Source organism: Aeromicrobium sp. JP4, from assembly GCF_054957925.1.
This window is the reverse complement of the sequence record NZ_CM143290.1, coordinates 674,830-905,515: the sequence shown is the minus strand read 5'-3', so window position 1 is coordinate 905,515 and position 230,686 is coordinate 674,830. Positions and strand designations below refer to the sequence as shown.

205 protein-coding genes, 1 tRNA gene and 3 rRNA genes (2 of these 209 running past the window's edge) are annotated in these 230,686 nt (G+C 70.7%); 146 read left to right on the top strand and 63 right to left on the bottom strand.

All coding sequences use genetic code 11. From position 1 onward, the window contains the following. Positions 1-672, bottom strand: the 5' portion of a protein-coding gene (locus ACY1JX_RS04445) for a hypothetical protein (RefSeq protein ID WP_462565332.1). 252 nt of this gene lie to the left of the window's left edge; the window shows 672 of its 924 coding nt (coding positions 1-672); its start codon is at positions 670-672; the stop codon falls past the left edge of the window. Between the two features lie 236 nt (positions 673-908). After that, complete coding sequence (locus tag ACY1JX_RS04440) at positions 909-1,781, bottom strand: tyrosine-type recombinase/integrase (protein WP_462565330.1); 873 nt, start codon at positions 1,779-1,781, stop codon at positions 909-911. A gap of 236 nt (positions 1,782-2,017) precedes the next feature. Between ACY1JX_RS04440 and ACY1JX_RS04435 the strand changes: the two genes are divergently transcribed. From ACY1JX_RS04435 to ilvC, 12 genes are all read left to right on the top strand, one after another. Continuing rightward, a complete protein-coding gene (locus ACY1JX_RS04435; protein WP_462565329.1) occupies positions 2,018-2,968 on the top strand; it encodes a PD-(D/E)XK nuclease domain-containing protein in 951 nt (316 codons plus the stop codon). 607 nt (positions 2,969-3,575) lie between these two features. Then, entirely contained in the window at positions 3,576-4,340 is a 765-nt protein-coding gene (locus ACY1JX_RS04430) for a hypothetical protein (RefSeq protein WP_462565328.1), read from the top strand. Further along, the gene (locus ACY1JX_RS04425; protein WP_462565327.1) at positions 4,330-4,857 is read left to right on the top strand and encodes a type II toxin-antitoxin system VapC family toxin; all 528 of its coding nucleotides are present in this window, start codon (positions 4,330-4,332) and stop codon (positions 4,855-4,857) included. The genes ACY1JX_RS04430 and ACY1JX_RS04425 overlap by 11 nt, the downstream gene beginning before the upstream one ends. A gap of 330 nt (positions 4,858-5,187) precedes the next feature. Further along, on the top strand, positions 5,188-6,222 hold the full coding sequence (locus ACY1JX_RS04420) for a patatin-like phospholipase family protein (RefSeq protein ID WP_462565326.1): 1,035 nt from the start codon (positions 5,188-5,190) through the stop codon (positions 6,220-6,222). 46 nt (positions 6,223-6,268) lie between these two features. Further along, complete coding sequence (locus tag ACY1JX_RS04415) at positions 6,269-6,889, top strand: SatD family protein (RefSeq protein WP_462565325.1); 621 nt, start codon at positions 6,269-6,271, stop codon at positions 6,887-6,889. Further along, the gene (locus tag ACY1JX_RS04410) at positions 6,889-7,572 is read left to right on the top strand and encodes a hypothetical protein (RefSeq protein ID WP_462565324.1); all 684 of its coding nucleotides are present in this window, start codon (positions 6,889-6,891) and stop codon (positions 7,570-7,572) included. Before ACY1JX_RS04415 ends, ACY1JX_RS04410 begins: the two co-directional genes overlap by 1 nt. A 41-nt stretch (positions 7,573-7,613) precedes the next feature. Then, positions 7,614-9,308, top strand: a complete 1,695-nt coding sequence (gene ilvD, locus ACY1JX_RS04405) for a dihydroxy-acid dehydratase (RefSeq protein ID WP_462565323.1) — start codon at positions 7,614-7,616, stop codon at positions 9,306-9,308. Between the two features lie 189 nt (positions 9,309-9,497). Continuing rightward, positions 9,498-10,925 (top strand): SDR family NAD(P)-dependent oxidoreductase, encoded by a 1,428-nt coding sequence (locus ACY1JX_RS04400; protein ID WP_462565322.1) that lies wholly within the window; start codon positions 9,498-9,500, stop codon positions 10,923-10,925. A gap of 4 nt (positions 10,926-10,929) precedes the next feature. Beyond that, positions 10,930-11,475, top strand: coding sequence for a GNAT family N-acetyltransferase (locus ACY1JX_RS04395; RefSeq protein ID WP_462565321.1), 546 nt, complete (start codon positions 10,930-10,932; stop codon positions 11,473-11,475). Between the two features lie 252 nt (positions 11,476-11,727). Further along, positions 11,728-13,503, top strand: a complete 1,776-nt coding sequence (locus tag ACY1JX_RS04390; protein WP_462565320.1) for an acetolactate synthase large subunit — start codon at positions 11,728-11,730, stop codon at positions 13,501-13,503. Further along, positions 13,503-14,033: an acetolactate synthase small subunit gene (gene ilvN / locus ACY1JX_RS04385; RefSeq protein ID WP_462565319.1), complete on the top strand. Its 531-nt coding sequence runs from the start codon at positions 13,503-13,505 to the stop codon at positions 14,031-14,033. The genes ACY1JX_RS04390 and ilvN overlap by 1 nt, the downstream gene beginning before the upstream one ends. A gap of 67 nt (positions 14,034-14,100) precedes the next feature. Continuing rightward, positions 14,101-15,126, top strand: a complete 1,026-nt coding sequence (ilvC, locus tag ACY1JX_RS04380) for a ketol-acid reductoisomerase (protein ID WP_181755403.1) — start codon at positions 14,101-14,103, stop codon at positions 15,124-15,126. Positions 15,127-15,201: 75 nt separating this feature from the next. Here ilvC and ACY1JX_RS04375 read toward each other — a convergent pair whose 3' ends face one another. From ACY1JX_RS04375 to yczR, 3 genes are all read right to left on the bottom strand, one after another. After that, entirely contained in the window at positions 15,202-16,098 is an 897-nt protein-coding gene (locus tag ACY1JX_RS04375; protein ID WP_462565318.1) for a universal stress protein, read from the bottom strand. Next, positions 16,095-17,582 carry an APC family permease gene (locus ACY1JX_RS04370; protein ID WP_462565317.1) on the bottom strand — a complete coding sequence of 496 codons (1,488 nt, stop codon included), beginning with the start codon at positions 17,580-17,582 and terminating at the stop codon, positions 16,095-16,097. Before ACY1JX_RS04370 ends, ACY1JX_RS04375 begins: the two co-directional genes overlap by 4 nt. 95 nt (positions 17,583-17,677) lie before the next feature. Further along, positions 17,678-19,123 carry a MocR-like transcription factor YczR gene (yczR, locus tag ACY1JX_RS04365; RefSeq protein ID WP_462565316.1) on the bottom strand — a complete coding sequence of 482 codons (1,446 nt, stop codon included), beginning with the start codon at positions 19,121-19,123 and terminating at the stop codon, positions 17,678-17,680. Positions 19,124-19,311: 188 nt separating this feature from the next. Here yczR and yczE point away from each other — a divergent pair, with 188 nt between their 5' ends. After that, a complete protein-coding gene (yczE, locus tag ACY1JX_RS04360) occupies positions 19,312-19,914 on the top strand; it encodes a membrane protein YczE (RefSeq protein WP_462565315.1) in 603 nt (200 codons plus the stop codon). Positions 19,915-19,921: 7 nt separating this feature from the next. Here yczE and ACY1JX_RS04355 read toward each other — a convergent pair whose 3' ends face one another. Then, positions 19,922-20,362 (bottom strand): aromatic ring-opening dioxygenase LigA, encoded by a 441-nt coding sequence (locus tag ACY1JX_RS04355; RefSeq protein WP_462565314.1) that lies wholly within the window; start codon positions 20,360-20,362, stop codon positions 19,922-19,924. A gap of 80 nt (positions 20,363-20,442) precedes the next feature. Further along, positions 20,443-21,006, bottom strand: a complete 564-nt coding sequence (locus ACY1JX_RS04350) for an O-methyltransferase (protein ID WP_153302825.1) — start codon at positions 21,004-21,006, stop codon at positions 20,443-20,445. A 483-nt stretch (positions 21,007-21,489) separates the two neighbouring features. Between ACY1JX_RS04350 and ACY1JX_RS04345 the strand changes: the two genes are divergently transcribed. Then, entirely contained in the window at positions 21,490-22,548 is a 1,059-nt protein-coding gene (locus tag ACY1JX_RS04345; RefSeq protein ID WP_462565313.1) for a 3-isopropylmalate dehydrogenase, read from the top strand. A gap of 41 nt (positions 22,549-22,589) precedes the next feature. Further along, positions 22,590-23,684 (top strand): branched-chain amino acid aminotransferase, encoded by a 1,095-nt coding sequence (locus ACY1JX_RS04340; protein ID WP_462565312.1) that lies wholly within the window; start codon positions 22,590-22,592, stop codon positions 23,682-23,684. 270 nt (positions 23,685-23,954) lie between these two features. Here the strand turns inward: ACY1JX_RS04340 and ACY1JX_RS04335 are convergent, their stop codons facing one another. Both ACY1JX_RS04335 and ACY1JX_RS04330 read right to left on the bottom strand, forming a co-directional pair. Then, the gene (locus ACY1JX_RS04335) at positions 23,955-24,512 is read right to left on the bottom strand and encodes a LemA family protein (protein WP_462565311.1); all 558 of its coding nucleotides are present in this window, start codon (positions 24,510-24,512) and stop codon (positions 23,955-23,957) included. 73 nt (positions 24,513-24,585) lie between these two features. Further along, the gene (locus ACY1JX_RS04330; RefSeq protein WP_462565310.1) at positions 24,586-26,385 is read right to left on the bottom strand and encodes a DUF2207 domain-containing protein; all 1,800 of its coding nucleotides are present in this window, start codon (positions 26,383-26,385) and stop codon (positions 24,586-24,588) included. A 71-nt stretch (positions 26,386-26,456) separates the two neighbouring features. Here ACY1JX_RS04330 and argG point away from each other — a divergent pair, with 71 nt between their 5' ends. From argG to argH, 9 genes are all read left to right on the top strand, one after another. Then, positions 26,457-27,887: an argininosuccinate synthase gene (argG, locus tag ACY1JX_RS04325; RefSeq protein WP_286929736.1), complete on the top strand. Its 1,431-nt coding sequence runs from the start codon at positions 26,457-26,459 to the stop codon at positions 27,885-27,887. Positions 27,888-27,892: 5 nt separating this feature from the next. Continuing rightward, entirely contained in the window at positions 27,893-28,933 is a 1,041-nt protein-coding gene (gene argC / locus ACY1JX_RS04320; protein ID WP_462565309.1) for an N-acetyl-gamma-glutamyl-phosphate reductase, read from the top strand. After that, on the top strand, positions 28,930-29,076 hold the full coding sequence (locus ACY1JX_RS04315; RefSeq protein WP_462565308.1) for a hypothetical protein: 147 nt from the start codon (positions 28,930-28,932) through the stop codon (positions 29,074-29,076). Before argC ends, ACY1JX_RS04315 begins: the two co-directional genes overlap by 4 nt. Continuing rightward, positions 29,073-30,224, top strand: a complete 1,152-nt coding sequence (argJ, locus tag ACY1JX_RS04310; RefSeq protein WP_462565307.1) for a bifunctional glutamate N-acetyltransferase/amino-acid acetyltransferase ArgJ — start codon at positions 29,073-29,075, stop codon at positions 30,222-30,224. The genes ACY1JX_RS04315 and argJ overlap by 4 nt, the downstream gene beginning before the upstream one ends. 7 nt (positions 30,225-30,231) lie before the next feature. Further along, on the top strand, positions 30,232-31,194 hold the full coding sequence (gene argB, locus ACY1JX_RS04305) for an acetylglutamate kinase (RefSeq protein WP_286929739.1): 963 nt from the start codon (positions 30,232-30,234) through the stop codon (positions 31,192-31,194). 83 nt (positions 31,195-31,277) lie between these two features. Continuing rightward, positions 31,278-32,405 (top strand): acetylornithine transaminase, encoded by a 1,128-nt coding sequence (locus ACY1JX_RS04300; protein ID WP_462565870.1) that lies wholly within the window; start codon positions 31,278-31,280, stop codon positions 32,403-32,405. Further along, positions 32,402-33,325 carry an ornithine carbamoyltransferase gene (argF, locus tag ACY1JX_RS04295; protein WP_462565306.1) on the top strand — a complete coding sequence of 308 codons (924 nt, stop codon included), beginning with the start codon at positions 32,402-32,404 and terminating at the stop codon, positions 33,323-33,325. Before ACY1JX_RS04300 ends, argF begins: the two co-directional genes overlap by 4 nt. 106 nt (positions 33,326-33,431) lie before the next feature. Beyond that, complete coding sequence (locus ACY1JX_RS04290) at positions 33,432-33,941, top strand: arginine repressor (protein ID WP_286929741.1); 510 nt, start codon at positions 33,432-33,434, stop codon at positions 33,939-33,941. Further along, positions 33,934-35,385: an argininosuccinate lyase gene (argH, locus tag ACY1JX_RS04285; protein WP_462565305.1), complete on the top strand. Its 1,452-nt coding sequence runs from the start codon at positions 33,934-33,936 to the stop codon at positions 35,383-35,385. Before ACY1JX_RS04290 ends, argH begins: the two co-directional genes overlap by 8 nt. A 9-nt stretch (positions 35,386-35,394) precedes the next feature. On the opposite strand, the gene ACY1JX_RS04280 is transcribed toward argH, so the two are convergent. Further along, entirely contained in the window at positions 35,395-36,351 is a 957-nt protein-coding gene (locus ACY1JX_RS04280; protein WP_462565304.1) for a DUF2804 domain-containing protein, read from the bottom strand. A gap of 128 nt (positions 36,352-36,479) precedes the next feature. Here ACY1JX_RS04280 and pyrH point away from each other — a divergent pair, with 128 nt between their 5' ends. From pyrH to rlmN, 7 genes are all read left to right on the top strand, one after another. After that, positions 36,480-37,184 carry a UMP kinase gene (pyrH, locus tag ACY1JX_RS04275; RefSeq protein WP_172806220.1) on the top strand — a complete coding sequence of 235 codons (705 nt, stop codon included), beginning with the start codon at positions 36,480-36,482 and terminating at the stop codon, positions 37,182-37,184. Positions 37,185-37,222: 38 nt separating this feature from the next. Beyond that, positions 37,223-37,777, top strand: coding sequence for a ribosome recycling factor (frr, locus tag ACY1JX_RS04270; RefSeq protein ID WP_181756224.1), 555 nt, complete (start codon positions 37,223-37,225; stop codon positions 37,775-37,777). After that, positions 37,767-38,615: a phosphatidate cytidylyltransferase gene (locus ACY1JX_RS04265; RefSeq protein ID WP_181755421.1), complete on the top strand. Its 849-nt coding sequence runs from the start codon at positions 37,767-37,769 to the stop codon at positions 38,613-38,615. The genes frr and ACY1JX_RS04265 overlap by 11 nt, the downstream gene beginning before the upstream one ends. A gap of 3 nt (positions 38,616-38,618) precedes the next feature. Beyond that, positions 38,619-41,093 (top strand): circularly permuted type 2 ATP-grasp protein, encoded by a 2,475-nt coding sequence (locus tag ACY1JX_RS04260; RefSeq protein WP_462565303.1) that lies wholly within the window; start codon positions 38,619-38,621, stop codon positions 41,091-41,093. Continuing rightward, positions 41,090-41,965: a transglutaminase family protein gene (locus ACY1JX_RS04255; protein ID WP_181755423.1), complete on the top strand. Its 876-nt coding sequence runs from the start codon at positions 41,090-41,092 to the stop codon at positions 41,963-41,965. Before ACY1JX_RS04260 ends, ACY1JX_RS04255 begins: the two co-directional genes overlap by 4 nt. A 61-nt stretch (positions 41,966-42,026) precedes the next feature. Next, positions 42,027-43,019, top strand: coding sequence for a zinc-binding metallopeptidase family protein (locus ACY1JX_RS04250; RefSeq protein ID WP_462565302.1), 993 nt, complete (start codon positions 42,027-42,029; stop codon positions 43,017-43,019). A gap of 53 nt (positions 43,020-43,072) precedes the next feature. Next, a complete protein-coding gene (rlmN, locus tag ACY1JX_RS04245; RefSeq protein ID WP_462565301.1) occupies positions 43,073-44,218 on the top strand; it encodes a dual-specificity RNA methyltransferase RlmN in 1,146 nt (381 codons plus the stop codon). A gap of 98 nt (positions 44,219-44,316) precedes the next feature. On the opposite strand, the gene ACY1JX_RS04240 is transcribed toward rlmN, so the two are convergent. Together ACY1JX_RS04240 and ACY1JX_RS04235 are read right to left on the bottom strand one after the other, a co-directional pair. Then, positions 44,317-44,967 (bottom strand): response regulator, encoded by a 651-nt coding sequence (locus ACY1JX_RS04240; protein WP_462565869.1) that lies wholly within the window; start codon positions 44,965-44,967, stop codon positions 44,317-44,319. Next, positions 44,964-46,115, bottom strand: a complete 1,152-nt coding sequence (locus ACY1JX_RS04235; protein ID WP_462565300.1) for a sensor histidine kinase — start codon at positions 46,113-46,115, stop codon at positions 44,964-44,966. The genes ACY1JX_RS04240 and ACY1JX_RS04235 overlap by 4 nt, the downstream gene beginning before the upstream one ends. A 130-nt stretch (positions 46,116-46,245) precedes the next feature. Between ACY1JX_RS04235 and ACY1JX_RS04230 the strand changes: the two genes are divergently transcribed. Genes ACY1JX_RS04230 through ACY1JX_RS04185 form a run of 10 tightly spaced genes read left to right on the top strand, consistent with a single transcriptional unit; the run spans position 46,246 to position 56,024 of the window. Beyond that, entirely contained in the window at positions 46,246-47,157 is a 912-nt protein-coding gene (locus tag ACY1JX_RS04230) for an ABC transporter ATP-binding protein (RefSeq protein ID WP_462565299.1), read from the top strand. Further along, the gene (locus ACY1JX_RS04225; protein WP_462565298.1) at positions 47,154-47,981 is read left to right on the top strand and encodes a hypothetical protein; all 828 of its coding nucleotides are present in this window, start codon (positions 47,154-47,156) and stop codon (positions 47,979-47,981) included. Before ACY1JX_RS04230 ends, ACY1JX_RS04225 begins: the two co-directional genes overlap by 4 nt. 43 nt (positions 47,982-48,024) lie before the next feature. Then, the gene (locus tag ACY1JX_RS04220) at positions 48,025-48,753 is read left to right on the top strand and encodes an enoyl-CoA hydratase (protein WP_462565297.1); all 729 of its coding nucleotides are present in this window, start codon (positions 48,025-48,027) and stop codon (positions 48,751-48,753) included. Next, positions 48,753-49,211 carry an AMP-binding protein gene (locus tag ACY1JX_RS04215; protein ID WP_462565296.1) on the top strand — a complete coding sequence of 153 codons (459 nt, stop codon included), beginning with the start codon at positions 48,753-48,755 and terminating at the stop codon, positions 49,209-49,211. Before ACY1JX_RS04220 ends, ACY1JX_RS04215 begins: the two co-directional genes overlap by 1 nt. A gap of 53 nt (positions 49,212-49,264) precedes the next feature. Further along, positions 49,265-50,485 (top strand): 1-deoxy-D-xylulose-5-phosphate reductoisomerase, encoded by a 1,221-nt coding sequence (gene dxr, locus ACY1JX_RS04210; protein WP_462565295.1) that lies wholly within the window; start codon positions 49,265-49,267, stop codon positions 50,483-50,485. Next, entirely contained in the window at positions 50,482-51,783 is a 1,302-nt protein-coding gene (locus ACY1JX_RS04205) for a M50 family metallopeptidase (RefSeq protein ID WP_462565294.1), read from the top strand. Before dxr ends, ACY1JX_RS04205 begins: the two co-directional genes overlap by 4 nt. 17 nt (positions 51,784-51,800) lie before the next feature. Then, positions 51,801-52,931, top strand: coding sequence for a flavodoxin-dependent (E)-4-hydroxy-3-methylbut-2-enyl-diphosphate synthase (gene ispG, locus ACY1JX_RS04200; RefSeq protein WP_286929775.1), 1,131 nt, complete (start codon positions 51,801-51,803; stop codon positions 52,929-52,931). 41 nt (positions 52,932-52,972) lie between these two features. Then, the gene (locus ACY1JX_RS04195) at positions 52,973-53,839 is read left to right on the top strand and encodes a GNAT family N-acetyltransferase (RefSeq protein WP_181755433.1); all 867 of its coding nucleotides are present in this window, start codon (positions 52,973-52,975) and stop codon (positions 53,837-53,839) included. An 8-nt stretch (positions 53,840-53,847) separates the two neighbouring features. Beyond that, complete coding sequence (locus tag ACY1JX_RS04190; protein ID WP_181755434.1) at positions 53,848-54,225, top strand: DoxX family protein; 378 nt, start codon at positions 53,848-53,850, stop codon at positions 54,223-54,225. 56 nt (positions 54,226-54,281) lie between these two features. After that, positions 54,282-56,024: a proline--tRNA ligase gene (locus tag ACY1JX_RS04185; RefSeq protein WP_462565868.1), complete on the top strand. Its 1,743-nt coding sequence runs from the start codon at positions 54,282-54,284 to the stop codon at positions 56,022-56,024. A 14-nt stretch (positions 56,025-56,038) separates the two neighbouring features. On the opposite strand, the gene ACY1JX_RS04180 is transcribed toward ACY1JX_RS04185, so the two are convergent. Continuing rightward, positions 56,039-56,449: a DUF4439 domain-containing protein gene (locus tag ACY1JX_RS04180; protein ID WP_286929757.1), complete on the bottom strand. Its 411-nt coding sequence runs from the start codon at positions 56,447-56,449 to the stop codon at positions 56,039-56,041. After that, entirely contained in the window at positions 56,446-56,859 is a 414-nt protein-coding gene (locus ACY1JX_RS04175; RefSeq protein ID WP_181755436.1) for a hypothetical protein, read from the bottom strand. The genes ACY1JX_RS04180 and ACY1JX_RS04175 overlap by 4 nt, the downstream gene beginning before the upstream one ends. Positions 56,860-56,932: 73 nt before the next feature. Between ACY1JX_RS04175 and rimP the strand changes: the two genes are divergently transcribed. The 13 genes from rimP to ACY1JX_RS04110 all read left to right on the top strand — a co-directional run bounded on the left by rimP (position 56,933) and on the right by ACY1JX_RS04110 (position 72,444). Next, positions 56,933-57,397, top strand: a complete 465-nt coding sequence (gene rimP / locus ACY1JX_RS04170) for a ribosome maturation factor RimP (RefSeq protein WP_181755437.1) — start codon at positions 56,933-56,935, stop codon at positions 57,395-57,397. Beyond that, a complete protein-coding gene (gene nusA, locus ACY1JX_RS04165; RefSeq protein ID WP_462565293.1) occupies positions 57,397-58,425 on the top strand; it encodes a transcription termination factor NusA in 1,029 nt (342 codons plus the stop codon). Before rimP ends, nusA begins: the two co-directional genes overlap by 1 nt. Positions 58,426-58,442: 17 nt before the next feature. Further along, entirely contained in the window at positions 58,443-58,715 is a 273-nt protein-coding gene (locus tag ACY1JX_RS04160) for a DUF448 domain-containing protein (RefSeq protein ID WP_181755439.1), read from the top strand. Between the two features lie 158 nt (positions 58,716-58,873). Further along, the gene (infB, locus tag ACY1JX_RS04155) at positions 58,874-61,681 is read left to right on the top strand and encodes a translation initiation factor IF-2 (RefSeq protein WP_462565292.1); all 2,808 of its coding nucleotides are present in this window, start codon (positions 58,874-58,876) and stop codon (positions 61,679-61,681) included. Next, positions 61,678-62,124: a 30S ribosome-binding factor RbfA gene (rbfA, locus tag ACY1JX_RS04150; RefSeq protein ID WP_462565867.1), complete on the top strand. Its 447-nt coding sequence runs from the start codon at positions 61,678-61,680 to the stop codon at positions 62,122-62,124. Before infB ends, rbfA begins: the two co-directional genes overlap by 4 nt. A 109-nt stretch (positions 62,125-62,233) precedes the next feature. Further along, positions 62,234-63,046, top strand: a complete 813-nt coding sequence (truB, locus tag ACY1JX_RS04145; protein ID WP_462565291.1) for a tRNA pseudouridine(55) synthase TruB — start codon at positions 62,234-62,236, stop codon at positions 63,044-63,046. 20 nt (positions 63,047-63,066) lie between these two features. After that, entirely contained in the window at positions 63,067-64,308 is a 1,242-nt protein-coding gene (locus tag ACY1JX_RS04140) for a phospholipase D-like domain-containing protein (protein WP_286929762.1), read from the top strand. Between the two features lie 527 nt (positions 64,309-64,835). Beyond that, positions 64,836-66,354 (top strand): 16S ribosomal RNA (locus tag ACY1JX_RS04135). Between the two features lie 338 nt (positions 66,355-66,692). Then, positions 66,693-69,797 (top strand): 23S ribosomal RNA (locus tag ACY1JX_RS04130). A gap of 124 nt (positions 69,798-69,921) precedes the next feature. Next, positions 69,922-70,038, top strand: a 5S ribosomal RNA gene (gene rrf, locus ACY1JX_RS04125). The 16S, 23S and 5S rRNA genes sit together here, the layout of an rRNA operon. Before the next feature lie 91 nt (positions 70,039-70,129). Next, positions 70,130-71,059: a tetratricopeptide repeat protein gene (locus tag ACY1JX_RS04120; protein ID WP_462565290.1), complete on the top strand. Its 930-nt coding sequence runs from the start codon at positions 70,130-70,132 to the stop codon at positions 71,057-71,059. 114 nt (positions 71,060-71,173) lie between these two features. Next, on the top strand, positions 71,174-71,584 hold the full coding sequence (locus ACY1JX_RS04115; protein ID WP_078698439.1) for a hypothetical protein: 411 nt from the start codon (positions 71,174-71,176) through the stop codon (positions 71,582-71,584). Beyond that, on the top strand, positions 71,584-72,444 hold the full coding sequence (locus tag ACY1JX_RS04110) for a serine/threonine-protein kinase (protein ID WP_286928032.1): 861 nt from the start codon (positions 71,584-71,586) through the stop codon (positions 72,442-72,444). Before ACY1JX_RS04115 ends, ACY1JX_RS04110 begins: the two co-directional genes overlap by 1 nt. 1 nt (position 72,445) lies before the next feature. Here the strand turns inward: ACY1JX_RS04110 and ACY1JX_RS04105 are convergent, their stop codons facing one another. Genes ACY1JX_RS04105 through ACY1JX_RS04090 form a run of 4 tightly spaced genes read right to left on the bottom strand, consistent with a single transcriptional unit; the run spans position 72,446 to position 75,373 of the window. Then, positions 72,446-73,105 carry a response regulator transcription factor gene (locus ACY1JX_RS04105; RefSeq protein WP_181755445.1) on the bottom strand — a complete coding sequence of 220 codons (660 nt, stop codon included), beginning with the start codon at positions 73,103-73,105 and terminating at the stop codon, positions 72,446-72,448. Between the two features lies 1 nt (position 73,106). Then, positions 73,107-74,489: a sensor histidine kinase gene (locus ACY1JX_RS04100; protein WP_462565289.1), complete on the bottom strand. Its 1,383-nt coding sequence runs from the start codon at positions 74,487-74,489 to the stop codon at positions 73,107-73,109. A gap of 21 nt (positions 74,490-74,510) precedes the next feature. Next, complete coding sequence (locus ACY1JX_RS04095) at positions 74,511-74,828, bottom strand: hypothetical protein (protein ID WP_286928029.1); 318 nt, start codon at positions 74,826-74,828, stop codon at positions 74,511-74,513. A 53-nt stretch (positions 74,829-74,881) separates the two neighbouring features. Beyond that, positions 74,882-75,373 (bottom strand): Lrp/AsnC family transcriptional regulator, encoded by a 492-nt coding sequence (locus ACY1JX_RS04090; RefSeq protein ID WP_462565288.1) that lies wholly within the window; start codon positions 75,371-75,373, stop codon positions 74,882-74,884. 118 nt (positions 75,374-75,491) lie between these two features. Here ACY1JX_RS04090 and hppD point away from each other — a divergent pair, with 118 nt between their 5' ends. The 15 genes from hppD (at position 75,492) to dapB (ending at position 91,983) form a co-directional block, all read left to right on the top strand. Beyond that, positions 75,492-76,691, top strand: a complete 1,200-nt coding sequence (hppD, locus tag ACY1JX_RS04085) for a 4-hydroxyphenylpyruvate dioxygenase (protein ID WP_462565287.1) — start codon at positions 75,492-75,494, stop codon at positions 76,689-76,691. Between the two features lie 11 nt (positions 76,692-76,702). Further along, positions 76,703-77,881, top strand: coding sequence for a homogentisate 1,2-dioxygenase domain-containing protein (locus tag ACY1JX_RS04080; RefSeq protein WP_462565286.1), 1,179 nt, complete (start codon positions 76,703-76,705; stop codon positions 77,879-77,881). Then, the gene (locus tag ACY1JX_RS04075) at positions 77,878-78,582 is read left to right on the top strand and encodes a hypothetical protein (RefSeq protein ID WP_462565285.1); all 705 of its coding nucleotides are present in this window, start codon (positions 77,878-77,880) and stop codon (positions 78,580-78,582) included. The genes ACY1JX_RS04080 and ACY1JX_RS04075 overlap by 4 nt, the downstream gene beginning before the upstream one ends. Beyond that, a complete protein-coding gene (gene fahA, locus ACY1JX_RS04070) occupies positions 78,579-79,727 on the top strand; it encodes a fumarylacetoacetase (RefSeq protein WP_462565284.1) in 1,149 nt (382 codons plus the stop codon). The genes ACY1JX_RS04075 and fahA overlap by 4 nt, the downstream gene beginning before the upstream one ends. A 20-nt stretch (positions 79,728-79,747) precedes the next feature. Next, positions 79,748-80,632 (top strand): phenylalanine 4-monooxygenase, encoded by an 885-nt coding sequence (locus ACY1JX_RS04065; RefSeq protein WP_286928021.1) that lies wholly within the window; start codon positions 79,748-79,750, stop codon positions 80,630-80,632. A gap of 33 nt (positions 80,633-80,665) precedes the next feature. Further along, entirely contained in the window at positions 80,666-81,598 is a 933-nt protein-coding gene (locus ACY1JX_RS04060) for a bifunctional riboflavin kinase/FAD synthetase (RefSeq protein WP_462565283.1), read from the top strand. A 158-nt stretch (positions 81,599-81,756) separates the two neighbouring features. Further along, positions 81,757-82,020, top strand: a complete 264-nt coding sequence (gene rpsO / locus ACY1JX_RS04055; RefSeq protein ID WP_153303087.1) for a 30S ribosomal protein S15 — start codon at positions 81,757-81,759, stop codon at positions 82,018-82,020. A 253-nt stretch (positions 82,021-82,273) separates the two neighbouring features. Continuing rightward, entirely contained in the window at positions 82,274-84,490 is a 2,217-nt protein-coding gene (locus ACY1JX_RS04050) for a polyribonucleotide nucleotidyltransferase (protein ID WP_462565282.1), read from the top strand. Between the two features lie 189 nt (positions 84,491-84,679). Beyond that, entirely contained in the window at positions 84,680-85,963 is a 1,284-nt protein-coding gene (locus ACY1JX_RS04045) for an extracellular solute-binding protein (protein ID WP_181755458.1), read from the top strand. A 93-nt stretch (positions 85,964-86,056) separates the two neighbouring features. Continuing rightward, positions 86,057-86,959 (top strand): carbohydrate ABC transporter permease, encoded by a 903-nt coding sequence (locus ACY1JX_RS04040; RefSeq protein ID WP_181755459.1) that lies wholly within the window; start codon positions 86,057-86,059, stop codon positions 86,957-86,959. Position 86,960: 1 nt separating this feature from the next. Next, complete coding sequence (locus tag ACY1JX_RS04035; RefSeq protein WP_181755460.1) at positions 86,961-87,800, top strand: carbohydrate ABC transporter permease; 840 nt, start codon at positions 86,961-86,963, stop codon at positions 87,798-87,800. Beyond that, complete coding sequence (locus tag ACY1JX_RS04030) at positions 87,797-89,155, top strand: GH1 family beta-glucosidase (RefSeq protein ID WP_462565281.1); 1,359 nt, start codon at positions 87,797-87,799, stop codon at positions 89,153-89,155. The genes ACY1JX_RS04035 and ACY1JX_RS04030 overlap by 4 nt, the downstream gene beginning before the upstream one ends. Then, on the top strand, positions 89,152-90,156 hold the full coding sequence (locus ACY1JX_RS04025) for a LacI family DNA-binding transcriptional regulator (RefSeq protein ID WP_462565280.1): 1,005 nt from the start codon (positions 89,152-89,154) through the stop codon (positions 90,154-90,156). The genes ACY1JX_RS04030 and ACY1JX_RS04025 overlap by 4 nt, the downstream gene beginning before the upstream one ends. Next, a complete protein-coding gene (locus ACY1JX_RS04020) occupies positions 90,153-91,226 on the top strand; it encodes an ABC transporter ATP-binding protein (RefSeq protein WP_181755463.1) in 1,074 nt (357 codons plus the stop codon). The genes ACY1JX_RS04025 and ACY1JX_RS04020 overlap by 4 nt, the downstream gene beginning before the upstream one ends. 10 nt (positions 91,227-91,236) lie before the next feature. Next, a complete protein-coding gene (gene dapB / locus ACY1JX_RS04015) occupies positions 91,237-91,983 on the top strand; it encodes a 4-hydroxy-tetrahydrodipicolinate reductase (protein WP_286928005.1) in 747 nt (248 codons plus the stop codon). A gap of 6 nt (positions 91,984-91,989) precedes the next feature. On the opposite strand, the gene ACY1JX_RS04010 is transcribed toward dapB, so the two are convergent. From ACY1JX_RS04010 to ACY1JX_RS03995, 4 genes are read right to left on the bottom strand one after another with little or no spacing between them, the layout of a single operon-like run. Then, positions 91,990-92,301 (bottom strand): AzlD domain-containing protein, encoded by a 312-nt coding sequence (locus ACY1JX_RS04010; protein ID WP_078701217.1) that lies wholly within the window; start codon positions 92,299-92,301, stop codon positions 91,990-91,992. After that, positions 92,294-92,980, bottom strand: a complete 687-nt coding sequence (locus ACY1JX_RS04005; protein WP_181755466.1) for an AzlC family ABC transporter permease — start codon at positions 92,978-92,980, stop codon at positions 92,294-92,296. The genes ACY1JX_RS04010 and ACY1JX_RS04005 overlap by 8 nt, the downstream gene beginning before the upstream one ends. After that, positions 92,977-93,507 (bottom strand): N-acetyltransferase family protein, encoded by a 531-nt coding sequence (locus tag ACY1JX_RS04000; RefSeq protein ID WP_462565279.1) that lies wholly within the window; start codon positions 93,505-93,507, stop codon positions 92,977-92,979. Before ACY1JX_RS04000 ends, ACY1JX_RS04005 begins: the two co-directional genes overlap by 4 nt. Next, the gene (locus ACY1JX_RS03995; protein ID WP_286928000.1) at positions 93,504-93,959 is read right to left on the bottom strand and encodes a hypothetical protein; all 456 of its coding nucleotides are present in this window, start codon (positions 93,957-93,959) and stop codon (positions 93,504-93,506) included. The genes ACY1JX_RS04000 and ACY1JX_RS03995 overlap by 4 nt, the downstream gene beginning before the upstream one ends. A gap of 94 nt (positions 93,960-94,053) precedes the next feature. Here ACY1JX_RS03995 and ACY1JX_RS03990 point away from each other — a divergent pair, with 94 nt between their 5' ends. From ACY1JX_RS03990 to ACY1JX_RS03980, 3 genes are read left to right on the top strand one after another with little or no spacing between them, the layout of a single operon-like run. Next, positions 94,054-94,848, top strand: coding sequence for a thymidylate synthase (locus ACY1JX_RS03990; protein ID WP_286927999.1), 795 nt, complete (start codon positions 94,054-94,056; stop codon positions 94,846-94,848). 3 nt (positions 94,849-94,851) lie between these two features. After that, complete coding sequence (locus ACY1JX_RS03985; protein ID WP_462565278.1) at positions 94,852-95,340, top strand: dihydrofolate reductase; 489 nt, start codon at positions 94,852-94,854, stop codon at positions 95,338-95,340. A gap of 57 nt (positions 95,341-95,397) precedes the next feature. After that, entirely contained in the window at positions 95,398-95,766 is a 369-nt protein-coding gene (locus tag ACY1JX_RS03980) for a VOC family protein (protein WP_286927995.1), read from the top strand. Positions 95,767-95,770: 4 nt separating this feature from the next. Here ACY1JX_RS03980 and ACY1JX_RS03975 read toward each other — a convergent pair whose 3' ends face one another. Beyond that, positions 95,771-96,556 (bottom strand): thioesterase family protein, encoded by a 786-nt coding sequence (locus ACY1JX_RS03975; RefSeq protein ID WP_462565277.1) that lies wholly within the window; start codon positions 96,554-96,556, stop codon positions 95,771-95,773. A gap of 49 nt (positions 96,557-96,605) precedes the next feature. Here ACY1JX_RS03975 and dapA point away from each other — a divergent pair, with 49 nt between their 5' ends. The 14 genes from dapA (at position 96,606) to ACY1JX_RS03905 (ending at position 107,939) form a co-directional block, all read left to right on the top strand. After that, the gene (gene dapA, locus ACY1JX_RS03970) at positions 96,606-97,517 is read left to right on the top strand and encodes a 4-hydroxy-tetrahydrodipicolinate synthase (RefSeq protein ID WP_462565276.1); all 912 of its coding nucleotides are present in this window, start codon (positions 96,606-96,608) and stop codon (positions 97,515-97,517) included. Beyond that, positions 97,514-99,193, top strand: coding sequence for a ribonuclease J (locus tag ACY1JX_RS03965; RefSeq protein WP_206679993.1), 1,680 nt, complete (start codon positions 97,514-97,516; stop codon positions 99,191-99,193). The genes dapA and ACY1JX_RS03965 overlap by 4 nt, the downstream gene beginning before the upstream one ends. 78 nt (positions 99,194-99,271) lie before the next feature. Further along, positions 99,272-99,976: a sirohydrochlorin chelatase gene (locus ACY1JX_RS03960; protein WP_462565275.1), complete on the top strand. Its 705-nt coding sequence runs from the start codon at positions 99,272-99,274 to the stop codon at positions 99,974-99,976. 66 nt (positions 99,977-100,042) lie between these two features. Further along, positions 100,043-102,478 (top strand): DNA translocase FtsK 4TM domain-containing protein, encoded by a 2,436-nt coding sequence (locus ACY1JX_RS03955; protein ID WP_462565274.1) that lies wholly within the window; start codon positions 100,043-100,045, stop codon positions 102,476-102,478. Positions 102,479-102,539: 61 nt separating this feature from the next. Beyond that, on the top strand, positions 102,540-102,776 hold the full coding sequence (locus ACY1JX_RS03950) for a hypothetical protein (protein ID WP_462565273.1): 237 nt from the start codon (positions 102,540-102,542) through the stop codon (positions 102,774-102,776). A gap of 15 nt (positions 102,777-102,791) precedes the next feature. Beyond that, positions 102,792-103,427, top strand: coding sequence for a CDP-diacylglycerol--glycerol-3-phosphate 3-phosphatidyltransferase (pgsA, locus tag ACY1JX_RS03945; protein WP_181755484.1), 636 nt, complete (start codon positions 102,792-102,794; stop codon positions 103,425-103,427). Next, positions 103,424-103,939: a CinA family protein gene (locus tag ACY1JX_RS03940; RefSeq protein ID WP_462565272.1), complete on the top strand. Its 516-nt coding sequence runs from the start codon at positions 103,424-103,426 to the stop codon at positions 103,937-103,939. Before pgsA ends, ACY1JX_RS03940 begins: the two co-directional genes overlap by 4 nt. A 5-nt stretch (positions 103,940-103,944) precedes the next feature. Further along, positions 103,945-104,241, top strand: coding sequence for a helix-turn-helix domain-containing protein (locus ACY1JX_RS03935; RefSeq protein ID WP_181755486.1), 297 nt, complete (start codon positions 103,945-103,947; stop codon positions 104,239-104,241). Next, entirely contained in the window at positions 104,238-104,432 is a 195-nt protein-coding gene (locus ACY1JX_RS03930; protein ID WP_462565271.1) for a DUF3046 domain-containing protein, read from the top strand. The genes ACY1JX_RS03935 and ACY1JX_RS03930 overlap by 4 nt, the downstream gene beginning before the upstream one ends. A 14-nt stretch (positions 104,433-104,446) precedes the next feature. After that, a complete protein-coding gene (locus tag ACY1JX_RS03925; RefSeq protein WP_462565270.1) occupies positions 104,447-104,995 on the top strand; it encodes a type 1 glutamine amidotransferase domain-containing protein in 549 nt (182 codons plus the stop codon). A gap of 282 nt (positions 104,996-105,277) precedes the next feature. Then, positions 105,278-106,393, top strand: coding sequence for a recombinase RecA (gene recA / locus ACY1JX_RS03920; protein ID WP_181755489.1), 1,116 nt, complete (start codon positions 105,278-105,280; stop codon positions 106,391-106,393). Further along, on the top strand, positions 106,393-106,911 hold the full coding sequence (locus tag ACY1JX_RS03915; protein ID WP_462565269.1) for a regulatory protein RecX: 519 nt from the start codon (positions 106,393-106,395) through the stop codon (positions 106,909-106,911). The genes recA and ACY1JX_RS03915 overlap by 1 nt, the downstream gene beginning before the upstream one ends. 25 nt (positions 106,912-106,936) lie before the next feature. Continuing rightward, positions 106,937-107,470, top strand: coding sequence for a GNAT family N-acetyltransferase (locus tag ACY1JX_RS03910; protein WP_462565268.1), 534 nt, complete (start codon positions 106,937-106,939; stop codon positions 107,468-107,470). Positions 107,471-107,480: 10 nt separating this feature from the next. Next, positions 107,481-107,939 (top strand): hotdog fold domain-containing protein, encoded by a 459-nt coding sequence (locus ACY1JX_RS03905; protein ID WP_462565267.1) that lies wholly within the window; start codon positions 107,481-107,483, stop codon positions 107,937-107,939. A gap of 1 nt (position 107,940) precedes the next feature. On the opposite strand, the gene ACY1JX_RS03900 is transcribed toward ACY1JX_RS03905, so the two are convergent. The 5 genes from ACY1JX_RS03900 to ACY1JX_RS03880 are packed head-to-tail and all read right to left on the bottom strand — an operon-like array spanning position 107,941 to position 112,657. Beyond that, positions 107,941-109,440 carry an amidohydrolase gene (locus ACY1JX_RS03900; RefSeq protein WP_462565266.1) on the bottom strand — a complete coding sequence of 500 codons (1,500 nt, stop codon included), beginning with the start codon at positions 109,438-109,440 and terminating at the stop codon, positions 107,941-107,943. A 42-nt stretch (positions 109,441-109,482) separates the two neighbouring features. Beyond that, a complete protein-coding gene (locus ACY1JX_RS03895; RefSeq protein ID WP_181755494.1) occupies positions 109,483-110,319 on the bottom strand; it encodes an amino acid ABC transporter permease in 837 nt (278 codons plus the stop codon). Beyond that, on the bottom strand, positions 110,316-110,972 hold the full coding sequence (locus tag ACY1JX_RS03890; protein WP_338072867.1) for an amino acid ABC transporter permease: 657 nt from the start codon (positions 110,970-110,972) through the stop codon (positions 110,316-110,318). Before ACY1JX_RS03890 ends, ACY1JX_RS03895 begins: the two co-directional genes overlap by 4 nt. Positions 110,973-111,003: 31 nt before the next feature. Further along, entirely contained in the window at positions 111,004-111,891 is an 888-nt protein-coding gene (locus ACY1JX_RS03885) for a glutamate ABC transporter substrate-binding protein (protein ID WP_181755495.1), read from the bottom strand. Between the two features lie 37 nt (positions 111,892-111,928). Then, positions 111,929-112,657, bottom strand: a complete 729-nt coding sequence (locus tag ACY1JX_RS03880; RefSeq protein ID WP_181756231.1) for an amino acid ABC transporter ATP-binding protein — start codon at positions 112,655-112,657, stop codon at positions 111,929-111,931. Between the two features lie 270 nt (positions 112,658-112,927). Between ACY1JX_RS03880 and ACY1JX_RS03875 the strand changes: the two genes are divergently transcribed. The 6 genes from ACY1JX_RS03875 (at position 112,928) to pyk (ending at position 125,179) form a co-directional block, all read left to right on the top strand. Beyond that, positions 112,928-115,351: an Ig-like domain repeat protein gene (locus ACY1JX_RS03875; RefSeq protein ID WP_462565265.1), complete on the top strand. Its 2,424-nt coding sequence runs from the start codon at positions 112,928-112,930 to the stop codon at positions 115,349-115,351. Continuing rightward, entirely contained in the window at positions 115,348-115,983 is a 636-nt protein-coding gene (locus tag ACY1JX_RS03870) for a DUF305 domain-containing protein (protein WP_462565264.1), read from the top strand. Before ACY1JX_RS03875 ends, ACY1JX_RS03870 begins: the two co-directional genes overlap by 4 nt. 64 nt (positions 115,984-116,047) lie before the next feature. Next, positions 116,048-117,532 (top strand): tRNA (N6-isopentenyl adenosine(37)-C2)-methylthiotransferase MiaB, encoded by a 1,485-nt coding sequence (miaB, locus tag ACY1JX_RS03865; protein WP_462565263.1) that lies wholly within the window; start codon positions 116,048-116,050, stop codon positions 117,530-117,532. A 118-nt stretch (positions 117,533-117,650) separates the two neighbouring features. Further along, positions 117,651-122,189, top strand: a complete 4,539-nt coding sequence (gene gltB / locus ACY1JX_RS03860) for a glutamate synthase large subunit (RefSeq protein WP_462565262.1) — start codon at positions 117,651-117,653, stop codon at positions 122,187-122,189. Then, complete coding sequence (locus tag ACY1JX_RS03855; protein WP_462565261.1) at positions 122,182-123,648, top strand: glutamate synthase subunit beta; 1,467 nt, start codon at positions 122,182-122,184, stop codon at positions 123,646-123,648. The genes gltB and ACY1JX_RS03855 overlap by 8 nt, the downstream gene beginning before the upstream one ends. Positions 123,649-123,712: 64 nt before the next feature. Next, positions 123,713-125,179 carry a pyruvate kinase gene (gene pyk / locus ACY1JX_RS03850; protein ID WP_462565260.1) on the top strand — a complete coding sequence of 489 codons (1,467 nt, stop codon included), beginning with the start codon at positions 123,713-123,715 and terminating at the stop codon, positions 125,177-125,179. 93 nt (positions 125,180-125,272) lie between these two features. On the opposite strand, the gene ACY1JX_RS03845 is transcribed toward pyk, so the two are convergent. Together ACY1JX_RS03845 and ACY1JX_RS03840 are read right to left on the bottom strand one after the other, a co-directional pair. Continuing rightward, complete coding sequence (locus tag ACY1JX_RS03845; protein ID WP_462565259.1) at positions 125,273-126,022, bottom strand: DUF559 domain-containing protein; 750 nt, start codon at positions 126,020-126,022, stop codon at positions 125,273-125,275. A 291-nt stretch (positions 126,023-126,313) separates the two neighbouring features. Next, positions 126,314-126,396 (bottom strand) — tRNA-Leu (locus tag ACY1JX_RS03840). 100 nt (positions 126,397-126,496) lie between these two features. Between ACY1JX_RS03840 and ACY1JX_RS03835 the strand changes: the two genes are divergently transcribed. After that, positions 126,497-127,033 (top strand): response regulator, encoded by a 537-nt coding sequence (locus tag ACY1JX_RS03835; protein ID WP_181756232.1) that lies wholly within the window; start codon positions 126,497-126,499, stop codon positions 127,031-127,033. A 149-nt stretch (positions 127,034-127,182) separates the two neighbouring features. Then, the gene (locus tag ACY1JX_RS03830; RefSeq protein WP_181755503.1) at positions 127,183-128,442 is read left to right on the top strand and encodes an ABC transporter substrate-binding protein; all 1,260 of its coding nucleotides are present in this window, start codon (positions 127,183-127,185) and stop codon (positions 128,440-128,442) included. 150 nt (positions 128,443-128,592) lie between these two features. Here the strand turns inward: ACY1JX_RS03830 and ACY1JX_RS03825 are convergent, their stop codons facing one another. From ACY1JX_RS03825 to ACY1JX_RS03810, 4 genes are read right to left on the bottom strand one after another with little or no spacing between them, the layout of a single operon-like run. Next, positions 128,593-129,387 carry an ABC transporter ATP-binding protein gene (locus tag ACY1JX_RS03825; RefSeq protein WP_078698385.1) on the bottom strand — a complete coding sequence of 265 codons (795 nt, stop codon included), beginning with the start codon at positions 129,385-129,387 and terminating at the stop codon, positions 128,593-128,595. After that, on the bottom strand, positions 129,384-130,295 hold the full coding sequence (locus ACY1JX_RS03820) for an ABC transporter ATP-binding protein (protein WP_181755504.1): 912 nt from the start codon (positions 130,293-130,295) through the stop codon (positions 129,384-129,386). The genes ACY1JX_RS03825 and ACY1JX_RS03820 overlap by 4 nt, the downstream gene beginning before the upstream one ends. Continuing rightward, positions 130,285-131,280 carry a branched-chain amino acid ABC transporter permease gene (locus ACY1JX_RS03815; RefSeq protein WP_181755505.1) on the bottom strand — a complete coding sequence of 332 codons (996 nt, stop codon included), beginning with the start codon at positions 131,278-131,280 and terminating at the stop codon, positions 130,285-130,287. Before ACY1JX_RS03815 ends, ACY1JX_RS03820 begins: the two co-directional genes overlap by 11 nt. A gap of 1 nt (position 131,281) precedes the next feature. Further along, positions 131,282-132,619, bottom strand: a complete 1,338-nt coding sequence (locus tag ACY1JX_RS03810; protein WP_181755506.1) for a branched-chain amino acid ABC transporter permease — start codon at positions 132,617-132,619, stop codon at positions 131,282-131,284. A 219-nt stretch (positions 132,620-132,838) separates the two neighbouring features. Here ACY1JX_RS03810 and ACY1JX_RS03805 point away from each other — a divergent pair, with 219 nt between their 5' ends. Next, on the top strand, positions 132,839-133,438 hold the full coding sequence (locus ACY1JX_RS03805; RefSeq protein WP_181755507.1) for a GNAT family N-acetyltransferase: 600 nt from the start codon (positions 132,839-132,841) through the stop codon (positions 133,436-133,438). A gap of 30 nt (positions 133,439-133,468) precedes the next feature. After that, positions 133,469-136,129 (top strand): DNA polymerase I, encoded by a 2,661-nt coding sequence (gene polA / locus ACY1JX_RS03800; protein ID WP_462565258.1) that lies wholly within the window; start codon positions 133,469-133,471, stop codon positions 136,127-136,129. Here the strand turns inward: polA and ACY1JX_RS03795 are convergent. Genes ACY1JX_RS03795 through ACY1JX_RS03785 form a run of 3 tightly spaced genes read right to left on the bottom strand, consistent with a single transcriptional unit; the run spans position 136,070 to position 139,815 of the window. Then, on the bottom strand, positions 136,070-137,377 hold the full coding sequence (locus ACY1JX_RS03795; protein ID WP_462565257.1) for a lipopolysaccharide biosynthesis protein: 1,308 nt from the start codon (positions 137,375-137,377) through the stop codon (positions 136,070-136,072). The two genes, polA and ACY1JX_RS03795, sit on opposite strands and share 60 nt — an antisense overlap. After that, positions 137,374-139,314: an acyltransferase family protein gene (locus ACY1JX_RS03790; RefSeq protein ID WP_462565256.1), complete on the bottom strand. Its 1,941-nt coding sequence runs from the start codon at positions 139,312-139,314 to the stop codon at positions 137,374-137,376. The genes ACY1JX_RS03795 and ACY1JX_RS03790 overlap by 4 nt, the downstream gene beginning before the upstream one ends. A gap of 33 nt (positions 139,315-139,347) precedes the next feature. Beyond that, positions 139,348-139,815, bottom strand: coding sequence for a hypothetical protein (locus ACY1JX_RS03785; RefSeq protein ID WP_462565255.1), 468 nt, complete (start codon positions 139,813-139,815; stop codon positions 139,348-139,350). A 60-nt stretch (positions 139,816-139,875) separates the two neighbouring features. Here ACY1JX_RS03785 and ACY1JX_RS03780 point away from each other — a divergent pair, with 60 nt between their 5' ends. The 4 genes from ACY1JX_RS03780 to ACY1JX_RS03765 are packed head-to-tail and all read left to right on the top strand — an operon-like array spanning position 139,876 to position 145,384. Next, on the top strand, positions 139,876-140,583 hold the full coding sequence (locus ACY1JX_RS03780; RefSeq protein ID WP_462565254.1) for a nucleotidyltransferase family protein: 708 nt from the start codon (positions 139,876-139,878) through the stop codon (positions 140,581-140,583). Next, a complete protein-coding gene (locus ACY1JX_RS03775) occupies positions 140,574-142,523 on the top strand; it encodes an acyltransferase family protein (RefSeq protein WP_462565253.1) in 1,950 nt (649 codons plus the stop codon). The genes ACY1JX_RS03780 and ACY1JX_RS03775 overlap by 10 nt, the downstream gene beginning before the upstream one ends. Beyond that, on the top strand, positions 142,520-144,505 hold the full coding sequence (locus ACY1JX_RS03770; protein WP_462565252.1) for an acyltransferase family protein: 1,986 nt from the start codon (positions 142,520-142,522) through the stop codon (positions 144,503-144,505). The genes ACY1JX_RS03775 and ACY1JX_RS03770 overlap by 4 nt, the downstream gene beginning before the upstream one ends. A 45-nt stretch (positions 144,506-144,550) precedes the next feature. Next, the gene (locus tag ACY1JX_RS03765; protein ID WP_462565251.1) at positions 144,551-145,384 is read left to right on the top strand and encodes a class I SAM-dependent methyltransferase; all 834 of its coding nucleotides are present in this window, start codon (positions 144,551-144,553) and stop codon (positions 145,382-145,384) included. Positions 145,385-145,429: 45 nt separating this feature from the next. On the opposite strand, the gene ACY1JX_RS03760 is transcribed toward ACY1JX_RS03765, so the two are convergent. Beyond that, a complete protein-coding gene (locus ACY1JX_RS03760) occupies positions 145,430-146,617 on the bottom strand; it encodes a lipopolysaccharide biosynthesis protein (protein WP_181755516.1) in 1,188 nt (395 codons plus the stop codon). 113 nt (positions 146,618-146,730) lie between these two features. Between ACY1JX_RS03760 and ACY1JX_RS03755 the strand changes: the two genes are divergently transcribed. From ACY1JX_RS03755 to ACY1JX_RS03730, 6 genes are all read left to right on the top strand, one after another. After that, the gene (locus tag ACY1JX_RS03755; protein WP_181755517.1) at positions 146,731-150,819 is read left to right on the top strand and encodes an alpha-(1->3)-arabinofuranosyltransferase domain-containing protein; all 4,089 of its coding nucleotides are present in this window, start codon (positions 146,731-146,733) and stop codon (positions 150,817-150,819) included. Continuing rightward, the gene (locus tag ACY1JX_RS03750) at positions 150,812-151,627 is read left to right on the top strand and encodes a glycosyltransferase family 2 protein (protein WP_181755518.1); all 816 of its coding nucleotides are present in this window, start codon (positions 150,812-150,814) and stop codon (positions 151,625-151,627) included. The genes ACY1JX_RS03755 and ACY1JX_RS03750 overlap by 8 nt, the downstream gene beginning before the upstream one ends. 10 nt (positions 151,628-151,637) lie before the next feature. Then, on the top strand, positions 151,638-152,744 hold the full coding sequence (locus tag ACY1JX_RS03745; protein WP_206679995.1) for a glycosyltransferase: 1,107 nt from the start codon (positions 151,638-151,640) through the stop codon (positions 152,742-152,744). Beyond that, on the top strand, positions 152,744-154,468 hold the full coding sequence (locus ACY1JX_RS03740; protein ID WP_462565250.1) for a hypothetical protein: 1,725 nt from the start codon (positions 152,744-152,746) through the stop codon (positions 154,466-154,468). The genes ACY1JX_RS03745 and ACY1JX_RS03740 overlap by 1 nt, the downstream gene beginning before the upstream one ends. Positions 154,469-154,565: 97 nt before the next feature. Next, the gene (locus ACY1JX_RS03735; protein WP_153302813.1) at positions 154,566-154,712 is read left to right on the top strand and encodes a hypothetical protein; all 147 of its coding nucleotides are present in this window, start codon (positions 154,566-154,568) and stop codon (positions 154,710-154,712) included. Between the two features lie 91 nt (positions 154,713-154,803). Beyond that, entirely contained in the window at positions 154,804-158,601 is a 3,798-nt protein-coding gene (locus ACY1JX_RS03730) for an alpha-(1->3)-arabinofuranosyltransferase domain-containing protein (RefSeq protein ID WP_462565248.1), read from the top strand. Here ACY1JX_RS03730 and ACY1JX_RS03725 read toward each other — a convergent pair. Beyond that, on the bottom strand, positions 158,501-159,754 hold the full coding sequence (locus ACY1JX_RS03725) for an acyltransferase family protein (protein ID WP_462565247.1): 1,254 nt from the start codon (positions 159,752-159,754) through the stop codon (positions 158,501-158,503). The two genes, ACY1JX_RS03730 and ACY1JX_RS03725, sit on opposite strands and share 101 nt — an antisense overlap. 18 nt (positions 159,755-159,772) lie before the next feature. On the opposite strand from ACY1JX_RS03725, the gene ACY1JX_RS03720 reads away from it, so the two are divergent. The 4 genes from ACY1JX_RS03720 to ACY1JX_RS03705 all read left to right on the top strand — a co-directional run bounded on the left by ACY1JX_RS03720 (position 159,773) and on the right by ACY1JX_RS03705 (position 163,128). Beyond that, positions 159,773-160,855: a GHMP family kinase ATP-binding protein gene (locus tag ACY1JX_RS03720; RefSeq protein WP_194956255.1), complete on the top strand. Its 1,083-nt coding sequence runs from the start codon at positions 159,773-159,775 to the stop codon at positions 160,853-160,855. Continuing rightward, on the top strand, positions 160,837-161,484 hold the full coding sequence (locus ACY1JX_RS03715) for a D-sedoheptulose-7-phosphate isomerase (protein WP_462565246.1): 648 nt from the start codon (positions 160,837-160,839) through the stop codon (positions 161,482-161,484). The genes ACY1JX_RS03720 and ACY1JX_RS03715 overlap by 19 nt, the downstream gene beginning before the upstream one ends. A 2-nt stretch (positions 161,485-161,486) precedes the next feature. Beyond that, complete coding sequence (locus tag ACY1JX_RS03710; RefSeq protein ID WP_462565245.1) at positions 161,487-162,086, top strand: D-glycero-alpha-D-manno-heptose-1,7-bisphosphate 7-phosphatase; 600 nt, start codon at positions 161,487-161,489, stop codon at positions 162,084-162,086. Positions 162,087-162,150: 64 nt separating this feature from the next. Further along, entirely contained in the window at positions 162,151-163,128 is a 978-nt protein-coding gene (locus ACY1JX_RS03705) for a PorA family protein (protein WP_462565244.1), read from the top strand. Positions 163,129-163,203: 75 nt separating this feature from the next. On the opposite strand, the gene ACY1JX_RS03700 is transcribed toward ACY1JX_RS03705, so the two are convergent. Continuing rightward, on the bottom strand, positions 163,204-164,307 hold the full coding sequence (locus ACY1JX_RS03700) for a glycosyltransferase family 4 protein (RefSeq protein ID WP_462565243.1): 1,104 nt from the start codon (positions 164,305-164,307) through the stop codon (positions 163,204-163,206). A 212-nt stretch (positions 164,308-164,519) separates the two neighbouring features. Between ACY1JX_RS03700 and ACY1JX_RS03695 the strand changes: the two genes are divergently transcribed. The 6 genes from ACY1JX_RS03695 (at position 164,520) to rpsA (ending at position 171,842) form a co-directional block, all read left to right on the top strand. Continuing rightward, positions 164,520-165,212, top strand: coding sequence for a methyltransferase domain-containing protein (locus ACY1JX_RS03695; protein WP_206679996.1), 693 nt, complete (start codon positions 164,520-164,522; stop codon positions 165,210-165,212). Next, complete coding sequence (locus tag ACY1JX_RS03690; RefSeq protein ID WP_462565241.1) at positions 165,209-165,943, top strand: class I SAM-dependent methyltransferase; 735 nt, start codon at positions 165,209-165,211, stop codon at positions 165,941-165,943. The genes ACY1JX_RS03695 and ACY1JX_RS03690 overlap by 4 nt, the downstream gene beginning before the upstream one ends. Positions 165,944-166,017: 74 nt before the next feature. Beyond that, the gene (locus ACY1JX_RS03685; RefSeq protein WP_181755528.1) at positions 166,018-166,950 is read left to right on the top strand and encodes an NAD-dependent epimerase/dehydratase family protein; all 933 of its coding nucleotides are present in this window, start codon (positions 166,018-166,020) and stop codon (positions 166,948-166,950) included. Between the two features lie 9 nt (positions 166,951-166,959). After that, the gene (locus tag ACY1JX_RS03680; protein WP_181755529.1) at positions 166,960-168,210 is read left to right on the top strand and encodes a M18 family aminopeptidase; all 1,251 of its coding nucleotides are present in this window, start codon (positions 166,960-166,962) and stop codon (positions 168,208-168,210) included. A 14-nt stretch (positions 168,211-168,224) separates the two neighbouring features. Continuing rightward, entirely contained in the window at positions 168,225-170,258 is a 2,034-nt protein-coding gene (locus tag ACY1JX_RS03675; protein WP_181755530.1) for a CotH kinase family protein, read from the top strand. 123 nt (positions 170,259-170,381) lie between these two features. After that, positions 170,382-171,842, top strand: coding sequence for a 30S ribosomal protein S1 (rpsA, locus tag ACY1JX_RS03670; protein WP_181755531.1), 1,461 nt, complete (start codon positions 170,382-170,384; stop codon positions 171,840-171,842). A 75-nt stretch (positions 171,843-171,917) separates the two neighbouring features. Here rpsA and ACY1JX_RS03665 read toward each other — a convergent pair whose 3' ends face one another. Then, positions 171,918-172,064 carry a hypothetical protein gene (locus tag ACY1JX_RS03665; RefSeq protein WP_286927912.1) on the bottom strand — a complete coding sequence of 49 codons (147 nt, stop codon included), beginning with the start codon at positions 172,062-172,064 and terminating at the stop codon, positions 171,918-171,920. Between the two features lie 81 nt (positions 172,065-172,145). Here ACY1JX_RS03665 and ACY1JX_RS03660 point away from each other — a divergent pair, with 81 nt between their 5' ends. Continuing rightward, positions 172,146-173,102 carry a GlxA family transcriptional regulator gene (locus tag ACY1JX_RS03660; RefSeq protein WP_462565240.1) on the top strand — a complete coding sequence of 319 codons (957 nt, stop codon included), beginning with the start codon at positions 172,146-172,148 and terminating at the stop codon, positions 173,100-173,102. A 6-nt stretch (positions 173,103-173,108) separates the two neighbouring features. Here the strand turns inward: ACY1JX_RS03660 and ACY1JX_RS03655 are convergent, their stop codons facing one another. Continuing rightward, on the bottom strand, positions 173,109-174,434 hold the full coding sequence (locus tag ACY1JX_RS03655; RefSeq protein ID WP_462565239.1) for a class I adenylate-forming enzyme family protein: 1,326 nt from the start codon (positions 174,432-174,434) through the stop codon (positions 173,109-173,111). Between the two features lie 101 nt (positions 174,435-174,535). On the opposite strand from ACY1JX_RS03655, the gene ACY1JX_RS03650 reads away from it, so the two are divergent. Both ACY1JX_RS03650 and coaE read left to right on the top strand, forming a co-directional pair. After that, positions 174,536-175,429, top strand: a complete 894-nt coding sequence (locus ACY1JX_RS03650; RefSeq protein ID WP_462565238.1) for an SH3 domain-containing protein — start codon at positions 174,536-174,538, stop codon at positions 175,427-175,429. Between the two features lie 10 nt (positions 175,430-175,439). Then, positions 175,440-176,045, top strand: a complete 606-nt coding sequence (gene coaE / locus ACY1JX_RS03645; RefSeq protein WP_462565237.1) for a dephospho-CoA kinase — start codon at positions 175,440-175,442, stop codon at positions 176,043-176,045. Positions 176,046-176,078: 33 nt separating this feature from the next. On the opposite strand, the gene ACY1JX_RS03640 is transcribed toward coaE, so the two are convergent. The 3 genes from ACY1JX_RS03640 to ACY1JX_RS03630 form a co-directional block, all read right to left on the bottom strand. After that, positions 176,079-176,975 (bottom strand): sigma-70 family RNA polymerase sigma factor, encoded by an 897-nt coding sequence (locus ACY1JX_RS03640; RefSeq protein WP_181756235.1) that lies wholly within the window; start codon positions 176,973-176,975, stop codon positions 176,079-176,081. Positions 176,976-177,077: 102 nt separating this feature from the next. After that, the gene (locus ACY1JX_RS03635) at positions 177,078-179,210 is read right to left on the bottom strand and encodes a S9 family peptidase (protein ID WP_462565236.1); all 2,133 of its coding nucleotides are present in this window, start codon (positions 179,208-179,210) and stop codon (positions 177,078-177,080) included. Next, complete coding sequence (locus ACY1JX_RS03630; protein ID WP_286927904.1) at positions 179,207-180,547, bottom strand: DNA polymerase IV; 1,341 nt, start codon at positions 180,545-180,547, stop codon at positions 179,207-179,209. The genes ACY1JX_RS03635 and ACY1JX_RS03630 overlap by 4 nt, the downstream gene beginning before the upstream one ends. 100 nt (positions 180,548-180,647) lie before the next feature. On the opposite strand from ACY1JX_RS03630, the gene ACY1JX_RS03625 reads away from it, so the two are divergent. Together ACY1JX_RS03625 and ACY1JX_RS03620 are read left to right on the top strand one after the other, a co-directional pair. Then, a complete protein-coding gene (locus ACY1JX_RS03625) occupies positions 180,648-182,132 on the top strand; it encodes an APC family permease (protein ID WP_286927903.1) in 1,485 nt (494 codons plus the stop codon). Beyond that, entirely contained in the window at positions 182,129-182,428 is a 300-nt protein-coding gene (locus tag ACY1JX_RS03620; protein WP_181755539.1) for a helix-turn-helix domain-containing protein, read from the top strand. The genes ACY1JX_RS03625 and ACY1JX_RS03620 overlap by 4 nt, the downstream gene beginning before the upstream one ends. A 12-nt stretch (positions 182,429-182,440) precedes the next feature. On the opposite strand, the gene lepB is transcribed toward ACY1JX_RS03620, so the two are convergent. From lepB to ACY1JX_RS03595, 5 genes are all read right to left on the bottom strand, one after another. After that, positions 182,441-183,022: a signal peptidase I gene (gene lepB / locus ACY1JX_RS03615; RefSeq protein ID WP_462565235.1), complete on the bottom strand. Its 582-nt coding sequence runs from the start codon at positions 183,020-183,022 to the stop codon at positions 182,441-182,443. Further along, positions 183,007-183,702, bottom strand: coding sequence for a DUF305 domain-containing protein (locus ACY1JX_RS03610; protein WP_462565234.1), 696 nt, complete (start codon positions 183,700-183,702; stop codon positions 183,007-183,009). The genes lepB and ACY1JX_RS03610 overlap by 16 nt, the downstream gene beginning before the upstream one ends. 92 nt (positions 183,703-183,794) lie before the next feature. Continuing rightward, a complete protein-coding gene (locus tag ACY1JX_RS03605) occupies positions 183,795-185,885 on the bottom strand; it encodes a copper amine oxidase (protein ID WP_462565233.1) in 2,091 nt (696 codons plus the stop codon). A gap of 17 nt (positions 185,886-185,902) precedes the next feature. Further along, positions 185,903-186,658 carry a hypothetical protein gene (locus ACY1JX_RS03600; RefSeq protein WP_181755543.1) on the bottom strand — a complete coding sequence of 252 codons (756 nt, stop codon included), beginning with the start codon at positions 186,656-186,658 and terminating at the stop codon, positions 185,903-185,905. A gap of 138 nt (positions 186,659-186,796) precedes the next feature. Then, positions 186,797-188,284 carry a hypothetical protein gene (locus ACY1JX_RS03595; RefSeq protein ID WP_286927896.1) on the bottom strand — a complete coding sequence of 496 codons (1,488 nt, stop codon included), beginning with the start codon at positions 188,282-188,284 and terminating at the stop codon, positions 186,797-186,799. A gap of 295 nt (positions 188,285-188,579) precedes the next feature. Between ACY1JX_RS03595 and ACY1JX_RS03590 the strand changes: the two genes are divergently transcribed. The 7 genes from ACY1JX_RS03590 (at position 188,580) to ACY1JX_RS03560 (ending at position 196,041) form a co-directional block, all read left to right on the top strand. Beyond that, positions 188,580-189,122 carry a hypothetical protein gene (locus ACY1JX_RS03590; RefSeq protein ID WP_181755545.1) on the top strand — a complete coding sequence of 181 codons (543 nt, stop codon included), beginning with the start codon at positions 188,580-188,582 and terminating at the stop codon, positions 189,120-189,122. 49 nt (positions 189,123-189,171) lie between these two features. Beyond that, entirely contained in the window at positions 189,172-189,870 is a 699-nt protein-coding gene (locus ACY1JX_RS03585; RefSeq protein WP_181755546.1) for a YcnI family copper-binding membrane protein, read from the top strand. After that, the gene (locus tag ACY1JX_RS03580; RefSeq protein WP_181755547.1) at positions 189,867-191,516 is read left to right on the top strand and encodes a copper resistance protein CopC; all 1,650 of its coding nucleotides are present in this window, start codon (positions 189,867-189,869) and stop codon (positions 191,514-191,516) included. Before ACY1JX_RS03585 ends, ACY1JX_RS03580 begins: the two co-directional genes overlap by 4 nt. Beyond that, positions 191,513-192,094, top strand: a complete 582-nt coding sequence (locus ACY1JX_RS03575) for a hypothetical protein (RefSeq protein WP_462565232.1) — start codon at positions 191,513-191,515, stop codon at positions 192,092-192,094. The genes ACY1JX_RS03580 and ACY1JX_RS03575 overlap by 4 nt, the downstream gene beginning before the upstream one ends. Positions 192,095-192,200: 106 nt before the next feature. Continuing rightward, positions 192,201-193,169, top strand: a complete 969-nt coding sequence (locus ACY1JX_RS03570; RefSeq protein WP_462565231.1) for a DUF4192 domain-containing protein — start codon at positions 192,201-192,203, stop codon at positions 193,167-193,169. A gap of 19 nt (positions 193,170-193,188) precedes the next feature. Further along, positions 193,189-194,664, top strand: a complete 1,476-nt coding sequence (locus ACY1JX_RS03565) for a glutamate-cysteine ligase family protein (protein ID WP_462565230.1) — start codon at positions 193,189-193,191, stop codon at positions 194,662-194,664. A gap of 102 nt (positions 194,665-194,766) precedes the next feature. After that, a complete protein-coding gene (locus tag ACY1JX_RS03560; RefSeq protein ID WP_462565229.1) occupies positions 194,767-196,041 on the top strand; it encodes an RNA polymerase sigma factor in 1,275 nt (424 codons plus the stop codon). 56 nt (positions 196,042-196,097) lie between these two features. Here ACY1JX_RS03560 and ACY1JX_RS03555 read toward each other — a convergent pair whose 3' ends face one another. Both ACY1JX_RS03555 and ACY1JX_RS03550 read right to left on the bottom strand, forming a co-directional pair. Continuing rightward, complete coding sequence (locus ACY1JX_RS03555) at positions 196,098-196,577, bottom strand: hypothetical protein (protein ID WP_462565228.1); 480 nt, start codon at positions 196,575-196,577, stop codon at positions 196,098-196,100. Positions 196,578-196,649: 72 nt separating this feature from the next. Continuing rightward, positions 196,650-197,891, bottom strand: coding sequence for a polysaccharide pyruvyl transferase family protein (locus ACY1JX_RS03550; protein WP_462565227.1), 1,242 nt, complete (start codon positions 197,889-197,891; stop codon positions 196,650-196,652). A gap of 107 nt (positions 197,892-197,998) precedes the next feature. On the opposite strand from ACY1JX_RS03550, the gene ACY1JX_RS03545 reads away from it, so the two are divergent. After that, positions 197,999-199,540, top strand: a complete 1,542-nt coding sequence (locus ACY1JX_RS03545; RefSeq protein ID WP_462565226.1) for a phospholipase D-like domain-containing protein — start codon at positions 197,999-198,001, stop codon at positions 199,538-199,540. A gap of 67 nt (positions 199,541-199,607) precedes the next feature. Here ACY1JX_RS03545 and ACY1JX_RS03540 read toward each other — a convergent pair whose 3' ends face one another. Beyond that, positions 199,608-199,838 (bottom strand): DUF7455 domain-containing protein, encoded by a 231-nt coding sequence (locus ACY1JX_RS03540; protein ID WP_181756237.1) that lies wholly within the window; start codon positions 199,836-199,838, stop codon positions 199,608-199,610. 104 nt (positions 199,839-199,942) lie between these two features. Here ACY1JX_RS03540 and ACY1JX_RS03535 point away from each other — a divergent pair, with 104 nt between their 5' ends. Further along, on the top strand, positions 199,943-202,018 hold the full coding sequence (locus ACY1JX_RS03535; RefSeq protein ID WP_286928039.1) for a DNA gyrase/topoisomerase IV subunit B: 2,076 nt from the start codon (positions 199,943-199,945) through the stop codon (positions 202,016-202,018). A 103-nt stretch (positions 202,019-202,121) separates the two neighbouring features. On the opposite strand, the gene ACY1JX_RS03530 is transcribed toward ACY1JX_RS03535, so the two are convergent. Genes ACY1JX_RS03530 through ACY1JX_RS03515 form a run of 4 tightly spaced genes read right to left on the bottom strand, consistent with a single transcriptional unit; the run spans position 202,122 to position 207,499 of the window. Continuing rightward, entirely contained in the window at positions 202,122-202,616 is a 495-nt protein-coding gene (locus ACY1JX_RS03530; RefSeq protein WP_181755556.1) for a beta-class carbonic anhydrase, read from the bottom strand. Beyond that, the gene (locus ACY1JX_RS03525; protein WP_462565225.1) at positions 202,613-204,319 is read right to left on the bottom strand and encodes an MFS transporter; all 1,707 of its coding nucleotides are present in this window, start codon (positions 204,317-204,319) and stop codon (positions 202,613-202,615) included. The genes ACY1JX_RS03530 and ACY1JX_RS03525 overlap by 4 nt, the downstream gene beginning before the upstream one ends. Before the next feature lie 10 nt (positions 204,320-204,329). Next, positions 204,330-205,016: an LppX_LprAFG lipoprotein gene (locus tag ACY1JX_RS03520; protein WP_181755558.1), complete on the bottom strand. Its 687-nt coding sequence runs from the start codon at positions 205,014-205,016 to the stop codon at positions 204,330-204,332. Between the two features lie 5 nt (positions 205,017-205,021). Next, a complete protein-coding gene (locus tag ACY1JX_RS03515) occupies positions 205,022-207,499 on the bottom strand; it encodes a DNA gyrase/topoisomerase IV subunit A (RefSeq protein ID WP_462565224.1) in 2,478 nt (825 codons plus the stop codon). Positions 207,500-207,561: 62 nt separating this feature from the next. Here ACY1JX_RS03515 and ACY1JX_RS03510 point away from each other — a divergent pair, with 62 nt between their 5' ends. Genes ACY1JX_RS03510 through ACY1JX_RS03495 form a run of 4 tightly spaced genes read left to right on the top strand, consistent with a single transcriptional unit; the run spans position 207,562 to position 212,602 of the window. Continuing rightward, on the top strand, positions 207,562-210,285 hold the full coding sequence (locus ACY1JX_RS03510; protein ID WP_462565223.1) for a bifunctional acetate--CoA ligase family protein/GNAT family N-acetyltransferase: 2,724 nt from the start codon (positions 207,562-207,564) through the stop codon (positions 210,283-210,285). Next, positions 210,282-210,857 (top strand): DUF5998 family protein, encoded by a 576-nt coding sequence (locus tag ACY1JX_RS03505; protein WP_181755560.1) that lies wholly within the window; start codon positions 210,282-210,284, stop codon positions 210,855-210,857. Before ACY1JX_RS03510 ends, ACY1JX_RS03505 begins: the two co-directional genes overlap by 4 nt. Beyond that, on the top strand, positions 210,854-211,945 hold the full coding sequence (locus ACY1JX_RS03500; RefSeq protein WP_462565222.1) for an alkaline phosphatase family protein: 1,092 nt from the start codon (positions 210,854-210,856) through the stop codon (positions 211,943-211,945). Before ACY1JX_RS03505 ends, ACY1JX_RS03500 begins: the two co-directional genes overlap by 4 nt. A gap of 3 nt (positions 211,946-211,948) precedes the next feature. Then, entirely contained in the window at positions 211,949-212,602 is a 654-nt protein-coding gene (locus ACY1JX_RS03495) for a thymidine kinase (protein WP_181755562.1), read from the top strand. Between the two features lie 260 nt (positions 212,603-212,862). Here ACY1JX_RS03495 and sepH read toward each other — a convergent pair whose 3' ends face one another. Together sepH and ACY1JX_RS03485 are read right to left on the bottom strand one after the other, a co-directional pair. Beyond that, on the bottom strand, positions 212,863-213,741 hold the full coding sequence (sepH, locus tag ACY1JX_RS03490) for a septation protein SepH (protein WP_286927873.1): 879 nt from the start codon (positions 213,739-213,741) through the stop codon (positions 212,863-212,865). Between the two features lie 122 nt (positions 213,742-213,863). Continuing rightward, entirely contained in the window at positions 213,864-215,063 is a 1,200-nt protein-coding gene (locus ACY1JX_RS03485) for an MFS transporter (protein ID WP_286927872.1), read from the bottom strand. 90 nt (positions 215,064-215,153) lie between these two features. On the opposite strand from ACY1JX_RS03485, the gene ACY1JX_RS03480 reads away from it, so the two are divergent. The 3 genes from ACY1JX_RS03480 (at position 215,154) to ACY1JX_RS03470 (ending at position 217,441) form a co-directional block, all read left to right on the top strand. After that, on the top strand, positions 215,154-216,194 hold the full coding sequence (locus ACY1JX_RS03480) for a ferrochelatase (RefSeq protein ID WP_462565221.1): 1,041 nt from the start codon (positions 215,154-215,156) through the stop codon (positions 216,192-216,194). Beyond that, positions 216,191-216,979: an inositol monophosphatase family protein gene (locus tag ACY1JX_RS03475; RefSeq protein ID WP_286927868.1), complete on the top strand. Its 789-nt coding sequence runs from the start codon at positions 216,191-216,193 to the stop codon at positions 216,977-216,979. Before ACY1JX_RS03480 ends, ACY1JX_RS03475 begins: the two co-directional genes overlap by 4 nt. A gap of 162 nt (positions 216,980-217,141) precedes the next feature. Next, a complete protein-coding gene (locus ACY1JX_RS03470; protein ID WP_078698323.1) occupies positions 217,142-217,441 on the top strand; it encodes a DUF4193 domain-containing protein in 300 nt (99 codons plus the stop codon). 64 nt (positions 217,442-217,505) lie between these two features. On the opposite strand, the gene ACY1JX_RS03465 is transcribed toward ACY1JX_RS03470, so the two are convergent. Together ACY1JX_RS03465 and ACY1JX_RS03460 are read right to left on the bottom strand one after the other, a co-directional pair. Next, positions 217,506-217,874, bottom strand: a complete 369-nt coding sequence (locus ACY1JX_RS03465) for a DUF4235 domain-containing protein (protein WP_181755566.1) — start codon at positions 217,872-217,874, stop codon at positions 217,506-217,508. Then, positions 217,840-218,352 carry a DUF3093 domain-containing protein gene (locus ACY1JX_RS03460; protein WP_181755567.1) on the bottom strand — a complete coding sequence of 171 codons (513 nt, stop codon included), beginning with the start codon at positions 218,350-218,352 and terminating at the stop codon, positions 217,840-217,842. The genes ACY1JX_RS03465 and ACY1JX_RS03460 overlap by 35 nt, the downstream gene beginning before the upstream one ends. 46 nt (positions 218,353-218,398) lie before the next feature. Between ACY1JX_RS03460 and dut the strand changes: the two genes are divergently transcribed. From dut to ACY1JX_RS03440, 4 genes are read left to right on the top strand one after another with little or no spacing between them, the layout of a single operon-like run. After that, complete coding sequence (gene dut / locus ACY1JX_RS03455; protein ID WP_286927864.1) at positions 218,399-218,869, top strand: dUTP diphosphatase; 471 nt, start codon at positions 218,399-218,401, stop codon at positions 218,867-218,869. Then, positions 218,869-219,498: a DUF3710 domain-containing protein gene (locus ACY1JX_RS03450; RefSeq protein ID WP_181755569.1), complete on the top strand. Its 630-nt coding sequence runs from the start codon at positions 218,869-218,871 to the stop codon at positions 219,496-219,498. The genes dut and ACY1JX_RS03450 overlap by 1 nt, the downstream gene beginning before the upstream one ends. 6 nt (positions 219,499-219,504) lie before the next feature. Next, positions 219,505-219,858: an OB-fold nucleic acid binding domain-containing protein gene (locus ACY1JX_RS03445; protein ID WP_181755570.1), complete on the top strand. Its 354-nt coding sequence runs from the start codon at positions 219,505-219,507 to the stop codon at positions 219,856-219,858. Then, the gene (locus tag ACY1JX_RS03440; protein WP_181755571.1) at positions 219,855-220,526 is read left to right on the top strand and encodes a DUF3159 domain-containing protein; all 672 of its coding nucleotides are present in this window, start codon (positions 219,855-219,857) and stop codon (positions 220,524-220,526) included. Before ACY1JX_RS03445 ends, ACY1JX_RS03440 begins: the two co-directional genes overlap by 4 nt. Before the next feature lie 6 nt (positions 220,527-220,532). Here the strand turns inward: ACY1JX_RS03440 and ACY1JX_RS03435 are convergent, their stop codons facing one another. Together ACY1JX_RS03435 and ACY1JX_RS03430 are read right to left on the bottom strand one after the other, a co-directional pair. Beyond that, positions 220,533-221,195: a potassium channel family protein gene (locus ACY1JX_RS03435; RefSeq protein ID WP_181755572.1), complete on the bottom strand. Its 663-nt coding sequence runs from the start codon at positions 221,193-221,195 to the stop codon at positions 220,533-220,535. Continuing rightward, positions 221,195-221,860: an NAD-binding protein gene (locus ACY1JX_RS03430; protein ID WP_181755573.1), complete on the bottom strand. Its 666-nt coding sequence runs from the start codon at positions 221,858-221,860 to the stop codon at positions 221,195-221,197. The genes ACY1JX_RS03435 and ACY1JX_RS03430 overlap by 1 nt, the downstream gene beginning before the upstream one ends. A gap of 104 nt (positions 221,861-221,964) precedes the next feature. Between ACY1JX_RS03430 and ACY1JX_RS03425 the strand changes: the two genes are divergently transcribed. From ACY1JX_RS03425 to ACY1JX_RS03405, 5 genes are all read left to right on the top strand, one after another. Beyond that, positions 221,965-223,914, top strand: coding sequence for an APC family permease (locus ACY1JX_RS03425; protein ID WP_181756240.1), 1,950 nt, complete (start codon positions 221,965-221,967; stop codon positions 223,912-223,914). After that, a complete protein-coding gene (locus tag ACY1JX_RS03420; protein WP_462565220.1) occupies positions 223,911-225,113 on the top strand; it encodes a class I SAM-dependent RNA methyltransferase in 1,203 nt (400 codons plus the stop codon). Before ACY1JX_RS03425 ends, ACY1JX_RS03420 begins: the two co-directional genes overlap by 4 nt. Positions 225,114-225,192: 79 nt before the next feature. Further along, positions 225,193-227,634, top strand: coding sequence for an SCO7613 C-terminal domain-containing membrane protein (locus tag ACY1JX_RS03415; protein ID WP_462565219.1), 2,442 nt, complete (start codon positions 225,193-225,195; stop codon positions 227,632-227,634). 141 nt (positions 227,635-227,775) lie between these two features. Beyond that, positions 227,776-230,577 carry an aconitate hydratase AcnA gene (gene acnA / locus ACY1JX_RS03410; RefSeq protein ID WP_462565218.1) on the top strand — a complete coding sequence of 934 codons (2,802 nt, stop codon included), beginning with the start codon at positions 227,776-227,778 and terminating at the stop codon, positions 230,575-230,577. Positions 230,578-230,669: 92 nt separating this feature from the next. Next, positions 230,670-230,686 carry the 5' end (the start) of a flavin reductase gene (locus tag ACY1JX_RS03405; RefSeq protein ID WP_462565217.1) on the top strand. 490 nt of this gene lie beyond the right edge of the window, so the window shows 17 of its 507 coding nt (coding positions 1-17); the start codon lies at positions 230,670-230,672; its stop codon lies off the right edge, out of view.

The window sequence follows — 230,686 nt, the reverse complement described above, 5'->3', positions numbered from 1 at the left end:
GGTCGCTGGCGCGTACGCCCCAACGATCTTGGCGACGTAGACCGGACCGTTCTTATCGAGTTGTTCGTAGGCCTTCCTTAGGCTTTTCGAGAGTGGACCATTCCCGGTGTTCTTCTTACTCTCCCAAAGCCTGAACCGGAGCTCGCTGTTCGCACTCTCGTAGATGCTGTAACCATCCCCCCCGGAGTCGGTGACGCCGCCCTTGGGCGCCGGTTGGTCCCGAACGGCGGGGTTGTCCCTGGTGAGGAGGTGCCACAGCCACTCGCCGATGTACCCGTGAAGGTGGTCTTTGCTCTTCTCGGCATCGGGAAGGCCGAAAACAGGCTCCACGAACGCGCCGATGGTTCGCCTGTCCGAATCGGCGAGGCGGGTGCCGGCGAGAGTGTTGTCGCGCCAAAGCTTGTAAAGGTGGATGGCCGGCCCGAACCGCGCCTTCATCAAGTTGTCGATGAGCACCCAGGCGAGCGCGCCGATCTCCTCCCTGCTTAGCGAGACGCTGACGTGCGAGCTCCACTCGCACTTGCCCGAAGCCGGGGTCCCATCGTGCGACGCCCGCGGCACGTAGTCCCCGACAGTCAATTTCGACTGGGCTAGCGTGTACTGATCCGATTCCTCGGGTGTCGGCACAGGTGGCAACCCCACGGCGCTTGCGGGAATTGGCGAGGTCGTCATTGGGCAATCATCCCGCAGCTGCCTGGTCCTGTGCGCACGATTGGGTCTAGTCGAGGCCAGCAGGCCAGCGGCCATCCAGTGGTTCGGCATTTTCGCTTCAGGTCCGTAGGCATCGGTGTTCGGTGTGTATCGGTGGCCGCTCGACGTCGCGGGAGGCCGGGTCCGTGTGAACTGAGCCCGGGTCTCGAACTGATCCGAAGTGCCCGCGTCATAGCGGGCGGAGGAACGCAGGACGTTCACACTCCGGCGACGTAGGCGGTGAGGAAGTGGACGCCGTGGCGGTCGAGGTTTCCGCGGGCTCGGTCGTAGTGCTCGGTCGTGCGTGGGTCTGCGTGGCGCGCCAAGATCTGCGCGTCGCGGAGCGGGACGCCGGCGTCGAGGGCGTTGGTGATGGCGGCGTGACGCAGCGAGTGCGGGCTGATGTGTCGCGGGATGCCCGCGACCTTGGCGATCCTCACGACCATCCGGTAGACGTCTCGGCGGTCGATCGGATTCCCCGTGCTGGGTCTCAGGACGAGCGGCCCCTCGGATCGCTGTCCTCGGCAGGCCTCAAGGACACGCAGCACTGGGATCGTGATCGGCATGGTGGCAGGCTTGTTGCCCTTGCCGACCAGGCGCAGAACCCGGTGACCGCGCAGCGTGTCGGCGTAATCCTCTATGCGCACCGCGGCCGCTTCGGATGCGCGCAGGGCGTTGATGCCGAGAAGGAACGCGAGCGCCCCGTGGTGCACCGTGAGAGTCTGGGCGACCTGGAGGAAGCGGATGAGCTCGAGCCGGTCGAGTCCTTGAGTGCGGGACTCGTCGTGCTGAATCTTGGGAAGGCGTGCGTAGATGGCCGGGTCGGCTGCGATCAGGCCGTCGATGTGTGCGAACCGGAAGAAGCCGCGGACGCCGTGCATCATCGTGACGACCGAGGAGTCCATCAGGCCGGTTTCGCCGAGCTGGTAGATGTACAGCTCGACGTGGGCACGCTGGATCTCGAGGAGTGGATCCAGTCCGTTGTTCTCGCACCACGTGAACCAGCGCCGGAGCTGGTAGGCGTAGAGCTTGTGCGTGCGTCCCGAGTATCGGGCGAGGAAGGAGACGGCTGCGAGCTGAGCAGGGGTCATGGTGATGGGCTGAAACGGGAAGACGGTCGAGTCGGACATGGAACGCTCCACGCGGCGGCTGGCTTCGCTCAGCCCGCCCGCCGCCAACGCGCCGAGCTTCTGGGTGCGCGACGCTAGTCCGGCGCCGGACTCAGCGCCTCCGCAGGCGGCGGGATGACGCGCTGGGGACCAAGTGGCAGAGTCCGACCGGCCAGAATCGTCTGCTTTCTCACGATGCGCGCCTATAGGTTCTACGGGTGGAGCATTTCGAACTCGATCTCGTCACACTCACGCGCGACATAGCCAAAGCCGTGCCGACCGTAGAACGAGTCGCGCTGTTCGGGAGTAGGAAGTACCCAGGCAAGGTCAGGTCTGACCTTGACCTCCTTGTCACCGGACCGACTAGTGGAGACGTCTTGGTCGCGTTTCGGGAGTCGCATCGTCACTACGCCCCGCTAGATCTTTGGCTCGAGCACTCCGGATCCGCATTTAGTGTCGTGAATGGAAGCATGTTGAAGACTGCGGACCTCGACGTGATCGAGCTATATCCGCACCTGGATTCCGTCAGGTTGGCCGGTCTCGGGCGACAACGGTTCCGTGCTGATATCAACTACGTGATGTCCATGGCGCCTGCGCCAAGCGCGGTGGTCCCTTTGCGTGGTGACAACCTCGGGGTCGCGAGGCGCCTGCCGGCGCTCCTTGAGAAGGACCTGCTTGTTGCCGCTGAGAGCGTTGTCGAGGTCCTCGAGCACGGCCTGCAAGCGGCCCTAAGAATGCGATCCGACGGCAACGCGAAACGCGGAAAGGGCACCCATGTGACAATTTCCGTGGAATACGATCTCCAGAATCTGACTGAACTTGTGCTGTCTCCATTCCTGCAGGTCGAGCGAGAGCCATTCGTTGTGAAAGTTGCTGGAGCCAAGCGCTCCGCAGACTTCGGTCTGGCTGATAACAAAGTCGTACTCGAGCTGAAGTTCGCAAAGGATGGCTCCGAGCTCACTAGTCAGTTAAAGGACGCGCATGCAGTCCTACGGGAGTACCTGAAGCACCCTGGTGTTGAACTCGCGATCGGGATCATGGGGATTGCAGGCGATGTCGATGCCGACATCAACGCGATCGAGTCTTGGACTGAGAACATCGGCGAACGTAGCGCAATCGTCCGCGTGGTGCGCGTACCCATCGAGGTAATGCGTAGGTTCGGGACTTAGCGCGGTAGCGGCGGATTGACGTGCATGGCTGCGCACGGGAGCCGCTGTGCGAGTTCGCAGGCGTGAGCTTTCACCTCATCGATCTGGCTGTGCAGTCTGGTCTGGGACAGGATGCCGCCTGACAAGCCGCAGCCAATGTTGTAGAGGGTCGAACCGACCGAAGGGCTGACATCTGTCATACGCACCACTCCCTTCGTCGTCCTTGCTGCTCTCGCAATACGGTTCTTGAATCCGTTTAGGAGGTCGAGAAGCAGAAGTGCGGCAACCAGAAGCACAGAGGCGACGACTCCACTGGAGTCGAACCAGCAGCCAGACCCAAGCCAGACTGCACGGCCGTCCTCGAGCTTAGCGCTGAGCGCCTCTCGACGGCATGCGTTTGCGGTTTGCCACACGGCGACGAGTTGGCGTCTCCTGCCGCTGCCCGGAGGGCTGCACGGCCGCTTGCGGGACGCTACACGCCGGCGGATACACGTCGACGGGCTTGCAGCATGCTTGACCGAAGTTGAAGCGCTCGAGAAACCACGGGCCGCTGGCGCCGCTTATCTCGAACCCGAGCATTTGAGCCATCGGGACCCTAGACTCCGTCGCATGAGGAAGGCATGCCGCTATGGCGGATGGTGAAGTTCGCCTCCAGATTCAGGGGCGGCACGGCACTATCGATCCGCGCGCGCTCCAGAAGGCCGTAACCGGACTAATCGAACTCCTAGAGTCAGCAGGCATCGAGTCCTGGGTCATCACCGACCTTCACGCAGGAAGCGTTGACCTCACGGTCGCACCAGCCGGTGCGGATCCGGAGCTTGCCGACAAGTTCCGGACGATCGTGCAGGGCATCGACATCTTTGAGTCTCAGGAAGCTCTTCCTGCCAATTGGAACCTCGGCATGGTCAACGGCCTAATCACTACCGGTGAAGCCGACGACACGGCAGGAGCTGAGGGGATCGCACTCAGCTTTGGCGACCTCACACCGCGCGTAGTCTCGCCTGCCGTCCGCGCCAATGCGAAGAACGTGGCCCACCGAACGCACGTCAGCATCGGGTCAGTTCGGGGTCGCGTCCACCGCTGGGTGTCCAAGAAGGGGACTCGCGAGGTGAGTCTCATCGATGACGCCTCTCAGCGCACTGTGCGCGTGACCTTCCGAGCGAACATGGAGGACCGCGTCCGCGCGGCCGTGGGCGAGGAAATTCGGGCTTGGGGCGAACTGCGGCGCGACCTCGACGGTCACAAATCCTCACTCAAACTGGATGACTTCGAGACACTCACCCACAGCAGACGCCCCGACTCTGTGGACGAGATCGTCGGACTATTTGGCAGCGACTGGACAGACGGCCAGGACTCCGTCTCTTGGATAAGGAGCCAGCGCGATGGCGAATGAGTCTCGAGTCGCAATAGATGCCTGCGTATTCGTCAACATCATCACCAAGGGCGCAACGGACGACGTGTCCTGGTTGAAGTTCAGTAAGCGAGTCGTCAACAGGGCTCTTGAAGGCAAGTACCGCCTCGTAGTTCCGACGCTCGTCATCGCCGAGGTTGCAGGCAACGGGAAGGTTCGTGGCGACCACCTGCGTCGCAACGAACGAAGCGTCCACGTTGCTGCGTTTCGTGATTGGCTAGAGAAGGCGCGGTTCCTAGAGGTTGAGTTGGACGGCCACACCGCTCGCCTCGCCGCTGATCTCGCGATTGCAAATCAATTGAAGGGCGGCGACGCGTCCGTACTCGCCTGCGCTCTCGCCGCCAAGGCCGACGTTCTGTACACGTGGGACGACGATTTGCTGAAACTCCGAGACACTGCCGGGATATCCATCCAGCGGCCGAGCGTCCTTGAGGACGACAGTTTGACTGAAACCATCGACACGATGGAAGAAGCTAAGGCATCAGTCGGAGGCAACTGAAGTTCGGGCCGCGTTCATCGTGGCACCGCTCAGGAGGCGTCGTCTTACCAACAGCCTCAATTTGGGACGTGCCATTTTTAACGACCTCGACACTGAACCCGCGTCCATAACCCAGAGTCTGTCCGCGTGGGCCTTGAGCCGCAGAGAAAGCAACATCGGCGGCGCAGACAACTCGGGGAGGGGCTTCGGTTGGTCGCCGCCTCGTCAGCATCCACAACTGCCTACTGGAATTTTGCGCACATGCGTCTATGTGGGCGGAATGACCAGACTCAGCTGAGAGTTCCCGGCGGCCCCAGAGCCATGTCCGCCCCCACGCCATAGAGTCGAACCGTGGAGCAGACGCGCGCGGTCGACCTCGTTCTCGAGGGCGGGGGAGTCAAGGGGATCGCCCTCGTGGGCGCCGCGACGGCGCTGGCTGAGCACGGCTACACGTTCGCCCGGATCGGCGGGTCGTCGGCCGGGGCGATGGTCGGCGCCGTGATGGCGGCGATGCAGCACGCGGGGGAGCCGTTCAGTCGCGTCGACGACATCATGCGCACGATCGACTACAGCGCCTTCCTCGACCGTCGCAAGCGCGGCGCGATGCTGGGGTGGTGGCCGCGGGCCGCCGACGCGTGGGGCGTGATGTTCCACCTCGGGGCGCATCCCGGTCGCCACATGGAGCAGTGGCTGAAGGGCGTCCTGGGCGATCTCGGGGTGCGCACCTTCGGCGACCTCTACTTCGACGACCCGGGCAGCGCGCTGCCGCAGGGTCAGTCCTACCGCCTCGTTGTCACCGCGAGCGACCTCTCCCGCCAGCGGGCCATGTTCCTGCCGTGGGACCTGCCGGCCCACGGCCACGACCCCGACGAGTACTCGGTGGCGCGGGCCGTGCGGGCCTCGGCAGCCATCCCGTTCCTGTTCGAGCCGGTCCGGTTGAAGTCGAAGTACGGCACCCTGACGCTGGCCGACGGCTCGCTCCTGCGCAGCTACCCGATCGAATTGTTCGACCGACGCGACGGGCTGCCGAGCCGCTGGCCCACCCTCGGCGTGCGGCTCAGTTCGCCGGCGGGGGAGCGGGCGAAGGCCAAGCCCGTCACGTCTCCACTGTCGTTGCTGACGAACCTGATCTTCACCACGGTCGACTCCACCCAGGTGCGCCACGTCAGCGACCCGGCCGCGATCGACCGCAGCATCTTCGCCAAGCCGAAGGGCGTGCGCTGGACCGACTTCGACCTCACCCCCGAGCAGCGCACGAGCCTGTTCGAGTCCGGCCACAAGGCGGCCACCGCGTGGGTCGAACGGAACCCGTCCGGGCCGCCGGTTCCCGAACCCGTCGAGGCCGCGGACGTCATCCCGTCGTGGCGCCCCGAGCCCATCGAGTGAAGTCAAGGGCTTCATTTCTCGATAATGAAGGTATATGCTTCATTCCATGGAAATGAAGGTGTCACCTTCACAGACCGTGGCGCTGATCGGTGACCTCGTGGCCTCACGGCAGGCCCCCTCGCGCGCTAAAGCGCAGGAGCGCCTCATCGACGCCCTGGCCGCCGCGGCCGAGCTCGTCCCATCGGAGCAGCGGCCCGCGCCCACGATCGGCGACGAGTTCCAGTCCACCCACGCCACGGTGCACGACGCGCTGCTCACCGCACTCGTCGTGCGGCTCGCGCTCCCGGAGGAGATGGACGCCCGCGTGGGCATCGGCGTCGGCGCCTTCGAAGTCGTCGGTCGCTCCGAGTACGGTCTCACCCAGGACGGCCCGGCCTGGTGGAACGCGCGCGACGCGATCGGCGAGGTCGAGCAGCGTGTCGCGCGCCAGTCGGGGCTGCGCACGTGGGTGCATGAAGGGGGAACCGTGAACGCGTATCTGATGGCTCGCGACCAGGTGGTCAGCGGGTTCGACGGCCGACAGCGCCGGCTGGCGCTGGGACTGCTCCAGGGCCGCACCCAGCGCGAGCTCGCCGCGGCCGAGGGCATCTCTGCCTCCGCCGTCTCCCAGTCGCTGCGCCGCAGCGGTGCCCTGGCCGTCGTCGACGGTGTGGAGCTGGTGCGCTGATGGCCCTCCTCGCACTCGTGCTGCTCGCGATCTGCCTCGCCGAGTACCTACGCCACGTCGACCGTCTGTGGGTGGTCGTCGTCGAGGTCGTCGCCATGGTCGCGATCGTCATCCTCGCGGCGTACGGACTCGGCTACGGGCCGGGCGCCGGCTGGCTGCCCGCGGTCGTCGGCCTCTGGTGGGCCAGCGCCCGCACGGTTCCCTCGTGGCGGATCCCCGGCATGGTCGTCTCCGGCATCGGCGCGCTGCTGGCGCTCATCGCCTCGCCCGCGATCGACCGCGACGTGCCCCCGATGCTCGACTGGTACGAGGACCTCGACGTGCCTGCGCTGGCCGAGGTCAGCCTCGACGAGATGGTCCTGGCAGTCGTCACCGCCGTGGCGATGATCGGCCCGGCCAACGCCGTGGTGCGCGAGGTCCTCGACCGCGTCGGTCGCGGCCTGCTGGCCGAGGAGCGCCGGCTCAAGGGTGGCCGCGTCATCGGCCCGCTCGAGCGCGTGCTCGTCTTCGGCTTCGCGATCGGCGGCAACTACGGGGGAGTGGCGGCGATCCTCGCCGCCAAGGGCATCCTGCGCTTCCCCGAGATCTCCAAGGACGAGGGCGACGGGTCGCGGGCCGAGTACGTGCTCGTCGGCAGCTTCGTCAGCTGGTTCCTCGCGCTCGCGCTCGTGCCGCTGTTCTGACCCCGGGACGGCGTGCTCACCGCCGGTCGTACGATTCCGGTATGGCCGAGACCCCCGACACGCCCGACATCGACATCAAGCCGCGCAGCCGCGACGTCACCGACGGCCTGGAGAAGACCGCCGCGCGCGGGATGCTCCGCGCGGTCGGCATGGGGGACGACGACTGGGTGAAGCCCCAGATCGGCGTCGCGTCCAGCTGGAACGAGATCACCCCGTGCAACCTCTCGCTCGACCGGCTCGCCAAGGCCGTCAAGGAGGGTGTGCACACCGGCGGCGGCTACCCGCTCGAGTTCGGCACGATCAGCGTCTCCGACGGCATCAGCATGGGCCACGAGGGCATGCACTTCTCCCTCGTCAGCCGTGAGGTCATCGCCGACTCGGTCGAGGTCGTCATGTCGGCCGAGCGCCTCGACGGCTCGGTGCTGCTCGCCGGCTGCGACAAGAGCCTGCCCGGCATGCTCATGGCCGCCGCGCGCCTCGACCTCTCCAGCGTCTTCCTCTACGCCGGCTCCACCCTGCCGGGCAACGTCGACGGCAAGGACGTCACGATCATCGACGCCTTCGAGGCCGTCGGCGCCTGCATGAAGGGCCTCATCACCCGCGACGAGGTCGACCGCATCGAGCGGGCGATCTGCCCCGGCGAGGGCGCCTGCGGCGGCATGTACACCGCCAACACGATGGCCTCGGCCGCCGAGGCGCTCGGCATGAGCCTGCCCGGCTCGGCCGCCCCGCCGGCGCCCGACCGCCGCCGCGACGAGTACGCCCGCAAGTCCGGCGAGGCCGTCGTCGAGCTGCTCCGCAAGGGCATCACCGCGCGAGACATCATGACGCTCGAGGCCTTCGAGAACGCCATCACGGTCGTCATGGCGCTCGGCGGCTCCACCAACGCCGTGCTGCACCTGCTGGCGATCGCCCGCGAGGCCGGCGTCCCGCTCACGCTCGAGGACTTCAACCGCGTCGGCGACAAGGTCCCGCACCTGGGCGACCTCAAGCCCTTCGGCCGCTACGTCATGAACGACGTCGACAAGGTCGGCGGCATCCCCGTCATCATGAAGGCGCTGCTCGACGCGGGCCTCATGCACGGCGACGTCATGACCGTCACCGGCAAGACGATGGCCGAGAACCTGGCCCACATCGACCTCGGCCTCGACGGCGACGTCATCCGGCCCCTGGACAAGCCGATCCACAAGACCGGCGGCCTCACGATCCTGCACGGCACCCTCGCCCCCGAGGGTGCGGTCGTCAAGAGCGCCGGCTTCGACGAGTCGGTCTTCCGCGGCACCGCCCGCGTGTTCGACGGTGAACGCGCCGCGATGGACGCGCTGGAGGACGGCACCGTCGTCGCCGGCGACGTCGTCGTCATCCGCTACGAGGGCCCCAAGGGCGGCCCCGGCATGCGCGAGATGCTCGCCATCACCGGTGCCATCAAGGGCGCGGGCCTCGGCAAGGACGTCCTGCTGCTGACCGACGGTCGCTTCTCCGGCGGCACCACCGGCCTGTGTGTCGGCCACGTCGCGCCCGAGGCCGTCGACGGCGGTCCGATCGCGTTCGTGCGCGACGGCGACCCCATCACGCTCGACGTGGCGAACAAGCGCCTCGACGTCGAGATCGACGAGGCCGACCTCGAGCAGCGCAAGGTCGGCTGGGAGCCCAACCCGCCGAAGTACACCTCCGGAGTGCTGGCCAAGTACCGCAAGCTGGTGAGCTCGGCCGCGCACGGCGCTGTCACGGGCTGAGGCTTAACCCGCGGCGGTACGTGATCTCGATACAACGTCTCGCTGCGCTCGCCGTCACTCGATCACCGGCCGGCTGCGCTCGCCGTCACTTGATCACCGGGCACTCGGTGGTCGAGTAGCTCGCGAGCGCAGCGAGCGGCGTATCGAGACCAGTCGAGACGGCGGGGAACCGCACCGTAGAATCACTCGGTGCCGAACTTCACCGACGACGAGCTCGCGACCGCCCTCAAGGTGCTGGGCGAGGCGCAGCACCTCGGTGACGAGGACGAGGCCTACGTGGCCCTGCGCCGCGCGTGCGGCAAGTTCTACAAGGACGTCAAGAAGCAGCGCCGCCGGGCGAAGCGCGACGCCGTCAACGAAGCCGACCGCGAGGTCGTCTCGCTGACCGCCACCGGCTCGCCGCGCCGCATCGACGACGAGACCGCCGGCATCCCGCTGGTCTCCACCGCGCGCGGTGCGTCGGCGGGCGTGCTGCAGGTGGCTCGCGGCTGCTACATCTGCAAGGACAAGTACACGGTGGTCGACGCGTTCTACCACCAGCTGTGCCCGAAGTGCGCCGCCCTGAGCCACGCCAAGCGCGACCAGCGCACCGACCTGACCGGACGCCGCGCGCTGCTCACCGGCGGCCGCGCCAAGATCGGCATGTACATCGCGCTGCGGCTGCTGCGCGACGGCGCGCACCTCACGATCACCACGCGCTTCCCGCGCGACGCGGTGCGCCGCTTCAGCGCCCAGCCCGACAGCGACCAGTGGATCGACCGCCTCAAGATCGTCGGCATCGACCTGCGCGACCCCGCCCAGGTGATCGGCCTGGCCGACGAGATCGCGGCGTCGGGCCCGCTCGACATCCTCATCAACAACGCCGCCCAGACGGTGAAGCGCCAGCCCGGTGCCTACCAGGCCATCGCCGACGCCGAGGCGCAGCCGCTGCCCGAGGGCTACGTGCCCGAGCTGATCACGTTCGGCCACACCAGCGACGCCCACCCGGCCTCGCTTGTGGGCTCGGTCAGCTCGCACCCGGCGCTCGCCGGCGACGCCGTCACGGCCGAGGAGCTCACCGCGATCGCGCTCGAGGCCGGGTCGGCCGACCTCGAGCGCATCGACGCCGGAGGCCTGCTGCCCGACCTCGTCGACACGAACAGCTGGGTCCAGCACGTCGGCCAGGTCGATGCGCTCGAGCTGCTCGAGGTCCAGCTCTGCAACAGCGTCGCGCCGTTCATCCTGATCAGCCGGCTGCGTCCCGCGATGGCCGCCTCGGCCGCCCGCCGCAAGTACGTCGTCAACGTCTCGGCGATGGAGGGGCAGTTCTCCCGCGGCTACAAGGGTCCGGGCCACCCGCACACGAACATGGCCAAGGCCGCGCTCAACATGCTCACCCGCACCAGCGCGCGCGAGATGTTCGAGACCGACGAGATCCTGATGACCGCCGTCGACACCGGGTGGATCACCGACGAGCGCCCCCACGTCACGAAGCAGCGCCTCGCGCAGGAGGGGTTCAAGGCCCCGCTCGACCTCGTCGACGGCGCGGCCCGCGTCTACGATCCGATCGTCCAGGGCGAGGACGGCGTCGACCTCCACGGCGTCTTCCTGAAGGACTTCGAACCCTTTCCCTGGTGAGCCGATGGACTTCACGCACCTGACCACCGAGCGGCTCGACCTGACCGCGGTGTCGTTCGCGGATCTCGCCGAGCTCCACACGCTGCACGCGGACCCGCGGGTCTGGACGCACCTGCCCTCGGGCGTGCACGCCGACGAGCAGCGGACCCGTGCCGACCTCGAGATGTACACCGCGGACTGGGAGCGGGACGGCCTCGGCTATTGGACGGCGCGACGGCGCAGCGACGGTGAGCTCGTGGGCATCGGGGGAGTGCGGTTGCGCCCGACCGGAGCCTGGAACCTCTACTACCGACTCGCGCCGGACCACCAAGGCCAGGGATACGCGCTGGAGATCGTGCGGGCCGCGTTCGAGGCAGCCGCGGCCTACGATCCCGAGGCGCCGATCGTGGCCTACCTGCTGGAGCACAACGAGGCGTCGCGTCGCACCGCGGAGCGGGCCGGGATGACGCAGGTGTGGCGGGGCCCCGACCGCGAGGTTCCCGACGGCATCCGTCTGGTCTACGCCGACCGGACCCTCTCAGCGGCTGCTCTCGCTGCCTTCACGAGCTGACCCGAGTCCGCATGGTGGACACGGAATCTCACAACTTGACCACTTCGCGTCCGCAGCGCACACTGGTTCCATGCACGCGCTGCTTCTCGTAGTCCACTGACGCACGGCACTTCGCCGCGCGTCTCGCCCTCGTCGCCTCACGGCCGGGGGTTTTTTCATGCAGTGAATGGACGACGAGAAGCAGGGAATACGATGGGGAACCGAGCACCGGCCGCGATCACGGGGTGGCCGGCAGACGAGACGGGTAGGGCCATGACCGAGACGGCACCGGAGACGATGACCGGGGCGCAGAGCCTCGTCCGATCGCTGGAAAAGGCCGGGGTCGAGGTCATCTTCGGGATTCCCGGAGGCGCGATCCTGCCTGCCTACGACCCGCTGTACGACTCCTCGATCCGCCACGTGCTGGTCCGTCACGAGCAGGGTGCGGGTCACGCCGCGCAGGGCTACGCGATGGCCACCGGCAAGGTCGGCGTCTGCATGGCCACCTCCGGCCCCGGCGCCACGAACCTCGTCACCGCGATCGCCGACGCCTACCTCGACTCGGTGCCGATCGTCGCCGTCACCGGACAGGTCGCCAGCAGCGTCATCGGCTCGGACGCCTTCCAGGAGGCCGACATCCGCGGCATCACGATGCCGATCACCAAGCACAGCTTCCTCGTGACCGACCCGGCCGAGATCCCGCGCGTCGTGGCCGAGGCCTTCCACATCGCCTCCACCGGCCGTCCCGGCCCCGTGCTGGTCGACGTCGCCAAGGACGCGCTCCAGGCCGTCACCACCCACGAGTGGCCGCACGAGCTCGCGCTGCCGGGCTACCGTCCCACGACGCGCCCGCACAACAAGCAGGTCCGCGAGGCCGCCCGCCTCATCGCCGAGGCGAAGAAGCCGATCCTCTACGTCGGCGGCGGCGTCATCAAGGCCGACGCGTCGGCCGAGCTCAAGATGCTCGCCGAGCTGACCCAGATCCCCGTCGTCACCACGCTGATGGCGCGCGGCGCGTTCCCCGACTCCCACGAGCTGCACCTGGGCATGCCGGGCATGCACGGCACGGTGGCCGCGGTCGCCGGCCTCCAGCGCTCCGACCTGCTGATCACCCTCGGCGCCCGCTTCGACGACCGCGTCACCGGCAACCTCGACACGTTCGCGCCCGACGCCAAGGTGATCCACGCCGACATCGACCCGGCCGAGATCAGCAAGAACCGCGTCGCCGACGTGCCGATCGTGGGCGACGCCCGCGAGGTCATCGCCGACCTCATCCGCGCCCTGCAGAAGCAGTCGCAGGACGACGAGCTCACCGGCGACTACACCGCGTGGCGCGACTACATCCTCAACGTGAAGTCGCAGTTCCCGGTGGCGTACGACAAGCCCTCCGAGGGCCTGGCGCCGCAGACCGTGATCGAGCGCATCAACGCGGCCGCCGGCGCCGAGGCGATCTACACCGCGGGCGTCGGCCAGCACCAGATGTGGGCCGCGCACTACGTCCAGTACGAGCGCCCGCGCCAGTGGCTCAACTCCGGCGGCGCCGGCACGATGGGCTACGGCGTGCCCGCCGCGATGGGCGCCAAGGTCGGCGACCCCGACCGCGTTGTGTGGGCCATCGACGGCGACGGCTGCTTCCAGATGACCAACCAGGAGCTGGCCACCTGCGCGATCGAGGGCATCCCGATCAAGGTCGCGGTGATCAACAACTCCTCGCTCGGCATGGTGCGCCAGTGGCAGACCCTCTTCTACGAGGGCCGCTACTCCAACACCGACCTGAACACCGGTCCCGAGTCGATCGGCGCCCGCCGGATCCCCGACTTCGTCAAGCTCGCCGAGGCCTACGGCTGCATCGGCCTGCGGTGCGAGAGCGAGGACGAGCTCGACGAGGTCATCGCCAAGGCGATGAGCATCAACGACGTGCCCGTCGTGATCGACTTCGTCGTCGAGCGCGACGCGATGGTCTGGCCCATGGTCGCCGCCGGCACCAGCAACGACGACATCAAGATCGCTCGCGATCTCGCCCCCGAATGGGAAGACGAGGACCTCTGATGCCCCAACACACCCTCAGCGTGCTCGTCGAGAACACGCCCGGCGTCCTGGCTCGCGTGTCGAGCCTGTTCATGCGACGCGGCTTCAACATCGACTCCCTCGCGGTCGGTCCCACCGAGATCCCCGAGATCTCGCGCATGACGATCGTCGTGAACGTCGAGGAGCTGCCGCTCGAGCAGGTCACGAAGCAGCTCAACAAGCTGGTCAACGTCCTCAAGATCGTCGAGCTCGACTCCGGCAACGCCGTCGAGCGCGAGCTGATGCTGATCAAGGTCAAGACCGACCAGCAGACCCGCGGCCAGGTCCTCGAGACCGTGCAGCTGTTCCGCGCCAAGGTCGTCGACGTGGCCCAGGAGTCGGTCACGATCGAGGCCACGGGCGACGCCGGCAAGCTCACGGCGATGCTCAACGTGCTCGAGCCCTTCGGCATCCGTGAGATCGCCCAGTCCGGACGCGTCGCGATCGGGCGCGGCTCGCGGTCGATCACCGACCGCACGCTGCGCACCGTCCCCGGCAGCGCCGCGGGCTGAGCCCACCCCAGAACTGCGCCGGCGCACGCACCTGCGCCTTCGACCCCCAACCAAGGAGAACCCCATCGTGGCTGAACTGTTCTACGACGACGACGCCGACCTGTCCCTCATCCAGGGCAAGAACGTGGCGGTGATCGGCTACGGCAGCCAGGGTCACGCCCACGCGCTCAACCTGCGCGACTCGGGCGTCGACGTCCGCATCGGCCTGGCCGAGGGCAGCAAGAGCAAGGCGAAGGCCGAGGCCGAGGGCCTGCGCGTCCTGCCGGTCGCCGAGGCGGTCGAGGAGTCCGACGTCATCGTCATCCTCACGCCCGACCAGGTCCAGCGTCACGTCTACACCGAGTCGATCGCCCCGAACCTGACCGCCGGCGACACGCTGGTGTTCGGCCACGGCTTCAACATCCGCTTCGGCTACATCAAGCCGGCCGAGGGCGTCGACGTCATCATGGTCGCCCCGAAGGCCCCCGGTCACACCGTGCGTCGCGAGTTCGTCGCCGGCCGTGGCATCCCGGACATCATCGCGGTCGAGCAGGACGCCTCGGGCCAGGCCTGGGACGTCGCCCTCTCCTACGCGAAGGGCATCGGCGGCACGCGCGCCGGCGTCATCAAGACCACGTTCACCGAGGAGACCGAGACCGACCTCTTCGGCGAGCAGGCCGTGCTGTGCGGCGGCGTGTCCCACCTGGTCCAGGCCGGTTTCGAGACGCTCACCGAGGCCGGCTACCAGCCCGAGATCGCCTACTTCGAGGTGCTGCACGAGCTCAAGCTCATCGTCGACCTCATGTGGGAGGGCGGCATCGCCAAGCAGCGCTGGAGCATCTCCGACACCGCCGAGTACGGCGACTACGTCTCCGGTCCGCGCGTCATCGACGCCGGCGTGAAGGAGCGCATGGAGCAGGTGCTGGGCGACATCCAGTCGGGTGCCTTCGCCGAGCGCTTCATCGCCGACCAGGACAACGGCGGCAAGGAGTTCCTCGAGCTGCGCGAGAAGGAGGCCGGTCACCCGATCGAGGCCACCGGCAAGGCCCTGCGCTCGCACTTCTCGTGGAAGCAGGCCGACGACGACTACACCGAGGGCAGCGCGGCTCGCTGAGCCTCGTCCCGTCGCCGAGCGCGGCGTCCCGTCCGACTCACGTCGGTGCGGGGCGCCGCGTTCGTGCGTTCGGGGTCAGGAGGCCTGCGCGCGAGGCCGGGGGAGCAGGATCACCGGGACGGGGCTGTGGTTGACGATCCGCGTCGCGGTGGAGCCCATGAAGACGCGGGCCACCGGACCGTGACGGCTCGACCCGACCGCCAGCAGGTCGCCCGGACGCCACTCGAAGGACTCCAGCGCCAGTGACCAGCGCTCGGCGGAGGTGACCTGCGTGGTGGTGACGTCCGTCTCCGGCGCCAGCCTGCGGATGCCGTCGGCCAGCTGCTCCTGGTGCGTGCGCACGAGCGTCGACCAGGCCTCGCGGACGCCTTGGTCGGAGAAGGCGGCGAACGCGGTCCGCGATCCGCTCCGCACGGCGAAGGTCACGATCTCCACGGGCACCCCGAGCCAGGTCGCGAGCGAGGCGATCGGCGCGTCCAGCGCGGCGTCGGAGGCCGTGGGGTCGACCGCCACGACCAGCCGCTCGATGCCGCCCTCGTTGGCGCGAAAGCCGCGCGGCGCCAGCGCCACCGGGATGGCCGAGCTGTGCGCGAGGCGGCCGTTCGTGCTGCCGAAGGCGATCCGCCCGAGCGCGCCGTGCGACGCCGAGCCGGCCACCACGAGGCGCGCGTCGCGGGCACGGCTCTCGTCCAGCAGCGCCTGCGGGACGGACGACGCGGTGCGCGAGACCGTCACCACCTCGGCCTCGTCGCCCAGGTGCTCGCGGGCCGTCGCCAGCGCCTCACCCGCCTGGTCCCGGACGGAGCGGCGCCACTCGTCGTCCACGCCGGCGAAGTCGCGCAGGGCGTCCCAGCTGTCCTGGACGACGCTCGTGATGACGAGCTCCTCGCCAGTGGTCCGGGCGAACTCGGCGGCCAGGTCGAGCGCGGCGAGGCTCCGGGTGTCACTGCCGAAGCCGACGACGACGCTCACGCGGGATCACCCTGGCGGGCACGGTTGAGCCGCGAGTGCCGGTAGCCGTAGGCGAAGTAGACGACGAAGCCCAGCAGCAGCCACACGATGAAGCGCAGCCAGGTGTCCACCTTGAGGCTCGCCATCAGGCCGATGCAGGACGCGACCGTGACGATGGGCAGGAACGGCACCCACGGCGTGCGGAACGGCCGGTTCATCTCGGGCTGGGTGCGCCGGAGCACGATCACCGCGATGGCCACCACGACGAACGCGAAGAGCGTGCCGATGCTCACCATCTCAGCGAGCACCGAGATCGGGACGAGTCCGGCGAGCAGCGCCACCGCCACCACCGTCAGCCCCGTCATCAGCACTGGCGTGCCCCACGTCGGGTGGATGCGGCGGAAGGCCTCCGGCAGCAGCCCGTCACGGGCCAGCGCGAAGCCGATGCGCGGCATGGCGACCAGGTCCACCAGGATCACCGAGGTCAGGCCCGCGATGGCGGCCACGCCGATGAGGATGCCCGCCCACTCCAGGCCCACCTGGTCGAACACGTCGGCGACGGCGTCACCCTCCGACAGGTCGGAGTAGTGCACCATGCCGGTGATCACGATGCACACGCCGACGTAGAGCGCCGTGCAGATCGCGAGGGTGCCGAGCAGGCCCATCGGCATGTCGCGCTCGGGCTTGCGGGTCTCCTCGCCGAGGTTCGCGACGGCCTCGAAGCCCGAGTAGGCGAAGAAGACGACCGCCGCGGCCACGAAGATGCCCGTGATGCCGAAGGTCGCCGGCTCGACGCCCGTGAGGAACTGCCACAGCGGCGCGTGCAGGCTGCTGGAGGAGCCTCCGGCCGGGGGCTGCGACTCGGGGACGAAGGGCACGAGGTTGCCGGTGTTGACGTGGAACGCTCCCACCGCGATCACGAAGAGGCAGACCAGGACCTTGATGACGACGAGGCCGTTGGTGACCCAGGCCGACTCGCGGATGCCTCGCATGGCGACCCAGCCCAGCAGCAGGACGATGAAGATCGCTCCGACGTTCACGACGGAGCCCTCCTCCGCGAACCACTTCGCCGGGAGGTTGAAGACGCCGGCGACGTAGCCCGACCAGCCTCGCGCGACCACCGCCGATCCCAGGGCGAACTCGAGGATGAGGTCCCACGCGATGATCCAGGCGAAGATCTCGCCGATCGTCGTGTAGCTGTAGGTGTACGAGCTGCCGGCCGTCGGCACGGCGGAGGCCAGCTCGGCGTAGCAGAGGGCGGCCATCAGGGCGACGGCTCCGGCGATGAGGAACGAGATCATCACGGCCGGGCCGGCGTTCTCCTTCGCCTGCAGACCCGTGAGGGTGAAGATGCCCGTGCCGATGACGATGCCGATGCCGAAGCCGATGAGGTCGAGCGGTCCGAGGTGCTTCTTGAGCCGGCCGTGCTCCTCGGCGGCGCCCTCGGGCAGCTCGTCGTTCTGGTGGATGACGTCGTCGACGCTCTTCTTCCTCAGGACATCCATGCGCTGCTCCTCCGCGGGTCGTGCCCCGGCGGGGCGATGGCCTGCACAGCACTTTGCGGGGTCCGGAGGGACCCCGCAATTCGACGGAGCGCGGGTCAGGCGATGAGGTCGACCGCGTCGGGGTCGCGTGCCGTGCCCGACTGGCCGCTCGTGACCCGGTCCCACGCGCGGGCCAGGCGCCCCACGGCGTCCTCGAGCATGTCGGGCGCGAGGGCGTAGGGCAGGCGCAGCCGGCGCTCACCGGCCGCGGGGCTGGTGGCGAAGAACCGTGGGCCCGGCGTGAGGGTGAGGCCCTCGTCCTCGGCGACCGCCACGAGCGCCGAGCTGAGCGGGGCCGGGAGGGTCGCCCAGCACGTGAGGCCGCCCTCGGGACGTGTGATCGACCAGTCGGGCAGCCGGGACTCCACCGCGGCGACGAGGGTGTCGCGCCGGTGGCGCAGCTCGGCCCGCCGGGCCGCCAGGTCGAGGTCGCCGTCCTCCAGCGCCGTGGCCATGACGAGCTGGTCCAGCGCGGCCGAACCGAGGTCGCGGATCATCCGCGCCTGCACGAGCCGGGGGACCAGGCTCCTCGGGGCGCGGATCCAGCCGATGCGCAGACCGCCCCACAGGGACTTCGCCGCCGATCCCACGAGGACGGCGCCGGGGTCGTGAACGGCGTAGTGCTCGGGCAGGGGAGTGTCACCGAGACTCACGTCGCGCAGGGTCTCGTCGACGATGGTGGTGACGCCCGCGCGCTGGAGGATCCCGGCCACCTCGCGACGCGTGGCCGACGGCATGAGCTGCCCGGTCGGGTTGTGGAAGTCCACCACCAGCAGCGCCAGGGAGGCCGCGGGGGCGAGGCGGGCGATGTCCTCGACAGGCCACGGGCCCTCCCCGGCCGGGAGCGGCAGCAGGCGCGCACCGGCGCGCGACACGAGATCGAACGAGTGCGGGTACCCGCAGCCCTCCACCAGGACGCGGTCGCGCGGCCGCACGAGCACCGAGACCAGGAGCGACAGCGCGCTCTGCGCCCCCGTGGTCACGACGATCTGGTCGGGGTCGGTCGGCAGCCCTTCGCGGGTGTAGCGGGCGGCGAGGCGCTCACGCAGCACGGGGAGGCCGTCGGGCAGGTAGCCGTCGGTCGCCAGCAGGGCCGGGAGGCTCGTCATCGCCCGCTGGATCAGTGCGGCGAAGCCGTCGGGCGCCTCGGAGGCGGCAGCGGTGAGGGCGATGCCGTCGTGGCGCGGCGAACGCGCGAGCATGCTGGTGGAGCCCGCCGCCCCGACCGGGAGCTCGACCGTCGTTCCCGAGCCCTGCCGGGTGCGGACGAGCCGGCTCTCCCGCAGCACCTCGTAGGCCCGCGTGGTCGTGGTGCGGCTCAGTCCGGTCGCCTCGGCGAGCGAGCGCTCGCTGGGCAGCGTCGTCCCGGTGGGGATGCGCCCATCCATCACGGCGCCGCGGATCTGGGTGGCGAGACGGCGGTACGCGGGGCCCGAGCCGGACTCGGACGGGCCGAGCATCGCGGCGAGCCGGTGCGCGGACAGGGGCGGTGCAGGGACCATGAAGCCACTTTGTCAGAATTGGCCATGGAAATGAAGTCCAATCAGGCGCACAGTGAGAGGGTGATCCTGTGCATCCTCCTGCTAGCCCTCGCCGCGTGGGGCTGCGTCGCCACCGTCCGGACCGTTCGGCGCGACGGCCTGCGTCGCATCCCGAACGCGCCGATCGCCCGACGCGTCGGGGAGCGTCGATGACGCGCCGGCTCGTCCAGCTCATGGTGGGACTGTGGCTCTACGGAGCGACCATGGCGCTGATGGTCCGCGCGGGGCTCGGGCTCGACCCGTGGGACGTCTTCCACGAGGGAGTGACGCACCACGTCGACCTCACGTTCGGACAGGTCGTGATCGTGGTGGGCGCCCTGGTGCTGCTGGCCTGGATTCCCCTGCGCCAGCGCCCGGGAATCGGCACCGTGGCGAACGTCCTGGTGATCGGGGTGGCCGCCGACGTCACGCTGGCGATGCTGCCCGAGGCGTCCACCCTCGCGCTCGGAGTGCTGATGCTCGTGACCGGCGTGGTGGGCAACGGCCTGGCCGGCGCGATGTACGTGGGTGCCGGGCTCGGCCCGGGTCCGCGCGACGGCCTGTGGACGGGGATCGTCCGCCGGACGGGCGCGAGCGTACGCATCGTCCGCACGGCACTGGAGGTCGCGGTGCTCGTCACCGGCTTCGCGCTCGGCGGCACCGTGGGCCTCGGGACCGTGCTCTACGCCCTCACGATCGGACCGATCGTGCAGTTCTTCCTGCCGTGGTTCGAGGTCCGCGAGGCCACGGCCGCCGAGCCGGCCGCGGCCTGACCCGCGGTCAGGTCGAGAGCTTGCGGAGCGCCCAGCCCATCAGGATCCACATCAGTCCCATGCCCGCGGCGAAGAGCGCCACGCCGTAGGCCACGACGGAGGTGAACAGCGAGGCCCGCAGGAACGACGCGTTCATCGCCGTCTCGCGCAGCGGGTCGTCCTGCTCCAGCTCGGCGTAGGTCTTGCCGCCGGTGGCCTCGAGGGCGTGCTTGTCGATGATCTGAGCCTGGGAGTAGGCGGTGAGGGGGCCGTTGACCTCGTCGCCGCCGAACCACTCGGCATCCTCGGACACCGTGATGTTCTGCGCGGAGAGCTGGTCGGTCACCACCCACCAGGTGGCGGCCCCGGCGACGATCAGCACGATGCCGGCGATGATCGAGAGCAGTCCGACGGTGCGGACACCCTTGTGGCGCGGAGTGGTGGCGTAGGTGGGGGTCGGATCGGACATGGTGATTCCTTCCGTCGGGGCCTCGACGGCCCTCTTGGGCCGACAGTAGGGGACGGGAAGGGTCAGCCGTCGTGGCGCGTTCAGCGACGCGTGGCGATGATGAGGCTGGCGTCCGGGTCGATGAGCATCTCGACGGCGATGAAGCGCTCGTCGGTGAGCCACTGCTCGCGCACGGAGTCGACCTGACCGTCGACGATCGGCGGCCAGAAGGGTGACGGCACGAAGTCATCGAGCACCGCGATGCCACCGGGCTCGAGCAGGTCGGCGAGGACGTCGATGCTGGCCATCACGTCGCGGACGTCGACGAACAGCAGCGAGAACGGGGCGTACTGCTCCAGCACGGTCCAGTCGCCGCAGGTCACCTCGACGTTCGCGGCGTCGTGGAAGATGCCCTGCACGTCCTCGGCCAGGCCGGGGTCGAGCTCGGCGGTGACGATGTGGGCGCCCTTGGGGGCGCCGCTGGAGAGCCAGGCGGAGCCGACGCCGCATCCGGTGCCGAGCTCGGCGAGGGTGCCGTGGCGCGTGGCGGCCAGGGTCGCGAGCAGCCGACCCGTCTCGCTGCGGGTCGAGGTGATGAAGCCTCGACGCCGGGAGAGGTCCAGGGCGCGCGCGACCAGATCGGGAACCTCAGCCGGTGCGCTCATGGGGCCAGTGTTCCACGTCATCGTCGCCCCGGCGGGCCAGGTCGATCGCTGAGACGCCGGACCCCCTGACAGCGGCCCGGATCGCCGTGTATGCTCGCGGCCATGCGGAAGCAGCTCGTACTCATCGCTTGCCGCGGCAGGACCTCCTAGGGCCACACCTGCCGCGGAGTTTCGGCGTTGGCTCGACGACTCTGCAGCAGATGTTCTGGACCAGGACCTGGTTCTCCTCCTCTGAAACGCTGATCGACGTCACCCGTCGCAGCACGTGGCCCCGCAGGGTCGTCGGTCCCGTCGGATCCCGCACCGACCACACCACTGCCACTTCAGAGGAGCACTCATGTTCGATCCGACCACTGTCATCGAATGGGGACCCGCGCACCTGCGCGACGACGCCGATTTCGACGGGACGCCGGAGGACAACTGATGACCGGATCGCGAGACCCGAGTTTCAGTATCTGAGATCGACCGTTCTAGGATGGACCCATGACCAGCTCCTACTCGCTCGCGGTCGTTGCCGGTGACGGCATCGGCCCCGAGGTCACCGACCAGGCCCTGAAGGTTCTCGACGTCGTCGCGCAGGACGCCGGACTCACGTTCGAGCGCACGGCGTACGACCTCGGTGCCCGCCGGTGGCACGCCACCGGCGAGACCCTTCCGGACTCCGTGCTCGAGGAGATTCGCGGGCACGACGCGATCCTGCTCGGCGCCGTCGGCGACCCGTCCGTCCCCTCGGGCGTGCTGGAGCGCGGCCTGCTGCTGCGGCTGCGGTTCGAGCTGGACCACTACGTCAACCTGCGGCCGTCGAAGCTGTTCCCCGGCGTCCCGACCCCGCTGGCCGACCCGGGCGACATCGACTTCGTCGTCGTCCGCGAGGGCACCGAGGGTCCCTACGTGGGCAACGGCGGCGCCATCCGCGTCGGCACGCCCCAGGAGGTCGCCACCGAGGTCAGCCTCAACACGGCCTTCGGCGTGGAGCGTGTCGTCCGCGACGCCTTCGCCCGCGCCCAGGCGCGCCCGCGTCGCAAGCTCACGCTCGTGCACAAGAACAACGTGCTCGTCCACGCGGGTCACCTGTGGAGCCGCACGGTCGACGCCGTCGCCGCCGAGTTCCCCGAGGTCACGGTGGACTACCTGCACGTCGACGCCGCCACGATCTTCCTGGCGACCGACCCGGCGCGCTTCGACGTGATCGTGACCGACAACCTGTTCGGCGACATCCTCACCGACCTGGCCGCCGCCATCACCGGTGGCATCGGCCTGGCCGCGAGCGGCAACGTCAACCCCGACCGCACGTCGCCCAGCATGTTCGAGCCCGTGCACGGCTCGGCGCCCGACATCGCCGGCCAGTCCAAGGCCGATCCGACCGCTGCGATCCTGTCGGCCGGTCTGCTGCTGGAGCACCTCGGCCACGCCGAGCAGGCCCAGCGGATCACCGAGGCGGTCGAGGCCGACATCGCCGCGCGCGCGGGTCAGCCGCGGTCCACGCAGGAGGTGGGGGAGGCCATCGCGTCGCGCGTGGCCGGAGCGGTATCGGTCGCCTGACGACCATCCCCTCCACCACCGAAAGGACTATCGTGTCCGCCATGACCATCCCCGCGTTCACCCCCCGGATCGAGACCAATCCGAACGCGCGCAGCTCCGCCGAGCGCGCCGGGATCCTCGCCGATCCCGGCTTCGGCAACCACTTCACCGATCACATGTTCCTCACCGAGTGGACGCCCGAGCTGGACTGGCACGACCCCCGCGTCGTGCCCTACGGCCCGCTGTCGCTCGACCCCGCCACCGCGGTCCTGCACTACGCGCAGGAGATCTTCGAGGGACTCAAGGCCTACGCCCACGCCGACGGCTCGGTGTGGCTGTTCCGTCCCGAGGCGAACGCGGCCCGCCTGCAGCGGTCCGCGGCGCGCCTGGCGCTGCCGCAGCTGCCGGTCGAGTGGTTCACCGGCTCGGTGAAGGCGCTCATCGAGGCCGATCGTGACTGGGTGCCCACCGGCGAGGAGCGCAGCCTCTACCTGCGGCCCTTCATGTTCGCCTCCGAGGTCTTCCTCGGCGTCCGGCCCAGCCAGCACGTCACCTACGCGGTGATCGCGTCACCGGCCGGCGCCTACTTCGCCGAGGGCGTGAAGCCGGTCGACATCTGGCTGTCCAGCGAGTACAGCCGCGCCGGTGCGGGCGGCACGGGTGCGGCCAAGTGCGGCGGCAACTACGCCGCGAGCCTGCTGCCTCAGCAGGAGGCGGCCTCGCACGGGTGCGCGCAGGTCGCGTTCCTGGACTCCGTGGAGCACAAGTGGGTGGAGGAGCTCGGCGGCATGAACCTCTACTTCGTCCACTCCGACGGGTCGATCGTCACGCCCGAGCTGAGCGGCTCGATCCTCGAGGGCATCACCCGCGACTCGATCCTGACCATCGCCCAGGACCTCGGCCACGACGTCATCGAGCGCAAGGTCTCGATCGACGACTGGCGCAACGGGGTGGCCGACGGCACGATCACCGAGGTCTTCGCGTGCGGCACGGCCGCCGTGGTCACCCCGGTCGGCAAGCTCAAATGGGACGGCGGCGAGGTCGTCAGCGCCGAGGGCGAGCCGGGCAAGGTGACCGCCGACATCCGCGCCGCTCTCGTCGACATCCAGTACGGTCGCGCCGAGGACCGCCACGGCTGGATGACCCGCGCGGTCTGACCTCTCGGGTCTCGATACGCGGGCTCGTTCCTCGCCCAGCTACTCGACCACCGGCCCGGTGCTCGAGTAACTCGCGAGCGCTAGTCGACCACCGGCCCGGTGCTCGAGTGGCTCGCGGACGCTGCTCGACTACCGGCCCGGTGATCGAGTAGCTCGCGAGCGCTAGTCGACCGCCCGGCCCGGTGATCGAGTAGCTCGCGAGCGCTAGTCGACCGCCCGGCCCGGTGATCGAGTAGCTCGCGAGCGCAGCGAGCGGCGTATCGAGATCCGTCAGAACTGCACGGCGGGCGGCGTCTCCTGGCCGGCGGGGGCGTCGTAGAAGGTGCGCTCCTTGACGCCGGCCACGCCCGCGAAGAACATCCACGGGATCGTGCGCACGAGCTCGTTGAGCGCGCGGACCGCGTCGTTGTAGTACTGGCGGGCGAACGACAGCTTGTTCTCGGTGTCGCTCAGCCCGGTCTGCAGCTGCTGGAAGTTCGCTGAGGCCTTGAGGTCGGGGTACGCCTCGGCCACGGCCATCACGTCGACGAGTGCGCGCTCCAGGCGGGCGTCGGCCGTGGCGCGCTGCTCCACCGAGCCGGAGCCGGCGGCCTGCTGCACGCCGGCGCGGGCCGCGGTGACCTCCTCGAAGACGCCCCGCTCGTGGGCCGCGTAGCCCTTCACCGTGTTGACCAGGTTCGGGATGAGGTCGGCACGCCGGGTCAGCTGCACGTCGATGCCGCCGAGGGCCTCCTGCGCGCCGATGTCGGCCGTGCGCAGGCGGTTGAACGCGACGACCCCGAACAGCGCGACGGCCACGACGATCGCGACGATGATCCAGATCAGCACGGGTACCTCCGAAGTCGGGAACTGGTCGAGACTCTACTGGCGCGGCCGGCGGGCCCGTCCGCGAACGCGACGATCACCACGAGCCGCCGCCGCCCCCGCCACCGCCGCCTCCGCTGAACCCGCCGCCGCCTCCGCCACCGCCGCTGCTCCCGGAGGAGGACGACGCCTGGCTCGCGGTGTAGGCGCCGATGGAGCTGGCGACAGCGCGCTCGAAGTCGCTGAACGGGTCACCGCCCAGTGCGCTTCCGGAGGTGCCGTGATGGCCCCCGCCGGCGTACCAGACCGGCAGCGGTGCGGCCTGCCCCGTTGCGACCTCGTACTTGCGGGCCCAGCGGTCGGCGACCCCGAAGGCGACGGCGTAGGGGATGTAGGCCATGTACAGATCCTCTCGACCGCTGAAGTCGAAGCGGTCCTGCGAGGCGTCGGTGCCCAGGAAGCGCTCGAACCCGCCGGCGCGCGACCACAGGTCGCGGCCCTGCGCGGTGCGGCGGGACCCGGCGCCCGGCATCAGCACCCCGACCGCGCCCACGGCGAACGCCGCGAACGGCAGCAGGTAGAGCCCGGTGACGCCGAAGACCGTGCCGATGAGGACGGCCGCGACGGCGACGCCGAACAGCACCCGCCACATCCACTCGCGGTGGGCGGGGACCGTCGCACCGGTCGTGGTCGCCCACGCCCGGGTGACGCCGGGGATCGCGGACGTCACGGCGGACAGCTTCTTGCCCGCGCTGACGGAGCCGCTCGCCGTGAACGTCGGGCCGTTCTCGCCGCGCAGCCCGAGCCCCGACACGACGTGACGCGCCACCGGATCAAGGGCGTCCCAGGCGCCCTTCGCGAGGGTGCCCTTGACCGTCCAGCTGCCGGCGTTCTCGTGGAGGGTGACGTGTCCCTGCTCAGCCAGGTGCAGGAGCGTCGCCGTGAGGGCCCGCCGGGGGACCCGCTCGTCCACGATGTACGCCGCCTGCACGGGGCCGAGCCCCGCGGGCGGCTCGAACATCACCGGGAGCCCGGGGCGGCGCTCGCGCGACAGCCGGTCGAGCACGTAGCCCACCGCGAACGCCAGGGCAGCGAGAGCGAGCGCCAGCAGGAAGGGCCGCAGCGACGTCCCGAACAGCCGGTCCCAGCCGATCGACCAGGGCACCTGGGCACGGTCGGGGGCCGGCTGGTCCATCGCGGCGCGGAGCAGGACCGAGGTGTTCGGCGGCAGGTCGGCGGCGCTGATCCGCAGCGCAGTGGTGCCCTCGCCCTGCACCGTGCAGGGGCGCCCGTCGCCGATCGAGCACTCGAGGCGATCGGTGACGGCCGGCAGGTTCACGGTGAGGTCGGCCTGGCGGATCGGCATGCTCCAACCGGCGGCGACGACCTGCCAGACGAACTCCGAGCGGTCCGCGTCGCCCCCGGTCCAGCTCGCGTTGGCGTCAGCGACGCGCTCGGGATTCGGGGCGAGGACGCCGTCGATCCGGTAGCTGATCGTGTAGGTGTGCGGGCCGGGGGAGAGGTACTGGTCGGCGCTGCCGATGCGTGCCACCCGGAAGCGCCGCCCCTGCTCCCACGAGCGGCTGACCGCGACGGTGTCGCCGTCGAGCCGGATGCTCACGTCGCGCGGCCGGTACCGGACGGTGTGGTCGGCCCGGTCGGCCAGGTCCCAGTAGCGGAAGATCCCGTGGCGGCCCCAGGGGAAGTCGGCGGTGATCGTCTCCGTGGCGTTCAGCGTGCCGTCCGCGTCCACGTCGTAGGTGGCGCGGTAGGACGATATGGTCACCGGATCGGCCACGCTGCTGCTCGCGGAGTTCGACATCGTCGCGAGGGCGGGGACGAGCAGGACGCCCACCAGGATGACGGCGGTCACCAGGCGGAGCACGAGACGGGCCATGGCCGGATACTAGGGGAGCGGGACGGGACCCCGGCTGCAAGGAATTGCAGAGATGTGCAAGAATGTTCCGCATGTCCAAGGTCCTCACCAGTCTCCCCGTCGGCGAGCGCGTCGGCATCGCCTTCTCCGGCGGACTCGACACGTCCGTCGCCGTCGCGTGGATGCGCGACAAGGGTGCCGTCCCCTGCACCTACACCGCCGATCTCGGCCAGTACGACGAGCCGGACATCTCCGGCGTCCCCGGCCGCGCGATGGAGTACGGCGCCGAGCTGGCGCGCGCCATCGACTGCAAGCGGCCCCTGGTCGACGAGGGCCTGGCCGCGCTGGCCTGCGGCGCCTTCCACATCAAGTCGGCAGGGCGCACCTACTTCAACACCACGCCGCTGGGCCGCGCCGTCACCGGCACGCTGCTCGTGCGCGCGATGCACGAGGACGGCGTCAACATCTGGGGCGACGGCTCCACCTTCAAGGGCAACGACATCGAGCGGTTCTACCGCTACGGCCTGCTGGCCAACCCCGAGCTGCGCGTCTACAAGCCGTGGCTGGACGCCGACTTCGTGCACGAGCTGGGCGGCCGCACCGAGATGAGCCAGTGGCTCGTGGAGCACCAACTGCCCTACCGCGACAGCCAGGAGAAGGCGTACTCGACCGACGCGAACATCTGGGGCGCCACCCACGAGGCGAAGACGCTCGAGCACCTCGACGTCTCGCTGGAGACCGTCGACCCGATCATGGGCGTGAAGTTCTGGGACGCCTCGGTCGACATCGACTCCGAGGACGTCACGATCTCCTTCGAGGAGGGCCGCCCGGTCGCGATCAACGGCACCCGGTTCGACGACCCGGTCGCGCTCGTCCACGAGGCGAACACGGTCGGCGGCCGGCACGGCCTCGGCATGTCGGACCAGATCGAGAACCGCATCATCGAGGCCAAGAGCCGGGGCATCTACGAGGCGCCGGGCATGGCGCTGCTCTGGATCGCCTACGAGCGGCTCGTGAACGCGGTGCACAACGAGGACACCGTCGCGAACTACCACGCGCACGGCCGTCGCCTGGGCCGGCTCATGTACGAGGGCCGCTGGCTCGACCCGCAGGCGATGATGCTGCGTGAGTCGATCCAGCGCTGGATCGCCTCGCTCGTGAGCGGCTCGGTCACGCTGCGGCTGCGGCGGGGCGACGACTACACGATCCTCGACACCCAGGGCTCGAACTTCTCCTACCACCCCGAGAAGCTCTCGATGGAGCGCACCGAGAACGCCGTCTTCGGTCCCACCGACCGGATCGGCCAGCTGACGATGCGCAACCTCGACATCGCCGACTCGCGCGCCAAGCTCGAGATGTACGCCGCCCAGCCGCTCGACCAGGGCCAGGTGCTCGTCGAGAACGGCACGCTGTTCGGCGAGCTGCCGGCCGGCGGTGCCATGCGCATCGAGGCGAACCCGGCGGTCGAGGGCGACGAAGAGGTCGCGCTCGACGCGGCCGCCATGGAGTTCGGGACGGACTGATCGCCATGATCAAGGTCGCCGTCACCGGTGCCACGGGCTATGCCGGGGGAGAGGTCCTCCGGCTGCTGCTGGCGCACCCCGAGGTCGAGATCGGCGCCCTGACCGCAGGGTCCAGCGCGGGGTCGCGGTTCGGGCAGCACCAGCCGCACCTGCTCCCGCTGGCCGATCGCATCGTCGCCGAGACCACCGCCGAGAACCTCGCCGGCCACGACGTCGTGTTCCTCGCGCTGCCGCACGGAGCCTCCGGGGCCGTCGCCGCGCAGCTGCCGGACGACGTCCTGGTGATCGACTGCGGCGCCGACCACCGGCTCGAGAGCTCCGAGGACTGGGCCGCCTACTACGGCGGTGACCACGCGGGCACCTGGCCGTACGGGATGCCCGAGCTGATCACCGGCTCGACGCGTCAGCGCGACGCGCTCGCGGGCGTCCGTCGCATCGCCGTGCCGGGGTGCAACGTCACCGCCGTCACGCTGGGCCTGCAGCCCGCCGTGGCCGCCGGGATCGTCGAGCCGACCGACCTCGTCGCGGTGCTCGCCAACGGCTTCTCCGGCGCGGGCAAGGCGCTCAAGCCGCACCTGCTGGCCTCGGAGGGACTCGGCTCGGCCTCGCCCTACGGGGTCGGCGGCACGCACCGGCACATCCCCGAGATCGCCCAGAACCTGGGCCGGGCCGGCGCCGACGAGGTCACCATCTCGTTCACCCCCACGCTCGTGCCGATGGCCCGCGGCATCCTGGCCACCGCCACCGCCCGGCTGGCGCCCGGGGTCGACGATGCCGCCGCCCGGGCCGTCTACGAGAAGGCCTACGGCGACGAGCCCTTCATCCACCTCCTACCCGAGGGCCAGTGGCCCACCACGGCCGCCACGCTGGGCGCGAACGTCGCCCACGTGCAGCTCGCGGTGGACGAGCGCGCCGGTCGCCTCGTCACCGTCACGGCCATCGACAACCTCGTCAAGGGCACCGCCGGTGGCGCGATCCAGTCGATGAACCTCGCGCTGGGGCTTCCCGAGACCACGGGCCTCACCACGATCGGAGTCGCGCCATGATCGCCGTCGACCAGGGTCTCGATACGCGCCTCGCTGCGCTCGTCGGCTACTCGACCGCCGTTCGGCCCGGTGATCGAGTAGCACGGCGAGGAACGAGCCGGCATATCGAGATCATGCTCACCACGATCGGAGTCGCGCCATGAGCGTCACCGCAGCACAGGGGTTTCGGGCCGCAGGCGTCACCGCGGGCCTCAAGGACTCGGGGAAGCCCGACATCTCCCTCGTCGTCAACGCGGGACCGTCGTCGGCCGCCGCTGCGGTCTTCACCTCGAACCGCTGCAAGGCGCACCCCGTCATTTGGAGCGAGCAGGCGATCAAGGGCGGCAGCGCCCGCGCGATCGTCCTGAACTCCGGCGGCGCCAACTGCTACACGGGGCCCGAGGGCTTCGCCGCCACGCACCGCACCGCCGAGCGCGTGGCGGAGCACCTGGGCATCGGCGCGATCGACGTGCAGGTCTGCTCGACCGGCCTGATCGGTCGCCTCCTCGACGAGCCGAAGGTGCTCGCCGGGGTCGACTCCGCCGTGGCCGCGCTGTCGCCCGAGGGCGGCCTCGACGCCGCGACGGCGATCATGACCACCGACACCGTCAGCAAGCAGGCCACCGCCGGTGGCGACGGCTGGGTGATCGGCGGCATGGCGAAGGGCGCGGGCATGCTGGCGCCGGCGCTCGCCACGATGCTCGTCGTCATCACGACCGACGCCGACCTCGACTCCACGACGCTCGACACCGCACTGCGATCGGCCACGGCGCTGACGTTCGACCGGCTCGACTCGGACGGCTGCCAGTCCACGAACGACACGGTGCTGCTGATGTCCTCGGGCGCCTCGGGCGTCGCCCCGGACGCCGCCGAGTTCACCGAGGCCCTCACCACGGTGTGCCGTGACCTCGCGCTCCAGCTGCTGGCCGACGCCGAGGGCGCCGACCACGAGATCGCGATCACGACGATCAACGCCGCGAGCGAGGACGACGCGCTGGAGGTGGGCCGCTCCGTCGCGCGCAGCAACCTGTTCAAGTGCGCGATCTTCGGCAAGGACCCGAACTGGGGCCGCATCCTGGCGTCGGCCGGCACCACGACCGCCGCGTTCGATCCGCTCGACCTCGACGTCGCGGTCAACGACGTCTGGGTGTGCCGCAACTCCGGCGTGGGGGAGTCGATCGACCTTGTCGACCTCGAGCCGCGATCGGTCACCGTCACGATCGACCTGAAGGCCGGCACGCACAGCGCCACCATCTGGACGAACGACCTGACCCAGGCCTACGTCCACGAGAACTCCGCCTACTCGACCTGAGGAAGCCATGAGCGACAACCGCATGACCGAATGGGCGCCCGAGGACTGGGCCGCCGCCACCACGAAGGCCGCCACGCTGGCCCACGCCCTGCCGTGGCTGAAGGCGTACCACGGCAAGATCGTGGTGGTGAAGTACGGCGGCAACGCCATGACCGACGAGAAGCTCAAGCGCGCGTTCGCCGAGGACATCGTCTTCCTGCGCCTCGCGGGGTTCAAGCCCGTCGTGGTGCACGGCGGCGGCCCGCAGATCAGCGCGATGCTCGACCGGCTGCAGATCGAGTCGGAGTTCCGCGGCGGCCTGCGCGTCACCACGCCCGAGGCCGTCGAGGTCGTCCGCATGGTGCTCAAGGGCCAGGTCGGCCCCGAGCTCGTCGGTCTGCTGAACCAGCACGGCGACCTCGCGGTGGGCCTGTCCGGCGAGGACGGCGGCCTGTTCCGCGCGCAGCGCACGATGCCGCTGGTCGACGGCGAGCCCGTCGACGTCGGACTGGTGGGCGAGGTCGTGGGCGTGCGTCCCGAGGCGGTCATCGACCTCATCGAGGCCGGCCGCATCCCCGTGGTCTCCACCGTCGCGCCCGACGCCGACGGCCAGGTGCTGAACGTCAACGCCGACACGGCCGCCTCCGCGCTCGCCGTCGCCCTGGGCGCCGAGAAGCTGCTCGTGCTCACCGACGTCGAGGGCCTCTACGCCGACTGGCCGAACAGCAGCGACGTCATCGGCGAGATCAGCCCCGAGTCGCTCGAGGCGATCCTGCCCGAGCTGGCCAGCGGGATGATCCCCAAGATGACCGCCTGCCTCGACGCGGTGCGCGGCGGCGTCAAGCGCGCCACGGTCGTCGACGGCCGGGAGCCGCACTCGGTGCTGCTCGAGATCTTCACCGACGAGGGCGTCGGCACCCAGGTGCTGGCCGGTGCGCGGACCAAGATCCGCTCCGCCCTCTACACGTCCAGCGCGAAGGAGACGTCGTGAACCTGCCCGAAGGAGTCGTGATCCACGGCCGCGAGCCCCGGCTCGGCGGCCCGGAGTGGACCGAGCGCTACCGCGGTGCGGTGATGAACACGTTCGGCGACCCGCAGCGCATCCTCGTCCGCGGCGAGGGCTGCCACGTGTGGGACGCCGACGGCAACAAGTACCTCGACCTGCTCGCGGGCATCGCCGTCAACGCGCTGGGCCACGGTCACCCGGCGATCCTCGAGGCGGTCACGCAGCAGTTGCAGACGCTCGGGCACATCAGCAACTTCTTCGCCTCGGCCCCGCAGGTCGAGCTCGCGGAGCGCCTGGTCGGACTGCTCGGCGGCGAGGGCCGCGTGTTCTTCGCGAACTCCGGCACCGAGGCGAACGAAGCCGCGTTCAAGGCCACCCGTCGCACCGGCCGCACCACCATCGTGGCGGCCGAGGGCTCGTTCCACGGACGCACGATGGGCGCTCTCGCGCTGACCTCGAAGGCGGCGTACCGCGAGCCCTTCGAGCCGCTGCCCGGCGACGTCCGGTGGGTGCCGTACGGCGACGCCGACGCGCTGGCCGCGGCCGTCGACCACACGGTGGCGGCGGTGATCCTGGAGCCGATCCAGGGCGAGGCCGGCGTCATCGTGCCCCCGGACGACTACCTCGCCGCGGCCCGACGCATCACCACCGAGCACGGCGCGCTGCTGTGGCTCGACGAGGTGCAGACGGGCATCGGCCGCACGGGCGACTGGTTCGGTCACACGCCCTCCGGCGTCACCCCCGACCTGGTCACCCTCGCGAAGGGCCTCGGCGGCGGCATCCCGATCGGCGCCTGCGTGGCGCTCGGTGACGCGGCCACCCTGCTCGGTCCGGGCAACCACGGCACCACCTTCGGCGGCAACCCCGTGGCCACCGCCGCGGCCCTGGCCGTCCTCGCGACGATCGAGTCCGAGGGACTGCTGGAGGCCACACGCGCTCGCGGCGACCAGCTGGCCGACGGCCTCCTGCGCAGCTCCCGCGTGGAGTCGGTCACCGGCCGAGGCCTGCTGCGGGGCGTCGTGCTGAGCGAGCCGCGGGCGGCCGAGGTGCAGAAGGCCGCGCTCGACGCCGGCCTCATCCTCAACGCGCCCACGCCCGACCGGCTCCGGCTCGCGCCGCCGCTGGTCCTCAGCGAGGACGAGGCGGCCGACGCCGTGCGCACCCTCTCCACGGTCATCGACGAGGTGCTGGCATGACGAGACACTTCCTGCGCGACGACGACCTGACGCCGGCCGAGCAGGCCGAGGTGCTGGCGCTCGCCGCCGAGCTCAAGGCCGAGCCCTACTCGCGCCGTCCGCTGGCCGGGCCGCAGTCCGTGGTCGTGCTGTTCGACAAGTCCTCCACCCGCACGCGGGTGTCGTTCGCCGTCGGCATCGCCGACCTCGGCGGCAACCCCGTGGTGATGGACACCGGCGTCACGCAGGTGGGCCGCGGCGAGCCCATCGCCGACACGGCGCGCGTGCTGGGCCGGATGGCCAGCGCGGTCGTGTGGCGCACCTACGCCCAGGCCGGCCTCGAGCAGATGGCCGAGCACGCGGGAGTGCCGGTGGTCAACGCGCTCTCGGACGACTTCCACCCGTGCCAGATCCTCGCCGACTGGCTCACCGTCATCGAGCACAAGGGTGCGCTCGCCGGGCTCGCGGTGGCCTACGTCGGCGACGGCGCCAACAACATGGGCCACTCGTACCTGCTCGGCGGCGCCATCGCGGGCATGCACGTGCGCGTCGGCGCCCCCGAGGGGTTCCAGCCGGACCCCGCGATCGTCGCCGACGCCGAGCGGATCGCTGCGGAGACGGGTGGCTCGGTCGCCGTCACCGCCGATTCGTCCGCCGCCGTCGCGGGCGCCGACGTGGTCATCACCGACACGTGGGTCTCGATGGGCCAGGAGGACGAGAAGGCCGAGCGGGTCGCGCTCTTCGGCGACTACTCGGTCACCGCCGAGCTGCTGGCGAAGGCCGATCCCGAGGCCATCGTGCTGCACTGCCTGCCGGCCTACCGCGGCCTGGAGATCGCCGCCGACGTCATCGACGGCCCGCGGTCGGTCGTGTGGGACGAGGCCGAGAACCGGGTCCACGCCCAGAAGGCGGTCCTCACCTGGCTCCTGGAGCAGTCGTGATGCACCGTCTCGCTGCGCTCGCCACCAGATCACGGGAACGGTCCCGGTGGTTGAGTAGCTCGCGAGCGCAGCGAGCGGCGTATCGAGACCACAGCGAGGCACCGTCATGATCCCCGGCACCAAGGCGGCGCGCCAGGCGCTGATCGCCGACCTGCTGGGCACGTGCGACGTGCGCTCGCAGGGCGACCTCGTCGACCTGTTGCGCGAGCGCGGGGTCACGGCGACGGCGTCCACGGTGTCGCGCGACCTCGACGAGCTCGACGCGGTGCGCGTGCGCCAGGGCGACGGCAGCCTCGTCTACGCCGTGCCGTCGGAGGGTGGCGACCGCAGCGTCCGCGCGGCGCCCGACTCCTCGGCGGCCCAGGTCCGGCTGCAGCGCTTGCTCCGCGAGCTGCTCGTCTCCGCGCAGTCCTCGGCGAACCTCGTGGTGCTGCGCACCCCGCCGGGAGCCGCGCAGTTCCTGGCCTCCGCGATCGACCACGTGCAGATGAGCGAGACGCTCGGCACGATCGCCGGTGACGACACGGTGATGCTGATCGCCCGTGACCCGGCCGGCGGCGAGGCCCTCGCCGCCCACCTCACCTCCCTCGCCCGTAAGGTGCCCACCGATGACTGACTCTCCCGACCTGACGCCCGCCGTGCCCGGCTCCACCGACGTCGAGGCCGCCGACTCCCGGCTCTGGGGCGGCCGGTTCGCCTCGGGCCCGTCGCCCGAGCTGACGGCCCTGTCGCGGTCGACGCACTTCGACTGGCGTCTCGCCCCGTACGACCTGGCCGGCTCGCGGGCGCACGCCCGCGTGCTGCACACCGCGGGCCTCCTCACCAACGACGACCTCGCCTCGATGATGGACGGCATCGCCGCCCTCGACGGCGACGTGCGGTCGGGCGCCTTCCGCCCCGAGCCCGGTGACGAGGACGTCCACTCGGCGCTCGAGCGCGGACTGATGGAGCGCCTCGGCGCCGACCTCGGGGGCCGCCTGCGCGCGGGCCGTTCCCGCAACGACCAGGTCGCCACGCTCTTCCGCGCCTACCTGCGCGACCACGCCCGCCAGGTCGCGTCGCTCCTGCGCGAGCTCGTGGAGGCCATCGCGGGTCAGGCCGAACGCCACCTCGGAGCGCCGATGCCCGGCCGCACGCACCTCCAGCACGCCCAGCCCGTACTCCTGTCGCACCACCTGCTGGCCCACGCCTGGCCGCTCGTGCGCGACCTCGACCGCCTGCGCGAGTGGGACGCCCGCGTGGGCTCGGAGTCCCCGTACGGCTCGGGTGCGCTCGCCGGATCCTCACTCGGTCTCGATCCCGAGGCGGTCGCGGCCGACCTCGGCTTCACCGGCTCGGCCGCCAACTCCATCGACGGCACCGCCGCGCGCGACTTCGTCGCCGAGTTCGCCTTCGTCGCCGCCCAGATCGGCGTCGACGTCTCGCGGATCGCCGAGGAGATCATCATCTGGAACACGAAGGAGTTCGACTTCGTCACGCTGCACGACGGGTACTCCACCGGGTCGAGCATCATGCCGCAGAAGAAGAACCCCGACATTGCCGAGCTCGCGCGCGGCAAGGCGGGCCGGCTGATCGGCAACCTGGCGGGGCTGCTCGCCACGCTGAAGGCTCTGCCGCTGGCCTACAACCGCGACCTCCAGGAGGACAAGGAGCCGGTCTTCGACTCGATCGACACCCTCGAGGTCCTGCTGCCCGCGTTCACCGGGATGGTCGCCACGCTCGAGTTCAACACCGCACGGATGGCCGAGCTCGCGCCGCAGGGCTTCGCGCTCGCCACCGACGTGGCCGAGTGGCTCGTCCGCGAGGGCGTCCCGTTCCGGGTGGCCCACGAGCTCTCCGGCGCCTGCGTCCGGGTGTGCGAGGAGCGCGGCATCGAGCTGTGGGACCTCTCCGACGAGGACTTCGCGCAGATCTCGCCGCACCTGGCGAACGCCTCCGAGCCCGGGGGAGTGCGCGAGGTGCTGACGCTCGCCGGCTCCATCGCCTCGCGCGACGGCCGCGGCGGCACCGCCCAGGCGCGCGTCACCGAGCAGCTGACCGAGCTCCGCTCGCGGCTCTGACGCGGACCCTCACCAGCGGTTGCGCGCCTCCTCGGCCCAGCCGAGGAGGCCGTCGAGGCGGTACTCCACGCCCTTGCCGCCGCGCGCCCATCCCGACCAGCGCCCGAAGGCCTGGTGCGTGCGTGAGGCGATCACGCCCAGCTGGGTCGAGGCCACGCGACGGTGGAAGGGCGTCAGGACCGCCTCGACGTCAGGCCCGGTGACGGTCCACGTCGACTCCGGGTCCTCGAGGTCGTACTCCCAGCGGAGGTCGTCGATCCAGTGGTGCAGGCGCCCGTCGACGAACAGCCCGTTCTCGGTCTGGCCGGTGCCGTCGGTCCACTTTCCGCCGAGCTGCAGTCCGATCCGGCGCCCGGAGACCTCGCCGCTGCCGGCGCCCCAGTTCCACGTCATGCGGTACGGCCAGATGCCCCGGCCTCGGTCGAGCACGCCCCAGCCGGCCACCACGGCCTCGCGCTCACCGTCGACCTCGATCGTGCCGCTGACAGGCCGGACCGGGTCCTTCAGCGTGTACTGGAAGCGCCGCGGGCTCCACGGCACGACGACCCCGAGCGCGTCGTCGCCGCCCTCCGCCTCGAGCGCGACCTTCACCCGCTCGTGGTCGACGCTCAGGCGCGTGCCCCGGCCGTGGTCGGCGAAGGTCAGTGGTCCGCTGGACGCGGTGATCGGCGGCAGCGCGTCGGGCAGTCCCGGGCGCAGGGGGCCCAGCTTCGTGGTGTCGAGGCTGACCTCGTGGCGGCGCAGCCGGTCGTAGGCATAGACCTGCGTGAGGTTCGCGTAGTCGAGGTCGGCGATCGTCAGACCCAGCACGAATCGCCGGGTGACGACGCCCCAGTACTCCCAGCGCTTCGCGCGGCCCGTCCACGGCAGGACCGTGCGGTGCAGCGGACGTCGCGTCCAGCCGACCGCGTCGGGATTCAGGCGGCGGCCCAGGGCCAGGTCGACCGGCTCGACGATCTCGGACATGCCTGAAGACTAGGGGGCTGGGAGCACCGCCGGCGCCCGGCGGCGCGCCGTCCCGGACGCTCCGGACCGCCGCCGCGATCTCGACGCTGCGTGCACCGGGACCGCCACCATCCTCTAATCTGGTGCCCATGGCTCGCCGCGTACTCCTCAAGCTCTCCGGTGAGGTCTTCGGAGGAGGTGCGATCGGCATCGACCCCGATGTCGTGAACGATGCCGCCTCCCAGGTCGCCACGGCCGTCCGCGAGGGGGTCCAGGTCGCGATCGTCGTCGGCGGTGGCAACTTCTTCCGCGGCGCCGAGCTCAGCCAGCGAGGCATGGAGCGCACGCGCGCCGACTACATCGGCATGCTCGGCACCGTCATGAACGCCCTCGCCCTGCAGGACTTCATCGAGAAGCAGGGGGTCGAGACGCGCGTGCAGTCCGCGATCGCGATGTCCCAGGTCGCCGAGCCGTACATCCCGCGCCGCGCGATCCGCCACATGGAGAAGGGTCGCGTCGTGATCTTCGGCGCCGGCGCCGGCATGCCCTACTTCTCCACCGACACGGTCTCGGCCCAGCGCGCACTGGAGATCAAGGCCGACGTCGTGCTGATGAGCAAGAACGGCGTCGACGGGGTCTACGACTCCGATCCGCGCCGCAACCCCGAGGCCCAGCGCTTCGACAGCCTGACCTTCAACGAGGCCCTCCAGCGCAACCTGCAGGTCGTCGACGCGGCCGCTTTCGCGCTGTGCATGGAGAACGAGCTGCCCATGATGGTGTTCAACATGAACGACGAGGGTGCGGTCACACGGGCCCTGCGTGGTGAGATGATCGGAACACTCGTCCACGCGTGAGCGTGGGCACCCCCGACGATGCAACGGAGCATGACGTGATCGACGAGACACTGCGCGATGCCGAGACCCGGATGAAGAAGGCGGTCGAGCACACTCGCGACGAGTTCGAAGGAATCCGGACCGGACGTGCCCACCCGGCGATGTTCGCCCAGATCACCGCGGAGTACTACGGCACGCCCACGCCGCTGCAGCAGCTGGCCAGCTTCCAGGTCCCCGAGGCCCGCACCGTGATCATCGCGCCCTTCGACCAGGGCGCCAAGGGCGCGATCGAGAAGGCCATCCGCGACTCCGACCTCGGCGTCAACCCGTCCGACGACGGCAAGGTGCTGCGCGTGACGCTGCCCGAGCTCACCGAGGAGCGTCGCAAGGAGTACATCAAGCTCGCCCGCTCCAAGGCCGAGGACGGCCGCATCGCGGTCCGCGGCGTGCGTCGCAGCGCCAAGCAGGCGCTCGACCGGGCCGAGAAGGACTCCGAGATCAGCAAGGACGACAACACCGGTGCGGAGAAGCGCCTCGACGGACTGACGAAGAAGCACGTCGACGAGATCGACGAGGCACTGAAGTCCAAAGAGGCAGAGCTCCTTGACGTCTGAGGTCCCCACTCCCGACGCGGCAGGCGAGAAGAAGACCGGTCGGGCAGGCCGCGACCTGCGCGCGGCGATCACGGTGGGCGTCAGCCTCGTCGCCCTGGTCCTGCTGTCGCTGTTCTGGGTCAAGGACCTGTTCGTCGCGGTCGCGGCCGTCGCCCTGGTGGTCGCCGCGATCGAGATCGCCCGTGCGCTGTCCACCGCCGGCATCCGCGTGCCGCTGCCGCCCGTGCTGGTCGGCGGCCTCGCGATGCTCGTCGTGGCGTTCTACGACGAGATGGACACCGCCGCGGCGATCATGGCGCTCACGGTCATCGCCACGATGGCGTGGCGCCTGCGCTCGGGCAGCGACGGCTTCGTCCGCGACGCCACCGCGGGCATCTTCCTGCTGTCGTACCTGTTCCTCATGGGCGTGTTCGTCATGCGCATGCTCGCCCCCGACGACGGCACGTGGCGGGTCGTGGCGTTCATCCTCGTGACGATCGCCTCCGACATCGGCGGCTACGCCGCGGGCGTCCTGTTCGGCAAGCACCCGATGGCGCCCACGATCTCGCCCAAGAAGTCCTGGGAGGGCTTCGCCGGCTCGATGGTCGCCAGCGTCGCCGCGGGCATCCTGATCGTCGTCTACGCCCTCGAGGGCCCCTGGTGGGCCGGCCTCGTGCTCGGTGTCGCCGGCGTCTGCTTCGCCACGCTCGGCGACCTGTGCGAGTCGCTCATCAAGCGCGACCTCGGCATCAAGGACATGGGCGACCTGCTTCCCGGCCACGGCGGTCTCATGGACCGGCTCGACTCGCTCATCGCCGTCGCGCCGGTGGCGTACCTGGTGATGTACCTCCTGGTCTGATCCATGACCGTCCTGCGCGACTACGCCGCCTCGGTGATCCAGCCGGCGTTGGGCCAGTCGGCCGCCCTCTACGACGAGGTGGCCAGTCCCGACGGCACCCTGCGCAACGCGTGGAAGCGGCTCGCGGCCGAGGCGGTCGACCTGACCCTGCCCGAGCTCACCCGCGTGGGTGACGAGATCGCGCGCCTGCTGGCCGACGAAGGCGCGGTCTACACGCCGCCCGGCGGCGAGCAGCGGTCGTGGCGGCTCGATCCGGTGCCGCTGGTCATCGCGGCCGAGGAGTGGGCCACGCTCGAGAAGGGCCTGGCCCAGCGGGCCGAGCTGCTCAACGCGATCTCGCTCGACCTCTACGGCCCGCAGGAGCTGCTCTCCAGCGGCACCCTGCCGCCGAGCATCGTCTTCGGCCACAGCGGCTTCCTGCGGGTGGTGGCACGCGCGAGCGCCGACCACCGCCGCCAGCTCGTCGTGACCGGCACCGACCTCGGACGCACGCCGACGGGGGAGTGGCAGGTCATCGCCGACCGGACGCAGGCGCCCTCCGGGATCGGCTTCGCGATGGAGAACCGCCGCGTGCTGTCACGCGTGCTCCCGGTCGCCTACCGCGAGGCGGGCCTGCACCGGCTCGCGCCGTTCTTCCAGGCCCTGCGCGTCTCCCTGACCCAGTCCGCGCCGCAGGGGCGCGAGAACCCGCGCATCGTGGTGCTGTCGCCGGGCCCGACCTCGGAGACCGCCTACGACCAGGCGTTCATCGCCACGGCGCTGGGCTTTCCGCTCGTCGAGGGCAGCGACCTCGTCGCGCGCGACGGCGCCGTCTGGATGCGGGTGCTCGGCCGCCTGGAGCGCGTCGACGTCGTACTGCGCCGCGTGGACGCCGAGTGGAGCGACCCGCTGGAGCTGCGCGGCGAGTCGCAGCTCGGCGTCACCGGCCTCACCGAGGCGGTCCGTCGCGGCACCGTCACCGTGGTCAACGGCCTCGGCTCGGGCGTCCTGGAGAACGCCGCGCTGCTGCCGTTCATGTCGGCGATGTGCGAGCAGCTGCTCGACGAGCCGCTGCGACTGGCCGGCGTCCCCACCGTCTGGGCCGGCACGCCCGAAGGCCGCGACCAGCTCCTGGACCGGCTCGACGAGCTCGTCGTCCGCCGGATCGACCCGCCGTTCGAGGTCGGCGGGACGTCGCGCGCCGATCTCGTCGCCGCGATCACCGCCGAGCCCCACCGCTACGTCGGCCAGGAGGTGGCCGCCGTCTCGGTCTCGCCCACGCTCGACCGGGGTCGCCTGCAGCCCCACGCGGTCACCCTGCGGGCGTTCACGCTGCGGCACGGCTCCAGCTACCGCCCGATGATCGGCGGGCTGGCCGCCGTCGCGCCCGTGGGCACCTCGCCCGAGGAGATCAGCACCAGCAAGGACGTCTGGGTGCTGAAGGAGTCGCCGGAGGAGCCCGACCAGGGCCTGCTCGACACGGCGCCCGTCGCCCACGCCCGCGCTCCGCTGACCCCCGTGCCGCGCGTGCTCGACGACCTCTTCTGGCTCGGCCGGTACGCCGAGCGGGTGGAGGACCTGCTGCGGCTGGCGATCGTCACGCACGAGCTGGCGGAGGACTTCCAGGGCCGTCCGGGCTCCAGCGGCGGCCAGACCCTCACCGTGGTCGCGCGACTGCTGCGGTCCCTCAGTCCGTCATCGCACGACCCCGCCGACTTCGAGGGCGACCTGCGCTCGATCCTGCTCGACGCCCGCCGCTCCGGCTCGGTCGCGCAGACGGTGGCGCGGCTCAAGGAGATCGCCCAGAGCGTGCGCGACCAGGTCTCGCCGGACCTGTTCCGGGTCTTCGGCGCGATGGACCGGGCTCGCGGTGCGCTGGCGGCCAACCCGCACGGCTGGCAGATCGGCGAGAGCGCCGGCCGCATGCTCACCGACATCCTCGCGCTGCACGGCGTCACCGGGAACATGGTCCGCGACGAGGGCTGGCACCTCATGGAGATCGGTCGGGGGATCGAGCGCAGCCTGCAGCTGTGCCACCTGATCGGCCCCACCCTGTCGGTGCGCCGCGGCATCGACGTCGATCGCAACGTCCACAACGCCGTCCTCCAGGCCGCCGAGAGCGCCATCACCCACCGGCGCCGGCACCGCGGCGTGGTCCGGGGCGCCTCCGTGCTCGACCTGCTGCTGCTCGACGAGTCGAACCCGCGCTCCCTGCTGTTCAACCTGCGCGCCATCGACGCCTCGCTGGCGACACTGCCGGGGTCGAGCGGCTCGACGCGCCCCGAGCGCCTCGTCGACGACCTGCTGGAGGAGCTCGACCGGCTCGACGTCGCCGCGCTGATGGCGATCGACGGCGAGAACCGGCCGAACTTCGTGCGGTTCGCCCAGGCCACGGCCCAGCAGCTCATGCGGCTGTCCGACGCGGTCGCCGAGGTGCACTTCGCCACCGGTCCCACGCCGCGCTCGCTGGCCTTCGCCACGGTGGGGTCGGGCGCATGAGGTACCGCGTGTGGCACCGCACCACCTACACCTACGACGACGACGTCTCGAACAGCTACGGCCTGGCGCACGTCGTGCCGCGGTCCTCGTCGTGGCAGCAGGTCGAGTCGGTGGACGTGCGGATCGAGCCCACGCCCGGCGACACCTCGCGCGACACCGACTATTACGGCAACACCGTCACCTACTTCCAGGTCACCGACCCGCACCGCACGCTCGTGGTGGACGCCACGAGCGAGGTCGAGGTGCAGGTTCCGGTGCACGACCCCGAGGCGCTCGCCACGCCGTGGGAGCTCGCCCGCCCGGCCGAGCGGCCCGACGTGCCGGGTGCGTGGCGCGCCGTCGACCTCGCGCTGCCGTCCACGCTGGTCGACCAGACCGAGCAGGCGCGCGACTACGCCGCCGTGTCGCTGACCCCGGGCCGCCCGGTCGGTGAGGCGGTCACCGACCTGATGCACCGGATCCACGCCGACTTCAGCTACGACAAGACCGCGACCACCGTGACGAGCCGGATCGACGACGTCTTCGCGCAGCGGGCCGGGGTCTGCCAGGACTTCGCCCACCTGACCCTGTCGTGCCTGCGCTCGCACGGACTGGCCGTGGCCTATGTCAGCGGCTACCTCGCCACGACGCCGCCCCCGGGCAAGGAGCGCGTCGTCGGTGCCGATGCCTCGCACGCGTGGGCGGCCGTGTGGCTGCCCGACGGCTCCTGGCTCGCGCTCGACCCGACGAACGACCACTGGGCCGACGACCGCTACGTCACGGTGGCGTGGGGCCGCGACTACAAGGACGTCCCGCCGGTGAAGGGCATCATCTACACCGACGCGCGGTCGTCCACCCTCGACGTGCAGGTGGACGTCGCGCCGCTCGCGTGATCTCGGCCTCGGCGGCCGTGTCGGACTGGCGCCACGGCGCCCGCGGGGGAAGGGTGGGGTCGTGCGTGCCTTCGAGTGTCGTCAGTGCGGCAACCCCCTCTACTTCGAGAACTCCACCTGCGTCTCCTGCGGCACGAAGCTGGGGTTCTCTCGCGAGGAGAAGGCGATCGTGCCCGTCGACGAGCAGGGCCGGTACGTCGATGCTGACGGATTCATCTGGTGGCTCTGCCGCAACCGTGAGCTGTCCTCGTGCACGTGGCTCACGCGCATCGAGGGCACGCTGTGCTTCAACTGCTCCCTGACCCGTACGCGCCCGGCGGACAGCGATCCCGCCGGCATGCGGGCGTTCCCGGGTGCCGAGTCGGCCAAGCGCCGGCTGATCGTCGAGCTCGACGCGCTCGAGCTGCCGATCGTCACGCGTGCCGAGGACCCGGCGAACGGCTTGGCCTTCGACCTGCTGTCGAGCGCCAACGTGCCGGTGACCACCGGCCACCAGAACGGCATCGTCACGATCGACCTGGCCGAGGGCGACAGCGTGCACCGCGAGCGACTGCGGCGTGACCTCGACGAGCCCTACCGCACCCTGCTGGGCCACTTCCGCCACGAGACGGGCCACTACTACGAGGAGCAGCTGGTCCGCGGCGACCTCCGTGACCGAGCCCGCGAGCTTTTCGGCGACGAGCGCCAGGACTACCAGGCGGCGCTCGACCGTCACTACGCCCAGGGGCCCCCGAAGGGGTGGCGCGACCGGTACATCAGCGCCTACGCGACGATGCACCCGTTCGAGGACTTCGCCGAGACGTTCGCTCACGTCCTCCACATCGCCGACACGATCGAGACCGCGCAGTCCTTCGGCCTGACGACCGTCGATGCGAGGGCGTTCCGGTCGTTCCGCGACCTGGTGACCGGTGTCTGGATCCCGCTGTCGGTCGCGCTGAACCAGATCAACCGCTCGATGGGCAAGGACCCGCTCTACCCGTTCGTGATCGCGGGGCCGGTGCTGGACAAGCTCGAGTTCGTCGCCTCGCTGTCGCCGCGCTACCGCTCGCTCTGAGGCGCCGACGCGCGGATTCGTTGCGGGTGGGCGCCATCTGGGACACTGGAGTCATGGCCAACGAGGTGAATGTCGCGGACGTCAATCCGAAGCCGCTGCCCCTCGTGATGGCACCGGCCCGCGGGCGGGGCAAGCCGCCGCGCCACCTCGCCGACCTCTCGGGCGACGAGCGCAAGACCGCGGCCGAGGAGCTCGGGCTCAAGCCGTACCGCGTCAAGCAGGTCGCGCACCACTACTACGCGCGCCACGAGCGCAATCCCGAGCTGATGACCGACCTCCCGGCGAAGGAGCGCGACGCGATCGTCGGAGCCCTGCTGCCGCCGCTGCTGTCGCAGGTGCGCGTGCTCGAGGCCGACAAGGGCACCACCCGCAAGACGCTGTGGCGCCTGTTCGACAACGCGCTCGTCGAGTCGGTGCTGATGCGCTACCCCGACCGCGCGACGATCTGCGTCTCCAGCCAGGCCGGTTGCGGCATGGCGTGCCCGTTCTGCGCCACCGGCCAGGGCGGCCTCCAGCGCAACATGAGCACGGCCGAGATCATCGACCAGGTCGTCGACGCCGCTCACCAGATGTCCTCCGGCGCAATCCCCGGCGGCCCCGGGCGGCTGTCGAACGTGGTCTTCATGGGCATGGGCGAGCCGATGGCCAACTACAAGGCCGTCATCGGCGCCGTGCGCCGCATGGTGGCGCCCGCCCCCGACGGCCTCGGCATGAGCGCCCGCAACATCACCGTGTCCACCGTGGGCCTCGTGCCGCGCATGCGCCAGCTGGCTGAGGAGGGCATCCCGGTCACCCTCGCGCTGAGCCTGCACGCGCCCGACGACGAGCTGCGCAACGAGCTGGTCCCGATCAACAACCGCTCCAGCGTCGCCGAGACGGTCGAGGCCGCGTGGAACTACGCGAAGACGACGAAGCGCCGCGTCTCGATCGAGTACGCGATGATGCGCGACATCAACGACCAGGCCTGGCGCGCCGACATGCTGGGCGACGTCCTGAACTCCTACGGCGACTGGGGCTGGGTGCACGTCAACCTCATCCCGCTGAACCCGACGCCGGGCTCCATGTGGACCGCCTCGCGCCGCGAGGACGAGCGCGAGTTCGTCCGCCGCCTCGAGGCCAAGGGCATCCCGACGACGGTCCGCGACACCCGCGGCTCCGACATCGACGGCGCCTGCGGCCAGCTCGCCGCCGCCGAGTAGCCCGCCCCCTCTCCACTTGTGGAAAGGGATGCACCCCGGATGCGCCGAGTGGCGTGCATCCGTTTCCAAAAGTGGACGCCGGGGACCGGGCGCGAGCCTCAGAGGCGGCCGGCGTCGTGCATCGTGATGGCCACCTGCACGCGGTTGGTGGCGTCCAGCTTGGCGAAGATCCGCGAGATGTGCGCCTTCACCGTGGCCAGGCTCATGAACAGCTCGCCGGCGATCTCGGCATTCGACCGACCGTGCCCGACGGCTCGCGCGACGTCCAGCTCGCGCTCGGTCAGCGTGGCGACGAGCCGCTCGGCGTCGGTCCGGCGGTGGTCGGTCGAGTCGGCCGTGACCTGGCGGATGAGGTTCTGCGTCACGGCGGGCGACAGCATCGGCTCACCGGCCATCACCGCCTCGATCGCCTCGACGATCCGCGGGGGAGGGGTGTCCTTCAGCAGGAAGCCCGCCGCGCCGGCGGCCAGGGCCCGCACGATGTGGTCGTCGGCGTCGAACGTCGTGAGCACCAGGACCTTCGGCGCCCGTGGCTCCGCGGAGATCGCGCGGGTCGCCTCGATGCCGTCCATCACGGGCATGCGCAGGTCCATCAGCACCAGGTCCACAGGCTGCTCGCGCACCGCCGCCACGGCCTCGCGCCCGTTCGCCGCCTCGGCGACGACCTCGATCGTCTTCGCGCCCCCGAGGATGAGGGCCAGGCCGGCGCGCACCAGGGGGTCGTCGTCGGTCAGCAGGACTCGGGTCAGGCGCTCCACGGCAACCACACTCTCAGGACGTGGTGGCCGGACACGGTCCCGTGATGCAGCCGGCCTCCGGCGAGCTCGGCCCGTTCTGTCAGGCCCACCAGTCCGAGGCCGGACTCCGGGAAGTCGGGCGATCGGCCACCGGCCGGCAGGGGGTTCGACACCTCGATCACGAGTCCGTCGTCCGCACCGCCCGTCACCAGCAGCGTGACGCGAGCGTGCGGCGCGTGCTTCGCCGCGTTGGTCAGCCCCTCCTGCACGACGCGGTAGGCAGTGCGCCCGATCGGGTCGGGGATCGTTGCCGGATCGATCCGGTCGTCGTACTGCAGGTTCATGCCGGAGTCGCGGAACTGCGCGACGAGTCCGGCGATGGCGCCGGCCGTGGGCTGGGGCGGCTCGGGGGCGCCGTCGCCGACGTCGTCACGCAGCACGCCGAGCACCTCGCGCAGCTCGATCAGCGCGAGCCGTGAGCTCTGCTCGATGACCGACGCGGTGCGCTTGATCTCCTCGGGCTCGAGGTCGTCGCGGAAGGTCAGGGCGCCGGCGTGCATCGTCACCATCGAGATCCGGTGGGCGAGGACGTCGTGCATCTCGCGGGCGATCCGGGCGCGCTCGGCCGTGCGGGCCTGCGAGACGCGGGCGCTCTGCTCGGACTCGGCGCGCTCGGCCCGCTCCTGCAGCGTCGCTAGCAGCTCACGCCGCGACCCCACGTACATGCCCCAGCCGACGGTGATCCCGACGATCGCGACGACGAAGCCCGCGTTGAACAGGCGCAGGCCCGACTCGACCGTGGGGTCGATGCCCACGAAGACGAAGGCCGAGAGCATCGTGACGGCGCTGACGGGGATGATCTCGCCCCAGCGCCGGCGGGTGGACAGCGAGAACAGGGCGAGCGTCGCCGGACCGCCCGCGGTGGTGGCGAAGGCGCTGGCGACGTTCGTCACCAGGGCCACCGTGACGGGGAACCGGCGGCGCCAGAACATGAGCACGAAGCAGGCGATTCCGACCGCGAGGTCGAGCCACCACCACCAGCGCGCGTTCTCCCACTGCCACGGGAACAGGGTCCACCAGGCGAGAGCGCTGATGCAGAGGACCAGCACGGTGCGCCACGCGTGACCCCACACGCTGAGGGGAGGGGGCGGGGGCGTCACCGCCTCAGGATAGGGCCGCCACCGCGGGCGCCACATCGCCCCACGGACGCACCGACCCCCTACTTTCGGCTATCAGGAAAAGCGTGTCGGGGGCTGTCTGGTGCCGGTCGGACACGGCAGGGTGGGACCCATGATCGAAGTCCAGAGTCTGTCCAAGTCGTACGGCGACTTCCGCGCCGTCGACGACGTCTCGTTCGTGTGCCGGCCAGGGCGCGTCACCGGGTTCCTCGGACCCAACGGTGCCGGCAAGTCCACGGCGATGCGCATGATCGCCGGCCTGACCCGCCCCTCCGGCGGCTCCGCCACCATCGGCGGCTCGGCGTACGCCGACATCCCGAACCCCGCCACGCAGGTCGGCGTGCTGCTCGACGCCTCGGCCCAGCACGGCGGCCGCACCGGCCGCGAGGTGCTCGTCATCGGCGCCCGCGCCATGGGCCTGCCCATGTCGCGCGTCGACGAGATGCTCGCCCTCGTCGGCCTCACGCCGAAGGAGGCCAAGCGCCGCGTCCGCAACTACTCGCTCGGCATGCGCCAGCGCCTCGGCATCGCCCACGCGCTGCTGGGCGACCCGAAGGTCCTCATCCTCGACGAGCCGGCGAACGGCCTCGACCCGGCCGGCATCCACTGGATGCGCCAGCTGCTGCGCGAGTACGCCAACCGCGGCGGCACCGTGATGCTCTCGTCGCACCTGCTGCACGAGATCCAGATCATCGCCGACGACCTCATCGTCATCGGGCACGGCCGGATCGTCGCCAGCGGCACGAAGGACGAGCTGCTGAAGACCGCGGGATCCCGCGTCCGGGCCCGCGACCAGGTCGCCCTGCTCGAGGCCCTGAAGGGCGCCGGGCTGGAGGCGATCGTCGCGTCCGACGCGGTCACCTCTCCGGCGTCGCCCGAGGAGGTCGGCCTGGCCGCCGCGAAGGCCGGGGTGCCCCTGCTCGAGCTGCGCGAGGCCGACGGAGCCGGCCTGGAGGCCATGTTCCTGCAGCTCACCGCCGAAGACCAGCGCGATCTCATCGCCACCGAAGGAGTCCAGTCATGAGCACCACCACGACCGGGTCGACGATCGACCTGTCCCGCCCCGCGATCCCCTTCGGCCGCGAGGTGAGGGTCGAGCTGCGCAAGATGTTCGACACCCGCGGCGGCCTGTGGCTGTTCATCATCACCGGCGGGCTCCTGCTCCTGGCCATGGCGCTCACGCTGCTCGTGCTGGCCCTCAACGACGACGTGACGATCACGGCCTCGGGCTTCGCCCAGATCATGACCATCCCGCTGTCGATCCTGCTGCCGGTGTTCGCGATCCTCACCGTGAGCAGCGAGTGGAGCCAGCGCACGCACCTGACCACCTTCAGCCTGCAGCCCCACCGCGGCCGCGTCATCGGTGCGAAGTTCGCCGCCGTCACGCTGCTCGCGCTGGGCACGCTCGTGCTGGCGGCCGTCTTCGGTGCTCTCGGCAACGTCCTCTACGGCATGCTCACCGACCACGACGTCGTCTGGAACCTCACGGGCAAGGAGCTGTTCTGGACCGTCGTGCTGCAGCTGGCGTTCTTCTGGATGGCGTTCGCGTTCGCGTCGCTGCTGCTGAACACGCCGGCCGCGGTGGCCAGCTTCTACGTCGTCGCGCTGATCCTGCCGGTCGTGGCGTACCCCATCCTGATGGCCATCTTCGAGTGGGCGCGCGACCTGCTGCCGTGGCTGGACTTCAACTACGCGGCCACGCCGCTGATCTCCGGCGAGACCGTCATGGGCGAGTCGGTCGACGTCGGGGCGCTGGAGTACCTGCGCTTCGCGTTCACCTTCTGCCTCTGGGTGGTCCTGCCCGGCGTGCTCGGCTTCCTGAGGATCCAGCGCACCGAAGTGAAGTGAGGCCGAGCCGTCGGCGCGGTGGTCGCTCGCTAGGTTGGATCGCATGTCCGACCTGCTGACCACCGCGCGCGACGGCGACGTCGTCGTGCTGACCCTGCGCCGGCCCGACCGGCGCAACGCCCTCAACCTGGCGCTGTGCCGCGAGCTGCACGAGGCCGCGACCGGCGCGGTCGAGCAGGGCGCGCGTGTCCTCGTCGTGACGGGGGAGGGGTCGGCCTTCTGCGCCGGCGCCGACCTCGACGGCGTCTACGGTGACGAGTTCATCGAGGCGCTCTACCGGATGCTGCACCACCTCGCGAAGGCGCCGGTGCCGATCATCGCGGCCGTCAACGGCCCGGCGATCGGCGCGGGCACGCAGCTTGCCATCGCGTGCGACCTGCGCGTGGTGGACGAGAGGGCCAGGTTCGCCGTCCCCACCGCGCGCAACGGCATGGCGGTCGATGCCTGGACGATCCGCACGCTGGCCGACCTCGCCGGCACCGGGCGCGCCCGTCGCGTCATGCTCGCCGCCGACACGATCGATCGCGACGAGGCGCTCGACTGCGGCCTGGCCGACCGCGCGGGAACCCTCGACGACGCGATCGCGTGGGCGCACGAGATCGCCCGCCTCGCACCGCTGACGCTGGCCCACAACAAGCTCGTCCTCAACGGCTCGACCGACGACGACGAGCGCATCACGCAGAGCTTCGCCGACGTCTGGGCCAGCGAGGACGTCAAGGAGGCGGCCCTGGCCCGCACCGAGAAGCGCGACCCGATCTTCAGGGGGATCTGATGGCACGACCGCAGAGCATCGCCTTCCGCGCGCTGGACTCCCACGTCGTCGCAGGGCGCGCCGACGAGCTGGCGCTCGTCACGGCCACCGGCTCGCTCTCGTACGCGCAGCTGCTGCACGAGTCGGCGTCGCTCGCCGGTGGGCTCCGCGACCTCGGCCTGCGTGCCGGGGCGCCCGTGCGGCTCTCCGTCTCCGACCGGCACACCTGGGTCGTGAGCGTGCTCGCCGTCGTGCGTCTGGGCGCCGAGCCCGCGAGCGACGCCTCGTTCGCGATCGAGGGCGATCCGGCCACGATCCACGACGGCGAGGAGGAGTACGAGCTCGACCTCGTCCTGCGCGCCGGCCGCGTCGATCCGGCCCCGGCCGCCGTGCACGACGAGGGCGACTACGGCGAGCGGATGGAGCGCGCGTACGGCGACGTGCTGGCCACCCTCCTGCACGGTGGCACGCTGACCTGACCGGTTCGCGGGGGACGACCCCGCGTTCGTCCGCCGGTGCCACAATGGAGCCCATGAGTTCGCGGGTGGTCGTCCTGGGCTCCACCGGGTCGATCGGCACGCAGGCGCTCGACGTGGTGCGAGCCAATCCGGACCGGTTCGACGTGGTGGCGCTGGCCGCCGGAGGCGCCGATCCGGCGACCCTGGCGTCCCAAGCGCTGGAGTTCGGCGTCGAGGTGGTCGCGGTCGCCAACGCCACCTCCGCGCAGGACGTGCAGCTGGCCCTCTACGCCGAGGCGCAGCGGCGCGGCTGGTCGGCGGGGGAGTACCGCCTGCCCCGGCTCGTGACCGGCCCCGAGGCGGCCGTCCAGGCCGCGCGCGTGCCCGCCGACACGGTCCTCAACGGCATGACCGGAGCGGTCGGACTGATGCCCACGCTGGCTGCGCTCGAGACCGGCGCCACGCTTGCTCTGGCGAACAAGGAGTCGCTCATCATCGGCGGCGACCTGGTGCTCGACGCCGCGAAGCCGGGCCAGCTCGTGCCGGTGGACTCCGAGCACTCCGCGCTCGCCCAGGCCCTGCGGGGCGAGGAGCCCGAGGACGTGCGGCGTCTCGTGCTGACCGCCAGCGGCGGTCCGTTCCGCGGCCGCACCCGTGAGGAGTTGCGCGACGTCACGCCCGAGCAGGCGGCGGCGCACCCCACGTGGGACATGGGCCCGGTGATCACGATCAACTCGGCCACGCTCGTCAACAAGGGCCTCGAGGTCATCGAGGCGCATCTGCTCTTCGGGATCGGCTACGACCGGATCGAGGTCGTGGTGCACCCCACGTCGGTGGTCCACTCGATGGTGGAGTTCGTCGACGGCTCCACGATGGCGCAGGCGTCCCCGCCCGACATGCGGCTGCCGATCGCGCTCGGCCTGGCGTGGCCGCGCCGGGTTCCCGGCGCAGTCCCGCCCTGCGATTGGAGCGCGCCCACCGCGTGGGAGTTCTTCCCGCTCGACGACACAGCCTTCCCCGCCATCCGCGTCGCCCGTCGCGCCGGTGAGTTCGGTCGCACCGCCCCCGCCGTGTTCAACGCCGCCAACGAGGTCTGCGTCGACGCCTTCGTGGCCGGCGACCTCGACTTCCTTGGCATCGTCGACACCGTCGCCGAGATCGTCGACGACCACCTCGCCGACCCCGACGCCGCCACCGGCGACCTGTCGGTCGAGCGGGTCCTCGAGTCCGACGCCCGCGCCCGAGCTCGCGCTCGCGAGGTCGTCGCCGCACGGGCCGAGGTGACCAGCCGATGATGTACGCCCTCGGAGTCGTCCTCTTCCTCATCGGCGTGGCCGCCTCGATCGCGCTGCACGAGGTCGGGCACATGTGGCCCGCCAAGAAGTTCGGCATCAAGGTCACGCAGTACTTCGTCGGCTTCGGCCGCACCCTGTGGTCGGTCAAGCGCGGCGAGACCGAGTACGGCCTCAAGGCCATCCCGCTCGGCGGCTTCGTGAAGCTCGTCGGCATGCTCCCGCCCGAGCGCGAGGAGCGCGACCGCGAGGGTCACCTCGTCGTGCGCTCCTCGAACACGGGCCTGTTCACCCAGATGGCCACCGACGCCCGTGCCGCGGAGTACGAGGACATCGACCCGGCCGACGAGGACCGCCTGTTCTACCGCAAGCCGTGGTGGCAGAAGGTCATCGTCATGGCTGGCGGGCCCACGGTGAACCTGTTCATCGCCACCCTGCTGTTCTCGATCTCCTTCATGGCGTTCGGGGTGCCCACGCCCACCACCACGGTCTCGGCGGTGTCCGACTGCGCGATCACCGACGCGGAGGCCGGCCGCGCGTGCACCGATGCCGACCCCGTCACGCCGGCGCGCCAGGCGGGCCTCGAGCCGGGCGACGTCCTGACGACGTTCAACGGCGAGCCGCTCGACGACTGGACCGAGGTCACCACGCTGATCCGCCGCAACGGCGACAGCGAGGCCACGATCGGGTTCGAGCGCGACGGCGCCGAGCGCGAAGTCACGGTGAACACCTCGGTGCTCGCGCGGGCCGCCGTCGACGACCCCGATCGCACCGAGAACGTGGGCTTCCTCGGCGTTTCCCCGACCTTCGTCACCGAGCGGCAGGGCCCGAGCTTCGTCGTCGTCCAGATGGGGGACATGATCGGCGCCACGGCGAACGCGCTGGTCCACCTGCCGGCGCGCATGGTCGACGTCGCCAAGGCGGCCTTCGGGGCCGAGCGGGACGCCGAGGGACCGGTCAGCGTCGTCGGCGCCAGCCGCGTCGCCGGTGAGCTCGTGACGTACGACGACCCCACGTGGGCCGAGCGCACCCAGCGCCTCATCAGCCTGCTGGCCAGCCTCAACCTCTTCCTGTGGCTGTTCAACCTGATCCCGCTGCTGCCGCTCGACGGCGGGCACATCGCCGGCGCCCTGTGGGAGCAGATCCGCCGCACGTTCGCACGCCTGCGCGGACGGCCCGATCCGGGCTTCGTGGACGTCGCGAAGATGCTGCCGGTCGCCTATGGGGTTGGGCTCGTCCTTATAGTCATGGGTGTGGTCCTGATCTATGCCGACATCGTCAATCCGGTGAGGCTCTCGTGACCGGCATCGACCTCGGAATGCCCGAGGCCCCGCCGCCGGTGCTCGCCCCTCGCCGTCCCACCCGCAAGATCAAGGTGGGCTCGCTCGACGTGGGCGGTGACGCCCCGATCTCGGTCCAGTCGATGACCACCACGCTGACGTCGGACATCAACTCCACGCTGCAGCAGATCGCCGAGCTGACCGCCGCCGGCTGTGACATCGTGCGCGTCGCGTGCCCGAGCCAGGACGATGCCGAGGCCCTGCCCGCGATCGCGAGGAAGTCGCAGATCCCGGTCATCGCCGACATCCACTTCCAGCCCAAGTACGTGTTCGCCGCGATCGACGCCGGCTGCGCCGCGGTCCGCGTCAACCCGGGCAACATCCGCAAGTTCGACGACCAGGTCGGCGCGATCGCCAAGGCCGCCAAGGACGCGGGCGTCTCGCTGCGCATCGGCGTCAACGCGGGATCCCTCGACAAGCGCCTGCTGGAGAAGTACGGCAAGGCCACGCCCGAGGCGCTCGTCGAGTCGGCCGTCTGGGAGGCCTCGCTCTTCGAGGAGCACGACTTCCACGACTTCAAGATCTCGGTCAAGCACAACGACCCCGTCGTCATGGTGGCCGCCTACGAGATGCTCTCCGAGCGCGGCGACTGGCCGTTGCACCTGGGCGTCACCGAGGCGGGTCCGGCCTTCCAGGGCACGATCAAGAGCGCCACCGCCTTCGGCGCGCTGCTCAGCAAGGGCATCGGCGACACGATCCGCGTCTCCCTCTCGGCCCCGCCGGTCGAGGAGGTCAAGGTCGGCATCCAGATCCTCCAGTCGCTCAACCTGCGCCCGCGCAAGCTCGAGATCGTCTCGTGCCCGTCGTGCGGGCGCGCGCAGGTCGACGTCTACACGCTGGCCGAGCAGGTCACCGCCGGTCTCGACGGCCTCGAGGTGCCGCTGCGCGTCGCCGTCATGGGCTGCGTCGTCAACGGTCCCGGTGAGGCCCGTGAGGCCGACCTCGGCGTCGCTTCCGGCAACGGCAAGGGCCAGATCTTCGTCAAGGGCGAGGTCATCAAGACCGTGCCCGAGAGCCAGATCGTCGAGACCCTCATCGAAGAGGCGATGCGCATCGCCGAGACGATGGAGCCGGTCGACGGCGGCTCGGCGTCCGTCTCCGTCTCCTGAAGTCCTCGGTCCGTCGGCTGACGCCCGGGTAGGCTTTTGCCATGACCGAGGTCTGCGATCCGCCCGCAGCGACGTCCTCCTACGTGAGGCCGTTGGGACGAGCCGACCTCGATCTCATCCACGACGTGCTCGATCGTGAGCCGCTCGTCGACATGTTCGTGCGCCATCGCGTCGACTCGACCCGGCTCGACCGGCGCTGGTTCGGCGCCGAGCTGTGGGGCTACTTCGAGGACGGCGAGGCCGTCTCGCTGCTGCACGTGGGGGCCAACGTCGTCCCGGCCCAGGCCACGCCCGCGGCGATCGACGCGTTCAGCGACCGGCTCCTGACCCACGGCCACAAGCCCAGCTCGCTTGTCGGCCCGGCCAAGGCCGTCCTGCCCCTGTGGGACCGGGTCAAGCACGAGTGGGGCCCGGCGCGCTCACCACGACCCAACCAGCCGTTCATGGTGCTCAAGCACGACAGCGACGTCCCGCTCGACCCGCGAGTGCGTCCGGTCGGGATCGACCAGGTCGACACGCTCTACCCGGCCTGCGTGGCCATGTTCACCGAGGAGGTCGGGATCCATCCCGAGTCGGTGGGCTCGCCGAGCGGCTACCGCGCCCGTGTCACCCAGCTGGTGACGATGGGCTGGTCCTACGCGATCATCGAGGACGGCACGGTGCTGTTCAAGACCGAGGTGGGCGCCGCGACCGACACCGGGTGCCAGCTCCAGGGGGTCTGGGTGCACCCCGACCTGCGGGGCACCGGAGTCGCCGCCCCGGCCCTCGCCTCGGTGATCCGCCAGGTGCGCCGCTCCGTCGCGCCGGCCGTCACCCTCTACGTCAACTCCCACAACACCCCGGCCCTCCGCACGTACCAGCGTGTCGGCTTCCGCCACGTCGAGACGTTCGCCTCGATCCTGCTCTGAGAGGTCCCATGACCCGCCGCACCGACCTGGCGCTCGTCGCCGTCCCCTTCGCCGTGTCCGGCGTCATCCACCTCGTGCGACCCGAGGTCTTCGAGCGGATCGTGCCGCGCTTCCTGCCGCGTCACCGCGAGCTCGTGCTGGCCTCCGGTGTGGCCGAGCTGGTCTGCGCGGCGGCCGTGATCGCGCCGCCCACCCGCCGCATCGGTGCGCTGGCGTCCGCGGGGCTGCTGGCCGCGGTGTTCCCGGCGAACGTGCAGATGGCGGTCGACGTGGTCGGCAGCCGCCGCGCCTCCCCGGCCTACAAGGCGGGCGTCGTCGCCCGGCTACCGCTGCAGTGGCCGCTGATCCGCGCGGCGCTCAACCTCGCGCGCTCCGGCCGCTCCTGAACCCGTCGGGCGGCCACGGCGGCCCGTGCCCCAGCCGATAACCTCGTGCCATGCGCATGAGCCAGCTGTTCCTCCGTACCCTGCGCGACGATCCCGCCGATGCCGAGGTGCCGAGCCACAAGCTGCTCGTCCGCGCCGGCTACGTGCGTCGCGTCGCCCCCGGCATCTACTCGTGGCTGCCGCTGGGGCTGCGGGTGCTGGCGAAGGTCGAGGCGATCGTCCGTGAGGAGATGGCCGCGATCGGCGGCCAGGAGGTGCGCTTCCCGGCGCTGCTGCCGCGCGACCCCTACGAGGCCACCGATCGCTGGACCGAGTACGGCGACAACCTCTTCCGGCTGAAGGACCGCCGCGGCAACGACATGCTGCTCGGTCCCACCCACGAGGAAATGTTCACCCTGCTGGTGAAGGACACGTTCTCGTCCTACAAGGACCTGCCCGCGATCCTCTACCAGATCCAGACGAAGTACCGCGACGAGGCGCGTCCCCGCGCGGGCATCCTGCGCGGCCGGGAGTTCATCATGAAGGACTCGTACTCGTTCGACGTCACCGACGAGGGCCTCGAGAAGGCCTACCAGGCGCACCGCGCCGCCTACATCCGCGTGTTCGACCGGCTCGGCTTCGACTACGTGATCGTCCAGGCCGACTCCGGTGCGATGGGCGGCTCGGCGAGCGAGGAGTTCCTCGTCGTCTCCGAGACCGGCGAGGACACGTTCGTCCGTTCGCCCGGTGGCTACGCGGCCAACGTCGAGGCCGTGACCACCGTGGTACCCGACGCGATCGCGTTCGACGGGCTGCCCGCCGCGCACGCGGAGCTGACGCCCGACACGCCCACGATCGAGACCCTCGTCGACCACGCGAACGCGGCGTTCCCGCGCGACGACCGTCCGTGGACGGCCGCCGACACGCTCAAGAACGTCCTCGTGATGCTGCGCCACCCCGACGGCTCCACCGAGCCGCTGGCGATCGGCCTGCCCGGCGACCGCGAGGTCGACACGAAGCGGCTCGAGGCCCAGGTGTCGCCTGCCGAGATCGAGCCCTTCGACGACGCCGGGTTCGCGAAGTACCCGGCGCTGGCCAAGGGCTACATCGGCCCCGGCGTGCTCGGCACCGAGAACGCCACCGGCATCCGCTACCTCACCGACCCGCGCGTCGTGGACGGCTCCAGCTGGATCACGGGCGCCGACGTGCACGGCTCCCACGTCTTCGACCTCGTGGCCGGCCGCGACTTCACGTCCGACGGCACGATCGAGGCCGCCGAGGTGCGTCCGGGCGATCCCGCGCCCGACGGCTCGGGCCCGCTCGAGCTGGCCCGGGGCATGGAGATGGGTCACATCTTCCAGCTCGGGCGCAAGTACGCCGAGCGGCTCGGCCTGCAGGTGCTCGACGAGAACGGCAAGCTCGTTACCGTCACGATGGGCTCCTACGGCGTCGGCGTCTCGCGCGCCGTGGCCGCCGTGGTCGAGGGCTCGTACGACGAGTCGGGCATCGTCTGGCCCAAGGAGGTCGCGCCGTTCGACGTCCACCTCGTCGTCGCGGGCAAGGCGCCCGAGCTGTTCGAGGGCGCCGACGCCATCGTCGCCGACCTCGAGACGGCCGGCTTCGACGTGCTCTACGACGACCGTCCGAAGATGTCGCCGGGCGTGAAGTTCAAGGACGCCGAGCTGATCGGCGTGCCGACGATCGTCGTGGTGGGCAAGGGCCTGGTCGACGGCGTCGTCGAGCTCAAGGACCGTGCCACCGGCGAGCGCACCGACGTGCCCGTGGGCGAGCTCGCCGCCACCCTCACCGCCCGCGCCTGACGCGCCCGGGCACGTCAGTCGAGGCCGGGGAAGGGCTGCGGCTCGCCGCCCCAGCGCACCTCGGCCACCGCGGCCGCGCGCAGGCCGCGTACCGCTCGGTCGCGGGCCTGGTCGGCGGTGGCGGCGACGAGTCGCACGCACGCCGCGGCGATGCGCGCCTCCACGTCGCGCACCAGGGCGCGAGCCGCCTTCGCGTTCGTGGGCTCGGGGACGTCGTAGGACGGCTGGGTGGCCACGGGGGAGCCGCCGAGCTCCCGGACCACGTCGCCGAGGCGGTCGCGGACGGTCGAGTGGGCCGCGAGCGCGTCTTCCGCGGCGTCGGCCAGCGCGGGGACGCGGGCGCCCACGAGGCCCAAGGTCCAGATCGCCTCGTGCTCGAGGGCCAGCCAGCGCTGCGTGAGGCGCAGCTCGGTCGCCGTGCTCACGTCAGCGTCACCGCCTGGGCGAGGCCGGCGGACATCGCCGCGAGCACCTGGGCGAACTCCGGCGCGATGGCCGCGCGGGCGTCGATGGCCCGGTGGCGGGAGGCGGTGCGCAGGGCGGCGCCGAGATCACCGGCGCCCGTCCCGGTGCCGGGGGTCGCGCCCAGCTGCTCCAGCTGCGCGGAGAGCAGCGTGACCGCGGGCGCGTTCGCGGCACCGCGGGCGACGGCCAGCACACGCTGCTGGTCCTCGATGACGGCCCGCATGAGCGAGGTGTCCTCGGGCCGGGGGAGCGGCTTCGGTGTCGCGCCGACCGCGCGCAGGGCGTCGTCGAAGGTGTCGGTGACGAACAGTCCCGCCAGTCCCACGGCCGCTCCGCCCGCGGCGGCGATCACGACGCGTCGGCTGCTCACGACCGCAGACTACCGACCGCGACCTCTTCGCTAGGGTGGGGCAGTACGGAAGACAACTGAACAGGAGCACCCGATGACCACTTCCCCCACGGACCGGATATCGAGTCTCCTCGAACCCGTCGTCACCGCCCTCGGCCTCGACCTCGACGAGGTCGAGCTTCTCGGCAAGAACGAGAACCGCCGCCTGCTGGTCGCCGTCGACCGCGACGGTGGCGTCGACATCGACACGATCGCCCAGGTCACGCGCGCCGTCTCCGCCGCCCTCGACGAGTCCGACGTCATGGGCGAGAGCCGCTACACGCTCGAGGTCGCCTCGCGCGGCGTCGACCGCCCCCTCCTCGAGCCGCGCCACTGGCGCCGCAACGCCGGCCGCGTCGTCGCGGTCGAGCTGGTCGACGGCGAGCGCTTCGAGGCCCGCATCCGCGCCAGCGACGACACCGGGGTCGACCTGGCCGTCAAGGGCGACACCACCCGCTTCCCGTACGACGAGATCGTCAAGGCCGTCGTGCAGATCGAGCTGAACCGGAAGGACGTCTGATGGACATCGACATGTCGGCGCTGCGGATGCTGGAGCGCGAGAAGGGGATCGGCTTCGACCTCGTCGTCGACGCGATCGAGACCGCGCTGCTCTCGGCGTACCACAAGACCGCGGGTGCCCAGCAGCACGCGAGGGTCGAGCTCGACCGCAAGACCGGTCACGTCACGGTGTGGGCGCGCGAGCGCCTCGAGGCGCCCCCGTCCGAGGACGGCGAGACGCCCGCCGCCACGTTCACCGAGGAGTTCGACGACACCCCCGAGGACTTCGGCCGCTTCGCCGCGTCCGTCGCGCGCCAGCTGATCATGCAGCGGATCCGCGACGTCGAGGACGAGCGCAAGTTCGGCGAGTTCTCCGGCAAGGTCGGCGACATCGTCTCCGGCGTGATCCAGCAGGGCCGCTCGCCCGGCGACGTGTTCATCGACCTCGGCTCGATCGAGGCCGTGCTGCCGCTGAACGAGCGGGTCCCCGAGGAGCGGTACGCCCACGGCGAGCGCATCAAGGCCTACGTCTACGAGGTCGAGCGCGGCCTGCGCGGCCCTCGCGTGAAGGTGTCGCGCACGCACCCGAACCTGGTGAAGCTGCTGTTCGCTCTCGAGTCGCCCGAGATCGCCGACGGCTCGGTCGAGATCGCGGCGATCGCCCGCGAGGCCGGACACCGCACGAAGATCGCCGTTCACGCCACCGCCGCCGGCGTGAACCCCAAGGGCGCCTGCATCGGCCCGATGGGCCAGCGCGTGCGCGCGGTCATGACCGAGCTGCACGGGGAGAAGATCGACATCGTCGACTTCAGCGAGAACCCGGCCGAGTTCATCGCCTACGCGCTGTCCCCGGCGCAGGTGAAGGGCGTCACGATCGTCGACGAAACCACGCGATCGGCGCGCGTCGTCGTCCCCGACTTCCAGCTGTCGCTCGCGATCGGCAAGGAGGGCCAGAACGCCCGCCTCGCAGCGAAGCTGACCGGTTGGCGCATCGACATCCGGCCCGACACGGCACCCACGCCGGGTGGCGATTCGGCGTCCACTCGGTAGAGCCGCTAGACTGGACTGTGGTGATTCGTACGTGCGTCGGCTGTCGTCAGCGTGCGGAGAAGTCCACCCTGGTGAGAGTCGTCGCCGGTCGGAGCCCCGCGGGAAGCACCGTGGAGCCCGACCCAGACGGATCTCGGCCGGGCCGCGGTGCGCATCTGCACCCCGCGGAACGGTGCCTGCAACTCGCTCTTGACCGGCGAGCGTTCGTCAGGGCCCTTCGTCTCGAAGGTCCCCTCGACACCGACGCCGTCGCCGCTTGGGTGCGAGCCGAGGCCCACAGCAGAGCCTGACCACTGTGGCACCGACCGGTGCCGCTCGAAACGGAAATCGGAGCACACGCTCATGAGCACTCGATGAGTACTGCGCAATGAAGATGCACCGCGCAATGAGCCTGTACGTCAACAACTGATCCGTGCCTCCTTCGGGGCCGGATCCCTGAAGGAGAAGAGTGGCTGTCAGAGTCCACGAGCTCGCACGCGAGCTCGGTGTCGAGAGCAAGGTCGTCCTGTCCACCCTCAAGGAGATGGGCGAGTACGTGAAGTCGGCGTCCTCCACCGTCGAGGCGCCTGTCGTGCGCCGTCTGAAGGAGGAGCACGGCGACCGCCTGCGCGAGCAGGGCGCCAAGAAGGGTGCCAAGAAGGCCCCCGCCAAGCCGGCGGCGCCGAAGGCACCCCAGAAGACCCCCGAGTCCACGTCCGCCGAGGTCGCCGCATCGCCGGCCGCCCCGTCGGCCCCCACCGCGCCGAAGCCGGGTCCGGCCCAGGCGCCCACCCCCGAGGCTCCGGCCCCGGCTCCCCAGGTCGTCGAGGCTCCCGCCCCGGCAGCGCCTGAGGCACCGGCGCCCGAGGCTCCCGCCGCGGCGGCTCCCGCGCCGACGCGTACCCCGGGCCCGCGCCCGGGTCCCGCTCCGGCGCCGGCTCCCCGTCCGGGCCAGGCCGGCGGCCTGCCCACCGGCGGCGGTCCCCGTCCCGGTCCGCGCACGCCTGCCGCGCGTCCGGGCAACAACCCGTTCTCGTCCAAGCAGGGCATGCAGCAGGACCGCGCACCGCGGCCGCCTGCCGCACGTGAGGGCGGTGCCCCGGCACGTCCGGGCATGCCTCGCCCCAACCCCGCGATGATGCCCAAGCAGTCGTCGGTCGGTCCCGCGCGCCCCGGTGCGCGTCCCGGTCCCGGCGGTCGCGCCGGCGGTCCCGGTCGGCCCGGCGGCGGTGGCCGTCCCGGTGGCGGCGGTGGCGCCGGTGGCGCTGCGCGTCCCGGTGGCTTCAGCGGCCCTCCCGGTGGCGGTCGCCCCGGTGGCGGCGGTCCCGGTCGCAACCAGCGCGGCGGCACCCAGGGTGCCTTCGGTCGCGCCGGTGGTCCGGTGCGCCGTGGTCGCAAGAGCAAGCGCGCGAAGCGTCAGGAATTCGACCAGATGCAGGCGCCGTCGATCGGCGGCGTGCGCGTCCGCAAGGGCGACGGCCAGATCGTGCGCCTGGCGCGCGGCGCCTCGCTGACCGACTTCGCCGACAAGGTCGGCGTCGACGCGGCATCGCTCGTCCAGGTGCTGTTCCACATGGGCGAGATGGTGACCGCGACGCAGTCGGTCAACGACGAGACGCTGCAGCTGCTCGGTGAGGAGCTGAACTACGACGTCCAGGTCGTCTCGCCCGAGGACGAGGACCGCGAGCTGCTCGAGTCCTTCTCGCTGGAGTTCGGCGAGGACGAGGGCGACGAGGAGGATCTCGCGGCCCGCCCGCCGGTCGTCACCGTCATGGGTCACGTCGACCACGGCAAGACGAAGCTGCTCGACGCGCTGCGCAAGGCCAACGTGGCGGCCAAGGAGGCCGGCGGCATCACGCAGTCGATCGGCGCCTACCAGGTCGCCACCGAGGTCGACGGCAACGAGCGTCGCATCACCTTCATCGACACCCCGGGCCACGAGGCGTTCACCGCCATGCGTGCCCGTGGTGCCCAGGCGACCGACATCGCGATCCTCGTGGTCGCGGCCGACGACGGCGTCATGCCGCAGACGGTCGAGGCGCTCAACCACGCCAAGGCCGCCGGTGTGCCGATCGTCGTCGCGGTCAACAAGATCGACAAGGAAGGCGCCGACTCGACCAAGGTCCGCGGTCAGCTGACCGAGTACGGCCTGGTGCCCGAGGAGTACGGCGGCGACACGATGTTCGTCGACGTCTCGGCCAAGGCCGAGCTGGGCCTCGATGCCCTGCTCGAGTCGATCGTGCTCACCGCGGACGCGGAGCTCGACCTGCGCGCCAACCCGAACCAGCGGGCCGAGGGCCTCGCGATCGAGGCTCACCTCGACCGCGGTCGTGGCCCCGTGGCCACCGTGCTGGTCCAGCGCGGCACGCTGCGCGTCGGCGACTCGCTCGTCGCCGGTCCGGCCTTCGGCCGTGTCCGCGCGATGCTCGACGAGTTCGGCGACAACATCGAGGAGGCGACCCCGTCGCGTCCGGCGCTGGTGCTCGGCCTGACGGCCGTGCCCGGTGCGGGTGACAACTTCATGGTGGTCGAGGACGACCGCATCGCCCGTCAGATCGCCGAGAAGCGCGAGGCGCGCGAGCGCAACGCCCTGCTGGCGAAGCGCTCGGGTCGTCGCACGCTCGAGGACTTCATGTCCTCGATGGAGAAGGGCGAGGCCGACGAGCTGCTGCTCATCCTCAAGGGCGACGGCGCTGGTTCGGTCGAGGCCCTCGAGGACTCGCTGGCCGGCATCGACATCGGCGACGAGGTCTCGCTGCGGGTCATCGACCGTGGTGTCGGTGCGATCACCGAGACCGACGTCAACCTGGCGGCGGCCTCCAACGCGGTCATCATCGGCTACAACGTCCGCCCGCAGGGCAAGGCGACGGAGCTGGCCGACCGCGAGGGTGTCGAGATCAAGTACTACTCGGTCATCTACCAGGCGATCGACGAGATCGAGGCGGCCCTCAAGGGCATGCTCAAGCCGATCTACGAGGAGCAGCAGCTCGGTACCGCCGAGATCCGCGACATCTTCCGCTCGAGCAAGGTCAAGGGCGGCAACATCGCGGGCTGCATGGTCACCAGCGGCTCCATCCGGCGCAATGCGAAGGTTCGCATCGTGCGGGACGGCTCGGTCGTGGCCGACAACCTCGACGTCCTGTCGCTGCGCCGTGAGAAGGACGACGCGTCCGAGGTCCGCGAGGGCTTCGAGTGCGGTGTCGTGGTCTCGTACTCCGACATCAAGGTCGGGGACACCATCGAGGCCTTCGAGCTGGTCGAGAAGAAGCGGGACTGACCGTGGCAAGCCCTCGTCAGGCCAAGAAGTCCGATCGCATCAAGGAGATCGTGGCGACGATGCTCGAGCGGCGGGTCAAGGACCCGCGGCTCGGCTTCGTCACCATCACGGACGTGCGGCTGACCGGTGACGGTCAGCACGCGTCGATCTTCTACACCGTGATGGGCGACGGCCGCTCCCGGGAGGACACCGCCGCGGCGCTGGTCAGCGCCACGGGCCTGATCCGCTCCGAGGTCGGCAAGCAGCTCGGCGCGCGGCACACGCCGTCCCTGGAGTTCTTCCTGGACTCCGTCCCCGAGACGGCGCGCGAGATCGAGGACCTGCTGGCCAAGGCCCGCGAGTCCGATGCGCGCGTCGCCGAGGCGGCCCAGGGCGCCGCGTACGCCGGCGAGCCCGAGCCGTACAAGCAGCGCGAGGACGAGGACGAGTCCACTGAGCAGTGAGGTTCCGGGGTCGCGGCACGCCGACTCGCAGCAACGCGAGCGGCGCGCCGCGACCACGGCCTCGGGCCTGGTCGTCGTCGACAAGCCGATCGACTGGACCTCGCACGACGTGGTCGCGCGCACGCGACGGCTCGCCGGCACGCGCAAGGTCGGCCACGCCGGCACGCTCGATCCCATGGCCACGGGCGTGCTCGTGCTCGGGGTCAACCGCGCCACCCGGCTGCTCGGCCACGTGGCCGGCGCCGACAAGGAGTACCTCGCCACCATCGCGCTGGGTGCCACGACCGTCACGGACGACGCCCAGGGCGACGAGACGTCGGTGGCCGATGCGTCGGCCGTCACCGCCGACGACGTCCTGCGCGAGATCGCACCGCTGACCGGCGCGATCGAGCAGGTGCCCTCGGCCGTCTCGGCCATCAAGGTCGACGGCAAGCGTGCCTACGCGCGCGTGCGGTCGGGCGAGGAGGTCCAGCTCAAGGCACGCGCCGTGACGGTGGAGACCTTCGAGCTGACCGGGTTCGAGCCCGGCGAGCGCGCCTTCGCCCACGTGCGCGTGGTGTGCTCGAGCGGCACGTACGTGCGTGCCCTCGCGCGTGACCTCGGTCGCGCGCTGGGCGTCGGCGGACACCTCACCAGCCTGCGCCGCACGCGCGTGGGCGGCTTCGGCCTCGACCAGGCCCGCACCCTCGACCAGCTGGCCCAGTCGTTCGACATGGTCGGACTCGACGACGCCGCGCGGGCCGCGTTCCCCGGCCTGGACCTCGACGAGGACCAGGCCCGCGACGTGCGGTTCGGCCGCGCCCTCCCGGCGGTTGCCCTCCCGGCCGAGGGCCCGGTGGCGATGTTCGCCCCCGACGGTTCCTTCCTCGCGCTGTACGAGGCGGCCGGCGCCGGCGCGCGCCCTGTCGCCGTCTTCGTCTGAGACCACCTAGGCTGAGCGCCATGCGCTTCCGGTCGTCACCCCCACGCGGCCTGTTCCGCCGCTTCCTGATCGGCAGCCTGTTGGTGCAGCTGGGTGCCGTCGTCTCGCTGATGACCGCCACCTCCATCCGCAAGCGGATGCGTGGCAAGGGCACCGAGCCGCTCCCGCGGATCGAGGCCGAGCACTTCACGATCGGTGGCGGCAACGAGGTGCAGGTGTACGTCTCGGGGGAGGCGCTGTACGACGACATGCTCGCCGCGATCGCCGGCGCGCGCCGGCGGATCCTGCTGGAGTCCTACATCATCAAGGGCGACGAGATGGGCCGCCGGTTCCGCCGCGCCCTGCGCGACGCGGCCGACCGCGGCGTCGAGGTCTGCGTGATCTACGACGGCTTCGCCAACCTCGTGGTGCCGCCCGCGTTCTTCCGATTCGGCCACGGGGTGCACATGATGCGCTACCCGATCCTGCCGCACCGGCTGGCGTTCTTCAGCCCTCGCGCCTGGGGCCGCAACCACCGCAAGATCCTCGTGGTCGACGACGCCATCGGGTTCGTCGGGGGCTACAACATCGGCAGCCTCTACGCCGACGAGTGGCGCGACACCCACGTCGCGGTCACCGGTCCGGCGGTGTGGGACCTGGAGAACGCCTTCATCGACTTCTGGAACGATGTGCGTCCGCACGAGTCGATGACGCCCCTCTCCGAGTCCACCTGGGACCCGCACGTGCGCGCTCACCGCAACGTGCCCCGGCAGCTCATCTACCCGATCCGTGGGATGTACCTCGAGGCGATCGACCGGGCGACGAAGTCCATCGAGATCACGCAGGCGTACTTCATCCCCGACAAGAACATCCTGCAAGGACTCGTCGACGCCAGCCGTCGCGGCGTGCAGGTGCGTATCCTCGTCCCGAAGGTCTCGAACCACGTCGTCGCCGACTTCGTCGCGCGCGGCTACTTCGGCCAGCTGCTCGACGCCGGAGTGGAGATCCTGCGCTACAGCGACCACATGGTGCACGCGAAGACGATGACGGTCGATGGCGAGTGGTCGACCATCGGCACTGCCAACATCGACCGTCTGAGCCTGACGGGGAACTACGAGATCAACCTCGAGATCCTCGATGACGGACTCGCGGAGGGCATGAGCCGCATCTTCGAGCGCGACGCCCAGAGCGCCCAGGTCCTCGACGTCCAGGCCTGGCGCGACCGGCCCACGATCGCCCGGCTCTACGAGCGTCTCCTGAGCCCGTGGCGGCCGCTGGTCTGACGCCGGCGCCGGCGCGGTCGGCGTGTCCCGGGGGAGCGGGCGTGGTCGTTTTGGCCCGGAATCTCGGGTGTGACGCAGGGCACCCCGACCCCGGTTTGCCCTCGCTGGGATCGTATGGGTAGTGTTCTTCTTGTTGCGCCGAACAGCGCAGCGGAGCGCAGACCGAAGCGGTTAACGCCAGGAACCTCCTCTGGGGGGTCCGGAAACTGGCCGCGGGAAAACGTAGCGCGCATCGTGACCGACCCGGGTTTGACCTGGTGAAAACGGCGATGTAAATTGGAGCCTCTGCATGGATCCGGGAACGGTGATGTGTGTGATGTGCGTCTGATCCTTGAGAACTCAACAGTGTGCCAAAAGTCGACGAATTAATTAGTAGTACCCCGGCGGCGACGAAGGACGATGGGCTTCGGTTCATGGTCGCGCGTTGCCGCAGGGACAATTCCGACAACAATGACTGTCCAGCAGTCAAAACTTGTCAGGAATCAGCTTTTCTAGATGTTGACCATGCCTTTGGGTGTGGGAGATTTTCAACGGAGAGTTTGATCCTGGCTCAGGACGAACGCTGGCGGCGTGCTTAACACATGCAAGTCGAGCGGTAAGGCTCCTTCGGGAGTACACGAGCGGCGAACGGGTGAGTAACACGTGAGTAACCTGCCCCATTCTTCGGAATAACCAGTGGAAACGCTGGCTAATGCCGAATACGACCACCGAAGGCATCTTCTGGTGGTGGAAAGCTCCGGCGGAATGGGATGGACTCGCGGCCTATCAGCTTGTTGGTGAGGTAATGGCTCACCAAGGCGACGACGGGTAGCCGGCCTGAGAGGGTGACCGGCCACACTGGGACTGAGACACGGCCCAGACTCCTACGGGAGGCAGCAGTGGGGAATATTGGACAATGGGCGAAAGCCTGATCCAGCAACGCCGCGTGAGGGATGACGGCCTTCGGGTTGTAAACCTCTTTCAGCAGGGACGAAGCGAAAGTGACGGTACCTGCAGAAGAAGGACCGGCCAACTACGTGCCAGCAGCCGCGGTAATACGTAGGGTCCGAGCGTTGTCCGGAATTATTGGGCGTAAAGGGCTCGTAGGCGGTTTGTCACGTCGGAAGTGAAAACTCAGGGCTCAACCCTGAGCGTGCTTACGATACGGGCAAACTAGAGGTATGCAGGGGAGAACGGAATTCCTGGTGTAGCGGTGGAATGCGCAGATATCAGGAGGAACACCGGTGGCGAAGGCGGTTCTCTGGGCATTACCTGACGCTGAGGAGCGAAAGCATGGGGAGCGAACAGGATTAGATACCCTGGTAGTCCATGCCGTAAACGTTGGGCGCTAGGTGTGGGGACCTTCCACGGTCTCCGTGCCGCAGCTAACGCATTAAGCGCCCCGCCTGGGGAGTACGGCCGCAAGGCTAAAACTCAAAGGAATTGACGGGGGCCCGCACAAGCGGCGGAGCATGCTGATTAATTCGATGCAACGCGAAGAACCTTACCTGGGTTTGACATATGCCGGAAAGCCGTAGAGATACGGCCCCCCTTGTGGTCGGTATACAGGTGGTGCATGGCTGTCGTCAGCTCGTGTCGTGAGATGTTGGGTTAAGTCCCGCAACGAGCGCAACCCTCGTCCTATGTTGCCAGCACGTTATGGTGGGGACTCATAGGAGACTGCCGGGGTCAACTCGGAGGAAGGTGGGGATGACGTCAAGTCTTCATGCCCCTTATGTCCAGGGCTTCAAGCATGCTACAATGGCCGGTACAAAGGGCTGCGAAACCGCGAGGTGGAGCGAATCCCAAAAAGCCGGTCTCAGTTCGGATTGGGGTCTGCAACTCGACCCCATGAAGTCGGAGTCGCTAGTAATCGCAGATCAGCAACGCTGCGGTGAATACGTTCCCGGGCCTTGTACACACCGCCCGTCACGTCATGAAAGTCGGCAACACCCGAAGCCGGTGGCCCAACCCTTGTGGAGGGAGCCGTCGAAGGTGGGGCTGGCGATTGGGACGAAGTCGTAACAAGGTAGCCGTACCGGAAGGTGCGGCTGGATCACCTCCTTTCTAAGGAGCACTCGATAAGAGACTGGACTTCAGGGTCCAGGCGGATCGTTCGTCAGCAAACGTCTGACGCGGTCCAGCTCACTAGTGGACGTCGACTATTTGGCTTGTCGCCGGCGGATGACCGTCAGTACTGCTCCTTTGGAGCGTGGAAACTCGGTCGGACACGGTGACAACTCAGGCACACTGTTGGGTCCTGAGGGATCAGCATCTTGATGTTGGATTCCTCGGACCGTACACCCCCTCGAACCACTCGATCTTGATCGAGCAGGCGGGGATTTGAGTACGGGACCGATCGTATTTTGAGAACTTCACAGTGGACGCGAGCATCTTTGTAGTAACAACAAGCTACTAAGTGCACATGGTGGATGCCTTGGCATCGAGAGCCGATGAAGGACGTTGGAGTCTGCGAAAAGCCCCGGGGAGTTGACAACCGAGCTGTGATCCGGGGATGTCCGAATGGGGAAACCCACTCAGAGGAAAGTCTGAGTACCTGCGCCTGAACACATAGGGCGTTTGGAGGGAACGTGGGGAAGTGAAACATCTCAGTACCCACAGGAAGAGAAAACAACAGTGATTCCGGTAGTAGTGGCGAGCGAAACCGGAAGAGGCTAAACCTTGGATGTGTGATAGCCGGCAGGCGTTGCATCCAGGGGGTTGTGGGACCGCACCGATTGTTCTGCCGAGCAGTCAAAGAGTCATAAACCATGAGTGAAGGTGAAGCCGACTGGAAAGTCGCGACACAGAGGGTGAGATCCCCGTAACCGTAAACTCCTGGCTCTTGTGCGTCATCCCGAGTAACACCGAACCCCTGAAATTCGGTGTGAATCTGGCGGGACCACCCGCTAAGCCTAAATACTCCTCGATGACCGATAGCGGACAAGTACCGTGAGGGAAAGGTGAAAAGTACCCCGGGAGGGGAGTGAAATAGTACCTGAAACCATGTGCATACAATCCGTTGGAGCAGTTCTTCGGAACTGTGACAGCGTGCCTTTTGAAGAATGAGCCTGCGAGTTAGCGTTGTGTAGCAAGGTTAAGGCGAGTGCCGTAGCCGTAGCGAAAGCGAGTCCGAATAGGGCGCTTGAGTTGCACGATCTAGACCCGAAGCGGAGTGATCTATCCATGGCCAGGTTGAAGCGCGGGTAAGACCGCGTGGAGGACCGAACCCACCTAGGTTAAAAACTGGGGGGATGAGCTGTGGATAGGGGTGAAAGGCCAATCAAACTCCGTGATAGCTGGTTCTCCCCGAAATGCATTTAGGTGCAGCGTCACGCGTTTCTTACCGGAGGTAGAGCACTGGATGGGCTAGGGGGCCTACAAGCTTACTGAACTCAACCAAACTCCGAATGCCGGTAAGTGAGAGCGTGGCAGTGAGACTGCGGGGGATAAGCTCCGTAGTCGAGAGGGAAACAGCCCAGACCATCAGCTAAGGTCCCAAAGCGATTGCTAAGTGGAAAAGGATGTGGAGTCGCAGAGACAACCAGGAGGTTGGCTTAGAAGCAGCCACCCTTGAAAGAGTGCGTAATAGCTCACTGGTCAAGTAATTCCGCGCCGACAATTTAGCGGGGCTCAAGCAATCCACCGAAGCTATGGGATTCACACATGAGGTAGGCCTTCGTGGTCCAGCCGTGTGGATCGGTAGGGGAGCGTCGTGTCGCGAGCGAAGCGGCGGGGTAACCCAGCCGTGGATGCGACACGAGTGAGAATGCAGGCATGAGTAGCGAATGAGGAGTGAGAAACTCCTCCACCGAATGACCAAGGGTTCCAGGGTCAAGCTAATCTTCCCTGGGTAAGTCGGGACCTAAGGCGAGGCCGACAGGCGTAGTCGATGGACAACGGGTTGATATTCCCGTACCGGCGCTGAATCGCCCATGCTGAATCCAGTGATGCTAAGTGCCCGAAACCTGACCTAACGTCTCTTCGGAGACAATGGTCAGGCGGAGCGCATGACCCGATCTGGTAGTAGGCAAGCGATGGTGTGACGCAGGAAGGTAGCTCATCCGTGGCGATGGTAGTCCACGGGTAAGGTCGTAGGACGAGTGATAGGCAAATCCGTCACTCATATGTCTGAGAGCCGATGCCACCCACTTAGTGGAGTGTGAGTGATCCTATGCTGCCGAGAAAAGCATCTAGCGAGATTCAGAGCCGCCCGTACCCCAAACCGACTCAGGTGGTCAAGTAGAGAATACTAAGGTGATCGAGAGAATCATGGTTAAGGAACTCGGCAAAATGCCCCCGTAACTTCGGGAGAAGGGGGGCCGGATGCGTTATCAGACTTGCTCTGAGAAGCGTTGAAGGCCGCAGAGACCAGGCCCAAGCGACTGTTTACTAAAAACACAGGTCCATGCTAAGTCGAAAGACGCCGTATATGGACTGACTCCTGCCCGGTGCTGGAAGGTTAAGGGGACGTGTTAGCGCAAGCGAAGCACAGAACTTAAGCCCCAGTAAACGGCGGTGGTAACTATAACCATCCTAAGGTAGCGAAATTCCTTGTCGGGTAAGTTCCGACCTGCACGAATGGAGTAACGACTTGGGCGCTGTCTCAACCATGAACTCGGCGAAATTGCACTACGAGTAAAGATGCTCGTTACGCGCGGCAGGACGGAAAGACCCCGGGACCTTTACTATAGTTTGGTATTGGTGTTTGGTTCGACTTGTGTAGGATAGGTGGGAGACTGTGAAGCTTGGACGCCAGTTCAGGTGGAGTCATCGTTGAAATACCACTCTGGTCGTACTAGATATCTAACCTAGGTCCGTTATCCGGATCAGGGACAGTGCCTGATGGGTAGTTTAACTGGGGCGGTTGCCTCCTAAAATGTAACGGAGGCGCTCAAAGGTTCCCTCAGCCTGGTTGGCAATCAGGTTTCGAGTGTAAGTGCACAAGGGAGCTTGACTGTGAGAGTGACAGCTCGAGCAGGGACGAAAGTCGGAACTAGTGATCCGGCGCTGGCATGTGGAAGCGGCGTCGCTCAACGGATAAAAGGTACCCCGGGGATAACAGGCTGATCTTCCCCAAGAGTCCATATCGACGGGATGGTTTGGCACCTCGATGTCGGCTCGTCGCATCCTGGGGCCGTAGCAGGTCCCAAGGGTTGGGCTGTTCGCCCATTAAAGCGGCACGCGAGCTGGGTTTAGAACGTCGTGAGACAGTTCGGTCCCTATCCGCCGCGCGCGTAGGAAACTTGAGAAAGGCTGCCCCTAGTACGAGAGGACCGGGGTGGACGAACCTCTGGTGTGCCAGTTGTTCTGCCAAGAGCACGGCTGGTTGGCTACGTTCGGAAGTGATAACCGCTGAAAGCATCTAAGCGGGAAGCATGTTTCAAGATGAGGTTTCCCACTGGTTAACCAGGTAAGGCCCCCAGCAGACCACTGGGTTGATAGGCCGGAAGTAGAAGTGTGGCAACACATGGAGCTGACCGGTACTAATAGGCCGAGGGCTTGTTTCTTACAAAGATCTACCGCGTCCACTGTGAGGTTCCCGAGATATGATCGGGAGCCAGGCAACACGAGTACGACCCCTTGGGGTCGATACTCGTCTGCCGCCAAGGCTTGTTGATATCTCCATAGAGTTTCGGCGACCATGGCGAAGGGGAAACACCCGGTTACATTCCGAACCCGGAAGTTAAGCCCTTCAGCGCCGATGGTACTGCACTGGAGACGGTGTGGGAGAGTAGGACGTCGCCGGACAATCATTAGCGCGAGGCCGCTCCCTTTGGGAGCGGCCTTGCTGCATTTGTGCCCCCAACAGGGCATGCTCTCTTGTGGGAAGGGACCCATCATGGCCGATCATCGCAACTCCGGACCCCAGAACCGCGGCAGCAACAGCCGCGGCAAGCCCAACCGCCCCAAAAGCGGCAAGCCCACCAGCAGCGGCGGCAAGCCCAGCAGCGGCGGCAAGCCCACCAGCGCAGGCCGCGGCCGCCCCGACAGCGGCAGCCGCCCCGCCGGACGCTCCGGCGGCGCTCCGCGACGCGGCAACGACCGCCCCGACCGCCCCGGCCGCGGCCAGTCCGCCAGCGACCGCACCGACGCCCAGAAGATCTACGACGGCCCGGCGATCCCCGACGACGTCAGCGCCAAGGACCTCGACAAGTTCGCCCGCCAAGAGCTCCAGGGCCTGCCCGACAAGCTCGCCGAGAAAGTCGCCCGACACCTCGTCATGGCCGGCGTCCTGCTCCACGAAGACCCCGAACTCGCCCACAAGCACGCCCTGGCCGCCCGAGCCCGCGCCATGCGCGTCGGCCTGGTCCGCGAAGCCACCGGCGAGACCGCCTACGCCTGCGGCAACTGGGCCGAAGCCCTCGCCGAGTTCCGCGCCGCCAAACGCATGACCGGCCGCCACAGCTACGCCCCCATGATGGCCGACGCCGAACGCGCCCTCAAACGCCCCGAAAAAGCCCTCGAATACGACCGCCCCGACATCCGCGCCCACCTCGACGAAGCCGGCAACACCGAACTGTCCATCGTCATCGCCGGCGCCCGCCGCGACCTCGGACACCTCGACGCCGCCCTCCAAATCCTCGAATCCGAACCCCTCACCACCAAAGGCCGCGCCGACTGGGTCACCCGCCTGCGCTACGCCTACGCCGACACCCTCCTCGCCGCCGGACGCACAGACGAAGCCATCACCTGGTTCCACCGCGTCGCCGGCACCGACGCCAACAACCTCACCGACGTCGAAGAACGACTCACCCAACTCGAAGGCTGACCCACTGCGCGTCCGACACGGGATCGGCACTTCATGAGAGTCCTCTCACGAACGCCTCACGGAGGCCTCACGAGCGGTCGCGAGAGTGAAGGCATCAACTCTCGAGGAGGACTCATGAAGAACAGTGTGCGTACGGGCATCGCGGCCCTGGCAGGAACCATCGCCCTCACCACGGGCGGCGTCGTCGTGGCCCAGGCGGCCGTCGGGGCGCCCTCCGATCCGGTCAAGCGCGAGGACACCAGCACCGGCGTCGTGACCACCGTGACCGACGACCCCACGCCGGATCCCGATCCGACCACGGGCCCCACGGACGACCCGACCCAGAACACCCTCAACACTCGGGTCTCGGCGCAGACCAAGGCCGGTGCCGCGGACGACCCGACGGCGAACACGGTGCAGTCGCGCCAGACGGTGCAGTCGCGGGCCAGCGCCCCGTCGCGTCAGACGGTGCAGACGCGCCCGAGCGCCCCGTCGCGTCAGACGGTCGCGTCGAAGCAGTCCGCCCAGACGCGCGGCACGAACTGATGTCGAACGACCTCGCGCCCGGCGCCCCGGCGGCAGACCTGCCGCCGGGGCTGGTGGGTCTCTCCGAGCTCGGTGGGGGACTGCACCACGAGGTCTGGCTGGCCTACGACGAGTCGCGGCTGGCGCCGGTCGTGGTGAAGATCCTGCGCCCCGAGCTGGTCGGCGACGCCGACGCCGTGGGCGCGACCCTGCGCGAGATCGACGTGCTGGCCGGGCTGGCGCACCCGTCGATCGTGCGCCTGTACGACTTCGACGACGCGGCCGAACGTCCCTACATGGTGCAGGAGCACCTCGACGGCCCCACGCTGTCGTCCCTCATCTTCCGCGACGGACCCGTGCAGCTCCACCAGCTGCTGCCGCTCGCCCTCGAGCTCGCCGGGAGCGTGCACTACCTGCACACGAACGGCCTGCTCCATCTGGACGTGAAGCCCAGCAACGTGATCATGGGCGCGCCGGCGAAGCTCATCGACCTCAGCCTCACGCTCGACCTCGACAGCGCCGCGGCGCTCGACTACCCGGTCGGCAGCGACGAGTACATGCCGCCGGAGCAGTGCGACCCGCTCGCCCACGGACCGATCGGTCCCGCCGCCGACGTGTGGTCGATCGGCGCGACCCTGTACCGCGCCGCGGTCGGCCACCGGGCCTGGCGCTTCGGCTCCGAGGACCGCTGGCCGCAGCTGACGGCCCGCCCGAAGCCCATGCCCGACTTCGTGCCCGGGGCGATCCGCGACCTCGTGATGGACTGTCTCGCGTTCGATCCGGCCGCGCGGCCGACCACGCTCGACCTCGTCGAGCGGATCGAGCCGCTCATGGCGGCGCTGCCCACGGCGCGGCTCGCTGGCTTCAGCCTGCGTCGCTGACTCAGCCGGCCCGGTAGCCGACGCCACGCACCGTGGTGACGAGCTCCGGGCCGAGCTTCTTGCGCAGGTAGCCGACGTACACGTCGACGATGTTCGAGCCGGGGTCGAAGTCGTAGCCCCACACGTGCGACAGCAGCTGCTCTCGCGAGAGCGCCTGTCCGCGGTGGCGCAGCAGGACCTCGGCCAGCGCGAACTCGCGCGCCGACAGGTCCACCTCGCGGTCACCGACGAACGCGCGACGGCTGCGCACGTCGAGCCGCACGTCGCCGGCTGCGAGGTCCTCGTTCACGACCGTCTGCCCCGTGGCGCGCAGCCGCAGCCGCACCCGTGCGACGAGCTCGGCGAACCGGAAGGGCTTGCTCATGTAGTCGGCGGCGCCGCCCTCGAGCGCGGCGACCGTGTCGGTGACGGAGTCGCGGGCGGTCAGGACGATCACCGGCAGGGTGGAGCGCTCCGCGCGCAGCCGCTCGAGCACCGTGTAGCCGTCCATGCCGGGCAGGCCGATGTCGAGGACGATGAGGTCGAACTCGCCGCTGAGGGCGTAGTCGAGGCCCGTGATGCCGTCGGAGACGACGGTGGGCGTGAACCCCTCGGACCTCAGGCCCTTGGCGACGAACGAGGCGATGCGCTCCTCGTCCTCCACCACCAGGATCCGGCTCATGTCACCGATCCTCCTCCCTCGGCAGCCGGAGCCGGAACACGGCCCCCGAGCTGGCGGGGGAGTCGTCGAGGGTCACGCGGCCTCCGTGCGCCTCCGCGATCGCGCTCACGATCGACAGTCCGAGGCCGAAGCCGTCGTGCGAGCTGGTCGTGGTGAAGCGGTCGAAGATCTCCTCGCGCAGCTCGGGCGGCACGCCGGGCCCCGTGTCGGACACCCAGAACTCGATACTCGTGGGCGAGGACTTCGACCCGATCGTGATGAGGTCGCCCTCCTGCGTGTGGCGCGCGGCGTTGTCGGCGAGCTGCAGGAGGGCCTGCGTGACCCGCTGCCCGTCGAGGAGGGCCTCACCCTCGGCCGACAGGTCGGTGCGCCAGTCGCGATCGGCCAGCGCCCGGCACCGTGCGGCGACCCCGTCGCCGAGGGTGGGCAGGTCGACCGGCTCGAGACGGATGAAGTCGGGGCGGCGCGCCTTGGCCAGCACCAGCAGCTCGTCGACGAGGCGGGACATGCGGTCGATCTCGTCGAGCAGCAGGGCCCGGGTCTCCTCGACGTCGGCCGGGTCGTCCGGTGCCATCACCTCGAGGTGCCCGCGCAGGACGGTCAGGGGAGTGCGCAGCTCGTGGCCGGCGTCGTCGAGCATGCGGCGCTGCGTGGCGAAGGCCGCCTCCAGGCGGTCGAGCATCGCGTTGAACGTGATCTGCAGGTCGGTGAGGTCGTCGTGGCCGGTCACCTCCAGGCGCTCGTCGAGCGAGCCGGCACTGATGTCCCGGGCGGTGTCGCGCAGGAGGGTCAGCGGCCGCAGCAGGCGGCCCGCGAGCCAGGACGACGCCGCCACGACGACGACCAGCGCGAGCAGGCCGACGAGCGCGTAGGTGATGAGCAGGTCGTTCAGCTGCTCCTGGGCCTGCGTGCGGTCGCGGCTCACGACGAGGGCCGCGGTGCGGTCGCCCTCCTGCACCGGCAGGACTCCCACGCGGTAGCGGGCGCCGGCAGCGTCGAACGTGCGCAGGCCGCCGGTCGCGCGGAGGTCCTCCACGAGCGCCGAGAAGCGGGGGGAGTCCAGCAGGTTCCGGTCGGAGTCGCCGATGTACTTCGGCCCACCGGTGGTGGGGTACATCCAGACGATCTCGCCGTCGTCGGGCAGCGTGCGGGCGAGGAACGACTCGAGCTGCGCGTCGGCGCCCATGCCCGGGTCGGCCGCGGTGGCGGCGCGGAACTCGGCGAACTCCTGCGCGATCGCCGCGTCGATGCTCTGGTCGATGCGGCGCGACTCCACGACCCACATCGCGACGCCGGCGGCGAGCAGCGCGGCGCCCACGAGCACCGCGATCGCGACGATCAGGCGGCTGCGGACGGAGAACGCGACGCGCGGCCGCCTCACCACGCCCGGCTCCGGCCGCGCGACTCAGTCGTCATCGCGGTCATCGCGGTCGTCGTCCTCACGGTCGTCCGGGGTGTCGTCGTCATCGTCATCGTCGTCGACGGACTTCGGGGTGGGCTTCACCTGGCTGGGCTCGGTCGGCGCCGGGGTGGTCGGCGGCGTCGCCGAGGGCTTCTCCGTGGCCGGGGTCTGCGTCGTGGCCGCGTCGGTCGGCGTGATGACGACGGGCACGACCGTCCCGTCGGTGCCCGACGCGGGCATCAGGCGCCCCGCCAGCACGGCGCCCAGGGCGAGGACCACCGCACCGAGCAGGCCGGCGATCATGAGGGAGCGGGAGCGCATGGTCCCATTCTCCCGGTTCCGGACCGGATCCGAATGAGCGGTCGATGAGAGTCTCAGCGGAACGCGGGCGCGCGCGGGGGAGGGTCGGCCGCGCCCTTGCGCAGCATCGGCAGCACCCGGGCCGGGACGAGCTCGGACAGCACGATCACGCTGCTGGTGCGTGCGACCGATCCCGAGCCGCTGATGTGGAGCAGGGTGTCCTTCAGGTCCTCGTGCGAGGTCGCGGCGATCTTGCAGACGATGTCGGCGTCGCCGCTCGTGATGAACGCCTCCAGCACGTTCGGCAGCGACTCCAGCTCGTCGGTGACGTCGGCGATGGAGCCCTGCACGATCTGCAGCGTGACGAACGCCTGCACGGGGTGGCCGGCCGCGGCGAGGTCGATGTCGGGCGCGTAGCCCGTGATGACGCCGGCCTCCTCCATCTTGCGCAGCCGGGAGGCCACGGTGGCGCGGGCGACCCCCAGCAGGCGCGACAGCTCGAGGTCGCCGACGCGGGGATGGGTGTGCATCGCGTCGATGAGGGCGACGTCCAATCGGTCCAACATGTCCTGAGCGTAGCAATCTGCACAGCCAGACACCCGCGTTCGTGTGTGAAATGGCAGGTCTGACCACCTTCGCGTGCACCGGTTGCCCAGTCGGCCAGATGAGTGTGTCCTGAGTCACATGAGCCTTGACCTCACCGATGCCGAGCGCCTCGCGCACCTCGACCTCGAGCAGCTCCAGCAGCTGGTCGGCCTGGTCGAGCACGACTCCTCCACCGACCCGTTCCCCGTGACGGGCTGGGACGCGATCGTGTGGAACGTCGGCAACGCGACGCAGTCCGCCCACTTCTTCATGTCGGCCTACGCGATGGACCTCGTCGCGTACTCCGGGCCCGAGACCGGAAACCGCGACCACCACGCCTACGTCCTGGCGAGCGGTGCCGTGCGGTTCGTGCTGAAGGGCGGCGTCGACCCCGACAGCCCCGTCATGGACCACCACCGCCGTCACGGCGACGGCATCGTCGACATCGCGCTCGAGGTGCCCGACGTGGACACCTGCGTGAACCAGGCGCGAGCCCAGGGCGCCACGATCCTCGAGGAGCCGCACGACGTCACGGACGAGCACGGGACGGTGCGGATGGCCGCCATCGCGACCTACGGCGAGACGAGGCACTCGCTCATCGACCGGAGCCGCTACTCGGGGCCGTACCTGCCCGGCTACGTCGCGCGGTCGTCCACGATGAAGCGGCCCGACGGTGCGCCGAAGCGGATCTTCCAGGCGCTCGACCACGTCGTGGGCAACGTCGAGCTCGGCCGCATGGACGAGTGGGTCGACTTCTACCGCCGCGTCATGGGCTTCACGAACATGGCCGAGTTCGTCGGCGACGACATCGCCACCGAGTACAGCGCGCTCATGAGCAAGGTCGTGGCCAGCGGCAACCACCGCGTGAAGTTCCCGCTCAACGAGCCGGCGATCGCCAAGAAGAAGTCGCAGATCGACGAGTACCTGGAGTTCTACGGCGGCCCGGGCGCGCAGCACCTCGCGCTCGCCACGAACGACATCCTCGCCACCGTGGACTGGCTCCGCGACGCCGGCATCGAGTTCCTCGCGACGCCGGACTCCTACTACACCGACCCGGCCCTGCGCGAGCGCATCGGCGAGGTCCGGGTCCCGATCGAAGATCTGCAGCAGCGCGGCATCCTCGTCGACCGTGACGAGGACGGCTACCTGCTGCAGATCTTCACCAAGCCGATCGGCGACCGGCCGACAGTGTTCTTCGAGCTGATCGAGCGTCACGGGTCGCTGGGCTTCGGCAAGGGCAACTTCCAGGCGCTGTTCGAGGCGATCGAGCGCGAGCAGGCACGGCGAGGGAACTTCTAGGGAGTCCGCACATGGCCCACTACCGCAGCGCCGGGCTCGTCCCGCCGAAGCGCCACACCCAGCACCGCGCTGTGGACGGCTCGCTGTACCGCGAGGAGCTGATGGGCGAGGAGGGCTTCAGCTCGGACTCGTCGCTGCTCTACCACGTGGGCGTGCCCTCGGCGATCGTCGAGGCGCGCACGTGGGACCTGCCCGACCAGGCCACGACGCCCAACGAGCCGCTGCTGCCGCGGCACCTCAGGCTGCACGACCTGTTCACCGACGCCGATCGCGACCTGGTGCGGGGGCGCCGGCTCGTGCTCGGCAACGGCGACGTGCGCATCTCCTACGCCGTCGGCGACCACGTCTCGCCGCTGTACCGCAACGCCACGGGCGACGAGTGCGTCTTCATCGAGTCCGGCAGCGGCGTGCTGGAGACGGTGTTCGGCCACCTGCCGTTCGGTCCCGGCGACTACCTGCTGGTGCCGCGCGCCACGACCCACCGCTGGGTCCCGGTCGGCGAGGTGAGGGCGTACTGCATCGAGGCGAACAGCCACATCGGCCCGCCAAAGCGGTACCTGTCGCGCTTCGGGCAGCTGCTCGAGCACGCGCCGTACTGCGAGCGCGACCTGCGCGCACCGAGCGATCCGGAGGTGCGCGACGAGGGCGCGGTGGAGGTCTACGTGAAGCATCGGGGCTCCGGGCCGGCCGGTCTCTCCGGCACCATGCACGTGGTGCCGCGCCACCCCTTCGACGTGGTCGGCTGGGACGGCTGCCTCTACCCCTACGCGTTCAACGTGCGCGACTTCGAGCCGATCACCGGGCGCGTGCACCAGCCGCCGCCCGTGCACCAGGTGTTCGAGGGGAACAACTTCGTCATCTGCAACTTCGTGCCGCGCAAGGTCGACTACCACCCGCTGGCCATCCCGGTGCCGTACTACCACTCGAACGTCGACTCCGACGAGATCATGTTCTACGTCGACGGCGACTACGAGGCGCGCAAGGGCTCGGGCATCGGCAAGGGCTCGATCTCGGTGCACCCGGGCGGTCACTCGCACGGTCCCCAGCCCTCGGCGATCGAGGCGAGCCTGGGCGCGGAGTCCTTCGACGAGCTCGCGGTCATGGTCGACACCTTCCGCCCGCTCGAGCTGGGCGAGGGCGGTCGGGCCGTCGACGACGGGGTCTACCACCTCTCGTGGGGGCGGGGATGACGGCGGCTGCCTTCGAGGCGCTGTTCGACGACGCGGCGGTCTTCCCGCCGGGGAACGCTCCGGTGGACGTCGCGGTGAAGGACCACCTCGCTCGAGAGACGACCCCGGACGCGGCGTACGTCGGGCCGCTCGTGTGCGACGTCCCGCGGCTGCCGGGGGTGCTCGACGCGGCCGTACGACCGGTGCGCGTGTCCGTCGTGGGCGCCGTGGAGGAGCTGGCACCCGCCCTCCGAGGGCTGATGGGGTCGCCGGTCGAGCCCGTCGGTGCCGAGCTGCGCGGGCCGATCTCGCTGCTGCCCGACCTGCCGGTGCACTCGATCGCCGTCGAGATGCCGTGGGGAGCGGGGTTCCACGTGCCGCCGGGCGCCCTGCTGAAGCTGCGGTGCGGTGGTGCGTACGTGCCGACGGTGGACGAGCTGGCCGGGGCGATCGTGCACTGCGTCGAGCACGGCAAGGCGTTCAAGCTGACGGCAGGACTGCACTCGGCGATCGCGCACGACGGAGCCCACGGCTTCGTCAACGTCATGGCCGCGGTCGTCGCGGCCACCCGGGGCCAGGACCCGGCGCCGGTGCTGACGTCCGCCGCGGAGGAGCTCGACCTGGAGACCCTCGGCGAGTCGCGACGACTCTTCCGGTCGATCGGCACGTGCAGCATCGACGAGCCGCTGGCCGACCTGTGTGCGCTGGGGCTGCTGGGATGACCGAGTTCACCGCGGGCACGCTGCCGTACTGCAGCTTCACGGCGCCCGACCTCGACGAGCCGCACGTCGGCGTCGGGGTGGGCACGCGCGTGCTCGACGTGACCGCGCTGGCCCCGCACGTGCTGCCGGACCACGCGCACCTGTTCACATCCGGCACGCTCGACGAGCTGCTCGCCGCCGGACCCGACACATGGGCGGCGGTGCGGTCGGCGCTGCTCGAGCACGTCGCTCGGTCACCGGCGACCCGGCGTGCCGAGGACGTGGGGCTGCTGCTGCCGTTCACGGTCGCCGACTACGTCGACTTCTACGCCTCGCGCCACCACGCGACGAACGTCGGCCGCATCTTCCGGCCCGACGGCGAGCCGCTCACGCCCAACTGGGACCACCTGCCGATCGGATACCACGGCAGGGCGGGGACCGTCGTGGTCTCGGGGACCCCCGTCCGGCGACCGTCCGGGCAGACGCGTACCGCAGACGGGACGATCGCCTTCGGCCCGAGCGCGAAGCTCGACATCGAGGCCGAGATCGGATTCGTGGTCGGTGCCGGGTCCGAGCTCGGCGAGCCGGTCGGCGTCGACGCGTTCGAGCAGCACGTCTTCGGCGTCTGCGTCGTGAACGACTGGTCCGCCCGCGACATCCAGGCCTGGGAGTACGTGCCGCTCGGCCCGTTCCTGGGCAAGTCGTTCGCGACGTCGGTGTCGCCGTGGATCGTGCCCTGGGCCGCGCTGTCCGACGCCCGGATCGACCCGCCAGCCCCTCACGCCGATCTCCAGGAGTACCTGCGCCCCGCGGGCCACGGCCTCGACCTCGAGCTGACGGTGTCGATCAACGACACGGTCGTCTCGCGGCCGCCGTTCGCGACCATGGCCTGGACGCCGGCCCAGATGCTGGCCCACCTCACGGTCAACGGCGCCTCGCTGCGCCCCGGCGACCTGTTCGCGTCCGGCACGGTCAGCGGCCCGGAGCGCGACCAGGTCGGGTCGCTGCTGGAGCTGACCTGGAACGGCACCGAGCCACTGAAGCTGGAGGACGGGAGCGAGCGGTCGTTCCTGCTCGACGGGGACCGCGTCACCATCACGGCCGCGGCCCGCACCCACGACGGACGACTCGTGCCGCTGGGCGAGGTCGACGGAGTCGTGGCCTGACGGCCACGGGGAGGAGAGACATGTTCGAGGAAGGCCAGTACTTCGCGCCGATCGTCACCAAGGGCGACGGCAGCGTCTCGGTGCAGCTGGGGGAGGGGCATCCCGGGCTGGAGGATCCCGAGTACCGCGAGCGGCGCGACCGCATCGCGACGGCGGCGGCGCAGTGGAGGCCGGGCGACCCGGCCCCGCTCATCGACTACACGGACGACGAGCACGAGGTCTGGCGCGTCGTGTGCGCCGACCTGCACGAGAAGCACCGGGAGTACGCCTGCCAGGAGTACCTCGACGGCAAGGAGGCGTTCGGCCTGGCCGAGGACCATGTGCCCCAGCTCCACGAGCTGTCCGAGGCGCTCGCGCCCCTGACCGGCTTCGCCTACCAGCCGGCGGCGGGCCTGGTGCCGCTGCGCGAGTTCTACGGCGCGCTCGCCGACAAGAAATTCTGGGCGACGCAGTACGTGCGCCACCACTCGGTGCCGCTCTACACGCCGGAGCCGGACGTGCTGCACGAGGTCGTCGGGCACGGGAACACGCTCGCCGACCGCCGGTTCACCGACCTCTACGAGGCAGCGGGCGCGGCGGCCCGGCGCGTGGAGTCCGACGAGGCGCTGGAGTTCGTCAGCAAGGTCTTCTGGTTCACGCTGGAGTTCGGCGTGGTCCACGAGTCCGACGGGTTGAAGGCCTACGGCGCGGGGATCCTGTCCAGCCCGGGGGAGATCGAGGAGTTCCGCCACATGGCGATCCGGCCGCTCGATCTCGCCGACATGGGCACGACCGACTACGACATCACCCACTACCAGGAGGTGCTGTTCGCGGCCTCGTCGTTCAGCCAGGTCCAGGACGTCGTCGGCGGCTTCTGGGACACCTGCACCGACGACTCGATCGCCGCGTTGAAGGTCGCTGCCTGAGGACGGCCGGGGCTGATGTGGCACAGTGTCGCCGTGGCGATCTGGAAGGCGGTCGACGGTGCTCCCGACACTTCGGTGTCCGAGCCGACGGCCGTGACGATCGGGAACTTCGACGGCGTCCACCGTGGCCACCAGTCCCTGCTCGCCGCCACGCGCGCCGTGGCCGGCGACCTCTCCACGGTGGCGATCACCTTCGATCCTCACCCCGTCGCGATCTTCGCGCCCGACCGCGCACCCGCCCGGCTGACGACGCTCGAGCGTCGCATCGAGCTGCTGCACCAGCACGGCGCCGACCACGTGCGCGTCCTGGACTTCACCAGGGAGATGGCCTCCTGGTCGCCCGTCGAGTTCGTGCAGGCCGTCGTGCTCGACCAGTGCCACGCGCGCGCGGTCGTGGTGGGGGAGGGCTTCCGCTACGGCAGCCGTGCCTCCGGCTCGATCGAGACCCTCGCGGCCTCGGGCGCCGAGCACGGCTTCGTCGCGCAGGAGTCCGCGCTCGCCGGCGACGAGGAGGCCTTCTCGTCCACCCGGGTGCGCGCCGCGGTCGCCGCGGGTGACGTCGAGCTCGCCGCCGAGCTGCTCGGCCGCCCCCACGAGGTCGAGGGCGTCGTCGTCGAGGGCGACCGCCGCGGCCGCGAGCTCGGGTTCCCCACGGCGAACGTGCCGGTCGACGCCACCTACGCGGTCCCGCCCGACGGCGTGTACGCCACCCGGCTGCTGCTGCCCGACGGCACGCGGCTGCCGGGAGCCACGTCGGTGGGCACCAATCCCACCTTCGAGGGCGTGGTGGGACGCCGCGTGGAGACCTACGTGCTCGACCGCGACGACCTCGAGCTGTACGGGCAGCGGGTGCGCGTGGAGTTCGTCGCGCGACTGCGCGAGATGGTCGCCTACGACTCGCTCGACGCGCTCGTCGAGCAGATGCACCGCGACGTCGCCCAGGCGCGCGCGGCACTGCTCGCCTGACCCCGCACGGCGATTGGCCCCGCGCGGGCCCGCGCTGATACTCTGATGGTTGCCGTAGATCGGCCACGGAACGAGAGTGCCCCGGTGAACAGGCCCGGGCGCGCCGTGCAACGGACATCCCAAGGAGAAACGTGTCGAAGAAGACTGCTGCCCCCACGGTGGCGAACCTGTCGAAGAGCGAGATCATCGCCGAGTACGCCACCAGCGAGGGCGACACCGGATCCGCGGAGGTCCAGATCGCGCTGCTCACCGGCCGCATCTCGCACCTGACCGGACACCTGCAGGAGCACAAGCACGACCACCACAGCCGTCGCGGCCTGCTGCTGCTCGTCGGCCAGCGTCGCCGTCTGCTGAACTACCTGCAGAACGAGGACATCGAGCGCTACCGCTCGCTCATCGAGCGACTCGGCCTGCGCCGCTGACATCGCGGGCGGTCATCCCTTCGGGGGTGGCCGCCCGTTCCGCATCACCACGCTGTACCTGAAACAACTGCATCTGAATCACCCATGACGAGGTCGGCGATTGCTCGGTCCTCGGTAGTGGCCCTCGGAGCCCTTGGGGCGACCGCGGGCCTCGATCGAAGACCGGCCCGGCCCGGGTCCGAACGCGGACCGCGCCGGCGCAGCCACCTCGTCCCGACAGCGCAGGGGAGCATCCCCTGCAGAAGGGACATCAATGTCCGACATCACCTCCGTGGAGACCGTGATCGACAACGGTCGATTCGGCACCCGCACCATCCGCCTCGAGACCGGTCTGCTCGCCCAGCAGGCGGCCGGCTCCGTCTCGGCCTTCCTGGACGACGACACGATGCTGCTCTCGGCCACCACGGCCGGCAAGCACCCGAAGGACCACTTCGACTTCTTCCCGCTCACGATCGACGTCGAGGAGCGCATGTACGCCGCGGGCCGCATCCCGGGCTCGTTCTTCCGTCGTGAGGGACGTCCGTCCGAGGACGCGATCCTCACGTGCCGCCTGATCGACCGCCCGCTGCGCCCGACCTTCAAGAAGGGTCTGCGCAACGAGGTCCAGGTCGTCATCACGGTCCTGGCGCTCAACCCCGACACCCCGTACGACGTCCTGGCGATCAACGCCGCCTCGGCGTCCACGCAGATCTCGGGCCTGCCCTTCAGCGGCCCGGTCGGCGCCACGCGCGTCGCCCTGATCGACGGCCAGTGGGTCGCGTTCCCGACGCACAGCCAGCTCGAGGACGCCGTGTTCGACATGGTCGTCGCGGGTCGCATCGCGGGCGACGACGTCGCGATCATGATGGTCGAGGCCGAGTCCACCGAGAAGACGTGGGAGCTCGTCCAGGGTGGCGTCCAGGCGCCCACCGAGTCGATCGTGGCCGGTGGCCTCGACGCGGCCAAGAAGTTCATCCGCCAGCTGTGCGAGGCGCAGGCCGAGCTGGCCTCCGCCGCCGCGAAGCCCGTCCAGGACTTCCCGGTCTTCCTCGACTACGAGGACGACGCCTACGAGGCCGTCCGCGAGATCGCGTCGGCCGACATGGCCGAGGCCCTCACGATCGTCCGCAAGGCCGACCGCGAGGTCCGCGAGTCCGAGATCAAGGCCAACGTCATCGAGCAGCTCGGTGCGCGCTTCGAGGGCCGCGAGAAGGAGCTCGGCGCCGCGCTGCGCTCGCTCACCAAGTCGCTCGTGCGCGATCGCGTCCTGCGCGACAACGTCCGCATCGACGGCCGTGGCCTGGCCGACATCCGTGCCCTGTCCGCCGAGGTGGGCATCGTTCCTCGCGTGCACGGCTCGGCGCTGTTCCAGCGTGGCGAGACCCAGATCATGGGCATCACCACGCTGAACATGCTCGACCTGGAGCAGAAGCTCGACACGCTCTCGCCCGAGACCACGCGTCGCTACATGCACAACTACAACTTCCCGCCGTTCTCCACCGGTGAGACCGGACGCGTGGGCTCGCCCAAGCGTCGCGAGATCGGCCACGGCGCCCTGGCCGGCCGGGCCCTGCTGCCCGTCCTGCCCTCGCGCGAGGAGTTCCCCTACGCGATCCGTCAGGTGTCCGAGGCGCTCAGCTCCAACGGCTCCACCTCGATGGGCTCGGTCTGCGCGTCCACCCTGGGCCTGCTGAACGCCGGTGTGCCGCTGCGCGCGCCGGTCGCCGGCATCGCGATGGGCCTCATCTCCGGTGAGGTCGACGGCGAGCAGAAGTTCGTCACGCTGACCGACATCCTCGGAGCCGAGGACGCCTTCGGCGACATGGACTTCAAGGTCGCCGGCACGCGTGACTTCGTGACCGCGCTGCAGCTGGACACCAAGCTCGACGGCATCCCCGCGGACGTGCTCGCCGGTGCGCTGCAGCAGGCGCACGACGCCCGCCAGACGATCCTCGACGTGATGGCCGAGGCCATCAGCGAGCCCGACGAGATGAGCCCCTACGCTCCGCGGATCATCACGGTGAAGATCCCGGTCGACAAGATCGGCGAGGTCATCGGCCCGAAGGGCAAGATGATCAACCAGATCCAGGACGACACCGGCGCGAAGATCTCGATCGACGACGACGGCACCGTCTACGTGGGCGCCGACAACGGCGACTCGGCCGAGGCGGCCAAGCAGGCCATCAACGCGATCGCCAACCCGACGATGCCCGAGGTCGGCGAGCGCTACCTCGGCACCGTCGTCAAGACGGTCGACTTCGGCGCGTTCATCTCGCTGCTGCCGGGCAAGGACGGCTTGCTGCACATCAGCAAGCTGCGCGAGCTCAACGGCGGCCAGCGCGTGAACAACGTCGACGACGTCGTGAAGGTCGGCGACAAGATCCAGGTCGAGATCGCCGAGGTCGGCGATCGCGGCAAGCTCTCGCTGATCCCCGTCTCGGACAAGTCCGAGGAGACGCAGGAGGCGGCGGCGGAGTCCACCGACGCCTGATCACCCGTTCCGCACGAGGCCCCGCACCGGTTGGTGCGGGGCTTCGTCGTTCGGCGAGACAGGGCTCGACAGCGGCGTGGACGTGAATATGGGAGCGTTCCCAAATTTCTCTTGACGTTCATGTGTGACGCAGGCCACACTGTATGGGAGCGCTCCCATGACCGGTGGGGGACCGACGGAAGGCACGACGTGAACACACGACGAATCGCCGCCTCACTTGCCGCAGTCATCGCCCTGGGCGGCCTCGCCGCGTGTGGTGGGAGCGACTCGGGCGAGGACGGGGACGACATCACCCTGCGGGTGAACCTGTTCGGCAAGTTCGGGTACACCGAGGCGTACAAGAAGTTCGAGGAGGCCCACCCGGGCGTCAAGATCGTCGAGACCGCCGAGGGCGACCTCGGCAAGTACAACACCAAGCTCACCCAGCAGATCGCCGCCGGGGGCGACGCCGGCGACGTGGTGGCGATCGAGGAGGGCCAGACGGTGGCGTTCCTGGCCGCCCCCGACAAGTTCGTCAACCTCCAGGACGAGGGCGGCAACGACGTCAAGGACCGTTGGCTCCCGTGGGTCTGGGACAAGGCCACCACCGCTGACGGCAAGACGACCATCGGCTACGGAACCGACGTCGGCGGCCTGGCGATGTGCTACCGCCGCGACCTGTTCGAGAAGGCGGGCCTGCCCACCGATCGCGAGGAGGTCGGCAAGCTCTGGCCCACGTGGGACGACTTCATCGCCACGGGCAAGAAGTTCCAGGCGGGCATCAAGGACGACAAGGTGGGCTTCATCGACTCGTCGACGAACACCTACAACTCGATCCTCATGCAGCAGGGCGACCACACGTACTTCGACCGCGACGACGAGCTGGTGTTCGACACCAACCCGGCGGTCAAAACCGCGTGGGACTACGCAGTCGAGATGACCGAGGCCGACCTGTCGGCGCAGCTGAAGGCCTTCAGCGACGAGTGGAACGCGGGCTTCAAGAACGGCTCGTTCGCCGCGGTGGCCTGCCCGGCCTGGATGACCGGCTACATCAAGGACCAGTCCGGTGAGGAGAACGCCGGCAAGTGGGACATCGCCACCGTGCCCGGTGGCGGCGGCAACTGGGGCGGCTCCTGGCTGGCGGTCCCGACCTCCAGCGAGCACCAGGACATGGCGCTGGAGCTGATCGAGTTCCTCAGCAACGAGGAGGGCCAGATGATGGCCTTCGACGCCGAGGGTCGCCTGCCGTCCCTGCCCGCGCTGTACGACCAGCCGGAGTTGAAGGAGGCCACGAACGCCTACTTCAACGAGGCGCCGATCGGCCAGCTCTTCGTGGCCGGTGCCTCGCAGCTCGAGCCGGTCTACCTCGGCACCAAAAACGTTCCCGTCCGTGACGCGGTGGAGAACGCACTGCGCAGTGTCGAGAACGGAGAGGTCCCGCCCGCCCAGGGCTGGGACGACGCATCCGCGGCGGCCGAGAAGGCCGCACGCTGACGCACCCCTGACGCGGCCGGTGTCCGCGCGTTCCTCCAAGGCGCGGACACCGGCTGCCCACGTTCCGGACCACTGATCGGAGAGGATCTCGCCATGGCACGCAAGCGGCTCGCACGGCAGCAGGGCGCCGGGCTCTCGTTCGTCTCGCCGTACTTCATCGTCTTCGCGGTGTTCGGCCTGTTCCCGCTCGTCTACACGGCCTGGGTCTCGATGCACGAGTGGACCCTGCTGGCCGGCAAGGTCGAGTTCATCGGGTTCGACAACTACACCGAGCTGCTCGGCGACTCGGCGTTCTGGCGGGCCCTGGTCAACACCTTCGGGATCTTCGTTCTGGCCACGGTGCCCCAGCTGGTGCTCGCCACGGTGCTCGCGCAGATGCTCAACACGGCGCTGCGCGGCCGCACCGCCTGGCGGATGGGCGTCCTGCTGCCGAACGTCGCGTCGGTGGCGGCCGTCGGCATCATCTTCGGGCTCATCTTCGCCCGCGACTACGGCATCGCGAACTGGCTGCTGGGCTTCGTCGGCATCGAGAACGTCGACTGGCGCGCCCACCGCTGGTCCTCGTGGCTCGCGATCGCGACGATGGTGGACTGGCGCTGGACGGGCTACAACGCGCTCATCCTCCTCGCGGCACTGCAGTCGGTGCCCAAGGAGCTGTACGAGGCGGCCCGGATCGACGGCGCTTCGGCCTGGCGGCAGTTCTGGTCGGTCACCGTGCCGATGCTGCGCCCCACCCTGATCTTCGTGACGATCATCGCCACCATCGGCGGGATCCAGCTCTTCACCGAGCCGTTGCTGTTCAACACCGGCGCCAACGCGATCTCCGGCGGCAACCGCGGCCAGTTCCAGACGGTGGCGATGTACCTCGTGCAGCAGGCCTTCACGGGCCAGCGGTTCGGGTACGCCTCCACGATCGCGTGGGTCCTCTTCCTCATCATCGCCGTCGTGGCGGCGATCAACCTGCTGCTGATGCGGCGCATCCGATCGGCGGACTGACATGAGCACCACCGCGCGCTCCACCGGCGCCTCCCCGATGATGTACGTCACCCTGACCTTCGTGGTGCTGCTGTCCGCGGCGCCCCTGTACTTCATGCTCGTCATGGCCTCGCGCGCCAACAGCGACATCCTCGGCATCCCGCCGCCGCTGCTGCCCGGCGACCAGTTGGCCATCAACATCGAGCGGGTCTTCGCCAACGACGACGTCCAGTTCGCCAAGGCGCTGCTGAACACCCTCGTGGTCGCCACGGTGGCCACGGTCTCCGTGGTGGTCACGTCGGCACTGGCCGGATTCGCCTTCGCGAAGCTGAGGTTCCGCGGCCGCGACGTGCTCCTGGTCGTCGTGGTGGCCACGATGATGGTGCCGGTGCAGCTGGGCCTGATCCCGCTGTACATGCTGATGACGAAGCTCGGCCTCGCGGGCGGGCTGGCCTCGGTGACGCTGCCGTTCCTGGTCAGCGGGTTCGGGGTGTTCTTCATGCGCCAGTACGCCATCCAGGCCATCCCCGACGAGCTGATCGAGGCCGCACGCGTCGACGGCGCGTCGACCCTGCGCATCTTCTGGTCGATCGTCTTCCCGGCGCTGCGACCGGCGGCCGCCGTGCTCGGGCTGCTGACCTTCATGGAGCGCTGGAACGACTTCCTGTGGCCGTACATCGCGCTCGACATCAACCACCCCACCGTGCAGGTCGCGCTCTCGCGCCTGTCCGGCGGGTACTACACCGACCAGGCGCTGGTGATGGCCGGGACCCTCATGGGAACCCTGCCGCTCGTCGTGGTCTTCATCGTGTTCGGCCGCCAGATCGTCGGCGGCATCATGGAAGGCGGCTTGAAGTCATGAACGGTCTGAACGAGCGATTCGACCCCGGCTTCGTCTGGGGCGTGGCCACCTCGGCCTACCAGATCGAGGGAGCCACGGACGAGGACGGCCGCGGTCCCTCCATCTGGGACACGTTCGCCGCGAGCCCCGGGCGCACCTTCGAGGGGCACACCGGTGAGGTGGCGGTGGACCACTACCACCGCTGGCCGGAGGACGTGGCGCTCGTCCGCGACCTCGGCCTGGGCGCCTACCGCTTCTCCGTGGCCTGGCCGCGGATCCAGCCCGACGGGAAGGGCCCCGCCGAGCCGCGCGGTCTGGCGTTCTACGACCGCCTCGTCGACGGACTCCTCGAGGCGGGGATCGAGCCCTGGCCGACGCTGTTCCACTGGGACCTGCCGCAGGCCCTCGAGGACGCGGGCGGCTGGCCCGAGCGTGACACCGCGGAGCGCTTCGCCGACTTCGCCGAGATCGTCGTGGACGCCCTGGGCGACCGTGTGCGGAACTGGACCACGCTGAACGAGCCGTGGTGCGCCGCGTTCCTGGGCTACGGCGCCGGGATCCACGCCCCGGGCCGCACCGAGCCAGCCGCCGCCATCGCCGCCTCGCACCACCTGCACCTGGCCCACGGCCTGGCCGTGCCGCGGATCCGTGAGAGCCGCCCCCAGGCGCGCGTCGGCGTGACGCTCAACCTCTACGCGGTGTCGCCGGCCGACGACACGGGGCGCCACGACGACGCGGCCCGCCGCATCGACGGGCTGATGAACCGCTGGTTCCTCGACCCGGTGCTGCTCGGCCGCTACCCGCAGGACGTGCTGGAGGATCTGGCCGGCTCGGCGGGACTCGACGCGATCCACGACGACGACCTCGCCGTCATCGCCGCGCCGCTGGACTTCCTGGGCATCAACTACTACTCGCGCCACGTCGTCGAGGCCGCGCCGTGGCCGGGGGCCTCGGAGGTCGGGTTCGTCGACCGCGTCTGGCCCAAGACCGCCTCCGGCTGGGACATCGACCCCGCCGGGCTCGGCGAGGTGCTGCGCCAGGTCGGCGCGGACTACCCGTCGATCCCGATCTACATCACCGAGAACGGCGCCGCGTTCGACGATCCCGTGTCGGTGGATGGGACGGTGCAGGACCAGGACCGCATCGACTTCATCGCCACGCACCTCGAGCAGGTGGCCGACGCGGTCGACGCCGGGATCGACGTGCGGGGATACTTCGCGTGGTCCCTGTTGGACAACTTCGAGTGGGCGGAGGGGTACGCGAAGCGCTTCGGGATCGTCCACGTCGACTTCGACACCTTGGTCCGCACCCCCAAGGCCAGCGCTCGGTGGTTCGCCGAGCTCGCCCGGACCAGCAGCACGAAGGAGAGGGCATGACTGACAGCCGCCAGCCGACGTTGGAGGAAGTGGCCCGGCTCGCCGGGGTGGGGCGCGGCACGGCGTCGCGAGTCGTCAACGGCTCGGAGCACGTGTCGCCGCACACCCGCGACGCGGTCGAGCGTGCCGTGCGCGAGCTGGGCTACGTGCCCAACCAGGCGGCGCGTGCACTCAGGACGCGCCGCACCGACACGGTGGCGCTCGTCATCGCCGAGGACGAGGAGCGCGTGTTCGCCGAGCCGTTCTTCGCCGGCCTCGTGCGGGGGATCTCGCGCGCCGTCGACGCGACGTCGCGGCGCCTCGTGCTCTCGATGGTGCCCGACGAGTCGCACCTCGACCGGCTCGGCCAGTTCCTCACGCCGCAGCACGTCGACGGCGTCATGGTCGTGTCGATGCACGACGCGCTCAGCCTCCCCGAGAGCCCCGACCTGCCGATCGTCCACGTCGGCCGGCCCCGTGACGCGGGCGCCTGCTACGTCGACGTGGACAACCTCGGGGGAGCGCGCCAGGCCGTGGACCACATCGTCGGACGAGGGCGTCAGCGCATCGCGTGCATCACGGGCCCGCAGGACCTGGCCTCCGGACGCGACCGCCTCGACGGCTACCGCGAGGCACTGGCCGCGGCCGGGCTGCCGTTCGAGGAGCGCCTCGTCGAGCCCGGGGACTTCAGCGACGCCAGCGGCGTCAGCGGAGCGGCGTCGCTCCTCGAGCGGTGCCCCGACCTCGACGCGATCTTCGCCGCGAACGACGTGATGGCGCTCGGCGCCCTGCGCGAGCTCTCTCGCCGTGGACTCCGGGTGCCCGAGGACGTCGCGGTGGTGGGCTTCGACGGCTCGCCCGCGGCCGCTGCCTCCACACCCGTGCTGACCACGGTCCACCAGCCCCTCGCCGAGCTGGGCACCACGGCGGTGGAGGTGCTGGCGCACCGCATCGACGATCCCGGCGCCGAGGTCCGGTCGGTCGTCCTGCCGGCCGAGCTGCGAGCGGGGGAGTCCGCATGAGCCGCGTCGTGTTCGACGGGGCGACCCGACTGTTCCCCGGCCAGGAGCGCCCGGCCGTCGACCACATCGACCTCGAGGTGGCCGACGGGGAGTTCCTCGTGCTGGTGGGCCCCTCCGGCTGTGGCAAGTCCACGACCCTGCGCATGCTCGCGGGCCTGGAGGACGTCGACGCCGGCCGCATCCTCATCGGCGACCGTGACGTGACGGGAGTTCCGCCTAAGGAGCGCGACATCGCGATGGTCTTCCAGAACTACGCGCTCTACCCGCACATGACCGTGGCCGAGAACATGGGCTTCGCGCTGCGGATCGCCAAGGTCTCGAAGGCCGACATCACCACACGGGTGGCCGAGGCGGCCGACCTGCTCGGCCTGACCGACTACCTCGACCGCAAGCCCAAGGCACTCTCGGGCGGCCAGCGCCAGCGCGTCGCGATGGGCCGCGCGATCGTGAGGTCGCCGCAGGTGTTCCTCATGGACGAGCCGCTGTCGAACCTGGACGCCAAGCTGCGCGTGCAGACCCGCACCCAGCTCGCCGCCCTCCAGCGCCGGCTCGGCACCACCACCGTCTACGTGACCCACGACCAGGTCGAGGCGATGACGATGGGCGACCGCGTCGCGGTGCTGAAGGACGGTGTCCTGCAGCAGGTCGCAGCCCCCCGCGAGCTGTACGACCGGCCCGTCAACCTCTTCGTCGCCGGCTTCATGGGATCGCCCGCGATGAACCTGCTGGAGCTGCCCGTCAGCGACGGGGGAGTGGCCTTCGGCTCGACCATCCTTCCGGTGCCGCGCGAGGCGCTGATTGGGGCCAGCGCGTCCACGATCGTGGTGGGGGTCCGTCCGGAGAACCTGGCGATCGCGCCCGAGGGTCTGCCCATCGTGGTCGACGTCGTCGAGGAGCTGGGTTCCGACGCGTACCTGTACGGACGCACCGACGGCGTGACCACGCCCGTGGTGGCGCGCACCGATTGGCGCAACCCTCCGGTGAAGGGGACGCCCACCCACCTGGCCGTCCTCGACCCCGAGGCGGTGCACCACTTCGACCCCCGGACGGGCCTGAGGCTCGGTCGATAGCATCGGGCGCATGACACGCGTGGCGGTACTGGGTGCGAAGGGCCGGATGGGATCGACGTCGGCGGCGGCGATCGAGGCGGCCGAGGGGCTCGAGCTCGTGGGGGGGATCGACGTCGGCGACGACCTCGAGTCGCTCGCGGGGGCCGGCGTGGAGGCGGTGCTGGTCTTCACGACCCCCGACGTCGCCTTCGACCAGGCGCGTTGGTGCCTCGAGCACGGGATCTCCGTCGTCATCGGCACCTCGGGCTTCGGCGACGACAAGGTGGCCGAGCTCCGCGAGGTCGTCGGCGGGCACGACGGCGTGGGTGCGCTGGTCGTCCCCAACTTCTCCATCGGCGCGGTGCTGATGATGCGCTTCGCGGCCCAGGCCGCGCCGTTCTTCGAGTCCGTCGAGGTCATCGAGATGCACCACCCCGACAAGGTCGACGCGCCCTCGGGCACCGCCGTCCGCACGGCCGAGGTCATCGCCCAGGCCCGGCGCGACGCCGGCTCGGCCGAACTGCCCGACGCCACCACGACCGACCCCGACGGAGCGCGCGGCGCGAAGGTCGAGGGCATCCCGGTGCACGCCGTTCGCGCGCGCGGCTTCATCGCCTCGCAGGAGGTCGTCCTCGGCGATCCGGGCGAGATCTTCACGATCCGTCACGACTCGTCCACGCGGGAGTCGTTCATGCCCGGCGTCGTGGCGGCGCTGCGCTGGATCCCCGGGCGCACCGGGGTCACCGTCGGGCTCGACGAGGTGCTCGGACTCGAGTGAGGAGCCTCAGCCGGCGATGAGCCGCACGAGCGCCGTGGACGCGGCCGCGGCGATCAGCATCGGCAGGAACGACACGTTGCGCCACAGCAGCACGGCGGCCACCGCGAGCCCGACGACGCGGGCGTCCAGCACGACCTCCTGGCCGTCGGTGAAGCCCTGCACGGCCACCAGCGCCGCGAGCAGGCCCACCGGGATGAACCCGGCGGCGCGCTCGGTGAGCGGGTGCTCGAGGACCTTGTCGGGCACCGACAGGCCCAGCAGCTTCAGGGCGTAGCAACCCACCGCCACCGCCAGCACGCCCCACCAGAGGTCACTCATCGCGACCTCCCGCGGGAACGAACCTCAGCCCCACCAGGACCGCCGCGACGCCCCCGATGATGATCGGGGCGCCAGGCGGCGTGAACGGCACGAGACCGAGCGCGACCGCGGCCGCCAGCAGGGCCAGCAGGCGCGAGGACGTCGAGTCCAGGCGCGGCCACAGCAGGCCGAGGAAGGCCGCGGCGACCGCTGCGTCGAGCCCGATGGCGCGCGGGTCGCCGATGCGCTCGCCCGCCACCGCGCCGATCAGGGTCATCAGGTTCCAGATCGCGAAGATGGTCAGGCCGGTCCAGTAGAAGCCGAGGCGGCCCTGCCGTGGGTCCTCCCGCACCACGGACATGGCGGTCGACTCGTCGATCACGATGTGGGCGGTCGCGAGGCGGCGCAGGCCCTTCACGCGCAACACCGGGGCCAGCGTGATGCCGTAGAACGTGTTGCGGATGCCCAGCAGGACGGCGGTCAGCGCGCCGGTCATCGGCGCACCCCCGGAGGCGACGACACCCAGGAACGCGAACTGCGACGCCCCGGTGAAGGCCAGGAACGACAGGGCGCACGCCTGCCACACCGACATGCCGCCGGTCGTGGCGAGGGCGCCGAAGGTGATGCCGTAGAGACCCACCCCGATCCCCACTCCGAGGGAGTCGGCGATGATCTCGCGGTCGGTGGTGGGCTCGCTCACGTCAGCGTCGTGTGGAGGCGGATCTGCTTGAGCGGACCGGTCGCGCCGGCGAACTCGCGGTGCGCGCCGTCGGCGTCCCAGCCCGAGTCGACCAGCCAGGAGCGCAGCACGTCGTCGGTGGGCGAGACCCACCAGACCGCGCGCTCGAAGCCGTCGGCCCGGACGGTGTCCACGCAGGCGTGCAGCAGCCGGGAGCCGTGCCCCAGGCGCTGGTGGTCGGCGGCGACGACGAACTCGCCGATCTCGGCGTCGCGGACCTGGTCGGCGTCGGGGTCGTGGCACGGGTGCACGAGGGCGAAGCCGCGCACGGAGGCCCGCTCGAGCGCCACGAGGGTGCGCATGCGTGCGTCACGGGGAGCGCTGATGAGCTGGCTCCAGCGCTGCGCCATCACTGACTCGTCGAGGGCGTCGAGCTCGGCCGGGTCGACGGCGCCGGTGTACGTGCGCACCCAGTGGTCGTGCTGGACCGCGGCGATCGCGGTGCTGTCGTCGGGCCAGGCGAGCCGGACGGAGAGATCGGCGCTCATCGGACGAACGCCTCGCGCAGGCCCGAGCTCGCGCCGTCGCGCTCCAGCGCGGTGGCGAACCGGTCGACGTTGCGCCGCGTCGGCCACGTGCCGAAGACGAGGGCCGCCAGGGCCGCGACGACGGTCACGAGCATCACGGCGCCGCCGATGAGGCCGGCCAGGCCGAGCACGGCGGAGAGCACGAGCGGGATCTCCAGGACGAGGAACGAGCGGGCGACGTGGGAGGAGAGGCGGCGGACCGAGGTCTCCTGCGGCGTGGGGTCGTCCACCGCCAGGGGAGCGGGCCGCGACCAGGCGCGCGAGACGAACGCGCCCGCCGCCAGGACCAGCGCGAAGAGGGCCAGCGCGACCCACCAGCGCGCCGCGGGCTCGTCCCCACCTCCGAACACGACGACGACGAGCGCGGCGAACAGGACGGTGACCCCGAGTTGGAGGGCGACGAATCGCTTCACGTCAGCAGGAGTCGGAGTGGTGGGTTCCGGCACGCCGGTCAGTATCTCACGCCGGTCGGGCCCGACTGTCGGGACGCGTTGCTAGTCTGCCGACATGCAGGCCTACCTCGATCTCGTCCGCCGGATCCTCGACGAGGGGGTGGCCAAGGGCGACCGCACCGGCACCGGCACGCGCAGCGTCTTCGGGCACCAGATGCGCTTCGACCTCGCCGACGGCTTCCCCGTGGTCACCACCAAGAAGGTGCACCTCAAGAGCGTCGTCGCCGAGCTGCTGTGGTTCATCGCCGGTGACACGAACACGCAGTACCTGCGCGACAACGGCGTCACGATCTGGGACGAGTGGGCCGACGACCAGGGCGACCTGGGCCCCATCTACGGCTACCAGTGGCGCTCGTGGCCGGCCCCCGACGGTCGGCACATCGACCAGCTCAAGGCCGTCATCGAGGCCATCAAGGCCGACCCGAACTCGCGCCGTCACATCGTCAGCGCCTGGAACGTCGCCGACCTCGACGCGATGGCGCTGGCGCCCTGCCATGCGTTCTTCCAGTTCTACGTCGCGGACGGCAAGCTGAGCTGCCAGCTCTACCAGCGCTCGGCCGACGTCTTCCTCGGCGTCCCGTTCAACATCGCGTCCTACGCGCTGCTGACCCAGATGGTCGCCCAGGTCACCGGCCTCGAGCCCGGCGAGTTCGTGTGGACGGGAGGAGACTGCCACCTCTACGTCAACCATCTCGACCAGGCGCGCGAGCAGCTCACGCGCGACCCGCTGCCGCTGCCCACGCTGCGTCTCGACCCCTCGGTCACCGACATCGACGACTTCACGCTCGACTCGATCACGATCGAGGACTACCGCTCGCACGCCGCCATCAAGGCCCCGATCGCGGTCTGAGGGATGACGGTCACGATCGCGGTGGCGGTGGGCGAGAACGGCGTCATCGGGTTCGACGGTGGAATGCCCTGGCCCCGCACGGGCGACATGCGCCAGTTCAAGGAGCTCACGTGGGGCCACCCGATCGTGATGGGCCGGGCCACCTACGCCTCGATCGGCCGGCCGCTCCCGGGCCGCACCTCCGTCGTGCTCACCCGGCAGCCCGACTTCGACCCGGGTGATCCGAGCGTGATCGTCGCGGGCGACCTCGACACGGCACTGGCCCGCGCGCGCGAGCTGGACGACGAGGTCTTCCTGATCGGCGGCGCGGCGGTGTTCGACGAGGCGCTGGCGCGTGACCTCGTCGACACGATGGTCGTCACGCACGTCCCGCTGAGCCCACCCGGCGACACGTTCTTCGCGCCCGTCGACCCGGCACGCTGGACCGAGACCGACCGGCAGCGGCACCCGGGCACGCCCGACTACGAGATCGCCACCTACGTGCGCCGCTGAACCCCTTGTCGTGCGCCCGTCCCCGTTCGACACTGGCGGAAAGGACAGGAGACACCCATGGCACACGGTGACATCACGCACATCGACATCCCGGTCGGCGACTACAAGAAGGCGCAGGACTTCTACGGCACCCTCTTCGGCTGGCAGATCGCGGAGGTCCCCGGCTTCGAGGGCTACCCGATGTGGCAGGCCCCCAACCAGATCAGCGGCGGCGGCCTCGCGCCCCGCTCGGACGACTTCACCCAGCCGCGCTCCTACGTCGAGGTCGACTCCATCGACGAGACGCTCGCCAAAGCACAGGAGCACGGCGCGCGCGTCGTGATGGAGAAGAACCCCATCTCCGAGACCAGCTGGTGGGCGATCTTCGAGGATCCCGACGGCAACGTGATCGGCCTCTACGAGGGCACGACCGACACGGGGGAGTGAGGCCTCAGAGCAGGATCGCGAGCTGACGCGACTGGGCCACGAGGCGGCCCTGGTCGTCCCACAGCTCGCCGTCCTCCTCGTGGAAGCCGTCGGCGAGGTGGCGGGTCGTGAAGCGCGACGCCACCCACGAGCCCGGCTCGGGCAGGCGGTGGAAGTGCACCGTGAGCTGCACCGTCATCGAGACCAAGTGGCCCAGTTCGAGCACCGGCGGCGGAGAGGCGTCGACCAGCAGGCCCACGGCGGGCCAGTCGATCTCGGTGCCCCCGTCGAGGCGCTGCCACAACGTGGCCGTCGGGTCGCCCGACGGCTTGCCCTGGGACCAGCCCGGGGCCTGGGCCATCCGGTACTCGACGCGCCCGAACAGGCCGTCGGCCGGCATGTCGCCCCGGCGCGGGTCGGGCAGCGTGGCGGGGTCGGGCAGGACGGGGGCCACGCCCAGCTCCTGGGTCGGGCCGTGGTGGTCGCGGGCGAAGCTGGCGGTCATCCGCGCCAGCGGCTTGCCCTCGCACGCCAGGTCGACGTCGACCGTCTGCACGCGCCGGCCCAGCTTGACCGGTGTGACGGTCAGGCTCGCCGTGGTGCCGGGCTCGGGGGAGGCGAAGTAGGTGATCGCGGCCACCACCGGGCGGCCGACGTCGGCATGGTCCATCGCCGTGCGCAGCATGGAGGCCAGCACCCAGCCGCCGTTGGGCTTGCCCAGCGGGGTGTTCCAGCGGTCGGTCACGGGGAGCGTCAGCGTTCCGTCGGCTGCGAGGGTCGCGACGGTGTCCTGCGGGTAGTGGTCGGTCACCGGTTCATCCTGCCCGAGGGCTCCGACGCGTTGACGGTAACCTCGGAACATGACGTCTCCGCTGGCGACCGAGGCCGCTCCGTTCGGCCGGCTCCTCATCGCGATGGCCACCCCGTTCACCCCGGACGGCGGCCTCGACCTGGATGCCGCTGCCGCACTAGCGACCCACCTCGTCGACTCCGGAGCCGACGGCATCGTCGTCAGCGGCACCACCGGCGAGTCGCCCACGACCACCGGCGAGGAGGACGGCCGGCTGCTGGCCGCCGTGCTCGAGGCAGTGGGCGACCGGGCAACGATCGTCGCCGGGATCGGCACGAACGACACCCGCCACACCGTCGAGCTGGCAGAGCAGGCCGTGCGCATCGGCGCCCACGGGCTGCTGCTCGTGTCGCCGTACTACAGCAAGCCGCCCCAGTCGGGCATCTTGGCCAACATCGACGCCGTCATCGACGCTGCCGGTGACACGCCGATCATGCTGTACGACATCCCGGGTCGCACCGGCGTCGAGATCTCCGAGGCGACCTACGCCGAGCTGGAGTCGCGACGCACGGTCCTGGCCGTCAAGGACGCCTCCGGCGACCTGGCCCGGGCCGCCCGCCTGCGCGCGAGCTCGCGCCTGGCCATCTACTCCGGCGACGACGTCGTGAACCTGCCGTTCTTCGCCATCGGCGCGGTCGGCACCGTCAGCGTCGTCGGCCACGTCGCCAGCGCTCACATCAAGCAGATGATCGAAGCGGTCGACGCCGGGGACCTGGCGCGCGCCCGCGAGATCGACAACGAGATCCTCCCGCTCACGGCCGCCATCATGGGCCAGACGCAGGGTGCCATCGCCGCGAAGGCGGCCATGGTCGAGCTCGGCATCATCCCCAGCGCGGCCGTCCGGCTGCCGCTCACCCCCGCCACGGACGACCAGGTCCAGGTCATCCGCACCGCCTTGAAGGACGCAGGTCTGCTCGCATGAGCCATATGCACACCGAACTTCCCACCCCGCCCCCGCTCGAGCCCGGCGCGATGCGGGTCGTCCCGCTCGGCGGCCTCGGCGAGATCGGTCGCAACATGACCGTCTTCGAGTTCGACGGCAAGCTGCTGATCGTCGACTGCGGCGTGCTCTTCCCCGAGGAGCACCACCCCGGCGTCGACCTGATCCTGCCCGACTTCGGCCCGATCCGCGATCGCCTCGACGACATCGTTGGCCTGGTCCTGACGCACGGCCACGAGGACCACATCGGTGGTGTGCCGTACCTCCTGCGCGAGCGTGGCAACATCCCCGTGATCGGCTCGAAGCTGACGCTGGCCCTGCTGGCTCCGAAGCTCAAGGAGCACCGCCTGAAGGACGTGCCGACGTACACCGTCTCGGAGAACGACGTCCAGTCGTTCGGCCCGTTCGAGTGCGAGTTCGTCGCGGTCAACCACTCGATCCCCGACGCCTTGGCGGTCGCCATCAAGACCGCGGCCGGCGTCGCCCTGCACACCGGCGACTTCAAGATGGATCAGCTGCCGCTCGACGGCCGCATCACCGATCTGCGCGCGTTCGCGCGGCTCGGCGAGGCCGGCGTCGACCTGTTCCTGACCGACTCCACCAACTCCGAGGTGCCCGGCTTCACCACGGCCGAGAAGCAGATCACGCCGGCGATCGACGCCGTCTTCGCGCGCAGCAAGAAGCGCATCATCGTCGCGTCGTTCGCCTCGCACATCCACCGCGTCCAGCAGGTCCTCGACGCCGCCGTGAAGCACAACCGCAAAGTGGCCTACGTGGGTCGCTCGATGGTGCGCAACATGCAGATCGCCCGCGAGCTGGGCTACCTGAACGTGCCCGACGGCGTGGTCGTCGACAAGATCGACGCCGCCCCGCCGGAGCAGATGGTGCTCATGTCCACCGGCTCGCAGGGTGAGCCGATGGCCGCCCTCTCGCGCATCGCGAACCGCACGCACCCCCAGGTGCACCTCGAGCCCGGCGACACCGTCCTGCTCGCGTCGTCGCTGATCCCGGGCAACGAGAACGCGATCTACCGCGTCATCGACGGCCTCACCAAGATCGGCGCCAACGTGGTGCACAAGGGCAACGCGCTCGTCCACGTCTCGGGCCACGCCTCGGCCGGCGAGCTGCTCTACTGCTACAACATCGTGCAGCCGTCCAACGTGATGCCGGTGCACGGCGAGATCCGCCACCTGCACGCCAACGCGGCACTCGCGCAGCAGACGGGCGTTCCCAACACGATCATCGCCGAGGACGGCTACGCCGTGGACCTCGTCGACGGTCACGCCAGGATCGCCGGGGCGTACGACGTGGGCTACGTCTACGTCGACGGCTCCTCGATCGGCGACGTCACCGACTCCGACCTCAAGGACCGGCGCACGCTGGCCGCCGAGGGCTTCATCTCGGTCATCGCCGTGATCGACTCCACCACCGGCAAGATCGTCACGGGTCCCGAGATCCACGCCCGCGGCCTGGCCGAGGACGACTCGGTCTTCGACGCGATCCAGCCGAAGGTGGTCGCCGCCCTCGAGGAGGCGCTCGCCGACGGCGCGCGCGACACCGCCGCGCTCCAGCAGGTCATGCGCCGGGTCCTGGGCTCGTTCGCGGGCCGTCGCCTGCGCCGCCGCCCGCTCATCATCCCCATCGTCCTGGAGGCGTGAGAGCCGCCTGCGGCAGCCGTTACGCAACCTCGCCAGCGGCGTAACCCGGGTGAAACAGTCCCTCTCCACGCTGGGCGTGTGAGCACTCGGATCATCGTCTGCGGGCACGGGACGACGTCGCACCTCGGCCGTTCGGCCCTCGCGTCGCTCGTCAACGCGATCCGCCGCCATGCGCCGGGCTGCGAGGTGGTCGACGCCTTCGTCGACGTGCAGCAGCCGTTGCTCGCCGACGTGGTGGCCGAGACCTCCGGTCCTCGCGTCATCGTGCCGCTGCTGCTCAACCACGACTGCGCCACCGCGCAGCTGATGAACGAGGTGGCCGCGGACGATCCCCTCGTGCGCGTCGCCCCGGCGATGGGGCCGGACTGGGTGCTGGCCGAGATCGGCGTCCGCCGCCTGATCGAGGCGGGTGCCAAGCCGTCGGACACGATCGTGATGGTGGCGCCCCAGGCCGACGGGTCGAAGGCGCTCGCCGACGTCTCGAAGGCCGCCCGGCTGCTGAGCGCGGTGTGGGGAGGGCCGGTGCACGTGGGCGTCGTCGACGGCGTCGGCACCCCGGTGGAGGACGCGCTCGACGTGGCCCGGGCCCACAGTCACCGGGTCGTCGTCTCGATGTACGCGCTGGCGTCGGGGGAGGGCGCGTCGGCGATCGGGCGACTCGGCGCCGACGTCGTCACCGCCCCGCTGCTGGGCGCCGGAGCGCCGGATCCGCGCCTCGTCTCACTGGCCCTGCAGCGCGCGCGGGTGCTGGAGGCACCCGGTCAGGTCGGCTCGGTCATCTGAGGACCGGGCCTGCGCCAGCGGCGTGGGTCCGTGAGAAGTCTCAGGTTCTGGTTTAGCCTTGCGATCATGGCGACCCGAACGTCTTCCCCGCCGCGCAAGCGGCCGTCCGGCAGCCAGGCCCGCAAGAAGCCCGCGGCGCGCAAGGCAGCACCTGCGCGCAAGCCGGCCCCCCGCACGGGTCCTGGTCCACTCAGTGCTGCCCTGCACGGCATCATGCGCGCGTCCACCGCCTTCTGGCTGGGACTCGCCGGTGTCGTGGGTGCGATCGCCCGCAGCATCGGCCACGGTGCGAAGGAGCTCGACGCCGAGCAGCGTCGCGACGGGGTCGGCCTCGCACTGGTCGCGCTCGCCCTGGTCACGGCCGCCGCGGTCTGGTGGGACGTCACCGGCGGCCTCGGTGCCGGCGTGCGCCGTGTCACCACGGGCTCGGTGGGCGTGCTGGCCTGGGCCGTCCCGATCCTGCTGGCCGTCGTCGCCTGGCGCACCCTGCGCCACCCCGACCGCAACGGTCCGGCCGGTCGCCAGGCGATCGGCTGGGGAGCCATCGTCGGCGGCGTCCTCGGCCTCGTGCACCTCGCGCACGGGACCCCACGCCCCAGCGACCCCGACATGTCCGAGGCCGGGGGAGCGGTCGGCTTCCTCTTCTCGGCGATCCTCGTCGACCTGCTCAAGACCGGGTGGGTCGTCGCCCCGATCCTGGTGCTCGTCGTCGTCTTCGGCGTCCTCGTCGTCACGGCGACCCCGCTGTACGCCGTCCCCGATCGCGTGCGCTCCGTCGTGAACCGTGCCCTCGGCCGTGACAAGCAGCCCGAGGCCGAGGCCACTCCCGAGCCGGTCAAGAAGCGCCACCCGCGCACGATGCCGCTGGTCGACGAGCCGTTCGAGAACCCGCTCGTGGACGGCCCCGACGACGACCGGCAGGTGCCCGTCACCGTCCCGCCGCCCGTCCCGGTGCTCTCCGAGCCCGAGCCGCAGCCCGATCCGCGTCCGCTCGAGCCGCTGCCCGTCCGCGCCGAGCAGCTCGCGCTCTCGGGCGACATCGTCTACACGCTCCCCGAGCCGAGCGCCCTGAAGGAGGGCACCCCGCCCAAGGCGCGATCCGCCGCGTCGGACGAGGTCGTCGGCCGCCTCACCGAGGTGCTCGAGCAGTTCCAGATCGACGCCACCGTCACCGGGTACACGCGTGGCCCGACGGTCACCCGCTACGAGGTCGAGCTCGGCCCCGCGGTGAAGGTGGAGAAGGTCACGGCGCTGAGCAAGAACATCGCCTACGCCGTGGCCTCCAACGAGGTGCGCATCCTGTCGCCGATCCCGGGCAAGAGCGCGATCGGCGTCGAGATCCCGAACGTCGACAAGGAGATGGTCTCCCTCGGCGACGTCCTGCGGTCGAACAAGGCCCGCAGCGACCACCACCCGATGGTGATCGGCCTGGGCAAGGACGTCGAGGGCGGCTACGTCGTGGCCAACCTCGCGAAGATGCCCCACCTGCTCGTAGCCGGCGCCACCGGCTCGGGCAAGTCGAGCTTCGTGAACTCGATGATCTCCTCGATCCTCATGCGGTCCACGCCCGACGAGGTGCGGATGATCCTGGTCGACCCCAAGCGGGTCGAGCTGAACGCCTACGAGGGCATCCCGCACCTCATCACGCCGATCATCACCAACCCGAAGAAGGCCGCCGAGGCGCTGGCCTGGGTCGTGCGCGAGATGGACCTGCGCTACGACGACCTCGCCAACTTCGGCTACCGCCACATCGACGACTTCAACAAGGCCGTCGTCTCGGGCAAGGTGCAGGCGCCCCCCGGCAGCGAGCGGGTGCTCACGCCGTACCCGTACCTGCTGGTCGTCGTCGACGAGCTCGCCGACCTCATGATGGTCGCCCCGCGCGACGTCGAGGACTCGATCGTGCGCATCACGCAGCTGGCACGCGCGGCGGGCATCCACCTCGTGCTGGCCACGCAGCGACCCAGCGTCGACGTCGTGACGGGCCTGATCAAGGCCAACGTGCCGAGCCGCCTGGCGTTCGCCACCAGCTCGCTGGCCGACAGCCGCGTCATCCTCGACCAGCCCGGTGCCGAGAAGCTCGTCGGCCAGGGTGACGGACTGTTCCTGCCCATGGGCGCGAACAAGACGATGCGCATGCAGGGTGCCTGGATCACCGAGGCCGAGATCGAGACGATCGTCACCCACTGCAAGGAGCAGCTGCAGCCGTCGTACCGCGACGACGTCACCGCTCCCCAGCAGGCCAAGCGCGAGCTGGACGACGACATCGGCGACGACATGGACCTCGTGCTCCAGGCCGTCGAGCTCGTCGTGAACACGCAGTTCGGCTCGACCTCGATGCTGCAGCGCAAGCTGCGGGTCGGCTTCGCCAAGGCAGGCCGGCTCATGGACATCCTGGAGAGCCGCGGCGTGGTCGGTCCGAGCGAAGGCTCCAAGGCCCGCGACGTCCTGGTCAAGCCGGACGACCTGGCCGACGTGTTGGCCAGCATCCAGGTCGGCTGAGCCACTAGGCTCGCCGGCCGTCACGGACCTCTACTGTCCCGGCTGCGGGAGCCTGCGCGCCGTGCACGCCCTCACCCGCGGCGACCTCGCCACGGCGTGGGACCGCAACCCCCTCGCGGTGCTGCTGCTGCCCGCCGTGCTCGCGGCCTGGGTGGCCTGGGGCCTGCGGCTGCTCGGCCGTCGCGCGTGGCACCCGAGCCGCATCCCTGCGCCCTGGATCTGGGCGCTGCTCGTCGTCGTCCTGACGTACTGGGTGGCGCGCAACGTGCCCGGCTGGACCTGGCTCTCACCTGCCTGAGCCATACTGAGCCCCATGGACTCGTCTCGCCCGGCCGACAAGCCGAGCAACCTGAACGTCCCGAACGTCCTCACGGTCATCCGCATCCTGGGTGTCCCGGTCTTCGGCTGGCTGCTGCTCCACGACGGGGGCGAGTCCATCGGCTACCGGATCGCCGCCTGGGCCGCGTTCGTCGTGCTCATGGCCACCGACAAGATCGACGGCGACATCGCCCGCAAGCACAACCTGATCACCGACTTCGGCAAGATGGCCGACCCGATCGCCGACAAGGCGCTGACGGGGATGGCGTTCATCGGACTGGCGATCATCTTCACCGACCAGCCCTGGGGCACGGTCTTCTGGATCGCGGTCGTCCTCATGCTCGTGCGCGAGTGGGGCATCACCGTGATGCGCGTCGTCATGGTCCGTCGCGGGTTCGTCATGCCGGCCGGCCGCGGTGGGAAGCTCAAGACCGTCCTGCAGTCCGTCGCGATCGCGGGCTACTGCCTGCCGTTCGAGATCTGGGACGGCCCGGTTCCCACCGTGATGCTCGCGCTGACCCACGTCGTGATGGCCGCCGCGCTGGTCCTCGCCCTCGTGACAGGCGTGCAGTACGTCCTGGACGCCCGCCGGCTCGCGGCACAGACTCCCGCAGGCGGCGCCTCGCGGTGAGCGACCGGGTCGACGTCGCGGCACTCGTGGCCGACCTGCGCTCGGCAGGGCACACGGTGGCCACCGCCGAGTCGCTCACGGGCGGCCTGGTGTGTGCCACGCTCGTCGACGTGCCGGGTGCCTCGCGGGTCGTCCGAGGGGGCGTCGTGGCCTACCAGCCCGACGTGAAGTCGGGTCTGCTCGGCGTGGCGCCCGACCTGATCGCCGAGCACGGCACCGTGAACGCGCCGGTCGCCGAGCAGCTGGCCGCCGGTGCCCGCACCCGCCTCGACGCGACGTGGGGTCTCGGAACCACGGGGGTCGCCGGTCCCGGCCCCGCCGAGGACCGGCCCGCGGGCACGGTCTTCGTGGCCGTCGCGGGCCCCGACGGCGTCACGTCGCGGCGACTCGACGTCTCCGGCGATCGTGACGATGTCCGACGTTCGGCGGTCCACGCCGTCCTGGCGGACCTGCACTATAGGCTGGGGAAGAACAACGGCGCCACGAACGTTGATGCAGGCAAGGGAAGGTGATGGCGATGACCGCGATGCGTGAACTCATCGGTGACGTGCTCCGGGCACGTCGTCTCGCCGAGGGCCTGACCCTGCGCGACGTCTCCGAGCGCGCCCGCATCAGCCTGGGCTACATCTCCGAGGTCGAGCGCGGCCAGAAGGAGGCCAGCTCTGAGCTGCTCGCCGCCCTGGCGCAGGCGCTCGAGGTCCCGCTGAGCAAGGTGCTGCTCGACGTCAGCTCGCTCCTCGAGCTCGAGGAGGCCGCCGACCTGGCCACGGTCTCGTCCATCGCACGCGACGAGGCCCGGGCCTCCGCGGCGTGAGGCACAGCGAGTTCTGGCAGCGCATGGAGGCTGCCCTGGGGGCGTCCTATGCCGCCTCGTGGGCGCGCCAGCAGGCCATCATCGCGCTCGATGGCCGCACCCCGGTCGAGGCGCTCGACGCCGGCGTCGATCCCCAGCGGGTCTGGCGCGCCGTGCACGCCACGCTCGAACTGCCGGCCCGCGAGCGTTGAGTTAGCGTCGTGGGATGAGCAATCTTCCCGACCTGACAGGCAAGCGTGTCGCGATCATTGCGACCGACCACTTCGAGGAATCCGAACTCACGACGCCGCGTGACGAGCTGGAGGCGGCCGGGGCGGACGTGAGGATCTTCGCGCCCCACGAGGGCTCGCTGCAGGCGATGCAGGGCGACACCGAGCAGACGATCTCCGTGCGCGTGGACGGCACCCTCGACAGCTTCGACCAGCAGTGGCCCGACGTGATCGTGCTGCCCGGCGGCACGGTCAACGCCGACCACCTGCGCACCGACGAGAAGGCCCAGGGCATCGTCTCCACGGCCCTGGAGTCCGGACTCCCGGTGGCGGCGATCTGTCACGCGCCGTGGCTGCTCGTGTCCGCCGGACTCGTCGAGGGCCGCCGGCTCACCAGCTTCCCGAGCCTCTCGGTCGACGTCAGCAACGCCGGCGGCGACTGGGTGGACGAGACGGTGGTGGTCGACCGGAACCTGATCACGAGTCGCAAGCCCGACGACCTGCCCGCCTTCGTCGACGCGATCGGCAAGGCGCTGACCGCGTAGGGATCCGCCCGCCCCGAGATGTGCTCCGCATCCCACCTTCGAGCCTTGTGCGAACGTGGAACGTGGAGCACATCTCGTTGGGGCGGGTCCGTGGGCTCTGTTCGGCGTGTCGTGCTTCCGTCGAACAGGTGTTCGGCCTAGGCTCGTTCCACAGGCCGACGGTCAGGTCGGGCGTTCATCCACAGGCGAGTCGACGAGGCTCACTAATGTCAGTGGGTCCGCCTACCGTCGAAGATGGCCCGCCACCCCGACCAGAGCGGTCGACGACACGAAGGACGCAGCATGGCTTCCAAGAGCAGCACCACCCCCTCGAACAGGGACATCGCCAAGGAGCGAGCCAACAAGGACAAGGCGATCGAGAACGCCTTGGCCCAGATCGACCGCTCGTACGGCAAGGGTGCCGTGATGCGCCTGGGCGACCAGGCCCGCGCCCCGATCGAGGTCATCCCCACCGGCGCCGTCTCGCTCGACGTCGCGCTGGGCATCGGCGGACTGCCGCGCGGCCGCGTGGTCGAGATCTACGGGCCGGAGTCCTCGGGCAAGACCACGGTCGCCCTGCACGCGGTGGCCAACGCCCAGAAGGCCGGCGGGGTGGCGGCGTTCATCGACGCCGAGCACGCGCTGGACCCCGAGTACGCCCGCAAGCTGGGTGTCGACACCGACGCGCTGCTCGTGTCCCAGCCCGACTCCGGTGAGCAGGCCCTCGAGATCGCCGACATGCTGATCCGCTCCGGCGCGCTCGACATCATCGTGATCGACTCGGTCGCCGCACTCGTGCCCCGCGCCGAGATCGACGGTGAGATGGGCGACAGCCACGTCGGCCTGCAGGCCCGCCTGATGAGCCAGGCGCTGCGCAAGATGACCGGCGCCATCAACGGCTCGGGCACCACGGCGATCTTCATCAACCAGCTGCGCGAGAAGATCGGCGTGATGTTCGGCAGCCCCGAGACCACCACGGGCGGCAAGGCGCTGAAGTTCTACGCCTCCGTGCGCCTCGACGTGCGCCGGATCGAGACGCTCAAGGACGGCACCGACATGGTCGGCAACCGCACCCGCGTCAAGGTCGTCAAGAACAAGGTCGCGCCGCCGTTCAAGCAGGCCGAGTTCGACATCATGTACGGCCAGGGGATCAGCCGTGAGGGCAGCCTGATCGATCTCGGCGTCGACGCGGGCTTCGTCCGCAAGGCCGGCGCCTGGTACACCTACGAGGGCGACCAGCTCGGCCAGGGCAAGGAGAACGCCCGCAACTTCCTGCGCGACAACCCCGACCTCGCCGACGAGATCGAGAAGCGCATCAAGGAGCACCTCGGCGTCGGGGCGAAGGTCGACGAGCCGGCCGCGGATCCCGCCGCGGTGGTCGACGACCTGGCGGGCGACCTCTCGGCCGCTGACTTCTGATGATCGACCCCACGGATCCGGACACGGATCCGCGGGCGGTCATCGTCGCGGGCCGGACGATCGCGATGGATCGTCTGGCCGCGCGCGACCGCAGCCGCGGTGAGTTGCTCGACGCGCTCGCGCGTCGCAGGTTCCCCGAGGACGTGGCCACCGTCGTGGTCGACCAGCTCGAGTCCGAGGGGCTGGTCGACGACGAGCGGTTCGCCCGCACCTGGGTCGAGCAGCGCAGTCGCGCCAAGGGGCTGGCCCGCTCGGTCCTGCGGATGGAGCTGCAGCGCAAGGGCGTGGCCTCCGAGGTCATCGACCTGGTCCTGGACGACGTCGACCCCGATGCCGAGCGCCGGGCGGCGCACCTGCTGGTCCAGCGCAAGCTGCGATCCGTGCAGGGGCTCGACCAGTCCGTCCAGGTTCGTCGGCTCACCGCGATGCTCGCCCGCAAGGGCTACGCGCCGCAGGTGGCCTTCGACGTGGTCCGCGCCGAGCTCGACGCCGATCACGTGGCGATCGAGTCCACGTAGGTCGGCCGCGCCCTAGTCTGTCAGCGTGTTCGCGTTCCGCCCCCTGGCCGAGGCCGACCTGGGGGCGGTCGTGGCATGGCGCAACGAGCCGCACGTCCTGACCTGGTTCCCCGAGGCGCTCGTCGACGTCGAGCACGCGCGTCGACGCCTCGTCCCTCGGCCGACCGGTGAGGACCCGGTGCGCAGGTGGATCGCCGAGCTCGGGGGAGTGCCGGTCGGCTACCTGCAGAGCTTCGTCGTGGCCTCCGACGACGACCTCACGGTGCGCTGCCAGGACCCCGAGGCGGTCGCATTCGACTACCTGGTCGGAGATCCGGACCTCGTCGACCGAGGACTGGGCACCGAGATGATCCGGAGCTTCTGTCGCGACGTGCTGGTGCCCGAGTATCCCGACGCACCGCGCTTCCTTGCCGCTCCCGACGCTCGCAACCACCGCTCGATCCGGGTGCTGGCCAAGTGCGGCTTCGTGGCCGGGCTGTGGATCCAGCCCGAGGGTGCGCCGTGGGCCGACGTGGTGTGCACGGCCCAGCGACGTCTCTTCGAGCCTACTGTCGAGTAACATGGCCGCCATGCCCTCGACCTACGCGGTGTACCGCCAGCTCTCGGCCCTCCCGAAGGGTCGCGCCGTGTTCGGCGCCTTCTTCACCCGGGCGGCGCCGTACTTCGCCAGTGCCCACCTGCGCGTCGTCGAGATGGCGCCCCACCACGGCGAGGTCGTGGTGCCGCTGCGCCGCTCCACGAAGAACCACATCGGCACGGTCCACGCGATCGCGGCGTGCAACGGCCTCGAGGCGGCGATGGGGCTGCTCGCCGAGGCGACCTGCCCGCCGGACCACCGGTGGCTGCCGAAGGGCATGGAGGTCCGGTACCTCGCCAAGTCCGACTCCGACCTCGTCTGCACCGCCGACAGCGACCCGGCCGACTGGTCGGGCGGTCCGGAGGTGCCCATCGCGGTCCGGGCCACCCGTGCCGACGGAACCGTCACGGTCGAGGGCACGATCCACCTGTGGGTGACACCCCGGAAGTGACTCAGGGCCTGAGGCTCGCCGAGGCGTGCGTGAACCGCCCCGCCCGCACGGTGGCCTCGACCTGCACGGCCCGCAGGTGGGCCGCGACGGCGGCCGAGTCGCCGCGCGCCTCGAGCGGGTCGCGGTCAAGCAGCACGAGGTCGGCCCGCTGACCCACGGCCAGGGTGTCGGCGCCGTCCACGCTGGCGGCGAGCGCCTCCGCGGCGCTGATGGCCTCGGCCGGGTTCCACGGGGACCGTTCGTCCGCCGAGCGGTGCACGGCCGCTGCCATGGCGATCCAGGGGTCGAGGGGAGCGACGGGCGCGTCGGAGCCGAAGACGACGTCGACGCCCGCGTCGAGCAGCCTCCGCCACGGGAAGCAGCGATCCGCGCGATCGGCCCAGAGCCGCTCGGTGACGTCGCGGTCGTCGAGGAGGTGGGCGGGCTGGACGCTCGCGCGGACGCCGAGCTCGGCCAGCTGCTCGATGTCGCGGCGGGTCAGCAGCTGGGCGTGCTCGATGCTGCCGCCGACCCCGGTCGCGCGGAACGCGGCCAGCGCCTCGTGGGCGGCGGCGTCACCGATCGCGTGCACCGCGGCGCGGAAGCCGGCCGACCGGGCGCGAGTGAGCAGCTCGATGAGGTCGGCCCGGTCGTGGTTCTGGACGCCGCGGTCGGAGCCGCCTCCGTAGGGCTCGTGGCAGTACGCCGTGCGGGTGTTCAGGGACCCGTCGGAGATGATCTTCAGCGGCCCAATGGTGACGGGTCCGTCCGGCGCCACGGACGACCCGGTCCGCAGGCCCGCGGCGATCATGTCGTCGAGGTACTCGGGATAGACCGCCGAGCGCACCCAGAGGGCATCCAGTCCCTGCGACAGGCGCTCGCGCCACGTGGACAGCGGCTCGGCCCACTCGAAGTCCACGACGCCCACGACGCCGCGCGCCGCTGCGGCCGCCATCGCGTCGGCGACAGACTGGCCGCCGTCCTGGGCGGCGTTGCGCTGCACCACGTCGGCCATCAGCGCGAACCACGGCGCCTCGGTGAGAGGTCCTTCGGTGAGCGGCGCGCCGAGCGCCGTGAGCGCGGCCGAGTTCAGCCAGCCCGTGTGGGCGTCGCCGCTCGTGACCACGACGGGCCGGTCACCCGTGACGGCGTCGAGCTCGGCGACGGTCGGCTCGCGCGTCCAGTCGGCCAGCCGGAACCCGAAGGCGAAGAGCCAGTCGCCCTCGCCTACCGAGGGCAGGTGCCCACGAATGATCTCCACCGCCTCGGCGGGATCCTGGGCGGAGGAGACGTCGAGGCGCGTCCGCGTCTGCGCCCACTGGGTGAAGTGGACGTGCTGGTCCCACAGCCCGGGGATCGCCCAGCGCCCGTCGGCCTCCACGACCCGGTCGCCGGGCTCGGGCCGCAGGTCGGTTCCCTCGGCCACGATCATGCCGTCGACGATCCGCAGGGAGACGGGTTCGCCGGGCGCCGCCGAGCGCACCGGGACGAGGCGCACGTCGCGCCAGAAGACAGGTGTCACGGCAGCATTCTGACCCGGGGCCCCGGTGAGGTGAGCCCCGGGTCAGCGCGAAGCCAGCACGGCGCTGTCCTCGGCCGCGTGGGCGTCCACGGTGCGCGACTCGGTGAGACGTCGCTGGGCGAACCGACCGAGCTGCTCGAGGCCCAGGTTGAGCACGATGTAGATGGCGCCGAGCACCAGCGCGACCTGGAGGTGGTTGTCGAACTCACGCCAGATCTGGCGTCCGGCATACGTCAGGCCGGGGGCGACGATGATGTAGCCGAGCGACGTGTCCTTCAGTGCCACGATGCACTGGCTGATGATCGCCGGCGTCATGATCTTGATCGCCTGGGGGAGCTGGACGATGCGCATCACGGCGTTCTTGCGCATGCCCAGGGCGTACGCGGCCTCGACCTGGCCCTTCGGCACGGCATTGATGCCGGCTCGGACCGTCTCGGCGAGGACCGAGCCGTTGTAGAGGATCAGGCCGATCACGAGCGGTGCGAGCAGCTCGATCTGGAACCGGTAGAGCGCCCACAGGTAGGTGATGAGGATGACCAGTGGGACCGCGCGGAAGAACTCCACCACGACCCAGCACGGCACCCGGACCCACGCATGGTCCGACAGCTTGCCGATGCCGAAAAGGACGCCGAACAGGAGGGCGCCGGCGATCGCCATCACTGCGGCCAGGAGCGTGTAGTACAGGCCCTCGAGGATGAACTCCACGTAGGCCGGGGTGACGAAGACCTCCCACAGATCGGCCGCGAACTGGCCCGTGGACGCGAAGCGCCACAGGACGAAGCCGAGGAAGGCCGCGACCACGACGACCGTCACCACCGAGAGGATCCGGTTGCGCCGACGGGCACGGGGTCCGGGAACGTCGAACAGCAGGGTGCTCATCGGGCGACCACCTTCCAGCGTCGCTCGGCCCAGGAGGCGAGCAGCGAGATCGCCGCGACGATGCTGATGTACATCGCCGCGATCGTCAGGAACGCCGCGGTTCGCGAGCTCGGGTAGTCGCGCAGCAGACCTTGGAGGCGGAACGCGACGTCCGCCAAGCCGAGTGCGGCGACGAGCGAGGTGTTCTTGACCAGCGCGATGAAGACGCTGGCCATCGGCGGGACGACCAGGCGGAACGCCTGGGGGAGGATCACCTGGGTCATCGTCAGGGTGAAGGGCATGCCCACCGCTCGCGCGGCCTCGGCCTGGCCCATCGGGACGCCGTTGATGCCTGACCGCAGCGCCTCACAGACGAACGCGGCGGTGTAGATCCCGGCCGCCAGCGAGACGTTCCAGAAGAAGCCGAAGTCGATCCCCATCGCCGGCAGGCCGTAGTAGGTGATGAACAGCAGCAGGAGCAGGGGAGTGTTGCGGAAGAGCGTGACGTACGCGGTTCCTACGACCCGCATCGCCGGGACCGGGCTGACCCGGGCCACGGCGATGATCGTGCCGAGGACGAGGGCGATGAGACCGCTGGCCAGGAAGACCCGCAGCGTGACCCAGAAGCCCTTGAGGAGCAGCTCCCAGCTGTCCTGCAAGAACGAGAAGTCCACGTCTCACCACCCTCGTCGTCGGTCGGTCACGTCAGGCGCACTCGTCCAGCGCCGGCGGGTCACCCGCGTCGGCACCGCCCTTGCCGAGGGTCGCGTCGAACGCATCGGCCCACGTGCCGTCCTCGAAGGCGGACGTCAGGCTCTCGTTGATGAACTCGCACAGCTCGGGGCTGTCCTTGCTGTAGCCGATGCCGTAGCGCTCCTCGGAGAACGGCTCGCCGACGACCTTCAGCTTGTCGGGGTTCTCCGCGGCGTAGCCCAGCAGGATCGCGGCGTCGGTGGTGACGGCGTCGACCGAGCCGTTCTCCAGCTGCGTGACGCACTCGGAGTAGGTGTCGAAGCCGGCCGGCGTGGCGCCGTACTCCTCCTCGACCGTCTTGATCGACGTGGACCCGGTGACCGAGCAGACCTTCTTGCCCTTCAGGTCGTCCGGGCCGTTGATCGAGTCGTCGTCCTTGGCGACCAGCAGGCTCTGACCCGTGACGTAGTACGGGCCTGCCTGGCCGACGACCTTGCGGCGGTCGTCGGTGATCGAGTACGAGGCGATGACGAAGTCGACCGTGCCGTTCTGCAGGAACGGCTCGCGGTTGGCCGAGACGGACTCGACCCACTCGATGTCGTCGGCGTCGATGCCGAGCTTCGCCGCGAGGATCTTGCCGATCTCGGGGTCGAAGCCGCTCGGCGTGTCCGCGGTGGCCGTCTTGAATCCCACACCGGGCTGGTCGTACTTGACGCCGATCTTGACGGTGCCGGACTCCTGGAGCTCGGCCATGCGGGTGCCGGCCTCGAACTCCTGGTCCTCGACCTCGACGTCCGGGCCCGAGCCCTCGTCATCGCTGTTGCCGGCGTCGCCGCAGGCGCTCAGTGCCAACAGGCCGGCGGCCAGGACGGCCGCGAACCGTGTCCTTCGTGCTTTCATGTTTCGTCCTCCCCCTTCGGGATCATGCGTGGTGAAATCAGTGCTTGAGGATCTTGCCGAGGAAGTCCTTGGCGCGATCGCTCTGCGGGTTGGTGAAGAACTCGTCGGGAGTGTTCTCCTCGACGATGCGCCCGTCGGCCATGAAGACGACCCGGTCGGCGGCGGTGCGCGCGAACCCCATCTCGTGGGTGACCACGACCATCGTCATGCCGCCTCTGGCGAGGTCGACCATCGTGTCGAGCACCTCCTTGATCATCTCGGGATCGAGTGCGGAGGTGGGCTCGTCGAACAGCATGACCTTGGGATCCATCGCCAGCGCCCGGGCGATCGCGACGCGCTGCTGCTGGCCGCCCGACAGCTGGGCCGGCAGCTTGCCGGCCTGCGAGCCGACCCCGACGCGGTCGAGGAGCTCACGGGCGCGCTGCTCGGCCTCGGCCTTGGGCTTGCGCAGCACCTTGATCGGGCCCAGCGTGACGTTCTCGAGCACGGTCTTGTGGCTGAACAGGTTGAACGACTGGAACACCATGCCGACCTCGGCACGCAGCCGGGCGAGCGCCTTGCCCTCCTCGGGCAGCGGGACGCCGTCGATCGAGATGTCGCCCTCGTTGATCGGCTCGAGGCGGTTGATGGCGCGGCACAGGGTCGACTTGCCCGAGCCTGACGGTCCGATCACCACGACGACCTCGCCCGGGGCGACGTCGAAGTCGATGTCCTGCAGCACGTGCAAGTCGCCGAACCACTTCTGGACGCCGGTCATGTGGACCATCGGCTCCGTGCTGACTCCCATGTCGCCTTACCCAACCGCAGCGCCACCTCGCGCGCAAGCGTTGAACTCGCGCCGTGGGTCACCGCAACCGGATCGCAACCGACGTCCCCTCCGGGTGATGAGGGCTCAGCGCCAATTTTCTCTGGAATCCGCTCTGAAATGAAGTTTGGCCGTCCCCCGTAGCAACGGGGCAACAAAACTCTTCTAACATCAGCCCCAACGGGCGTACGAGACGTACGTCACGTTCGATCCCTGTCGTGAGGACTTCCCTTGAGATCCGTACACCTTCGCCGCACCCTCAGCGCGGCAGCCCTCGTCGCGCTGGGCCTCGGTGCCCTCGCGGCGCCGGCCGTCGCCGCCGACCCACTCGTTCCCGAAACGCGCGAGCAGGCTCGCATCCTCGGTGACGGCAGCGCCAGCGCCGACGTCACCGCCGAGGACGAGAGCAACGGCTCCATCGCTCCCGGCGGCGTGCCGTTCGTCCCGATGGACTTCTCCCGGGCCCCGCTCGCTTCCGGTGAGGAGGAGTCCACCGAGAACGTCGAGAAGGTCGCCTCCGTCCCGCTGCAGGAGGGCCAAGCGACGATGTCGAATCTGGCGTTCAAGGGCGACTACGTCTACCAGGGCAGCTACAACGGCTTCGTGGCGTACGACATCAGCGATCCCGAGTCCCCGCAGGTCGTGTCGAACACCATCTGCCCCGGCTACCAGGGCGACCTCTCGATCGCCGGCGACCTGCTGTTCTTCTCGGTCGACCAGCCGCGCAACGGCTCGGAGTGCGGCGCGGCCGCCGTCGCGTCCTCGAACGCCGCCGCGTGGGAGGGCATCCGCATCTTCGACATCAGCAACCCGGCCTCGCCGCAGTACGTGGGCAACGTGAAGACCCGCTGCGGCTCGCACACGCACACGCTCGTCCCCAAGCCTGGCGATGACGGCAGCGTGTACCTGTACAACGCCGCGTACGACGTCTCCACCACGGCGTACTACTGCAAGCCTCCTCACCAGCAGCTCGAGATCATCGAGGTCGACCTCGACGATCCGGCCGGCGCGCACATCGCCAAGGAGGTCTCGCTGTGGGACGCGGAGAACCCCGCGTTCACCGCTGCCGACCGCGTCGACGGCGGCGCCAACACCTCGGTCACGAACGGCTGCCACGACCTGACCGCCTACCCGGCGAAGGACCTGCTGGCCGCGGCGTGCATGGGTGACGGCGTCATGGTCGACATCTCCGACCCGCTGAACCCCGCGGTCACCGAGCGCGTCCGGGACGAGAACTACGCGTTCTGGCACACGGCGCAGTTCAGCGACAACGCGAGCAAGGTCGTCTTCCAGGACGAGCTCGGTGGCGGCTCCTCGGCCACCTGCGTGCCCGGCACCCCGCAGTACCGCGGCGCCAACGCGATCTACACCCGCGAGGGCGACGAGCTGACGCTGCGCAGCTACTTCAAGATCCCGCGCCGTCAGTCGGTCCGCGAGAACTGCGTGGGTCACGAGGGCAACCTCGTCCAGCTCCCGGACCGTGACGTCATGATCCAGGGCTGGTACCAGGGCGGCGCCTCGCTGATCGACTTCACCGAGGCCACCAAGCCCAAGGAGATCGGCTACTTCGATCGTGGCCAGCTCGGCGAGAGCGGCCCGATCTCCCTCAGCGGCTACTGGGCCGTCTACAGCCACAACGGCTACCTGTACGGCTCGGAGATCGGTCGCGGCTTCGACGTGCTGAAGCTCAAGGGCGACGAGTTCGCCGACGCCGTCCGTCACCGCCAGGACGTCCGCAACCCCGCGACGCAGGAGCCCATCACCTTGGACTGGAAGACCGCGCCGGTCGTCCCGTCGTTCGGTGACCTCCCGGCCGCGACGGTCACGCCGGAGAGCGCCCGTGCCGGCACCGACCGGGACTTCACGGTCTCGGTTCCCGCCGGCACGTTCGACGAGGGCGAGTACGTGGACGTCTGGAGCACCGGCGCCGACGCGAAGGTCGTGGCCTCGGGCCGCGCCGACGCCGAGGGTGCCGTCGCGCTCACGGTGTCGGTCAAGGCCTCCGAGCCGGCCGGCACGAAGCGGTTCGTCGTCCGCGGCGACGCCGAGCTCGACGATGCGCTGTACGCCGCGTCGGTGGAGCTGACCGCCGTCAGCACCACGACGGCCCTGTCGGTCAGCCCGACCTCGCAGGTGTTCGGTTCGACCCCCGCCACCCTGACCGCCACGGTCACGGGTGAGGGCGCCGAGGGCACGGTGACGTTCACCCGCGGTGGCGCGGTCATCGCCAAGGGCGTCAAGGTGTCCGGGGGCAAGGCCAGCGTCAAGCTGCCCCGTGACCTCCCGGTCGCCACGCACGCGCTGCGTGCGGCGTTCGTGCCGGCGTCCACCGGCACCGAGGCCTCGACGTCCCCGGTCGTCACCTTCCGCGTGGTGAAGGCCACGGCGAAGGTCAAGGCGGCCTCGGTCACGAAGGTCAAGGCGCTCAAGGGCGGCAAGCTCACCGTGAAGGTCACCGCCACCGGCACCACGCCGACCGGCAAGATCACCGTCACCGTGGGTGGCAAGAAGGCCGGCGCCATGCTGAAGAACGGCAAGGCGACCGTCAGCCTGCCGCGGTTGAAGGCCGGGACCTACCGGGCCAACGTCGCCTACGGCGGCAGTGCCTCGGTGGCTCCCGAGAGCATCAAGGTGACGATCAAGGTCACCAGGTGACCTTGGTCCGTCGAGCTGTGGCCACGGTGGGCGTCGTCCTGACGCTCACCGTGGCCGCGGCGTGCTCGGGGGAGGAGAAGAAGGACGGCCCGGTCGTCAACGTGCCCGGCAAGGTGGGGGAGTCGAGCAAGACCGTCGACCCGGACGACCTCAAGGCCCCGCAGGACGAGTACAACGAGGTCGATCGCGAGTTCGTCGAGATGATGGTGCCGCACCACCAGCAGGCCGTGGAGATGTCGGCCCTGGCGGCGAAGCACGCGAAGGATCCCGCGGTCGCCGGCTTCGCGCAGCGGATCGGCGACACCCAGAAGGGCGAGATCGACGTCCTCCAGGGCTGGCTCGAGACCCGTGACCTGCCGAAGGCGTCGCTGACGGCGACGGGCGATCACGCCGCCCACATGGAGGGCATGCTCACGCCCGAGCAGATGGACGAGCTGGCCGCCGCCCGCGGCGCCGCGTTCGACCGGCTCTTCGTCCGCCGCATGATCGCCCACCACGAGGGCGCGCTCGCGATGGCGGACCAGGCACTGAGCAACGGCATCGACACGACGAACCGGGGCTTCGCCGCGGACGTCGCCGCGTCGCAGTCCGCCGAGATCACCCGGCTCCAGCAGATCCAGCAGACGCTCTGAGCCGGCCGGCCGCACGAGCGGCCGGCCCGGTCGGGCGCCGCGGCCCACGTACCATGGGACGGTCATGACGAAGACCTATGAAGTCCGTACGTACGGCTGCCAGATGAACGTGCACGACAGCGAGCGGCTGTCGGGCCTGCTCGAGACCGCCGGCTACGCCGCGGCGCCGTCGGGGGAGACCCCGGACCTCGTGGTCTTCAACACCTGCGCGGTGCGCGAGAACGCCGACAACAAGCTGTACGGCAACCTCGGCCACGTCGCGAGCCTCAAGGCGAAGAAGCCGGGCATGCAGGTGGCCGTGGGCGGCTGCCTGGCGCAGAAGGACAAGGACACCATCACCACGCGGGCGCCGTGGGTCGACGTCGTCTTCGGCACCCACAACATCGGCTCGCTGCCGGTGCTGCTGGAGCGCGCCCGCATCGCCGAGGAGTCCCAGGTCGAGATCCTCGAGTCGCTCGAGGTCTTCCCGTCGACCCTGCCCACGAAGCGTGACTCCGTGTTCGCCGCGTGGGTCTCGATCAGCGTCGGCTGCAACAACACGTGCACGTTCTGCATCGTCCCGGCCCTGCGCGGCAAGGAGCGCGACCGCCGCCCGGGCGACATCCTCGCCGAGATCGAGGCGCTCGTCGCCGAGGGCGTCGTCGAGGTCACGCTGCTGGGCCAGAACGTCAACAGCTACGGCGTCGAGTTCGGCGACCGCGAGGCCTTCTCCAAGCTGCTGCGCGCCTGCGGCCAGATCGAGGGACTGGAGCGGGTGCGCTTCACCTCGCCGCACCCGGCCGCGTTCTCCGACGACGTCATCGCCGCCATGGCCGAGACGCCCAACGTCATGCCGCAGCTGCACATGCCGCTGCAGTCGGGCTCCGACCGCATCCTCAAGGCGATGCGCCGCTCGTACCGCAAGGAGCGCTTCCTGGGCATCCTCGACCGCGTCCGCGCGGCGATGCCCGAGGCCTCCATCACCACCGACATCATCGTGGGCTTCCCGGGCGAGACCGAGGAGGACTTCCTCGAGACGATGGACGTCGTCCGCAAGGCGCGGTTCTCCAGCGCGTTCACGTTCCAGTACTCGCAGCGTCCGGGGACGCCCGCGGCCGACCTGCCCGACCAGCTGCCGAAGGCGGTCGTCCAGGAGCGCTACGAGCGCCTCGCCGCGCTGGTGTCGGAGGTCGCCTGGTCGGAGAACCAGCGCCTCGAGGGACGCGTCGTCGAGCTGCTGGTGTCCGACCAGTCCCAGGCGGGCGGTCGCAAGGACGCCGAGACCCACCGGATGAGCGGCCGGGCCCGCGACAACCGACTCGTGCACTTCGCCCCGGGCGGCCACGCCGTGCGCCCCGGCGACCTGGTCGTGACCACGGTGACGAAGGCGTCGCCGCACCACCTCGTCGCCGATGGCGAGCCGATCGAGGTGCGCCGCACCCGCGCGGGCGATGCCTGGGAGGCCCGCCAGGGCCGCACCTCCGTCACGCCCGGCTCGGTGGGCCTGGGGATGCCGTCGGTCGGGGTGCCCGCCCCGCTGCCGCCGGCGCCCGCCTGCGCTCCCGCCTGAGGCGCGGGGCCCGGTGTTCCGGTCGCGCGAAATCTTGAGGTAATCTGAATCCGCTGATGAGGCCAATGTCGTCCTCGCCCAGTTTCCTTCCGCATGGCATCGACGACAGGTTCTCTCCATGGATCGTCCTCTCTTCTCGGCCGCGCCCCCGGCGCAAGGCCTCTACGACCCCGCCAACGAGCACGACAACTGCGGCGTCGCCTTCGTGGCCACCCTCACCGGCGTCCCCAGCCACGAGATGGTCCAGCACGGCCTGACCGCGCTGCGCAACCTCGACCACCGTGGTGCCGTGGGCGGCGAGCCCAACACCGGTGACGGCGCCGGCATCCTGATGCAGGTCCCTGACCGGTTCCTGCGCGGTGTCGCCCCCGTCGAGCTCCCCGAGCTCGGCCGCTACGCCGCCGGCATGGCGTTCCTGCCGCGCGATCGCGTCACCGCGGCCAAGGCCGACGTCGAGGCCATCGCCGCGGAGGAGGGCCTCGAGGTCCTCGGCTGGCGCGACGTCCCGGTCGAGCCCTCGATCCTGGGCTCGATGGCCTACGCCGCGATGCCCGCGTTCCAGCTCTTCTTCGTCACGACCCCCGACCGTTCGGCCGCGGGCATCGAGCTCGACCGCCTGACCTTCGCGGTCAACAAGCGCGCGCACCACGAGGTGGGCGTCTACTTCCCGTCGCTGTCGGCGCGCACCCTCGTCTACAAGGGCATGCTCACGACCGAGCAGCTCGACGTGTTCTTCCCCGACCTGCTCGACGAGCGGATGGAGTCGGCGCTGGCGATCGTCCACAGCCGCTTCTCCACCAACACGTTCCCGAGCTGGCCGCTGGCCCACCCGTTCCGCTACCTGGCGCACAACGGCGAGATCAACACCGCCCGCGGCAACCGCAACTGGATGAGGGCCCGCGAGGCGCTCCTCGAGAGCGACCTCATCCCCGGCGACCTGACGCGCCTGTTCCCGATCTGCAGCCCCGACGGCTCCGACACGGCCTCGCTCGACGAGGTGCTGGAGCTGCTGCACCTGGGCGGTCGCTCGCTGCCGCACGCGGTGATGATGATGATCCCCGAGGCGTGGGAGAACAACGCCGAGATGGATCCCGCGCGCCGCGCGTTCTACGAGTTCCACTCCACCGTCATGGAGGCCTGGGACGGCCCCGCGGCCGTCTGCTTCACCGACGGCACCCAGATCGGCGCGGTGCTGGACCGCAACGGCCTGCGCCCCGGCCGATACGTCATCACCGAGGACGGCCTCGTCGTGCTGGCCTCCGAGGCGGGCGTGCTGGACATCGACCCCAAGACGATCACCCGCAAGGGCCGTGTCGAGCCGGGCAAGATGTTCCTGCTCGACCTCGCCGAGCACCGCGTCGTCGAGGACCACGAGATCAAGGGCTCGCTCGCGAGCGAGGAGCCCTACGAGGAGTGGCTGTACTCGGGCCTCGTCCGCTTCGAGGACCTGCCCGACCTCGAGCACATCGTGCACACGCACGCCTCCGTCGCCCGCCGCCAGCAGGTGTTCGGCTACACCGAGGAGGAGGTGCGCAAGCTCGTCGCGCCCATCGCGCGCACGGGCGCCGAGACCATCGGCTCGATGGGCACCGACACGCCGATCGCGGCGCTGTCCGAGCGTCCTCGCCTGCTGTTCGACTACTTCAGCCAGCTGTTCGCGCAGGTGACCAACCCGCCGCTCGACGCGATCCGCGAGGAGGTCGTCACCTCGCTCGCCGGCACGATCGGCCCGGAGAAGAACCTGCTCGACCCGAGCCCGGCCTCGTGCCGCATGCTCCAGCTGCCGTTCCCCGTGATCGACAGCGACGAGCTGGCCAAGATCCGCCACATGAACCGCGACGGCGACATGCCCGGCTTCAGCGTGCACGTCGTCCGCGGCCTCTACGACGTCCTGGGCGGGGGAGAGGCGCTCGCGAAGCGTCTCGACGAGATCTGCGCCGAGGTGTCGGAGGCGATCGTCGAGCGTGGCGCGCGCATCATCGTGCTGTCGGACCGTCACTCCAACGTCGACCTGGCCCCGATCCCGTCGCTCCTGCTGACGGGCGCGGTGCACCACCACATGGTGCGCGAGCGGCTGCGCACGCAGGCCGGCCTGCTGATCGAGGCCGGCGACGTCCGCGAGGTCCACCACGTGGCCCTGCTCATCGGCTTCGGCGCCACCGCGGTCAACCCCTACCTCGCGCTGGAGACCGCGGAGGACCTCGCCCGTGAGGGCGTCTACGTCGAGGGCGTCGACCCCACCAAGGCGGCGCGCAACGTGGCCTACGGGCTCGGCAAGGGCGTCCTCAAGGTGATGAGCAAGATCGGCGTCTCGACCGTCTCGTCCTACACCGGCGCGCAGATCTTCGAGTGCGTCGGCCTGGCGAGCGACGTCATCGACCGGTACTTCACCGGCACGTCGAGCAAGCTCGGCGGCGTCGGCCTCGACGTCATCGCCGAGGAGGTGCACGCGCGCCACCTCAAGGCCTACCCCACCAAGGGCATCGCCGGGACGCGCCGCCAGCTCGAGATCGGCGGCGAGTACCAGTGGCGCCGTCAGGGTCCCGAGCACCTCTTCGACCCGGACACCGTCTTCCGCCTGCAGCACTCCACGCGCACGGGCCGGTACGACATCTTCAAGCAGTACACGGAGAAGATCGACGACCAGGCGAGCCGTCTCATGACGCTGCGCGGCCTGATGAAGTTCAAGGCCGAGCGCCAGCCCATCTCGATCGACGAGGTCGAGCCGATCTCCGAGATCGTGAAGCGGTTCTCCACCGGCGCGATGTCCTACGGCTCGATCAGCCAGGAGGCGCACGAGACCCTCGCCATCGCGATGAACCGCCTCGGCGGCAAGTCCAACACCGGTGAGGGCGGCGAGGACCCCGAGCGTCTCTACGACCCCGAGCGCCGCTCGGCGATCAAGCAGGTCGCGTCGGGCCGCTTCGGCGTCACGAGCGAGTACCTCACGAACGCCGACGACATCCAGATCAAGATGGCCCAGGGCGCCAAGCCGGGCGAGGGCGGTCAGCTGCCCGGCCCGAAGGTGTACCCGTGGGTGGCCAAGACGCGTCACTCGACGCCGGGCGTGGGCCTCATCAGCCCGCCGCCGCACCATGACATCTACTCGATCGAGGATCTCAAGCAGCTGATCCACGACCTGAAGAACGCCAACCCGTCGGCCCGCGTCCACGTGAAGCTGGTCTCCGAGGTCGGCGTCGGCACGGTCGCGGCCGGTGTCTCGAAGGCCAAGGCCGACGTGGTGCTGATCTCGGGTCACGACGGTGGCACCGGCGCGTCGCCGCTGACGAGCCTCAAGCACGCCGGCGGACCGTGGGAGCTCGGCCTGGCCGAGACCCAGCAGACGCTGCTGCTCAACGGGCTGCGCGACCGCATCGTCGTGCAGGTCGACGGCCAGCTCAAGACCGGGCGCGACGTGGTCATCGCGGCGCTGCTCGGCGGCGAGGAGTTCGGCTTCGCGACCGCACCCCTGGTCGTCTCGGGCTGCATCATGATGCGCGTCTGCCACCTCGACACCTGCCCCGTGGGCGTCGCCACGCAGAACCGCTCGCTGCGCGAGAAGTACTCCGGCAAGGCCGAGTACGTCGTGAACTTCTTCGAGTTCATCGCGCAGGAGGTCCGCGAGATCCTCGCCGAGCTCGGGTTCCGCAGCATCGACGAGGCCGTCGGCCATGCCGAGGTCCTCGACGTGCGCGAGGCGATCGACCACTGGAAGGCCAGCTCGCTGGACCTGTCGCCGGTGCTGTACGTGCCCGAGCTGCCCGAGGGCGCCTCGCTGCGGCGCACCACCTCGCAGGACCACGGGCTCGAGCGGGCGCTCGACAACGAGCTCATCGCGCTGGCCGGGGACGCGCTGGAGAAAGGCGAGCCCGTCCGGGCCCAGCTCGAGATCCGCAACGTCAACCGCACCGTCGGCACGATGCTCGGCCACGAGGTCACGAAGCGCTACCGCGGCGCCGGCCTGCCCGACGACACGATCGACATCACGTTCCTCGGGTCGGCGGGCCAGTCGTTCGGCGCGTTCGTGCCGCGCGGCATCACGCTGCGCCTCGAGGGTGACGGCAACGACTACGTCGGCAAGGGCCTGTCGGGCGGCCGCATCGTGGTCCGCCCGCCCCGTGAGTCCCAGTTCGCCGCCGAGGCCCAGATCCTCGCCGGCAACGTGATCGGCTTCGGTGCCACCGGCGGCGAGATCTTCCTGCGCGGCAAGGTGGGCGAGCGCTTCTGCGTCCGCAACTCCGGTGCCACGGCGGTCGTCGAGGGCGTGGGCGACCACGCGCTCGAGTACATGACCGGCGGCCGCGTCGTGATCCTCGGCCCCACGGGACGCAACGTCGCCGCGGGCATGAGCGGCGGGTCGGCCTACGTGCTCGACCTCGACCCCGACGTGGTCAACCCCGAGATGGTCGAGCTGCGCCCGGTGCCGGAGGCCACCGGCACCGAGGTGGAGGCCATCGTGCGCCGCCACTTCGAGGAGACGGGCTCGGTCGTGGCCGAGCAGCTGCTCCGCGACTGGGCGGCCAGCCTGGCCCGCATCACCGAGATCATGCCGGTCAACTACCGGCGGGTCCTGGAAGCAAAGGCCTCGGCGGAGTCCGAAGGACTCTCCGAGGACGAGACGACTGCACGCATGATGGAGGTGGCAGCCCGTGGCTGATCCCCGAGGTTTCATGACCACGCCCCGCCAGGTGGCCGAGCGCCGCCCGGTCGAGGAGCGGGTGAACGACTGGAACGAGGTGTACCCCGGCGGTGCGGGCCGAGCCCTGCTGCCGATCATCTCGGAGCAGGCCGGACGCTGCATGGACTGCGGCATCCCGTTCTGCCACCAGGGCTGCCCGCTGGGCAACCTGATCCCCGAGTGGAACGACCTGGTCTGGCGCGACGACTGGGAGGACGCGATCGATCGCCTGCATGCGACGAACAACTTCCCCGAGTTCACCGGGCGCCTGTGCCCGGCGCCGTGCGAGACCGCCTGCGTGGTGGGGATCAACCGCGATCCCGTCACCATCAAGAACGTCGAGGTCTCGATCATCGACAAGGCCTGGGACATGCACAACGTCAAGCCCGAGACGCCCGAGTGGCTGACCGGCAAGACGGTGGCCGTCGTCGGCTCCGGGCCCGCGGGCCTGGCGGTCGCGCAGCAGCTGACGCGCGCCGGCCACACCGTGGCGGTCTACGAACGCGACGACAAGGCCGGCGGCCTGCTGCGCTACGGCATCCCCGAGTTCAAGATGGAGAAGTCGCACGTCGACCGCCGCATCAACCAGATGCAGCGCGAGGGCACGGTCTTCCGCACGGGCGTCGCGGTGGGCGAGGCGATCACGGGACAGCAGCTGCGTGAGCGCTACGACGCCGTCGTGCTCGCCATCGGCTCCACCGTTCGTCGCGACCTGCCGGCGCCCGGCCGCGAGTTCGCCGGCATCCACCAGGCGATGGACTACCTGCCGCAGGCCAACCGCGTCGCGGTGGGCGAGACGGTCGAGGACCAGATCCTGGCCACCGGCAAGGACGTCGTCATCATCGGCGGCGGCGACACCGGCGCCGACTGCCTCGGCACCGCGATCCGCCAGGGCGCGCGCTCGGTCACCAGCCTGGAGATCATGCCGCGTCCCAGCGAGGAGCGCGCCGACGCCCACCCGTGGCCGACGTACCCGATGATCTACCGGGTCGCGTCCGCCCACGAGGAGGGTGGCGAGCGGGTCTACGCCGTCTCCACCAAGGAGTTCGAGGGCGACGAGGACGGCAACGTCAGCGGCCTGCGGATCACCGAGGTCGAGATGGTCGACGGCCGCTTCCAGGAGGTGCCGGGCAGCGAGAAGGTGCTTCCGGCCCAGCTCGTGCTGTTCGCCATGGGCTTCACCGGTCCCGAGACCGGCGGCGTCGTCGAGCAGCTCGGCGTCGACCTGGACGAGCGCGGAAACATCAAGCGCGACCTGGACTACATGTCCAGCGTCGAGGGCGTCTTCGTGGCCGGCGACGCCGGTCGCGGACAGTCGCTGATCGTGTGGGCCATCGCGGAGGGACGCGGCGCGGCCGCCGGCGTGGATGCCTGGCTCACCGGTTCGACCACGCTTCCCACGCCGATTCCGCCCACCGCGCGACCGCTGATGGTGTGATCCCGACCGAACCGCGGGTCAGGTGACTCGCGGTTCGGTTCGGGACAGGACTAGGGTGGCTGATGTGCGTAGAGCCAAGATCGTCTGCACCCTGGGACCCGCGACCGACACTGCTGAACGCATCCTCGAGCTGGCGATAGCCGGCATGGACGTGGCTCGGCTCAACATGAGCCACGGGGAGCAGAGCGAACAGCTCAAGCGACTCGAACGCGTTCGCCAGGCGGCGGATGCCACCGGCAAGGCGATCGCCGTGCTGGCCGACCTCCAGGGCCCCAAGATCCGCCTCGGGCGCTTCTCCGACGGACCTCACGAGCTGAACTTCGGCGACCGCTTCACGATCACCACGCGCGACGTCGAGGGCGTCCGCGACGAGTGCTCGACGACGTACTCGGGTCTGCCCGGCGACGTCCAGGCCGGCGACGAGATCCTCATCGACGACGGCAAGGTGCGCCTGCGCGCCACCGAGGTCACCGAGACCGACGTCGTCACCACGGTCGAGGTGCCCGGCGAGGTCAGCAACAACAAGGGCATCAACCTGCCCGGCGTGAACGTCAGCGTGCCCGCGATGAGCGAGAAGGACATCGACGACCTGCGCTGGGCGCTGCGCGCGGGCGTGGACTTCATCGCGCTGTCCTTCGTGCGCAGCGCCGAGGACGCCGACGACGTGCGCGCGATCATGGACGAGGAGGGCATCCACCGCCCGATCATCGCCAAGATCGAGAAGCCGCAGGCCGTGGCCAACCTCGACGAGATCGTCGACGCGTTCGACGGCTTCATGGTCGCCCGCGGCGACCTGGGCGTCGAGCTGCCGCTCGAGGACGTGCCGATCGTGCAGAAGCTCATCATCGAGAAGGCGCGCCGCAACGCCAAGCCGGTCATCGTGGCCACCCAGATGCTCGAGTCGATGATCTCGGCACCGCGGCCCACCCGCGCCGAGGCCAGCGACGTCGCGAACGCGGTGCTCGACGGTGCCGATGCGGTGATGCTCTCGGGCGAGACCAGCGTGGGGCGCTTCCCGATCCAGACCGTGCGCATCATGGCGCGGATCATCGCGTCCACCGAGGACCACGGCCTGCCGCGCATGGCCGCCTTCACGTGGGAGCCCAAGACCACGACCGGCATCATCTGCCGGGCCGCCTCGCAGGTCGCGGCGTCGGTCGAGGCCGACCTGATGATCGCCTTCACCACCACGGGCGACTCCGCCCGCCGCATGGCGCGCTACCGCTCGTCGATCCCGGTCCTGGCCTTCACGCCGCACACGCTCGTGAGGAGCCAGCTGGCGCTCACGTGGGGCGTCGAGACGTTCCTGACGCCGGAGATCAGCCACACCGACCAGATCGCGCTGCAGGTCGACCGCGAGCTGCTGGGCCAGCAGCGCTGCGAGCAGGGCCGGCGCGTCGTCATCGTGGCCGGTGCCCCTCCGGGAATCCCCGGGTCCACCAACGCGCTGCGCGTGCACAAGATGGGCGACGCGATCAACCGGGTCGTCGCGGCCTATGACCCCGACGAGGCCCCGCCCACCATCGGCTGACGGGACGGATCCTTCGGCCTTCGGCATGTCCGGAGGGACGGAGCTTTCTACCTTCGGGTCGTCACAGCGACATCTTGGTACCAAGTTCCGTCGTCACCGGCCGCTAGCACGCCGCAGCTGGTCGATGACGAGATCCCGTTGGTGCCGGATGGCGAACGACGAGAACACGAGCACGCGCCGGCCGTCGATCACCAGCTCGTTGGTGCGGTGCAGATCGTCGCTCCACTGCTCCACCGCCAGGTGTGAGATGCCGTGAATCTCCACGGCGAGGCGGAACTCCTCCCACCACACGTCCAGGTAGTACCTGCGGTGCCGTCCTTCGGTCCTGGTCTGACGGCTGGGCCGCGGGAGTCCCGCGAGGATGCGGATCGCCTCGAAGTCGCGTTCCGGCAGTGACTGGATGCCGCCGGCGGCGTCGAGGATCGACTGGACGATGACCGCCCGATGACGGCACGGGCCCCTTCGGCTCAGCGCGTCGCGCATGCGACGGACGTAGGTTAACCGCTGCTGGAATGCGGCGATGACCAGCATCCGCGCCGCCTGCTTCGTGGCGGCCCAGCTCGCCGCGTCGATGACACTGCGCTCGAGGCTCGTCGTGCGAGGAAGGCGGTGGTCGGGAACGTCCTCCCGGCCCAGCATGGTGCCCCAGTGCACCACCGCATCGGCGGACGGCCGCTTGGCTCCCGCGGGCAGGACCACATGGACCTCGGTCGGCTCGAAGCCCCGGAGTCCGAGGCGGGTGGCGGCGGTCAGCCCTGCGAGCGCCGAGCTCGTGGGACAGGCAGCCAGCACCGCCCGCTCGCGTTGTTCCGCCGTGAGCGGGCCGCTGTGGGTGACGACCACGCCGCGGATCGGACGTTGCCATCGTCCGGTCGCGATTCGGTGGCGGACGGCGGACGGCGGACCGTCCGTGGAGTGCGATGGCCTGTGCTGTCGTGAGGACGTCTTCCATGCCGACGACCGTGGCGTGCAGAGGTCGTCCGGGGGAGTGCTGCGGCCTCGCCTGTGGACGGCCGAGCCGGGCGAGGTCGCCCTGTGGACACGCATCTTGGTACCAAGATGTCGTTGGAGCGACCCGAAGGTCGAAGGATCCGTCACTACAGGGTGCGGAAAGCAGAAAGTTCAGTCTCAGGGTGCCGAGAGCGGGACTCGAACCCGCACGCCCTTTCGGACAATGGTTTTTGAGACCATCGCGTCTACCATTCCGCCATCTCGGCGCACCGTCGTGCCCGATAACCTTACGGGGTGACCGACCCAGAACGCTCGACCGCCCCCGCGCCCCGTGTGGTGATCGCCGAGGACGAAGCCCTCATCCGGATGGACCTCGCCGAGATGCTCGTCGAGCAGGGCTACGAGGTCGTCGGTGAGGCCGCCGACGGGCAGGTCGCCGTCGATCTCGCCCGCGAGCACCGCCCCGACCTGGTGATGATGGACGTCCAGATGCCCGGCGTCGACGGGATCACCGCCGCCTCGCAGATCGCGGCCGAGCGCATCGCGCCGGTCGTCATGCTCACCGCGTTCAGCCAGCGCGAGCTCGTCGACCGGGCGCGCGAGGCCGGCGCGATGGCGTACCTCGTGAAGCCGTTCACCGCGTCCGACCTGGTCCCGGCGATCGAGATGGCCCGCAGTCGCTACGCGGAGCTGCGCGCCCTCGAGGCCGAGGTCGGTGACCTCAACGAGCAGCTCGCCACGCGCAAGGTGGTCGAACGGGCCAAGTCCGTGCTCCAGGAAAGCCTCGGACTGACCGAGCCGGAGGCGTTCCGATGGATCCAGAAGACGGCCATGGACGTGAGGCTCTCGATGCGGCAGGTGGCCGAGGCCGTCATCGAGAACGGGCCGTCGTTGCAGGGTTGAGCATCCTCGCGAGGCAACGGTTACAAGTTGACTACGAAACCTCCCAATCACGCAGCATGCGAGATTTGGAAACTTCTGAGGACTAGGTTGTGGGTCACATCGTGCCGGGCGAACCGTCCCGTGCTCGGATTAACTCACACGGAGGATTGATGAAGCGCTCCACCACGACGCTCCGTCTGGCCGCACTGGCCAGTGCCAGCGCACTCGTCCTCGCTGCCTGTGGCGGCGGCGACGACAGCTCTGACGACAAAGACACGTCCGTAGCGAAGGGTGACGGCGAGTTCGTCGTCGGTTCGCTGCTCCCGCAGACCGGCAGCCTGGCCTTCCTCGGCCCGCCGGAGTTCGCGGGTGTGGACCTCGCCGTCCAGGAGATCAACGAGGCCGGTGGCGTCCTGGGCAAGGACGCGCGCCACGTCAAGGGCGACTCGGGCGACACCGACTCGGGCATCGCGCCGACCGAGACCGACAAGCTGATCAAGGCCAAGTCCGACGTCATCGTCGGTGCCGCCTCGTCGGGCGTCTCCATGACGGTCATCGACAAGATCCTCGCCGCCGGCGTGGTGCAGTACTCGCCCGCCAACACGTCGACCGACTTCGACAACGGCAAGTACGGCGAGCCCGACCTCTACTTCCGCACGGCTCCGTCCGACGTCCTGCAGGGTGCCGTCATGGCCAACCTGCTGGTCGAGGACGGCCGCCAGAACGTCGCGATCCTCGCGCGTCAGGACTCCTACGGTGAGACCCTGGCCGAGCAGGTCAAGAAGGGCCTCGAGGCCGCCGGCTCCAAGGTCGCCGTCACGTCGTTCTACGGCGAGAAGGCTCCTTCGTACGACTCGCAGGTCGACGATGTCGCCGCGGCCAAGCCCGACGCCGTCGTGCTGATCGCGTTCGACGAGACGAAGAAGATCGTCCCGCAGCTGGTCAGCAAGGGTGTCGGCCCGCAGGACGTCGCCACGTACTTCGTCGACGGCAACGTCGCGGACTACTCGGACCAGTCCTTCGCTCCGGAGCTCCAGGGCGTCAAGGGCACGGTCCCCGGCGCCGAGGCGGCGGACGACTTCAAGAAGCGTCTGCTGGGCGTCGACCCGAAGCTGAAGGACTACTCCTACTCGGCGGAGTCCTACGACGCCGTGATCACGTCGGCCCTCGCGGCCGTCGCGGCCGGCACCGAGTCGGGCGAGGCCATCGCCTCCGAGCTCGTCGAGATCACCAAGGGTGGCGAGAAGTGCACGACCTACAAGGACTGCGTCGCGCTGCTCGAGGATGACAAGGACATCGACTACGACGGTGTCTCCGGTCCCATCGAGTTCGGTGAGACGGGCAGCCCGACGTCCGCCTCGATCGGCATCTACGAGTACGACGCCAAGGGCGGCTACAAGGCCGTCAACTACATCGCGGGCGACATCTGAGTCGACTGACTCACTCTCCGCACACAGGAGGGCCCGGGGCGAACGCCCCGGGCCCTTCGCCTTTCCCCGAACCGGGGGAGAGGAGCACACACGAGAGCGCCGCCTCCCCGAGGGGAAGCGGCGCTCTCGTCGTGCGTGAGGCGTGCGGTGTCAGCCCGCCTGGCGCCCCAGGGTGCCGAGGTAGAGCTCGATCACCTTCGGGTCGTTCGCCAGCTCGCGGCCGGTGCCGCTGTAGGCCGTGGTGCCCTGGTCCAGGACGTAGCCGCGGTCACAGATCTGCAGGCAGCGACGAGCGTTCTGCTCGACCATGATGATCGAGACGCCGGCCTGGTTGATCTTGCGGGTCTGCACGAAGACCTCGTCCTGCATGACAGGGGACAGGCCCGCGGAGGGCTCGTCCAGCAGCAGCACGGAGGGCTCCATCATGAGCGCGCGGCCCATCGCCACCATCTGGCGCTCACCACCGGACAGCGAGCCGGCCCGCTGCTTGGCCCGCTGGCCGAGCGTCGGGAACAGGTCGGTGACGAAGGCGAACCGGTCCTTGAACTTCGAGGGGGCCTGGTAACAGCCCATCTCGAGGTTCTCCTCGATCGTGAGGCTCGGGAACACGTTGTTCGTCTGCGGGACGAACCCGATGCCCTGGCTGACCAGGACGTCGGCGCGCTTGTTCGTGATCTCCTCGCCGCCGAGCAGGACGGTGCCGGAGTGGATCTTCACGAGTCCGAACAGGGCCTTGAGCAAGGTGGACTTGCCGGCGCCGTTCGGCCCGATGATGCCGACCAGCTCGCCGGGCTGGCAGTACAGGTCGGCACCGTTGAGGATGTTCACGCCCGGCAGGTAGCCGGCGATGAGGTTGTCCGCGCGCACGACGGCGCCGTCGGCGCCCTCGATGTGCTTGCGGCGCTCGGCCTCCGGCGTCTGGGGAGTGGGGATCGCGTCGCTCATTTGTCGGACTCCTCGGCTTCGATCTCGGCCTCGACCTGCTGTGCGAGCTGATCCTCGTCCAGCTCGGTGAGGTCCTCGTCGTGGTGGGCGCCCAGGTACGCGTCGATGACGCGCTGGTCGGCCATCACGGCCTCCGGCGTGCCCTCGGCGACGATCTGCCCCTGGGCCATGACGATGACCCAGTCGGAGATGTCGCGGACCATGTCCATGTCGTGCTCGACGAACAGGACCGTGCGGCCCTCGTCGCGCAGCGACTTCACGTGCCCCAGCAGCGACTGCTTGAGCGCCGGGTTCACGCCGGCCATCGGCTCGTCGAGCATGATCAGCTCGGGGTCGACCATGAGCGCGCGCGCCATCTCGAGCAGCTTGCGCTGGCCGCCGGACAGGGAGCCGGCGAAGTCCTCACGCTTGGCATCGAGCTTGAAGCGAGCGAGGAGGTCGTCCGCGCGAGCGGTGATCTCGTCCTCCTGGCCGCGCCACAGCGTCTTGAGGATCGACGGGAAGAACTTCTCGCCGCGCTGGCCGGTGGCGCCGAGGCGCATGTTCTCGATGACCGTGAGCTTCGAGAGCACCTTGGTCAGCTGGAACGTGCGCACCATGCCCAGGCGCGCCACCTTGTAGGCGGGAACCTTGGCCAACGAGTTGTCGTTGAACGCCCACGAGCCGCTGTCGGGGATGTCGAACCCGGTGAGCAGGTTGAACAGCGTGGTCTTGCCGGCGCCGTTCGGGCCGATCAGTGCGGTGATGACACCACGCTGGATCTCGACGTGCTGGACGTCGACGGCCTTGAGTCCGCCGAACGTGCGGGTGATGTCGTCGCCCACCACGATCGGGTCGGGCTTGCGCACGCCCGGATCGTTGGGCAGGGCGGCGAGTGCCTCGCGGGCACCTGTGATGTCAACGGTCATCGAGCGCGATCTCCCTTCGGTCGCCGAAGATCCCCTGGGGTCGGAAGATCATCAGCAGCATGAGGCCGAGGCCCATGAGGATGTAGCGGATCAGGCTGGCCTGCGTGTCGGTCATGACCGAGGCCGGGATCAGCGGGTCGACGCCACTGGTGGCCTGGCTGAAGAACTCGCCGAGGCCACTGATGAGGAACCAGAAGATCATCGAGCCGACGACGGGGCCGAGCACACGGGCCGCGCCACCGATGAGCAGTGCCGTGTAGGCGAAGAACGTCAGGTTGGTGCTGTAGTCCGACGGGACGACCGAGGCCTGCTTGAGCGCGTAGAAGATGCCGCCCAGGCCGCCGATCATGCCGCCGAGCATGAGCGCCTGCATCTTGTAGAGGAAGACGTTCTTGCCCAGCGAGCGCACGGCGTCCTCGTCCTCGCGGATCGAGCGGAGCACGCGGCCCCACGGGCTGCGCATGAGCGCCCAGGTGAGGAGGCAGCACAGCGCGACGACGGCCCAGCCGACCGTCATGGCCCACAGGTCGTTGGGACCCCAGGACGCGAAGCCCACGTCGATGCCGCCCGAGTAGGGGTTGAGGCTGTTCCACGTGTCGGTGAAGCCGTTGAGGCCGTTCGAGCCGCCGAAGACGGCCTTGGTCTCGACGGCACCGAACACGAGGCGCAGGATCTCCGCCGCCGCGATGGTGACGATCGCCAGGTAGTCGGCCCGGAGTCTCAGCGTGGGTACACCGAGCACCAGGGCCAGCAGGAGCGACGCGAACAGGCCGGCCGCGATGCCGACGAACAGCGGCAGGTCGAGCCGGACCATCGTGACCGCGAGGCCGTAGGCGCCGACCGCCATGAAGCCGGCCTGGCCGAAGTTCAGCAGGCCGGTGTAGCCGAAGTGGATGTTGAGGCCGATCGCGGCGAGCGCGAACACGATCGCCTGCGGGCCGAAGGCGTTGGAGAACGCCGCATCGATGATGTTGCCGAGGTCCATGTCAGCCGATCCTCTCCGCGCGGCCCAGGATGCCCTGAGGCCTGATGAGCAGGATGAGGATGAGCACGATCAGCGCGCCCACCTCCTTGATGGAGCTGGGGACGCCCAGCAGCGGTCCGACCTCGGTGATGATGCCGATGATCAGCGAGCCGAGGACCGCGCCCCAGACGGTGCCGAGGCCACCGAGGACGGTGGCGGCGAACACCATGAGCAGCAACTGGTAGCCCATCATGAAGTTGACCTGGCTGTTGAGGCCCAGCAGGACGCCCGAGAGCGCCGAGAGCGCCGCGCCCATGATCCAGACCGACGAGATCACGCCGTCGACGCGCATGCCGGACGAGGCCGAGAGGGCCGGGTTGTCCGAGACGGCGCGCATGGCCTTGCCCAGGCGGGTGCGGGTCATGATCGTGGCGACGATGCCGATGGCCACGATCGCGATGCCCATGATCGCGATCTCCTTGTTCGACAGGTCGAACAGGCCGTAGTCACGCGCCCGCTGCGACGTGTAGTCGGTGTAGGAGCGCGTCGCCGCGCCGAAGAAGAACTGGTACAGGTTGCGCAGCAGCAGTCCGAGGCCGATCGAGACGATCATCATCGCGATGATGCCGGTGCCCCGGCTGCGCAGTGGTCGCCACAGCACCCGGTCCTGGCCCCAGCCGAAGATTCCGCCGATCACGATGGTCAGCAGGCCCGCGACGATCACCGGCAACCCGAGCGTGGAGTTGAGGAAGTAGGCCGTGATCGCGCCGAAGGTGATCAGCTCGCCGTGCGAGAAGTTCGTCAGGCCGGTCGTGCCGAAGATCAGCGACAGCCCCATCGCGGCGAGCGCGATGATCAGGCCGTACTTGATGCCCGAGATCAGGCTGTCGACGAGGCGCTCGGTGAACGGCGTGGCCTCGACGACCTTGCCGTTCAGCGGGAACGCGACGTTCTGGCCCGAGGCGAGGTTCACGGTGACGTCGAGCGACTTCTTGCCGGTCAGCTTCACGCCGGCGGGAAGCGTGGACTCGTCGATGGAGACCTCGTACTTTCCCTTGCCGGGGATCGCCACAGCGGCGACGCCCATCTCGTTGGTGACGGCGCTGCCGATCTCGGTGCCGGAGTCGTCGGAGACGGTGACGGTGACGTCGGGCACGGGCGGCGGGTTGTCGCCGGCCTTGCCCTCCTTCTGGTCGAGCAGCCGCACGCGGATGGCCGGACCTGTCACGGGGGCATCGGAGGCCGGCGCCGAGGCGCTGGGTCCGGGGGTGGGGGACGTGGTCTCAGCCATCGCCGGGTTCGCGAGAAACACGAGCCCGGCGAAGATCACCGAGAGCAGCGCCGCTGTTCGCAGTCGCACACATTCTCCTGTCGATGGCTGCGCGCCGGGGTCAGGCGCGCCAGAAGTCGATCCTGAAGAGCATAGCCATCCCAGCGATTCCGCGCGTCGCTCTCGCGGGTCCCTTAGGTAACAGTTCGGTTTCGATTGGCGAGCGGTCACCAGCCATTCCCAGGCGACGACTCGGGGCGTAGGCTGTCGCCCGTCCCCGTCCGTCCCCCGCCCGGAGGTTCCACGTCGATGGCATTGCGCCAGCCGGTCGAGATCCGAGATGTCGAGGTCGACGACGCAGCGTCCCTCATCGATCTGTGGTCCGCGTGTGCCGAGGCCGTCAGCGACGAGGGGTCCGAGGCGTTCACGCAGCAGGGCCTGTGGAGGTGTCCCTCCGAGGCCGAGGCCCGCGAGGCGATCGAGTTCAACGCCCGCGAGCACCGCCGGCGCTTCCTGGTCGCGCTCGTCGGCGGCGAGGTGGTGGCGGCCGCGGCCGCCGACCTCGCCACGCTCAACCCCATCACGATGTCGCGGGTGATGATCGTGTCCGACCTGCAGGTCCGGCCCAGTCACCGGCGCCGCTCGATCGCCTCCGCCCTGCTGGCGGTCGTCGCCGCCCACGCCGAGGAGGAGGAGTGCGAGCTCGTGCTGGCGTCCTCCGCCGCCCACGCGCGCGAGCCCAACCGCTACCTCACGAAGCTGGGCTTCAACCAGATCGCGGTCCTGCGCGCGATCCCCGTCGGCAAGCTCAACGCCCGGCTCGCGGCCAAGGCCTCCGGCTCTCGTGAGACCGGCCGGCTGCTGGCGGTCCGGCGCTCGCTGCGCCGCCGCGCGGCCGTCCGCGGCTGACCTGTCGGAGGGGCCGACTAGGGTCGTCTCGTGGACCGACTCCTGCTGATCGACGGACATTCGGTGGCCTACCGCGCCTTCTTCGCCCTGCCCGTCGAGAACTTCTCGACGACGACCGGCCAGAGCACCAACGCGGTCTTCGGCTTCACCTCGATGCTGATCAACGTCCTGCGTGACGAGCAGCCGACGCACGTGTGCGTCGCGTTCGACCTCTCGCGCCAGTCGTTCCGCACCGAGGAGTACGCCGAGTACAAGGCGAACCGCTCGAAGTCGCCCGAGGAGTTCCGCGGCCAGGTCGAGCTGGTGAAGGAGGTCCTCGACGCGATGGACATCCGTCACGTCGACAAGGCCGGCTACGAGGCCGACGACATCATCGCCACCCTCGCCACGCGCGCCGAGGCCGCGGGCATGGAGGTGCTCGTCTGCTCGGGCGACCGCGACGCCCTCCAGCTCGTCACCGAGCAGGTCACGCTGCTCTACCCGCGCAAGGGCGTCTCGGACCTGGCGCGGATGACGCCCACCTCCGTGCAGGAGAAGTACGGGGTGCTGCCCGAGTTCTACCCCGACATCGCCGCCCTCGTCGGCGAGACCAGCGACAACCTGCCGGGGGTTCCCGGCGTGGGTCCGAAGACAGCCGCCAAGTGGATCAACTCCTACGGAACGCTCGAGGCCCTGATCGGCCGCGTCGACGAGGTGCCGGGCAAGGCCGGGCAGTCGCTGCGCGACCACCTCGACTCGGTGATCCGCAACCGCCGCCTCAACGCCCTCGTCCGCGACCTCGACCTCCCGCTCGGGCCGACCGATCTCCACCTGGACACCGCGTTCGACCGCGAGAAGGTCCACACGGTCTTCGACTCGCTCGAGTTCACCGCGTTGCGCGAGCGGCTCTTCACCACGTTCCCCGGCACCACCGACGAGGTCGAGCCAGAGGCGGGCTTCGCCATCTCCGGCCGTGCCCTGGCGCCCGGCGAGGTCGCCGCGTGGCTCGAGCAGCACGCCACGGTCGACGTCGGCCTGCACGTCCAGGGATCGTGGGGCCGTGGCGGTGGCGACGTGATCGCCCTGGCCGTGGCCTCTCCGGAGGAGGCCGCCTGGATCGACGTCGAGCAGCTCTCGCCCGAGGACGACAAGGCTCTCGCGGCCTGGCTGGCCGACCCTGAGCGCGGCAAGGTGCTGCACGATGCGAAGGGCCCGATGCTGGCCCTGGCCGAGCGGGGATGGCACCTGCGCGGACTGCGCGCCGACACGGCACTCTCGGCCTATCTCGTACGACCCGACCAGCGCTCGTACGACCTGGGCGACCTCTCGGTGCGCTACCTCAAGCGCGAGCTGCGCGACGACACCGCCGACAGCGGCCAGCTGTCGCTGGACACCGACGACGACGCCGAGATCGCGATGCTGCGCGCGCGAGCCGCGCTCGACCTGTCCGCCGCCCTCGCCCAGGAGGTCGAGCAGGCCGGGGGCACCCGGCTGCTGGCCGAGGTCGAGCTGCCGCTCGTGTCCACGCTCGCCCGGATGGAGCAGGCCGGGATCGCCGTCGACGACGACGCGCTCCTCGAGCTGGAGTCCGAGTTCGCCTCGCGGGCCCAGCAGGCGGCCGACGCCGCCTACGAGTCCATCGGCGGCAAGGAGATCAACCTCGGCTCGCCCAAGCAGCTGCAGGTCGTGCTCTTCGAGGACCTCGGCATGCCGAAGACCAAGCGCACCAAGACGGGCTACACGACCGACGCCGACTCGCTGCAGCAGCTCTACACCAAGACCGGGCACCCGTTCCTCGAGCACCTGCTCGCGCACCGCGACGTCACGAAGCTGCGCCAGACGGTGGAGACCCTGCGCCGCTCGATCTCCGACGACGGGCGGATCCACACCACCTACGCCCAGACCATCGCGGCCACCGGGCGGCTCAGCTCCAACGACCCGAACCTGCAGAACATCCCGATCCGCACCGCGTCGGGTCGCCGGATCCGCGAGGCGTTCGTGGTGGGGAAGGGGTACGAGACCCTCCTCACCGCCGACTACAGCCAGATCGAGATGCGGATCATGGCCGACCTCTCGGAGGACGCCGATCTGATCGAGGCGTTCAACTCCGGTGAGGACTTCCACACCGTGATGGCCGCGAAGGTCTTCGAGCGCGACCCCGACGACATCGGCACCGAGCTGCGCGCACGGATCAAGGCGATGAACTACGGCCTGGCCTACGGTCTCTCGGCCTACGGCCTGAGCCAGCAGCTCTCGATCTCCACCGGTGAGGCCCAGGGCCTCATGGACGACTACTTCGAGAGGTTCGGCGGCGTGCGCGACTACCTGCGCAGTCTGGTGGACGAGGCCCGCCAGACCGGCTTCACCGAGACGATCATGGGACGCCGGCGCTACCTGCCCGACCTGCAGAGCGACAACCGTCAGCGGCGCGAGATGGCCGAGCGGATGGCGCTCAACGCCCCGATCCAGGGCTCGGCGGCCGACATCATCAAGGTCGCGATGCTCAAGGTGGAGCGCGCGATCGACGAAGCGGGCCTCGAGTCGCGGATGCTGCTCCAGGTGCACGACGAGCTCGTCCTGGAGACCACGTCGGCCGAGCTCGACGAGCTCACCGCACTCGTCCGCCGCGAGATGGCCGCGGCGGCCGACCTGTCAGTGCCGCTCGACGTCTCCGTCGGCGTCGGCCGCACCTGGCACGAAGCCGGTCACTGAGTCGTCGGCGAGCGCTGCGTCTTCGGCCAGTGCTGCGCCGTCGGCGTCATGGCCCCGCTCGGGTCGCAGCAGGGGCCAGGCCAGCAGCAGGGCGGCGACCACGGCACCGACGCACGCCATGGTGACGACGAGTCCGACGATGCCGATCGACCAGAACCACGCCACGGAGAACACCGTCGCCGACGCCACCCACAGCAGCACGGCCACCCCGGTCGAGCGGCGAGCCAAAGCATCGAACACGAGCAGGTAGACGATCGCCAGGAACGTCCCGGACAGGGCGAACAGCCACAGGTCGTCGGCGACTTCGCCGTACTGGTCGCCTCCCACCAGGATCAGCGCCAGCTGGGGCAGCACCGCACTGCCCGCGACCACGAGCAGGCCGAGCACGGCCACCAGTCCCGCCGCCCGCAGCCGGGTGCGGTGCGACGAGTCGCGCGCGAGGCTCGGGAAGAACACCACGCTCACGAACTGCGGCAGGAACAGCGTGGACTTCGTCAGGATGAGCCCTGAGGCGTACAGACCGCTGTCGTGCGCCTCGAAGCCGCCGCGGGCGATCAGCGCGTCGACGTTGCTGAAGGCGAAGTAGGCGAGCAGGGTGGACGCCGAGGCCACGGTCTCGAAGACCAGCGGGCGACGGCTGTGCACGTCGCCCGTGCCGCTGGTCTTGAGCAGACCGGCGCCCAGCAGGACGGGCAGCCACGCGCCGATCGCCAGGCCCATCATCGCGCTCGTGGCCGAGGGCTCGATCAGCACGCCGGCGACACCGCCGAACAGCCGGCCCAGGCCGTTGCCGACGTAGAGGGCCGCCAGCTTGCCCCACCGTCCGGTGCCCTGCGCGACGCCGAGCTGGGCACCGGCGAGCGTGAGCGGCACGAGCATCGCGCCGCACCAGATGACCGCCCACATCGAGTCGAAGGAGAAGGCGGGGGTGAGCACCGGGCTGGACAGCGCCACCGCGAGCCCGACCGCGAGCGAGACCGCCAGCGCCACGCGGGACGCGGTGAGGACGATCTGCGCCGTGTGGTCCGGATGCACCGAGATCCGGCGGGCGATCGATGCCTGGAGTGCCAGCGCGACGACGTTGGCGATCAGGATGAGGCTGAGCAGGGCCGTGAGGGCGCCGAACTCGGCGGGGACCAGCAGCCGTGCGGCGGCCAGGTTGAAGCCGTACGTGGCGACGTTCATCACCATCATGCCGACGGCGACGATCGAGCCGCTCGAGACGGTGGCGCGGGTGGATCGGTTCATGAGGCCTCCCCGTTGGCGGCATCGGCGAAGCGCAGCACCTGCGGCATCATCCAGGCCCACACGTGCGGCGCCGACTCGTTGGTGAAGTGCAGGCCGTCCTCGTAGAGCGGGTCGTTCCCCAGCAGCGGCTGGTACCCGTTCGGGCACAGGGCGGCGTAGGAGTCGATCACCGGGACGTCGTTCTCGGCGGCCCACGCGGTGGCGATGGCGTTGACGCGCTCGACCCGCTCGATGTCGTTCAGCTGTTGCATCTCGACCTTGTCGAACGCCGGGATGTCGTGGCAGGCGAGGGTCGACAGTGCGAGGGTGCCCGCGTCGCCGCCCTTGCGGTCGACCTCGTCGAGGGCCTCACGGATGAGGCGCTCGTGCTCGGGGGAGCCGAACTTCGCGACCTCGTCTCCCTTCACGAGGTCGGACAGGAAGGTCTGCGGCACGAAGAACAGGAGCACGTCGGGCTGCTGGGCGGAGACGAGGCCGGGCCATTCGTCGCGCCACTCCAGGCAGTTGCGGGTGGGCTCGGTGGTCTCCCCGCCGACCCGCTTCTGGAGCGTGAACGGATCGCACCCGAGGTGGGTGGACTGGCTCAGCGACAGCTGACGGAACTCGTGCGTGGCCACGTTGCGGTAGATGCTGTACGGGATGGAGTTGCCGAGCAGCATCGCCGAGCGACGCTCCTCGGCGGTGTACGGATCGGGCGTGAGCTCCAGGGGCTTCTGGCCCGGCTTCAGCGCGTAGCCCGAGAGCTCGCCCCGCGGCGGTTCGGAGTGGGCGACGACGAAGGCGCTCGCGACGACGAGCGGCGCAGCCACGACGGCGACCGCGCGGGAGAAGCCGCGGGCCGAGCCGAAGAACGGCCGACGCCCGCGGACGGGACCCTCGATGAACCGGTAGGTGACCCAGGCCAGCAGCACCGAGAGACCGACGCGGACGGCGTCGAGTGCGAGTCCGTCGAGGCCGGTGACGCCCTCGTGGACGAACACGATGATCGGCCAGTGCCACAGGTAGAGGGGATAGGAGATGAGGCCGATCCAGCGGGGGACCGGACTGCCGAGGACCTTGGTGAAGGTGCCGCTCGTGCCGCTGGCCGCCGCGAGGATCGCCACGAGCGAGGCCAGGCAGACGACCACGAGCCCGCCCCGGAAGACGATGCCCGACTCGGAGTCGAGCCCCACCATGGCCGCGACGACCACCGCGAGGCCGGCCCATGCCGTGAGGTCGGTCAGGACGGGGGAGCGGCGCTCACGGAACGCGGCGTGCCCCAGGAACAGCGCCGCGCACACGCCGATCAGCAGCTCGAAGGCTCGCGTCAGGGTGCTGTAGTAGAGCGTCGTGATCTCGGTGCCGTTGGCGTAGCCGCTCGCCATGGCGGCGGCCGACGCGAGCGCCAGGACGGCGAAGACCAGGGCCTGGCCGCGTCGCTTCCGCACCACGACGCCGACGGCGATCAGCAGCAGCGGGAAGACGATGTAGAACTGCTCCTCGATCGACAGCGACCACGTGTGCCGGACCGGCGAGGGGATCGAGAGCTGGTCGAAGTACTGCTCGTCGCCCAGCATGAAGCGCCAGTTCGAGACGTAGAACAGCGACGACACGATGTCCCACGCGACGGCGGTGCGACGGCCGGGAACCGTCCAGAGCCAGGCCGCCACGGACACGGCGAGCAGCACCGTGACCAGCGAGGGCAGGAGGCGCCGCATGCGGGCGCCCCAGAAGCGCACGACGCTGATCCGGCCCCACCGCTCGCGCTCGAAGACGAGCAGGTTGGTGATCAGGAAGCCCGAGAGGACGAAGAACAGGTCGACGCCGAGCCAGCCGCCGGGCAGGGCGCGCTCGTCGAGGTGGAAGACGAGCACGCCGGCGATGGCGACGGCGCGCAGGCCGTCGAGCGCGGGCCGATAGGGCAGCCGCGCGCGCGTCGAGGGGACAGGAGCGGACATGAGAGATGAGGCAGCGGGCGGGGCCCGCGGGACTCAGCGGCCGTCTTCGAGGAGCCGGCGGCGGGCGCCGCCGTCCGCGAGGTCGTCACGGTCGTCACGGTCGGCACGGTCGGCGCGATCGTCGTAGCGGTCGTGGTCCGAGGCGGACTCGTAGCTGCCGCTGTACTCCGAGCGGCTGCCGCGGGCGCGCTCCACCTGGTGGCTGAAGCCGAACAGCGCCGCACCGACGCCGGCGATGCCGACCGCGGCGACGATCGAGGCGATCGCCCGGTAGAGGTACTGCGTGTTGATCGGGCCGCAGACCCCTTCCTGGAACTTGTCCGAGGGCGGCTGCAGCGCGGATCCGCACTCGAAGATCGCTCCGGAGCTGGTCTGGATGTCGGTGATGGGCGTCAGCAGCAGGTAGATCCCGTAGGCCAAAAAGGGGATCGCCGCGAGGATCGCGACCTTCGTACCGAGGTTCGGCACGGGGCGAGAACGCACATCAGGGTCGTCGAGCATGTGACGCATACTACTATGACCAGCGCCGTGCGTACGCGCGGGTAACCAAGAGTTAGGGCAGTGTCTGTGCGCCGTGGGATCGTCCTCGCTGGGGGTCTCGGGACCCGTCTGCGAGCCGCGGTCGGCGACCTGCCCAAGCCGCTCGTCGAGGTCGCGGGCCAGCCCCTCGTCGCCCACCAGATCCGCCGGCTCGTCGAGGCGGGCGTGCCCGACGTCGTCGTCGCCGTGGGGTTCGGCGCCCAGCAGGTGCAGGACGCCCTGGGCACCGGCGAGCGCTGGGGCGCCCGGCTGACGTACAGCCGCGAGGACCAGCCGCTCGGCACCGGTGGCGCACTCGCCCTGGCCGCGCGCACGGTGGGGGCCGACGACACGGTGGTCGTCGTCAACGGCGACCTGCTCTCGCGGCACGACCTCGCCGCGCAGGTCGCCGCGTTCGAGGGCTCGGGCGCGGCCGGCTCGATCCACGTCCGCGAGGTGCCCGACGCCCGCGCGTACGGCGTCGTCTCGCTCGACGACACCGGAACGCGCGTCACGGGCTTCCACGAGAAGCCGCTCGAGGCCGGCCCGGGTCTCGTCAACGCCGGCACCTACGTGATGCGGGGCGACGTCCTGCTGGGACTGCCCGCCACCGTGCCGCTGTCGCTCGAGGTCGACGTCTTCCCCGCGCTGGTCGCGAGCGCCGACGTCCGCGCCCACCGCGAGGACGCGGCCTTCCTCGACGTCGGCACGCCCGAGGCGCTCGAGCAGGCACGGCAGGCGTGGCGGTGACGGCGACGCCGGTGCGCCGCCGGGTCGCCTCCCTCGACGGCATCCGCGGCGGCTTCATGGCGCTCTTCATGGCGTACCACTTCGGGCTGACGGCGCTGACCGGCGCCTGGACCGGGATCAACGTCTTCTTCGTGCTCTCGGGCTTTCTCATCGCCCGGCTGCTGATCACCGAGCGCGAGCGCTTCGGCCGGGTCGACCTCCTCGGCTTCTACCGCCGACGTGCACGTCGCCTGCTGCCGGCGCTCGTCGTGCTGCTGCTCGTGGTCGCCACCTGGGCGCTGCTGCTGGCCGACGACGCCACGCGCCGCCAGCTGCGGGGCGACATCGTCGCCACGCTGGGCTTCGTCATGAACTGGCGGCTGATCGCCGAGGCCGACCAGTACTTCGCCGAGTTCGGCTCGGCGTCGATGCTGCGCCACGCGTGGACGCTGTCGGTCGAGGAGCAGTTCTACGTCGTGGTGCCGCTCCTGTTGGCGGCGCTCGCCTGGATCGGCTCGCGCCGAGCCGCGATCGCGGTGCTCGCACTGCTGGCCGTCGGCTCGGCGTGGTGGACCGCGCAGGTCGGGCTCGACGGGGCCTCCGCCCAGGCACACGCCTACTACGGCACCGACACCCGCCTGCAGTCCCTGCTGGTCGGCGTCCTGCTGGCGTACCTGCTCGCCGGCCCGGCCGCCATGCGCACGTCGTCACGCGCGGTGCTGGAGCCGGTCTCCTGGCTGTCGCTCGGCGCCCTGCTCGCGGCCCTCGTGCTGGTGGACCCGATGTCGCCCCTGTTCTTCGAGCAGGGCGGGATGCTGGTCCAGTCGGCCGTCGTCGCGGTGCTGGTGTGGGCGTGCGTCGCGCGCCCCGACCTGTCCGTGCACCGGGTGCTGGGTTGGCGACCGCTGGCCTACCTGGGGGAGCGCAGCTACGGGCTGTACCTCTACCACTGGCCGGTCAAGCTGTGGCTGGAGCGCGAGGTGCCGGGGATGTCCGCCGCGGTGGAGATCGCGGTCGGCTGCGTCGTCACCACGGCGCTGGCAGCGCTGAGCTACCGCTACCTCGAGCGTCCCGTCCTCGATCATGGACTGCGCGGCCTGGTGCCGCGGCTGCGACGGCCGGGGTGGCTGGCGGTGGCCGGCCCGGCGGCCGTCGTGGTGATGGCCGTCGTGGTCGGGCAGGTGCCTGCGACGGGAGAGACGGTCGCGCGCCGTGACATCCCGTCGCTGAAGGCCGACCAGCCCGCCTACGAGGCCGCTGACGAGACGACCCACGTCGCGATGTTCGGCGACTCCCTGCCCGACCGGCTGGCCGAGGTATTCCCGCAGGAGCAGTACGAGGACCTCTCGGTGGTGTCGCTTGCGGTGCCCGGCTGCGACCTGCTCGAGTCGCGAATCGCCTACCGCGAGCTGCAGCAGGACGAGCGCTGCCGCGCGGCCAAGCGCGACTTCGCGGCGAACCTGCGCGAGTCCGGTGCCGACACGGCGCTGGTCATGCTGCCGACGTTCGCGACGATCCCGCACGAGGATCCCGACGGCAACCCCATCTGGCTCGACTCCCCGCGGTTCCGCCGTGAGGTCATCGAGGCGCTCGACCGGCTGCGCGACGACGCCTCGGAGGCGCAGGTCGGGCTGCAGGTGGCCACCCTGCCGTGCCGTGACCCGCGCCAGATGGCCACGATCCCGGGCATAGCGGCCTACGTCGCCGACCATCCCGAGGTCATCCACGCGACCGCCGAGCCGACCGTCGTGAACAAGTGGGTCCGGGCCTGGGCGAAGTCCCGCTCCGTGCCACTCGTCGACGTCTACGAGGCCCTGGGCTGCGGGGACGGTCCCGTGAGAGAGGTCAACGGCATCACCTTGTTCAGCGACGGACTGCACTTCGACGACGAGGCCGCGGCGATGGTCTGGACCTGGCTCGCGCCGCTGGTCCGCGACCAGGCGGGGGAGGCGGCGCGGTGAGCAACACCTTCTCCCTCAGAACCAGTCAGGGCACCCGCAGCGCCACCCTCGACGGGGTGCGCGGGCTAGCCGTGGTGGTGCTGCTGGCCTATCACTTCGGCATCGAGGCGTTGCAAGGCGCGTGGGTCGGGATCAGCCTCTTCTTCGTCTTCTCCGGCTACGTGATCGTCACGATCATGCTCAAGGAGCACGCGCGTTCCGGCCGGATCGACGTCGTGCAGTTCTTCCGGCGCCGCGCCCGGCGACTGCTCCCGGCTCTGACGATCATGCTGCTGGTCATCGCGACGTGGGCGGCGCTCGCTGCCGACCATGCGACCCGCCGGTCGATGCGTGGCGACATCTTCGCCACGATGGGCTTCGTCATGAACTGGCGGCTGGTCCAGCAGGCCGACCAGTACTTCGTGGAGTGGGCGAACCCGTCGTTCCTGCGCCACGTGTGGACCCTGGCGGTGGAGGAGCAGTTCTACCTCGTCGCGCCGTTCCTCGTGCTGGCGCTGATCCGGTTCGTGCACCGTCGCGTCACCCGGGTCCTGATCGTCTCCGGGCTGGCCACCGCCTCGGCCGTGTGGACGGCGATGGTGGGCGTCGGCTCCACGGAGGCCCAGGCGCATGCCTACTACGGCACCGACACCCGCGTGCAGGCGCTGCTCGCCGGCATGGCGGTGGCGTTCGCCGTCGGTCCCGACCGCGACGGGCGCCGGCCGGCCGACATGCGGCCGCGCGTCGCCGCCTTCTGGGCGTGGGCGGCCACGCTGACCTCGATCGTGTGCTTCTTCATCGTGCCGCCGCTCTCGCCCTTCATGTTCGAGTCCGGCGGGATGCTCATGCTGGCCGCGCTGACGGCGATCGGCCTGGCCGGAGCGGTGCAGGTCGGGTCCGGCCTGTTCCGGCGCGTCTTCACGGTCGCCCCGCTCGTCTACCTCGGCATCCTCACCTACGGCCTCTACCTGTGGCACTGGCCCGTCAAGCTCTGGCTCGACCGCTACGCGCCGGCGCTGCCGCTCGAAGGCACGCTGATCCTGGGGTCGCTGGTGACCCTGGCGCTGGCCGCCCTGAGCTTCCACCTCGTGGAGGTCCCCGTGATGCTCGGCGGCCTGGCCCGCCTCACCGGTGGGATCGACCGTGGTCGGGTGCTCGCCGTCGCGAGCACCGTCGCCGTGCTGTTCGCCGCCGTGCGGGTGGGCGACGTGCCCACCGTCGAGGAGGACATCGCCGCGGGACGCGTGCCCGCGCTGGTCGACGGCACCCCGGCCTACGCGCCCGCCGGGGAGACGGTGCGCGCCGCACTCTACGGCGACTCCGTCGCCCACTACCTCGCGCAGGGGTTCCCCGACCGGACCTTCGCCGACCTCGAGGTCACCGACCTGGCCACCGAGGGCTGCAGCCTGCTGCCGCTGCCGATCCACTGGACGCCGCGCAACCAGGAGCAGATCTCCGCCGACTGCCGCGAGGGTCGCGAGAGCCTCGCGGACGACTTGCGAGACGCCGATGCCGACGTGCTCGTGCTGATGGTCGGCTCGGTGCTGGGCGTCCCGCACCAGCTCGAGGACGGCAGCCTGCTGGAGGTCGACGACCCGCGCTACCGCGAGATGGTGGAGGAGCAGCTCGACGCCCTGCTCGCCTCGGCGCGCTCCGCCGACGTCAAGCAGGTGCAGATCGCCACCCTGCCGTGCCGCGCCGACTCGATCGGGGACTACGAGATCGACGCTGAGGACGAGGAGTGGTTCGACGAGCGGCCGGAAATCGCCGAGACGGTGATCGATCCGCGCCGGATCAACACGTGGCTCACCCACTGGGCCGAGCGCAACGCGCTCCCCGTGCTGGACCTCTACGACGCGCTGGAGTGCCAACGCGGTTTCGCCCGCGAGCGTCATGGGATCGTGATGTTCCGCGACCAGCTGCACTTCTCCGACGAGGCCACCCCGATGGTCTGGACCTGGCTGGCGCCGGCGATCCGTGAACGTTGGCAGACCCGGGCGTGAACCCCCTTCTTTCCCTATAGGCTGATCGCCGCACGAAAGGCACCCATGGACACCTCCGCATTCTTCGACCGAGCTCCCTCCCTCTTCCCCGGCGATCCCCAGGACACCGATCCGATCGATCCGTACTGGGACCAGGTCAAGGGCGACGTCACGGGCTTCACCTCCTCCAACGAGCTGGCGATGCTCAACCTGGCCGCGGCGATCATGCCGGCGGACGAGGCGTACCTCGAGGTCGGCACCTTCAAGGGCCGCTCGATGTGCGGCACGGTGCGCGACAACGCCGACAAGGTCTTCTACGCCATGGAGAACTTCCTCGAGTTCGGGATGGCGGGCCAGGAGGCCCGGACCGAGCTGATGGACAACCTGGCGAAGTACGGCGCCGGTGCCGACGTCCGCCTGCTCGAGGGCGACTGCTTCAAGCTGATGGCCGTCCCCGGCATCATCGACCGCCCGGTCGGCGTCTACTTCTACGACGGCGAGCACACGCTGCTGGCGCACTACCTCGCGCTGGCTGTGGTCGAGCCGCTGCTGGCCGACGAGGCGCTCGTCCTGATCGACGACGCCACGTGGCCCGTCGTGCAGCGCGCCCACCGGCTCTTCCTCGACCGTCACCCGGGCTGGACGATCGACGCCACGTGGGACGCAAAGTCCGACGACGACCCGCGGTGGGCCAACGGCCTGCACGCGCTCACGTTCCGACGCACGGCACCGACGGTGCTGAAGGGCCGCGACGAGTGGCTGCGCCGCTACCAGGTGCACGTCCAGAACCGGCTCAACCGGATCGCCTGGAAGGCCGCCACGAAGTTCCCCGGCGTCATGAAGCTCGGCGCCCGCATCATCATGGGTCGCTCGCGCGCGATCGAGCAGAAGCAGGACTGAGGTCCTCAGGGGCGGCGGTCGGGCGTACGCGCTCCGGTCGCCGCCTCAGGCGTGCTGCAGGCGCCGCGAGCGCACGAGCGCCGCACCCACGATCGCGGTCGCGCCCACGGCGCTGACCCCGACGATCTCGTACGGGGTGTCGTGGAACCACAGCACCACGAGCGCGCACTGCGCCGCCACCACGCACCAGGTGAACCGGCCCAGCCACGGGCTGTCGAGGCCCATCTCCGCGAACAGCGACACCTGCACCAGCGCCCACAGCACGCCGAGGGCGACGCACGCGACGGCGAGGGACCCGAACTCGGCGTACTCCGCGCCACCGGCCAGCTCGACCCAGAACTCCGGGGCCGCGGCGATGACCGCGATGCCGACGAGCCCGAGCAGCAGGATCAGCCCGAGCGACCGGCGGAACGAGCGCGCGGCGCGTGGGCCCTGCATGCGCGGGACGAGCAGGAGCGCGACGAACTGCGTGCCCCAGCCCATCGCGCGGCCGAACGTGGCGGCGAGGGCGTAGCCGCCGGAGTCGTGGTCGCCGAGGTACGCCCGGGCGAGTGTCACGTCGATGTTCGTCAGCGCGATGAAGGCACCCAACGACATGGTGGCGCGGATCAGCTCGCCGCCGAGCCTGCGGTCGTCGGCGAGCGTGAGGTCGTCGCGGCACAGCCAGGCGCCGAGCACGGCGACGGCGACCGCGACGAGGAGCAGCAGCGCGAAGACCTCGGCCACGCTGAGGCCCAGCGCCGCACCCCCGGCGCCGGCGGCCAGGCGGCCGGCCGCCGTGGCCACGTAGATCACGGACAGCGCGACGAGCCGGTCGCGCCCGAGCAGGATTCCCTGGAAGGCTCCCGTGAGCGTCATCGGCACGAGCGTCAGGCCGAGCCAGACCGCGGACCAGGCCGTGTCGAGCCGGAAGGCGCTGGACAGCAGGGGAGCGGCGACGATCGTGGCCGCGGCGAGGGCGACGCCGACGCCGAGCGCGGTGCGCACCCCGCGCGAGTCGTGGGTGGCGCCCGCGACATGGCGCGCGACGATGACCTGCAGCGCCCCGGCCGGGACCGACAGGACGATGCCGTAGGCCGAGAGCGCGGAGAAGCCGCCGAAGTCCGACGGGCCGAGGGCGCGCGAGAGGACGAGGACGAAGACGTAGCTGAGGAGATTGGCCAGCGCCATCGTGATGCCGAGGGCCGCTCCGGAGCCCGAACGCGTGCGTGAAGGGGATGACGGGCGGGGCATGGCGCCCTCAGGCTACCGGCTTCGTGACTCTCCGGTAACAGGATGTGTGATGCGGGCTATATTGGACGACGCTGTGCCCGCGGCCGCTGCGGCCGAACCCTGAGGGAGTCCCTGTGCGTCTGTTCACCCACTACCGATTCGTGGTGGGCTCGGCGATCCTCGCGCTGGCTCTCGTCATCGGCCTCAACGGCTGGGGCACCTTCTACACCGACATCAAGCCCGAGGTCTACGTCCGCCCCTGGCAGATGCTCGGCCAGTACCTCTCGTCGTGGACCTCCTCGCCCTACCTCGGCTCGCCGAACTTCAACGTCGGGCTGGCCCCGGTGCTGCTCGTCCTGTCCGGGCTGCGGGGGATCGGCCTGTCGCCGGAGATGACCTTCAAGGTCTTCCACTTCGTGCTGTGGCTGGTGGCCGCGTGGGGCGCGGCGCGCCTGACGCGCACGATCGCGCCGCAGGTCGGCCGCTGGGGCGGACTCCTGGCCGCCGTGCTCCTGCTGGCCAATCCCTACACGATCAGCGCCGGCGCCACCCTGGCCATCGCGCTGCCGCTGGCCCTGCTGCCGTGGCAGCTGCTGTGCCTCGTCCACGGCCTGCGGCGCCCGGCCAGCTGGGCGTGGCCGGCCCTGTTCGGCCTGACGTTCTTCGCGATGAGCGGCATGAACGTGGCGGTCGTGCCGCTGTTCCAGCTGCTGGCCGTCATCCCCGTCGTCCTGGCCATCCGCGCCAGCGACGGCCTCCGGTGGCTCGACGCGCTGATCGTGCTGGCGAAGTCGGCCCTGTTCGTCGTCCTGCTCTCCCTCTACTGGCTGGTCCCGGCGTTCGCCGCCCTCACGACCGGTGCGCAGATCGTCGAGGGCTCGGAGTCCCTCACCGGCATCGCCAAGGTCTCGTCGCTGACCGAGGTGCTGCGCGGCCTCGGCCTCTGGCCGCTCTACGGCTCCAGCTCCACCGGGCCGTGGGTCCCCGAGCACGCCGTCTACGTCGTCAGCCCGCTGATCATGCTGCTCACCGCGGCGTGGCCGGCGCTGGGCCTGACCGCCCTGGCGTGGGCGCGCACTCGCGCCCGGGTGTTCGTGTCGGTCGCCGTCTTCGGCGCCGCGATCGTCATGATCGGTGTCTTCCCGACCGAGGACGGGCCGGCGTCGCCGTTCGGCCGCCTCCTGGGCGAGATCCTCCAGGTCCCGGCGCTGTCGGCGTTCCGCACGACCAACAAGATCGGCGCGGTGCTGGCCGTTGCGATGACGATCGGCATCGTCATCACGGTGATGCACCTCGGGCCGCGCGTGTGGCGCTGGCACCCGGCGCGCACGGTGGTCGTGGTGGTGGCCGCGAGCATCTTCGCGGCGTGGTCCCTGCCGGCGCTGGCTGGTCGCCTCTACATCTCGCCGATCGACATCCCCGACTACTGGAGCGAGGCGGCCGCCTCGGTGGACGAGAGCAGCCAGCCGGGCTCCGTCCTCGTCCTGCCCGGTCAGGTCCGGCCCTTCTACCGGTGGACCGAGGAGCGTCCCGACGATGTCGTGAACGCGCTGTTCGACCGTCGCGCGGTGGTGCCCGAGACCACGCCGAACGCGTCCCCGCCCGGCGTGAACTTCCTCTCCGCCCTCGACGGGTCGGCGCAGTCCGGCACGTCCACCGGGGCCGCCGTGTCCACGATGGCGCGCTACCTCGGCGCCGGACAGGTGCTGCTGCGCAACGACGTCGTGTGGGAGAACACCGGCGGCGCCCGCCCCGCGGAGATGAACCAGCTCGTCGCGAACGACCCGGGCCTGTTCGGCCGCCAGAACTTCGGCGTCCCCGGCCAGAACACCCTGTCACCCGCGATGGAGGACCCCTTCTTCCACGGCGAGAACCTGCTGCCGCCCGTCCAGGTCTACGACGTCGGCGGGGCCCGCGAGTCCCTCCGCGCCGTGCCGCTGGACGGACAGGTCATCGTGGCCGGCGACGGCTTCGCGTTCCCCGCGCTGGCCGAGGCGAGACTGCTCGACTCGTCGCCCCTCGTGCGGTACGCCCAGGACCTTTCCACCGACGAGTTCTCCAGCGCCCTCGACACCGCCGGTCGGATGGTCCTGACCGACACGAACGCGCGGCGCAGCGTCATCTCCAACCGGCTGACGGTGGGACAGGGTCCGCTGCTGCGCGAGGACCAGGATCCGGGTGCCACCCGCACCCTCGGCACCGACACGGACGACCAGACCGTGCGCGTGGACTCGGTCGTGAAGGTGACCACCTCACGGTCGGGCGGCACGTTCTTCGACCTTCCCTACGGCACCGGCGACTTCGCGGTCGACGGTGATCTCACCACGGGCTGGCGCTTCGGCGACTTCGGCACCGCCGCCGGCCAGCGCCTCGTGGCCACGCTGGACGAGCCCGTCGAGCTGGACGAGGTGCCGATCGCGCAGCTGCCGATCGGCGACGTCCAGATCGACGAGGTCACCGTGTCGGCGGGGGGCCGCAGCGACACGATCACCCTGCCCGAGACCGGGCTGGCCACGGCGCGACTCGGGGGAGTGGAGGCGGACGAGGTCACCGTCACGGTCGAGTCCACCCGCGGCGAGGGCTTCAACTTCGTGGGCATCGCCGAGATCGGGTTGGGTGGCAAGCAGGCCCACGTGGCCGGTCGCACCCCGCTGACCCTGTCGAACACCTACGACGAGCTCGACTCCTCCGATCGCCTCCGCTTCTCGCGAACGCCCCTCGACGTGCTGCTGACGCGCGTCCAGAACACGCCGTCCACGAACGACGACTCCGAGCGCGCCCTGAACCGGGTGGTGACCCTGCCCGACCGGCGCGCCTTCGAGACCAGTGCCGAGGTCCGCGTCAGCGGACCGGTCGAGGTGATGTACGACCGGGTCGAGGGTCGCGGCAAGGACGTCGAGGCGGAGTCCAGCGGCTTCTACTTCGACAACCCGGCCAACCGCGCGTCGCGGGCCGCCGACGGCGACGCCGACACGGGCTGGGTGCCCGGCGGCACCACTCGCGGGTCCTGGTGGGAGATCCGCGGCGACGCGCGCCGGATCGACCAGGTGCGCCTCGTGCAGGAGGCCGCCACGATCAACGACGAGCAGACCCGGCACCACGCCACCCGCGTGACGGTCAGCGTCGACGGAGTCGACGTGGCACAGTCCGAGATCGGCCTCGGCGAGACCACGATCGACCTCGACCGGCCGGTCCGTGGCTCCGCGGTGCGGGTGACCATCGACGGGATCACGGGCGACCCGAGGGGCGTGCCCGCCACCTTCACCACGATCGACACCGGACTCGAGCTGCCCGAGGCCGACGGCGGCGAGCACTGCCTGCCGGTCGCCGTCCTCGACGGCGAGGGCCTGCTGATGAAGCCCCAGACCAGCCTGCTCGCGCGCAGCGACCAGCAGGGCACCCGCTGGGTCGGCTGCGAGCCCACCCGGCTGGAGGCCGGCGAGCACACCATCGACGGCAACCCCGCGTTCGTCCTCGACTCGCTCGAGCTGAGCGACACGCGGGAGTCGCTGGAGCGGTTCGGGTCGCCGATCATCTCCGAGATCACCCGCGAGGGCGATGCGCGCATGACGCTCGACGTCGAGGTCGCCGACGGTCCCTACGCGGTCGTCACCGGTCAGAGCCACAACCCGAACTGGGGTGCCACCGCCGACGGCAAGGACCTCGGCGCCCCGGTGGTCCTCGACGGCTTCTCGTCCGGCTGGATCGTCGAGGACGGTGCCGCCGCCACGATCGACATCCGCTACAAGCCCCAGCTGTGGTCTAACGTCGCGCTCGGTGCCAGCGGTCTCGGCCTGCTCGGGGCGCTCGCTCTCGTCGTTACGGCGCTGGTGCGCCGCCGCCTGTTCGCCCTCCCCGACGGGGTCGCCGGACCCACCGGACTGAGGCCGCGCTGGGCCACCGCGCCGGCCCTCACCGGGGTGGGCGTGGTCGGCGCCGGCCTGCTGCTCGGCTGGGGCGGACTCGCCGGCGCCCTCGTCGCGGCCGCGCTCCTCTGGCTGCGTCCGGTCGACCCGCGCCGCCTCGTGTACGCCGGATCGGCGCTGACGTTCCTGTCGGTCGTGGCCCTGCTGGTCGTCCAGGCGCGACACGACGGCATCGGCGAGCTGTCGGCCGACGTGATCTCGGCGAGCCTCGTCCCGCACCACGTGGCCGCCGCCGGGCTCGTGCTCGCGATCGCCGGCAGCCTCGTCCTGCTCGCGCGGAGGTCGGACGATGACTGAGCCGCTGGTGTCGGTGATCGTCCCGACGCGCAACAACCGCCGCACCATCGAGCGATGCCTGGCGTCGGTCCGCGCCCAGGACCACCCGTACGTCGAGCTGATCGTGGTGGACAACCACAGCTCCGACGGCACCGACGAGATCGCGCAGGGTCTGGCCGACGTCGTCATCACGGCCGGTCCCGAGCGCAGCGCCCAGCGCAACCGCGGGATCCGCGCGGCCGAGGGCGTCTGGATCCTGTGGCTCGACAGCGACATGTACCTGCCTCCCGACGCCGTGAGCGCCGCGGTGCGCACGGCGGCACGCACCGACGCCACCGGTGTGGCGCTGCCCGAGCGCACGATCGGCGACGGCTTCTGGACGGAGTGCCGGGCCCTCGAGCGCGAGTGCTACCTCGACGCCCCGTGGCTGCACAACCCGCGGCTGCTGCGGCGCGCCGACATGCTCGCCGACGGCTTCCACGAGTCGATGTCCGGACCCGAGGACGCCGACCTGCGCTTCCGGATCCGCGACGCGGGCGGCACCGTGGCGCTGGCGCCGGTCGTCGTCGACCACGACGAGGGTCGCCTCACCCTGCGCGACATCTGGCAGAAGCGCTACTACTACGGGCTGAGCCTGCCGACGCTCGTCGACCGGCACGACAGCGCGATGGCCGACCAGGGCAGCGGGGTGCTGCGGGCCTACGCGCAGAACTGGCGCCTTCTCGTGCGACGGCCCGTCCACGCCCTCGGCATGGCGGGCATGCGCGTCATGGAGGCGGCCGGGTACCTGTGGGGCGCCCGTGCGGGTCGCCGCCGGGCCGGGGTGTGAGGATCGTGGGGTGACGCGCGAACTGCTCTGGGTCTCCCTGCCCGACCAGCGGCCGCGTCGCGAGCTCTACTACATGTCGCTCATGGGCGACACGCACGTCACCGCGCTCGCCCGCGACGAGCCCGTCGGCGACCTCACGTGGGTGCCCAGCACCTACCGCCGCCCGATCAAGCGGTTCATCGAGGCCGGTGCGCTCGCGTGGGTGAACGAGCTCCGCGACCAGGACCCGGCCGACTTCGACTGGGTCGCCTCGCTGGAGCTGTGCTCGCTGGTGACCGGCCAGGCAGCGAAGTGGCGCACGAAGGGCACGGGCCGGCGTCCGTTGCAGGCCGTCGTCACGTGGGAGAACCTCGCGCGCCAGCCGCTCTACCGCGTCCCGCCCTACCGCCAGGCGCTGGAGTCGTGCCGTCGGGCCGAGCTGCTGCTGTGCATGGTCGACGCGGCGCGCGACCACCTGCTGGAGAACCGCTTCGACGACGCCGTGATCCGCGTCGTGAAGCCGGGCGTCGACACGTCGATCTTCACGCCGGCCGCCGAGATCGTCGAGCACCCGCGGGTCGTCTTCGTCAGCCCGCTCGCCGAGAACAAGGGCATCGACCGGATCCTCGCGGCGATGGAGCTGGTGCGCCGGCAGATCCCCGAGGCCGAGCTCGTCGTGGCGGGCCGAGGGCCGCTCGAGCCGCTCGTCCGCGCGGCGGCCGACGACCCGCGCAGCGGGGTCACCCTGGTCGGCGGCCTGGACGCGAAGGGCGTCGGCGACCTGCTGCGCAGCGCGGCGGTGTTCACCACCGCCCCACGCCCGACGTGGAAGTGGGAGGAGCAGTTCGGCCTGGCCTACGTGGAGGCGCAGGCCTGCGGCCTGCCCGTCGTCACCACGCGGTGCGGCAGCAACCACGAGGCGATCGCGCCGGGCAACGACTTGCTCGACGTCGAGGGTCCCGACCAGGTCGAGGCGCTGGCCGCCGCGCTGGTGGGCTGGCTCTCCGACCCCGTGCGCCGTCAGTTACAGGCTGAGGCGAACCGCGCGTGGGTCGCCGAGCACCACGACCTGCGCACGCAGTGCCGGCGGATGGGCGAGGCCTTCGCCGAGATGGAACACCTGCACGGGGCGCGTTGATGAGGCGCTTCACGACCCCCGCGTTCGTGGGGGCCGCCACCGGCCTCGTGGCCGCCGCCCTGATCCTCGGCCCGGCGTTGCTGCCGGGGCTGCAGCTCAACTACGACATGGTGTTCGTGCCGGAGCTGGGCTTCGGAGAGCGGACCCTGGGCGTCGACGGATCCGTTCCGCGCGCCGTGCCGAACGACCTCGTCGTCGCGGCCCTGTCCACCTTCCTGCCCGGCTGGCTGGTCCAGAAGCTGCTCCTCGTGACCGTGTTCGTGGCGGCCGGCGCCGGCGCCGGGTCGCTGCTGCCCGGGCGCAGCGCCGCCGTCGCGGGAGCCCTCGTGGCGTGCTGGAACCCGTGGGTCGCCGAGCGGCTCGCGATCGGGCACTGGGGCTACCTGCTCGGGTACGCGTCCTTGTTCTGGGTCGTGCGCACGGCCGGGCGGCTGCGCCGCGGCGAGTCGCCCACCGGCACCCTCGGGGTCGTGATGGCCCTGGCCGGCCTCTCCGGGTCGACCGGTGCGGTGCTGGCCGTCATCACCGCCACCGCCGTGCTGCTGGCGGGATCGCGCTGGCCCCGGGCGTGGCGCGCGTGGGGCTGGGCGATGGCGGTCTCGGTGCTGGTCGCCGCCTCGTGGTGGTTCCCGTTCCTGCGGTCGCAGGCGTCGTCCTCGGCCGACTCGGCTGGCGTCGAGGCCTTCGCCGCCCGCGGCGACACCCCGTGGGGCATGGTCGGCTCGGTCCTCACGGGCGGCGGCATCTGGAACCAGGCCTCCTGGTTCGCCGAGCGCCAGAGCCTTCTGCTGTCCGGCGTCGCCCTGCTGGGCGTGCTGGTCGCGGTCGCCGTCGCCTGGTCCGACCCTCGGGTTCGGTCGCGGCCCGAGTACCTCGGCGCCGCCGTGGCCGGGCTGGTCGGACTCGTCGCGGCGATCGTCGCGGGCCTCCCGGGCGGCCGTGAGCTCGTGTCGTTCGTCGTCCTGCAGCTGCCGGGCGGGGGACTGGTGCGCGACGGCCAGAAGTTCGCCGCGCTGTGGATGGTGGCGGTCTCCCTCGCGGTCGGACTCAGCGCCGCCCGGCTCGGCGCGGCCGCCACGCGACGCGGGGTGAGCCGCTGGGTCGCCGGCGGCCTGGCCGCCGCCACGGGCCTGGTCGCCGTGGTCACGCTGCCGGGCCTCGCGTGGGCCGGGGGCGGCCGCTGGGGCTCGGTCGACCTGCCCGTCGACTTCACGTTCGTGGCAGAGCGCCTCGAGCAGGCCGAGCCCGGAGCCGTGGCCGTGCTGCCGTGGACCCAGTACCGCCGATACGACTGGAACGACGACCGTGTGGTGCTCGACCCGTGGCCCCGCCTGCTCGAGCGGGACGTTCGGGTGAACGACGCGCTGCCGCTGCGCGACGGCATGGTGGCGGGGGAGGACCCCCGGGCCGCTGAGGTGACACGAGCCCTCGCGGCGCCCGAGGGCGACGTCCTCGCTGCGCTGCGGGCGGCCGGCGTGCGTCATGTGCTGCTGCAGACCGACCAGCCCGGGCCCACGCTGAACGCCCTCCAGCTGGGTGGAGCCGAGCTGCGGATCCGCACCGAGGCGCTGCAGTGGTGGGACCTCGGGGACGAGGGACTGGCCCCCGTGCCGGGCGCGGAGCCGATCGACCACCTCGGTCTCGTGCTGGGGGCGCTGGGCCTCGCGCTGGCCGCCGCCGGAGTGGTCGCACGAGCCGTGAAACGCCGCGATCCGGCGGCCTGAGGACCTTGTCCCACCGGTGTGTCATCCACGGGACAAGCCGCCGGAGGGCTGCTAGGCTACCGATAAGTATTTCCTCGACTACGGAAAACAGGGGCACATGAGCGAGAACGCAGTCTGGACCATCGGCGGCAGCGCTGCCGGGATCATTCTCGGAATCCTTGCGGTCTTGGGCATCGTCGCGAGCCAGACCGCTGTCAAGCAGGATCAGACGCACTCGTCCGTCATCGCGTACGACGAGTCCTGATCGATCCGGGGTGATCCACCCCACCACCGACGAACCCCGCGCGACGCCCGACGTCGCCCAACGGGTCAGAATCGCCGCCAGCACTTTGCTGGTGGCGATTCTTCCGTGGGTCGTCGCACCCGGGCGCACCCAGCCCGACACCAAGCTCGACCTCACGGTCGCCCCGTGGGACTACCTCGCGCGGTCCCTGTCCGCCTGGAACTCCCACGCCGGCCTCGGTGAGCTGCAGAACCAGGCGTACGGCTACCTCTTCCCGCTCGGTCCGGTCATGGGCCTCGCCGACGCCATCGGCCTCCCCGGCTGGGCCGCCCAGCGACTCTGGTGGAGCCTGCTGCTCGTCGTGGCCTTCACCGGCACCTACCTCCTCGCGCGTCGCCTCGTCGGCCTGCGCCCCGACGTCGCCCTCGTCGCCGCAGCGCTCTACGCCCTGGCGCCGCGGGTCGTCACCGTCCTGTCCGAGATCTCGGTCGAGGCCTGGCCCGGCGCCGTCGCGCCGTGGCTCGTCCTGTCGGCCTGGACCATGGTGCGCCCGGCCACCGACCGCCGGGTGCTCGTCCGCGCGGCCGCGGGCACGGGCCTGCTGACCTTCGCGCTCGGCGGCGTCAACGCCACGGCCTCGGCAGTCGTGCTCCTCCTGCCCCTGATGGTGATCGTCACCGCCCCCCGCGCGGCGCGCCGCGGGCGCGCGCTCGTCGCGTGGTCCGTCGCCGTGCTGGTCGGTGCCGCGTGGTGGGTCGTGCCGCTGCTCGTGCTGGGCCGCTACGGCTACCCGTTCCTGGACTTCATCGAGACCGCCCGGATCACCACGGCGGTCACGTCGGTGCCGAACGTCCTGCGGGGCGCCGACCACTGGATCGCCTACATCCTCGACGCCGAGTCCCATCCGGTGTGGCAAACCGGCTGGGTGCAGGCCCAGGACCTCGTCGCCATCGTGAGCGGGATGCTGGTCGCCGGCGCCGGCGTGGCGGGCCTCGTGGTCCTCTCGCGCGACGGCGAACGGCGCGACGTCACCCGCTTCCTCATCGGGTCGGCCCTCCTCGGCACGCTGCTCATGACGATCGGCCACGCCGGCGTCGTGGGCTCCCCGGTGGCCGAGGGCGTCCGGGCCTTCCTCGACGGGCCCGGGGCGGCCCTGCGCAACGTCCACAAGGCCGACCCGCTCGTGCGGCTCCCGCTCACCCTCGGGGTCGCCGTGCTGGTGTCGCACGGCCTGGACCGGTCGCGCCGGGTCCCGAGGGCAGCGGTCGTGGTCGTGCTGGCGGCGGCACTGTTGTCCCCGACCGCGCTGTGGGCCGGGCGCGGTGGCGACGCCAACAGCTACGAGGAGATCCCCGCCACGTGGCGTCAGGCCGCCGAGGAGATCGACGCCCTGCACGAGCAGGACGGCGGTTCCACCCTGGTGCTGCCGGCGGCGCGCACCGCAGAGTTCACGTGGGGCAAGACGTCCGACGAGCCGCTCGTCGCTCTCGCCGAGTCGCCCGTGGTGGTCCGCCCCGCGGCGCCCTTGGGTCACCCGGGAGCGACGCGCCTGCTCGACCGGATCGACGCCGTGGCCGCCACGGGCGTGGCCCAACCGGGCCTGGCCGACCTCCTCGCCCGGATGGGAGTGGCACGGGTCGTCGTCCGCGACGGGGTGCTGCCCCTCGTCCAGGCACAGCCCGCCGACCTCGTGGAGCAGACGCTCGAGCGGTCGCCGGGCTTCGCCGAGCATGAGCGGTTCGGCGACCTCGCGGTGTGGACCGTCGGGTCGGAGGCGGCGCCGGTGGTCGAGTCGATGGCGGCCGACGCCCAGGTCGTGGTCTCCGGCGGGCCCGAGGCACTCGACGACCTCACGTCGCTGGGGCTGCCGTCGCGGACGTGGACGACGATCTCTCCTGCCGCCCCTGACGCGGACGTCGTCACCGACTCGTTGCGCTGGCGCCAGTTCAACAGCGGTCGTCCGGCCCAGCTGGCGTTCGGCCCCACGCTCGACGCCGCGGACGACTCACCCGAGCCGATCGGTGCGCGCGACCTGCCGCCCGCGGGGAATCGCTCCAACCAGCCCGTGCGCGAGTGGGTCGGCCTCACGTCGGTCGAGGCGTCCAGCTCGGGGGCCGACCCGTTCGCCGCGGCGTGGGCGGGCACGAACGCGGGCCCGGCCGCCGCGCTCGACGGCGACCCCTCCACGGCCTGGCTCACCGACGAGGAGACCGACGGCCGGCTCTCCCTCGTGCCGGCCGAGCCGTCTCGACTGGGTCGCGTCACCGTGGTCCCGGCCCCGACGACACCGTCGGTCGACAGCGTCACGCTGCGCGCCCGGCGCGCCGACGGGACCACGCGCGTCATGACCGTCGACCTCGCTGCGGGCCGCGGCACGGCCGACTTCGGCACCGAGGAGTTCGAGCGACTCGAGCTCGTGCTGCCGACGGCACCGCGGGCTGTCGTGCGGGGGATCGCCGAGGTCCGCAGCAGCGTCCAGGACTGGGGCTCGCGGATCAGGCTGCCCGGCGAGGTCGACCCCCGGCGCACGAGCATCGTGCTGAGCCCGCTCGCCGAGGATGCCGCGACCCCGCGGTGGGCCTTCGAGTCCACGTCGTCGTCTCGCGTCCCGGTCGAGGTCACGGCGCGGTCGCGGCCGGGCCCCGACCTGGAGGCGCTGCTCGACGCGCCCGCGCGCTTCACCTCCGAGGACCGGGTCGGCGACGACGCGACGAGTCGCCCCGGGGCGGCCTTCGACGGCGACCCGTCCACCGCGTGGCGGGTGCCGGCCGGCCGGGACGCGGCCACCGTCGACGTCGTCCTCCCTGACAGCACGACGATCGGCCGGGTCTCCAGCGGGGGCACCGGCCTCGCCGGGATCCGGGCGTCGGTCGGCGGGCGCGTCACGATGCTGCCCCGCACCGGCGGCGTCGTCGAGGGGGAGGCCGACCGGGTCACCCTGACGTTTGTGCGCACGGCCGGCGAGGGGGAGTGGACCGTTCCCGAGGTCGACCTCGACGCCATCGGAGCGCCCGGGCCCGTCCGCGTCCCCTGCTCGCCCGTATACGTCGGCACGTTCACCGTGGCAGTGGGTGGAACGGTGGATCGGCAGCTCCTGGTGAACGGCGACCCCGTGACCCTCGAGCCGTGCGATGGCTCGGAGGCGGTCGTCGCGCCGGGCACGGTCGACGTCCGCACCGGTCTCCCGGCCGCGCTCCAGGTCGAGCGGGTGGTTCTCGGGTCCACCGAGTTCGGCTCCGGCGCCGGACGCTCGGTGCTGGCGCGTGAGGAGTCGCCGGGTCGCATCGTCGCCTCGGTCAGCGGGGGAGGCGACGCGGTCCTGGCGCTCGTGCAGGGCGCCAACGAGGGCTGGCGCGCGACGACCTCCTCGGGTCGCGAGCTCGAGCCCGTCACGATCGACGGCTGGCGGCAGGGTTTCCGGCTGCCCGAGTCCCTCTCCGGCGAGGTCGTGATCGACTTCGCCCCGTCGGCCGCGCACCGCTGGGGCCTCGCGGCCGGTCCGGTCGCCCTGCTGCTGCTCCTCGGCGCGCTCGTCGCCACGCGGCGCACCCGTCTCCCGTGGGACCGGTGGCCGGCACCCGCGACCGCGATCGACCGCAGGATCGGATGGGGCGTGACCGGTGCGCTGGGATTCCTGTGCGGAGGCCTCGCCGGTCTCGTGCTCGCGGGGCTGGCGTGGGTGCTGCCGCGCCGGCTCGTCGTGCCCGTCTCCATCGCGGCGATGGCGGTCGGCGCGGTGGCCATGGCTGCGCTCGGCGTGGTCGACCGCACCTCGGCCGGCACGGTGATGGGTCAGCTGGCGGGCCTGTTCACGCTCTCGCTGCTGGCGCGGGCGCTGTTCGACGGCGCGCCGCGGCCAGGATCGGGCGCTCCACCAGCCACCACGACAGGGACGCGAGCGCCACGCTGAACCCGGCCACCGCGTACAGCGTCCACCAGAAGCCGGTGGCGAAGAGCTCGGCGCCCGTGACCTCGAACAGCACCTGCAGCACGACGACGTGCCAGAGGAAGACGCCGTAGGAGATGTCGCCGAGCCAGCGCGTGACGCCCCAGCGCGCCACCGTGTCCGCCGGTGTCCCGGGCGGGGGATCCTGCACGCACGCCGCCAGCAGGAGCAGGGCGAACACCGCGTAGAGGGCCTCCTTCGCCACGGCCTGGCCGGCGGTCGGGAGGGTGAGGTCGCGCGGTCCGGCCAGCGGTGACGAGGCCACGACGAAGACCACCACGGCGAGCAGCACGAGCGTGGGGCGCGAGCGCCAGACGGCCAGCAGGACCGGCCGGGTGGCGAGGGGCCCGACGCCCCGGCGATGGCCTTCCGCGAGCAGCGCCACCACGGCTCCCGCGCCGAACCAGGCGAGGTGACCCACGACGCTGGTGGCCAGCACCCCGGCGCCGCCGTCGGAACCCGCTCGGCTCCACGCGGCGGCCACGGCCTGGGCGAGGAGTCCGCCGGTGGCGACCACGGCGGTGACGACGACGAGCGCCCCGACGCCGCGGGAGCCACCGCGGCGCCACAGCCCCCGCGTCAGCAGGCCCCCGAGGACGGGGACGAGGACGTAGAAGGTGACCTCGGTCGTGAGGCTCCAGCTCTGCGTGAACGACTGGTAGTAGTCGCCGGTGTAGCCCTGCAGGACGAGGACGTGCGCGGCGACCTTCGCCGGACCACCCGCCCCTCCGGTGAGCCAGACGGCCGCGGCCAGGACGCCCGCGAGCGCGAGCCAGTACGCCGGCAGGATGCGGGCGGCGCGGCGGACGGCGTAGCGCGCTGTCGCGCCGGCCTCGCGCCCCGTCCCGTCCAGGCCGCGGGCGATCGCGGGCCGCAGGAGCAGGAACGCGGAGATCGCGAAGAACACCGCCACACCGGCGTCACCCCGGGCCACGAACCCCCCGACGAGGTCGATCGAGGACGCCCCGGTCCAGAACCCGACGTGCGAGACGAGCACCAGGCCCGCGGCGACGGCACGCAGGCCGTCGACGAGACGCAGGTGGCCCATGTGCCCTCCGGGAGCGAGTCGGATCAGGTAGGTTGACGTGGCACTGCGCCCGGCAGGGCGATGCGTCACCTCTGGAGGCTAGTACGGATGACACAGCAGTCCCACCCCGTGTCGACCGATCCCGGCGCCGCCGACGTGCGCCGTCCGGTGCTCCGGGCGCGGGCCCCGCTGCGGATCTCGTTCGCCGGTGGTGGCACCGACGTGGCGCCGTTCCCCGAGCGTGAGGGCGGCGCCGTGCTGTCGGCCACGATCTCGGCGTACTCCTACTGCACCCTGCGACCGCGGGCCGACGGCCAGGTCACGATCAAGTCGCTCGACTACGGCTACTCCGTCGGGTTCAACGTCGACGACGACCTCGAGCTCGACGGCCAGCTCGACCTGCCGAAGGCCACCATCGCGCGCCTGCGCCAGTACCCCGGCGCCGTCTCGGCCACCGGCTTCGATCTCTTCATCCACACCAACGCCCCGCCCGGCTCGGGCCTGGGCTCCTCGAGTGCCGTGATGGTCGCCGTGATCGGCGTCGTCGCCCAGCACCTCGGCCTCGACCTGACCGAGTACGAGGTCGCCGAGCTGGCGTACCGGCTCGAGCGCGAGGACCTGCAGATCCCCGGTGGCGCCCAGGACCAGTACGCGGCCGCGTTCGGCGGGTTCAACTACATCGAGTTCACCGACCAGGTCGTCGTCAACCCGCTGCGCATCCGCGACTCGACGATCCACGAGCTCGAGCACAACATGCTGCTGGCCTACACCGGCAACACGCGCGTCAGCGACCACATCATCGACGACCAGGTGTCGCGCTACGAGCGTGGCGAGGAGACCGCACTGGAGGGCCTGCGCGCCCAGAAGGAGCTCGCCGCCGAGATGAAGCTGGCGCTCGTCCGCGGCGAGGTCGACACGCTGGGACGCCTGCTCGGCCGCGCCTGGGACGAGAAGCGCAAGATGTCCGACCGCATCGCGACGCCCCTCATCGACCAGGCCATCACCAAGGCCCTCGAGCTGGGCGCCCTGGGCGGCAAGGTCACCGGTGCCGGCGGCGGAGGCCACCTGGTCTTCATCTGCGAGTTCGAGCGTCGCCACGTCGTGGCCGAGGAGCTCACGCGGATGGGCCTGGGCGTCTCGGAGTTCACGTTCTCGAGGGAAGGTCTGGTCACGTGGAGGGGACAGAGTTGACGGTCCGGCACCAGTTGCACAGCGCGTCCGAGGACGCGATCACCCAGGTCGTGGCGCAGCGCCAGACCCTGGGCATCGAGGCGTGGGCCAACCTGGCTCGCGCCCTCGAGGAGCCGGCCCTGGTCGAACAGGTCGACGCCGCCGGCCGTGCCGTCGTCGAGACGCTGCGATCAGGCGGCACGGTCCTGGTGGCCGGCAACGGCGGCAGCGCCGCGATCGCCAGCCACGTCGCCGCGGAGTTCGTGGGCAAGTGCATCCTCGACCGCGCGCCGCTCCCGGCGGTCTGCCTCGCGGACTCGCTCACCTCGATCACGGCGGTCGGCAACGACTACGGCTTCGACGACGTGTTCGTCCGCGGCGTGCAGTCGCTCGGTCGTCCCGGCGACCTGCTCCTCGCGATGTCCACCAGCGGACGCAGTGCCAGCATCCTGCGCGCGCTCGACGCCGCCCGCGAGCGGGGCCTAATCACGGTCGCACTCACCGGCGAGTCGGGCGGCGACCTGCCGGGCCGCGCCGACCACGTGCTGCACGTCCCGTCGGACTTCACTCCCCGCATCCAGGAGGTCCACATGCTGTGGGCCCACGCCTGGTGCGAGGCGGTCGACGTGCTGTCGCAGCCGACGTCCTGACCATGTGGTCGGCCGAGGCGCTGCTCGGGCGTGACACCAGCGAGATCCCGCCGCCCGAGCGCGACGTCCCCTGGGACCTCGTGCTGCTCGACCGCGACGGCACGCTCAACGTGCACCGCCCGGGCTACATCGCGTCTCCGGCCGAGCTCAGGCTGCGGCCCGGCGCCGCCCACGCCGTCGGGCAGCTCACCCGCGCCGGGCTGCGCACCGTCCTGGTCACGAACCAGCGCGGGATCGCCACCGGACTGCTGACCGAGTCGCAGCTGGTCGAGGTCCACACCGCCCTGGTGTCACGGCTCGCCCGGGCCGGCGGCCGGCTCGACGCGATCGAGGTCTGCCCCCACCAGACCGGCACCTGCACGTGCCGCAAGCCGCTCCCGGGAATGCTGCTGCGTGCCCTCGAGCGAGCGCCCTGGGCGCGACCCGAGCGGGTCGTGATGGTGGGGGACCAGCCCAGTGACGAGGCCGCCGCGCACGCCGCCGGAGTCGCGTGGCTCGACGCCGGAACCTCCGGCGTGGCGAGCGCTCGCATCGCCGACGTACTCATCAGTAGGGATCCGCACCAGAGCGGTTCCGTGGTGCTACGCTCTCGCGAGAGGTAACTCACAAATACTGTTTTGCATGACCTATTCGGAGGCACTTGTGCGGAAGTTTTCTCGTGGCGCTGTGGCGTTCCTGACGCTCGGAGCGTTCCTTCTGACGCTGGGCGTCGCGATGAAGGTGTACGCGTACGACCGGCTCGCCGTGGTCCCCCTGGACCAGAACACGCAGCAGGTCCTCGGCGACGACAACGCGAACTTCTTCGACGCCGACAACGTGGCCCCCGGCTCGGGCGCGATCACCACGATCGCAACCGTCATCGGCGATCCTGACCTGGCCGAGGAGGCCGCCGACGAGAACGACGGCGCCAACGTCGGCGTGTTCACCAAGGGTCAGAGCACCGACAACAACGACCAGGCCCCGCCGATCGACTTCCTCGAGCAGACGTTCGCGATCGATCGCTTCACCGGCGAGGCCGTGCCGTGGTCCGGCAACTCCCAGAACGGCGAGCCCGTCGACTACGAGGGCCAGATCATCAAGTTCCCGTTCAACACCCAGAAGAAGAGCTACGAGTACTGGGACGCGACCATCAAGGCGCCCATGACGATGGAGTACGAGGGCACCGAGAAGGTCGAGGGCACCGACGGCTCGATCGACACCTACCGCTTCACCGGCTCGGTCCCCGAGACCGAGTTCGGCATCCGTGAGGTCCCGCGCGGCATCTTCGGTCTCGAGGACACCAATTCGGTCGAGGCGACCCGGACTTACCAGAACGACCGCACCATCTGGGTCGAGCCCGAGACCGGCGTCATGGTCAAGATTCAGGAAGCCCAGAAGCAGTGGCTCAAGCTCGACGAGCCCGGTGCCGACGACGTCGTCGCCATGGACACGGTGAGCGCGTCCACGCCCGAGACGGTCCAGGCCACGATCGACGACTACGGCTCCAAGGTCGGCGTCCTGAAGGCCGTCCGCACCTGGCTCCCGCTGGCCATCGGTGGCCTCGGCGTGCTGTTCATCGTCGTGGGCATCGCGTTCGCGGTCCGGTTCCGCAACCAGCGCAACTCGGACGTCGACAGCGACGACGACGCGTACGCCACCGCCTGACGCATCGCAGCGCCGACAGACGGGCCGCCGTCCCCCTCGGGGGGCGGCGGCCCTTCTCGTGTGCGCGGGAGGGTCTCAGGGTCGCGCGACGCGCTCGACCAGGTCGGTCAGCTCGTGGCCCGTGCGGTCCCAGTCGAAGCGCAGCGCGAACTCGCGGGCCGCGGCGCCCAGCTTGGCGCGCTCGTCCGGGTCGACCAGCAGGCGACGCAGCCCGGCGATGAACTCCTCGTCGGTGTCCACGAGCAGGCCGGTGTGGCCGTCCTGGACCGACTCCTGCGTGCCACCGGCGTAGCGGAAGGCCACGGTGGGGACGGCGTGGTAGCCCGCCTCGAGGATCGTCAGGCCCCAGCCCTCCTTGATGGAGGGCATCGCGAGCGCGGCCGCACCCGCCAGGAGCGCGTGCTTCTCGTCGTCGCTCACGTGGCCGTGGAAGACGACCCGGTCGCTGACCCCCGCCTGTCGCGCGTGCTCGACGAGGGAGTCCATCCAGTCGCCGCCGCCGATGACGTCCAGCGCGATGTCGGGGTACTCGGCGGCCAGGGCGGCCACGGAGTCGATCGCCAGCTCCACGCGCTTGTGCGGGACGAGGCGGCCCAGGCACGCGAGGCGCGTGCCCCGCTCGGGCTCGGGCTCCTCCTGCAGCACGTGGTCGGGTGCCTCGTTGCCGCTGTAGACCACCGAGACACGGGCAGGATCCACGCCGACGGCGGCGAGCTCGCGGCGGGACGCCTCCGACACCGTGACGTACTGCTGGCGGCGGTAGACGAACGGCGCCACGTGGGACTCCAGGAACCAGCCGACCGAGGAGATGGGGCGGGGGAAGAAGGTGAACCACTGCTCGCGGTGGACGTGGTGGACCACGGCCAGCAGCGGCTTGCTGAAGACCAGGGGAGTCCAGAAGGGGACGCCGTTCTGGACGTCGATGACGATGTCGTAGTCGCGGCGGAGGCGCCACACGTGCCACAGGCCCCGCGGGTACACCGTGAACCGCCCGCCGGCCCGCACGATGCGGAAGCCGTGGCGCTCGGTCCGCGGCGTGCCACCGGGGAAGGAGGACGCGAACAGCACCACGTCGTGGCCGCGCTCGGCCATGGTGGCCGCCGTCCGCTCGGCGAACACCTCGGCGCCTCCGGCCTCGGGATGCTCCAGGTCACGCCAACTGAGGATGGCGATGCGCAATCCGCTGATAGCGTGCTCTCCTGTCCATGCGAGGGGTGAGGTGGCCGATGTCCTGTGAGGTGTGTTCGACACCGACGACGTCCGTGACCCTGCGGGACGGTCGCTCAGTGCTGCAGACCTGTCCGAAATGCTCTCACATCGAACGCGATCCGAAGGCCGCTCCGGCGCATCCGCGAGACGTCGCGTACGGCGGGGACCCCGGTCTCGACCGGGTGCGCCTCGCACTGACGTCGCGCACGCTGCGCCGCGCCGCCCCTTTGGATCCCGGCGCGCGCGTGTTCGAGATCGGCTTCGGCGGAGGCGCGATGCTGCGGAGATACCTCGACGAGGGCCATCCGGTCGCCGGCTGCGACCCCGACCAGCTCCGTGTCGACGTCGATCCGCAGGTGCGGGCGCAAGCGGAGCTGTACCCGTGCGGGATCGAGGAGGTCCCGGCGTCGGCCGAGGCGGCCGACCTCGTCTACGGCGTCCACGTCGTGGAGCACGTGCAGGACGTCGGTGCCCTGGCCGCGGCCGCGCTGCGGCTGCTGCGCCCCGGCGGACGGGTGCTGTTCCTGACCCCCGCGGCCGACAGCGCCTCCCTGCGCGCGTTCTCCGATGCCTGGTGGCTGCTGGAGGATCCCACGCACGTGCGGTTCTTCTCGGCGGCCTCCATCACGCGGCTGCTCGCGGACGCGGGCTTCCGCGACGTCCGCGTCACCCGCTCGCTCACCGACAACCTCACGATGGAGGGCGCCAGCCTCGTGCGCCGGCTCCGTCCGAGCGACCGCCCGGCCGGGGTGCTGGCCTCGCGGGCCACGCGCTGGGTCGCGATGGCCCTGGCTCCCGCGGCGCTGCTGCTGCGGCTGGTGCACCCGCGCTGGCGGCCGACGCTGGTCGTCACGGCCACCCGGGCGGCCCGATGAGTCCCGACGGCCTGCGTCGCTCGGTCCGGCTGTTCCGCGCCTTCCTCGTGGAGCAGACCGAGCCCGACCACTTCTACGGCACGCTCGCGCGCGACTCGGCCGACCTCGTCGAGCAGCAGATGTCCCTGCGCGGCAAGCTCGTCGTCGACGTCGGGGCGGGGCCGATGGAGTTCGCCCAGGAGTTCCGCCGTCGCGGGGCCCGCTACATGGCGGTCGACCTCGACCCCGACGTCCCGGCGCTGGCCGACGGGGGAGTGGCGGCGGACGCCGCTGCCCTTCCGTTCGCCTCCGGCTCGGCCGACCTGGTGTTCAGCTCGAACCTGCTGGAGCACGTGCGCTCCCCGCAGGTCGTGGCCGACGAGCTGCTGCGGATCGCCCGGCCCGACGGACTGGTCTTCCTCTCCTACACGAACTGGTGGTCGCCGTGGGGCGGTCACGAGACGTCGCCGTGGCACTGGCTCGGCGGCCGCCGCGCGATCGCCCGGTACACCCGCAAGCACGGCCATCCGCCGAAGAACCGTGTCGGCGAGACGCTGTTCAAGGTGTCGGTGGCGTGGGGGATGCGGTGGGCCCACCGGACCCCCGGCGTCCGCGTGGTCTCGGCGCGTCCGCGCTACCTGCCGCGCTGGGCCGCGTTCATCGTGCGCGTCCCGGTCGTGCGCGAGGTCCTGTCGTGGAACCTGTTGCTCCTGGTCAGACGAGAAGATCGCGAGAGCCCTCGTCAGGACTGAATCCCGGGGTACCCTGTGAACTGAGTCCTACTCGCCAGTAGAAACCTGGCGGGCTCCGACGAAGGGATGCACGGATGCGCGCGTTGGTTGCTGGCGGCGCCGGTTTCGTCGGGTCGCACCTCGTGGAGCGCCTCGTCGACGCAGGGCACGAGGTCGTCGTGGTCGACGACTTCAGCACGGGTCGGCGCGAGAACCTCGCCGCCGTGTCGCACCAGGTCACGATCGTCGACGCCGACATCTCCGACGCCGCCGCCGTCGACGCGATCGAGGGCCCGTTCGACCAGGTCTACAACCTCGCCTCCCCGGCCTCCCCGGTCGACTACCACCGGCTGCCGATCCACACGCTGATGACGGGGTCGATGGGCGTGAAGAACACGCTCGACCTCGCTCACGCGCACGGTGCGCGCTACCTGCTGGCCTCCACGTCCGAGGTGTACGGCGACCCGCAGGTGCACCCCCAGCCCGAGACGTACCTGGGCCACGTCAACCCGGTCGGCCCGCGCTCGGTCTACGACGAGGCCAAGCGCTTCGGCGAGGCCATGACCGCGGCCTACCGGCGCGAGTTCGGCGTCGACACCAAGATCGTCCGCATTTTCAACACCTTCGGTCCGCGCATGCGCGTCGAGGACGGTCGCGCCATCCCGAACTTCGTCCACCAGGCCCTCACCGGACGCGAGATCACGGTGGCCGGCGACGGTCACCAGACCCGCTCGATCTGCTACGTCGACGACCTGGTCGGCGGGCTCGTCGCGATGATGGAGTCCACCGCGACCGGGCCGGTCAACCTCGGCAACCCCGAGGAGATCTCGATGATCGACCTCGCCACGTGGATCTGCGACCTGGCCGAGTCCGGCTCGCAGATCGTGCATGTGCCCCGGCCGGTCGACGACCCCCAGATCCGTCGTCCCGACATCACGCTGGCGGGCGAGCTCCTGGGCTGGGCGCCGTCCACCACGGCCGAGATCGGCCTGAAGGCCACGATCGAGGACTTCCGCAACCGTCGTTAGGGTGGCGCCATGCACGCTGCGGACCGCCTGATCTCCTTCGTCGACGCCTCGCCGACGCCCTTCCACGCCTGCGAGACAACGGCCGTGCGGCTGCGCGAGGCCGGCTTCACCCAGGTGGACCCTCGCGACGCGTGGCCCACCGGCGCCGGGAGCCACTTCATCGTCACCGGCGGAACGCTCGTGGCGTGGTCGACCGGCGCCGAGGCCCCGGCCCATGCCGGCTTCCGCATCGTCGGGGCCCACACCGACAGTCCCAACCTGCGCCTGAAGCAGCACCACGACGGCTGGCGCGAGGGTCAGGCCACCGTCGCGCTCGAGCCCTACGGCGGCCCGCTGCTGGAGTCGTGGCTCGACCTCGACCTCGGCATCGCCGGCCGCGTCGCGCTGCGCGACGGCAGCACGCGCACGATCCGGGTCGACGAGCCGCTGCTGCGGGTGCCGCGGCTGGCGATCCACCTCGACCGCGACGGCTCCAAGGTGGACCGTCAGCGCCACCTCGACGCGCTCGCGGGGCTGACCCGCCGGCCGTTCCTCGAGGTCGTGGGGGAGCGGGCCGGCTTCGCCGCGAGTGACGTCACCGGGTTCGACCTCATGACCTTCGACCTCCGTCCGGCGGGCCGCACGGGTCCCGACCGCGAGCTGGTCGCCGCGCCGCGCCTGGACAACCAGGCCACGTGCGCCGCGGCCCTCGACGCCCTTCTCGGTGCCACGGAGGCGGCCGATCCCTCCGCCCGCCTCGTCATGGTGCTCTTCGACCACGAGGAGGTCGGCAGCACGTCCGAGCGCGGCGCCGACTCGCCGCTGCTGTCCTCGGTGCTCGAGCGCATCGTGCTCGCCGCTGGCGGCACCCGTGACGACGTCTTCCGCTCGTTCGCGGCGTCGGTCTGCGTCTCCGGCGACATGGCGCACGCCACGCACCCGAACCAGGCGGACAAGCACGAGCCGCTGCACCGGATCGAGCTCGGCGGCGGCCCGGTGCTGAAGGTCAACCAGAACCTCCGGTACGCCACCGACGGGGTCGGCGCGGGCATCTTCGCCGCCGCGTGCGAGGCCGCCGGCGTGCCGCTGCAGCGCTACGTGCACCGGGCCGACCTGCCGTGCGGCTCCACGATCGGGCCCATCAGCGCCGCCCGGACCGGTATCCTGACGATCGACGTCGGAGCCCCCCAGCTCGCGATGCACTCTGCGCGCGAGGTGATGGCGGCGGCCGACGTCGAGTCGTACGGACGGGCCCTTCGCGCGTTCCTGACCTCGGACTGAATCGGAGCGATCGCATGACCCGGGCCCTTCGCCCCCTGCTGTGTGGCCTGAGTGGTCTTCTGGTGCTGGCGGGGCTCGCTGTGGCGGCCCCGGCTCAGGCGGCTCCCGTTGCGTCGCTCACGGCGTCGCGCTCCACGGTGATGCCCGACGAGAACTTCTCCGTGGTGGTGAGGACTGGCACGCGCGTCAAGCGTCCGGTCGTGCTCAAGCACCGCCAGGGGAGAACGTGGCGGTCGGTCCGTACCACCACCGACGCCCGCGGAACCGCCCGCATCACCGTGGCGACGGCGCGTCGCATCGAGCTCCGCGCCACCGTCCCGAAGGTCACGGTGCGCGGGAAGAAGTACAAGGCACTCTCGACGAAGCGCGTCGTCGTGCGCACGGCGGCTCCGGCCGCGACGGTGTCCGTGGTGACCTCGTCGGAGCGGGTCGCCGTGACCGGCCGGGCGACACCGGCCCGGAAGGGTCGCAAGCTCAGCCTCCAGCGTCTCGACGGCGGGACCTGGCGCACGATCATCGCGGGCCGAGCGGGCAACGCAGCCGGTCGTGTGGACTTCGGAGCCGTGGGGACCCAGCGGGACCTCGGCGGACGGTCGTTCCGCGTCGTCGCCGGCGGGTGGAAGGGTGCGCCGCGGGTGACCGGCGCCGCGAAGGTCGTCCCCTCGCTGCCGGCCCCGCCGCGCGACCCCCAGCCGGAGGAGCCGCTCGACGAGCCCGATCCGGAGCCCACCGCCGAGCCGACCGTCGAGCCCACGCCCGAGCCGGCGCCCGCGGTGACGCAGCTGTCGGTGACGATCCGCGGCGTGGGCGACCTCGATCCCTGCACCGAGGTCATCACGACCAAGACCGACTACGTCAACGGCACGATGACGTTCCGCGACCGCGACGGAGGCGCGCCCCGGTCGGTCGCGGCCCGCCTGCGGGTGCGGGGCAACTCCACGGCGTCCATCGCCCGGAAGCGCCCCTACAAGGTCAAGCTCGACGCCTCGGCGTCGCTGCTCGGCATGCCCGCGAGCAAGGACTGGGTCCTGCTGGCCAACCACTTCGACCGGTCGATGCTGCGCAACGACCTCGCGATGAGGGCGGCCCGGATGCTCGGGGTCCCGTGGGCGCCGCGGCTCGAGTCCGTCGACCTGCGGATCAACGGCCGGCTCTGCGGGGTCTACCAGTTCGGCGAGGGCATCGAGGCCCAGGACGGCCGCGTCGAGCTCCAGGACGGTGACACGCTGCTCGAGGCCGACACGAACGACGACACGGATCCGCAGTTCCGCACCGAACGGGGCCTGCGCGTCTTCCTCAAGGCCGGTGAGACGAAGCACGTGAACCGCGTCGAGGACGCGTTCCAGGAGGTCGAGGACCTGCTGTACGACGAGAGCTTCCCGGACAACGGCTACCGCGACCGGATCGACGTCGACTCCTTCGTGACCATGTACCTCGTCAACGAGCTCACGAAGAACCTGGACGCGGGCTTCCGCAACAGTGTCTACCTGGTGATGCGCGCCGACGGCACCCTCGCCATGGGCCCGCCGTGGGACTACGACGTCTCGCAGGGCCTGGTCGACCTCGGGTACGCCGGCGACCTGCACCGGCCCACGGGGTGGTGGATCGGGCGCCTGTTCCACCCGCTCTTCCCCGATGACGCCTGGCGCCAGGCACTGCTGCCGTCGCAGCTGTGGAAGGAGCCGGGCGGCCACTACTACAACCGCCTGCTCACCGATCCGTGGTTCGTCGAGCAGGTCCGCGACCGCTGGCGCGAGGCCTCGCCGGCACTGGCGACGCTGGCGGGGCACGTCGACGCCGAGTCGGTGCGCCTGCTGGACAGCGCCGCCGCGAACTTCACGCCGCGCGAGGACGGCGGAGCGGGCCAGCTGGTGTGGGCGGCGCCCGAGGAGATCGGCTCGTGGACCCCGATGCTGCAGTTCGCGAGCGAGCCCGACTCCGGCGTCGCGCCCGGTGAGGGCTGGCTCAGGGAGACGGCACGGCTGCGCGACTGGATCGCCGGCCGGACCGCCTGGATCGACGAGCAGTTCGCATCGTCCGACGGCTGAGCCGCCGGTTTTACGTGGGCCCCCGCCGTGTCGTAGACTGACAGTTGCGCTGGTTCCGGCATGCCCGGAATCGGTGCGAACATCCTGTCCACACTCAATTCCATCCATTCGGAGCCCAACTACATGACTTCCGGCCTCGCAACTCCTTCTGCGGCCCCGCAGGTTGCGGTCAACGACATCGGCAGCGAAGAGGACTTCCTCGCCGCGATCGACAAGACCATCAAGTACTTCAACGACGGCGACATCGTCGACGGCACCATCGTCAAGGTGGACCGCGACGAGGTCCTGCTCGACATCGGCTACAAGACCGAGGGCGTCATCCCCTCGCGTGAGCTGTCGATCAAGCACGACGTCGACCCGAACGAGGTCGTCCAGGTGGGCGACTCCGTCGAGGCCCTCGTCCTTCAGAAGGAGGACAAGGAAGGCCGTCTGATCCTGAGCAAGAAGCGTGCTCAGTACGAGCGCGCCTGGGGCGACATCGAGAAGATCAAGGACGAGGACGGCGTCGTCGAGGGCACCGTCATCGAGGTCGTCAAGGGCGGCCTGATCATGGACATCGGCCTGCGTGGCTTCCTGCCCGCGTCGCTCGTCGAGATGCGTCGCGTCCGCGACCTGGACCCGTACATCGGCCAGAAGCTCGAGGCGAAGATCATCGAGCTCGACAAGAACCGCAACAACGTGGTCCTGTCGCGCCGTGCGTGGCTCGAGCAGACCCAGTCGGCCGTGCGCCAGAACTTCCTCAACGAGCTCAAGAAGGGCCAGGTCCGCAAGGGCGTCATCAGCTCGATCGTCAACTTCGGCGCCTTCGTCGATCTTGGCGGCGTCGACGGCCTGGTGCACGTCTCGGAGCTGTCCTGGAAGCACATCGACCACCCGAACGAGGTCGTTCAGGTCGGCGACGAGGTCACCGTCGAGGTGCTCGAGGTCGACCTGGAGCGCGAGCGCGTGTCGCTGTCGCTCAAGGCGACCCAGGAGGATCCGTGGCAGCACTTCGCCCGGACCCACCAGATCGGCCAGATCGTCCCGGGCAAGGTCACCAAGCTCGTCCCCTTCGGTGCGTTCGTGCGCGTCGAGGAGGGCATCGAGGGCCTGGTGCACATCTCCGAGCTCGCCGAGCGTCACGTCGAGATCCCCGAGCAGGTCGTCCAGATCGGCGACCAGGTCATGGTCAAGATCATCGACATCGACCTCGAGCGTCGCCGGATCTCGCTGTCGCTGAAGCAGGCCAACGAGACCGAGGTCGCGGCCGAGGCCGACAGCTTCGATCCCACCCTGTACGGCATGGCGTCGTCCTACGACGAGCAGGGCAACTACATCTACCCCGACGGGTTCGATCCCGAGACGGGCGAATGGCAGGAGGGCTTCGAAGAGGCCCGCGCGACGTGGGAGCGTCAGTACGCCGAGGCGCACGACCGCTGGGAGGCCCACAAGAAGCAGGTCGCCGAGGCCGAGAAGGCCAACCTCGAGGCCGGCGAGGTGGGCGAGTACACGTCCGCTCCCGCCGAGGAGGAGCAGACCGGCGGCTCGCTGGCTTCCGACGAGGCCCTGCAGGCCCTGCGTGAGAAGCTGACCGGCGGCGAGTGATCTCCCGCTGAGCACGACGAAGGCCCCCGACCTGATGGTCGGGGGCCTTCGCCGTTCCCGGGGTGACGCGGACAGTCAGGAGTCATACGAGGCGCCGAACGTGTCGCGGGAGTGGCTGCGAGGGCCGGGGCGGACGCCGAGTCCGTCGTGGGTGATGGTCGTCCACAGCCCCGCCGTCATCAGCACGGCGGTCGTGGCCAGCAGGAGAAGCAGAATCATCATGTCTCCAATCCTGCGATCAGTGGTATCCTGCCACCAGTGGCAGGAATGCCAGTTCCCGTCGATATCCCGCCAGGAGGCGCCATGACCAAGGTCGCGATGATCGTGCCCGAGCAGGCCGAGCCGTTCGGCATGGGCGTGCTGGCCGAGGTCTGGGCCGAGCCGCACCACCCCGACGACGACAACCCCGTCTTCGACTTCGTCGCGTGCACCCCGGTGCCGGGCATCGTGTCGGGCGCCTCCGGGTTCGACTTCGTCGTGCGCCACGACCTGTCCGCCGCGGCCAACGCCGACCTCGTGGCCGTGGCAGCCAAGCGCGACTACCTCGTGGAGGATCCCCGGATCAGCGAGGCCCTGCGCGCCGCCCACGCGCGCGGAGCCACGATCATGGCCTCCTGCACGGCCGCGTTCAGTCTCGGCTTCGCCGGGCTGCTCGAGGGGCGTCGCTGCACGACGCACTGGCGCTACGGCCCCGAGCTGGCCGAGCGCTTCCCCGAGGCCGACCTGGACATCGACGTGCTCTACGTTGTGGACCGCGGCATCGTCACCGGAGCGGGCTCGGCGGGCGGCATCGACGCGAACCTGCACCTGATGCGCCAGTGGTACGGCGCCCGTGTCGCCGCCACGGCCGCGCGCCGCATCGTCGTGCCGCCGCACCGCGACGGCGGCCAGGCGCAGTTCGTGCGCGCGCCGATGCCCGCCATCGAGGCCGAGACGCTGGCACCCGTGCTGGACTGGGCGCAGCAGCACCTCGCCGAGCCGCTCACCGTCGCGTCCCTGGCCCAGCGCGCCCACCTCTCCGAGCGCACCTTCGCCCGCCGGTTCCGCGACGAGACGGGAACCACGCCGTGGCAGTGGCTGCTCGGTCGCCGGGTGGCGATGGCGGAGGAGCTGCTGGAGACCTCCGAGCTCTCGATCGAGCAGATCGCCCACCGCGTGGGCTTCGGCAACGCCGCGACCCTGCGCCACCACTTCGGCGCCGTGCGGGGCACCAGCCCGCAGGCCTACCGCCGGTCGTTCACGTGCGTCGAGTCGGCCTGAGGGGGCTCACAGCTCGGTGCGCCTGACCTTGCCCGTCGCCGTGCGGGGGAGGGCGTCGACTCGCTCGTAGGACTTCGGGCGCTTCGGCGGCGCCAGCCGCTCCTGCGCCGTGGTCCGGAGGTCACCCTCGGTGGCGTCGCCCACGTAGGCCGCGACGACCCGCTGCCCCCAGCGCTCGTCCGGACGGCCGAACACCGCGATCTCGACCACGCCGGGCACCTCCACGAGGGCGGCCTCGACCTCGGCGGGATAGACGTTGACGCCGCCACTGATGATGAGGTCGGTGCGACGCGAGTCGAGGTGGACGAAGCCGTCCTCGTCGACGCGGCCGAGATCGCCCACGGTGAACGCCGGGCCGTGCTCGGTCCGGCGCCAGGCCTGCTCCGTGCGGGTGGGGTCGTTCCAGTACTCGAAGCGCCCCCACGCCGGGACGGCGCACCACAGCTCGCCCTCGTCGTCCACGGTGATGACGCGCCCGGGTCGCGCGCGGCCCACGGTGCCGGGGTGCTGCTCCCACTCCGTGGCCGGACACGCGGTGAACTGCCCCTCGGTGGAGCCGTAGAACTCCCAGACCACGTCGGTGCCGAACAGGGCGTGGGCCCCGCGGCGGATCGGGTCGGGACACGGTGCCCCGGCGTGCGCGACGAGGCGGAACGAGGAGACGTCGGTGCTGGCCCCGGACGCCAGGAGAGCGAGCAGCCGCTGCAGGTGGGCCGGCACGCAGAACATCGTCGTGGGGCGCACCGCCTCGACCGCCTCGCAGAACGCCTCCGGCGTGAACACCGGCAGGACCACGACGGAGCCACCGGCCAGTGCGGTGCCGAGCGCGAAGCGCAGGGGAGCGGAGTGGTAGAGCGGCGAGACCACGAGGTTCACGTCCGAGGCGGCGAATCCCCAGAGGTCCCGCTCCTCCAGCACGGCGGCCTCGGCGTCCGCCGCGTCCCAGAACCCCGACCACACGCCCTTGGGGCGCCCGGTGGTGCCGGAGGTGAAGTGCATCGGCCGGCAGCGGGGGAACGTGTCGAGCTCGTCCGGGTCCTCCACAAGCAGCTCGGTGAACCGCACGAGCGAGTCCAGCACGAGAGCGGGGGAGACGTCGGCCAGGATCGGCTCGCGCTCGTGGGGCGTCAGGCGCGGGTCCAGGGGCACCGGGATGCGTCCCGTGGCGACGCAGCCCCACACGGCGGCCAGCAGCTCGACGCTGTTCGGCAGGCTGACGACCACGCGGTCGCCCTTGGCCACGCCGGCGCGCCGGACGCCGGCGGCGAAGCGCCCGGCAAGGCGCCGCAGCCGGTCGGCGGGGACGGCCAGGGGCTCGGCCGGGTGTGACATCGCTCATTCCTCTCGCGGCGGTTCGGCGGACTCGCTGGGATCCGCGTGCTCAGTATGGTTGACTGGCGAACGGCCGTTCCCCCGACTCCGTATTGGTATCGATGACCCAGACCCCCAAGCCCGGACACCGGCGCAGGCCCGTCGTCCGCGACCCTTGGTACGTCCGTGCCCGTCGGCACGGTGCCATCGCGACCGGTGTGGCCTCCGTCGGCGTGGCCGCGGTCGCCGCCCTCAGCACCTCCTCGGTCACCCTGGCCGACGCCGCCCCCGCCGCTGACGCATCGCTCGCGGCCCAGGGCGACATCGTCACCGAGTCGCTCGGTGGCACGGCCCCCGCCCGCGCCTCGCGCAGCAGCGCCGAGCGTCCGCCCCTGCCGTCCGCGGCCGAGGCCGACGCCCTGGTCAAGGGCTCCCTGTACGCACAGAAGACCGTCCCGGTCCGTGCCGACGCCTCCGACGACTCGCCGGTGCTGGCCACGGTGGCCAAGGGCAAGACTCTCCAGGTCACGGGCGAGACCCGCGGCGGCTGGACCCAGGTCATGCACAACGACCTCCCACGCTGGGTCTCCAGCGAGCTCGTCGCCGAGGAGGAGCCCAAGCTCGGGCCCACCGAGGGCGCGATCTCCACGGCCGCCTGCCTGCGGGGCTCCGGCGTCGAGTCGGGCCTGCAGCCCGACACGGTGCGCGTCTACCGCGCCGTGTGCGCCCGCTTCCCCGAAGTCACCAGCTACGGCGGTCTGGCCGGCCGTGGTGAGCACGCCACCGGGCACTCGCTCGACATCATGATCGGGGGGGAGTACGGCTGGGATCTCGCCGCCTTCCTGCAAGCGAATCGGACCCAGCTCGGAGTCGACTACCTGATATACAAGCAGCGGATCTGGAGCGTGGATCGCGGCGGCGAGGGATGGCGCGGCATGAGCGACCGCGGTGGCGTTACGGCCAACCACTACGACCACGTCCACGTCACCACCGTCGGCAGCGCCGGCACCCTCTGAGCCTGCGCTGATGGCACCTCGGGTCGGGCTCACCGGCGGCATCGCCTCGGGCAAGAGCACCGTCAGCGGTCGCCTGGCCGAGCTCGGTGCCGTCATCATCGACTACGACCGGCTGGCCCGTGAGGCGGTCGAGCCCGGCAGCCCCGCGCTCGACCTGATCGCGCAGCGGTTCGGCGCCGACGTCATCGCCGCCGACGGCACGCTCGACCGGCCGCGCCTGGGCTCGCTCGTGTTCGCCGATCCGGCGGCGCTGAAGGACCTCGAGGCGATCACGCACCCCGCGATCCGCGACCTGGCCGCGCTGCGCGAGCAGCAGGCGGGCGACGCGATCGTCGTGCACGACAACCCGCTGCTCGTCGAGATGGGCGCGGCGGCGTCCTGCGACGTGGTGATCGTCGTCGACGCACCCGAGGACGTGCAGATCGCCCGCATGGTCGCCGACCGGGGCATGACCGAGGACGACGCCCGGGCCCGCATCGCGGCGCAGGCCTCCCGTGAGGCGCGCCGGGCCGCCGCCGACGTCGTCATCGAGAACACCGGCACCCGGGAACAGCTGAGCGCCCGGATCGACGAGGTCTGGAAGGACCTGGTCGAGCCGGGCGCTCGCTGGGCCTGACGCCGCTGCACAGCGTCGGGCCGGGGATGGCCGCTAGGCGGCCAGTTCGGGATCGGCGATCTCTCGCAGTCGCGCGATCGCCTGGCGCTCCACCTGACGCACGCGCTCGGCGGAGATGCCGTGGCGCTTGCCGATGTCGGCGAGCTTCTGCTGACGACCGTCGAGCAGGCCGTAGCGGGCCTTGACGATGTCGGCCTCGCGGGCGTCGAGGCGATCGACGAGCGCGAGCAGCTGGTCACGGGCGTCGTGGTCGAGCATCGCCAGGTCGGGGCCGGGTGTGCTGTCACGAGCGATCAGGTCGCCCAGGCTCGTGTCGCCGTCCTCGTCCACGGGGGAGTCGAGGCTGACGTGGTCACGGCCCCAGGCGAGCAGGTCGATGACGCGCTCGACGTCCATGCCGAGCTCGGCCGCGATCTCGGCGGGCTCGGGGTCGTGCCCCAGCTGACGCTCGAGGTTGCGACGCGCGCCGGAGACCTGGTTGAGCTCCTCTACGACGTGCACGGGGAGGCGCACGACGCGAGCCTGCTGGGCCACGCCGCGCGTGATCGCCTGGCGGACCCACCACGTGGCGTAGGTCGAGAACTTGAAGCCCTTCGCGTAGTCGAACTTCTCGACGGCGCGGATGAGGCCGGTGTTGCCCTCCTGGATGAGGTCGAGCATCGGCATCTGGGCACGCCCGTACTTGCGGGCGATCGACACGACGAGACGCAGGTTCGCCTGGACGAACTCCTGCACGGCGCGGTCGCCCTCCTCGGCGATGAACTCCAGCTCCTCGCGGGTGGCGCGCTTCGGGGCGCCGCCCTTCGCACGTCCGATCCGGCCGGTCTCGAGCAAGTGGCGGGCGTACAGCCCGGCCTCGATCGTGCGGCTCAGCTCGACCTCGCGCTCGGCGTCGAGCAGCGGGGTGCGCGCGATCTCGGACAGGTACATGCCGACGCTGTCCTTGCCCTCGAATTCACGGTCTTCCACGGTGATCCTCCTGACGGTGGCTTCACCCGGTACAACGACCGCGGGAGCGCTGGGATTCCGTTCTCAGGAGTTTCTTGGAATGCCGCGGGTGACCTGCGTCGCAGTGTCGATGATCCACGCCAGCTCCCACGCCCGCTGGCGCCACGCGGCGTACCGCCCGCTGACCCCGCCGTGGCCCGCGGCCATCTCGGTGCGCAGCAGCACCGACCGCTCGGCCCCGGTGACCTCGCGCAGGCGCGCGACCCACTTGGCGGGCTCGACGTAGAGCACGCGGGTGTCGTTGAGCGAGGTGCCCGCGAGGATCGACGGGTAGGGCACGTCGGCGACGTTCTCGTAGGGCGCGTACCGCTTCATGTACGCGTAGACCTCCGGGTCGTGGAGCGGATCGCCCCACTCGTCCCACTCGATCACCGTGAGGGGCAGGGAGGGGTCGAGGATCGTGGTGAGCGGGTCGACGAAGGGCACGTCGGCGAAGATGCCGGCGAAGGCGTCGGGAGCCAGGTTCGCCACCGCGCCCATCAGCAGGCCGCCCGCGCTGCCGCCCTCGGCCACGAGCCGGTCGGCCGACGTCCAGCCCTCGTCGGCCAGGTGACGGGCGCACGCGACGAAGTCGGTGAAGGTGTTCATCTTGGCCAGCTGCTTGCCCTGGTCGTACCAGGCGCGTCCGAGCTCGCCGCCGCCGCGGACGTGCGCCACCGCGTACACGAACCCGCGGTCGAGCAGGCTGAGCCGCGAGATCGAGAAGTCGGGGTCGAGGCTGATCTCGTAGGAGCCGTAGCCGTAGATCACGCCGGGGGCGGAGCCGTCGCGCGGCGTGCCCTTGCGGCAGACGATCGAGAGCGGCACCAGCGCTCCGTCGTCGGCGCGGACCCAGGCGCGGTGCTGCTCGTAGTCCTCCGGGTCGAAGTCGCCCAGCACGGGCGCCCGGCGGCGCAGGATCCGCTCGCCCGTGGCGGGGTCGAGGTCCCAGATGGTCGCGGGCTCGACGTAGGAGGTGTAGCCGATGCGCAGGTAGCGCGGGTCCCACTCGGCGTTGCCGGCGAGGCCGCACGTGAAGAGCTCGGCCTCGAAGTCGAGCTCCTGCGCCTCACCGATCCCGTCGTCGCCGATCGGCATGAGGGCCAGCCGGGTGGTGGCGTCGCGCCGGTACGACAGCACGAGGTGACGCGCGAAGGCGTCGGCGGCCTCGAGTCGGACGTCGTCCGAGCCCGGCACGAGCACGGTGGTGGCCGTGGGCTCTTCGAGCGGCGCCAGCACGAGCTCGAAGTTGATCGCCCCGTCGTTGTGCAGGATCGCCAGCTGGTCGCGGCCGCCGACCACGAGGTGCTCGACGGAGTAGTCGACGCCCTCGCGGCGCGGCCACACGACGTCGAACTCGCCCGTGGGGTCGGTGGCGTCGAGGAGGCGGACCTCGGTGGTGACCTTCGAGCCCACCGCGATCACGAGGAAGCGCTCGGAGCTGGTGCGGCCGAGCCCGACGAAGTAGCGCTCGTCGGGCTCCTCGAAGACGAGCACGTCGTCGGCGGTCGAGCCGAGCTCGTGGCGCCACACCCGGTGCGGCCGCCACGCGTCGTCGACGGTGACGTAGAAGAGGTGGCGACCGTCGGCCGACCACGTGGCGCCCGGTGCGGCGCCCTCGATGTGGTCCTGGAGGACTTCGCCGGTGGAGAGGCGCCGCACGCGGATCGCGTACCGCTCGTCGCCCTGGGTGTCGACCGACCACGCCAGCAGGTCGCCGTCGTCGGAGACGCTGAAGGCACCGAGGGAGAAGAACTCGTGGCCCTCGGCCTCGTCGTTGGAGTCGAGCAGGACCTCCTCGCCGGGCAGGGCGGCGCCGGGCTCGACCACCGGCGGGTCCCAGTCCTCGGGTCCGGCGATCGGGACGCGGCAGCGGATCGCGTACTGGCGGCCCTCGACCGTGCGCGAGTAGTACCACCAGCGGTCGTGCCGGACGGGCACCGACATGTCGGTCTCGAGCGTGCGGTCCTTGATCTCGGTGAAGATCTGCTCGCGCAGGTCGGCCAGGTGCGCCGTGGTGTCCTCGGCCCAGGCGTTCTCGGCCTCGAGGTAGGCGATCGTCTCCGGATCGTCCTTGTCGCGCAGCCACTCGTACGCATCGACGACGGTGTCGTCGTGGTGCTTTCGCTCGCTGGGGCGGCGGGGGGCTCGGGGGACGGCGGGCCGCGGGTCGGTCATTCCTCGACCGTACCGGCCGGGTGCGACACGGGCTCTCGATGGCCGGGCGCGAGGTCGGGGTCGTCCGCGCGCAGGGTCCGGACGGGGCCGATCGGGGTGTGGCGCGTCTCGAACCGCACGGTGACGAGCCCCATTCCGCGGCCCCACACCCAGCCGTCCCCGTGCTCGGCGTGGTGCACGTCCATTCCCGGGGACCACTCGCGCGGTCGCTGCGGCTCGGGCGTCTCGTCCACCGCCTCCTCGAGCACGCCGTCCGCGTCCGGCTCGGCCTCCTGCGCGAACAGGTCGTCCTGCACCCAGTCGGCGAGTCCGCTGATGCCCACGCCGAGCAGGCGCAGGCCGCCGCCGACGTCGGTGGCGTCCAGCAGCCGGCGTGCCATGGCCACGATCGTCCGGGTCTGGTCGGTGGGCGCCGGGAGGCTGGTGGACCGCGTGTGGGTGCTGAAGTCGTGGTACCGCACCTTGAGGGTGACCGTGCGCCCCGAGAGGCCGGCGCGGCGGAGGCGCTCGGCGGTGCGGCGGGCCATCGCGTCGCAGATCAGCCCCAGCTCGGTCCGGTCGACGATGTCGGTCTCGAAGGTGTCCTCGGAGCTGACGGACTTGTTCTCGCGGTGCGAGCTGACCGCGCGGTCGTCGATGCCGCGGGACAGCCGGTGCAGCGAGGCTCCGGCGGAGGCCCCGAGCAGGTCGACGAGCTCGGCCTCGGTGTGACGCCACACGTCGCCGACCCGCGTGATCCCCACGTGGTGCAGCCGGGCCGCGGTGGCCGGCCCGACCCCGGCGATCACGGTGATCGGCATGGGCTCCAGGAGGTCCTTCTCGGTGCCCGGCGCGACGATGAAGGAGCCGTCGGGCTTCTCGATCTCGCTGGCGATCTTCGCCATGAGCTTCGACGGCGCGACGCCCACCGAGGCGGTGAGCCCCTCGGTGAGCCGGGTGACGTCGGCGCGCAGCTCGGCGACGAGCTCGGGCACGGCGTCTGGGTCGAACGCCTCGCCCGCCGCCAGGTCGACGAACGCCTCGTCGAGGGAGAGCGGCTCGACGGCGGGGGACAGGCGTCGCAGGCGCTCCATGACGATCGACGAGGCCGCGCGGTACGCGTCGAACCGGCCGGAGAGGAAGGCCGCGTGCGGGCACCGCGACCGGGCCTCGGCCATGCTCATCGCGGAGCGGACGCCGAAGCGCCGCGCCTCGTACGACGCGGTCGAGACCACGCCCCGCTGGCCGATCCCGCCGACGATCACCGGCTTGCCGCGCAGCGACGGCTTGTCCCGCTGCTCGACCGAGGCGAAGAACGCGTCCAGGTCCAGGTGCAGGATCGAGGCCGTCGGACGCATGTGCCCATTCTCCCCGGTGGCGCCCGGCGGCGACGGCTTTCGCGGGGTGACACGGAGGCGTAACAGGCAGGACACGCGTCGTCCCTAGCCTGACGCCATCATGAGGTTCCCCTCCGAGTCCCGCGCGCTCGCGCGCGCGATCGCCGACCCGCCGTCGGTCCCGGACGTGCGCCCCCAGTCCGACCTCGTGGGGCTCGACCGGCGCGCCGTGCGCCCCGAGGACCTGCTGGCCAACTCCGTGGCCGTGATCGCTCCGGCGGCGAGTGCCCTCAGCGTCCCGTTCGTCCTGATGCGGGTCGTGGGTCCCGGCGCGTGGCTGAGCGCGGTCCTGGGCTTCGGCCTGGCGCTGCTGCTGGCGGCGGTGTTCTCCCAGTTCGCGACCCGGATCGCTGCGGCCGGCTCGATGTACACGTGGGTGACGCGCTCACTGGGGCCGTTCGCCGGGCTGCTCGTCGGCACCTCGATGCTGCTCGGCTACGGGATCCTCGTGGCCTTCGGGATCTCGCAGGCGATCCGCCGGTCGAGCGAGGCCGTCACGACAGGCTCCCCGGACGGTGTGGCGGTGGACGCATGGTCGCAGTGGTGGATCGGGATCGCCGCGATCGCGGTGTGCCTGCTCGTGTCGGTGCGCGGCGTGCGCGTCGCGACCCGCCTCGCGCTCGTGGTCGAGTCCGCGCTCGTGGTGGGGCTGCTCCTGCTCGTCGCTCTCACGATCACGCGTGAGGGCCTGCCGTCCGCGTCCGTGCTCTCCCTCGAAGGAGCCGACCCCGGGCGGATCGTGCTCGGCGCGACGGTGGTCATGGGGATCACGGTGGGCTTCGAGTCCGCCGCCGCCCTCGCTGGGGAGGCCGAGCGACCGTTCTGGAGCGTCCCCCGGGCGATGACGGGTGCCGTCCTCGTCGCGGCCGTCCTCTACGCGCTCGGGTTCCTGGCGGCGAACGCGCCGCTCGTGGCGGGCGACCACCGGCGTGGCCCGGCCCAGCGCTGGTTCCCCGACTCTGTCGACGTCCACGTGGCCGACGCGATCCTCAGCAGCCTGCTGGCGCTCTCGTTCCTCGCGCTCGCGCTGTGTGCCTGGAACGCGCTCGCCCGGGTGATCTTCTCCCTGGCGCGCGAGGGCGCGCTGCCCGCGTCACTCGGTCGGGCTCATGCCCGCTGGGGCTCTCCCGTCGCGGCGCTGGCCGTGGTCACGCCGTTCGCGATCGCCCCGGCCACCGTGACCCTGCTGCTGGGGCGCGAGGTCGGCGAGCTCTCGATGACGCTGCTCCGGTCGGCGGTGCTGGTCCTGATCGTGGCGTACGCCCTCGTCGCGCTCGCGCTGCCGGTCTTCCTCGTGCGGATCGACGAGGTCACGCCTGGCCCTGTCGCCGTCGCGGCGCTGGCGGTCGTCCTGACGATCACGCTCGCGACGCTCGACACGGTCGAGGACGTCCGGCAGGGGGACCGGGGCGGCCTGGTGCTCACGGCCGCCACCCTGGCCGGCGGCGTGCTGTGGTTCGTGTGGCTGCGCTCGCACCGGCGCCGCGCGCTGCGGCGGATGGGCATCCACGACGAGACGATCACGACTGACCTGCTGGGCCCATGAGCAGCGACTCGCCCTCGAAGGCGCCGCCCACGCCCTTTCGCGGGCGCGAGCCCGGAGCCGTGGACAACGCCTTCGCCATTCTCGAGCAGGTGGCCCGCTCGGGGGCCGGGGTGTCCGCGCGGGAGATCGCCGAGACCCTCGGCATGCCGCGCGCCACGGCCTACCGGATCCTCAAGCACCTCGTGCAGCAGGAGTACCTCGTGCGCAGTCCCGACCTCTCCGGCTTCGCCCTGGGGCAGCGGGTGCGCAACCTCGCCGGGGCGGTGGCTCCGCTCGACCCGACCGACGAGTCCTAGGAGGACGGGGCCTCACGGCCAGCCGAGCAGGACCCGCGCCCTGACGCTCGAGAGCGGGAGGAAACCCGACTCGCCGGGCCGGGCCCGCATCGCGCGGGAGTCGAACGACCGGCGCCGGTTGTCGCCCAGCACCCACACGTGGCCGGGTGGCACCGTGACGTCGTAGGTGCCGTTCGCGACGTCGGCCGGCGGCTCGGCCAGGTACGGCTCGTCGAGCACCCGACCGTTGCGCATCAGGGTGCCGCCGGGGGCGCAGCACGTGACGCGGTCGCCCGGGAGGCCGATCACGCGCTTGATCATCGCCTCGGCGCCCGACGTGTCGCCCGGGGCGGCTCCGAGTCGCTGACGCTCGGCGTCGCTCCAGCTCCGCGGCATGTCGAACACGACGACGTCGCCGCGGTCCAGCCGGCTCGTGCCGAGGGTGGTCGTCAGCAGGGTGCTGCCGGCGTCGTGCGCCGGTGCCATCGAGGGCGAGGTGACCGTGGCGTGGCCGACGAGCCCTGTCGCAAGGGACAGGGTGACGATCCCCGCGGCCACCGCTCCGGCCCACCACCCGAGGTGGCGGGGCCGGCGCAGGCTCACGGCCGGGGGCACGTGGCCGGTCCGTCCGTCTCGCACCACTGCGCGAGCAAGTTCCGCATGTACTTGATCTCGGTGGTCTGCTCGCTGATGACGTGGGTCGCGGTGCTGCGGACGAACGCGTTCGACTGCTCCGGCAGGTAGTCCTGCGACATCGTGACGGCACCCTCGTGGTGCTCGATCATCGCTCGCAGGAACGCGACCTGCGCCTCGGGGGGATCGAGCTCCGTGATCTCGTCGACGCGCGCCTGCGGGAGCATGCCCGGCATCGCGTCGCTGTCGTGGTCGTGCGCGTCCGACGTGGAACCCGTCGTGTCCTGCCAGGCGCGGAGCCACGCCTTCATGGTCGTGATCTCGTTCTTCTGGTCCTGGATGATGAACCGCGCCGACGAGCCGACCCGGTCGTCGAGGTCCTCGTGCCGGCGCACGTTCTCGGCCAGCTCGATCGCCTGGCGGTGGTGCATGATCATGTCGCGCGTGAACACCACGTCGGCCGCGCTCGGCGGCTCGGCCTTCTGCAGGCGCGGGAACGTCTTGACGGTGCCCCAGGGGCGCTCGACCGTCTCGCGCCGCTCGGCGGTGTCGGCGGCCTTCGTGCCGCCGAGCGCGACCTGCTGGGGCTCGGTGCCGCAGGCGGCGAGGGTCGCGGCCGCCAGGGTGAGGGCGGCGGTTCGCAGGAGGACCTGGATGCGCATGGGAGCTCCGTCGTCGGGGAGTCGAGGGGGGAGGGGGTGGACCGGGGCGCCGCCCGTGGGGTGGCGCCCCGGTCCGTCGGATCAGCTCGAGGTCACTTCTTGACCGTGAGCTTCACCCAGGTGCTGCCCGCCTTCACGGTGGAGCTGCCCGAGTAGGACACCCTCACCGCGTAGCCCTTGGGCTTCTTCGGTGCCGTGAACGTCAGGTTGGCCTTGCCCTTCACCAGGGTCAGGGTCCTCACCTTGCCGTCCACCGTGATCGACACCCTGCCGGTGGCGGGCTTGCCACCGGCGGTCACCGTGACGGCGACCTTGTTCGTCCGGCCGGGCTTGACCGTCGTGGCCGCGAGGCGCACCGACAGCTTCGGCGTCGACTTCACGACGGGCCGCGGCGTCGGGGCCGTGGTGGGCCTCGTCGTCGGGGCCGTCGTCGGGGCCGTGGTGGGCTCCGTCGTCGGCTCGGGCGTCGGCTCCGTCGTGGGCGGGGTGCCCCAGACGAGCGCATCGGACTCCGCGACGTTCGTGGGGAAGCCGGTGGCGGACGCGCTCACCTTGACCGTGATCGACGCGTTCATGTCGGCCTCGGTCAGGGTGTAGTCCTGACCGGTCGACACGGCCTCGCCGTTGCGGAACCAGGTGTGCGCGTACGTCAGCCGCTGCGCGGCGCTGCGCCACGTACCCGTGCTGGACGTCAGGACCTTGCCGACCGCCGGCACGACCGCGGCGGCGCCGTCGGCCTTGTCGCTGATCTTCGGCTTGACCGTGTTCTCCGGGGTGCACGGCTTGGTCACCGCGTTGACCGAGGAGAACGGACCGTTGATGCACTTGCGCGAATCGGTGATGGTCGGCTTCTGCGCGAAGAAGTCACGCGGCACCAGCTGGAACTTCTGCCAGTGGATCGGCATCGGCGACTGGTCCTCGTCCTTGTCCGTGTGGTGGAACCCGACGTTGACCCACGCGACCGGGTCGGTCAGCTCGTGGGTGTCACCCGCCACGTAGTCGAGGATGCCCTTGCCCGGGCAGCCCGCGTTGAGGTTGTCCGACGCGTACTCCTCGCAGGAACGGTAGTTCGTGAACGTCACCGAGGGTGCCCAGTCAGGGATGAGCGCGTTCGACGTGTTGTTGTTCACGATCTCGTAGGAGCGGGGGTGGCCGTCCTTGTTCTTGCTGTTCGGGTTGAGGACGCGCCACCAGCTGAGCTCGTCGTGGTCGTCGTTCTCGATCGACGTGAACGCCGAGCTCTTGACCGTTCCGGTGCCCTCGACGATCGGGGCCCGCGTCCCGGCACCGGGACTGGCGAAGTCCCACTGCTCGACGGTCTGCTTCTCGCCCTTGTCGATGCCGAAGTCGACCTTGAACATCGCGTTGTGCCAGTGCGATCCGGCGTACGACTGGATCTCCTTCGTCGTGGTCTCGCCGCCGGTCGTGGTGGTCACCGACGACTTGCCCGAGAGCGGCCAGCCGGTCTTCGGGTTGTTGCCGAAGAACGCGTTGCCGCTGTCGGACGCCCAGCCGGGGGCGATGTCGCCCGTCGCGCCGAGGCCGACGTCGATCTGGCCGTGGTCGTCGAACGTCACCCGCTGCTGGTACTCGTACCAGCTGATCTTCGAGATGGACGAGACCGCGAGCGCCGTGCCCTGGTCGGCGTACAGCGTGCCGCCGCCGATCTGGGTCTCCTGGGCGTGCGTGACGAGGCCCATCGGGTCCTCCTGCACGCAGATGCCCGGGACGGTCCGCTCGACGAGCCGGCCGCTGTACGTGAACGACTGGTCCACGTCGAGCGCCTCGCCGCTGCAGACCTCGGGGCCCTGTGTCATCAGGTACTGCTTGCCGAACCCGTAGGAGGTGATGTCGTTGTACTGGACGTGACCGGTGTCGTACGGCACGTTCAGCTGGGCGATGTTGAGCTGGTCCAGGACCCGCTTGTACCCGGCGTACTCGTACTCGCCGGTCGCGGGCTTGAACTCGATCTGCTCGAGGATGAGGCCCTTGATCGGGTGGATGCGCGCACACATCCGCCAGGCGGAGCCGTTCTCGAGCTCCTTCGTGATCGCGCTGTCCGCGCAGGCCAGGGGCGAGTCCTCGGCGGCGGCTGCCGACGGGGGCAGGGCCGACACGAGCCCCGCGGTGAGGAATGCGGTGGCGCCGGCGGCGACGATCCGCGTCAGTGTCTTCATTCGCATCGGACTTCTCTTCCTGCTCACTGGGTGCGGACGATCTTCTGGGTGGACAGGTTCACGACGAAGTCGAAGGTGTTGAGGTACACCCCGGACGCGGTCGAGACCATGAGCTGGGCGCAGCGGTCCTTGCCGCACTCCTGGCCCTTGGACGTGGTCTTGTTGAAGACCCAGGCGCCGGCGACGTAGTCGACCTGGTCGGGATCGATGAGCGGGACGCCCATGTTCTCCTCGAACTCGGTCGTGAAGCCCAGATCGGCGTCGGACTCGATGGCCAGCTTCATCGCCAGGTCCGCCTCGGTGGCGGAGGTCGGCGGCTGGGCCGTGCCGGACTTCTTCGTCTCGATGACCTTGCCGGCCTCCAGGTCGACGACCTGGTCGTACGTCACGTCGTGCGTGTAGTCGTAGAGCGCGACCACGGCGGTGCGGCCGGTGTGGCCCTCGCTGAGGTCGGGCAGGTCGGCGTAGAGGAACTCCGGCCCGTCCTTGCCGCGGACGTCGGTGGCGTCCGAGGGGACGCTCGAGTCGGTGGAGGCCACGTGGATCGCGTAGCCGGTCTCCTCGGCGGAGAGCCCGGCGCGGTCCTCGCCGAGCTTCGGCTTCTTGGTGGGCAGGTCTCCGTCGCCGACGACGTTGAACTTCGTGCTGTTGCCGGAGTCGGTGCCGCTGACGTCCTGCTGGGCCATGACGTAGGTCGTGGCGGCGGCAGTCAGTCCGAGTGCGAGGGCAGCGACGGCGACTTTGCGTGTCCTCCAGGGCACGCGCTGTGACGCATTCACATGGTCTCCTTGTGGGGCTGGAAGTGATCGACACCGGAAGGCACCGGGTCGTCGGGACCGGGTCGGGGAGCCGGTCCCTCGGTCCGCCGACGACGGGACGGCGGACCGAGGACTGGGGGAGCCGCGCGGGCTGGGGGATCAGCGCACGGTGGCCTTCTTCTTGAGGGAGGCGCCGGAGGTCGAGGCGTCGCCGGCGTAGACCACGCGGACCGTGGCCCTGCCCTTGCGCAGGCCGGTGACCGTGATCGTGCGGGTGCCCCTGCTGAGCGTCGCCCGCTTGACCTTGGTCCGGCCGCCGACCTTGACCGTCACGGTGACCCGGCCCGTCCGCGCTCCGGCGGAGGAGACGATGGCCTTGACCTTCAGGCGGCCCTTGCGAGGCGACGAGGTGCCGACGCGGATCCGCGACGTGGCCCTGGCGACGACGCGCACGGGGCTCGTGGCCGTCGCGGAGCCTCCGGCGTTGGTGGCCGTCACGGCGGCGGCGATCCTCCGGCCGGCATCGGCGGCGGTCAGTCGGTAGCTCCGGGCGGTGGCGCCGGGGATGGCCCGGCCGTCACGCGTCCAGCGGATCGCGAGGGAGGCCGACGTGCTCCACGAGCCCGTGCCCGCCGTGACCGAGCTGCCGACCCGGGCGGTCCCGGCGACGGTGGGCCGGACGCGGTTCTCGGGCGCCGTCAGCACCGGCGCGGGGGCGGTGACGGGACCGAACTCCGCCGACTCCGCGACCGCCTGCGTCCAGCCGGACCGGCTGGCGGTGGCGCGGACCCGCAGGCTCGACCCGATGTCCTCGGCCTTCGTCCGGTAGGTGGCCCCGGTGCCGACGACGGTGGCGCCACGCAGCCACTGCAGCGTCACGGTGGCGTCCGACGGCGTCCACGAGCCCGTCGTCGCGGTCAGGGTGGAGTCGACGACGGTGGATCCCGTGATGACCGGCTTCGCCGCGTTCGCGATCGGCTGGACCGGTGCGGTGCCACCGGTCACGGGCGCCGTCGCGGTGCTCGTGGCCTTCTCGGTGGCGCCCTGGACCATGGCGATGACCTCGACCGAGATGGTGCGGCCGGCATCGTCGTTGCGCAGGCGGTAGGTGGACGCCGTGGCGCCCTCGATCGGCGTGCCGTTGCGCAGCCACTGGTGGCTGAAGGTGACGTTCTGGGTGGGGTACCAGGTGCCGCGCGCGGCCGTCAGGACCGAGTCGACGGCCGGGGTGCCGCTGATCGTCGGCCGGACGAGGTTCTCGCTGATCTGGGTGAGGTACGCGTTCGCGACGAACGTCTGGGCGTCGGCCAGGCTGATGGGGGTCGCCTGCGGCTTGTCTGGCTGGTTGTCCCACCACTCGCTGACCGCTTCGTTCTGGTTCTCGAACCAGAGCGTGTACGACCCGGCCTCGAGGCCCCGGAACTCGTAGGCGCCGGCGGCGGAGTTCGCGACGGTGGCGCCGACGAACTCTCCGGTGGACCGGTAGAGCGACACGTCGATGCCCGGTGCGATGACGTGGCCCGTCTCCAGGACGGTGCCCCGGATCACGCCGGTGCCGTCCTGCGCCACCGCCGTCGCCGGGAGCGCCAGCGCGGACGAGGCGACGGCTGCCGCGGTGAGGTGGGACAGGACTCGTGTGACTGACATGCGGGGAAGTTCCTTCGGCTGGGGACGATTCGGCCCTCAATCTGTCCCCGACGCGTTTCGGGAGGCGGTCGTCGCGCGAACCGGCGCGTTACGAGAGGTCTCCGGATGTGAAGGTGTCGCGATGGTGAATGAGACACCGAATGGGAATCCCTCGCCGTTCCAGCGCAGGTGGACATCCCGGAACGGGCCGTCGCCACGGGGAACGGAGGCGCTCCGCAGGGCCCGCGGTGACGGCCGTGTAAACATCGCGTCACGGAGTGGGGCCACGAGTTCGCGGGCCCGTACGATGACGATCGTGTCAGCCCCCGGAGCCCCGATCGCGCGCCTCGTCCGCGCCGCGTCGGTGAGCCTGTGGGCGATCGTCATGGCAGTCGCCGCCCACGTGGCGGGCGGTGGTGGGGTCCCGCCGGCCGTCGCCGTCGTCCCGGTCGTGGTGGCCGGGGGAGCGCTGGCGTGGTGGGCCGCCGCGCGGCGGATCGGCTTCGCCTCGGCGCTTGGCCTGCTCGCGGTGCCGCAGGTTGCCGTCCACGTCCTGACTGGCTACGTGCACGGTCACCAGGTCGTGCCCGGTCCTTCGATGGCCGTCGCGCACGTGGTCGGCCTCGTCCTGGTCGCTGCCGGCATCGCCGCTGCCGAGCGCCTCTGGTGGGCCTGGTGGCAGCGCGTCACCTTCGTCCTTCGCCTCGGGCGCCCGCGTGCGGTTCCGGCGCGCGTGCCCCTCCCGTGCCCGACGACCGGACCCGTGTCCGGCGTCCGCCTCCTCGAGCACGTCGTGGTGCGGCGCGGTCCGCCCGCCTCCTGGGTCGTCATCGCCCCGGTCGCCCGCCCCTGCGGGTGACCTCGTGCCGCCTGTCCGCGGGCGGCTCCCCGAACTCAGGAGAAGAACCATGTCCCTTGCACGTCATGCTGCCCGCGCAGCAGCACTCACCCTCACCTCGTCGGCCCTCGTCGTCACGGCGGCCGCAGTGGCCTCGGGCCACGTCAGCGTGACCCCGTCCTCGACGGCGGCGGGCTCGTACAGTGTCATGACCTTCTCGGTCGGTCACGGCTGCGATGCGTCGCCCACGACGCGGCTGACGATCCAGCTGCCCGAGGAGATCATCGCCGTCACGCCCACGGTGAACCCGAACTGGACGATCGAGAAGAAGATCGAGAAGCTCGACTCCGCGGTCGACAACGGAGACGGCGGCGAGTACACCGAACGCGTGGCCGAGGTCGTGTACACGGCGAAGAGCCCGCTGGAGGACGGCCTGCGTGACACCGTCGCACTGCAGTTGCCGCTGCCGGAGGAAGAGGGCACCAAGCTCGTCTTCCCCGTGATCCAGACGTGTGAGAAGGGTGAGACCGCCTGGACCCAGACGTACGACGAGGACCAGGACGAGCCCGAGTACGCGGCGCCCTTCATCGAGACCACGGCCTCCGAGGGCGACGGTCACGGCAACGGCGCCACGGGCGACGACGAGGCGGCGGATCACGAGGAGGCCGGGACCGGTTCGAACACCCTCGGCTGGGTGGGCGTCGTGCTCGGCGCCCTCGGCCTCGCAGCGGGCGGTCTCGCGCTCGGCCGCACCCGGAGCCGCGGGTGACCTACGCCCCGGTGGCCCGGAGGGCACGGCTCGCCGCCGTGCTCTCCGGGCTGCTCCTGCTCCTGGTGTGGCCCGTCGCGGCCTTCGGCCACGCGTCGCCCATCGGGAGCAACCCCGCGGACGGTCAGGTGCTCACGCAGTCCCCGGCCGAGCTGACCGTCACGTTGACCGAGCCGGTCAGCCTCGCCGGCTCCGGCAACGCCGTGCTCGACGCCGCGGGGGAACCCGAGGCCGCCGAGTTCACCGTGCGCGACACCGTGCTGCGGATCCGGCCCGTGAAGCCCTTGCCCGACGGTACCCACGTCGTGACGTGGCGCGTCGTGTCGGCCGACTCCCATCCCGTGACCGGGGGATTCACCTTCGCCGTCGGCGCAGCCACCCCCGGTGCCATCGGGGTCCCGGTCACGCAGACCGAGCGCGAGCTCGTCGTCGCGCGAGCCGTCGTGGAGGCGCTCCGTTACGCCGGCGCCCTCGGAGTCGCCGGGCTGGTCGTCTTCTCCCTCTTCATCGCCCCCGGAGCGGCTCGTCGCGAGCCGGCCGTCGAGCGGCGCACCCGGCGCACGACGGCCGGCCTCGGTGCGCTCGCGGTGGTCGCCGCGGTCCTGCTCATGCCGCTCACCGCCGTCTGGGAGTCCGGTGGGCCACTGTCGTCGGTGATGACCGCCGAGGCCTGGCGCGACGGTGCCGCGTCCTCCGCCGGGATCGCCGCGCTCGTGTTGGCTGCCGGCGTCGCCGCGGCGCTGCTGGGCCGCGTGCGCGAGCCCGTCCTGGCCGCGGTGGGCGCCGCCCTGGTTGTCGCCTCGCTCCTCCCGGTCGGACACACCCGCAGCTACGGCCCGTGGTGGCTCGTCCTCACGGCCGACCTCGTCCACGTGAGCGCCGCCGCCCTGTGGTGGGGTGGTCTGCTGGGCCTGGGCCTCGTTCTCGCCGCCGGGCCCGCACTGCGGGTGCAGGACCGCGCCACCGCGGTCACCCGCTTCTCGGCCGCCGCCGGGGTCTCGCTCGTCGCGCTCACGGTCGCCGGAGTCGTCCTCTTCTGGCGGATCTCCGGGTCGTTCGCGGCGCTGTGGGAGACCGGCTACGGCCGAGCGGTGCTCGTGAAGGTGCTGCTGCTCGTGCCGGTCGTCGCGGTGGCCGCCTGGAACCGGCAGGTTCTGGTCGGCCGGCTCGCCGGACGCGATGCCGCGTCCGCCGCGGAGGTGCTCCGCCGCACCGTCTCCTTCGAGGCTGCCGTCGTCGCCGCGGTGCTCGTGGCCACCGGCGCGCTGGTCGGCCAGACGCCACCGGCCAGGTCCGACACCGTGGCTCAGGACGCGCCCACCGTGCAGCGCCTCGAGCTCGAGCTGGGGGAGTCCCACACGGTCGACGTGGTCGTGACTCCGGTGCGTCGGGGCACCAACGCGATCCAGGTGACGCTCACCGACGCGGCCGGCGACGTCGTCGACCTCGAGGAGGCGCCGCGCCTGCAGATCGCCCTCGAGGAGGCCGAGGTCGGGCCGATCAACCGGCCGCTGACCCGGACGAGGGCGGGCCACTGGGAGGCCAGTGCCGACCTGCCGCTGCCGGGCGCGTGGCGCCTGTCGGTGTCCGCGCGACTGAACCGCTTCGACGAGCCGGTGGTGTCCGGAGAGGTGGAGATCCCATGAGCCCGCGCAACGCGGCGGCACGAGCCCTCGTGCTGCTGGTCGCCCTGATCGCGGTGACGGCCGGCACGGTTGCGCCGGCCCTCGCGGACGTGGCGATCGACGAGGTGCTGCCCCAGGGCGACGGGACGTCCGTCCTCGTCGTCACGGTCCGGGGCGGGTGCGACGCAACGACCACCGGTCTGGTGCTCGAGCTTCCCGAGGACACGGCCGCGATCGACGCGACGGGACCCGACGGCTGGGACCGCGTCCTCGACGGGCGTCGCGTCGAGTTCACCGGGCCGGGCCTCCCGCCCGCCCAGGCGACCGAGTTCCTGGTCACGTCCCGCATCGGGGCGGAGCCGGGGGAGTCCGTCACCGTGGCCGCCGAGCAGCGGTGCGAGGGCGTGGCCGAGGCGGTGCCGTCCGAGCCGAGGTTCGAGGTGACGGCCGACGCGGTCGACCCGCGGATGACCGTCCGGGTGCCGCCCGAGGTGTCCCCGGGTGCCGACAGCGCGCAGGTCGCCCTGGTGGTCGGGGTGTTCGTGCTCGCCGTGGCGTACGGCGCCGTGGTGGTCCAGAGGCGGAGCACGCGCCGCTAGGAGCGTCGGCGCCCGTCGTCCACAGGACCGGCAGGTCGCCGTCGTGCGTCCACAGGGACGCGGCAAGGGGTTCAGCCGGACCCGCCTCCGGCACGAGGGTCGTCCCATGCCTGACGACGTGTTCCGTGCCCACACCCATGAAGACCTCCTCAACGCGCTGCCGACGTTCTTCGGCTTCGTCCCCCGCGAGTGCGTGATCGGGCTCGCGGTCTCCGGCGCGAACTGCCGGTTCGGGTTCAGCCTCCGGCACGACCTGCCCGAGGCCGGGTCCGAGGACGACCTCGCGGCCGACCTCGCGGGCCACCTCCTGCGCAACGGCGACGAGGGCTTCTTCCTCTTCGCGCTGTCCGACGACGTGGAACGCGCCCGCACGATGGCCCTCGCCCTGCGCGATGCGCTCCCGCCGCGCCGGGACTGGCTGACCATCTGGGCGGACGGCGAGCGCTACTGGGCCGATCTGCCCGGGCACCCGCAGGACGGTCTGCGCTACACGCTCGACGACCACCACGAGGCGATCGTGCACGCCGTCGCGCAGGGGCAGGTCATCGCGCGCGACCGGTCCGACCTGGCCGCCGACGTCGCGCCCGCACGGGGCCAGCGCCAGCGCTGGCTGGAGGCGGCCCACGAGGAGGTGCTCCAGCGCTTCATGGCCCGCGCGCTCACGACCGACCCGGACGCCTTCCTGTCGCGCGAGCAGGAGACGGTCGCCCGGCTCACCGAGCGCTTCCTCGCCGAGGAGCGGCTCACGGACGGCGACCTCGTGGAGCTGGCCGTCCGGGTCTCGGGCCGCCAGGTGCGCGACTCGGCCTGGCTGCGCATCACGCGGCAGAACGCCATGCCGATGTACGCGCTGTGGGCGGCGGTCTCGCGGGTCGCCGCCGCCGACTTCGCGCCGGCCTCGCTGTGCCTGGCCGGCTTCGCCGCGTGGCAGATGGGCGACGGGGTCCGGGCCCGGTTCGCGCTCGAGCGGGCCCTCGCGCTGGAGCCGCACTACCGCATGGGGGTGCTGCTGCACGGAGCGCTCGAGGCGGGCCTGCATCCTGACCGGTGGTCGGCGGCCGATGCGAGCGCCTGATCGGCCCTAGGCTGGCTGCATGGGACAAGACGTCGAAGCCCGCGAGTTCACCGGCGAGGACCGTGCGAGGTACCGCGCCAAGGTGCGCCGGAACCTCGACGTGCTGGCGGCGATGCTGGGGGAGCAGGACTTCTCCGTGCCCGACCCGCACGTGGGCATCGAGATCGAGTTCAACCTCGTCGACGAGTCCGGCGACCCGGCGCTGCGCAACGCCGAGACGCTCGACGCCATCGCCGCCGAGGACTTCCAGACCGAGCTGGGCCAGTTCAACGTCGAGATCAACGTGCCCCCGTCGCCCGTGGCGGGGCGGGGCCTGGCCGACATGGCCGACAGCATGCGCGACGACCTGAACGCCGCCCAGGAGAAGGCCCAGACCGTCGGCACCGGACTGATGATGATCGGCATCCTTCCCACGCTCGACACGCAGCACCTCACCCGCGAGGCGATCTCGTCCAACCCGCGGTACCACCTGCTGTCCGACCAGATCCTCACGGCGCGCGGCGAGGACATCCACCTCGTCATCAACGGGGTCGAGCGACTCCGCACCACCATCGACACGATCATCGCCGAGGCCGCCTGCACGAGCACCCAGCTGCACCTGCAGGTCGAGCCCGACGACTTCGCACCCACGTGGAACGCCGCGCAGGCGATCGCCGGAATCCAGATCGCCGTGGGCGCCAACTCGCCGTTCTTCCTGGGTCGCCGACTGTGGCAGGAGACCCGCATCGCGCTGTTCGAGCAGGCCACCGACACGCGCACCGACGAGCTCAAGGCGCAGGGCGTGCGCCCCCGCGTGTGGTTCGGCGAGCGGTGGATCACGTCGGTCTTCGACCTCTTCGAGGAGAACTCGCGCTACTTCCCGGCGCTGCTGCCGATCGTCGACGACGAGGACCCTGTGGCCGAGATCGAGGCCGGCCGGATCCCCACGCTGCCCGAGCTGCGGCTGCACAACGGCACGATCTGGCGCTGGAACCGCCCGATCTACGACGTCGTCGACGGCAAGCCTCACCTGCGCGTGGAGAATCGGCTGCTGCCCTCGGGGCCCACGGTGAAGGACACCGTCGCGAATGCCGCCCTCTTCTACGGGCTGGTGACGGCGCTGACCGAGCAGGACCGCCCGGTGTGGAGCCAGCTGTCGTTCCGGGCGGCCGAGGAAGGCTTCCACGAGGCGGCCTCCGCCGGGATCGATGCCGAGGCCTACTGGCCCGGCATCGGCACGGTGCCCGTCCGCGAGCTCGTGCTGCGCCACCTGCTTCCACTGGCCCATGTCGGGCTCGAGCGCCGCGGCGTCGACGGCGCGGTGATCGACGAGTTCCTGCAGATCATCGAGCGCCGTTGCGTCACCGGACAGAACGGGTCCTCGTGGATGACGGCCCAGTTCGACCGCCTCCACACGCGCGGCTCCGACGTCTTCGACTCCATGCGGGCCCTCACCCGGCGCTACGCGGAGCACATGCACAGCGGCGAACCGGTGCATTCCTGGCCCGTGGGGTGAACCGGTACTGGGATGTTTCGGGCAGCGTGGCAGACTTGACCCAGAGGTTGACCGCAGGCCTCATTGTCATGCCCGAAACGACGTTGTGAGGTTGATGTTCCGGTGACTCGAGCCGCCCAGACCGCGAAGGCAGCGCCCGCGAAGAAGGCGCCCGCGAAGAAGGCGCCCGCGAAGAAGGCCGTCGCCAAGAAGGCCCCGGCGAAGAAGGCCCCGGCCAAGAAGGCGGCCGCGAACGGCGCCAAGGAGGTCGTGCTGGGGGACCAGGTCGATCTGGCCGACGTGCTCGAGACCAAGCCGGCCGTCGACGCCGACGGCAAGAAGGTCCTTCCCGACATCGCCGACGAGGTCTTCGAGAAGGACCTGGCCACCGATCCGACGCTGAAGGAGGACGAGGAGGCCAGCGCCAGCTTCACCATCTCCTCGGCCGACGACACCGACGAGCCCGCGGTCCAGGTCACCGTCGCCGGCGCCACCGCCGACCCGGTCAAGGACTACCTCAAGCAGATCGGCAAGGTCGCGCTGCTGACCGCCGCCGAGGAGGTCGAACTCGCGAAGCGGATCGAGGCCGGCCTCTTCGCCGAGGAGAAGCTCGCGAAGTCCAAGCGCGTCACGGAGAAGACGCGCGAGGAGCTCGACTGGATCATCGTCGACGGTCGCCGCGCCAAGAACCACCTGCTCGAGGCCAACCTGCGACTCGTCGTCTCGCTGGCCAAGCGCTACACCGGTCGCGGCATGCTGTTCCTGGACCTGATCCAGGAGGGCAACCTCGGCCTCATCCGCGCCGTCGAGAAGTTCGACTACACCAAGGGCTTCAAGTTCTCGACCTACGCCACGTGGTGGATCCGCCAGGCGATCACCCGGGCGATGGCCGACCAGGCCCGCACGATCCGCATCCCCGTTCACATGGTCGAGGTCATCAACAAGCTGGCCCGCGTCCAGCGCCAGATGCTCCAGGACCTGGGCCGCGAGCCCACCCCCGAGGAGCTGGCGGTCGAGCTGGACATGACGCCCGAGAAGGTCGTCGAGGTCCAGAAGTACGGCCGTGAGCCGATCAGCCTCCACACGCCGCTGGGCGAGGACGGCGACAGCGAGTTCGGCGACCTCATCGAGGACTCCGAGGCCATCGTCCCGGCCGACGCCGTGTCGTTCACCCTCCTGCAGGAGCAGCTGCACGCCGTCCTGGACACGCTCAGCGAGCGTGAGTCCGGCGTTGTGTCGATGCGCTTCGGCCTCACCGACGGCCAGCCCAAGACGCTCGACGAGATCGGCAAGGTCTACGGCGTCACGCGCGAGCGCATCCGCCAGATCGAGTCCAAGACGATGAGCAAGCTGCGTCACCCGTCGCGCTCGCAGGTCCTGCGCGACTACCTCGACTGAGTCACCTCTTCACGCAGAACGGCCCGCGACCTCACGGTCGCGGGCCGTACTGCGTCTCAGGGCCAGGAGTTCCAGTCCCGCAGTACCGCGAACGGCGCGACCGGAGCGGACCAGACGAGGAGCGAGAGATGCTCGTCGCTGTTCCCGTGATCATCCATGCCCTCGCGCTGGTCGGGGACGAGGCCGCCCCAGTGAACGCGGAGCCGCACGGGTCCCGTCGGGATCTCGTGCTTCGAACGCGGGCCATCGTCCCCGGGCCAGCTGAGGATCTCGAGGGGGCCGTCACCCACGAGGGACACCTCGGCGACGTGCTGCCAGTGTTCTGACGGCGGGTCGGGCTCGTCCGCCACGACCTCCAAACTCAGTGGTGTCGTTCCGAACTTGCGGGCCGTGCTGATCACCACGAACCCGCCGTCGGTCCACAGGTGGTTCCGGTAGGTCTCGTGATCGCCCAACACGTCCAGTGGCCAGTCCGCGTCTTCTCGCACCGCGTAGAACTGGAAGTAGTCCGGCTCGACGACCCCGTCCCATCTCATGCGTCGAGTGTTCCAAACGCGGAGGTGCGTCGTGCGGCTCTCGCCGGATCCGCGGGACGGGTCCTCTCGCTGTCAGGGCAGGCGGCGGCGCACGGCACGAGCGAGGCGCCGGGCGGGGGAGACCGGGCCGGCGTCCGAGCGGACCACCGGGGGGTAGCCGGGGTCGGTGGCGACGGCGGCCACGGAGGCGTCGAAGCGCTCGGTCCCGCCGTCCGGGCCGAACCCGTGGCGCACTCCGTGCCTCTCGAGGAACGCGGCGTAGGTGTCCCACCGCTCGCGGTGCCCGTCCACCAGTGCCGGCCAGTCGGCCTGCGCGAAGAGCTCGGGCACGGAGATCCCCGCCGGGTCGTGCTGGTCGAGCCGCACGAACGGGATCCGGTGGTACCGAGCCAGCTCGAGCGTGCGTGAGTCATGGGCGAGCAGGACCGCCGGCGTGCCCGAGATCAGCGACACGATCGTGCCGTGGATGCGCGTGCCGTACGTGAAGCGCTGGCCACGGAGGAACTCCTGCCACGCCGGGATGTTGAGGGGGAACACGGTGCGGCCGGGCGCGAACACCGGGTGCTCGGGCGACAGCGGCAGCCGGGCGTCGTCGCCGGAGAGGGGAGTGCCCCGCAGCAGCAGCCGCAGCGTGTGGATGTCCTGGCCGATGTAGGTGAGCCGTCGGTGCCGGCGCAGGCCCTGCTGCAGGATGGGACCCATCTCCTGGACGTAGGGGGAGATGGTGATCGCGATGGGGTCGTCGTCGCCGACCGAACCCGGCAGGCGCAACGGCAGCTCGGGACCGTGGAGGAACATCGAGGGACAGCCGATGACGTCGACCTCGGCGTCGTCGAAGCCCAGGTCGAGCAGGTACTCCTTCGTGAAGTCGCCCCGGACGCCGATCGAGGGTCCGCGCTCCAGCACGGCACGCACGAACCGGCGCGTGGCGGCCTCCACGGCCTCACGCTCGTCGCGCGGCGCGTTCCCGTCGAGGTCGGCCTGCGCCCCGACGCCCAGGACCGTGAAGCGGGTGGTCAGCTGCTCGATCGCCGCGGCCTGGCGGTGCAGCGCCTTGAGGTTCGAGGCGCGGAAGTGGTTCGCGAGGGGGAAGACGACGTGGTCGAACTCGCGGTTCACCCGCGCGGGATCGGCGAACCAGGGGCCGGTGGGCGCCGCAGTGACGTCGTCGCCGGGATGGGTGAGCAGCCGCTCGGAGGCGAAGCTGAAGGCCAGGTTCCCGACGTTGTTGCCGATCAGGTTGCGCTCGAGGACGCTGATGGCGTCGGCCGGGTCCAGCGCCGCGTGGTGAACCTTCAGGAGAATGCGCGCCACCCGCCGGACTATACCGTCGGCGCCCCCGCCGCCGCGGTCCCACGACCCCGCATGACGATGGGTTAGTCTGTTCCGACCGCTTGTTTTCGTCTCGGGGGAGTTCCACCGTGTCCGTCAGTCATCGACTTCGACTCGCGAGTGTCGCCACCCTCAGTGCGCTCGTGCTGCCGCTCGTCGCCGCGTCCACCACGTTCGGTGCCGACGAGACCGAGGGCGCCGCAGCGGCTCCGGCCGCCGTCGAGCCGCAGGCGGACCCCACCCAGGCACCGACCGCCGAGGCCCAGAAGGCCGCGCCGCAGGCCGTCGCACCGGCCGCCGCCGCCGTCCGCAAGCGCCCCTACGGCGCCGCCTACCCGGTCGAGGTCGAGGGCAACTTCGCGCGTCCGTACTTCGACAAGGGTGGCCGCAACCGCGACTACACCCTCCTGAACGATCTCGAGCGCCTCATCCGCGGCTCCTACAAGACGCCGGCGGGCAAGCTCAAGTCCAAGGCGCAGCGCCGCGCCACCTCGGTCTACGCCGCGAACTCGCGCATGGAGGACTCGGTCCGCGTCGGCCGCGAGCTGGTCCGTGCGGCCAAGGCCGGCGTCAACGTGCGGTTCATCCACCCGAACGCTCACCAGTCGGGTGCGTCGAAGAAGCTGCGCAGCCAGCTCAACCGGACCAAGTACGGCAAGTTCAAGATCTGCTCCAACGGCAAGTCCATGGCCTGCCTCTCGCGCGTCAACGGCGCGATCATGCACTCCAAGATCGTTATGGTCAGCGACACGTACACCCGCAGTGGCCGTCGCGCCAAGGGCGTCGTGTGGACCGGCTCGTCGAACTTCGGCGGCCGCAGCGCCGAGCGCACCTACAACAACGGCAGCACCGTCTACAACGACAAGAAGCTGTGGTACGGGATGCGCGGCGTCTGGAAGGACATGTGGGCCGAGCGCCGGGTCGGCAGCGACTACGGCCGCTACATCGCCAAGCGCAGCTCGCGCTACGGCTACCGCACGGCCGCCCGCGACGGCTACTCCAGCCCGTACGCCAAGAAGGGCCTGCTGTACTCGAACCTGTCGAACTACACGATCCACGTGACGCCGCTGCGCGCGACGCCCACCAACGGTCGTGACCCGATCCTCAACATGCTCAACCGGATCGTCCCGGACGAGCAGTGCCGCATCCGCCTGATGGAGAACCGCTTCAAGTACCGCCGCATCGCGCTGGCGTACAAGCTCGCGGCCCTCAACAACGCCGGCTGCCGTGTCTCGGTCGTGGCCTTCAAGGACGACTGGAAGAAGAACTACCTCGAGCACTGCCGCCAGCTGCTGCGCGTCTGCAAGCCCGTGCTCGACGTCCTGAAGACGTCGCGCACCGAGGTCGACGCGGCGTACGCCCAGGTGCACGACAAGACGATCCTGGTCGACGCCAAGCTGAAGCGGAACCGGATGAACCCCGAGGAGCGCCTCCCCAGCGGCGGCATCTGGCCCAAGTCGGGCGCTCGCGTGAAGGTCGTCCTGGCCGGCTCGGCGAACCTCACGGGCTCGAACCTGGTGGCCAGTGACGAGATCACGACCATCACGACCGATCCCGACGTGTACGACTCCTACGTCGAGCACTGGCGCTCGGTCACCCAGACGAAGGCCTACGGCATCTTCAAGTACTGAGGACGACGAAACGGCGCCGAACCCCTCGGGGTTCGGCGCCGTTCTCTGTCGGCTGGAGGGCGGACCCTCAGACGCTCAGGCTGTCGCTCTCGTCGCGGTAGGCGATCGCGATCTCGCGCAGGCGCGTCTCGTGCTGGCGGGCGTGGTGACCGCAGAAGACCAGGTCGGTGCCCGAGGGCAGTTCGACGCGGACCAGGGCCTGCGCGCCGCAACGATCGCAGCGGTCGGTAGCGGTGAGGGCGGGGAACTCGGCAGTGGCCGTCACGGTGTCCTCATTTCGTCGGTTGTCGTCGAACATCACCATGAATACTCCCTCACGGCGCCAAACGCGCGTCGGACGCGCCGACGCCGCGTGTCACGTGCGATCGGGTGGGGCCGGCTCGATACCGTGGGGGCCGGGGGATCGATGAGGAGGAACCGGACATTTCGACCTACGACGCACGCAATCTGCTCGTCCTCGAGGGACTGGAAGCGGTACGCAAGCGACCGGGCATGTACATCGGCTCCACCGACACGCGTGGGCTCATGCACTGCCTCTGGGAGATCATCGACAACTCGGTCGACGAGGCGCTGACGGGGCACGGCTCCCACATCGCCGTCGTCCTGTACCCCGACGGCTCGGTCGAGGTCCGCGACGACGGCCGCGGCGTCCCCGTCGACATCGAGCCCAAGACCGGCCTGACCGGCGTCGAGGTCGTCTACACGAAGCTCCACGCGGGCGGGAAGTTCGGTGGCGGCTCCTACAACGCCACCGGCGGCCTGCACGGCGTCGGCGCGTCGGTCGTGAACGCGCTGTCGGCGCGCCTGGACGTCGAGGTCGACAAGGGCGGCGCCACGTGGGCGATGTCCTTCCGTCGCGGGGTCCCCGGCGTCTTCGCCGGCGACGGCGCCGACGCGGACTTCACCCCCGACAACACGCTGCGCAAGATCGGCAAGGTCGCGAAGTCCCGCACGGGCACCCGCGTCCGCTACTGGGCGGACCCGCAGATCTTCATCAAGGGCGCGAAGTTCGCCTACGACGAGCTGGTCGGCCGCGCCCGCCAGACCTCGTTCCTCGTGCCCGGCCTGCGCATCGCGATCCGCGACGAGCGCGAGGCGGAGGTGCGCGAGGAGGACTTCTTCCACGAGGGCGGCATCTCGGAGTTCTGCGAGTTCCTCGCGGCGGACACCGCCGTCAACGAGGTCCTGCGCGTCCAGGGCGAGGACACCTTCGTCGAGACCGTGCCGGTGCTCGACACGAAGGGCCACATGACGCCCCAGGACGTCGAGCGCACGCTCGGCGTCGACGTCGCGCTGCGGTGGGGCACCGACTACGACACGACCGTGAAGTCGTTCGTCAACATCATCGCCACGCCCAAGGGCGGCACGCACGTCTCCGGCTTCGAGCGCGGTGTCACCAAGACCTTCAACGAGGTCCTGCGCAACTCGCGGATGCTCAAGAACGGCGATCCCGACGTCATCAAGGACGACGTGCTCGAGGGTCTGACCGCCGTGGTCACGGTGAACCTGGCCGAGCCGCAGTTCGAGGGTCAGACGAAGGAGGTCCTCGGCACGCCGGCCGTCACGCGCATCGTGAACAAGATCGTCGCGCGCGAGTTGAAGGCCTTCCTGACCTCCACGAAGGCGGCGCAGAAGGCCCAGGCGCGCCTCGTGATGGAGAAGGTCGTCGGGGCGTCCCGCACGCGCCTGGCGGCCCGCCAGCACCGTGACACGCAGCGGCGCAAGAACGCGCTCGAGTCGAGCGCGCTGCCCGCGAAGCTGGCCGACTGCCGCAGCAACGACGTCGACCGCTCCGAGCTGTTCATCGTGGAGGGCGACTCCGCGCTCGGCACCGCCAAGTCGGCGCGCGACGCCGAGTTCCAGGCGCTGCTGCCGATCCGCGGCAAGATTCTCAACGTCCAGAAGGCCAGCATCGGCGACATGCTGAAGAACGCCGAGTGCTCGTCGATCATCCAGGTCGTGGGGGCCGGCTCGGGCCGCACGTTCGACCTCGACACGGCGCGCTACGGCCGGATCATCTTCATGGCCGACGCCGACTCCGACGGCGCGCACATCCGCTGCCTGCTGGCGACGCTGTTCTTCCGCTACATGCGGCCGATGGTGGAGGCGGGCCGGGTCTACACCGCCGTGCCGCCGCTGCACCGGATCGAGCTGGTCTCGCCCAAGAAGGGGCAGGACAAGTACATCTACACGTACTCCGACCCCGAGCTCCAGCGGACGCTGGCGCAGCTGAAGAAGCGCAACGTCCGCTGGAAGGACGCGCCCCAGCGCTACAAGGGCCTGGGCGAGATGGACGCCGACCAGCTGGCCGAGACCACGATGGACCCGCGGCACCGCACCCTGCGCCGCCTCACCGTCGACGACGCCGAGGCGTCGGCCGAGGTCTTCGAGCTGCTCATGGGCAACGAGGTCCCGCCGCGAAAGGAGTTCATCATCCAGGGCGCCTACGAGATCGACACCGAGCTCATCGACGCCTGACGTGGCTCGGTGATCGAGTGCCGGCGAGCGAAGCGAGACGGTGTATCGAGATCAGTGGTCTCGATACACCCGCTCGTTCCTCGCGGGCACTCGACCGCCGGTGTCAGTCGACCTGGGTCATGAGGCCCGAGTCGACGTCGTAGATGAAGCCGGCGACCTCGACCGAGTCGGGGACGAGCGGGTGGCTGCGGACGCGGTTGACGTCGGCGCGCACGGTGGACTCCTGGTCCTCGATCACGCCGATGGTCATCCAGGAGGCGTCCGTGCCGCTCTTGTCGCCGATCTTCGCCTTGACGTCGGCCTCGGTCGAGGACGCCATGGCGCAGCGGGTGTGCTCGACGACCAGGACGCGGTCGACCTTGAGCATGGACACGCCGAGCACGATCGCCACGAGCACCTGGTCGGTCACGCGGCCGCCGGGGTTGCGCAGGATCTTGGCGTCGCCGGGCTTGAGGCCGATCATCGCGAGGGGCTCGATGCGCGAGTCCATGCAGGTGACCATCAGGACACCCGCCTGCGCGATGCCGTCGAAACCTCCCTCGTGCGTCTGGGCGTACGTCCGGTTGGCCTCGAGGAGATCGTCGAATGCGGTCGTCATGAGGAAAAAGTAGCGCGCCGCCGCAGGAGCAGCAGAGCGAGGGCGGCGGCGATGAACGCGGCCACCGCGGCGCCGGTGAAGACGGCCTGCAATTGCGCGATCCCGGCGTCGCGCATCGCCCCGTTGTAGGCGCGGCAGGCGGTGGTGGCCCCGTTGCAGAGCTCCTCGATCGGCGGGATGTCCGCGACCGCCGACCGGAAGGCGCGCAGGCCGAGGGAGGTCAGCGCCGAGATGCCGATGAGCATGCCCACCATGCGCGCGACGACCAGCAGGGCGCTGGCGAGTCCGTGCACCTCGGCGGCCGTGTGCTCGAGCAGCGCGGCATTGACGGGGGCGATGGCCAGGCCGAAGCCCAGGCCGCAGGCCGCCAGCACGACGGTGGCCCCGAAGGTCTCCAGGGACTTCGCGTCCCACGAGGCCATCACCAGGAAGCAGGCTCCCGAGAGGGTGAGCGCCGCGGCCGTGAGCGGTCCGGCCGGCACGCGGCGCAGCAGCCAGCCACCAGCCACCGCGCCCACCGGTAGGGCGACGAGGAAGCGCAGCAGCACGAGGGCCGCCTCCAGCTGGTCGTCGGGCGCAATCGTCAGGCGGGCGAAGAACGGGATGTCGACGAGGGCGGCGATCAGCGCCGAGCCGATGAAGAACGAGACGGCGATCGAGCCCCACGCGGGGGCGGACGAGAGCGATCCGCGGGGGATCAGCGGATGGGCGGCGTGCCGCCCGCGCCACACGAACAGCGCCAGCGCGATCGCGGCGACGGGCAGCAGGACGACCGCGTCGTCGGCCAGCACCGCCCGCTCGGGCTCCGCGCTGGCGAACGTGAGGATGACGGCGCCCAGCGCCACCGTGAGCGCGGCCGCGCCCCACAGATCTGTCTGCCGGGCCACCTGGCCCCACTCGCGCCAGGCGAGCAGGGGCCGGGCCGTCGTCACCTGGCGGACGACGAACGCCGCGCCGAGGCCGTACGCGACGAGCGCCAGCGGCGTGAGCCATCGCGACTCGCCCGCGACCGGGAGGAACGCCAGGCCGCTGGTGACACCGGTCGTCAGGGACTCCGGCTCGAGCATCACCAGCAGCAGGCAGCCACCGGTGAGCAGCGCCAGCACGAGTCCGGGCACGTCCCACCCGCGGTCGGCGCGCGGGGGCCGGTGGCGCAGCAGGGCGGCCGCGATCACCAGCCCGACGGCGGCGTTGACCCAGAAGATGTCGTGCCACGTGCCGAACGCCAGGATCGCGGCGCCCCACAGGGGTCCCACGACGCTGCCGAGCTCCTGCACGGCGCCGACGATGCCCAGCGGCAGGCCGCGGCGCTCAGCCGGCCACGTGTCGGCGATGAGGGCCAGCGTCGGCGGGATCAGCCCGCCGCCTCCGATGCCCTGGATGAACCGGCCCAGCACGATCGAGGTCAGGTCGTACCCCGCCGCCGTGATGACCGAGCCGATGGCGAAGACGACGAGGCAGCCGATCAGCACGGGGACCCGGCCGCGCAGGTCGGAGACCCGGCCGATCAGCGGCAGCACCGCCACGTAGCCCAGCAGGAATCCCGAGATGATGGGCGCCGCGCGCTGGAGGTCGGCGACGGTCAGCCCGGCCGCGGTCATCATGTCGGGCAGGGCCAGCACGACGACGTAGGTGTCGGCCGCGGCGAAGCCGATCGCCACCGCGGCGAGCGCGAGCAACCCGCGCGACGCGAGCTCCCTCATCGGCACGGGATCAGGGCGCCTCGATGCCGGCGGGCTCGTCGCGCGGTGAGAGCCGCAGCGTGTAGGTCACGTCCTCGCCGCCGTAGAACGGGCCCGAGATCTTCGCGTCGTGGAGCTCGTCGTCGTCGGTGAGGCGGTAGACGACGTCGAAGTCCTCGGTGGCGTCGGCCGTGGGGATGAGCTGCGCGATGCGGTCGCCCGGGAGCTCGCCGCTGATCTCGGTGAGCACGAGGTCCCCGTCGCGCGACTTGTCCTCGACCTCGGGCTCGGTGGTGGCCTTCAGCAGGGCGCCGAGGCCCGAGTCGGCGTCCGTGCCCACGAGCGCCGCCGGATCGGGAGCCCCGAGCGTGGCCGGGTCGAGCGGGGCCCACACGGGCGAGAAGCCGGTCTTGGCGTAGGTCGTGCCGTCGACGGAGATGACCTCGGCGGCCAGCGTCGCGCCGCCCGCGACGACCTTGACGTCGCCCTCGAAGGCGGGGGAGTGGTCGCCGACACCTTCGGCGGAGAGGAGCCCGCGCGTGCCGCTGGGCAGCTCCTTGGTGCTCAGGGAGATGTCGAACGACTCGGCCTCGGTGAGGGCCTCGGAGGCCGCGTCGAGCCTCTGGGCGGCGTCGCCGGAGTCGGAGTCGTCACCGGTGCAGGCGGTCAGCAGCAGGGCGCCGCTCAGCACGGTCGCGGTCATCAGTCGAGAAAACACGCTGGTCAGTCTGGCACGTTTCGCGCGCCCGGCAGCGTGGCTGCGGCCGATGAGACCCCTGTGATCGGCTGGCCGACCGGAGTGCCCGACGCGTCGCGCCGTTCGACGACCTCGGGGAGGTCGACCGGTGAGCCGCTCGCGGCGGACGCGACGGGCATCCCGTCGCCGACCCACGCGAACACGAGGGCGTCCTCGCCGCTGAGCAGCCGCTGGCAGCGCACGCCGCCGGTGCCACGCCCCTTGCCGGGGTAGACGGAGAAGGGCGACACCTTGACCGAGCCGGCCTGGGTCCCCGGAAGGGCGGAGGAGCTGCCGGCGACGGTGACCACGTGGGCCGACTCGACGTCGGAGACGGCGCCGAACGCGACGACGTGGGCGCCCGCGCCGAGCTTCACGCCCGCGACGCCGCCGCCGCTGCGGCCTTGGGGACGCACGAGCGACGCGGGGAAGTGCAGCAGCTGCGCCTCGGACGTGACGAACGCGAGCTCCTCCTCGCCCGTGACCAGCGGGACGGCGCCCACGACCCGGTCGCCGTCGTCGAGCCGGATGAGCTCCCACGAGTCGCGGTTGGACAGGTGCTCGGGCTTGACCCTCTTGACGATGCCGTCGCGGGTGCCCAACGCAAGGCCGGGGACGTCCTCGGCGAAGGTCATCAGGGTCAGCGCGTCGCCGTCGAGGCTCAGCAGCTCGCCCAGCGGGACACCGCCCTGCAGGCGCGGAGAGTCGGCGGTGGGCGGCAGCGCCGGCAGGTCGATGACGTCGAGGCGATGGACGGTGCCGGCCGACGTGACCACGCCGACCTGCCCCCGTGCCGTGGCGCGGACGGCCGAGACGACGGTGTCGTGCTTGGCCCGGCGGCCGTGGTCGCCGAGCGGCTCGGCGTCGGACGTGCGCGCGACGAGGCCGGTGGAGGACAGCAGCACCCAGCACGGGTCGTCGGGCACCTCGAGCGACCCGCCGGCCGCGGCCGGCGCGGGGACGCCGGCGGACTCGAGCAGGACGGTGCGTCGCGGGGTGCCGAACTGCTGGGCCATCTGGGCCAGCTCGTCGCCGACCAGGCCCCGCAGCACGCTCTCGTCGGCGAGGATCGCGTCGAGCGCCTCGATCTGGCGGCGCAGCTCGTCGGCCTCACGCTCCAGCTCCAGGCGCGAGAACTTCGTGAGGCGACCCAGCTGCAGGTCGAGGATGTAGTCGGCCTGGAGCTCGGACAGGTCGAAGACGGAGATCAGTCGTCCACGGGCCTCGCCGCGGTTCTCCGACGAGCGGATCAGCTGGATGACCTCGTCGATGTCGAGGATCGCGATGAGCAGGCCGTCGACGAGGTGCAGCCGGTCGGCCGCCTTGCCCCGGCGGTAGGTGGTGCGCCGACGGACGACGTCGATGCGGTGATCGAGGTAGACCGTGAGCATCTCGCGCAGGCCGAGGGTGCGCGGCTGGCCGTCGACCAGGGCGACCGCGTTGATGCCGAAGGAGGACTCCAGCGGGGTCTGGCGGTACAGCTGCTCCAGCAGGGCCTCGGGGACGATGCCGTTCTTGATCTCGATGACCAGGCGCAAGCCGTTCTTGCGGTCGGTGAGGTTCTTCAGGTCGGAGATGCCCTGGATCTTCTTGGCCTGGACGAGCTTCTTGATCGACTCGATGACCTTCTCGGGGCCCACGTTGTAGGGCAGCTCGGTGACGACGATGCCCTTCTTGCGCGCGGTGACGCTCTCGACGCGCGTCGTGGCGCGCATCTTGAACGAGCCGTTGCCCGTGACGTAGGCGTCGCGGATGCCGTCGAGCCCCACGATCTTGCCGCCGGTGGGCAGGTCGGGGCCCGGCACGAAGCGCATGAGCGCGTCGAGGTCGGCGTCGGGGTGCGCGATGAGGTGGCGCAGCGCCTGCACGACCTCGATGAGGTTGTGCGGCGCGATGTTCGTGGCCATGCCCACGGCGATGCCGGATGCGCCGTTGACCAGCAGGTGGGGTATTGCGGCCGGGAGGACGGTCGGCTCCTGGAGCCGGCCGTCGTAGTTGGGCTTGAAGTCGACCGTGTCCTCGTCGAGCGACTCGGTCATCGCCTCGGCGGACCGGTCCATCCGGATCTCGGTGTACCGCATCGCGGCCGGCGGGTCGTCGGGCGAGCCGAAGTTGCCGTGACCGTCGAGCAGGGGCAGGCGCAGCGACCAGGGCTGGACGAGGCGCACGAGCGCGTCGTAGATCGCGCTGTCGCCGTGCGGGTGCAGCTTGCCCATGACCTCGCCCACGGGGCGGGCGCTCTTGACGTGGGGCCGGTCGGGCCGCAGGCCCATGTCGTCCATCGTGTAGAGGATGCGCCGCTGGACGGGCTTCATCCCGTCGCGCGCATCCGGAAGGGCCCGCGCATAGATCACCGAGTAGGCGTACTCGAGGAAGCTCGAGCGCATCTCGTCGCCGACGTCGGTGTCGAGGATGTGCTCCTCGAAGTCCACGGTCTCGATGCCTGATCCACTCACGCGGGCCATTCTCCCGCGCCGCGTCGCCGGGGGTGCGCCCGACCCGCCGCTCGCGGGGTAGGTTTGTGCCCGTGAGTGGCAGCGAACCGGTCGAGATGGCGAGCCTGATGCCCCACCCGGTCCCCGCATGGGAGGCCGATGTCCTGCTGAAGGACGGGCGCGTCGCGCAGATCCGCCCCATCGTCCCCGAGGACGCCCCGCGGTTCGTGGAGTTCTACGACCGCGTCTCCGCCGAGTCCAAGTACTTCCGCTTCTTCGCGCCCTACCCGCGGCTCTCCGACCGCGACGTGGCGCGCTTCACCACCGTCGATCACGACCGGCGCGTGGCCTTCGTGGTCACGCAGCAGGACGACATCATCGCCGTCGGCCGCTATGACGCCGTCTCCGACGAGGAGGCCGAGGTCGCGTTCCTCGTCGAGGACGCCCACCAGGGCCGCGGCATCGGCCAGCTGCTGCTGGAGCACCTCGCCCAGGCAGGACGCGAGCGCGGCTTCACCGAGTTCATCGCCGAGGTCCTGCCCGAGAACGTCCGGATGCTGCAGGTCTTCCGGGAGATGGGCTACACGATCAGCGGCACGCTCGAGGACGGCGTGCAGCGGCTGACGTTCGAGATCAACCCCACCGACTCCGCGCTGGGCGTCATGCGCTCGCGCGAGCAGCGGGCCGAGGCCGCCTCGATCGCCCGCATCTTCGGGGCCCGCAGCGTGGCCGTGGTCGGCGCCAGCCGTCGCCAGGGCTCGATCGGCCAGGCGATGGTGCGCAACCTCGTGCTCGGCGACTACGGCGGCACCGTCTACGCCGTGAACTCCCAGGCCGAGGCCGTGTCTGGCCTGACGGCCTACCCGACCGTGCGCGACATCCCCGGCGACGTCGAGATCGCGATCGTCGCCGTCCCGGCCGAGCACGTGAACGACGTCGTCCTGGACTGCGCCGCGAAGGGCGTCCACGGTCTCGTCGTGATCTCCGCCGGCTTCGCCGAGGAGGGCCCCGAGGGCCGCGCACGCCAGCAGGAGCTGCTGCACTCGTGCCGCATCCACGGCCTGCGCCTGATCGGCCCCAACTGCCTGGGCATCATCAACACGGCGTCCGACGTGCAGCTCAACGCCTCGCTGTCCGCCACCATGCCCCCACCCGGGCGCGCCGGCTTCTTCTGCCAGTCCGGAGCCCTCGGCTCGGCCATCCTCGAGACCGTCGCCGCGCGCGGGCTCGGGCTGTCCACCTTCGTCTCGGCCGGCAACCGCGCCGACGTCTCGGGCAACGACCTCCTCCAGTACTGGCAGCAGGACGACAGCACCGACGTGGTCCTGCTGTACCTCGAGTCCATCGGCAACCCGCGCAAGTTCTCGCGCCTCGCCCGCCGCGTCTCCGAGGTCAAGCCGATCGTGGCGGTGAAGTCGGGCCGGTCCACCCAGGGCGTGCCCGTCGGCCACACCGTGCGTCGCAGCTCGGCGCCGCAGCAGGCCGTCGACGCGATGTTCCGCCAGGCCGGCGTCATCCAGGTGGAGAACCTCGACGAGATGTTCGACGTCGCCCAGCTGCTGGCCCACCAGCCGCTGCCGCGCGGCAACCGGATCGCGGTGGTCGGCAACTCCGACGCCGTCGGCCTGATCGTCACCGACGCCGCCAAGTCGCAGGGCCTGCAGGTCGCGCCGCCGATCGCGCTGGGCGCCACCGCCGGCGCCGAGGAGTTCGAGGTCGCCATCGAGGCGGCGCTCGCACGTCCCGACGTCGACGCCCTCGTCGTGGTCTACACGCCTCCGATCACCACTGACAGCGATGCCGTCGCCCAGGTGCTCGCCGCCATCGGCGAGCAGTCCGACAAGCCGATCGTCTCCACGTTCCTGGCCAGCAAGGGCATCCCGGTGCTGCTGCGGGTGCCCGACCTCGAGGGCGGCTCGGCCGGCCGCGGCTCGGTGCCGTCCTACGCCGCGCCCGAGGCGGCGGTCAAGGCGCTCGCCCGGGCCGTCAACTACGCCGAGTGGGCCGCGCGCGACCACGGTGAGTACCACGTGGCCGCCGAGCACCGCTCGGGCGACGCGAAGGCCCTCATCCGCGACGTGCTGACGATCGCCCCGCGCGGCGCCGTGCTGTCCACCGAGCAGGTCCACTACCTGCTGTCCTGCTACGGCATCGACCTGTGGACCTGGACGAACGTGCACAGCAAGGAGGAGGCGATCGCGGCCGGCGAGAAGCTGGGCTGGGACGTCGTCCTCAAGGCCGGCAGCGAGCACCTGCGCGCCCGTCCCGACCTCGCCCACGTCTGGCGCGGGATCCACGACGCCCAGGACATGGCCGAGGCGTGGGACGAGATGACCACGTGGAGCGGCATCCGGGCCGACACCACCTTCTTCGTGCAGCGGTCCGCGCCCGCCGGCGTCCAGGTGGCCTTCCGCGCCACCGAGGACCGGCTCTTCGGCCCGCTCGTGTCGTTCGGCATCGCCGGTGCGCCGAGCGAGCTGCTCGAGGACCGCAGCTACGGCATCCCGCCCCTCACCGACGTCGACGCGCGCACCATGGTCAGCGGCATCCGTGCCGCGCCCCTGCTCTTCGGGCACCACGGCAGCGAGCCGGTCGACGTGGCCGCCCTCGAGGACATCGTGCTGCGTCTCGCTGCGCTGAAGGACGACCTGCCCGAGGTCGTCTCGCTCGACCTCGAGCCGGTGCTGGTCAATCCCGACGGGTACACCGCCCTGAGCGCGCGCGCCAAGGTGATCCCCTCGTCCGACAGCCGGGGCGACTGGTTCGTCCGGCGGCTGAGCCAGCCTGATGTAGCGGCGGATACGCTGGGTCGGTGACGCAGACCAGGGACCGGACGAAGGACCTCTACGAGTCGATCTCGCGCAGCGGGTACTACCCCGAGATCGTCGCGGGAGCGCTCGAGGACGCACTGGCGGCCGAGCCCGTGGAGTCGTTCGTCGTCCACCACGAGCCCACGTTCGACCGCGAGGAGATCCGCCGGCACATGTCGGTGCTGGTCCTCACGCCCACGCGCCTGCTGCTGACGCACACCGACGAGCACCCCGGCGACACGCTGCTGCCGAAGCCCTACACGTCCACGTCCGTCGAGGCGGTGCCGCTGTCGCGCGTCTCCGGCGTCGTCGTCACGCGGATGGTGTCGGCCCAGACGCAGCAGCTCGAGGAGGCCCTCCTCACGATCGGCTGGGGCGCCGTCGCCCGGGTCGAGCTCGAGCCCGCCCGCTGCGACGATCCCGAGTGCGAGGCCGACCACGGCTACACCGGATCGATCAGTGGCGACGACTTCTCGCTGCGGCTCAGCGCCGCGGCCGAGGGCGGCGCCGCGGTCGTGGGCCTGCTGGAGTTCGCTCGCGCGCTGACCGCGGCCACGACCGTCACCGAGGCTCGATGACCGCGCCGCATGCCGGCATCCACGAGGTGATGACCTCCGTGGGCGGCGCCCTCGGCGTCCCGGGCTTCACCGACGTCCTCGGGCTGCCCGTGTCCCGGCGCTACGTCGTGATGCTCGTCGACGGTCTCGGACTCGACCTGCTGCGCGAGCACGCCGACCTGGCGCCGTTCCTGTCGTCGTGCCTCAACGTGGAGAACGTGCTGGCGGGGATCCCCTCGACCACCTCGGTGAGCCTGACCTCGCTGGGTACGGGCCTGCTTCCCGGACAGCACGGCATGGCCGGCTACACGTGCCGCATCCCGGGCACGTCCCGCTTCCTCAACACGCTCAAGTGGGACGACCGCATCGTCCCCGAGCAGTGGCAGCCGCATGCCACGGTCCTCAGCCGGCTGGCCGACGAGGGGATCGCGGTCACCGTGGTCAACGACGCCCGGTTCGAGCTGAGCGGCCTCACGCGCGTGAGCCAGCGCGGCGTGCCCTTCGTGGGTGTCCGCCACGCGTGGGACCGGCTCGCGGCCGTCGTGGAGGCGGTCGAGCGTGACGACCGCGCCCTGGTGTACGCCTACGAGTCCGCCGTCGACCACACGGGACACGGCTCGGGCGTCGACTCCGACGAGTGGCGCAAGGCGCTCGTCGAGGTCGACCGCGACGTCGCCGACCTGCGCGCGGCCCTGCCGCCCGACGTGGTCCTGCTCGTCACCGCCGACCACGGCATGGTGGACGTGCCGATGGAGGGCCGATTCGACCTCGTCGACCACCCGAAGCTGCGCGACGACGTGGTGCTGGTCGCCGGCGAGGCCCGGTTCCGTCACGTGCACACGCGCTCGGGTGCCGAGGCGAAGGTCGCCGCCCGCTGGCGTTCCGCGCTCGGTGACAGGGTGGAGGTCCGGCTGCGCGACGAAGCCGAGGAGTGGTTCGGTCCGATCGACCCGGCCGTCCGCGCTCGCTTCGGCGACGTGGTGGTGGCTGCGCTCGACGACTTCGCCGTCTTCGCCTCCGACGACTTCTCCGTCGAGCTGCTGCTGCGCGGCTTCCACGGCTCGATCACCCCCCGGGAGCGACGCATCCCGGTCCTCGTGGCGGGCTGACCCGTGGCGGAACTGGTCTTCTACTCGGGCACGATGGACTCGGGCAAGAGCACGCTGGCGCTCCAGCTCGACCACAACCACCGCGCCCGCGGCCGGGTGGGCCGCATCTACTCCTCGCACGACCGCGCGGGCGCCGCCACGCTCTCGAGCCGGCTCGGCCTCTCGACCCCGGCGATCGAGGTGGCCGAGGACCTCGACTTCTGGGCCGACGTCGTCGGAGAGCTGACCGGGGGAGCCCGGATCGACTACCTCGTGTGCGACGAGGCGCAGTTCTACACCAGCGCGCAGGTCGACCAGCTGGCCAAGGTGGCCGACGAGCTGGCGATCGACGTGTTCTGCTTCGGCATCCTCACCGACTTCCGCACCCACCTGTTCAGCGGGTCGCAGCGGCTCGTGGAGATCGCCGACCGGGTGCTGACGCTGCAGGTGGAGGCGCTGTGCTGGTGCGGCGCCCGTGCCACCCACAACGCCCGCACCGAGGACGGCGAGATGGTCACCGAGGGCGAGGTGATCGTCGTGGGCGACGTCGAGGACCCGGACCGGCCGACGCCCCAGGTCGGCTATGAGGTGCTGTGCCGCCGGCACCACCGCAAGCGGATGACCGCCGCGCGGGCGAAGGCCGGGGCGCTGTCGCCCGACGTCCTGCCGTTCGACTGATCTCGATACACCGCCTCGCTCCGCTCGTCGGCACTCGATCACCGGAGTCGCACCCCGGTGGACCGGGTCGAGACGTGTGTTGGCACTCGATCACGGGAGTCGCACCCCGGTGGACCGGGTCGAGACGTGTGTTGGCACTCGATCACGGGAGTCGCACCCCGGTGGACCGGGTTGAGACGTGGGTTGGCACTCGATCACCGGAGGCGCATCCCGGTGGTCGAGCGCGCCGCGAGGAACGAGCGGCGTGTGTCGAGACCCGGTCAGTCCGAGGAGCCGCCGAACATGATCTCGTCCCAGCTCGGGACGGAGCGGCGCGAGTGCTTCTTGCGGGGCTTGGGTGTGTCGGGGACCGCGATGCGCTCCTCGAGCGCCTGGTCCTCCACGTCCTCGACGACCTCCTCGGCCGGCTCCTCGAAGACGGCCTGCTCGAGCGCTCGGCGGTCGCGGGCCTCCTTGATGGAGCGCACCAGCGGAGCGTGGTCGGTCGGCTCGGCGATCGCGCCGCCGTACCCCTCGGGGGCGTCCGTGACGAGGTCGGCCAGCGCCATGTCGTGCTGGTCCTGGGTGGCGAGGTCGCCCACGAGGCCACGGGCGGCGTCGTCGTCGGCGATGACGTAGCGGCTCTTGGGGTCGTAGAGGAACGACGCGGAGCCGTCCTCGAGGTCGACGCGCACGGTCCAGCGACCGTCCTCGCGGCGGAACGCGTCCCACGCGGCCTTCTCGGGCGCGATGCCGCGTTCGGCCAGGGCCGCGTCGGCCAGCTCGGCCAGGGTGACGGCGGCGCCGCCGACGTGCTTGCGGCGCACCGACGTGGCGCGGGCCGACTGGGCCATCCACTCGCGCTCGGCGATGACGGGCACGGCGAAGCCGTGCACCCGCTCGACCGTGATGCCGGCGGCCTCGGCGACCTCTTCGACCGACTCGCCGCGGCGGATGCGGGTCTGGATGTCTCGGGGGGTGAGCGAACTCTCCATCGGAATCTCCATCTGTCCTGAACGACTCGACCCTACGGGGGTGCGGTCAACCAGTGAGGTGAGCCGGCGGTCGATGCTGAGCCGGAAGCGTTCTCCGGTGGTCGCGTCCCGAGCGACGAGGAATCGCCCGTCGTCGCTGAGTCCCACGGTCGCGAGTTCCCGCATGTTTCGAGCCTCCCCGTGTCGCTTCTGCCACCGACCTCAAGGCTAGTGAATGCCCGTGGCGATCCCGGGAGACGCGCCGGGTCCGGATGGCTTTTCGGGCCGGGTCCGTGACGGTCCCGCGATCAGGCCTGCGAGTCGGCCGGGGCGGGCTCCGGAGCCCGGTAGAGCATGGCCACCGTGGTGGTCATCAGCGCCGCCACGATCGGCAGGACGAAGCCGGCCGAGGCCGACCAGCGGTCGACGATGAGGCCGGCGAGGGCTGCGCCGCCCGCGGTTCCCGCGGACATGCCCGTGGTCGTCCAGGTGAGCGCCTCGGTGAGGCGCGACTGCGGCACGGTGAGCTCGACGAGGTGCACCGCCGTGATGAGGGTCGGCGAGAGCATGAGGCCCGCCAGGCCGAAGCCGATGGCGAGCAGGGCGATGTTGGGCGCGAACGGCAGGGGCGACAGGAAGACGAGGAGCCCCAGCGTCGAGATCCTGAGTCGTCGGACGGGGTCGGCCGGGGGCGGCTGGGCCCCGATCACCAGGCCGGCGGCGAGACTTCCGGCCGAGAAGATGGCCAGGACGACACCGGCCGCGCCGGGACGTCCCTGCTCCTCCGTGAACGCCACGACGAGGACCTCGGCGGCACCGAACAGCACGCCGAGTCCGCACGCCGCGACGACCAGTGGGCCGAGCAGGAACCAGGGGAGCGGCTCGCGGGGACCGTCCGCCTGGGGCCGGTGCCGTGGCTGGGTGGAGCGCTGCAGCGCCAGGCCCCATGCCCCGACGATCGCGGCGACACCGGCCACGGCGAGCCCGGACCAGTCGAGGACGCTGAGGGTGAGGATCGTCACGAGCACGGGGCCGACGATGAAGACGACCTCGTCGAGCACCGCCTCCAGGGCGAACGCGGTCTGCAGGCGGGAGCGGTCGGGCAGGACGTGGGTCCAGCGCGCGCGCACCATGTTCCCGGTCTGCGGTGCCCCGAGCCCGGCGATCACCGCGCCCGCGGCAGCACCCCAGAGCGTGATGTCCACCGTCGAGAGCAGGATCACGATGCCGGACGCGAACAGGGCGCCCGCCGCGACGAGGACGGGGGCCTGCCCCAGGCGGTCGGCCAGCCTGCCTTGGACGGGGGCGAAGAACGCCGAGGTGACGACGTAGACCGCCATGACCAGGCCGGCGGGCGCGTAGTCACCGGTGCGACCGGAGACCAGCAGCACGATCCCGAGTCCCGTCATGGACAGCGGGAGACGTCCGAGCGCGCCGGCGGTCGTGAAGGCCGGGGCGCCGGGAGTGGCGAGGATCGTGCGGTAGGCGGAGAACATGTCGAGACTCATCTTGGACCACGTCACGCTGGCGCCGGGGGAGGGCTGTCGACGGCCTGCGCCCGAGGGGTGTGCCGTGTGGCGCCGTGGAACACTGGCGGCATGGACGCTGCCCCCTACGACGCCCTCCTGCTGGTCTCCTTCGGTGGACCCGAGAAGCCCGAGGACGTGGTCCCGTTCCTCGAGAACGTGACACGGGGCCGGGGCATCCCGAAGGAGCGCCTCGTCGAGGTCGGCGAGCACTACTTCGGCTTCGGCGGGAAGTCGCCGATCAACGACATCAACCGCGATCTGCTGGCCGCGCTGCGCCAGGACCTCGCCGACCAGGGCATCGACCTGCCGGTCTACTGGGGCAACCGCAACTGGGACCCCTACCTGGCTGACGCGTTCGACCAGATGGAGGCCGACGGGGTCCAGCGGGTCGCCTGCTTCATGACCAGCGCCTACTCCTCCTACAGCAGCTGCCGCCAGTACCGCGAGAACCTCTTCGAGGTCTCGCACGACCGCCCGATCCGGGTGGACCGCCTGCGGCACCACTTCAACCACCCCGTGTTCGTGGACCTGTTCACCGAGTACACGCGCGCGGCGCTGGCCGAGGTGGGCGGGGACGCCCGCGTCGTCTTCGTGACGCACTCGGTGCCCGAGCAGATGAACGAGGCCAGCGGCGGGCCCGGCTGCGGGCTGTACGAGCGCCAGCACCTCTCGGTCGCGGGGCTCGTGGCCGATGCCCTCGACCTGCCGACCTGGTCCCTGGCGTACTGCTCCCGCTCCGGTCCGCCCAGCCAGCCGTGGCTGGAGCCCGACGTGAACGACCACCTCGAGGAGCTCGCCGAGCAGGGCGTCACCGGGGTCGTCCTGGTCCCGATCGGCTTCGTGGCCGACCACATGGAGGTCGTGTACGACCTCGACACCGAGGCGAAGGCCACGGCCGAGCGTCTGGGCCTGCGGTTCGCCCGGGCCGCCAGCCCGAACGCCGACCCGCGCTACGCGGCGATGGTGCGCGAGCTGCTCCTGGAGCGCGCCGCGGCCGAGCGCGGCGAGAAGCCGGAGCGGCCCGTGCGGGGGGAGCTCGGCCCCAAGGCCGACACCTGCCCCGGCGACTGCTGCGTCAACCCGCGCTCGCTGCGGCCGGTCCTGGCGTGACCGAGCTGCTCGACCTCGCCCGCCGGGTCGCGGCCGAGGCGGTCGAGCACGTCGCCTCCCTCCGCCCGCAGGGACGCGTCGGGATCGCGGGCACGAAGTCGAGCCCCACCGACCTGGTCACCCTGATCGACCGCTCGTGCGAGGAGCTGATCCGCGCGAGGATCCTGGCCGCACGCCCCGACGACGCCTTCGTGGGTGAGGAGGGCCAGGACGTCCCCGGCACCTCGGGTGTGGAGTGGGTGGTCGACCCGATCGACGGCACGGTGAACTTCGTCTACGGCATCCCGCGCTACGCCGTGGCGATCGCGGCCCGGGTCGAGGGCGCCGACGAGGTCGGCGTCGTGGTGAACATCGCCACGGGGGAGTCCTACGAGGCGGTGGCGGGCGAGGGTGCCTGGCGCACCGACGAGGCCGAGCCGCGGCGGCTGACGGGGCCGCCCGTCTTGCCGTTGGACCAGATGCTGGTCGCCACGGGCTTCAACTACGTCCCTGAGGTCCGCGAGCACCAGGCCCGCGCCGTCGGCGCGATGCTGCCGCACGTGCGCGACATCCGCCGGATCGGCGCCGCGGCGCTCGACCTCACCGATCTCGCGGAGGGGCGGCTCGACGCCTACGTCGAGCAGGGACTGCACGTCTGGGACCACGCGGCGGCCGGCCTGATCGCCCGCGAGGCGGGTCTCGTGGTCACCGGACCGGACGGCTCGCCGAGCGAGCGGCTCCTCGTCGCGGCGCCCGCCGGCAGCATCGATCCGTTCCTCGATCTCGTCGCCCGCTGCGGGTTCTGAGAAAAGCCGTCCGCACGACTGGCGCGGGCGCCCCGGCAGTGGGAGCATCGGCGCCACGAGGGGGATTGCGTCCGGGTGCGGGCAGATTTGGTCCATGTGGTTGAATCTGCGCGTTCCACAAGAACACGACCACAGTTCCACGAGAACGAGCATGGAGAAGTGATGGCAACCGATTACGACGCGCCCCGCAAGACCGACGAGGAGCAGTCCGAGGACAGCATCGAGGAGCTGAAGGCGCGTCGCCACGAGAAGAACTCGGGCAAGGTCGACGAGGACGAGGTCGAGGCGGCAGAGTCGTTCGAGCTCCCCGGCGCCGACCTCTCGCACGAGGAGCTCGCGGTCAAGGTCGTGCCCAAGCAGTCCGACGAGTTCACCTGCATGTCCTGCTTCCTGGTGCACCACCGCAGTCAGCTGGCCACCGAGAAGAACGGCATGGCGATCTGCAAGGACTGCGCCGACTGAGGTCCGCGCACCGACTCACGACGTCCGGCGTCGCCGCTCACGCGGCGGGCCGGACGTCGTCGTCTCAGGGCGTGGTGTTCTTCGTGGACCTCATGCCCGGCGGCAGCCCGCCGGTGGACCTCACCCAGTAGGTGGCGGCACCGCGCCGCGCGACGGTGCGGACGACCTGCACCGTGGCGCCGCCGATGGCCGCCCACGCGATGGCCTCGGTCGTGCTCAGATCGGGGTGGCGGGTGTTGCGCGGCGGCTTGCGACCCGTGACGGCCCGCCAGGCCAGGTTCGAGATGTACGGGGCGAGCGACGCCGCGAGCAGGGCGGAACCGGCGTCGAGGGCCCGCCAGGCGCCTCGCCCCCGCCCCGTGGAGACCTCCGCCTCGGCAGGCGAGGTGGTTGCGGGGTCAGGCGTCGCCTTCGTCGCGCGCTTCCGGGCCATCGATGATCCTTTCGTCGGGAGCAGGACCAGTGTGGCCCACGGCACGCGTGAGCGCGTCGGGACGCCGGGTCGACACGAGCCAGTAGGGCGTCGGGTCGGCCGGGTCGGCCACCTCGACGCGCACGCCGCGGTCGATCCACGGGCGGGTCAGCAGGAAGGCGCGGTCGGTGCCGGCCCGCGAGAGCGCGGCTCGCCAGGCGGCCGGGTCGAGCGCGACGACCTCGCCGAGGTCGGGCGCCTCGAGGTGTGCGTCCCCCGCGCGGAGCCGGCCGGGCTCCGCGACGACCAGCAGCGAGCCGTAGCGCCACAGTCCCGCTCCCGCGACCACCAGGATGAGGAGCGCGAGACCGCCGGCGACCGCGGGGCTGGTGGCGACGAGCAGCAGCCAGCCGATGGTCGCGGCGACGAGGCCGACGGCGCCCCACCACAGGCCGGACGCCACGAGACGCTCACGATGGTGGGCATTGTTGGTCTTCACGAGTCCACTGTGCCCGATGGGGTCTCGCGCCAGTATCGTCGCCACCGTGACCGAGGTGCAGATCCGCCGGCTCGACGCCGGTGTTCCCCTTCCCACGTACGCCCACCCCGCCGACGCCGGCGCCGACCTCGTCTCGACGGTCGACCTCGAGCTCGCGCCGGGGGAGCGCACCCTCGTGCCCACGGGCATCGCGATCGCCCTGCCGGAGGGGTTCGCCGGCTTCATCCACCCCCGGTCGGGCCTCGCGCTGCGGCACGGGCTCTCGGTCGTGAACACGCCGGGCACGATCGACGCGGGTTACCGTGGGGAGGTCAAGGTTCTCCTGGTGAACCACGACCTGCGCGAGCCGGTCCGCATCGCACGCGGTGACCGGATCGCCCAGCTGGTCGTCCAGCGGGTCGAGCACGTGCGCTTCGTCGAGGTGGACGGTCTCGAGGACTCCGTGCGAGGCGAGGGCGGGTACGGTTCCTCGGGTGGTCACGCCTCGATCGAGGCATCGACGGAAGGAAGTCTGTGATGTGGGGTCGCAAGAACGCGGGGGCCGACGCGGCTCCCGCCCCCGCTGCTCCTGAGAACGTCGAGGTCACCGGCCCCCGGGCCGACGGACCGTTCGACGTCACGGAGCGCCCGAACGAGTCCCACGACGAGTACGTCGACCTGGGCAGCCTGCTGATCAAGATGCGCGGCGACATCGAGGTGCAGCTGCCCACGGAGGACGACGTGGTCACCGCGGTCCTCGTGACCTCCGGCGGCTCGGCCGTCGAGCTGCGCCCCTTCGCCGGCGCTCGCAGCGGCGGCACGTGGGACGGCGTGCGCGCCGAGCTGCGCGAGGAGGTCGACAAGCGCGGCGGCACGTTCACCGAGGTGGACGGCCCGTTCGGCACCGAGGTGCTGGCCCAGTTCCCCGCCACGGCTCCCGACGGCAGCGCGGGCGTCCAGCCCGCCCGCTTCATCGGCATCGAGGGGCCCCGCTGGGTCTTGCGCGCCACGATCCTGGGTGCGGCCGGCCTCGAGTCCATCGACAGCGGCGTCTTCATGGAGATCCTGCGCGACCTGCGCGTGCGTCGCGGCGACGAGCCGCGGATGCTGCGCGAGTCGCTGCCGATCGTCCTGCCGCCCGACGCCCAGCGCATCCCCGAGGAGTAGGCGGAGATGGCAGGCGTCGTCTCGCGCTGGCTCGACCGCTTCTCGGTCGAGAGCCAGGAGGACACCGAGCTGCGCGGCCGCGCCACGGCCGCGGGGTGCGCCGCGATCAAGGACGTGCCCGAGCGCGAGCGCGTCGACGTCCACGGCGTCCTGCAGGACGTGACGCTGCGGCCCGTCGGCGACGTCACGGCGCTGGAGGCCTCGCTCTACGACGGCACGGGAACGGTCACCCTGATCTGGCTCGGCCGGCGCCGCATCGAGGGGATCTCCGCGGGACGCTCCCTCATCGCCACGGGCCGGATCGGTCACCGCGGCACCGAGCGCGTCATCTACAACCCGGCCTACCGGCTCGACGCATGAGCACGTCCGAACCGGCCCGCGCCGACGCCGCCACCGTCGAGCAGGTCGTGCGCCAGCGCCTGGCCGAGGCCTTCGGCGGCGTGCGCGGCATCGTCGAGGCCGCCGTCCCGACGATCACCTTCACCCTCTGCTACCTGACCACGCGCGACCTCCGGCTCAGCCTGATCATCGCCTCGGCGCTCACGGCTGTCCTGCTGATCGTGCGGGTCGTCCAGCGCTCGAACCCCCAGTTCGTCATCAACGCGCTCGTCGGCATCGGCATCGCTGCGCTGTTCGCGTCCCGCTCGGGCGAGGCCCGCGACGTGTTCCTGCCCGGGATCCTCTACAACGCCGGCTACGCGGTCGTCCTCGTGGCGACGGTGGTCATCGGCTGGCCGGCGATCGGCGTCATGATCGGCGCCCTGGTCGGCGATCCGAGCGGATGGCGTCGCGATCCCGGCATGCGCCGCCTGTGCAACCGGCTGACCCTGCTGTTCGCGCTGCCCTGCGTCCTGCGCGTCCTCGTGCAGTACCCGCTCTACGCGGCCGACCAGATCGGCTGGCTGGGCACCTCGAAGGTCGTCATGGGCTGGCCCCTGCAGATCGCCACGCTCGCCGCGATGGTGTGGCTGCTCAGCCGCAACAGCACGCCGGTGACCGACCTGCGAGACGAGCCCCGCGAGGTCTGAGCTCTGTCAGTCGTGCGACGACAGCTGGGCCGCGAGCTGCTCCTCCGCCTCGGCGGGGGTGACGAAGAGCAGCTCGTCACCGGCCTCGACCGTGCGGTCGGGCTCGGGCAGCAGCGACTGCTGGAGCCGCAGGATCGCCACCGGCGCGACGCCGTCGGGCCACGTGATGTCGCCGAGGCGACGGCCGACGTAGGCCGAGTCCTCCGGCACGGTGAGCTCGACGAGGTTCGTGTTGCTCTGGCGGAAGGTGAACAGCCGGACGAGGTCGCCGACGGACACGGCCTCCTCCACGAGCGCGGCCATGATGCGCGGCGTGGACACGGCCACGTCGACGCCCCACGACTCGCCGTAGAGCCACTCGTTGCTCGGGTTGTTGACGCGGGCCACCGTGCGGGGGACCGCGAACTCGGTCTTGGCCAGCAGCGACGTCACGAGGTTGGCCTTGTCGTCGCCCGTCGCGGCGATGACCACGTCGCAGGTCTGCAGTTGGGCTTCCTCCAGCGTGCTCATCTCGCAGGCGTCGGCCAGCAGCCACTGGGCTCCGGGCACGAGGTCGCTGCGGATGGAGGTGGCGGCCTTGTCGATGAGGAGCACGCGGTGACCGTGGTCGACGAGCTCCTGGGCCACGGAGCGGCCGACCGCACCGGCTCCGGCGATCGCGACGCGCATCAGTCCTCCTCCTTGGGCCCGTTGTCCAGTGCCTCGAGCACGCCGTCGGCCTCCTCCGAGACCAGGAACATGCTGAGGTAGTCGCCCTCCTGGATCACCGTGTCGCCGGCGATCTGCTGGCCCATGCCCAGGCGCGTGATGAACGCGACGCGGGCGCCGGTCTGCGCCTCGAGCGCCGCCACGGTGCGACCCACCCACGCGAACGGGGCGTAGGCGTTGTCGAGCCGGAGCCGGCCGGAGGGATCGCGCCAAGCCGGCTCGGAGCCGGCGGGCAGCAGCCGACGGAGCATCTGGTCGGCCGCCCACGGGACGGTGGCGACGGTGGGGATGCCGAGGCGCTCGTAGACCTCGGCGCGTCGAGGGTCGTAGATGCGCGCCACGACGTTGGGCACGCGGAACACCTCGCGGGCGACCCGCGCGGCGATGATGTTGGAGTTGTCGCCGCTGGACACCGCGGCGAAGGCGTCGGCCTGCTCGATCCCGGCCGAGACGAGCACGCCCCGGTCGAAGCCCATGCCGGTGACGGTGGACCCGGCGAACGAGGGTCCCAGGCGCCTGAACGCGTCGGGGTTCGAGTCGATGACGGAGGTCGAGTGGCCGCGTGACTCCAAGCTGCGGGCCAGCGACGCGCCGACGCGCCCGCACCCCATGATCACGATGTGCACACCGGCGACGGTACACCGGGCTGATCGGGTCTAGCATCGGTCGGGTGGGATTGACCGGGGCGCTCAAGCGCGCTCTCATCGGACAGAAGCTGCGCACCTCCCAGATGGGCGAGACCCTGCTCCCCAAGCGGATCGCGCTGCCGGTGTTCGCCAGCGATGCTCTGTCGTCCGTGGCCTATGCGCCGGACGAGATCTTCCTGACCCTGTCGATGGGCGGGCTGACGGCGTACGCGTTCAACTGGCAGGTCGGTCTGGCGGTCGTCGTGGTCATGCTCACGGTGGTCGCCTCGTACCGCCAGAACGTGCGCGCCTACCCCAGCGGCGGTGGCGACTACGAGGTCGCGACCGTCAACCTGGGCCGCAACGCCGGTCTCACCGTGGCCAGTGCGCTCATGGTCGACTACGTGCTCACGGTCGCGGTCTCGATCTCCTCGGGTGTCCAGAACGCCGCCGCGGCACTGCCGTTCCTCAAGGGTCACGAGGCCGTCACCGCCGTGGGGCTCGTGGCGCTGCTGACCGCCATGAACCTGCGGGGCACGAAGGAGTCCGGGCGGGCGTTCGCGATCCCCACCTACCTGTTCATGATCGCGATCGCGCTGATGGCCGGCTGGGGCTACATCGAGTACGCGCTCGGCACGCTGCCCGAGGTCGAGAGTGCGAAGTACGACATCGCGGCGGAGGAGCCCTTCACCGGCGCGATCTCCGGCATCGCGATGGCCTACCTGCTCGCCCGCGCCTTCTCGTCCGGCTGTGCGGCGCTGACGGGCGTCGAGGCGATCAGCAACGGCGTGCCGGCCTTCCGCAAGCCCAAGAGCCGCAACGCGGCCACCACCCTGCTGCTGCTCGGGACCATCTCGATCGCGATGCTGATGAGCATCATCGTGCTGGCCGACCTGATGAACCTGCGCTACGTCGAGGACCCGGCCCACCAGCTGCTGCTCAACGGTCAGCCGGTCGGGGACGGGTACGAGCAGGAGACGGTGATCGGCCAGCTCGCCGGGGCGCTCTTCCACGACGTCCCGCCGCTGTTCTACTTCGTCATCGCGTGCACGGGCATCATCCTCGTGCTCGCGGCGAACACCGCGTTCAACGGCTTCCCGGTGCTCGGGTCGATCCTCGCGCGCGACGGGTTCCTGCCGCGCCAGCTGCACACCCGCGGCGACCGGCTGGCCTTCAGCAACGGCATCCTGGCCCTCGCGGCGGCCGCCTCCGTGCTCATCGTGGCGTTCGACGCCGAGGTCACCAAGCTGATCCAGCTCTACATCGTCGGGGTCTTCGTCTCGTTCACGCTGAGCCAGCTCGGGATGATCCGGCACTGGACGCGCCACCTGCGGACCGAGTCCGACCCGGGGGAGCGGAACCGGATGCGGCGCTCGCGCGTCGTCAACGCGTTCGGCCTGGCGATGACGGCCACCGTCCTCGTGATCGTGCTGATCACCAAGTTCCTCGCCGGGGCCTGGATCGCGATCCTGGCGATGGTGATCGTGTTCGTGGTCATGCGCGCCATCGCCCGCCACTACGACCGCGTGGCGCTCGAGCTCGCGGTGGATGAAGCCGACGTCGCCCTGCCGGCCCGTGTCCACGGCGTCGTGCTCGTCAGCAAGCTGCACAAGCCGGCGATGCGAGCGATCGCCTACGCCCGGCTGGCCGGCTCCGGGACGCTCGAGGCGGTCACGGTCGACCTCGACCCCGACGAGACCGCCGAGCTGACGCGTCGCTGGGACGAGCTCCGGGTGCCGATCCCGCTGCGCGTGCTGGACTCGCCGTTCCGCGAGGTGGTGCGCCCGGTCATGCGGTACGTGAAGGCGCGGCGCTCGCAGAACCCGCGCGACCTCGTCACGGTCTACGTCCCCGAGTACGTCGTCGGCCGCTGGTGGGAGCAGCTGCTGCACAACCAGACCGCCCTGCGCCTCAAGGCCCGCCTGCTCTTCGTGCCGGGCGTGCTCGTCGTCAGCGTGCCGTTCCAGCTGGCCTCGGCGAAGCGGATGGCCGCGGTCGACTCGCGCCCGACGGCCGGCGACGTCCGGCGCGGCATCGGCAGGGAGGAGCGATGACCGACGATCCCGTGGTCACCGTCGGACCCGTCGCCCACGGCGGCCACTGCGTGGCCCGCCTGGACGGCCAGGTCGTCTTCGTGCGGCACGCGCTCCCCGGCGAGGTGGTGAGGATCCGCGTCACCGACCGCACGAAGCGCTTCCTGCGCGCCGACGCGATCGAGATCCTCGAGGCGTCGCCCGACCGCGTCACGCCTCCGTGCCCCCTCGCGAGGCCGGGCCTGTGCGGTGGCTGCGACTTCCAGCACGTCTCGGAGGAGGGCCAGCTGACCCTGCTCACCGACGTCGTCCGCGAACAGCTCCAGCGGCTCGCCGGACTCGACTGGGACGGTTGCGTCGAGTCGGTCGGCCCCCTGCTCGACTGGCGCACCCGCGTGATCTGGTCCGTCGCCGAGAACGGGATGGCGGGCCTGCGGCGGCACCGCAGCCACGACGTCATCCCCGTGGAGGACTGCCCGATCGCGCACCCCGGCCTGCCCGACGTCAGCCGCCAGCTGTGGGACGAGCCGCGCGTGGAGACGATCGTCTCGTCCACGGGCCAGCGGCTGCTCGTCACGGACGCGACGATCGGCGACGATCTGGAGGCGCAGGCCGACGGCGTCGTGGCCTCCGACGGCTCGGTCCGCGCCGGCACCGGCACGCTCGTCGAGGAGGTCAAGGGACGCCGGTTCGCCGTGAGCGGCTCGGGCTTCTGGCAGGTGCACCCCGCGTCCGCCGCCACCCTGGTCGACGCGGTCCTCGCCGGCGCCGACGTCCGGCCGGGCGACCGCGTGCTCGACCTCTACGCGGGAGCCGGCCTGTTCTCGGCGTTCCTGGCCGAGGCCTGCGCCCCGGGCGAGCTGGTGAGCGTCGAGGGCAATCGCCGCGCCTCGGCCGACGCGGGGAAGAACCTCGCCGACCGGCCGAACGCGGCCGTCGTCCACGCGCCCGTGGAGCGCGCGCTGCGCCGCGGCACCCTCGGGGCCCGGGCCGATGTCGTCGTCCTCGACCCGCCGCGCACCGGCGCCAAGGAGGCGGTCGCGGCCATCGCCGCGCTGGAGCCCCGACGGATCGTCTACGTCGCGTGCGACCCGGCCGCGCTCGCCCGCGACCTGGCCACGTTCGGCCGGCTGGGCTACGGGCTGGAGTCGCTGCGCGGCTTCGCGCTGTTCCCCATGACGCACCACGTGGAGTGCGTCGCGGTGCTTGCGCGGGCGTGACCCGTCCGGTTGAGTCACCCCCGTGACGTACGCCGACCCCCATGCCTGCCCCGCCTGCCGAGGGATGATCAGCGCAGCGATGACCTGTCCTCGCTGCGGGTTCGACCTCGGCTCCGTGGAGGCGCAGCGCCTGTGGGGGCTGTTCGTCGAGGCCGACCGGCTCGTGGCCGAGGGACGTGCCCGCCAGCAGGTCGGCGCGACGACGCCCGCTGCCGCTGCGGCGACGACCCCCGCCGCGGGGACGACGTCGCTCCCGTCCGCCCCGACGCCGACGCCGACGCCGGCTCGCACGTGGTCGACGGGCTCGATCCTGCTCGGCCTCGGTGCCGTGTGCCTGGTCGTCGCGGGCATCATCTTCGCGACCGTGGCCTGGGGCTCCCTCGGGGTCCTCGGGAGGGCGGTCGTCCTGCTGGTGGTCACCGCGCTCGTCGGCCTCGCGGCCCGCTGGGCCACCCGCCGCGGGCTCGACAACACCGCCGAGGCGCTCTGGGCCGTCTTCCTCGGCTTCGTCACGGTGGACCTGCTGGCCGCCGTGGCCGAGGGTCTCTTCGGGCTCGAGTGGTCCGACTTCGCGCTGGTCTCGGTGCTCTGGACCGGAGTGGTCGTCGGTGCGGGGGTGGCGATCGTCCGGTCGGCCGAGGCTCCGCTGGGCCGTCGCCTCGTCAGCCCGCAGCTGGTGGCGGGCCTCGCCCCGTACGTCAGTGCCCCCGCCGTCATGGTGCGCCTGGGGGACCTGGGCGAGGGCGCCGACCTCTGGTTCTGGGCCGCCGCCGCGGCCCTCGTGCTGCCGCTGGTGGTCGTCGCCGTCGGCCACCGGACGGGCCTGCGATGGATGCTGTGGCCCAGCGCACTGCTCTCGCTGCTCCTCGCTGTCGTGCTCGTGGCTCTCGCGATCGACGCGTCGCAGGCCGGGTCGCCGGTCCTGGGTCCGACCGAGGCGCTGCCGACCATCGTGCTGGCTGCCCTCGCCGTGGGCGGGGCCGTCGTGGTGCCCCGCCTCCGCGTCTGGCTCACCGCCTTCGCGGTGTCCGCTGCGCTCTACCTGGTGGGGGTGGCGGCCCAGGGTGCGGCGTGGAGCGCCGACGTCGTCACGTCGGCGGCGGGTCTGACGGCCGTCGCGGTGCTCGTGGCCCTGCTCGCGTGGTTCGTGGTCCGTGAGGACGACTGGTCCCTCGGCACCCGGTGGGCGGCGGTCGCCGGTGGCACCGCCGCGCTGCTGTGGTGCGGGGCCGTGGCGCTCTCCAACGCCGAGCGCGCGGACGAGGCCGGCTGGTTCTCCTCGCCCTCCGACGTGTGGGTGCGCCCCAACGAGCTCGACATCACGGAGGGGTGGTGGGTGCTGGCCGTCGCCGTTCCCGTGATCGCCGCGTGGCTCGCCACGACGCGCTGGCCGGCGCCGAGGCTCGCTCCGCCGGAGTGGCGGGTCCCGGTCGCGCTCGTCGCAGCCGGCGCCGCCGTGGTCACGGCGGTCGGCTCGTCGACGCTGCCCTTTCTCGTGCACGCCGTCGTGCTCGTCGTGGTCGGTGCCGCGCTCGCGGTCGCCCTGCGGAAGGCGCTGTGGGGGTTCGCGATCGTCCCGGTGGGCGTCGTGGCCCTCGCGATGGTCGTGGTGCCCCTCGGAGGACCCGTCACCGCGTGGGCGTGGGGGATCGCCGCCGCGGGCGCTCTCGTGTGTGCCGTGGTGGGTCTCGAGGAGCCTCCGGGTCCGCGTCGCGCGATCTCGGCTGCTGCCGCCGGTCTCACCGCGTTCGCGATCGTCGCCACGGTCGCGCAGGTCGCCGACCTCGCCGACGTCAGCCCCGGTGCGTGGGGACCGATCGTCGTGGGCGTGGCCGCGGGGCTGCTGCTGCTGACCCTCGCACTCGACGAGCTGCCCTGGCACCGCACGGCGGTGGAGGTCGTGGTCGCCGCGACCCTGCTCGTCACGGTGGTCCGCGAGGGCGACGACCTGGCCCTGGTCTCACTGCTGCTCACGATCGGCGCGGTCGCCTCGGCCGTGGTGGGCCTGCTCGACGACGACCGCACGCACCTGCGCTGGGTCGCCGCCGGACTCACCGGCGCCGCCTGGGTGGCGCGACTGGCCGCCAGCGAGGTGGAGACCGTCGAGGCGTACACGGCGCCGTTCGCCGTGGCCGTCCTCGTGGCGGGCTGGTGGCACCTGCGCTCCCACCCGGAGAGCCGCACCTGGGTCGCCCTCACGCCCGGACTCCTGCTGGCCTTCCTGCCGTCGTTGCCCCAGGCGCTGGAGGACCCGACCAGTCTGCGCGCCCTGCTGCTCGGTCTGGTCGCCGCCGTCTCCCTCGCCGCCGGGCTCGTGCTGCGCTGGGGCGCACCGGTCATCGCCGGCGCGGCGGTCCTGCTGGTGCTGGTCCTGGCGAACGTCGGCCCGACGGCGCTGGGACTGCAGCGCTGGATCCTCATCGCGATCGCCGGGCTGATCCTGCTCGTGGTGGGTACCACGTGGGAGAAGCGAGTCGCTGAGGGACGCGCCCTGCTGGTGCGCATCGCCGCGCTGAGGTGAGGGTCACCTGAGCGGAGCGCTTCCGGACATCGTTTGATATCGTTTATCTTGACATCAAGATAACTGGTACTTAGGCCATCCTGAACGCCCCCGGGCGGCCCCACGGGGGGCAGGATGGGAACACCAGTGAAGGAGAAGCCCATGAGCGTCGACACTTTCCAGGCCAAGGACTCCTTGGCGGTCGGGGAGAAGTCCTACGACTACTACCGGCTCGATGCGGTCCAGGGCGAGGGACTCGACGTCGCCTCCCTGCCGTTCAGCCTCAAGATCCTGCTCGAGGCGCTCCTGCGCACCGAGGACGGCGCGGACATCACCGCCGAGGACATCAAGGCGATCGCCTCGTGGGACCCGAAGGCGGATCCGAGCAAGGAGATCCAGTTCACGCCCGCCCGCGTGATCATGCAGGACTTCACCGGCGTCCCGTGCGTCGTCGACCTCGCCACGATGCGTGAGGCGATGGCCGACCTCGGTGGCGACCCCTCCAAGATCAACCCGCTCGCGCCCGCCGAGATGGTCATCGACCACTCCGTGATCGCCGACGTCTTCGGCACGCCCGAGGCGTTCGAGCGCAACGTCGAGATCGAGTACGAGCGCAACGGCGAGCGCTACAAGTTCCTCCGCTGGGGCCAAGGCGCCTTCAGCGACTTCCGCGTCGTCCCGCCGGGCACCGGCATCGTGCACCAGGTCAACATCGAGAAGCTCGCCCGCGTCGTGTTCACCCGCGACAGCGACGGCGGCGTCGTGGCCTACCCCGACTCCTGCGTCGGCACCGACTCGCACACCACGATGGTCAACGGCCTGGGCGTCGTCGGCTGGGGCGTGGGCGGCATCGAGGCCGAGGCCGCGATGCTCGGCCAGCCGATCAGCATGCTGATCCCGCGGGTCGTCGGCTTCAAGCTCTCCGGCGAGCTGCCGCAGGGCGCCACCGCCACGGACCTCGTGCTGACGATCACCGAGCAGCTGCGCGAGCACGGCGTCGTCGGCAAGTTCGTCGAGTTCTACGGCCCCGGCGTCAGCGCCGTCCCGCTGGCCAACCGCGCCACGATCGGCAACATGAGCCCCGAGTACGGCTCCACCATCGCGGTCTTCCCGATCGACGGCGAGACCACGAAGTACCTCGAGCTCACCGGCCGCTCGGCCGAGGAGATCGCCCTCGTCGAGGCGTACGCCAAGGCCCAGGGCCTGTGGCACGACACCGACCACGAGCCGCGCTACAGCGAGTACCTCGAGCTCGACCTCGCGGACGTCGTCCCGTCGATCGCCGGCCCGAAGCGCCCCCAGGACCGCATCGCGCTGACGGACAGCAAGACGGCCTTCCGCGCGTCGCTGCGCGACTACGTCGACCACAGCGAGCAGCAGCTCAACGGGTACGACGAGGCTGTCGATGACTCCTTCCCCGCGTCCGACACGCCCAAGACGTCCACGTACGCCAACGGCGGCGAGGGCCCGAGCGAGCATGCGACCGGTGCCCCGGGCGAGCGTGTCCGCAACCCGCAGAGCGTCACGCTCGAGGACGGCACCTCGTTCGAGGTCGACCACGGCGCGGTCACGATCGCGGCCATCACGTCGTGCACCAACACGTCGAACCCGTCGGTCATGATCGGCGCCGGCCTGCTGGCCAAGAAGGCCGTGGAGAAGGGCCTGCAGCGCAAGCCGTGGGTCAAGACCACGCTGGCGCCGGGCTCGAAGGTCGTCACCGACTACTACGAGAAGTCGGGCCTGAACGTCTACCTCGACAAGCTCGGCTTCAACCTCGTCGGCTACGGCTGCACCACGTGCATCGGCAACTCCGGTCCGCTGATCCCCGAGGTCAGCGCGGCCGTCAACGAGGGCGACCTGGCCGTCTCCGCGGTGCTCTCGGGCAACCGCAACTTCGAGGGCCGCATCAACCCCGACATCAAGATGAACTACCTCGCGTCCCCGCCGCTGGTCATCGCGTACGCGCTCGCCGGCTCGATGGACGTCGACCTGTTCAACGACCCGCTGGGTCAGGACGCGGACGGCAACGACGTCTTCATGAAGGACATCTGGCCGTCGCCGGCCGAGGTCGAGGACGTCATCGCCAGCTCGATCGACGCCGACACCTTCAGCCGCGAGTACGCCGACGTCTTCGCCGGTGACGAGCGCTGGCAGAACCTGCCGACCCCCGAGGGTGACACGTTCGCGTGGGACGAGGACTCCACCTACGTCCGCAAGGCGCCGTACTTCGACGGCATGGGCCTGGAGCCCGACGCCGTCACCGACGTCGAGGGCGCCCGCGTCCTGCTGAAGCTGGGCGACTCGGTCACCACCGACCACATCAGCCCGGCCGGTGCGATCAAGAAGGACAGCCCCGCCGGCAAGTACCTCATGGAGAAGGGCGTGCAGCCGCGCGACTTCAACTCGCTCGGCTCGCGCCGCGGCAACCACGAGGTCATGATCCGCGGCACGTTCGCCAACATCCGGCTGCGCAACCAGATCGCGCCCGGCACCGAGGGCGGCTTCACCCGCGACTTCACCGCCGACGGCGAGGTCACCTCGGTGTTCGACGCCTCGCAGCACTACCAGGAGGCCGGCATCCCGCTGGTCGTCCTGGCGGGCAAGGAGTACGGCTCGGGCTCGTCGCGCGACTGGGCGGCCAAGGGCACGGCGCTGCTGGGCGTCAAGGTCGTCATCGCCGAGTCGTACGAGCGGATCCACCGCTCGAACCTCATCGGCATGGGCGTCCTGCCCCTGCAGTTCCCCGAGGGCGAGACGGCCGAGTCGCTGGGCCTGACCGGTGAGGAGACCTTCACGGTCACCGGCATCACCGAGCTCAACGACGGCACCACGCCGCGCACGGTCAAGGTGAAGGCCGACGACGTCGAGTTCGACGCCGTCGTCCGCATCGACACCCCCGGTGAGGCGAACTACTACCGCAACGGCGGCATCATGCCGTACGTGCTGCGCTCGCTGCTCGACTGAGCGAGACGTCTGAACTGCCCGCCACCGCTCCGGTGGCGGGCAGTTCTGCGTCACGGGGTGTCCGGCGCGGCGGCGGATGATGGGATGGGGGAGTGACGATCCACTCGGA

Bases quoted from the DNA above. Each gene is read 5' to 3' on its own strand.
- ACY1JX_RS04440 (WP_462565330.1), bottom strand. From the start codon at position 1,781: ATGACCCCTGCTCAGCTCGCAGCCGTCTCCTTCCTCGCCCGATACTCG.
- ACY1JX_RS03625 (WP_286927903.1), top strand. From the start codon at position 180,648: ATGAGGTTCCCCTCCGAGTCCCGCGCGCTCGCGCGCGCGATCGCCGAC.
- coaE (WP_462565237.1), top strand. From the start codon at position 175,440: ATGGCACCTCGGGTCGGGCTCACCGGCGGCATCGCCTCGGGCAAGAGC.
- ACY1JX_RS04230 (WP_462565299.1), top strand. From the start codon at position 46,246: ATGATCGAAGTCCAGAGTCTGTCCAAGTCGTACGGCGACTTCCGCGCC.
- ACY1JX_RS03830 (WP_181755503.1), top strand. From the start codon at position 127,183: ATGAAGCGCTCCACCACGACGCTCCGTCTGGCCGCACTGGCCAGTGCC.
- ACY1JX_RS03965 (WP_206679993.1), top strand. From the start codon at position 97,514: ATGAGCCATATGCACACCGAACTTCCCACCCCGCCCCCGCTCGAGCCC.
- ACY1JX_RS03530 (WP_181755556.1), bottom strand. From the start codon at position 202,616: ATGACGACCGCATTCGACGATCTCCTCGAGGCCAACCGGACGTACGCC.
- ACY1JX_RS03685 (WP_181755528.1), top strand. From the start codon at position 166,018: ATGCGCGCGTTGGTTGCTGGCGGCGCCGGTTTCGTCGGGTCGCACCTC.
- ACY1JX_RS04425 (WP_462565327.1), top strand. From the start codon at position 4,330: ATGGCGAATGAGTCTCGAGTCGCAATAGATGCCTGCGTATTCGTCAAC.
- ACY1JX_RS03690 (WP_462565241.1), top strand. From the start codon at position 165,209: ATGAGTCCCGACGGCCTGCGTCGCTCGGTCCGGCTGTTCCGCGCCTTC.
- ACY1JX_RS04095 (WP_286928029.1), bottom strand. From the start codon at position 74,828: ATGCGCTCCCGCTCCCTCATGATCGCCGGCCTGCTCGGTGCGGTGGTC.
- ACY1JX_RS03675 (WP_181755530.1), top strand. From the start codon at position 168,225: ATGACCCGGGCCCTTCGCCCCCTGCTGTGTGGCCTGAGTGGTCTTCTG.
- ACY1JX_RS04350 (WP_153302825.1), bottom strand. From the start codon at position 21,006: ATGAGCGCACCGGCTGAGGTTCCCGATCTGGTCGCGCGCGCCCTGGAC.
- ACY1JX_RS03980 (WP_286927995.1), top strand. From the start codon at position 95,398: ATGGCACACGGTGACATCACGCACATCGACATCCCGGTCGGCGACTAC.
- ACY1JX_RS03765 (WP_462565251.1), top strand. From the start codon at position 144,551: ATGGACACCTCCGCATTCTTCGACCGAGCTCCCTCCCTCTTCCCCGGC.
- ACY1JX_RS03515 (WP_462565224.1), bottom strand. From the start codon at position 207,499: ATGGCCCGCGTGAGTGGATCAGGCATCGAGACCGTGGACTTCGAGGAG.
- ACY1JX_RS03415 (WP_462565219.1), top strand. From the start codon at position 225,193: ATGACCTGTCCTCGCTGCGGGTTCGACCTCGGCTCCGTGGAGGCGCAG.
- ACY1JX_RS03925 (WP_462565270.1), top strand. From the start codon at position 104,447: ATGAGCAATCTTCCCGACCTGACAGGCAAGCGTGTCGCGATCATTGCG.
- ACY1JX_RS04205 (WP_462565294.1), top strand. From the start codon at position 50,482: ATGATGTACGCCCTCGGAGTCGTCCTCTTCCTCATCGGCGTGGCCGCC.
- ACY1JX_RS04370 (WP_462565317.1), bottom strand. From the start codon at position 17,582: ATGGATGTCCTGAGGAAGAAGAGCGTCGACGACGTCATCCACCAGAAC.
- ACY1JX_RS03815 (WP_181755505.1), bottom strand. From the start codon at position 131,280: ATGGACCTCGGCAACATCATCGATGCGGCGTTCTCCAACGCCTTCGGC.
- ACY1JX_RS03445 (WP_181755570.1), top strand. From the start codon at position 219,505: ATGGCAGGCGTCGTCTCGCGCTGGCTCGACCGCTTCTCGGTCGAGAGC.
- ACY1JX_RS03565 (WP_462565230.1), top strand. From the start codon at position 193,189: ATGGGACAAGACGTCGAAGCCCGCGAGTTCACCGGCGAGGACCGTGCG.
- ACY1JX_RS04080 (WP_462565286.1), top strand. From the start codon at position 76,703: ATGGCCCACTACCGCAGCGCCGGGCTCGTCCCGCCGAAGCGCCACACC.
- rimP (WP_181755437.1), top strand. From the start codon at position 56,933: ATGACCACTTCCCCCACGGACCGGATATCGAGTCTCCTCGAACCCGTC.
- ACY1JX_RS03785 (WP_462565255.1), bottom strand. From the start codon at position 139,815: ATGCTCGACGACCCTGATGTGCGTTCTCGCCCCGTGCCGAACCTCGGT.
- ACY1JX_RS04415 (WP_462565325.1), top strand. From the start codon at position 6,269: ATGGAAATGAAGGTGTCACCTTCACAGACCGTGGCGCTGATCGGTGAC.
- ACY1JX_RS03805 (WP_181755507.1), top strand. From the start codon at position 132,839: ATGGCATTGCGCCAGCCGGTCGAGATCCGAGATGTCGAGGTCGACGAC.
- ACY1JX_RS04195 (WP_181755433.1), top strand. From the start codon at position 52,973: ATGACCGAGGTCTGCGATCCGCCCGCAGCGACGTCCTCCTACGTGAGG.
- dapB (WP_286928005.1), top strand. From the start codon at position 91,237: ATGACACGCGTGGCGGTACTGGGTGCGAAGGGCCGGATGGGATCGACG.
- ACY1JX_RS03665 (WP_286927912.1), bottom strand. From the start codon at position 172,064: ATGATGATTCTGCTTCTCCTGCTGGCCACGACCGCCGTGCTGATGACG.
- ACY1JX_RS03610 (WP_462565234.1), bottom strand. From the start codon at position 183,702: ATGCGCATCCAGGTCCTCCTGCGAACCGCCGCCCTCACCCTGGCGGCC.
- ACY1JX_RS03525 (WP_462565225.1), bottom strand. From the start codon at position 204,319: ATGAGGGAGCTCGCGTCGCGCGGGTTGCTCGCGCTCGCCGCGGTGGCG.
- ACY1JX_RS04280 (WP_462565304.1), bottom strand. From the start codon at position 36,351: ATGTCCGAGATCGTCGAGCCGGTCGACCTGGCCCTGGGCCGCCGCCTG.
- ACY1JX_RS04315 (WP_462565308.1), top strand. From the start codon at position 28,930: ATGATCGCCGTCGACCAGGGTCTCGATACGCGCCTCGCTGCGCTCGTC.
- ACY1JX_RS04395 (WP_462565321.1), top strand. From the start codon at position 10,930: ATGGACTTCACGCACCTGACCACCGAGCGGCTCGACCTGACCGCGGTG.
- sepH (WP_286927873.1), bottom strand. From the start codon at position 213,741: ATGCGGGAACTCGCGACCGTGGGACTCAGCGACGACGGGCGATTCCTC.
- ACY1JX_RS03585 (WP_181755546.1), top strand. From the start codon at position 189,172: ATGTCCCTTGCACGTCATGCTGCCCGCGCAGCAGCACTCACCCTCACC.
- ACY1JX_RS04190 (WP_181755434.1), top strand. From the start codon at position 53,848: ATGACCCGCCGCACCGACCTGGCGCTCGTCGCCGTCCCCTTCGCCGTG.
- ACY1JX_RS03820 (WP_181755504.1), bottom strand. From the start codon at position 130,295: ATGACCGTTGACATCACAGGTGCCCGCGAGGCACTCGCCGCCCTGCCC.
- pyrH (WP_172806220.1), top strand. From the start codon at position 36,480: ATGGCTCGCCGCGTACTCCTCAAGCTCTCCGGTGAGGTCTTCGGAGGA.
- pgsA (WP_181755484.1), top strand. From the start codon at position 102,792: ATGGACTCGTCTCGCCCGGCCGACAAGCCGAGCAACCTGAACGTCCCG.
- ACY1JX_RS03915 (WP_462565269.1), top strand. From the start codon at position 106,393: ATGATCGACCCCACGGATCCGGACACGGATCCGCGGGCGGTCATCGTC.
- ACY1JX_RS04255 (WP_181755423.1), top strand. From the start codon at position 41,090: ATGAGGTACCGCGTGTGGCACCGCACCACCTACACCTACGACGACGAC.
- ACY1JX_RS03465 (WP_181755566.1), bottom strand. From the start codon at position 217,874: ATGGCCCGGAAGCGCGCGACGAAGGCGACGCCTGACCCCGCAACCACC.
- ACY1JX_RS03935 (WP_181755486.1), top strand. From the start codon at position 103,945: ATGACCGCGATGCGTGAACTCATCGGTGACGTGCTCCGGGCACGTCGT.
- ACY1JX_RS04120 (WP_462565290.1), top strand. From the start codon at position 70,130: ATGGCCGATCATCGCAACTCCGGACCCCAGAACCGCGGCAGCAACAGC.
- ACY1JX_RS04075 (WP_462565285.1), top strand. From the start codon at position 77,878: ATGACGGCGGCTGCCTTCGAGGCGCTGTTCGACGACGCGGCGGTCTTC.
- ACY1JX_RS04090 (WP_462565288.1), bottom strand. From the start codon at position 75,373: ATGTTGGACCGATTGGACGTCGCCCTCATCGACGCGATGCACACCCAT.
- miaB (WP_462565263.1), top strand. From the start codon at position 116,048: ATGACGAAGACCTATGAAGTCCGTACGTACGGCTGCCAGATGAACGTG.
- argC (WP_462565309.1), top strand. From the start codon at position 27,893: ATGATCAAGGTCGCCGTCACCGGTGCCACGGGCTATGCCGGGGGAGAG.
- ACY1JX_RS04030 (WP_462565281.1), top strand. From the start codon at position 87,797: ATGAACGGTCTGAACGAGCGATTCGACCCCGGCTTCGTCTGGGGCGTG.
- ACY1JX_RS03605 (WP_462565233.1), bottom strand. From the start codon at position 185,885: ATGCGAATGAAGACACTGACGCGGATCGTCGCCGCCGGCGCCACCGCA.
- ACY1JX_RS04260 (WP_462565303.1), top strand. From the start codon at position 38,619: ATGACCGTCCTGCGCGACTACGCCGCCTCGGTGATCCAGCCGGCGTTG.
- ACY1JX_RS04000 (WP_462565279.1), bottom strand. From the start codon at position 93,507: ATGAGCGCCGATCTCTCCGTCCGGCTCGCCTGGCCCGACGACAGCACC.
- recA (WP_181755489.1), top strand. From the start codon at position 105,278: ATGGCTTCCAAGAGCAGCACCACCCCCTCGAACAGGGACATCGCCAAG.
- ACY1JX_RS03905 (WP_462565267.1), top strand. From the start codon at position 107,481: ATGCCCTCGACCTACGCGGTGTACCGCCAGCTCTCGGCCCTCCCGAAG.
- ispG (WP_286929775.1), top strand. From the start codon at position 51,801: ATGCCCGAGGCCCCGCCGCCGGTGCTCGCCCCTCGCCGTCCCACCCGC.
- ACY1JX_RS03635 (WP_462565236.1), bottom strand. From the start codon at position 179,210: ATGACCGACCCGCGGCCCGCCGTCCCCCGAGCCCCCCGCCGCCCCAGC.
- rlmN (WP_462565301.1), top strand. From the start codon at position 43,073: ATGGCCAACGAGGTGAATGTCGCGGACGTCAATCCGAAGCCGCTGCCC.
- ilvD (WP_462565323.1), top strand. From the start codon at position 7,614: ATGGCCGAGACCCCCGACACGCCCGACATCGACATCAAGCCGCGCAGC.
- ACY1JX_RS03500 (WP_462565222.1), top strand. From the start codon at position 210,854: ATGACCGCGCCGCATGCCGGCATCCACGAGGTGATGACCTCCGTGGGC.
- ACY1JX_RS03595 (WP_286927896.1), bottom strand. From the start codon at position 188,284: ATGTCAGTCACACGAGTCCTGTCCCACCTCACCGCGGCAGCCGTCGCC.
- ACY1JX_RS04340 (WP_462565312.1), top strand. From the start codon at position 22,590: ATGACCATCCCCGCGTTCACCCCCCGGATCGAGACCAATCCGAACGCG.
- argH (WP_462565305.1), top strand. From the start codon at position 33,934: ATGACTGACTCTCCCGACCTGACGCCCGCCGTGCCCGGCTCCACCGAC.
- ACY1JX_RS04105 (WP_181755445.1), bottom strand. From the start codon at position 73,105: ATGAGCCGGATCCTGGTGGTGGAGGACGAGGAGCGCATCGCCTCGTTC.
- ACY1JX_RS04035 (WP_181755460.1), top strand. From the start codon at position 86,961: ATGAGCACCACCGCGCGCTCCACCGGCGCCTCCCCGATGATGTACGTC.
- acnA (WP_462565218.1), top strand. From the start codon at position 227,776: ATGAGCGTCGACACTTTCCAGGCCAAGGACTCCTTGGCGGTCGGGGAG.
- ACY1JX_RS03540 (WP_181756237.1), bottom strand. From the start codon at position 199,838: ATGTTCGACGACAACCGACGAAATGAGGACACCGTGACGGCCACTGCC.
- ACY1JX_RS04345 (WP_462565313.1), top strand. From the start codon at position 21,490: ATGACCAGCTCCTACTCGCTCGCGGTCGTTGCCGGTGACGGCATCGGC.
- dxr (WP_462565295.1), top strand. From the start codon at position 49,265: ATGAGTTCGCGGGTGGTCGTCCTGGGCTCCACCGGGTCGATCGGCACG.
- ACY1JX_RS03760 (WP_181755516.1), bottom strand. From the start codon at position 146,617: ATGCCCCGCCCGTCATCCCCTTCACGCACGCGTTCGGGCTCCGGAGCG.
- ACY1JX_RS03420 (WP_462565220.1), top strand. From the start codon at position 223,911: ATGACCGACGATCCCGTGGTCACCGTCGGACCCGTCGCCCACGGCGGC.
- yczR (WP_462565316.1), bottom strand. From the start codon at position 19,123: ATGGTCCCTGCACCGCCCCTGTCCGCGCACCGGCTCGCCGCGATGCTC.
- ACY1JX_RS04410 (WP_462565324.1), top strand. From the start codon at position 6,889: ATGGCCCTCCTCGCACTCGTGCTGCTCGCGATCTGCCTCGCCGAGTAC.
- argJ (WP_462565307.1), top strand. From the start codon at position 29,073: ATGAGCGTCACCGCAGCACAGGGGTTTCGGGCCGCAGGCGTCACCGCG.
- ACY1JX_RS03630 (WP_286927904.1), bottom strand. From the start codon at position 180,547: ATGCGTCCGACGGCCTCGATCCTGCACCTGGACCTGGACGCGTTCTTC.
- ACY1JX_RS03480 (WP_462565221.1), top strand. From the start codon at position 215,154: ATGGACGCTGCCCCCTACGACGCCCTCCTGCTGGTCTCCTTCGGTGGA.
- ACY1JX_RS04025 (WP_462565280.1), top strand. From the start codon at position 89,152: ATGACTGACAGCCGCCAGCCGACGTTGGAGGAAGTGGCCCGGCTCGCC.
- ACY1JX_RS03470 (WP_078698323.1), top strand. From the start codon at position 217,142: ATGGCAACCGATTACGACGCGCCCCGCAAGACCGACGAGGAGCAGTCC.
- ACY1JX_RS03485 (WP_286927872.1), bottom strand. From the start codon at position 215,063: ATGAGTCTCGACATGTTCTCCGCCTACCGCACGATCCTCGCCACTCCC.
- ACY1JX_RS03435 (WP_181755572.1), bottom strand. From the start codon at position 221,195: ATGCGCGTCGCGATCGCCGGAGCCGGTGCGGTCGGCCGCTCCGTGGCC.
- ACY1JX_RS03655 (WP_462565239.1), bottom strand. From the start codon at position 174,434: ATGTCACACCCGGCCGAGCCCCTGGCCGTCCCCGCCGACCGGCTGCGG.
- argB (WP_286929739.1), top strand. From the start codon at position 30,232: ATGAGCGACAACCGCATGACCGAATGGGCGCCCGAGGACTGGGCCGCC.
- ACY1JX_RS03440 (WP_181755571.1), top strand. From the start codon at position 219,855: ATGAGCACGTCCGAACCGGCCCGCGCCGACGCCGCCACCGTCGAGCAG.
- ACY1JX_RS03660 (WP_462565240.1), top strand. From the start codon at position 172,146: ATGACCAAGGTCGCGATGATCGTGCCCGAGCAGGCCGAGCCGTTCGGC.
- ACY1JX_RS04050 (WP_462565282.1), top strand. From the start codon at position 82,274: ATGTCCGACATCACCTCCGTGGAGACCGTGATCGACAACGGTCGATTC.
- ACY1JX_RS04020 (WP_181755463.1), top strand. From the start codon at position 90,153: ATGAGCCGCGTCGTGTTCGACGGGGCGACCCGACTGTTCCCCGGCCAG.
- ACY1JX_RS04040 (WP_181755459.1), top strand. From the start codon at position 86,057: ATGGCACGCAAGCGGCTCGCACGGCAGCAGGGCGCCGGGCTCTCGTTC.
- ACY1JX_RS04430 (WP_462565328.1), top strand. From the start codon at position 3,576: ATGGCGGATGGTGAAGTTCGCCTCCAGATTCAGGGGCGGCACGGCACT.
- ACY1JX_RS03710 (WP_462565245.1), top strand. From the start codon at position 161,487: ATGTGGTCGGCCGAGGCGCTGCTCGGGCGTGACACCAGCGAGATCCCG.
- ACY1JX_RS03895 (WP_181755494.1), bottom strand. From the start codon at position 110,319: ATGAGCACCCTGCTGTTCGACGTTCCCGGACCCCGTGCCCGTCGGCGC.
- ACY1JX_RS03750 (WP_181755518.1), top strand. From the start codon at position 150,812: ATGACTGAGCCGCTGGTGTCGGTGATCGTCCCGACGCGCAACAACCGC.
- ACY1JX_RS03795 (WP_462565257.1), bottom strand. From the start codon at position 137,377: ATGAACCGATCCACCCGCGCCACCGTCTCGAGCGGCTCGATCGTCGCC.
- ACY1JX_RS03425 (WP_181756240.1), top strand. From the start codon at position 221,965: ATGGGCGAGACCCTGCTCCCCAAGCGGATCGCGCTGCCGGTGTTCGCC.
- ACY1JX_RS04290 (WP_286929741.1), top strand. From the start codon at position 33,432: ATGATCCCCGGCACCAAGGCGGCGCGCCAGGCGCTGATCGCCGACCTG.
- fahA (WP_462565284.1), top strand. From the start codon at position 78,579: ATGACCGAGTTCACCGCGGGCACGCTGCCGTACTGCAGCTTCACGGCG.
- ACY1JX_RS03740 (WP_462565250.1), top strand. From the start codon at position 152,744: ATGAGGCGCTTCACGACCCCCGCGTTCGTGGGGGCCGCCACCGGCCTC.
- ACY1JX_RS04215 (WP_462565296.1), top strand. From the start codon at position 48,753: ATGGCACGACCGCAGAGCATCGCCTTCCGCGCGCTGGACTCCCACGTC.
- argF (WP_462565306.1), top strand. From the start codon at position 32,402: ATGACGAGACACTTCCTGCGCGACGACGACCTGACGCCGGCCGAGCAG.
- ACY1JX_RS04185 (WP_462565868.1), top strand. From the start codon at position 54,282: ATGAGCCAGCTGTTCCTCCGTACCCTGCGCGACGATCCCGCCGATGCC.
- ACY1JX_RS03620 (WP_181755539.1), top strand. From the start codon at position 182,129: ATGAGCAGCGACTCGCCCTCGAAGGCGCCGCCCACGCCCTTTCGCGGG.
- argG (WP_286929736.1), top strand. From the start codon at position 26,457: ATGTCCAAGGTCCTCACCAGTCTCCCCGTCGGCGAGCGCGTCGGCATC.
- ACY1JX_RS03640 (WP_181756235.1), bottom strand. From the start codon at position 176,975: ATGTACCTGTCCGAGATCGCGCGCACCCCGCTGCTCGACGCCGAGCGC.
- ACY1JX_RS03885 (WP_181755495.1), bottom strand. From the start codon at position 111,891: ATGAAAGCACGAAGGACACGGTTCGCGGCCGTCCTGGCCGCCGGCCTG.
- ACY1JX_RS04115 (WP_078698439.1), top strand. From the start codon at position 71,174: ATGAAGAACAGTGTGCGTACGGGCATCGCGGCCCTGGCAGGAACCATC.
- ACY1JX_RS03650 (WP_462565238.1), top strand. From the start codon at position 174,536: ATGACCCAGACCCCCAAGCCCGGACACCGGCGCAGGCCCGTCGTCCGC.
- rpsA (WP_181755531.1), top strand. From the start codon at position 170,382: ATGACTTCCGGCCTCGCAACTCCTTCTGCGGCCCCGCAGGTTGCGGTC.
- ACY1JX_RS03990 (WP_286927999.1), top strand. From the start codon at position 94,054: ATGCAGGCCTACCTCGATCTCGTCCGCCGGATCCTCGACGAGGGGGTG.
- ACY1JX_RS04390 (WP_462565320.1), top strand. From the start codon at position 11,728: ATGACCGAGACGGCACCGGAGACGATGACCGGGGCGCAGAGCCTCGTC.
- nusA (WP_462565293.1), top strand. From the start codon at position 57,397: ATGGACATCGACATGTCGGCGCTGCGGATGCTGGAGCGCGAGAAGGGG.
- dapA (WP_462565276.1), top strand. From the start codon at position 96,606: ATGACGTCTCCGCTGGCGACCGAGGCCGCTCCGTTCGGCCGGCTCCTC.
- ACY1JX_RS03680 (WP_181755529.1), top strand. From the start codon at position 166,960: ATGCACGCTGCGGACCGCCTGATCTCCTTCGTCGACGCCTCGCCGACG.
- ACY1JX_RS03555 (WP_462565228.1), bottom strand. From the start codon at position 196,577: ATGAGATGGGACGGGGTCGTCGAGCCGGACTACTTCCAGTTCTACGCG.
- ACY1JX_RS03955 (WP_462565274.1), top strand. From the start codon at position 100,043: ATGGCGACCCGAACGTCTTCCCCGCCGCGCAAGCGGCCGTCCGGCAGC.
- hppD (WP_462565287.1), top strand. From the start codon at position 75,492: ATGAGCCTTGACCTCACCGATGCCGAGCGCCTCGCGCACCTCGACCTC.
- yczE (WP_462565315.1), top strand. From the start codon at position 19,312: ATGACGCGCCGGCTCGTCCAGCTCATGGTGGGACTGTGGCTCTACGGA.
- ACY1JX_RS03835 (WP_181756232.1), top strand. From the start codon at position 126,497: ATGGACCTCGCCGAGATGCTCGTCGAGCAGGGCTACGAGGTCGTCGGT.
- ACY1JX_RS03720 (WP_194956255.1), top strand. From the start codon at position 159,773: ATGACACAGCAGTCCCACCCCGTGTCGACCGATCCCGGCGCCGCCGAC.
- ACY1JX_RS03735 (WP_153302813.1), top strand. From the start codon at position 154,566: ATGAGCGAGAACGCAGTCTGGACCATCGGCGGCAGCGCTGCCGGGATC.
- ACY1JX_RS04010 (WP_078701217.1), bottom strand. From the start codon at position 92,301: ATGAGTGACCTCTGGTGGGGCGTGCTGGCGGTGGCGGTGGGTTGCTAC.
- gltB (WP_462565262.1), top strand. From the start codon at position 117,651: ATGGATCGTCCTCTCTTCTCGGCCGCGCCCCCGGCGCAAGGCCTCTAC.
- ACY1JX_RS03575 (WP_462565232.1), top strand. From the start codon at position 191,513: ATGAGCCCGCGCAACGCGGCGGCACGAGCCCTCGTGCTGCTGGTCGCC.
- ACY1JX_RS03450 (WP_181755569.1), top strand. From the start codon at position 218,869: ATGTGGGGTCGCAAGAACGCGGGGGCCGACGCGGCTCCCGCCCCCGCT.
- ACY1JX_RS03825 (WP_078698385.1), bottom strand. From the start codon at position 129,387: ATGAGCGACGCGATCCCCACTCCCCAGACGCCGGAGGCCGAGCGCCGC.
- ACY1JX_RS04330 (WP_462565310.1), bottom strand. From the start codon at position 26,385: ATGGCCCGTCTCGTGCTCCGCCTGGTGACCGCCGTCATCCTGGTGGGC.
- ACY1JX_RS03985 (WP_462565278.1), top strand. From the start codon at position 94,852: ATGACGGTCACGATCGCGGTGGCGGTGGGCGAGAACGGCGTCATCGGG.
- ACY1JX_RS03880 (WP_181756231.1), bottom strand. From the start codon at position 112,657: ATGGTCCACATGACCGGCGTCCAGAAGTGGTTCGGCGACTTGCACGTG.
- ACY1JX_RS04110 (WP_286928032.1), top strand. From the start codon at position 71,584: ATGTCGAACGACCTCGCGCCCGGCGCCCCGGCGGCAGACCTGCCGCCG.
- ACY1JX_RS04225 (WP_462565298.1), top strand. From the start codon at position 47,154: ATGAGCACCACCACGACCGGGTCGACGATCGACCTGTCCCGCCCCGCG.
- ACY1JX_RS03790 (WP_462565256.1), bottom strand. From the start codon at position 139,314: ATGTCCGCTCCTGTCCCCTCGACGCGCGCGCGGCTGCCCTATCGGCCC.
- ilvN (WP_462565319.1), top strand. From the start codon at position 13,503: ATGCCCCAACACACCCTCAGCGTGCTCGTCGAGAACACGCCCGGCGTC.
- ACY1JX_RS04220 (WP_462565297.1), top strand. From the start codon at position 48,025: ATGTCCGACCTGCTGACCACCGCGCGCGACGGCGACGTCGTCGTGCTG.
- ACY1JX_RS04355 (WP_462565314.1), bottom strand. From the start codon at position 20,362: ATGTCCGATCCGACCCCCACCTACGCCACCACTCCGCGCCACAAGGGT.
- ACY1JX_RS04300 (WP_462565870.1), top strand. From the start codon at position 31,278: ATGAACACGTTCGGCGACCCGCAGCGCATCCTCGTCCGCGGCGAGGGC.
- ACY1JX_RS04065 (WP_286928021.1), top strand. From the start codon at position 79,748: ATGTTCGAGGAAGGCCAGTACTTCGCGCCGATCGTCACCAAGGGCGAC.
- ACY1JX_RS03570 (WP_462565231.1), top strand. From the start codon at position 192,201: ATGCCTGACGACGTGTTCCGTGCCCACACCCATGAAGACCTCCTCAAC.
- ACY1JX_RS04140 (WP_286929762.1), top strand. From the start codon at position 63,067: ATGCGCTTCCGGTCGTCACCCCCACGCGGCCTGTTCCGCCGCTTCCTG.